The organism is Salinimonas sediminis, from assembly GCF_003429285.1.
In the GTDB taxonomy this organism is placed as follows: Bacteria; Pseudomonadota; Gammaproteobacteria; order Enterobacterales; family Alteromonadaceae; genus Alteromonas; species Alteromonas indica.
On the sequence record NZ_CP031769.1, the window covers coordinates 3,158,358 to 3,389,043 of the forward strand.

181 protein-coding genes, 1 other RNA gene, 2 pseudogenes and 1 riboswitch (2 of these 185 only partly in view) are annotated in these 230,686 nt (G+C 49.6%); of the genes and pseudogenes, 79 read left to right on the forward strand and 105 right to left on the reverse strand.

The window, feature by feature from the left end:
• On the forward strand, positions 1 to 2,811 hold the 3' portion of the coding sequence (gene glnE / locus D0Y50_RS14010; protein WP_117317475.1) for a bifunctional [glutamate--ammonia ligase]-adenylyl-L-tyrosine phosphorylase/[glutamate--ammonia-ligase] adenylyltransferase. 93 nt of this gene lie to the left of the window's left edge; only the last 2,811 of its 2,904 coding nucleotides appear in the window; its start codon lies beyond the left edge, outside the window; the stop codon is at positions 2,809 to 2,811.
• A 232-nt stretch (positions 2,812 to 3,043) separates the two neighbouring features.
• Here the strand turns inward: glnE and D0Y50_RS14015 are convergent, their stop codons facing one another.
• From D0Y50_RS14015 to D0Y50_RS14045, 7 genes are all read right to left on the reverse strand, one after another.
• Positions 3,044 to 3,649 (reverse strand): toxin co-regulated pilus biosynthesis Q family protein, encoded by a 606-nt coding sequence (locus D0Y50_RS14015; RefSeq protein ID WP_117317477.1) that lies wholly within the window; start codon positions 3,647 to 3,649, stop codon positions 3,044 to 3,046.
• A gap of 92 nt (positions 3,650 to 3,741) precedes the next feature.
• Positions 3,742 to 4,668 (reverse strand): LpxL/LpxP family Kdo(2)-lipid IV(A) lauroyl/palmitoleoyl acyltransferase, encoded by a 927-nt coding sequence (gene lpxL, locus D0Y50_RS14020; RefSeq protein ID WP_117317479.1) that lies wholly within the window; start codon positions 4,666 to 4,668, stop codon positions 3,742 to 3,744.
• 154 nt (positions 4,669 to 4,822) lie between these two features.
• On the reverse strand, positions 4,823 to 5,080 hold the full coding sequence (locus D0Y50_RS14025) for a DUF3081 family protein (protein ID WP_108565896.1): 258 nt from the start codon (positions 5,078 to 5,080) through the stop codon (positions 4,823 to 4,825).
• An 86-nt stretch (positions 5,081 to 5,166) separates the two neighbouring features.
• Positions 5,167 to 5,715 carry an outer membrane beta-barrel protein gene (locus D0Y50_RS14030; RefSeq protein WP_170145518.1) on the reverse strand — a complete coding sequence of 183 codons (549 nt, stop codon included), beginning with the start codon at positions 5,713 to 5,715 and terminating at the stop codon, positions 5,167 to 5,169.
• A gap of 39 nt (positions 5,716 to 5,754) precedes the next feature.
• On the reverse strand, positions 5,755 to 6,948 hold the full coding sequence (locus tag D0Y50_RS14035) for a hypothetical protein (RefSeq protein WP_108565894.1): 1,194 nt from the start codon (positions 6,946 to 6,948) through the stop codon (positions 5,755 to 5,757).
• 4 nt (positions 6,949 to 6,952) lie between these two features.
• On the reverse strand, positions 6,953 to 7,756 hold the full coding sequence (locus D0Y50_RS14040; RefSeq protein WP_108565893.1) for an outer membrane lipoprotein-sorting protein: 804 nt from the start codon (positions 7,754 to 7,756) through the stop codon (positions 6,953 to 6,955).
• Positions 7,740 to 10,058 carry an efflux RND transporter permease subunit gene (locus D0Y50_RS14045; protein WP_117317483.1) on the reverse strand — a complete coding sequence of 773 codons (2,319 nt, stop codon included), beginning with the start codon at positions 10,056 to 10,058 and terminating at the stop codon, positions 7,740 to 7,742. Before D0Y50_RS14045 ends, D0Y50_RS14040 begins: the two co-directional genes overlap by 17 nt.
• 261 nt (positions 10,059 to 10,319) lie before the next feature.
• Here D0Y50_RS14045 and D0Y50_RS14050 point away from each other — a divergent pair, with 261 nt between their 5' ends.
• The 6 genes from D0Y50_RS14050 (at position 10,320) to D0Y50_RS14075 (ending at position 19,067) form a co-directional block, all read left to right on the forward strand.
• Positions 10,320 to 12,590: an acyl-CoA dehydrogenase gene (locus D0Y50_RS14050; RefSeq protein WP_117317485.1), complete on the forward strand. Its 2,271-nt coding sequence runs from the start codon at positions 10,320 to 10,322 to the stop codon at positions 12,588 to 12,590.
• Between the two features lie 492 nt (positions 12,591 to 13,082).
• On the forward strand, positions 13,083 to 15,224 hold the full coding sequence (locus D0Y50_RS14055; protein ID WP_117317487.1) for a putative bifunctional diguanylate cyclase/phosphodiesterase: 2,142 nt from the start codon (positions 13,083 to 13,085) through the stop codon (positions 15,222 to 15,224).
• A gap of 5 nt (positions 15,225 to 15,229) precedes the next feature.
• A complete protein-coding gene (locus D0Y50_RS14060) occupies positions 15,230 to 15,808 on the forward strand; it encodes a thymidine kinase (RefSeq protein WP_117317489.1) in 579 nt (192 codons plus the stop codon).
• Between the two features lie 9 nt (positions 15,809 to 15,817).
• Positions 15,818 to 16,564, forward strand: a complete 747-nt coding sequence (locus D0Y50_RS14065; RefSeq protein ID WP_117317491.1) for an SDR family oxidoreductase — start codon at positions 15,818 to 15,820, stop codon at positions 16,562 to 16,564.
• Between the two features lie 43 nt (positions 16,565 to 16,607).
• Positions 16,608 to 18,260 (forward strand): serine hydrolase, encoded by a 1,653-nt coding sequence (locus D0Y50_RS14070; protein ID WP_117317493.1) that lies wholly within the window; start codon positions 16,608 to 16,610, stop codon positions 18,258 to 18,260.
• 297 nt (positions 18,261 to 18,557) lie between these two features.
• A complete protein-coding gene (locus D0Y50_RS14075) occupies positions 18,558 to 19,067 on the forward strand; it encodes a GAF domain-containing protein (RefSeq protein WP_108565886.1) in 510 nt (169 codons plus the stop codon).
• Between the two features lie 250 nt (positions 19,068 to 19,317).
• On the opposite strand, the gene D0Y50_RS14080 is transcribed toward D0Y50_RS14075, so the two are convergent.
• The 4 genes from D0Y50_RS14080 to D0Y50_RS14095 form a co-directional block, all read right to left on the reverse strand.
• Positions 19,318 to 20,343: a LacI family DNA-binding transcriptional regulator gene (locus D0Y50_RS14080; RefSeq protein WP_117317495.1), complete on the reverse strand. Its 1,026-nt coding sequence runs from the start codon at positions 20,341 to 20,343 to the stop codon at positions 19,318 to 19,320.
• Positions 20,344 to 20,631: 288 nt separating this feature from the next.
• Positions 20,632 to 21,261, reverse strand: coding sequence for a uracil phosphoribosyltransferase (gene upp, locus D0Y50_RS14085; protein ID WP_108565884.1), 630 nt, complete (start codon positions 21,259 to 21,261; stop codon positions 20,632 to 20,634).
• Positions 21,262 to 21,455: 194 nt separating this feature from the next.
• Positions 21,456 to 22,280, reverse strand: a complete 825-nt coding sequence (locus D0Y50_RS14090; RefSeq protein WP_170145519.1) for a class I SAM-dependent methyltransferase — start codon at positions 22,278 to 22,280, stop codon at positions 21,456 to 21,458.
• A 193-nt stretch (positions 22,281 to 22,473) separates the two neighbouring features.
• Positions 22,474 to 23,481 carry a zinc-dependent alcohol dehydrogenase family protein gene (locus tag D0Y50_RS14095; protein ID WP_117317499.1) on the reverse strand — a complete coding sequence of 336 codons (1,008 nt, stop codon included), beginning with the start codon at positions 23,479 to 23,481 and terminating at the stop codon, positions 22,474 to 22,476.
• A 172-nt stretch (positions 23,482 to 23,653) separates the two neighbouring features.
• Here D0Y50_RS14095 and D0Y50_RS14100 point away from each other — a divergent pair, with 172 nt between their 5' ends.
• Both D0Y50_RS14100 and D0Y50_RS14105 read left to right on the forward strand, forming a co-directional pair.
• Entirely contained in the window at positions 23,654 to 24,973 is a 1,320-nt protein-coding gene (locus D0Y50_RS14100) for a M20/M25/M40 family metallo-hydrolase (protein WP_117317501.1), read from the forward strand.
• A gap of 203 nt (positions 24,974 to 25,176) precedes the next feature.
• Positions 25,177 to 26,733: a S10 family peptidase gene (locus D0Y50_RS14105; protein ID WP_117317503.1), complete on the forward strand. Its 1,557-nt coding sequence runs from the start codon at positions 25,177 to 25,179 to the stop codon at positions 26,731 to 26,733.
• Positions 26,734 to 26,872: 139 nt separating this feature from the next.
• On the opposite strand, the gene minE is transcribed toward D0Y50_RS14105, so the two are convergent.
• From minE to D0Y50_RS14130, 5 genes are all read right to left on the reverse strand, one after another.
• Positions 26,873 to 27,124, reverse strand: a complete 252-nt coding sequence (gene minE / locus D0Y50_RS14110) for a cell division topological specificity factor MinE (RefSeq protein WP_108565879.1) — start codon at positions 27,122 to 27,124, stop codon at positions 26,873 to 26,875.
• On the reverse strand, positions 27,124 to 27,933 hold the full coding sequence (gene minD / locus D0Y50_RS14115) for a septum site-determining protein MinD (protein ID WP_108565878.1): 810 nt from the start codon (positions 27,931 to 27,933) through the stop codon (positions 27,124 to 27,126). The genes minE and minD overlap by 1 nt, the downstream gene beginning before the upstream one ends.
• 29 nt (positions 27,934 to 27,962) lie before the next feature.
• Positions 27,963 to 28,664: a septum site-determining protein MinC gene (gene minC, locus D0Y50_RS14120; protein ID WP_108565877.1), complete on the reverse strand. Its 702-nt coding sequence runs from the start codon at positions 28,662 to 28,664 to the stop codon at positions 27,963 to 27,965.
• Between the two features lie 258 nt (positions 28,665 to 28,922).
• Entirely contained in the window at positions 28,923 to 29,912 is a 990-nt protein-coding gene (locus D0Y50_RS14125) for a YihY/virulence factor BrkB family protein (protein ID WP_108565876.1), read from the reverse strand.
• 100 nt (positions 29,913 to 30,012) lie between these two features.
• Complete coding sequence (locus D0Y50_RS14130; protein ID WP_117317505.1) at positions 30,013 to 33,510, reverse strand: ATP-binding protein; 3,498 nt, start codon at positions 33,508 to 33,510, stop codon at positions 30,013 to 30,015.
• 329 nt (positions 33,511 to 33,839) lie between these two features.
• Between D0Y50_RS14130 and D0Y50_RS14135 the strand changes: the two genes are divergently transcribed.
• On the forward strand, positions 33,840 to 35,984 hold the full coding sequence (locus tag D0Y50_RS14135) for a two-component system response regulator (protein WP_232366267.1): 2,145 nt from the start codon (positions 33,840 to 33,842) through the stop codon (positions 35,982 to 35,984).
• 66 nt (positions 35,985 to 36,050) lie between these two features.
• On the opposite strand, the gene D0Y50_RS14140 is transcribed toward D0Y50_RS14135, so the two are convergent.
• On the reverse strand, positions 36,051 to 38,087 hold the full coding sequence (locus tag D0Y50_RS14140) for a hybrid sensor histidine kinase/response regulator (protein ID WP_117317510.1): 2,037 nt from the start codon (positions 38,085 to 38,087) through the stop codon (positions 36,051 to 36,053).
• A 325-nt stretch (positions 38,088 to 38,412) separates the two neighbouring features.
• Between D0Y50_RS14140 and D0Y50_RS14145 the strand changes: the two genes are divergently transcribed.
• From D0Y50_RS14145 to D0Y50_RS14160, 4 genes are all read left to right on the forward strand, one after another.
• On the forward strand, positions 38,413 to 39,027 hold the full coding sequence (locus tag D0Y50_RS14145) for a Yip1 family protein (RefSeq protein ID WP_108565872.1): 615 nt from the start codon (positions 38,413 to 38,415) through the stop codon (positions 39,025 to 39,027).
• Positions 39,028 to 39,379: 352 nt separating this feature from the next.
• Complete coding sequence (locus D0Y50_RS14150) at positions 39,380 to 39,931, forward strand: redoxin domain-containing protein (RefSeq protein WP_108565871.1); 552 nt, start codon at positions 39,380 to 39,382, stop codon at positions 39,929 to 39,931.
• Between the two features lie 319 nt (positions 39,932 to 40,250).
• Positions 40,251 to 42,227, forward strand: coding sequence for a TonB-dependent receptor domain-containing protein (locus D0Y50_RS14155; RefSeq protein ID WP_232366268.1), 1,977 nt, complete (start codon positions 40,251 to 40,253; stop codon positions 42,225 to 42,227).
• 3 nt (positions 42,228 to 42,230) lie between these two features.
• Entirely contained in the window at positions 42,231 to 43,286 is a 1,056-nt protein-coding gene (locus tag D0Y50_RS14160; protein ID WP_117317513.1) for an MBL fold metallo-hydrolase, read from the forward strand.
• A gap of 192 nt (positions 43,287 to 43,478) precedes the next feature.
• On the opposite strand, the gene D0Y50_RS14165 is transcribed toward D0Y50_RS14160, so the two are convergent.
• The 5 genes from D0Y50_RS14165 to D0Y50_RS14185 are packed head-to-tail and all read right to left on the reverse strand — an operon-like array spanning position 43,479 to position 49,544.
• Entirely contained in the window at positions 43,479 to 45,194 is a 1,716-nt protein-coding gene (locus tag D0Y50_RS14165) for a putative bifunctional diguanylate cyclase/phosphodiesterase (protein WP_170145520.1), read from the reverse strand.
• A 5-nt stretch (positions 45,195 to 45,199) separates the two neighbouring features.
• Positions 45,200 to 45,625, reverse strand: a complete 426-nt coding sequence (locus D0Y50_RS14170) for a response regulator (RefSeq protein WP_117317517.1) — start codon at positions 45,623 to 45,625, stop codon at positions 45,200 to 45,202.
• A complete protein-coding gene (locus D0Y50_RS14175) occupies positions 45,615 to 47,534 on the reverse strand; it encodes a response regulator (protein WP_117317519.1) in 1,920 nt (639 codons plus the stop codon). Before D0Y50_RS14175 ends, D0Y50_RS14170 begins: the two co-directional genes overlap by 11 nt.
• Entirely contained in the window at positions 47,521 to 48,036 is a 516-nt protein-coding gene (locus D0Y50_RS14180; protein ID WP_117317521.1) for a response regulator, read from the reverse strand. The genes D0Y50_RS14175 and D0Y50_RS14180 overlap by 14 nt, the downstream gene beginning before the upstream one ends.
• Positions 48,033 to 49,544: a PAS domain S-box protein gene (locus D0Y50_RS14185; protein ID WP_117318790.1), complete on the reverse strand. Its 1,512-nt coding sequence runs from the start codon at positions 49,542 to 49,544 to the stop codon at positions 48,033 to 48,035. Before D0Y50_RS14185 ends, D0Y50_RS14180 begins: the two co-directional genes overlap by 4 nt.
• 93 nt (positions 49,545 to 49,637) lie before the next feature.
• Here D0Y50_RS14185 and D0Y50_RS19570 point away from each other — a divergent pair, with 93 nt between their 5' ends.
• Positions 49,638 to 49,799, forward strand: a complete 162-nt coding sequence (locus D0Y50_RS19570) for a hypothetical protein (RefSeq protein ID WP_170145521.1) — start codon at positions 49,638 to 49,640, stop codon at positions 49,797 to 49,799.
• A 259-nt stretch (positions 49,800 to 50,058) separates the two neighbouring features.
• On the opposite strand, the gene D0Y50_RS14190 is transcribed toward D0Y50_RS19570, so the two are convergent.
• Positions 50,059 to 50,358 carry a PadR family transcriptional regulator gene (locus D0Y50_RS14190; protein WP_108565865.1) on the reverse strand — a complete coding sequence of 100 codons (300 nt, stop codon included), beginning with the start codon at positions 50,356 to 50,358 and terminating at the stop codon, positions 50,059 to 50,061.
• Between the two features lie 166 nt (positions 50,359 to 50,524).
• Between D0Y50_RS14190 and D0Y50_RS14195 the strand changes: the two genes are divergently transcribed.
• From D0Y50_RS14195 to D0Y50_RS19980, 3 genes and pseudogenes are all read left to right on the forward strand, one after another.
• The gene (locus tag D0Y50_RS14195) at positions 50,525 to 51,766 is read left to right on the forward strand and encodes an APC family permease (RefSeq protein ID WP_117317523.1); all 1,242 of its coding nucleotides are present in this window, start codon (positions 50,525 to 50,527) and stop codon (positions 51,764 to 51,766) included.
• Positions 51,767 to 52,019: 253 nt separating this feature from the next.
• Positions 52,020 to 52,757 (forward strand): annotated as a pseudogene (locus tag D0Y50_RS19975) (DUF1593 domain-containing protein); the annotation flags it as partial.
• Between the two features lie 303 nt (positions 52,758 to 53,060).
• On the forward strand, positions 53,061 to 53,393 hold the full coding sequence (locus D0Y50_RS19980; protein WP_332308390.1) for a hypothetical protein: 333 nt from the start codon (positions 53,061 to 53,063) through the stop codon (positions 53,391 to 53,393).
• 43 nt (positions 53,394 to 53,436) lie between these two features.
• Here D0Y50_RS19980 and D0Y50_RS14205 read toward each other — a convergent pair whose 3' ends face one another.
• On the reverse strand, positions 53,437 to 55,317 hold the full coding sequence (locus D0Y50_RS14205) for a hypothetical protein (protein WP_108565862.1): 1,881 nt from the start codon (positions 55,315 to 55,317) through the stop codon (positions 53,437 to 53,439).
• A 674-nt stretch (positions 55,318 to 55,991) separates the two neighbouring features.
• On the opposite strand from D0Y50_RS14205, the gene D0Y50_RS14210 reads away from it, so the two are divergent.
• Positions 55,992 to 56,648, forward strand: a complete 657-nt coding sequence (locus tag D0Y50_RS14210) for a nitroreductase family protein (protein ID WP_117317526.1) — start codon at positions 55,992 to 55,994, stop codon at positions 56,646 to 56,648.
• Positions 56,649 to 57,940: 1,292 nt separating this feature from the next.
• On the opposite strand, the gene D0Y50_RS14215 is transcribed toward D0Y50_RS14210, so the two are convergent.
• From D0Y50_RS14215 to D0Y50_RS14255, 9 genes are all read right to left on the reverse strand, one after another.
• The gene (locus D0Y50_RS14215; RefSeq protein ID WP_408640699.1) at positions 57,941 to 58,921 is read right to left on the reverse strand and encodes a zinc-dependent alcohol dehydrogenase family protein; all 981 of its coding nucleotides are present in this window, start codon (positions 58,919 to 58,921) and stop codon (positions 57,941 to 57,943) included.
• Between the two features lie 754 nt (positions 58,922 to 59,675).
• Positions 59,676 to 62,723 carry an AAA family ATPase gene (locus D0Y50_RS14220; protein WP_117317531.1) on the reverse strand — a complete coding sequence of 1,016 codons (3,048 nt, stop codon included), beginning with the start codon at positions 62,721 to 62,723 and terminating at the stop codon, positions 59,676 to 59,678.
• Between the two features lie 12 nt (positions 62,724 to 62,735).
• Positions 62,736 to 63,914, reverse strand: a complete 1,179-nt coding sequence (locus D0Y50_RS14225; protein WP_117317533.1) for an exonuclease SbcCD subunit D — start codon at positions 63,912 to 63,914, stop codon at positions 62,736 to 62,738.
• Between the two features lie 285 nt (positions 63,915 to 64,199).
• Positions 64,200 to 64,571, reverse strand: a complete 372-nt coding sequence (locus tag D0Y50_RS14230) for a hypothetical protein (RefSeq protein ID WP_108565857.1) — start codon at positions 64,569 to 64,571, stop codon at positions 64,200 to 64,202.
• Between the two features lie 288 nt (positions 64,572 to 64,859).
• A complete protein-coding gene (locus D0Y50_RS14235; protein WP_117317535.1) occupies positions 64,860 to 66,299 on the reverse strand; it encodes a PepSY-associated TM helix domain-containing protein in 1,440 nt (479 codons plus the stop codon).
• Positions 66,300 to 66,314: 15 nt separating this feature from the next.
• Positions 66,315 to 66,866 carry a hypothetical protein gene (locus D0Y50_RS14240; protein ID WP_117317537.1) on the reverse strand — a complete coding sequence of 184 codons (552 nt, stop codon included), beginning with the start codon at positions 66,864 to 66,866 and terminating at the stop codon, positions 66,315 to 66,317.
• 16 nt (positions 66,867 to 66,882) lie between these two features.
• Positions 66,883 to 69,048, reverse strand: a complete 2,166-nt coding sequence (locus tag D0Y50_RS14245; RefSeq protein WP_117317539.1) for a TonB-dependent receptor — start codon at positions 69,046 to 69,048, stop codon at positions 66,883 to 66,885.
• A 170-nt stretch (positions 69,049 to 69,218) separates the two neighbouring features.
• On the reverse strand, positions 69,219 to 70,148 hold the full coding sequence (locus tag D0Y50_RS14250) for a hypothetical protein (protein WP_232366269.1): 930 nt from the start codon (positions 70,146 to 70,148) through the stop codon (positions 69,219 to 69,221).
• 761 nt (positions 70,149 to 70,909) lie between these two features.
• A complete protein-coding gene (locus D0Y50_RS14255) occupies positions 70,910 to 71,467 on the reverse strand; it encodes a hypothetical protein (RefSeq protein ID WP_117317541.1) in 558 nt (185 codons plus the stop codon).
• Between the two features lie 136 nt (positions 71,468 to 71,603).
• On the opposite strand from D0Y50_RS14255, the pseudogene D0Y50_RS14260 reads away from it, so the two are divergent.
• A pseudogene (locus D0Y50_RS14260) lies at positions 71,604 to 72,742 on the forward strand (IS4 family transposase).
• Between the two features lie 74 nt (positions 72,743 to 72,816).
• Here D0Y50_RS14260 and D0Y50_RS14265 read toward each other — a convergent pair.
• On the reverse strand, positions 72,817 to 73,203 hold the full coding sequence (locus D0Y50_RS14265) for a DUF6632 domain-containing protein (RefSeq protein WP_117317543.1): 387 nt from the start codon (positions 73,201 to 73,203) through the stop codon (positions 72,817 to 72,819).
• A gap of 1,299 nt (positions 73,204 to 74,502) precedes the next feature.
• Complete coding sequence (locus D0Y50_RS14275; protein ID WP_117317545.1) at positions 74,503 to 75,372, reverse strand: hypothetical protein; 870 nt, start codon at positions 75,370 to 75,372, stop codon at positions 74,503 to 74,505.
• Positions 75,373 to 76,164: 792 nt separating this feature from the next.
• On the opposite strand from D0Y50_RS14275, the gene D0Y50_RS14280 reads away from it, so the two are divergent.
• Entirely contained in the window at positions 76,165 to 76,845 is a 681-nt protein-coding gene (locus tag D0Y50_RS14280; protein WP_108567622.1) for a spermidine synthase, read from the forward strand.
• Between the two features lie 153 nt (positions 76,846 to 76,998).
• Complete coding sequence (locus tag D0Y50_RS14285) at positions 76,999 to 78,237, forward strand: DEAD/DEAH box helicase (protein ID WP_117317547.1); 1,239 nt, start codon at positions 76,999 to 77,001, stop codon at positions 78,235 to 78,237.
• A 225-nt stretch (positions 78,238 to 78,462) separates the two neighbouring features.
• Here the strand turns inward: D0Y50_RS14285 and D0Y50_RS14290 are convergent, their stop codons facing one another.
• Entirely contained in the window at positions 78,463 to 79,137 is a 675-nt protein-coding gene (locus D0Y50_RS14290) for a DUF998 domain-containing protein (protein WP_117317549.1), read from the reverse strand.
• Positions 79,138 to 79,250: 113 nt separating this feature from the next.
• Positions 79,251 to 79,685, reverse strand: a complete 435-nt coding sequence (locus D0Y50_RS14295) for a hypothetical protein (protein ID WP_117317551.1) — start codon at positions 79,683 to 79,685, stop codon at positions 79,251 to 79,253.
• Positions 79,686 to 80,530: 845 nt separating this feature from the next.
• Here D0Y50_RS14295 and D0Y50_RS14300 point away from each other — a divergent pair.
• Complete coding sequence (locus tag D0Y50_RS14300; RefSeq protein WP_232366270.1) at positions 80,531 to 81,376, forward strand: DMT family transporter; 846 nt, start codon at positions 80,531 to 80,533, stop codon at positions 81,374 to 81,376.
• A gap of 1,025 nt (positions 81,377 to 82,401) precedes the next feature.
• Positions 82,402 to 83,358, forward strand: coding sequence for a hypothetical protein (locus D0Y50_RS14305; RefSeq protein WP_117317555.1), 957 nt, complete (start codon positions 82,402 to 82,404; stop codon positions 83,356 to 83,358).
• 118 nt (positions 83,359 to 83,476) lie between these two features.
• On the opposite strand, the gene D0Y50_RS14310 is transcribed toward D0Y50_RS14305, so the two are convergent.
• On the reverse strand, positions 83,477 to 85,969 hold the full coding sequence (locus tag D0Y50_RS14310) for an InlB B-repeat-containing protein (RefSeq protein ID WP_108567616.1): 2,493 nt from the start codon (positions 85,967 to 85,969) through the stop codon (positions 83,477 to 83,479).
• A gap of 420 nt (positions 85,970 to 86,389) precedes the next feature.
• On the opposite strand from D0Y50_RS14310, the gene D0Y50_RS14320 reads away from it, so the two are divergent.
• From D0Y50_RS14320 to D0Y50_RS14345, 6 genes are all read left to right on the forward strand, one after another.
• Entirely contained in the window at positions 86,390 to 87,697 is a 1,308-nt protein-coding gene (locus D0Y50_RS14320; RefSeq protein ID WP_117317559.1) for a short-chain fatty acid transporter, read from the forward strand.
• A 202-nt stretch (positions 87,698 to 87,899) separates the two neighbouring features.
• Entirely contained in the window at positions 87,900 to 88,292 is a 393-nt protein-coding gene (gene tatA, locus D0Y50_RS14325) for a twin-arginine translocase TatA/TatE family subunit (RefSeq protein ID WP_117317561.1), read from the forward strand.
• The gene (locus tag D0Y50_RS14330) at positions 88,285 to 88,668 is read left to right on the forward strand and encodes a Sec-independent protein translocase subunit TatA/TatB (protein WP_117317563.1); all 384 of its coding nucleotides are present in this window, start codon (positions 88,285 to 88,287) and stop codon (positions 88,666 to 88,668) included. Before tatA ends, D0Y50_RS14330 begins: the two co-directional genes overlap by 8 nt.
• The gene (gene tatC, locus D0Y50_RS14335; RefSeq protein WP_108567611.1) at positions 88,661 to 89,443 is read left to right on the forward strand and encodes a twin-arginine translocase subunit TatC; all 783 of its coding nucleotides are present in this window, start codon (positions 88,661 to 88,663) and stop codon (positions 89,441 to 89,443) included. The genes D0Y50_RS14330 and tatC overlap by 8 nt, the downstream gene beginning before the upstream one ends.
• Positions 89,444 to 89,620: 177 nt before the next feature.
• Positions 89,621 to 91,051: an alkaline phosphatase PhoX gene (locus tag D0Y50_RS14340; RefSeq protein WP_117317565.1), complete on the forward strand. Its 1,431-nt coding sequence runs from the start codon at positions 89,621 to 89,623 to the stop codon at positions 91,049 to 91,051.
• A gap of 48 nt (positions 91,052 to 91,099) precedes the next feature.
• Complete coding sequence (locus D0Y50_RS14345) at positions 91,100 to 91,648, forward strand: PEP-CTERM sorting domain-containing protein (RefSeq protein ID WP_117317567.1); 549 nt, start codon at positions 91,100 to 91,102, stop codon at positions 91,646 to 91,648.
• Between the two features lie 47 nt (positions 91,649 to 91,695).
• Here the strand turns inward: D0Y50_RS14345 and D0Y50_RS14350 are convergent, their stop codons facing one another.
• Entirely contained in the window at positions 91,696 to 92,484 is a 789-nt protein-coding gene (locus D0Y50_RS14350; RefSeq protein WP_108567608.1) for a TerC family protein, read from the reverse strand.
• Positions 92,485 to 93,128: 644 nt separating this feature from the next.
• Here D0Y50_RS14350 and D0Y50_RS14360 point away from each other — a divergent pair.
• Entirely contained in the window at positions 93,129 to 93,926 is a 798-nt protein-coding gene (locus D0Y50_RS14360; protein ID WP_108567606.1) for a bestrophin-like domain, read from the forward strand.
• 409 nt (positions 93,927 to 94,335) lie between these two features.
• Here D0Y50_RS14360 and D0Y50_RS14365 read toward each other — a convergent pair whose 3' ends face one another.
• The 4 genes from D0Y50_RS14365 to D0Y50_RS14380 all read right to left on the reverse strand — a co-directional run bounded on the left by D0Y50_RS14365 (position 94,336) and on the right by D0Y50_RS14380 (position 100,898).
• Positions 94,336 to 95,490 carry an ROK family transcriptional regulator gene (locus tag D0Y50_RS14365; protein ID WP_108567631.1) on the reverse strand — a complete coding sequence of 385 codons (1,155 nt, stop codon included), beginning with the start codon at positions 95,488 to 95,490 and terminating at the stop codon, positions 94,336 to 94,338.
• Positions 95,491 to 95,561: 71 nt separating this feature from the next.
• Entirely contained in the window at positions 95,562 to 96,791 is a 1,230-nt protein-coding gene (locus D0Y50_RS14370) for a glycerate kinase type-2 family protein (RefSeq protein ID WP_117317571.1), read from the reverse strand.
• Positions 96,792 to 96,800: 9 nt separating this feature from the next.
• Complete coding sequence (locus D0Y50_RS14375; protein WP_117317573.1) at positions 96,801 to 98,375, reverse strand: sodium:solute symporter; 1,575 nt, start codon at positions 98,373 to 98,375, stop codon at positions 96,801 to 96,803.
• Between the two features lie 75 nt (positions 98,376 to 98,450).
• Complete coding sequence (locus D0Y50_RS14380; RefSeq protein ID WP_117317575.1) at positions 98,451 to 100,898, reverse strand: TonB-dependent siderophore receptor; 2,448 nt, start codon at positions 100,896 to 100,898, stop codon at positions 98,451 to 98,453.
• A gap of 194 nt (positions 100,899 to 101,092) precedes the next feature.
• On the opposite strand from D0Y50_RS14380, the gene D0Y50_RS14385 reads away from it, so the two are divergent.
• Together D0Y50_RS14385 and D0Y50_RS14390 are read left to right on the forward strand one after the other, a co-directional pair.
• Complete coding sequence (locus D0Y50_RS14385) at positions 101,093 to 102,382, forward strand: MGH1-like glycoside hydrolase domain-containing protein (protein WP_108567602.1); 1,290 nt, start codon at positions 101,093 to 101,095, stop codon at positions 102,380 to 102,382.
• A gap of 43 nt (positions 102,383 to 102,425) precedes the next feature.
• Complete coding sequence (locus D0Y50_RS14390; protein ID WP_117317577.1) at positions 102,426 to 103,619, forward strand: AGE family epimerase/isomerase; 1,194 nt, start codon at positions 102,426 to 102,428, stop codon at positions 103,617 to 103,619.
• A 248-nt stretch (positions 103,620 to 103,867) separates the two neighbouring features.
• Here the strand turns inward: D0Y50_RS14390 and D0Y50_RS14395 are convergent, their stop codons facing one another.
• A complete protein-coding gene (locus tag D0Y50_RS14395) occupies positions 103,868 to 104,998 on the reverse strand; it encodes a YeiH family protein (RefSeq protein WP_117317579.1) in 1,131 nt (376 codons plus the stop codon).
• A 111-nt stretch (positions 104,999 to 105,109) separates the two neighbouring features.
• On the opposite strand from D0Y50_RS14395, the gene D0Y50_RS14400 reads away from it, so the two are divergent.
• Positions 105,110 to 105,982 (forward strand): LysR substrate-binding domain-containing protein, encoded by an 873-nt coding sequence (locus tag D0Y50_RS14400; protein ID WP_117317581.1) that lies wholly within the window; start codon positions 105,110 to 105,112, stop codon positions 105,980 to 105,982.
• 62 nt (positions 105,983 to 106,044) lie between these two features.
• Here D0Y50_RS14400 and D0Y50_RS14405 read toward each other — a convergent pair whose 3' ends face one another.
• Positions 106,045 to 106,962: a LysR family transcriptional regulator gene (locus D0Y50_RS14405; protein ID WP_117317582.1), complete on the reverse strand. Its 918-nt coding sequence runs from the start codon at positions 106,960 to 106,962 to the stop codon at positions 106,045 to 106,047.
• A 105-nt stretch (positions 106,963 to 107,067) separates the two neighbouring features.
• Here D0Y50_RS14405 and D0Y50_RS14410 point away from each other — a divergent pair, with 105 nt between their 5' ends.
• The 3 genes from D0Y50_RS14410 to D0Y50_RS14420 all read left to right on the forward strand — a co-directional run bounded on the left by D0Y50_RS14410 (position 107,068) and on the right by D0Y50_RS14420 (position 108,807).
• On the forward strand, positions 107,068 to 108,180 hold the full coding sequence (locus tag D0Y50_RS14410) for an MFS transporter (RefSeq protein ID WP_117317584.1): 1,113 nt from the start codon (positions 107,068 to 107,070) through the stop codon (positions 108,178 to 108,180).
• A gap of 232 nt (positions 108,181 to 108,412) precedes the next feature.
• Positions 108,413 to 108,604, forward strand: a complete 192-nt coding sequence (locus D0Y50_RS14415) for a hypothetical protein (RefSeq protein WP_108567596.1) — start codon at positions 108,413 to 108,415, stop codon at positions 108,602 to 108,604.
• An 11-nt stretch (positions 108,605 to 108,615) separates the two neighbouring features.
• A complete protein-coding gene (locus tag D0Y50_RS14420) occupies positions 108,616 to 108,807 on the forward strand; it encodes a hypothetical protein (RefSeq protein WP_117317586.1) in 192 nt (63 codons plus the stop codon).
• A 256-nt stretch (positions 108,808 to 109,063) separates the two neighbouring features.
• On the opposite strand, the gene D0Y50_RS14425 is transcribed toward D0Y50_RS14420, so the two are convergent.
• The gene (locus D0Y50_RS14425; RefSeq protein WP_117317588.1) at positions 109,064 to 109,600 is read right to left on the reverse strand and encodes a DUF2780 domain-containing protein; all 537 of its coding nucleotides are present in this window, start codon (positions 109,598 to 109,600) and stop codon (positions 109,064 to 109,066) included.
• Positions 109,601 to 109,839: 239 nt separating this feature from the next.
• Positions 109,840 to 110,379, reverse strand: a complete 540-nt coding sequence (locus tag D0Y50_RS14430; RefSeq protein WP_117317590.1) for a DsrE family protein — start codon at positions 110,377 to 110,379, stop codon at positions 109,840 to 109,842.
• A gap of 629 nt (positions 110,380 to 111,008) precedes the next feature.
• On the opposite strand from D0Y50_RS14430, the gene D0Y50_RS14435 reads away from it, so the two are divergent.
• The 3 genes from D0Y50_RS14435 (at position 111,009) to D0Y50_RS14445 (ending at position 116,004) form a co-directional block, all read left to right on the forward strand.
• A complete protein-coding gene (locus D0Y50_RS14435; RefSeq protein WP_117317592.1) occupies positions 111,009 to 112,988 on the forward strand; it encodes a BCCT family transporter in 1,980 nt (659 codons plus the stop codon).
• A 663-nt stretch (positions 112,989 to 113,651) separates the two neighbouring features.
• Positions 113,652 to 115,142, forward strand: a complete 1,491-nt coding sequence (locus D0Y50_RS14440; RefSeq protein WP_117317594.1) for a SulP family inorganic anion transporter — start codon at positions 113,652 to 113,654, stop codon at positions 115,140 to 115,142.
• Between the two features lie 10 nt (positions 115,143 to 115,152).
• A complete protein-coding gene (locus D0Y50_RS14445) occupies positions 115,153 to 116,004 on the forward strand; it encodes a universal stress protein (protein WP_108567590.1) in 852 nt (283 codons plus the stop codon).
• Between the two features lie 161 nt (positions 116,005 to 116,165).
• Here the strand turns inward: D0Y50_RS14445 and D0Y50_RS14450 are convergent, their stop codons facing one another.
• From D0Y50_RS14450 to gcvT, 5 genes are all read right to left on the reverse strand, one after another.
• A complete protein-coding gene (locus D0Y50_RS14450) occupies positions 116,166 to 117,017 on the reverse strand; it encodes an OBAP family protein (RefSeq protein WP_117317596.1) in 852 nt (283 codons plus the stop codon).
• Between the two features lie 772 nt (positions 117,018 to 117,789).
• Positions 117,790 to 118,383: an outer membrane beta-barrel protein gene (locus D0Y50_RS14460; protein ID WP_108567587.1), complete on the reverse strand. Its 594-nt coding sequence runs from the start codon at positions 118,381 to 118,383 to the stop codon at positions 117,790 to 117,792.
• A gap of 1,044 nt (positions 118,384 to 119,427) precedes the next feature.
• The gene (gcvP, locus tag D0Y50_RS14465; RefSeq protein WP_117318794.1) at positions 119,428 to 122,325 is read right to left on the reverse strand and encodes an aminomethyl-transferring glycine dehydrogenase; all 2,898 of its coding nucleotides are present in this window, start codon (positions 122,323 to 122,325) and stop codon (positions 119,428 to 119,430) included.
• Between the two features lie 100 nt (positions 122,326 to 122,425).
• Positions 122,426 to 122,815, reverse strand: a complete 390-nt coding sequence (gcvH, locus tag D0Y50_RS14470) for a glycine cleavage system protein GcvH (RefSeq protein WP_108567586.1) — start codon at positions 122,813 to 122,815, stop codon at positions 122,426 to 122,428.
• A 27-nt stretch (positions 122,816 to 122,842) separates the two neighbouring features.
• Positions 122,843 to 123,922, reverse strand: coding sequence for a glycine cleavage system aminomethyltransferase GcvT (gene gcvT / locus D0Y50_RS14475; protein ID WP_117317601.1), 1,080 nt, complete (start codon positions 123,920 to 123,922; stop codon positions 122,843 to 122,845).
• Positions 123,923 to 124,060: 138 nt separating this feature from the next.
• On the opposite strand from gcvT, the gene D0Y50_RS14480 reads away from it, so the two are divergent.
• The gene (locus D0Y50_RS14480) at positions 124,061 to 124,915 is read left to right on the forward strand and encodes a LysR family transcriptional regulator (RefSeq protein ID WP_117317603.1); all 855 of its coding nucleotides are present in this window, start codon (positions 124,061 to 124,063) and stop codon (positions 124,913 to 124,915) included.
• Positions 124,916 to 124,937: 22 nt separating this feature from the next.
• Here D0Y50_RS14480 and D0Y50_RS14485 read toward each other — a convergent pair whose 3' ends face one another.
• From D0Y50_RS14485 to D0Y50_RS14505, 5 genes are all read right to left on the reverse strand, one after another.
• Positions 124,938 to 126,230 (reverse strand): M24 family metallopeptidase, encoded by a 1,293-nt coding sequence (locus D0Y50_RS14485; RefSeq protein ID WP_408640660.1) that lies wholly within the window; start codon positions 126,228 to 126,230, stop codon positions 124,938 to 124,940.
• Between the two features lie 110 nt (positions 126,231 to 126,340).
• Positions 126,341 to 127,513, reverse strand: a complete 1,173-nt coding sequence (locus tag D0Y50_RS14490) for an FAD-dependent monooxygenase (protein ID WP_117317605.1) — start codon at positions 127,511 to 127,513, stop codon at positions 126,341 to 126,343.
• A 12-nt stretch (positions 127,514 to 127,525) separates the two neighbouring features.
• On the reverse strand, positions 127,526 to 128,725 hold the full coding sequence (gene ubiH, locus D0Y50_RS14495) for a 2-octaprenyl-6-methoxyphenyl hydroxylase (protein WP_117317607.1): 1,200 nt from the start codon (positions 128,723 to 128,725) through the stop codon (positions 127,526 to 127,528).
• A gap of 4 nt (positions 128,726 to 128,729) precedes the next feature.
• Entirely contained in the window at positions 128,730 to 130,040 is a 1,311-nt protein-coding gene (gene pepP, locus D0Y50_RS14500) for a Xaa-Pro aminopeptidase (RefSeq protein WP_117317609.1), read from the reverse strand.
• A 32-nt stretch (positions 130,041 to 130,072) separates the two neighbouring features.
• Entirely contained in the window at positions 130,073 to 130,639 is a 567-nt protein-coding gene (locus tag D0Y50_RS14505; protein ID WP_108567580.1) for a UPF0149 family protein, read from the reverse strand.
• Between the two features lie 386 nt (positions 130,640 to 131,025).
• On the opposite strand from D0Y50_RS14505, the gene ssrS reads away from it, so the two are divergent.
• The 7 genes from ssrS (at position 131,026) to serA (ending at position 137,929) form a co-directional block, all read left to right on the forward strand.
• A non-coding RNA gene (gene ssrS, locus D0Y50_RS14510) (6S RNA) lies at positions 131,026 to 131,208 on the forward strand.
• 22 nt (positions 131,209 to 131,230) lie between these two features.
• Complete coding sequence (locus tag D0Y50_RS14515) at positions 131,231 to 132,127, forward strand: ribokinase (RefSeq protein WP_108567579.1); 897 nt, start codon at positions 131,231 to 131,233, stop codon at positions 132,125 to 132,127.
• Positions 132,128 to 132,140: 13 nt separating this feature from the next.
• Entirely contained in the window at positions 132,141 to 133,082 is a 942-nt protein-coding gene (locus D0Y50_RS14520; RefSeq protein ID WP_108567628.1) for a nucleoside hydrolase, read from the forward strand.
• Positions 133,083 to 133,512: 430 nt separating this feature from the next.
• Entirely contained in the window at positions 133,513 to 135,102 is a 1,590-nt protein-coding gene (locus tag D0Y50_RS19910) for a GAF domain-containing hybrid sensor histidine kinase/response regulator (RefSeq protein ID WP_117317611.1), read from the forward strand.
• Between the two features lie 10 nt (positions 135,103 to 135,112).
• A complete protein-coding gene (locus D0Y50_RS14530; protein ID WP_117317613.1) occupies positions 135,113 to 135,754 on the forward strand; it encodes a 5-formyltetrahydrofolate cyclo-ligase in 642 nt (213 codons plus the stop codon).
• 148 nt (positions 135,755 to 135,902) lie between these two features.
• Positions 135,903 to 136,559: a ribose-5-phosphate isomerase RpiA gene (gene rpiA, locus D0Y50_RS14535; protein ID WP_108567576.1), complete on the forward strand. Its 657-nt coding sequence runs from the start codon at positions 135,903 to 135,905 to the stop codon at positions 136,557 to 136,559.
• Positions 136,560 to 136,699: 140 nt separating this feature from the next.
• The gene (serA, locus tag D0Y50_RS14540) at positions 136,700 to 137,929 is read left to right on the forward strand and encodes a phosphoglycerate dehydrogenase (RefSeq protein WP_108567575.1); all 1,230 of its coding nucleotides are present in this window, start codon (positions 136,700 to 136,702) and stop codon (positions 137,927 to 137,929) included.
• A gap of 2,589 nt (positions 137,930 to 140,518) precedes the next feature.
• On the opposite strand, the gene D0Y50_RS14545 is transcribed toward serA, so the two are convergent.
• The 7 genes from D0Y50_RS14545 to D0Y50_RS14575 form a co-directional block, all read right to left on the reverse strand.
• Positions 140,519 to 141,265: a DUF481 domain-containing protein gene (locus tag D0Y50_RS14545; protein ID WP_108567573.1), complete on the reverse strand. Its 747-nt coding sequence runs from the start codon at positions 141,263 to 141,265 to the stop codon at positions 140,519 to 140,521.
• Positions 141,266 to 141,404: 139 nt separating this feature from the next.
• Positions 141,405 to 142,202, reverse strand: a complete 798-nt coding sequence (locus tag D0Y50_RS14550) for a DUF481 domain-containing protein (RefSeq protein ID WP_232366271.1) — start codon at positions 142,200 to 142,202, stop codon at positions 141,405 to 141,407.
• A 79-nt stretch (positions 142,203 to 142,281) separates the two neighbouring features.
• Positions 142,282 to 143,103, reverse strand: a complete 822-nt coding sequence (locus D0Y50_RS14555) for an HDOD domain-containing protein (RefSeq protein ID WP_108567571.1) — start codon at positions 143,101 to 143,103, stop codon at positions 142,282 to 142,284.
• Between the two features lie 56 nt (positions 143,104 to 143,159).
• Positions 143,160 to 143,438, reverse strand: coding sequence for a DUF1289 domain-containing protein (locus D0Y50_RS14560; protein ID WP_108567627.1), 279 nt, complete (start codon positions 143,436 to 143,438; stop codon positions 143,160 to 143,162).
• A gap of 91 nt (positions 143,439 to 143,529) precedes the next feature.
• Positions 143,530 to 144,237, reverse strand: a complete 708-nt coding sequence (locus D0Y50_RS14565; RefSeq protein WP_117317615.1) for an SIMPL domain-containing protein — start codon at positions 144,235 to 144,237, stop codon at positions 143,530 to 143,532.
• Between the two features lie 184 nt (positions 144,238 to 144,421).
• The gene (locus D0Y50_RS14570) at positions 144,422 to 147,550 is read right to left on the reverse strand and encodes an efflux RND transporter permease subunit (protein WP_117317617.1); all 3,129 of its coding nucleotides are present in this window, start codon (positions 147,548 to 147,550) and stop codon (positions 144,422 to 144,424) included.
• Complete coding sequence (locus tag D0Y50_RS14575) at positions 147,551 to 148,777, reverse strand: efflux RND transporter periplasmic adaptor subunit (protein WP_108567568.1); 1,227 nt, start codon at positions 148,775 to 148,777, stop codon at positions 147,551 to 147,553. It lies immediately after the preceding gene.
• A 147-nt stretch (positions 148,778 to 148,924) separates the two neighbouring features.
• On the opposite strand from D0Y50_RS14575, the gene D0Y50_RS14580 reads away from it, so the two are divergent.
• Entirely contained in the window at positions 148,925 to 149,977 is a 1,053-nt protein-coding gene (locus D0Y50_RS14580) for a LysR family transcriptional regulator (RefSeq protein ID WP_108567567.1), read from the forward strand.
• Between the two features lie 166 nt (positions 149,978 to 150,143).
• On the opposite strand, the gene lpdA is transcribed toward D0Y50_RS14580, so the two are convergent.
• From lpdA to ampD, 6 genes are all read right to left on the reverse strand, one after another.
• Entirely contained in the window at positions 150,144 to 151,562 is a 1,419-nt protein-coding gene (gene lpdA / locus D0Y50_RS14585; RefSeq protein WP_117317620.1) for a dihydrolipoyl dehydrogenase, read from the reverse strand.
• A gap of 142 nt (positions 151,563 to 151,704) precedes the next feature.
• Entirely contained in the window at positions 151,705 to 153,747 is a 2,043-nt protein-coding gene (gene aceF / locus D0Y50_RS14590) for a dihydrolipoyllysine-residue acetyltransferase (RefSeq protein ID WP_108567565.1), read from the reverse strand.
• Positions 153,748 to 153,766: 19 nt separating this feature from the next.
• A complete protein-coding gene (gene aceE, locus D0Y50_RS14595) occupies positions 153,767 to 156,433 on the reverse strand; it encodes a pyruvate dehydrogenase (acetyl-transferring), homodimeric type (protein WP_108567564.1) in 2,667 nt (888 codons plus the stop codon).
• A 167-nt stretch (positions 156,434 to 156,600) separates the two neighbouring features.
• A complete protein-coding gene (locus tag D0Y50_RS14600) occupies positions 156,601 to 157,347 on the reverse strand; it encodes a GntR family transcriptional regulator (RefSeq protein ID WP_108567563.1) in 747 nt (248 codons plus the stop codon).
• 308 nt (positions 157,348 to 157,655) lie between these two features.
• Positions 157,656 to 158,633: a regulatory signaling modulator protein AmpE gene (ampE, locus tag D0Y50_RS14605; protein WP_108567562.1), complete on the reverse strand. Its 978-nt coding sequence runs from the start codon at positions 158,631 to 158,633 to the stop codon at positions 157,656 to 157,658.
• Positions 158,634 to 158,742: 109 nt separating this feature from the next.
• Positions 158,743 to 159,288, reverse strand: a complete 546-nt coding sequence (ampD, locus tag D0Y50_RS14610; RefSeq protein WP_108567561.1) for a 1,6-anhydro-N-acetylmuramyl-L-alanine amidase AmpD — start codon at positions 159,286 to 159,288, stop codon at positions 158,743 to 158,745.
• 201 nt (positions 159,289 to 159,489) lie between these two features.
• On the opposite strand from ampD, the gene D0Y50_RS14615 reads away from it, so the two are divergent.
• From D0Y50_RS14615 to D0Y50_RS14655, 9 genes are all read left to right on the forward strand, one after another.
• Positions 159,490 to 159,996 (forward strand): retropepsin-like aspartic protease family protein, encoded by a 507-nt coding sequence (locus tag D0Y50_RS14615; RefSeq protein ID WP_117317622.1) that lies wholly within the window; start codon positions 159,490 to 159,492, stop codon positions 159,994 to 159,996.
• Between the two features lie 30 nt (positions 159,997 to 160,026).
• On the forward strand, positions 160,027 to 160,887 hold the full coding sequence (gene nadC / locus D0Y50_RS14620) for a carboxylating nicotinate-nucleotide diphosphorylase (RefSeq protein WP_117317624.1): 861 nt from the start codon (positions 160,027 to 160,029) through the stop codon (positions 160,885 to 160,887).
• Between the two features lie 256 nt (positions 160,888 to 161,143).
• Positions 161,144 to 161,590 (forward strand): pilin, encoded by a 447-nt coding sequence (locus D0Y50_RS14625; protein WP_117317626.1) that lies wholly within the window; start codon positions 161,144 to 161,146, stop codon positions 161,588 to 161,590.
• A gap of 59 nt (positions 161,591 to 161,649) precedes the next feature.
• Complete coding sequence (locus tag D0Y50_RS14630) at positions 161,650 to 162,858, forward strand: type II secretion system F family protein (protein ID WP_117317628.1); 1,209 nt, start codon at positions 161,650 to 161,652, stop codon at positions 162,856 to 162,858.
• A gap of 401 nt (positions 162,859 to 163,259) precedes the next feature.
• Positions 163,260 to 164,225, forward strand: a complete 966-nt coding sequence (locus D0Y50_RS14635; protein WP_117317630.1) for a prepilin peptidase — start codon at positions 163,260 to 163,262, stop codon at positions 164,223 to 164,225.
• Positions 164,222 to 164,824, forward strand: coding sequence for a dephospho-CoA kinase (gene coaE / locus D0Y50_RS14640; RefSeq protein WP_117317632.1), 603 nt, complete (start codon positions 164,222 to 164,224; stop codon positions 164,822 to 164,824). Before D0Y50_RS14635 ends, coaE begins: the two co-directional genes overlap by 4 nt.
• Positions 164,825 to 164,893: 69 nt before the next feature.
• Positions 164,894 to 165,646 (forward strand): cell division protein ZapD, encoded by a 753-nt coding sequence (gene zapD, locus D0Y50_RS14645; protein ID WP_108567554.1) that lies wholly within the window; start codon positions 164,894 to 164,896, stop codon positions 165,644 to 165,646.
• A 120-nt stretch (positions 165,647 to 165,766) separates the two neighbouring features.
• Positions 165,767 to 166,000, forward strand: a complete 234-nt coding sequence (gene yacG, locus D0Y50_RS14650; protein WP_108567553.1) for a DNA gyrase inhibitor YacG — start codon at positions 165,767 to 165,769, stop codon at positions 165,998 to 166,000.
• Between the two features lie 9 nt (positions 166,001 to 166,009).
• Positions 166,010 to 166,876 (forward strand): aspartoacylase, encoded by an 867-nt coding sequence (locus D0Y50_RS14655; RefSeq protein WP_117317634.1) that lies wholly within the window; start codon positions 166,010 to 166,012, stop codon positions 166,874 to 166,876.
• A gap of 251 nt (positions 166,877 to 167,127) precedes the next feature.
• Here the strand turns inward: D0Y50_RS14655 and mutT are convergent, their stop codons facing one another.
• The 21 genes from mutT to D0Y50_RS14760 all read right to left on the reverse strand — a co-directional run bounded on the left by mutT (position 167,128) and on the right by D0Y50_RS14760 (position 192,060).
• The gene (gene mutT, locus D0Y50_RS14660; RefSeq protein WP_108567551.1) at positions 167,128 to 167,529 is read right to left on the reverse strand and encodes an 8-oxo-dGTP diphosphatase MutT; all 402 of its coding nucleotides are present in this window, start codon (positions 167,527 to 167,529) and stop codon (positions 167,128 to 167,130) included.
• Positions 167,529 to 170,237 carry a preprotein translocase subunit SecA gene (gene secA, locus D0Y50_RS14665; protein WP_117317636.1) on the reverse strand — a complete coding sequence of 903 codons (2,709 nt, stop codon included), beginning with the start codon at positions 170,235 to 170,237 and terminating at the stop codon, positions 167,529 to 167,531. The genes mutT and secA overlap by 1 nt, the downstream gene beginning before the upstream one ends.
• Positions 170,238 to 170,390: 153 nt before the next feature.
• The gene (locus D0Y50_RS14670; protein WP_108567549.1) at positions 170,391 to 171,266 is read right to left on the reverse strand and encodes a M23 family metallopeptidase; all 876 of its coding nucleotides are present in this window, start codon (positions 171,264 to 171,266) and stop codon (positions 170,391 to 170,393) included.
• 201 nt (positions 171,267 to 171,467) lie between these two features.
• Positions 171,468 to 172,379 (reverse strand): UDP-3-O-acyl-N-acetylglucosamine deacetylase, encoded by a 912-nt coding sequence (gene lpxC, locus D0Y50_RS14675; protein ID WP_108567548.1) that lies wholly within the window; start codon positions 172,377 to 172,379, stop codon positions 171,468 to 171,470.
• 149 nt (positions 172,380 to 172,528) lie between these two features.
• Positions 172,529 to 173,695 (reverse strand): cell division protein FtsZ, encoded by a 1,167-nt coding sequence (gene ftsZ / locus D0Y50_RS14680; RefSeq protein WP_108567547.1) that lies wholly within the window; start codon positions 173,693 to 173,695, stop codon positions 172,529 to 172,531.
• A gap of 110 nt (positions 173,696 to 173,805) precedes the next feature.
• Positions 173,806 to 175,035: a cell division protein FtsA gene (gene ftsA / locus D0Y50_RS14685; RefSeq protein ID WP_108567546.1), complete on the reverse strand. Its 1,230-nt coding sequence runs from the start codon at positions 175,033 to 175,035 to the stop codon at positions 173,806 to 173,808.
• A gap of 19 nt (positions 175,036 to 175,054) precedes the next feature.
• Positions 175,055 to 175,783 (reverse strand): cell division protein FtsQ/DivIB, encoded by a 729-nt coding sequence (locus D0Y50_RS14690; protein WP_108567545.1) that lies wholly within the window; start codon positions 175,781 to 175,783, stop codon positions 175,055 to 175,057.
• Positions 175,784 to 175,802: 19 nt separating this feature from the next.
• Entirely contained in the window at positions 175,803 to 176,744 is a 942-nt protein-coding gene (locus D0Y50_RS14695) for a D-alanine--D-alanine ligase (RefSeq protein WP_108567544.1), read from the reverse strand.
• Positions 176,744 to 178,189 carry a UDP-N-acetylmuramate--L-alanine ligase gene (gene murC, locus D0Y50_RS14700; RefSeq protein ID WP_108567543.1) on the reverse strand — a complete coding sequence of 482 codons (1,446 nt, stop codon included), beginning with the start codon at positions 178,187 to 178,189 and terminating at the stop codon, positions 176,744 to 176,746. The genes D0Y50_RS14695 and murC overlap by 1 nt, the downstream gene beginning before the upstream one ends.
• A complete protein-coding gene (gene murG, locus D0Y50_RS14705) occupies positions 178,189 to 179,262 on the reverse strand; it encodes an undecaprenyldiphospho-muramoylpentapeptide beta-N-acetylglucosaminyltransferase (protein WP_108567542.1) in 1,074 nt (357 codons plus the stop codon). Before murG ends, murC begins: the two co-directional genes overlap by 1 nt.
• Positions 179,255 to 180,607: a cell division protein FtsW gene (gene ftsW, locus D0Y50_RS14710; protein WP_117317638.1), complete on the reverse strand. Its 1,353-nt coding sequence runs from the start codon at positions 180,605 to 180,607 to the stop codon at positions 179,255 to 179,257. The genes murG and ftsW overlap by 8 nt, the downstream gene beginning before the upstream one ends.
• Positions 180,601 to 181,911, reverse strand: a complete 1,311-nt coding sequence (gene murD, locus D0Y50_RS14715) for a UDP-N-acetylmuramoyl-L-alanine--D-glutamate ligase (protein ID WP_108567540.1) — start codon at positions 181,909 to 181,911, stop codon at positions 180,601 to 180,603. Before murD ends, ftsW begins: the two co-directional genes overlap by 7 nt.
• An 8-nt stretch (positions 181,912 to 181,919) precedes the next feature.
• Positions 181,920 to 183,002, reverse strand: a complete 1,083-nt coding sequence (gene mraY, locus D0Y50_RS14720; RefSeq protein WP_108567539.1) for a phospho-N-acetylmuramoyl-pentapeptide-transferase — start codon at positions 183,000 to 183,002, stop codon at positions 181,920 to 181,922.
• Positions 182,996 to 184,399 (reverse strand): UDP-N-acetylmuramoyl-tripeptide--D-alanyl-D-alanine ligase, encoded by a 1,404-nt coding sequence (locus D0Y50_RS14725; RefSeq protein ID WP_108567538.1) that lies wholly within the window; start codon positions 184,397 to 184,399, stop codon positions 182,996 to 182,998. Before D0Y50_RS14725 ends, mraY begins: the two co-directional genes overlap by 7 nt.
• Entirely contained in the window at positions 184,396 to 185,925 is a 1,530-nt protein-coding gene (locus D0Y50_RS14730; protein WP_117317640.1) for a UDP-N-acetylmuramoyl-L-alanyl-D-glutamate--2,6-diaminopimelate ligase, read from the reverse strand. Before D0Y50_RS14730 ends, D0Y50_RS14725 begins: the two co-directional genes overlap by 4 nt.
• Positions 185,915 to 187,690, reverse strand: a complete 1,776-nt coding sequence (locus D0Y50_RS14735; RefSeq protein WP_108567536.1) for a penicillin-binding transpeptidase domain-containing protein — start codon at positions 187,688 to 187,690, stop codon at positions 185,915 to 185,917. The genes D0Y50_RS14730 and D0Y50_RS14735 overlap by 11 nt, the downstream gene beginning before the upstream one ends.
• The gene (ftsL, locus tag D0Y50_RS14740; RefSeq protein ID WP_108567535.1) at positions 187,687 to 188,028 is read right to left on the reverse strand and encodes a cell division protein FtsL; all 342 of its coding nucleotides are present in this window, start codon (positions 188,026 to 188,028) and stop codon (positions 187,687 to 187,689) included. The genes D0Y50_RS14735 and ftsL overlap by 4 nt, the downstream gene beginning before the upstream one ends.
• Entirely contained in the window at positions 188,025 to 188,957 is a 933-nt protein-coding gene (gene rsmH, locus D0Y50_RS14745; RefSeq protein ID WP_117317642.1) for a 16S rRNA (cytosine(1402)-N(4))-methyltransferase RsmH, read from the reverse strand. Before rsmH ends, ftsL begins: the two co-directional genes overlap by 4 nt.
• On the reverse strand, positions 188,954 to 189,412 hold the full coding sequence (mraZ, locus tag D0Y50_RS14750; protein ID WP_108567533.1) for a division/cell wall cluster transcriptional repressor MraZ: 459 nt from the start codon (positions 189,410 to 189,412) through the stop codon (positions 188,954 to 188,956). Before mraZ ends, rsmH begins: the two co-directional genes overlap by 4 nt.
• Positions 189,413 to 189,734: 322 nt before the next feature.
• Positions 189,735 to 191,201: an ATP-binding cassette domain-containing protein gene (locus tag D0Y50_RS14755; protein ID WP_117317644.1), complete on the reverse strand. Its 1,467-nt coding sequence runs from the start codon at positions 191,199 to 191,201 to the stop codon at positions 189,735 to 189,737.
• A gap of 94 nt (positions 191,202 to 191,295) precedes the next feature.
• Positions 191,296 to 192,060 (reverse strand): SapC family protein, encoded by a 765-nt coding sequence (locus D0Y50_RS14760; RefSeq protein ID WP_108567531.1) that lies wholly within the window; start codon positions 192,058 to 192,060, stop codon positions 191,296 to 191,298.
• 522 nt (positions 192,061 to 192,582) lie between these two features.
• Between D0Y50_RS14760 and D0Y50_RS14765 the strand changes: the two genes are divergently transcribed.
• The gene (locus tag D0Y50_RS14765; RefSeq protein ID WP_117317646.1) at positions 192,583 to 193,683 is read left to right on the forward strand and encodes a dipeptidase; all 1,101 of its coding nucleotides are present in this window, start codon (positions 192,583 to 192,585) and stop codon (positions 193,681 to 193,683) included.
• Positions 193,684 to 194,285: 602 nt separating this feature from the next.
• Here D0Y50_RS14765 and D0Y50_RS14770 read toward each other — a convergent pair.
• Positions 194,286 to 195,392, reverse strand: coding sequence for an alpha/beta hydrolase (locus D0Y50_RS14770; RefSeq protein WP_232366272.1), 1,107 nt, complete (start codon positions 195,390 to 195,392; stop codon positions 194,286 to 194,288).
• A 214-nt stretch (positions 195,393 to 195,606) separates the two neighbouring features.
• Positions 195,607 to 195,704: riboswitch (cyclic di-GMP riboswitch) on the forward strand.
• Positions 195,705 to 195,827: 123 nt separating this feature from the next.
• Between D0Y50_RS14770 and D0Y50_RS14775 the strand changes: the two genes are divergently transcribed.
• The 3 genes from D0Y50_RS14775 to D0Y50_RS14785 all read left to right on the forward strand — a co-directional run bounded on the left by D0Y50_RS14775 (position 195,828) and on the right by D0Y50_RS14785 (position 199,174).
• The gene (locus D0Y50_RS14775) at positions 195,828 to 196,523 is read left to right on the forward strand and encodes an AAA family ATPase (RefSeq protein ID WP_108567528.1); all 696 of its coding nucleotides are present in this window, start codon (positions 195,828 to 195,830) and stop codon (positions 196,521 to 196,523) included.
• Positions 196,483 to 196,803 (forward strand): replication protein RepA, encoded by a 321-nt coding sequence (locus tag D0Y50_RS14780; RefSeq protein WP_117317650.1) that lies wholly within the window; start codon positions 196,483 to 196,485, stop codon positions 196,801 to 196,803. The genes D0Y50_RS14775 and D0Y50_RS14780 overlap by 41 nt, the downstream gene beginning before the upstream one ends.
• A 202-nt stretch (positions 196,804 to 197,005) precedes the next feature.
• Positions 197,006 to 199,174 carry a GGDEF domain-containing protein gene (locus D0Y50_RS14785; RefSeq protein WP_117317652.1) on the forward strand — a complete coding sequence of 723 codons (2,169 nt, stop codon included), beginning with the start codon at positions 197,006 to 197,008 and terminating at the stop codon, positions 199,172 to 199,174.
• Here the strand turns inward: D0Y50_RS14785 and prsR are convergent.
• The 3 genes from prsR to D0Y50_RS14800 are packed head-to-tail and all read right to left on the reverse strand — an operon-like array spanning position 199,171 to position 203,759.
• Positions 199,171 to 200,532, reverse strand: a complete 1,362-nt coding sequence (gene prsR / locus D0Y50_RS14790; protein WP_117317654.1) for a PEP-CTERM-box response regulator transcription factor — start codon at positions 200,530 to 200,532, stop codon at positions 199,171 to 199,173. The two genes, D0Y50_RS14785 and prsR, sit on opposite strands and share 4 nt — an antisense overlap.
• A gap of 45 nt (positions 200,533 to 200,577) precedes the next feature.
• Complete coding sequence (gene prsK / locus D0Y50_RS14795; protein ID WP_117317657.1) at positions 200,578 to 202,602, reverse strand: XrtA/PEP-CTERM system histidine kinase PrsK; 2,025 nt, start codon at positions 202,600 to 202,602, stop codon at positions 200,578 to 200,580.
• 32 nt (positions 202,603 to 202,634) lie between these two features.
• Complete coding sequence (locus D0Y50_RS14800) at positions 202,635 to 203,759, reverse strand: beta-ketoacyl-ACP synthase III (RefSeq protein WP_108567523.1); 1,125 nt, start codon at positions 203,757 to 203,759, stop codon at positions 202,635 to 202,637.
• Positions 203,760 to 204,261: 502 nt separating this feature from the next.
• On the opposite strand from D0Y50_RS14800, the gene D0Y50_RS14805 reads away from it, so the two are divergent.
• Positions 204,262 to 205,062, forward strand: coding sequence for a M48 family metallopeptidase (locus D0Y50_RS14805; protein WP_108567522.1), 801 nt, complete (start codon positions 204,262 to 204,264; stop codon positions 205,060 to 205,062).
• Between the two features lie 113 nt (positions 205,063 to 205,175).
• Here D0Y50_RS14805 and D0Y50_RS14810 read toward each other — a convergent pair whose 3' ends face one another.
• A complete protein-coding gene (locus D0Y50_RS14810) occupies positions 205,176 to 206,042 on the reverse strand; it encodes a mechanosensitive ion channel family protein (RefSeq protein WP_108567521.1) in 867 nt (288 codons plus the stop codon).
• A 442-nt stretch (positions 206,043 to 206,484) separates the two neighbouring features.
• Between D0Y50_RS14810 and D0Y50_RS19575 the strand changes: the two genes are divergently transcribed.
• The 5 genes from D0Y50_RS19575 (at position 206,485) to ruvX (ending at position 209,628) form a co-directional block, all read left to right on the forward strand.
• Positions 206,485 to 206,658: a hypothetical protein gene (locus D0Y50_RS19575; RefSeq protein ID WP_170145423.1), complete on the forward strand. Its 174-nt coding sequence runs from the start codon at positions 206,485 to 206,487 to the stop codon at positions 206,656 to 206,658.
• A 117-nt stretch (positions 206,659 to 206,775) separates the two neighbouring features.
• On the forward strand, positions 206,776 to 207,504 hold the full coding sequence (locus tag D0Y50_RS14815; RefSeq protein WP_117317659.1) for a 16S rRNA (uracil(1498)-N(3))-methyltransferase: 729 nt from the start codon (positions 206,776 to 206,778) through the stop codon (positions 207,502 to 207,504).
• A 171-nt stretch (positions 207,505 to 207,675) separates the two neighbouring features.
• Positions 207,676 to 208,644 (forward strand): glutathione synthase, encoded by a 969-nt coding sequence (gene gshB, locus D0Y50_RS14820; RefSeq protein ID WP_117317661.1) that lies wholly within the window; start codon positions 207,676 to 207,678, stop codon positions 208,642 to 208,644.
• Entirely contained in the window at positions 208,641 to 209,207 is a 567-nt protein-coding gene (locus tag D0Y50_RS14825; RefSeq protein ID WP_117317663.1) for a YqgE/AlgH family protein, read from the forward strand. Before gshB ends, D0Y50_RS14825 begins: the two co-directional genes overlap by 4 nt.
• Positions 209,200 to 209,628 (forward strand): Holliday junction resolvase RuvX, encoded by a 429-nt coding sequence (gene ruvX / locus D0Y50_RS14830; protein ID WP_108567517.1) that lies wholly within the window; start codon positions 209,200 to 209,202, stop codon positions 209,626 to 209,628. Before D0Y50_RS14825 ends, ruvX begins: the two co-directional genes overlap by 8 nt.
• Positions 209,629 to 209,666: 38 nt before the next feature.
• Here the strand turns inward: ruvX and D0Y50_RS14835 are convergent, their stop codons facing one another.
• The 3 genes from D0Y50_RS14835 to D0Y50_RS14845 are packed head-to-tail and all read right to left on the reverse strand — an operon-like array spanning position 209,667 to position 212,186.
• Entirely contained in the window at positions 209,667 to 210,029 is a 363-nt protein-coding gene (locus D0Y50_RS14835; RefSeq protein WP_108567516.1) for a putative signal transducing protein, read from the reverse strand.
• A gap of 2 nt (positions 210,030 to 210,031) precedes the next feature.
• The gene (locus D0Y50_RS14840; RefSeq protein ID WP_232366273.1) at positions 210,032 to 211,138 is read right to left on the reverse strand and encodes a PilT/PilU family type 4a pilus ATPase; all 1,107 of its coding nucleotides are present in this window, start codon (positions 211,136 to 211,138) and stop codon (positions 210,032 to 210,034) included.
• Between the two features lie 10 nt (positions 211,139 to 211,148).
• The gene (locus tag D0Y50_RS14845) at positions 211,149 to 212,186 is read right to left on the reverse strand and encodes a type IV pilus twitching motility protein PilT (RefSeq protein ID WP_108567514.1); all 1,038 of its coding nucleotides are present in this window, start codon (positions 212,184 to 212,186) and stop codon (positions 211,149 to 211,151) included.
• A 29-nt stretch (positions 212,187 to 212,215) separates the two neighbouring features.
• Here D0Y50_RS14845 and D0Y50_RS14850 point away from each other — a divergent pair, with 29 nt between their 5' ends.
• From D0Y50_RS14850 to D0Y50_RS14865, 4 genes are read left to right on the forward strand one after another with little or no spacing between them, the layout of a single operon-like run.
• Positions 212,216 to 212,905 (forward strand): YggS family pyridoxal phosphate-dependent enzyme, encoded by a 690-nt coding sequence (locus tag D0Y50_RS14850; RefSeq protein ID WP_117317667.1) that lies wholly within the window; start codon positions 212,216 to 212,218, stop codon positions 212,903 to 212,905.
• Between the two features lie 42 nt (positions 212,906 to 212,947).
• Entirely contained in the window at positions 212,948 to 213,766 is an 819-nt protein-coding gene (proC, locus tag D0Y50_RS14855) for a pyrroline-5-carboxylate reductase (protein ID WP_117317669.1), read from the forward strand.
• A gap of 21 nt (positions 213,767 to 213,787) precedes the next feature.
• On the forward strand, positions 213,788 to 214,330 hold the full coding sequence (locus D0Y50_RS14860; protein ID WP_108567511.1) for a YggT family protein: 543 nt from the start codon (positions 213,788 to 213,790) through the stop codon (positions 214,328 to 214,330).
• Between the two features lie 38 nt (positions 214,331 to 214,368).
• Positions 214,369 to 214,803 (forward strand): DUF4426 domain-containing protein, encoded by a 435-nt coding sequence (locus tag D0Y50_RS14865; RefSeq protein WP_117317671.1) that lies wholly within the window; start codon positions 214,369 to 214,371, stop codon positions 214,801 to 214,803.
• Positions 214,804 to 215,191: 388 nt separating this feature from the next.
• Here D0Y50_RS14865 and D0Y50_RS14870 read toward each other — a convergent pair whose 3' ends face one another.
• Both D0Y50_RS14870 and yaaA read right to left on the reverse strand, forming a co-directional pair.
• Complete coding sequence (locus D0Y50_RS14870) at positions 215,192 to 215,827, reverse strand: glutathione S-transferase family protein (protein WP_117317673.1); 636 nt, start codon at positions 215,825 to 215,827, stop codon at positions 215,192 to 215,194.
• A 38-nt stretch (positions 215,828 to 215,865) separates the two neighbouring features.
• Positions 215,866 to 216,642 (reverse strand): peroxide stress protein YaaA, encoded by a 777-nt coding sequence (gene yaaA / locus D0Y50_RS14875; protein WP_117317675.1) that lies wholly within the window; start codon positions 216,640 to 216,642, stop codon positions 215,866 to 215,868.
• Positions 216,643 to 217,003: 361 nt separating this feature from the next.
• On the opposite strand from yaaA, the gene tal reads away from it, so the two are divergent.
• The 3 genes from tal (at position 217,004) to D0Y50_RS14890 (ending at position 220,114) form a co-directional block, all read left to right on the forward strand.
• Complete coding sequence (gene tal, locus D0Y50_RS14880; protein ID WP_108567507.1) at positions 217,004 to 217,963, forward strand: transaldolase; 960 nt, start codon at positions 217,004 to 217,006, stop codon at positions 217,961 to 217,963.
• Positions 217,964 to 218,053: 90 nt separating this feature from the next.
• On the forward strand, positions 218,054 to 219,703 hold the full coding sequence (gene pgi, locus D0Y50_RS14885) for a glucose-6-phosphate isomerase (protein WP_108567506.1): 1,650 nt from the start codon (positions 218,054 to 218,056) through the stop codon (positions 219,701 to 219,703).
• Between the two features lie 234 nt (positions 219,704 to 219,937).
• Complete coding sequence (locus D0Y50_RS14890; RefSeq protein WP_108567626.1) at positions 219,938 to 220,114, forward strand: DUF3545 family protein; 177 nt, start codon at positions 219,938 to 219,940, stop codon at positions 220,112 to 220,114.
• A gap of 1,016 nt (positions 220,115 to 221,130) precedes the next feature.
• Here D0Y50_RS14890 and ung read toward each other — a convergent pair.
• The 4 genes from ung to thrA are packed head-to-tail and all read right to left on the reverse strand — an operon-like array spanning position 221,131 to position 226,518.
• Positions 221,131 to 221,730, reverse strand: coding sequence for a uracil-DNA glycosylase (ung, locus tag D0Y50_RS14895; protein ID WP_408640700.1), 600 nt, complete (start codon positions 221,728 to 221,730; stop codon positions 221,131 to 221,133).
• Positions 221,731 to 221,783: 53 nt separating this feature from the next.
• Positions 221,784 to 223,076 carry a threonine synthase gene (thrC, locus tag D0Y50_RS14900; RefSeq protein WP_117317679.1) on the reverse strand — a complete coding sequence of 431 codons (1,293 nt, stop codon included), beginning with the start codon at positions 223,074 to 223,076 and terminating at the stop codon, positions 221,784 to 221,786.
• A 6-nt stretch (positions 223,077 to 223,082) separates the two neighbouring features.
• The gene (gene thrB, locus D0Y50_RS14905; protein WP_117317681.1) at positions 223,083 to 224,036 is read right to left on the reverse strand and encodes a homoserine kinase; all 954 of its coding nucleotides are present in this window, start codon (positions 224,034 to 224,036) and stop codon (positions 223,083 to 223,085) included.
• A gap of 16 nt (positions 224,037 to 224,052) precedes the next feature.
• Positions 224,053 to 226,518, reverse strand: a complete 2,466-nt coding sequence (thrA, locus tag D0Y50_RS14910) for a bifunctional aspartate kinase/homoserine dehydrogenase I (RefSeq protein ID WP_117317683.1) — start codon at positions 226,516 to 226,518, stop codon at positions 224,053 to 224,055.
• Between the two features lie 1,226 nt (positions 226,519 to 227,744).
• Here thrA and D0Y50_RS14915 point away from each other — a divergent pair.
• The 4 genes from D0Y50_RS14915 to D0Y50_RS14930 form a co-directional block, all read left to right on the forward strand.
• The gene (locus D0Y50_RS14915; protein WP_108567501.1) at positions 227,745 to 228,086 is read left to right on the forward strand and encodes an FKBP-type peptidyl-prolyl cis-trans isomerase; all 342 of its coding nucleotides are present in this window, start codon (positions 227,745 to 227,747) and stop codon (positions 228,084 to 228,086) included.
• 518 nt (positions 228,087 to 228,604) lie between these two features.
• Entirely contained in the window at positions 228,605 to 229,525 is a 921-nt protein-coding gene (locus tag D0Y50_RS14920) for a hypothetical protein (RefSeq protein WP_117317686.1), read from the forward strand.
• A 185-nt stretch (positions 229,526 to 229,710) separates the two neighbouring features.
• Positions 229,711 to 230,586, forward strand: a complete 876-nt coding sequence (locus D0Y50_RS14925) for an SDR family oxidoreductase (protein ID WP_108567499.1) — start codon at positions 229,711 to 229,713, stop codon at positions 230,584 to 230,586.
• Positions 230,587 to 230,615: 29 nt separating this feature from the next.
• Positions 230,616 to 230,686, forward strand: partial view of an SDR family oxidoreductase gene (locus D0Y50_RS14930; RefSeq protein ID WP_117317688.1) — the start only. The gene runs 604 nt beyond the window's last position; the window shows 71 of its 675 coding nt (coding positions 1–71); the start codon lies at positions 230,616 to 230,618; its stop codon lies beyond the right edge, outside the window.

Sequence of the window (230,686 nt, forward strand, 5' to 3'; positions counted from 1 at the left end):
AGTGCCTTTAAAGACACCGTGGTGGCCATGTTTGGGCATAGTGACTTTATTGCCGAACACTGTATCGCGCATCCTGAATGGCTGGCCAGCCTGCTTGACGATAATGCTTTACATGCCTTTACTCAACACAGTGATACCGCCACTGTGTATATTCCTCCTTACGCCAGCATGTTGAGGGAACTGCTTACCGGGATTACCAGCGAAGACGCTATGCACCGCGCGTTGCGGCTGTTTCGCAACCAACATATGTTAACCCTGGCCTGGCTCGACCTAGCTAACCAACAACCGATTGAAGTGTCGCTGGCGCGTACCTCGGCGCTGGCCGACGCACTGATTTACCAAGCCTATTTATGGGTTTACCAGCAATTGGCGCAGCGCTATGGTGAGCCTGCCGGCCCCCACGGGCCTCAGCCCATGCTGATGCTGGCAATGGGTAAACTTGGCGGTATGGAGCTGAACTTTTCCTCTGATATTGACCTGATTTTTTGCTACCCCTACAAAGGCGAAACCGCCGGTGGCAAAAAGTCTTTAGAGCATCAGCAGTTTTTTAACAAAGTGGCGCAAAAACTGATTGGCGCGCTGAACAAAGTCACGGTGGATGGCCAGGTGTTTCGGGTTGATATGCGCTTGCGCCCTTTCGGCGAAAGTGGGCCGTTGGTGACCCATTTTTCAGCGCTGGAAGACTATTACCAGGAGCAAGGCCGCAGCTGGGAGCGCTTTGCTATGATTAAAGCGCGGCCAGTGAACCCGCGGGGCGATTATAATGACGAGCTGTTGCAAATTCTTCGCCCGTTCACGTTTCGCCGCTACCTGGATTTCACCACCATCGATGCCCTGCGGCATATGAAAGGTCTGATTAACCGTGAAATTCGTCGCCGCGGGCTAAGTAATAATATTAAACTGGGGCCAGGTGGTATTCGTGAAGTAGAGTTTTTCGCCCAAAGCTTTCAGTTGATCCACGGTGGCCGGGAACCTCTGTTACGCCAGCGAGGATTAAAACTGACCCTGGCAGCGCTGGCCGAACTTGGCATTGTAGAAGCCGATGCGATAGCCACCATGTACGACAATTACCTGTTTTTGCGCAAGCTTGAACATACATTGCAGCAGCTGAACGACGAACAAACCCAAACACTGCCGGAGGATGAGTGGGCGCAAAGCGTGCTGACCTCAGTCATGGGATGTGCCAGTTACTCTGCTCTTACTACCGAATTAGATAGCCGCATGGCGGCTATTCATGCTCAGTTCAACGAACTGGTGGAAGAGCATCATGAGGCGCATGATGAAACCGATACGCTGTTTACCCAGTGTCAGGATGCCTGGCAGGTAGACTTATCCCAAGAAGAATTCAGCCGTTTGCTGACGCCGCATCTTGACCCTCGTGAAAGCGAACAGGCGTTTCGGTTACTGGCCGACTTCAGAACCAGCTTACGTCAGTTCAGGCTGGGCGAACGTGGGGTAAGTACGTTAGATGAGCTGATGCCTGAATTGCTACACACGCTCATTCAGGCTCACCCGGACAGGCTTGAGCAGGTTATGCGGCGGGTTCTTGATGTGATTAAAGCCATTACCGGCCGTACCACTTATCTGAACCTGCTACTGGAAAACCTGGATGTCCTGAAGCAACTCGTCAAACTGTGTGAACGCAGTGAATGGATTGCCACCCAGATAAAACGCTTCCCGTTATTATTAGATGAATTACTGACCCCGCTATACCTGGAACAACAAAACACCAGCCTGGAAGAAAGCCGGGCGCAGTACAGTGATGAGTTGCGCCAATTACTGCTGCGGGTGGACCCCGACGACGTTGAATTATCGATGGATACCTGTCGGCAGTTCAAATTGTGCCAGCAGCTACGTATTGCAGCTTCCGATATCAGCGGCTCGCTGCCTATTAATAAAGTCAGCGACAAACTGACTATTCTGGCTGAGGTGATCCTGGATACGGTAATTCGCCAGGCTTGGCAGCAAATGGCCAGCCGCTATGGCCAGCCGGCCCACCTACCCGCTGACCAACTGGGGTTTGCGGTAATCGGATACGGAAAATTAGGTGGCTATGAACTTGGTTATGGCTCTGATTTAGATCTGGTATTTATCCACAATGCCCCGCGAGATGTACACACCGACGGCAAGCGCAGTGTTAGCGCCCAACAGTTTTATATCAAACTGGCGCAGCGCATTATGCACTTACTGAACACTACCACCCTGTTTGGTCAGCTATATGAGACTGATCTGCGGTTACGGCCTTCCGGAGCAGCAGGCTTACTGTGTTGTCATGTTGAAGGCTTCGCCACCTATCAGCGTGAAGAAGCCTGGACCTGGGAACATCAGGCATTAGTGCGCGCCCGCGGCGTGGCAGGTGACGGTGATTTAATCAGTACTTTTGAAGAGGTGCGTAAAAACATCCTCACCTTACAGCGGCCCCTACCCTCGTTGGTCAGTGATGTGACTTCTATGCGCGAAAAAATGCGCTCGCACCTGGAGCGCACCCGTGATGAAGGGATTGATTTAAAGCAATGTGCCGGGGGGATTACCGACGTTGAATTCATTACCCAGTATTTAGTGCTAGGCTATAGCCACAAGTTCGATGATTTAGTGCGCTATACCGACAACTTGCGTATTTTGGATACCGCTTGTGAACTTGGCGTAATTGATGCCCAATCCAGCGAACACTTACAACAAGCTTACCTGCAACTGCGCGATGCCTATCATCAGCTGACCCTGGCTGACGATAAATTCGCACAAAACACGCAAACCCTGGATAGGTTACGCAACTGGGTCAGAAAAACCTGGCAGCAGGTATTATCGGTATAGAGCAGCGCCCAGCCAAGGCGCCCGCGGCCCGGTTTCAAAAAAACGCCCCCCCCCGGCCAAGAAAGCGGCCGAGGAAACAAGCGGCTGGGCAAACGAGCGGCTAAGAAACCAACCTACATCAGGCCTGTTCGTGGTACAGGCCAAAAATAGGCGGGCAAACATAAAAAACCGGGGCCGATACGGCCGCCAGGCTTCCCTTTAAGCGCTATCGGTCGGTTAGCGGCCACCGGCCTTATTCAACCGGGGCGCAGTGGGTCTTCAGGAAAGGCGTTAAGGTGGCGGTTACCACCATAGTACGCTGCTTGGCACACACATAGGTATGCACATCCCCTGCAAAGTTGCTGTTTACGGCGTTCGCGATTTGGTCCAGTGAGCCTACAATAGTATCGTCCAGCTGAAAGTGATGCTTAATAACGAAGTCCTGGTCCAAATCCCAGATCACCTGCATACCTTCTTTTTGGGCGTAAGCAGAAATCGCATCGCGCAGGGTATTGCCCGCTTTAAAACTGCGAAACTTATGTTCGCCAACCCAATCGGTTTTTGCCGGCCGTCTTTCGCTGGACATACGTTTGAGCTGATTATCCAGACCCCCGTCCACTTGCTCAACACTTACCACAAACTCGCCTGAGGTGTCGCTGTCAACATCCGCAGCCGACATTCTGAAGTTACGGTAAAAACTACTTAACCCTTTGGATACCGTCTTTGTATCTTCAGCGGGGGCATCTTCACCGAAACCGCTTTGCTGCAGGTAAATGGCGATCCCGGCGGCGATAACCAGCACCAGCGCGAAGCCGATTTGTTTGGCCCAAAAGGATTTTCCAGAATAATGCTTTGCCATACTACAATTTACACTTACCGGTTACTGGTTTTATAACGTCTGGTTCAATAATAGTACAGACAACTGCCAATAACAGGCAATTGGCAATAGGTCTAGTCATACAATGACGGATCGGTATCCCGCGGCCGGGTTTTAAAGCGCTTGTGCATCCACAAATAGCTCTCGGGTTGTTCTGCTACAATGTTACATACCTGTTCATTTAAGTAGGTCAATGCACCCCGATCATCTTGCGTGGCAAGCTCATTCATAGCCGGGTAAATTTTCACTTTGTACCCACCCGCGGTGTATTGCGAGGTGAATATCATGGGCACGCAATTGGCCCGCCGGGCAAACATTAAGGTCGCGGTAGAGGTCGCGGTCTCAGCCACGCCGCCAAATGGTACGAATATACTTTGGCTGCGTCCGTAGTCCTGATCCGGTAAGTACAGGCACAACTCCTGATTATCCAATGCGTTAATCAGCGCCCGCGCGTTACGTTTATGAATCATATATTTATTTGAGCGTGCGCGACCATGGTATTGCAGGTAATCAATTAACGGGTTGTTGTGTTTGCGATAAAAGGCTATCGAAGGATGGGTATACCCCACGCCACGGCACGCAAATTCCAGGTTCATATTATGTAAGGCCAGGCCAAATACGCCTTTGCCTTGCGCCAATGCGGCTTCAACGTGCTCGTAGCCCTCAATAGTAAAACAACGACGAATACGCCAGCCGGGCCACCACCAGCCCATGGCGGTTTCAAACAACGCCATACCGGCGCGCCGCACGTTCTCATGCGCCAGTTCGTCTACCTGAGTATTGGTAAGCGCCGGATAGGTCAGGGCAATATTGCGTTTGGCCACTTTTACCCGCTTAGGCACTATGATCCCAATCAATCGCCCTGCACCAGCTCCGATTTTTCGGATGACCGGTAACGGCAGCCAGGTAATAGCATACAGTACAACCACACCCAACCAGGTTAGCCAGTACTTAGGCCCTAAAAAACGTAGCTTGAAAGATGGTGGGGTAATAGCAGACAAAGACGACTTCCTGAATAATTTTTTACCCAGTATTGTACCGTCTGAAACAAAAGTTACCACTCACTTGGCGTTCTGCGGTTTGCGTTTACCGCAAAAGCCAGGTTCAAAGCGTAATGCGCGGATACAAAAAACCCCGCCTTGGCGGGGTTTCACTTCAGTACTCTTTATCGATTTCTTTGAGTTTTTTCTCAAACTTTTCCATATCGCTATCAGACTCGTAGTCATAGTGATACTGGTTGTGGAAGCCATATTGCAGCTTAACGTTTGGATCCTCCACGAACAGCGTATATCCGTCCATATCGGTAAATGCGGTAATACCGTTTAGAACATAACGGTCGTCTTTTTTATCACCAAACTGACGAATTTTATCGAACACCTGCAGTAAAAATTTATTGTCTAGCTCGTTTCTCATGAATATCAAACGCCTTTTGTTTGCTTTGTGTATTCATACCGTTAATACGTCAACTTGGTTTACTTCAGGCCACCGACAAGGTGTTATTAATTAAAGTTGTAGCGAAAACCCAGGTTAAACAAGTTGGCAGACAGATTGTGCTCGCCGCGCACATGCTCATATTCTATTCGAATCATGGTGTTAAGCCCCAGGTGGTAGTCATAACCCAGCCCTACCAGGCCTGCTACTACCCCTTCATCATAGTCACAAGCACCCTGGATCACCTGCCCTACTTCACAGTTGTCAGTCTCGTCCATCAGATATTGGCCACTGATATCGGCACTCATTACACCCAACTTGTAAAACAGCTCACCCTGGGGGCCGCCGGCTTTCCCTAACACAGCAAGATACAACGCATCGCCTTTGGTATTGCCGGTCTCATCGCTGTCATCAAACAGCCGTTTGTAGCCGCCTTCAATATACCATTGCGGGGCAAATTCATGGCCCAGGGCCAGATAGAAGGTCTCGCTACCAAGATCACTGCCTGCACGGCTGTTGCTAAACTCAGCATCGCTGTAGCCCGCTCCAACCACACCGTACATTTTTTCCGTAGCCTGTGCTGCGCTGCACAGACAGCCTGCTAAAAGCATGCTCATCCATCGTTGCTTCATGTATGTAAAGTCACTCTTATTATTTTAAAAGAAATATTCCAGTGTCATCTGTACCTGATCATCGCGGCGCATATACAAATAGGTGTCAACGACATCAGCTGAGAAGAAGTAAGCATCCAGCTTCCAACGCCAGTTATCCGTCATCCGGCTGGAAGCTTCAATAAACCCACTGTAGGTACCCGACTCATCCAGATCCTGAATATAGCCAGCCAATACTTCCGTGCCGTCTATATCGTTGAAGGTCCAGCGCACCCCCATCATCAGATCATTCTGACCGGTGGCGAAAAAATTATTGTCCCGTTCATCGAACTGGTATTCCATTAAGAAACCAAGGTCATGATTGGTGCCCATAACCCCCACGGTAGTGCGCTCAAAGCCCGCCACCGCGGCTGTGAAATCTTCACTTTGACCACTGCGGTAAATACCTTCAAATTTCAGTAGCCATGCACCCTGTACCTTTAACAGGTCTACCCCATATTGCTTAACCTGAGCATAGTAAGGCAGAATATAACTTTGCCCCGCTTCATCAAAGTCAGTGGTTAATTCAGGTTCGCGGGTGGTACCGTCAAAAAACGACACCCCTAGCTCCCAATCTCCCAGGCTGTTTTGATAGCGTAAGGCATAATCAAGATGCTGTTGTTGCGCACCCGACTCATATTGTGCGCGATCGCCATAAATCGGTGTGGGCGGCCGCAGCCGTCCTTCCGGGCCCGCAAACGTACGTTCGCGAAAATACGGTAAAACAAAAGCCGATACCGTTCCCCAGTCACCATAGGTGGTAAAGTTCACCATTGGTTGGCCTAGCTTTTCTTCGCCGTCGACCTGTTCCACCATGTCGGTCTGGTTGATAATATCGACCAGATGCAAAGACTCGGTTTGACCCCAGAACACTTTGCCTACACCAACCCGCGTTTCCCAGTTATCTGCTACGTGCAACCACTGAAATTCGCGTAAATCCATATGGGTACGCTCATCATCACGTTGATCGTAGCGGGCAAACGGCCTGACCAGCAAGCTGTCGTCACCATCGTTCCACTCGGTGTAAAACTCTGGCTCTATCGCTACTGAAACCTGACTACGAGGTTGCCCGGGATACAGCGCATCCTGTAAAAAATAGCGGCCTTCCGCCGAGGCACTACCCCCTATTTCAATTTCTGCGGCTGCAGAAAAAGCCGCCGTCAACATAACCGCGGCGCTTACAAGTTGTGGTTTAGTCATACACCTATCTTGCTCTGCGTAAGCTGTTTTTATCAAAGTCAGACTCGTCCAGGCCTTGCTCAAACTCCAGCGAGTTGGTTTTCAGTTCAGTTGACTTACCGGTTTGCTGGTTATACATGAAGCTGCGATAAGGCCGCCAGAATTGCTTACCGTCAATCTCATGCGACTGATAATCTTCAAATTCCAGTGTTTTTAATGCATCACCTTTGCGGTCAAAAAACTCCACTTTGCGAACCCGATAATGCGCTTGGTCTATCCACACTATTTGCTTGGAATAGCCGGAAAATTCATCCTGCGGCATTTGTTCCATTACAAAGACCTTTTCGCCTTCGTATTTATCTTCGCGTAAAAAATTATAAGTGAATTTCTCAACTTCAAATGACGTCATGTCTTCAAAGGCGAACTCACTGCTCATAAACGGCCCTGATTTATTGCGTGAAGCTATGCGTTTAACCCGTTTGACCGCAGGAAGGTAAATCCATTGTTCGTCCGCTTCCATTGCATGGGAAAAGCTTAAAAAGGCCGTACCGGCGACGTCGCGCGGCGAATCAAATACGGTCAGGGCTTTATCGCCATCTTGCTGCATTTCCAGTGAGCTTACCCGCATTTCGCGGGTGGCCTCTTGCCCCTGCGAATTACGCAAGGTCATGGTCATCGAGGCCACGCTGTTATTCCAGCCACTGTCGCGGGCCTTGCGCTCTTTGGCTATGGTTAGCCCTTGTTCCACCGCATTCTGTGCTGCCACAGGCCCGGCAATGATCATTGCGGCGCATAGCCATACTAGATTAAGTCTACTCACGAATTTCATTCTGCGTACCTCTGGACTGACTTTTGTCTTTGTCTAACCACATTAAAAAGGCGGGTAAAAAGAGTAAATCTACCACTAATGCGGCCACTATAATAATTACCGTCAGGGCGCCCATATCCGAATTTAACCGGAAACTGGACAACGTCAATATACCAAACCCCGCCGCCAGAACCAGGGTTGTGGTAACCAACGCCTGCCCGACGGTGGTAAATGTATAGATGATAGCATCTCGCACCGACTGGCCTTGATGACGGGCAAGCTGATATTTAGCGAGAAAGTGTACCGTATCGTCAACAATAATACCCATGGTCATACTTAATACCACCGATAAGGCCATGTTTATCTGTCCGGAAAACATTCCCCATACACCGAAGCCGATACCCGCCGGGATCAAATTGGTTAGCAGGCTGACCAAGCCTAACCGCCATGACCGCAAGGCAATAATAATCAGGCCTGAGATCAGCACTAATGCGAGTATAGTGCCCCACACCATACTTTGCATGTTGCGCGCGCCGATATGGGCGAACATCAGAGGCGGGCTGGCCGCTTCCATACGCAAGTCGGGTGCCACTCCGGCAAACCAGGTTCGCGCGCGGCTTTCAAACGCGGTAAATTCATTGCTGCCTAAATTATCTAGAACTGCCACAATACGTACCGCTGACTTATTGATATCTATCTGATTATTCAGATCAAGTCCATAAGGCAGCGACATTTCATAAAGCAATAAATACTGCGAGGCGATCTCTTTATTTTCCGGTATCCGGTAATAGTCAGGATCGTCATTGTTCATATTCATGTTCAGCCGCTTAATCGTGTCACTGAAGCTGGTAACATGGTGTACTTCAGGCTGCTGATTAAGCCAGTTAGTCAGTTCGTCCACCTGATGCAGTACGGTAGGATCGTTAACCCCATACTCCTGGTCGGTGTAAATTACAAAATCGATATTCGACATACCGCCCATGGTGTCTTCCTGCACATTCACTGCCTGGCGAAAGGTGCTGGACTCACCAAAGTACTTCACCGCTATATCGTTAAGTTCGTTATTGGCAGAGAACACCAGCGATACGGCTACCACCAGCAACGATACCGGCAGAATCCGACGATGTCGCTGGCACACCCACTCCCCCGCCTTATGATAGCGTGAAGCATTGTGCTTAGGCGCGCCAGGCACGCGCAACGGGGCCAGGTTCAACATCGCCGGAAGCACTGTCAGAGAAAACAGACAGGCCAGCATTACCCCTACTGCGGTCATGTTGCCCAAATCGGCCAAAATAGGTACCGCCGAAAAGTTCAGCATAAGAAAGCCAATAGCCGTGGTTACACTGGTAATGACGATAGGCTTGGTATTCACTTTAAGGCTTTCGGCAAGGGCTTCATGCTTGGCCATCCCCTGGCGGGCGAATTGCCTGAAACTCACAATAACGTGAATACAATCGGCGACGGCCAGGGTCATTACCATGGTAGGTACGTTTACAGTGGCGGTACTTAAAAACAGTCCGGCCCAACCGGCCAGGCCCATGGTCACTGCGATACACGAGGCCACAATCACCAGTGTCGCCAGGGCCGCCACAATTGAGCGGGTTAACAACGCTATCATGATGGTGATAACCACAAACATGGCAGGTATCAGGGTTTGTGCATCATCCTGGGCGGCCACGGCAAACGCATCATTCATAATAACCATGCCGGTCAGGTAAATAGCATGGTCAGGGAATTGCTGCTGGTATTTATCCTGCAATTGGCGGGCGTAGTCCGCAATCTCAATCACTTCTTTGGTCTGGTCACCATCGGGCAACTGAATAGTAGCGTTAATTACCGCCACCTCGCCATTGCGCGAGACCAGCCGTCCATCTATTTCAGGAGTACTTTGCACCACCTCGCGCACCCACTGAATATGTGGCCGGCCGTACTGCCCACTGGTTATCAGATCGGTCACGACCAGATCGTCGGCTTCGGCATAGGTATGCTGATAATTGGAAATTGATTCGACCCGCGTGGATAAGGGCAATTGCCAGGCATCTTCGGTAAGCTCGTGAATCAGCCTGAAAGTATCAGACTGATAGACCGTGGGGGCAGCAGGCACCACTAAAAAAGACACATTTTCACTTTTGTTGAAAATGTTTTGCATGTCTTCAAAGGCTTTACGCTGCGGATTATCCGGTTCGAAAAACACCTTGTAATCGCCGCGAAAATACAGCTGAGAAGCCCCAGTGGCGGTCACCGCGCACAAGGCTATAAATAGCAGAATCGCAAATTTTGGTGAATGCAGACACCACTTCATCCAACCAGGCAACTTTTGCATTGAAGACCTATACCCTTATCCGTTTTAGACGCTGCACAGTGTATCGACATTTTACGCCATAGTATAAGCCATCTATAGGTTTTTATTCTTATCCGAAGGTATTTACTGCGCTTTGACAATCGACCTAAAGCCTGCAGTAGCCGGTGCCGCAAGGTTAAAATTTATTTAGACAGTTAACAAAGTGCTAACGCCATATTTGATCTTTGCAGACTTTGATGTACTATTACCTCAGCAACTGGTCAGATGAGCGGATGAGTAATCATGAGTATTAGAAAAAGCCTGAAAAAAGTTTTACCTCCTATTTCGGTAACCGAACAGGAAGCCTTAGATGCAGGCGACATTTGGATTGAATCTTCAATTTATCAGGGAAAACCTGATATGGACGCGCTGCGCGCGGTGCCTAAAGCACAATTAAGCGCTGATGAACAAGCCTTTATGGACGGTCCGGTTCAGCAATTGCTGGAAATGATTGACGACTTTGAACTGGCCAACGGCAAACATATTCCTCAGGAAGTCCTCGACTTTTTGGGTAAAAACCGCTTTTTCTCGATGATCATTCCGAAGAAATTTGGCGGTCTGGAGTTTAGCCCGTATGCAAACTCAACTATTGTGGCCACCATTGCCGCCAAAAGTGGCGCGATTGCAGTGACCGTGATGGTACCTAACTCACTCGGCCCGGGTGAGCTACTGATGCATTATGGAACCACGCAACAGCAGGATTACTGGTTACCGCGTTTGGCGGTAGGTCAGGACATTCCCTGTTTTGCTTTAACCAGCCCGGAAGCAGGTTCAGATGCCGGTGGCATTCCCGATGCAGCTATTGTGACCAAAGGTCAGTACAACGGCGAAGAAGTCATTGGCTTATCAGTAAGTTGGGACAAGCGTTATATTACGCTGGCACCGATTGCCACCGTTTTGGGCCTGGCCTTTAAAGTGTTTGATCCAGAAGGTTTGTTGGGTGGCAAAAACGCGCTGGGTATTACCTGTGCGTTGTTACCTAAAGACCACCCTGGGGTGGAGCTGGGCAACCGCCACGACCCTATGGGCCAACGTTTTTATAACGGTACTACCCGTGGCCAGGACGTATTCATTCCGATGGACTTTATCATCGGCGGACAAAAGAATATTGGCCGTGGCTGGCAAATGCTGGTGAGCTGCTTAGGCGCTGGCCGGGGTATTTCATTGCCGGCAATGGGTGTAGCCACTGCCCAGAGTGCGCTAAAAGGCGCAGCAGAATACAGCTTTGTGCGTGAACAGTTTGGTTTGCCGATAGGCCGTTTTGAAGGTATTCAGGATAAGCTGGCGGATATCGCCGGCAAAACATTCTTGCTGGAAGCCATGCGGGTGTTAACCACAGAAGGTTTAGGCATGGGCCTTAAGCCATCGGTGGTCACTGCCATTGCAAAATACCACATGACTGAGCTGGGCCGTGATGTAATGAACTCGGCCATGGATATTCAGGCGGGTAAAGCGATTCAACGCGGCCCGCAAAATACCCTGGCCGGTGGCTACAGTGCCCTCCCCATTGCGATTACCGTAGAAGGGGCGAACATTCTGACGCGTAACCTGATGATCTTTGGTCAGGGCGCAATGCGCTGTCACCCGTATCTAAAAGAAATGGTCGACCTGATTCATAGCGACGATCACGGCGCCGATGCGGAATTCAATAAGGTACTGCGTAAAACAGTCAGCTTTAGTGTGAAAAACGCATTACGCAGTTTCTCAAAAAGCTATCTGCCGTTTTTGCGTAGCGCTGAATCAGCTCTGCCAGAGGTTCGCCCTTACGAGCAGCGTATTAATGCGCTGTCTGCCAAACTGGCGCCGTTAGCCGATTTATCCCTGGCTGTGTTAGGCGGTGACTTGAAAAAAGCTGAGTTATTGTCGGCCCGTTTAGGCGATGTAATGAGCTATCTGTATGGTGCTATGGCTGCGATTCGTTTCTACGAGCAGCGCATTGAGGACCGTCAACTCGCCAAACCATACTTTGACTATGCTATTCAATGGTCTTTGCAGCAGGCTGAAAAAGCCATTGTTGATTTCATCAACAACTTCCCTAATACCGCTACCCGCGGTCTGATGAGAATGCTGACGAATACCTACACTAATAGCGTTAGCGGGATCTCTGACAAGTTGGTAACCGAGCTGGCACAGGCGTCAATGCAGGATACCAGTGTTAAAGCGCAGCTAACTCACCTGGTGCGCCCGGTGGTAGGCGATGGTAACTACATCAATGAGCAGGCATTTAAAGCCAAGCATGCCGTGGCACACTTGTTAGGTCGGGTGCAAAAAGCCCTGCGCAAGGAACCGGTTGTACCTTATATATCGTTTGAAAATGCGCTTAATAAGCTACAGGAAAAAGGCATTATTTCGGCCGCTGAAGCAAGCTCACTGCATGATTACAACGAAAAGCGTAAGCTGGCAGTGCGGGTAGATGAGTTTACCTTTGACCTTGAGTTGTTAACCCCTGAGCAAACGGTTCCGGGTGCCCAACGACAGCGTGAAGCCCAAACCGATAACCAGGACGCTGCCTGATAGCAGCCAACCCGGTTAACCTCGGTTATTCCTTTACTCAAGCGGCTTCGGCCGCTTGTTTTGTATGTGCCCCGCTCACCGCTTTCCCCCTGGGCAACCCTGCCCCGTTAAACTTGGCCTGCTGGCTTGCATTTTGGTCGTAGCAGGCTATTACTTATATAGCTTCCTTTACAAAGTTAGCTTACCTAACTCTCTGTATAGCTTTTACATTTTATATAAGCACTCATGGCGCATGAGCGCTTAACAAGTCGTGGTGGCGGTAACAAAACGTCTCGCACTGACAGATAAATTTTAAACTATGTATAAAAGCGGTTAACGGAACTTACGGCAGCGAAGATGCATTCGCAGGCTGTTAAGGGTAACTGGCAGCAACAGGTATTCATTGGCAGCATTTTGCTGGCAAAACTCAGGCGGGCTTGCGGCATCCAATGGGTGAAGCAGGCGGTCTGATACAAGCTATCACCCTATGGCGATGAGGTCGGGTTTATTATTTTGCTGTCTAAAACACATACCCCACACCAGACATTTGTGTCGGTAAAGCTGGACGCTGTAAATATGCTGTACGGCAATGTTTACCGTGGCGCGTTAATGACCATGCTGGCATTCTCCGGTTTGGTATTTGGTTTTTCCAGTGTTGATGAGGTGCCGGGAAAACTGGTGTTGTGGACACTCATGATGGTGGTGTCGCTGGCCCGGATGGCCGATGGCTGGTGGTGGCAATACCACGCTGACCTAATGGCCAGGAAGGCTGACCCTGTGCCACCAGCTGCTGAGGGCGACGCCACACGGCCAACGCCATCGGCAGGTCTGTTAACTGCTGCCGTAAGCGGTTCGCGCGCTGGCCGCGCCTTTGTGCTACCCCACACGGCCTATGCCGGCTTTATTCGTTTTGCTATTGGCAATGGGCTTACCAGCACATTGTGGTGTGTTTACGCGGTGGTTTTTTACCATCAGATGGCGCTACTGGAATTAGCCTCAACAATGGTAATTCTATCGGCTATGGCTGGCGGGGCCGCCACCGTGCTGGCCCCCAGCCGTGCGATATCCAGCTTTTACACCACGTTATTGTTAGTGCCTATCTCTATCATGGCCCTCATCGACCCTGGGCAGGAATATCGAATTCTGGGCTTTTTAGGGGTGGGTTTCTGGCTGGCAATGTTATCTACCAGCGCTCAGTCTAATGCGTTTTTTATGCAGGTTATTGATTTAAAACAGCGTAATTCCGAGTTACTTGAAGATATGCAGCGCGAACGGGCTGAAGTAGTCAGAGTTAATCAGGCGCTGGTAGAGGCCAATAAACAACTGGATAACAATAACGCCAACCTGGAACAGCAAGTCACTAAGCGTACCGAAGAGTTGTTTGAATTGTCTAACCGTGACGCCCTGACCGGTCTGTTAAATCGTGCCGGTTTTAAATCTCAGCTTAATGAAAAATTAGCCGCTGCAAGGCAACACCATACCCGACTGGCCATTTTATTTATTGATCTGGATGGCTTTAAGCAGGTTAATGACAGCCTGGGGCATTTAATTGGTGACACTGTTCTTGAAACCGTCGCACGCCGATTGTCTGCGCACTGCACCGCCGACCAGCTTTCAAGGTGGGGCGGTGACGAATTTATCTTAACCGCCGCCAACATTAATGAATCCAACGCGGTAACGCTGGCCGAGTCGTTGCGTATTGCGGTAAGCCAGCCTATTGAGGCACAACGCAATCAAATTTCGCTGGATGCTACCATTGGGATCGCGTTTTTCCCGGAACATGGCACCCAGGCCCATACACTGATTCAAAAAGCCGACTTTACCATGTACCAGCAAAAACGAACCCAACGGGGCGCAGTGTGTTTGTACAATGAAGATATTTATCATCATGTGCGGCTGGAAGAAGCCCGGCGCGCCGGGTTGGCTGAAGCGATTCGTAACAATGAGTTGACGGTGTACTACCAGCCTATCGTGGATGCCAGCACCTACGAGGTGGTCTGCATTGAAACATTGTTACGGTGGCGTTTCAGAGGTAAGGCCATATCGCCTGCCGTATTTATCCCCCTGGCGGAAAAATCGGGGCTGATTAATAAACTCGGCACCTGGGTTTTAGAGCGTGCGTGTATTGAAACCCTGGAGCTGGATATTACCCCGCTGCCGGCGGTATCGGTCAATGTCTCTATACTGCAGTTACTTGAAGATGATTTTATTGCCCATATTGACCGCATTTTAACCGGCACCGGCTTTCCGGCGACCAAATTGCACCTGGAAATCACCGAATCGGCGTTTGCCCAGAATCGGGTAGCGATCCGCGAAAAAGTAGAAGCCCTAAAAGCCCGCCACATTCAAATATCAATTGACGACTTTGGAACCGGATTTTCTTCGTTAAGTCAGTTACAATTGCTGAGCTTTGATCGTATCAAGATAGACAAATCCTTTGTAATGGACTTAAGCTCGGGTAACGAAGCAATTATTCGGGCCACCCTAATGATCGCCCGTGAGTTTGGTTGTCAAACGGTTGCCGAAGGCGTGGAGTCGGTCAGTCAGGCTCAGCGTTTACGCAATATGGGCGTCACCCACCTGCAAGGATTTTATTTTGCCAGACCCATGCCAGCGGCGGAATTTACCCACTGGTTTCACCATAAAGATAACTAAACACTATGGCGCAGCTTTATTTTTATTATTCGGCAATGAATGCCGGCAAATCTACCTCTCTTTTACAATCTGCCTATAACTACCGGGAACGGGGTATGAACGCGATGATTTTCACCGCGGCGCTTGATGATCGTTACGGCGTAGGCAAAGTGGCTTCCCGGATTGGCCTGCAGGCTGAAGCTGAGCTGTATAAAGGCGACGATAATATTTATCAGCGAATTGCCGCCAGACACAGCGATAAAGCGGTGGACGCCGTATTCATTGACGAAGCACAATTTTTAACCAAGCCCCAGGTGCGTCAGTTAGTGGAGGTTGTAGATGAGCTGGATATTCCGGTTTTAGCGTATGGCCTGCGAACCGATTTTCTAGGGGAAACCTTTGAAGGTAGCCACTATCTGATGGCATGGGCCGATAAACTGTCTGAGCTGAAAACCGTGTGTCACTGTGGCCGCAAAGCCAGCTTTGTGGTGCGTTTGGATGACGAAGGCCAGGCCGTTACGTGCGGTGCACAGGTTCAGATAGGCGGCAATGACCGCTACGAGTCTATGTGCCGTAAACATTTTAAACAACTGGTCTGGGACTAACTTAACGCTATGCGTAAAAATATACTGATCACCGGCGCCAGCTCGGGGCTAGGCCGTGGCATGGCGCTGGAATTTGCCCGCAAAGGCCATAATCTTGCCCTGTGCGCGCGTCGTGAAGAACACCTGATTTCGCTCAAGCAGGAATGTCACGCTATTGACCGAACGTTAAAAATCAGTATTCGTACGCTGGATGTTAATAACCACGATGACGTATTCGAGACTTTCCGTGCGTTCACCAGCGATTTCACCTCACTGGACCGAATTATCGTTAACGCCGGAATGGGTAAAGGAGCCTCTATCGGTACCGGCCACTTTGCGGCCAATAAACAAACGGCGACCACTAATTTTATTGCTGCGTTGGCTCAGTGCGAAGCGGCATTGGAGATATTTCGTAAGCAAAATCATGGACATCTGGTAACAATTTCGTCCATCAGCGGACTTCGTGGCTTCCGGCGTGCGTTAACGGTTTACGCTGCCAGCAAAGCTGCGCTGTCATCGTTATCCGAGGGGATTCGGATAGATGTTATGGATACTCCGATAAAAGTAACGACTGTCCATCCTGGCTTTATTCGTTCAGCGATTAATGAAAAGGTGAAAAGCGCGCCTTTTATGGTAGATACGCAAACCGGCTGCAAAGCCCTGGTCAAAGCCATTAATAAAGAGCCCGCCAACGCTTTTGTACCAATGTGGCCATGGGCGATGGTTCGTTATGTATTACGGGTGGCGCCACTGTCGTGGCTGGCCCGAATGAGCTAACCTCTGATCTAAGTAACCGCTTATACTGGCTAAGGAACTGTTGTTGATTACCTTTTCACCTATGTTGTGGCTGACCGCATTAGCAATAGTAATGTATGGCACCATAGCCAGCGCCCAGCCCAACGTAACGCCGCTGGCACCGGTAGAAGAACAGCCCTCTTCCCTCCCCCAGCCGTTAGATAGCCAGGCGCTAGTTCAGGTAATAAACCGCAGTATGGAGGCCTTTGCTACCCCGGGTATGGCGGTTGGCGTAGTACATAACGGGACAACTGTATTCAGTGAGGGGTTTGGCCAGCGTAATATTGCCCGTAATCTTCCTGTTACCCCTGCCACCCAGTTTCGGTTGGCTTCTACCTCTAAAGCTTTTACCGCTGCGGCCTTGGCAATACTGGTTGACCAGGGCAAACTAAACTGGCACGACCCGGTTACTGACTATCTGCCCGAGTTCCAGCTGCACGATCCCTGGGTAACTCGCCACTTTACCGTTGCAGACTTACTTACCCACCAAAGCGGGCTGGCCAGCGGCGCGGGTGACAGCATGCTATGGCCCTCGCCTTCACGGTTCAGCCTGGACGAAATCATTCATAACCTGCGTTATTTATCGCCAGCCGGTGAATTTAGAAAAACATTTGCTTATAGCAATGTAATGTACATGGTCGCTGGCGAAGTCGTGGCTCGGGCGTCGGGTATGTCGCTGGCTTCGTTTATTCAGCAAGCTCTATTTGCACCGCTGAACATGACGTGTTTTGTGGAAGAGGTAAGCCCCAGCGCGTTGCAAAATGTGGCGGTAAGTTATGCACAGAACGATACCGAGGGTTTTTATCCGATAACCCGGAACCAGGTTAATACCAAGGGTGTTATTTACGCTGCGGCGGGTGGCATAACCTGTAATACCCACAGTATGCTTAACTGGCTGTCTATGTGGCTGAATAACGGCAGCTTCGGGGGCCAAAGTATTATCAGCCCCACCCAGCTTGATCAGCTCACCGCTCAACACGTGGCCCTGCCTGTGGCGGCTATTGATAAACAATGGAACCAAACCCAGTTTGGAGGTTACGCCTTAGGATGGCGCGTGAGCGATATGTATGGCTATAAAGTCGTGTCACATACCGGCACCGTGTCAGGCTATCAAGCCTATGTAGCCTTCGTACCGGCCCAAAAGCTGGGGGTGGTACTGCTCAATAACGGCTCACATTATGGTGCTCGCGGGGCGGTGATGCAGCATATATTGAATAGCTACCTGCAACCGTCCACGCCGGATAAAACATTACCCGACGATTGGATAGCAGCCTATCAGGCATTGGCTAGCAAGCAACGCAAAAGCTGGTTACAACGACATCCTAAGCCGGTTAAAAGCGGCGCCTTTGGTATCGCTAAAGCCAAGCTGGCAGGCACCTATCGCGATACCTGGTTTGGTGCCATGCACATCGCTGAACAAAATGGTAAGTGGCGCATCAGCAGCGCCAAAATGCCCACGCTTAGTGGTAGCGTGGAAGACTTCAGTGCTACCCGGCTTCAGGTGAACTGGGATAATACCAACGCGGCATCTCCCGCGCTATTGTCAGTCGATATCAATAGCACTGGGCAAATCAGGGGGTTCACATTGCAGCCTTTAAGACAATCAACCAGCCCGGCAGCGGCCACGAACCATGCTTACCGAGATATGTACTTTAGCCGAATGCCAGCGTCTGAATAAGCCCGCGAGATTCTATTTCTGTAAAAAAGCGAACGTGTAAAAGAGCAAGCCGATAACCAGCTACGCCGGCTCTGTAAGCCGCTGGTGAGGGATGCCTGGTTAACCTTGATTGCGGATTTAGTCCGCGCCTTTCCCGGTAAGTTTATCTCCTCCTCATCAATACCGCTGCGTAAAAAGTAGACTAATTATCAAGGGCTGAGCGACGTGGTTTTCTGCTACATTTAGCGGGTCTGCAGAGCAAATATTGCTTTGCCCTAATATTCGGGCTGCGGGGCAACCAACAGCAGGAACCAAATAATGATAACAATGGTAAATGGCTTAGATCCTCTTACAACGTTAACCCTGGCTTTAAGCCGAAATACGCTGTCAAACATCGAGAAACATAAGGCAATATGCTGCTGTGTGACATCGGTTATTCCGGAAGCTAGCAGGGTATCCCTGTGGAAGTTTAATGAAGACCGCAGCGCCATTCGTTGCTTAATGCTAAAGCAGGGTAGCGAGTGTGTTGTCACCGAGAATGTAATACTTAAAGAAGCTGATTTTCCAGATTATTTCAGGGCTATTTTACAGCAACAATTAGTGGTTGCCTCGAACGCGCGTACCCACGCCGATACCCGATGTTTTAACACTGATTATTTTGAGCCTAATGGCATTTACTCGTTACTGGACTACATCTTTCAGGAGAATTTTAAAGCAGTAGGCGTGATATGTTGCGAAGCTACCGGCAGCAAAGTGCAATGGCACAGCCAGGATATCGCGGTGCTCAAACGTATAGCGACCGTTACCTCTATGTTTTTTAAAGAGTAAGCCAGCTTCTTAGCGTGGGCCCACCCTCGCCCAACCATTACCAAACCATTACCATACCATCGCCAAACCAGCGCTAGCGATGTTGGCCTGCCCGCGATCTTAGCCAGCCCCGGCTACCGCGCACCATAGTGCGGGTAACACACGTTCAACGCATCACAGTGGTAAACAGCCTACCTGAGCGCCGGCTAGGCTGTTCATTAGTCCGGCCAGCTTTAATACAAGGCAATGGCCAGCGGGGCATAAGTCATTGTCACGAGGTTTCGCCTGCTACAATATCAAAAGGTAGCAGGGTAGACTCGGTGGCACCGTCTAACAGCAGTTGGGCAGCCAGCTCGCCTTTAGTCAGGCTCGACTGACATACGGTAGTCAGATAAGGGCGGGTTCTGGCCGCCTCATCAATGCCATCGAAACCGGTTATGCGCAACTGGCCAGGCACATCAATATTCTGGCTGATTGCATATTGCAGCAGTTCAAGGGCGATAATGTCGCTCATACACAAGATGGTATCGGGCCTGGGGTGGCTGTTTAATACTTCGCGGGCAGCTTGCCGGGCAAAGGAACCTTCACTTTCCGGAATATGCCAGATCCAGGCATTGTCAACGCTTACATTGCGTTCGCGCATAGCGCGAACGTAGCCATCCAAACGCCGGTGCGAAATAGAACTCTCTGCCGCCAGTAACGGCGAGTCGTAAATACGACATGTGTTAGCTGAGGCAATCAGTTTAAGGCCAAGAATGGCGACCCTATCGTTCTCGCGAATAGCGCCTTTGGCAATCTGATACGCGGCCTGCTCGTTATCAATATTAATGGCGGGACGGTGGTCGAGATTAAAGTCGACAGTTACCACTGGTTTAATAGTTGTGGTTAACTCATGGGCAAGGCGTGGATTTTCAGGGGCACCATAGCAAATAAAGCCATCCACAAAATCTACGACATCGCGAATCGAATCAACATTGCCGCTGTATAGCAACAAATGCTTCTGATTGGCATGCAGTACCTTGGATACCCCTTTGATAAAAGTACTGGCTACCGGGTCGCTAACCATGTATTCGATATTATCGGCCAATACCAGCGCCACTATGCCTGAGTGCCCTTTACGTAAAATCTGCGCCGCTTTATTCGGGCCATGATAGCCAATACGCTGGCAGGCCAGTAAAATTTCTTCCCGCTTAGCCGCCGATAACTGATCAGGTCGATTAAAGGCATTAGATATTGTCGCCGTGGACACATCCAGCATGTGCGCAACATCTTTCAAAGTAAGTTTATTTTTATTCATATTATGTAGGGTGACTGATTGAAGACATTTTAGGTGCCTGTTTAAGGTCATCAATATGACGCCCGCGGCAAACACCAAAGTGCTTCAATTTGCTCTTAATTTTTTTGTTATCCAGCACAACATTAGCAGAGATCATCTGTTTTTAACACCGAATTTACTTAATCGATTAATCCCATGACAGGTATATGGTGGGGAAAGACGGGCCGCAAAGCTACAGAATATAAGTAAACGTAATTCAGGTGCCAGTTTTAGTAAAACCGACACCTGCAGGATAAGAGGTAGGAAAGCCTATCGGGTACCGAAAATACGATCGCCGGCATCGCCCAGGCCGGGCAGGATATAACCCTGACTGTTGAGCCTGTCATCTACCGAGGCAGTGAAAATATCAATATCAGGATGGGCTGCGGTCACCGCGGCAATACCCTCGGGGGCTGCCACTAAAAATAGCCCCATAATTTTAGTGCAACCTTTTTGCTTGAGCAGGTCGATGGCGGCTATGAGGGTGCCCCCCGTAGCCAACATAGGGTCGACTATCAGCGCCGTTCGCTCATCAATGTGCTTAACCACCTTGTCAAAGTACGCCACTGGCTGAAGGGTTTCTTCATCGCGATACAAACCCACCACCGATATTTTCGCATTGGGGATCAGCTCCATTACGCCATCAAGCATGCCCAGGCCAGCCCGCAAAATAGGGACGACAGTAATCTTCTTGCCGGCAATTTGCTGCACTTCGATAGCATCGCCCGACCAGCTGGTAATGGTGGCTGGTTCAGTGGGTAAATCCCGGGTGGCTTCATAGGTCAGCAGGTTGCCCACCTCACTGGCCAGTTCGCGAAAGTCTTTACTGCTTAAACCTGCTTCACGCATGAGGCCAAGTTTATGCTGAATAAGTGGATGCCTGATTTCATGAACAGCCATGGTGCGCTCCGTGATAAATAATAATGAGGTACAAACACCAGACACGCATGCGTGCCCGGGTAACCTGACGATTATCCCTGTGTCGCAAAAAAATATCGACTGTTAACACACATTTATATGCTGATTGGCTAGCAGATAATCGTTTTGTAACGCTGACAATACCTAACATAACCTGTTCGTGACAGGCTTAATAGTTACACTGGGCGACGCGCGGGGGTGACCGTACTATTATGCCGCGTACCAGTATGCTCACTATTTGCTAAGGGCGACGCCGCGGTCGGTGCGGCCTGGCTATCAGCCGTCGGTTTTTCAATGATATAAATCAGGTCGTTATAATGCCATGCCAGGCGGCCAAACGAAAATACATTCACCAGCTGAGCAAACACCCGGATAAAACGGTCGCGGGCAGAACGCTTGCGTAAATAGTTATTTTTGCCAAAGGTGGCTTTTACGGCCAGCCCGTGTGACTGGCAGTACTGCTGTATATTGCGGCGGGCCAATGCAGGATCGTATACCGTAGGATACGGTAGATAACCGGGTTTACCCGCGTTTTTATTCCCTTTTATCAGACGATAATAATACACATGCATCCAATGGGGCGTAGAGCGGGCCATAAAGCCGTAAACAGAATCCCGGTCAGGCACTTTGATAATAATGACGCCACCGGGTTTTAGCCAGCGCGAAAAGTTTTCCAGAACCCGGGTTACATTACTGACATGCTCCAGTACGTAGGCAGTATAAATTACGTCAAATGCCGCCTCAGGTAACGCCACTTCTCGCAAATCACCGATTATCACCTCATCCAGATCATTGAATTTGGATTGGCGTAACGATACGGCGTCGGCGTCTATATCGACCCCGGATAATGTATATTCGATATCGTTGAGTTTGAGCTGCCATTTGTTTCCACAACCGGCTTCCAGAATACGTAACGCCCTACCCGGCGTAGCCTTGCTTGAGATGCAGGCTTCTAATATGGTTTTTTCTTCAGTGGTGTCAGTTACGATGTTTAAGGTCACAGCGTATTCCGTTGCAGTAAATGTAGCCAGTCCATACCCACCCCGGAGTTAACCAGTTTGGGCCGTAATATAACGTGCGTATTAGCGGGCTAGAGTAAATAGGATTGATACGCCCGCAATACTGGCCTGAGTTCAGAAAAGCCCTGACCGGCTTACAAAATGAGTAATTTGACCATCCCTGGCCTGCGCTTATTTAGTATTGCGCGACTATCTTACCAAAATGTTGGCCAGATTCCTCGTACCGAAATGCATCGGCCAACGCTTCAAGCTCAAACGACTTATCGATAACCGGCTCAAAGGCCATCGTTTCGAGGGCTTTGACAAAATTCTGCTGATCTTGTCGCGAGCCTACGATTATACCGGTCAGGCGAATTTGTTTGCGCATAAGCAGCGCAGTAGGCACTTCCCCGCCAATCCCTGTCAGTACGCCAATAAGCACAATACTACCGCCTACCCGGCAGGCTTTTATCGACTGACCAAGGGTTGCCGGGCCGCCTACCTCAACCACATGGTCCACCCCGCTACCACTCCATTTAGCAACCGTTTTGCCCCACTGCTCGTCAGTTTTGTAATTGACCGTGAAATCGGCGCCTAACGCCCGGGCTTTTTCCAGCTTGGCATCGCTGGACGAGGTAATCGCTACTTTCGCCCCCATTGCCTTGGCTATTTGCAGGGCATACACCGATACGCCTCCGGTGCCCAATAGTAAAACTGTATCTCCCGCCTTCAAATTACCTTCCACCACCAGGGCGCGCCAGGCGGTTAGTCCGGCTGTGGTAATAGTCGCCGACTGCGCATGCGACCAGCCACTGGGGGCGTGGGTAAACCAGTGTGCTGGCAGGGTGACGTATTCACGGGCATAGCCATCGATGCCATCGCCCGGCGTCCGGGAGAAATCGCCAACCTGCGGGGGCCCCGACTGCCAGTCAGGGAAAAACACCGATACTACATTATCGCCTTTGGCGAATTCGCATACCCCTTCACCCACCGCGGTAACCACGCCTGCGCCATCCGACATCACGACTCTGCCGGGGGTAGGCTTCATGGTGCCGGACGCCACGCCGTAATCATGATAGTTAAGCGAGGTGGCCTTAATATTGACCATGATTTCACCGGCGCCAGGCTCTGGCGGTGGTGCAGTTTCACTGACTTTCAGACCCTCTAAACCCTGTTCGGGTGTGGCTATTGTTACTTGTTTCATTGCTCGCTCCATTACATGAGTAATGTTGTTGGTACTACCAATACGCCTAAACTGTTTACCCGGCAAGGGTAAATTGTCGTGCCAGACCCGCTAACCGGCAACAAGGTTTTGCTATTTTACCTGCTGCATGGGTATGGTAATAGCATCATTACCATACACTTAGAGAATTCCCATGAAAAAAACTGCTCTGCTGGGTTTGCTGGCACTGGCCTGCACAAATACGTTTGCGGCAATATCGCCGGCTGAACAAGCAGCCATCGATTACCTTGATCAACATCATGATGAAGCGGTTTCCCTATTGGAAAAGTCGGTGAACATCAACAGCGGCACAATGAACCTGGCTGGAGTGAAAAAAGCGGGTGCTTTGCTGATTCCGGAATTCGAAGCGCTTGGTTTTACCGTTGACATGACCGATGGTAGCGCCTTTGAGCGGGCGGGCCATCTGGTGGCGACTAAAACAGGAACACGCGGGCCGAATATATTGCTCATTGGCCACCTGGATACCGTGTTTGAGCCTGACAGCCCGTTTCAAACTTTTTCGCTCACGAAAGCGGGCTGGGCGTCAGGGCCGGGTATTGCCGATATGAAAGGCGGCAATATTATTATATTGCAAACGCTACGAGCCCTGGCAGCCGCTGGCGAGCTGGCCGATATGAATATTCAGGTGGTTATGACCGGTGATGAAGAGTCCAGTGGCCGGCCTTTGTCGCTATCTAAAGCCGCGCTGATAGACGCGGCAAAATGGGCTGATGTTGCCCTGGGTTTTGAAAATGGGGATGGTAACCCCGCCACCGCGAACACCGCCCGGCGTGGCGCTATGGGCTGGACATTAGAGATAACCGGCACCCCGGCGCATTCTTCGCAGATTTTTCAACCCGATGTAGGAGCGGGCGCCATTTATGAAGCGGCGCGTATCCTTCAGGCATTTTATACCGGCTTACAAGACGAGAAATTGCTGACATTTAACCCGGGTAAAATTATCGGCGGCACCCAAATCAGTCATCAGCCCAGCGCAAATAAAGGTATGGCGTTTGGCAAAGATAATGTGGTGGCAGAAAAAGCCCTGGTTACCGGCGATATTCGCGCAATTTCGGCTGAACAGCTGGAGCGGGTGAAACAAAAAATGCGCAAGATTGTGGCCCAGAACCTGCCCCAGACTTCAGCTTCCATTACTTATGAAGATGGCTATCCCCCGCTTTCTCCTACGCCCGGTAACGCACGGTTACTGACGTTATACTCGGCGGTGAGCGAAGCGCTGGGCCAGGGCCAGGTGAGTGCTATTGACCCACGCAATGCCGGCGCAGCGGATGTATCGTTCACCGCTGCTCATGTAAAGATGGCGTTGGACGGCTTAGGCATGGGCGGTACCGCTGGCCACACGGTTAAAGAACAGGGCGACTTAACCACGCTACGTAGCCAGGCAAAACGTGCGGCCCTGTTGTTGTACCGGTTACAGCATGACGGTCTGCCCGCGACCGATAACCAGCAGTAATCGATAAACCAACAATAACCGACACGCCTTGATGTTAACATTAAATTAACCAACTAAGCGGTCATAGCGGCCGCTTAGCAATGCTGTTGTCATCCGCGCCCGCACCCGCGCTAATATAAGTGTAGATCCCAGCGGGTTCAGACCCAACAAATAACAACTAAAAACGATTATTGTAACGCTGTATAACTAAAATAAGAGGCTTTATGTACTGGAAAGGATATCTCATTAGCGTAGCGTTAACTGCAAGCATGTTAAGCCATGCTGCCACTGCGCCCGCTAACCCCACACATCAACGCAAAGCAGATATTGAACAAACCATAGTGACCGAGCACACCACCCAGATTCGCGGTGAACGGGTGAAGTACCAAGCCACTGCGGGTATGCAACCGGTATGGAATGACGACGGTAAGCCGATTGCAACATTGCAGTACACCTATTATGAACGCACCGATATTAAGGATAACCAAACCCGCCCTTTGCTTATCAGCTTTAACGGGGGGCCCGGGTCGGCCTCGGTATGGATGCATCTGGCGTATACCGGGCCCAAAGTGCTCAATGTGGATGACGAAGGCTATCCGGTGCAACCCTATGGCACCAAAACTAATCCTCACTCGGTATTGGATGTGGCCGACATTGTTTATGTTAACCCGGTAAATACCGGCTATAGCCGGGTCCTGGAGACCAGTGAAGGTAAGTTGCCTTCCAAAGAAGACCAGCAGAAAATGTTCTTTGGCGTAAACGCCGATATTGCCTATTTAGCGCAATGGATAAATACCTTTGTCAGCCGCCACGACCGCTGGCGGGCTCCCAAATTTTTGATTGGCGAAAGCTATGGAACCACTCGGGTCTCGGGCTTGGCATTGGCTCTGCAAAATGACCAGTGGATGTATTTAAACGGGGTTATCCTGGTTTCACCTACTGAGTTGGGTATTCCCCGCGAAGGCGTGGTAGAAGCTGCTAACCGGCTCCCCTACTTTGCCGCCACGGCGTGGTATCACAAAAAGCTGGCGCCGCAGTACCAAAATAAGCCGCTGGAAAGCCTGCTAGAAGAAGTCGAACGCTTTACCCTGGATAAGCTAATGCCTGCGCTCGCCCGTGGCGGATATATTGATGCCACCAGCAAACAGCAGCTTATTAAGCAGATGGCGGCCTATTCCGGGTTGTCGGTCAGTGACATTGAAGGCAGCAACTTGGATGTCAGCACCCGTTATTTCTGGAAGGCGTTATTACGGGATGAAGGAAAAACCCTGGGGCGTTTAGACAGCCGCTATCTGGGTATAGACAAACAAACGGTGGGTAGCAGCCCCGACTACAACGCAGAGCTTACCGCCTGGCTACATGCTTTTACACCTGCCATCAATACGTACCTACGCAATGAACTAAAGGTAAAAACGGACCTGCAATACAATATGTTTGGCCCGGTACATCCGTGGGACAGAAGCGACGATACTACCGGTGAAGATTTACGCATGGCAATGGCGGCCAATCCCTATCTAAAGGTAATGGTGCAGTCGGGCTACTTTGATGGTGCCACCAATTATTTTGATGCCAAGTATACCCTATGGCAACTTGATCCTAGCGGGGCCATGCAGTCACGGCTAAGCTTTAAGGGATACCATAGTGGCCATATGATGTACCTGCGCAAAGCGGATTTAAAAACGGCGAACCAGGATGTCCGGGAATTTATTTTAGCGGCCTTGCCGAAGCCTGGCCAACCGGCAAAATATGAGCGTACCGGAAACGCTTCACCGGCTCGGTAACCCTGGCGCTTGACAAAAATTGCTGGAAACACGCCAAAGCTACAAGGGCACCTACTTACGATAACCTTGGCTTTTACCTACAAAAAAGCTCCCTTATAAAAGGGAGCTTTTTTAGGATTAACCCTACTTAAGCCACGAACTACTCAGGTAGCGTAATGTTCAACTCCAGCACGCTGCAGTCATCACTGTCTTCCAGCTGCACAGATACCTGGTCATCGGCTATCTGTACATACTTTCTAATCACCTCGAGTATTTCCTGTTGCATCATTGGCAAATAATCAGGCTCGGTGCGTTTGCGCCGCTCGTGCGCAACAATAATTTGTAGCCGCTCTTTAGCCACGGCAGCTGAGTTGGGCTTGCCCTTTTTCAGCAGGTAGTCAAATATGCCCATTATTTCCCTCCGAGCAGTCGCTTAAAGAACCCTTTTTTCTGCGCCTCCAAAAAGCGATGTTCCACTTTTTCGCCTAACAAGCGACGCACCGCGTCGTTGTAAGCCTGACCAGCAGTTGATTCCTGATCTAAAATAACCGGCGATCCCTGGTTAGAGGCTTTCAGTACGGCTTCTGATTCAGGGATAACACCTAGCAAGGGTACTGCCAGAATTTCTTCTACATCGGCAACACTTAACATTTCAGCGGTTGCTACGCGGTGCGGGTTATAACGGGTCAGCAATAAATGTTCTTTTACATTTTTACCCTGCTCTGCGCGCATGGATTTACTTTGTAAAATCCCCAGAATGCGATCAGAGTCGCGAACCGACGACACTTCAGGGTTAGTAACGACAATTGCTTCATCGGCAAAATACAATGCCATTTGCGCACCTTGTTCAATCCCCGCCGGGGAGTCGCAAATGATGTAATCAAAATCTTTGCTCAGATCATTCAGTACCGCTTGTACACCTTCCATGGTGAGGGCGTCTTTGTCCCGGGTTTGCGATGCTGGCAAAATAAACAGGCCGGGCGTACGCTTATCTTTAATCAAAGCCTGATTCAACGACGCTTCTTTGTTGATAACATTAACAAAGTCATACACTACGCGGCGCTCGCAACCCATGATTAAATCAAGGTTACGTAAGCCTACATCAAAATCTACCACCACGGTTTTATGTCCCTGTAGCGCCAGGCCAGTTCCTATAGCTGCGCTGGATGTAGTTTTGCCTACACCCCCCTTTCCTGAGGTTACCACGATAATCTTTGCCATTTACCTTTCCTCGATGAATACGTTGCGTATTAAACCAGTGCCGATACCACTAACGCATCCTCTTCCAAATATGCTTGTGCTGATTGTTTCCAGCATTGTGTTTGTATAGTGTCCTGCATCACGAAACGTCCGGCAATAGAGAGCAACTCAGCTTCCATTTGCTGGCAAAATATTCGTGCCTGCGTATCCCCTTTTACCCCTGCAAGTGCTCTGCCACGCATGGTGCCGTAAACATGGATATTTCCATCGGCCAGAATTTCTGCGCCTTCACTTACCGGTGCAACAATGATTAAATCGCCACCTTGGGCATATACCTGTTGGCCTGAACGTACAGGACGATCAATAACCTTCGCTACACCATTATTAGCCGGTGCGGCGGCAGGCGCCGGTGCGTCATTGTCCCCGGCCGGCAGGGCTGAATCCGTTGACTTGCTTTGGCTGATATCAGACAGCCCCAGATCGTTTATTGTTGTTCTTAATTCACCTACCTGACCTTTCACCGCCATCGGCTGTAACTGATGCTTTTTGCATAACGCTACCAATAGCTCAAATTCGGTAGCCGAGATTGCAGTATTTAGCTGCAAGATTAACGAAGAACGGGTAAAAAATTGAGGTGCACTGGCGACTTTAGCCGTCAGTTGCTTATCAAATTCATCAGGTTCAAAGTTGAGTATATCCAGTACAATACTTGTCAGTGTTGTACCTTTCATCCGAAAGCATTGCTCCGCCATTCGTGTTCCCTGGACTTACGATGGGCCTGGTAGCCGATCATCAGTGATTATTTGCTATACGTAAATTCGCCACTCTATCAAATTCCAGGCCTACAGCAATAGGCAGGCGTCAATCACTGTTACATTTGTATAGTAAATAGCCAATAATGGCAATGTAATTGACGTTAGCCACCTCTCGCCATTTATTCTGGCTAAAACCAGCGCCCCAGCTCGGTGCCAACGCTGGGGCTGCAATCCTGCATCTTTGCCTTACCGCGGTTACGATGGGTTGTCTGTCACCGGCTGCTGCTGGTTTTCTTTTTTGTCGTCTTCCGGGCTATGGTCGGCTACATAAGCGCCTCGCTCACCTTTCGGTTTTTCATCTCCGACGGTGCTGTCTTTGGAGGTTTGCAGCTCTATTGCAGAGTTAGCCTCAGCGCCCAGTAAAATAATATAGGCACTGAGATACAGCCACATTAGCAAGATCACAATGCCACCCACTGAGCCATAGGTTTTGTTGTAGGTAGCGAATTCGCTTAAATACAAGGAAAAGCCATAAGAAGCGGCTATCCATAGCAATGTGGCCAACACCGAGCCCGGTGTCACCCAACGCCACTGGGCGGGTTTGCGATGCGGCCCATACCGATACAGCGCCGACAAACTGATGTTAAATAATAACAGCATAATCGGCCAGGTTATCCAGCCTGCTTCGCGGGCGGTCATCAGCCCGCTGCTGGCCCAGCTGATCCATTTTGGCACAATGGTAATAAATGCCAGCGCTACAATAACAGTAACAATAATACTTAATGTGCAGGTAATCCGTGCCAGCAAGCCTTTAAAAAAGCTACGGCCCTCTGACTCGCTGTAGGTAATATTACAGGCAGTGATCAAAGCATTAGCACCTTTGCTGCTGCTCCATAGCGACAGAAGCAGTGACAGTAAGAAGCCCCAGCTTAATGTGGAATTCGATTTTTCGGTCAGGTTGGTCAGCTGCTCTTCGATAATATAGCGGCTTTGTGAGGGCACAACATCAATCAACAGTGCCATATGCTGCTGTAGTTCATCAGGAGACACCATTAAACCGTATAACGAAATAATTGCGCCCAGTAGTGGAAAAATCGCCAGTAAAAAATAGAACGCTACCCCGGCGGCAATAAGCGGTAGGTTATGTTCATGCATTTTTGTATAAATGCGTTTTAAAATAGCCCACCAGCTACCTGGGGATAACTCCAGAATAGAATGCGCTCGAACGCCATGTTTTGAAGCCATAAATTGCCTGCGGTCAATATGTTGATGACAAAGTAATGAGTATCAGATTATTACTTGGTGCAGGCCCGCACAGATTAGAAAAAACCGCTAAAACATTAAATCAGGCATTGAGGTAGTCTTGAAGTTGGGCTAGCAGGGCGGCATACGCCTGCTCTATGATGGCCAAGTGGGCTTCAAAAGAGGCCTGATGGGCTTCTTTTGCTTCGACCTCCAGTTCGTGTAGCTTACCATGCAGGTCAATGGCACCAATGTCTCCGGCCTGGCCCTTTAAAGCATGGCTAGCCTGTCGCACATTTTCGCAGTCCTGTTGTTTTACGGCGCTGCGTAACTGGGCGAGCTTGTCACTACCGCCCGCCACAAATATGCCAATGAGTTTTTTTAGCAGGTTTTCATTGTTCATAAGCCGGGTCAGCGCGCCGGGTTTGTCAAAGCAGATGGTGGTGCCCTGCAACTTTATCGAGCCTAACGCGGGGTTTTCTGCTTCTGCCATCGCTGGCGCTATTGCGGGCACGAATGCATTGGCTTCACACCATTGCAGCAGTTTGTTGGTTAACACCGTTATGGCTAAAGGTTTGGTGACATAATCATTCATACCCGCCTGTAAGCATTTCTCGCGCTCGCCGCGCATAGCATTGGCGGTCATGGCAATAATCGGCACATCTTGCATTTGGCTGCCCGCCTGACCTGTTCTAATGGCTTTGGTCGCCTCATAACCATCCATGCCAGGCATATTGCAGTCCATCAACACTGCTGCCACTGTCTGGTGATCCTCATGCAGCCGGGCTAAGGTAGCGATAGCTTGAGTCCCGTCCCTGGCTTTGTCGACCACCATTGCAAAGGTGTCTAGCAAACTGGCAGCCACTTCCAGATTAATCTCGTTATCGTCGACGATAAGCAAACGCTGTCCGGCCAGTTGGCCTTTTGCCGCGGCCGCATTGACGGTAAACTGATCACTATCGCGCCGCTTTTCCTGGCCGCCCGGCACGGCAGAGTCGGCGGTTCGAGGTAAGCGTTCGTCGGTAATTCTGGCTAAAAACTCGGAACGTAACACCGGTCTCGACAAACTGCAGGTCTGCGCCAGCTGATGTTTCACGAGGGGCTTGTTGGGCTGTTGTAGCAAGGCGATTTTACACGTATCGGCAAGCCCGCCGGGGGCACAGTTTTGCAGGTGCATCAGCAGTTCGCGAAACTCCATGGCATGGGCATCGATAATCAGTACATCAGGTACCGCGCTTCCGGCCAATGGCAGCTCATCAATAGTTTCATACCGCACAAACTCGCCGCCGAAGCTATTCACCATAGTAGCCAGTATGGCATGCTCTTCAGCGCTGTTGGTAAAGGCCGTAAATACCTTACCCGCTAAGCGCATGGCCGATTCGGGCGGATCAGTCTGCCAGGTAGAAGAAGGAATATAAAAGTCGACAGTGGTACCCTTGCCGTACTGGGAGGACAGTGTGACCTCACCATGCATTAGCTCACATAGCTGTTTGCAAATAGCCAGGCCCAGGCCGGTACCCCCGTATTTTGCTGCAATACTTTTATCTGCCTGGCTAAAAGAGCTGAATAATTTTGACTGGTTGTCTTGCGCAATGCCCACCCCGGTGTCTTCAACGCTGATCGACAGCTTACCATCCGCCCCTGTTTTGGTGCTGCTGGCTACCCGTACAATAACGGTCCCCTGGTTGGTAAACTTAATGGCATTGCTTAGCAGGTTATTAATAATCTGGGTTAACCGGTGTGGATCGCAGGTGAAAGAAACAAAGTGCAAGGCATTGGTATCAAGCAACAATTGCAGGCCTTTTTCCTGGGCTTTTACCGACATTGATGCCACCAGGCTCTCGATAAGTTTCAATGGATTAAAGGCTTTCTCTTCAAGCTCCAGCTTACCAGCTTCAATTTTAGATAAATCCAATACATCGTTGATCAACGCATTCAGGTTTTCAGCGCTGGTCTGGGCCATGGCTAAAAAACGTAAACCTTCGTCATCTTTTACAATACGCCCCAGTAAGCTAAGTGACCCGACTACGCCATTAAGCGGCGTTCGCATTTCATGGCTAATATTTGAAATGAATTTGCTTTTAATGTCGCTGGAGCGCACCGCATCCTGATGGGCTAACTCAAGCTGGGCAGTACGCTGGGTAATTTTCTGTTCAAGCTGATTGTTAGCCGCTACTATCTGCTGGCGCCACTCGCGCTGTTGCGTAATATCGGTAAATACCAGTGCTACCGCGCTTATCTCACCGCGCACTTCAATTAAACTGGTACGGCACTGATAGGTGCGCTGTTGAACGGGATCGCGCCAGCTAATCTCAACATCTTCACTTAACTCGTTTTCTTTAAACTGCAGTAAATTCTGGGCGGTAGCCTTATCCACTTTGCTTCCCAGCACATCTGCAATATCGTGACCGACAATTTTAGCTCGCGGTAGCCGGCATTGTTCTAAAAACCGTTGGTTACAGTTGGATATTACATTGCCGTCTTTGATCATAACAATGCCGTCGTGGGCGTTATCGAACAGCACCTGAACTTCTGCCTGGGTTTGCGCAAGTGCATAGCGGCCCCGGGCGGTGCGATGCATAATAATAACCACTGCCATCAGCACCAGGTATGCTCCTGCCAGTGCACCATACAACACTATGCGTTGATAATTGAGCTGCTGATTAAGGTAGCGCTTTTCTGTTAACCACCAAATATACATCGTATATTCCGTACGTCCCATGCCGAGTTTCACCTGCCGCTGGGAGCCAGCAAATAGCGTATGGTTAAAGTTGTTTTCATACCAGGTTAATTGTGGGTTGATGATGTTATGCGGGCTAAACGCCTCAGCAAACTGGTGGTTAAAGGCCGTCGCCGAATCCATTAAAGTAGAGCCATGGGTGTTGTGTACTATTGAACGGTCCGCATTGGCGATTAATAACCGGTTATGATCGTGAACTAAGATCCCCAGGGCGTTAAATAATTCGCTCAACTCAATGGTGCTACTAAGGTAGCCTGCTAATACGCCGCTTGCGCTATATAAAGGCAGTGTTATATCGATAACCGGGCGCACTGGATGAAATACCACCTGGTTGTGCATAGCGGGGCGAACCGCAGATACCCGCATGTTTTGCTCAGATAACTCGCCTAACTGAGCGAAAAAAGGGCTGTTGGCTAGCTGACGCAAATGCCTTGGGGGAGCGCTTTTTACGCCTAGGCTGGTTCGCCGGGCGCGCGCTATTTCCTGGCCCGCGGTGTCGATTAATGTAAGCTCACGATAACTGGGCGCATGCCGTAAGAACGCTTCAAGCATAGCGCGTACCCCGGGTAATAGTGTGCTATCCGGGCGCGTTGCATAGGGGGAGCCGGTCGCGCCGATAAACTGTTGCATTTGCGGGGTCTCAGTTAAAAACTGAATATCGTTAAAATACAACTCCAGGCGCGCTTGTAGCCGGCTTTGCGCTTCGTTCAGGTTAATTGCATGATTCTCGCCAGTCAGTTGATATTGTCGGGCGCTCAACTCCGCTTCGCTGAATACCGCCACCAGCACGATAAAACAGGTTAAACCACCGATAAGCAGCAGTATACGACGTGGCAATGTGATCAATAACGCAAATTTCACTAACGAGTCCTTGGCTTAACCGGGCTGCATACCCTGTGGTGTATTCACTATTAAAGCAGCCCTGAGTATTGCTTATATGATGATAGCAAGCATCGTTGTGCGCTTGTGTAGCAGATCATGTTGCGCAGGTTATACAATACAAATTTTGCCTATAAGCGATGGTGTTAACCGCTATCAACAATAAACTTTGGTATAAGAATAGTGCTTATTGCTACAAATACAGGCGAATATGAAAAAACTAGACTAAAGTTTGAAGATAAATACCGGTAACGCTTTTTCACACCCAGGTGGTGTTTGTTTTGATAAAGGATCTCATGCGAAGTATGGATATGAGTGTAACCAGACAAACGATTTTGATTGTAGACGATCAGCCTGAAAACCTGGTGCTGTTAGAGGCTGGCCTGGAGGATATTGCGCTTATCATAACCTGCCACAATCCGGCCAGGGTCGTTAATCTGGCTCTCAGCTATGCGCCGGACATTATTTTGCTCGATATTGAAATGCCAGACATCAATGGGTTTGATTTATGCAAAATGCTTAAAGAACACCCCCGCACCAAACATTGCGCCATTATCTTTATTACCAGCCACAACGACTTTGAAAACGAAACCAAGGCATTAGCGCTGGGCGCGGTAGATTTTATCGGCCGGCCAATAAATCTGAACGTATGTCGTATTCGCATCCAAAACCATTTGCATATACGTTCGCAAGAGATTTTGTTGCAGCAAGCCTATGACCTTCTGCAAAAAGAGAAAGAGCACTTACACATTACCCTCAATTCAATAGGCGACGCCGTTATCGCCACTGACAAAAATGAAAATGTGACATTTTTGAACCCGGTGGCCCAACGGCTAACCGGCTGGAACGGGCACTCAGCTATCGGCCAGCCGGTAAGTAAAATTCTTACGTTACTTGATGCCACCACCAATGAACCTATGCTAAACCCGGTGTCTATTGCACTGCGCGATAACCGCGTGGTGGCGCTGGCGCTGAATGCTAAAATTATCAGCCGGCAGGGCCGTGAGTTTCAGGTAGAAGACAGCGCAGCCCCGATCAAAGATGCTAATGGTGTGGTTACCGGGGCAGTCGTTGTGTTCCAGGATGTCACTGAATCGATTGCCATGGCAACGCAGATGAGCCATTTAACGAATCATGACCAATTAACCGGCCTACCCAACCGTTTGTTACTTCATGATCGCCTGTTACAAGCCATTCCCCGTAACCAAAAAGCGCTTACCAAGCTGGCAGTGCTGCTTATCGATATTGATAATTTCAAATTTCTTAATGATACGCTGGGCCATCAGGCGGGGGATAAAGTTATTTTTCAGTTGTCACAGCGGCTTGAGCAACTGTGCGATGCGCATACCTCATTATCCCGCATTGGCGGCGATGAGTTTGTTTTAATGGTGTCTGATATCATTACCGCCAATCATATAGAGATAATCGCAAGCCAGGCGTCGAGCCTGGCTGGCGAGCCGGTAATGCTAAACGAGGAAGAATATAAACTCAGTGTCAGTATCGGGATTAGTGTGTTTCCCGATGATGCAAAGAATGAAAAAGAATTGGTCCGCCACGCCGACACAGCCATGTATCGGGCGAAATCACTTGGCCGGGATCGCTTCTGTTATTTTTCAGAAGAACTACAAAATGTTGTTGATAATCGTTTTGCAATAGAGCGGCAGTTAAAACGGGCGCTGGACGACCATGCCCTGGAAGTTTTCTATCAACCTAAGCATAACTTAATAACCGGTGCTTTGGCGGGCGCTGAGGGATTGGTAAGGTTACGGGCCGAAGATGGCACTATTATCCCGCCTGATAATTTTATTCCGCTGGCCGAAGAAACCGGCCTTATCCACCCTTTGGGTGAACAGGTATTGGATCAGTGTTGCGCCGCTGCCAGCCGGTGGTTGAAGCAAGGTTCGCCGGTAAAAGTAGGGGTGAATATCGCAGCGCTACAATTCAGCAATAGTGGTTTTTTCGATACGGTGACCCGCGCGTTGAAAAAGTATGATTTACCCGCTGAATTACTGGAATTGGAAGTTACTGAATCTGCTTTAATGCATGATTTTGATGAAACCCGCAACATACTGCAAAAGCTCAGCGATATTGGCGTATCTATTTCATTGGATGACTTCGGTACAGGCTATTCAAGTTTGTCTTATCTACGCTTTTTTCCACTGGGCGTGTTAAAGGTTGATCGGTCGTTTGTAAAAGATATGCTGAGCGATGGACAGGCGCGCAGTATTGTTGATGCCATTATTCACCTGGCGCGTTCCATGCACCTGGAGTTAGTGGCAGAAGGTATCGAAACAAAAGCTCAGTTAGATGCCTTACGGGATTTGGGCTGTCAGGAAGGGCAAGGTTATTACTACAGTAAACCGCTGCCGGTGGCAGAGTTTGAGTCGCGCTATGTCAATATGGCAGATGCTACCTATTGTGCACGCTTGCAACTGGTAGATTCGCACCGTACCTAAGCGGCAAATACACTATTAAAGAAACCCACAACGATAACGCTACACTACCCGGCAATGATGTGTGGGCTAAAAAGACGCCATTGCCGGAAACGCTATTTTGCCTAGCACCGTGGTAATATCTTCAAGCTTGATAGGTTTGGTTAAAAAAGTATCCATCCCCGCTTTCAGGCACGCTTTGCGGTTGGCATCAGAAGTATCAGCGGTCATCGCAACAATAAAAATTTTACCCGTATTTTTAAAGTTTTGCCGTATGGCCAGGGTCGCTTCGACGCCGCCCATTACGGGCATCTCGCAGTCCATAAATATCAAATTATAGGGCGCTGCTTTGGCCTTTTTGACCGCGTTCACTGCTTCTTCCCCATTTACGACATAATCCGCGGTTACCTGTACCTGGGATAGTAATGACTCCATTACCAGCCGATTGATTTCGTTATCGTCCACCACCAGTATTTTTATATTTTTGAAACTGACGTTTTCGGGGCCAATATAGTCAATTTCGGCGCTGGTGCGCGAATCATCCACCAGGCTTAAGGGTAGCCTTACACACACCTGGGTCCCCACGCCCTCAGCGCTTTTTACCGATACCGTGCCGCCCAACTTATCGCACAACTCTTTTACTATTGCCAGCCCCAGGCCAGAGCCACCATATTTAGCTGTAATTGCTGCACTACCTTGTTTAAACGGCACGAATAGCCGGTCAAGCACCGTGGCCGGCATCCCAATACCAGAGTCGATAATACTAACCACTAAGTCAGTTATGCCATTTTTCTGCTTTAGCTTGGCGGTTAACTTAATGCCGCCGTGTTCGGTAAACTTCAGGGCATTATTGAGCAGATTAGAAAATATCTGGGTCAGACGGCCGGGATCGCCTATACAATATTGTGTGGGGGGTAAATTGATACGAAAATCCAACTCTACCTGTTTATTCTTAACCTGTGGTGCGTATAGCGCCTGCAAGTCGTCGAAAATATGTTTAGGCGCAAAGCGAACCGTTTCTAACTCAAGTTCGCCATTTTGCACTTTGGAATAATCCAGTACATCGTTAACCAGCCTTACCAGCAAATCTGCACTGCGGAGCGCTATGGCTACCCGGCTTTCGATAATATCCTGATTCGACTCCCCCACCAGCGTTTGCAGCATGCCGGTGATGCCGTTAATGGGAGTGCGTAATTCATGACTGATTTTCCCGATCATGGTGCTACGGGCTTTAAGTAAACGCTGCGCTTCGTTCTTTTTCTCGATAAGCGCATTACGGGTATTAACCTGCGCATCAATATCTTGAAAGGCACCAAAGATACGGGTGCACTGGCCATCAATAAATTCAGCCCGGCCCTGGGTGGCGACCCATTTTATCTTACCGGTGTAAGTTTTAAGCCTGACCTCCGTACTCCAGGGTTCGCCGAAGGTTATTGCTCGCTCTACCAGCAAAGTGATGCGGTCCCGGTCTTCCCCCGCATGATAAAAATCGATAGCGCTTTGGAGCTCAGGTACATAACCTGCCGGAACATCATGAATGCGTTTGGTTTGTTCGCTCCAGTATAACCGGTTATTGACCAGGTCGACTTCCCAACAACCGATGTCCGCAAGCTGTTCCATCTGGCCTTGTAATTCCAGCCGCCGGGCCATTTCCTGGCGCTCTTGACGCCGCGAAATTTCAACCCCAATCCACTGGGCAAATAAGTGAATAAAATCTATATCATCTGCGCTAAACGGCTGTTCACGAGGGATAGCAGAGGAAAAATTCAAGGTTCCGTAAAGCGCACCATTAACCACCACTTTCATCCCGATATAACTTTCTAACTGAAATTGTAAATAACAGGGGTGGTGGGCGATATCTGACTGTGCGGTATGCGATACCGCCATTGCTTCGCCGGCTTTTAGGGTATGTAAACAGTAGGTATCACCTAATGCCAGCACCATACCTTTACGTAACTCGGCGTTGGGGGATTCAACGTGCTCTATAGTATAGGCATCGTTTTGAATATGACTGACGATAGCATGTTCAAGACCAAAGTGGGCCAGGCCTAGCCGCAATAGCGCACCGACTTTGTCTTCAAAAGCCATTGATTCATCTGAGGTGAGCGAATGCAGCTCTTTAAGCATACTAATGACCCCTGTAACAACTATAGATACATTAATTTTTATTTAATGAACTAATAGTAGTTCATGCACTTATTGCTTGCCGAAAATCAACGCAGGTAAATTGCAGTGCTATTAGGCGATAGACGCTCAATGGTTAGCTGTGCGTGTCGCAAAAGTATCACGTAATGCATAGATACAAAATTAGACAAAAGTCGATATAACCTTTAGCGCTAAAAACTTATTTTTAATCTTTATATGTTCCTACACTTTTTCGCAGGGCGGCGTATATTTTGTTAATAGCATGTAAATTTAGTAGCTCGACTTCCTTTCTAAGCAGGAGACGCCTATGAGTAACCATCTTTGGGGACTATTACATCACCCGGACCGCGAGTGGCGCAGTATTAATGACGAACACGAAACGGTTTCCCACCTTTATATGCATCATGTTCTATGGATGGCAGCTATACCGGTTGTCAGCTCGTTCATTGGTACTACCCAGTTTGGCTGGTCGTTTGGCGGAGAAAAAGATATTTTACAGGTGTCGGTTCCCACCGGCATTATGATTGGCGTAGCGTTTTACGGTATGATTTTACTGGCGGTGGCCGCAGTAGGCAGTTTCATTCACTGGATGGCGCGTAAATACCCCACCCGACCCAGTCGGCATGAGTGCATTGTGTTTGCTGGCTACATTGCCACACCGCTGTTTCTAAGCGGACTGTTTTCTATTTATCCCATTTTATGGGTGTGCGCGCTGGCCTGTATCACCGGGGTTTGCTACACCGCCTATCTGCTGTATCAAGGCACCCCCAACTTTCTTGGTATCAGCCACAAAGAAGGCTTTATTTTATCCAGTACGATGCTAGCCATTGGAGTACTGGTATTAGAGGTTTTGTTAATGGGCGTGGTGTTGCTATGGAGCATGCACACTGAACACAGTATCGTCTGGCGATTTTTCAACTAACCGGCTGTCAGTTAATTAGACTACTTTGGCGTCTGCCAGAATCGCGCTCTGTCTAGGGCGTTTATACCACACAGTTGAATAGCTTCCTGGCTATTCAACTGTGTCTATTCGATAACCGTTATCTCCCCCCTTGCAGGCGGTTACACCGTGGCAAACCTCACTTCTTGTTCACCTCACTTTTCTGCCCGTTTAACGCGCACAGTGGGCCAATTTTTGTTTGATGCGTAAATACTGATACGGTGCGTCGCGCCAGGTGGGGGCGATGGTTTAAAACCCTTCCCCCTACACCGATGCCTGCGTACCCATTAGTTATAAATTTCTTGGCCAATGTAAATCATTATCAGGAGTCACAATGACAGACAATAGTTCCTATGCGAATAAATTAGTCGCCGGCAGCAATTTTCCGGTGATGAGTGCAACCAACCTTGATGGAAATAAGGTTGAACTGGGTAAGCCCAGAGAAGGAACCGACTGGCAACTGATAATTGTGTACCGGGGCAAGCATTGCCCAATCTGTACAAAATACCTGAACAACCTTGAGAAAAAGCGCACTCAGTTACTGGATATGGGGGTGGATGTAGTTGCCGTGAGCGCAGATAGCAAAGCGCAGATGGAAGCGCATTTGGACGACCTGGATATCAACTTCACCATTACTTATGGCCTGACTACCGAGCAGATGCAACAACTAGGTGTGTATATTTCAGATCCACGTTCTCCGGAAGAAACGGATCACCCTTTTGCTGAGCCAGGGTTGTTTGTGGTCACCCAGGAAGGCAAAATACTGGCTGTAGACATTGCTAATAACCCGTTTTGCCGTCCTGATATCGAGACGCTGGTGAATGGCCTGGATTTTGTCAGAAAACCGGAAAATGATTACCCTATTCGCGGTACGCACGCAGGCTGATAAACACCCCAATTAGCTTATAAAAGTTTAGATATATTCTGGATAAAGGGCTGTTTAACGTCTATTGATCGCCTGTTTAAGGGCGGTTCAATGAGCTGTTGAACCGCCCTTTGCTGGGTAACCCGTATCAATCTCCCCAGTCGCTTCGCTCCCTGCTCTGCTCCTCCGCTTATTCACGCTGCGAACTATACTGGTTTGATACATTGAACGGTAAGCCCTGGTGAGGGCGCAAAGTATTCGGTGTCTTTCGCCATAGCGCATAACTTGCTCAAAAAAATTGCTTGTGACAACCATATAAGAAAGTACAACATGCAAATTAGTGGCAATTGATATTGATATTGATAACTATTATCATTCAGGCCATGATTTCGCTATTTCTTATATAATGCCCGTACCTATTCCGTTATTCCGTTTAACCGTATTGGGCGCTATGCCGTGTTTATTATCTTTAAATACGCTGGCCGCCGCCTCTGAGGATATAGAGCACATTAGTGTGACGGCTGCCGGTTATCAGCAGCTGGTATCTCAGGCCCCTGCGTCTATCAGTGTGATAGATCATGAGCAATTAGCGTACAGAGCGTATCGCGATGTCACAGATGTATTGCGCGATATCGCGGGTGTAACGGTATCGGGTGGGGGTAGCAGGCAGGATATCAGTATTCGCGGTATGCCCGCGCAATATACCGCTTTGCTAGTAGACGGTAAAAAGCAAAGTGGTCGGGAAAGCCAACCTAACAGCAGTGGCGGGTTCGAACAGGATTGGTTGCCGCCGGTAGATGCGATAGAACGGATTGAAGTTGTACGGGGTCCCATGTCTACACTTTACGGCTCCGATGCTATCGGGGGTGTGATTAACATTATTACCCGAAAAGACAGTCGTGAGTGGGTGGGAAATCTGCGTCTGGAAGCAGTTCTGCAGCAGAATGAAGATGCCGGAAACGAATACCGGACCCAGTTATATGCGGCGGGTCCTTTGCTAACAAACACCCTCAATGCCAGCGTCAGTATGCTATCGCAACGGCGCATTGAAGATAATATTGAGCGCGGCTATGCAGATAAAACCCTTAGTAATATCAATGCAGCGCTGCATTACACGCTGAGCCCTACCGATATTTTGTCGGCCCAGACCACCTTACAGGAGCAGCAGCGCAGTACCACCGCAGGCCGCTCTCAGCCTGCCACTGCAGGCAACTCATTTACTGATAATGATCGCAAAACCTATTCGCTTACACATGAAGGAACCTATGACACCCTGACGGGCCGTTCTTTTGTACAGGTAGAAGAGGTGAATAACCAGGGACGCCAACTACAAATCACCAATACTCTGGCCAATACTCAGTGGAATTTTATGGCGCTTGAGCACCATACTATTACCCTGGGCGCTGAGTATAGCTATGAAGATCTGTCGGAAAATATAGCAACCCAGGGGGTCAGCCTGACGAACCGGCAGGTATCGCTATACGGCTCAAACGAATGGCATACCACTGATGATATTTCGCTTACCTTTGGCTTGCGCTTAGACAACAATGAACAGTTTGATGAACACTACAGCCCCCGTGTATATGCCGTTTATACCTTAGATGATAACTGGACAATCAAAGGGGGTATCGCTACAGGCTACCGTGCGCCAGACCTACGGGATATGGCCGCAGGTTGGGTACAGGAGAGCCGCGGCGGCGATATTTATGGCAATCCCGAGCTACAACCAGAAACGACCATAAGCCAGGATATCGCGGTTTATTATGCGCCGAACAATACTTTTAACACGAGTCTATCCCTGTTTAACAATGATTTTTCTGACAAAATCAGCGTGGCTACTTGTCCGCTCCAGTATTGTGCGCAACCAGATGCCCGCTACAACATCAATATTGATGAAGCGCGTTCGCGCGGGATTGAGTTTAGTCTGAGCCAACAGATAGGCGCGGTGTATATCGATACCGCCTATACCTATACCTCGTCGCAACAAAAGACGGGCGATAACGCAGGCTTACCGCTGACTCAGTTACCCCGGCATAAACTGACCGTTAATACACGTTGGCAAGCTCACGAAGCCCTGGAGCTATGGAGTCGCACCACGTTTCGCGGTGCAGAAACTGAATTGGCGAGCGTGGGCTCTCGCAGTATACTGGCGCCTTCACGAACGTTGATTGATATTGGCATGAACTGGCGTTATAACAGCCATCTAGAGTTACTCAGCGGTATCTATAATGTATTAGACAAAACCCTACGCTATGATGATTACGGTTATGTAGAAGATGGCCGTCGCTTGTGGCTTTCAGCAAAAATGCGGTTTTAATTTATGATGCGTAGTTACTATGTGTGCTGGCTGCTCACTCTTTTGAGCTGGCCGGTGTGCGCGGCTCCCTCAACCCAGAGTTTGTTGGAAGAAGCACAGCGCTACGCCGCGGATTATCCCGGCCTGATCTCCTTGTGCGACTTAACTCAGCGCACTGGCCACCCTTCGCGCGCGCCCTCCTATAGAGCGAAGGGACCCCCGCCTGTTTCTCTTCCCAACGAGCCCGATATTGAAGCCAGCACATTAACACCCTCCCGGGTTACTGGTAAAACACTCCCCCGGCGAACCATTGCGCCAACCAAAGTATTCGACAATCTATATTATGTAGGCGCTGGCAATGTGGCTGCATGGGTAATTCAAACCAGCGAAGGGCTGATTTTAATCGATACACTCAATAATGCTGCTCAGGCGCAACAATATATTGTTAAAGGGTTACGCACCCTGGGCCTTGATCCTGCTGACATTAAGTACATTGTGATTACCCATGAGCATGGTGACCATTATGGCGGCCAGGCGTTTTTAACTGCCCAGTACCAGCCGACACTATTAATGAGTGAACGGGGCTGGCAGGCGTTGCAAAATGGTACGGTCGCGGTGCACAGCTCACGCTGGGGCCCGGCGCCCACGAAAGTAACCACCGTTGCCCACCGCAGCCGCATAACACTGGGGGAAATTACCGTGCAGTTTTTTGCCACCCCAGGCCATACGCCCGGTACGCTATCGGTAGTATTTGATGTTAAAGATAGCGAGAATACCCATACAGCGGTGTTGTGGGGCGGAACTGGCCTAAACTTTGGCCCCCAAGGCTTACAGTTACAACAATATGCACATTCTGCCCTCGCCATGCAGCAAACTGTACAGCAGCTCAACATTGAGGTGTTCCTATCCAACCACCCGGGCCGTGACGGTACTGCCCAGCGTATACAACAGTTGGCGCAGCGCTCCCCTCAGGCTCATCCGTTCGTCAGCAATGTCAGCCACGTTACCAGCGCCTTCAGGTTGCTGGAAATTTGTGCCCTGATCCAGTATCAACATATCGGCTTAGCTGAAAAACCATAGCAGTTAGCCCGGGTCGCGGGTTTCGGCCAGGCACCCTATCCTTTAAAATCGGTAGCCCGTAGCAGCACGTCCTCTGGCTACGGAAACATCTGTAAGGCGTGGTGTATCAGTAACCTCACTGTGTTTAACATTTGAAAAATAATGGCAATCTGCGCCCTGGCCCAGTATCAATATAGCGGCATAACCGGAAGGTCATAGCGGTGACTCTTCAGCACCCAGAATCTGCTTTAACGCAGCCAGCGGCATTGGGCGATGATAGAAAAACCCCTGATGCGTAAGAATACCCAACGTGTTACACAGGGCCAACTGGCTTTTACTTTCGACCCCCTCGGCCACTATGGCAATGTGCTGCCTGGCTAACATAAGCGCCAGGCCCTCAAGTACGTGCTTATGTCGTGAATCAGCATCGGTGATCCTTTGTATAATGGTTTTATCGACTTTAACGATATCCACCGGACAATGCAGCAAATAAGATAGCGACGAATACCCGGTGCCAAAATCGTCCAACGCGATGCGTACGCCCATCGCTGAAAGAGCATTAAGCTGCGTAGTGACTCTGTCATCCTGTTTTAGCAGCGCGGTTTCGGTTATCTCTATAACCACATATTCAGGCCTGACCTGATATTTTGCCAGCGTCTGTTCAACAAATTGAGCAAAACCGGCAAACGCTAACTGGCGTGGCGATACGTTCACTGTGATATAAAAGTCGGCGGGTAAATGAGGTTTAATCGCATCAAAACTGTGCAGCGCGGTTTCAAATACCCAGTGGCCAATCTGCTGTATCAACCCGGCCTCTTCTGCCACCGGGATAAATTCTTCCGGCGCGGTGGTAGTATGGCCGGTCGGCCAACGAATCAGCGTTTCCATGCCCACCATGATCCCCTGGCTTACAATAGGTTGAAACACGACGCCAAAATTCATCATCGTAGTGGCATCACGTAGTTTCTGTTCAATTTTAAATTTACGCAAAAATGCCTGTTGCATATTGTCTTCAAAGATACATATGCGCGACCCCACCTCATGTTTGGCGCGATACATAGCTATATCAGCAAATTTCATCAACTCTTTTACTGATTGGCCGTTTTGCGGGCTCAGGGCAATTCCTACACTGCCCCGGCAAAAAATTTTGTGGCCGTCTATATCAAACTCCGTGGCAAACACCGCTAGCATACGCCGCGCTACGGTGTGAACTTCCTGCAGTGAATACAAATGCCCACTGGCGAACCCAAATTCGTCGCCGCCTAGCCGCGCTAACATTTCATTTTCGCGCAATGTTCGCTTCATGCGGCCGGTCACCGCTATAAGCAGTTTGTCTCCTATGGGGTGCCCAAAGGTGTCGTTAATGTGTTTGAATTTGTCTAAATCCAGTAACATCACCGCTACCATAGCCTCAGGTGTGCGCTTGGCAGACAGTAACAGGGCATCGAGCGCTTGTTCAAAGAAATAACGGTTATGCAGCCCGGTCAGCGTGTCCTGCTCGGCCAGTACTCTGACTTTCTGGTAGCTTGCTACCAGCTTTCGCTCTAGTTCACTGCGTTTTTGGGATTGTAAAATTGAGCGCTTTAACTGCGCCGGAGTAACATCTTCTTTAAGTAAAAAGTCATGTGCACCGGCATTAATACAATTCACCACAACCTCATCAGAGGCGCGGTTACTCAGCATAATAATGGCCGCTCGGCTTAAGGTGGGGTTATCGCGCAATATGGTTATCGCTTCAACGCCGGTGGTGCCCGGTAGCTGATAGTCCATCAATATGACGTCAAAAGCGTGATGTTCGGCTTGCACGAATGCATCGTTGGCGTTAGAGACTTCAATAATCTGATGGGGGGAATGACTACAATTAAGTGCGCGCTTAATAGCGCGTCGGTCTATGTCATCATCGTCTACCAGTAATACGCGGGTGGCCATTATCATTATCCTTGTGCGGCAAAGTGAACCGTTTGCCAATACCCATTTAATACCTGGCAAATATCCAGAAAATGGCTGCCGGCCTGCTCTTTAACAAAGTACCCTGCGACGTTGTGCTGGTAACTTCTGATAATGTCACGCTCATCACTTGACGTGGTTAAAATAAACACCACGGCGTCAGCCAGGCCGGCATCGGCTCTTATTGAGCTAAGTAATTCCAGGCCGCTTAATTTTGGTCGTTTTAAGTCCAGTAATATTACAAAAGGATATGCCACGGCCTTATTTTGCAGCATGGTGAGCGCTTGCTGTCCATTCGTGGCACGTACCAATGGATTGGTAATTCGGGTTTTGGCAAAACTGCGCTTGATGGTCATAAAGTCCACATCATCGTCTTCAACCACAAAGACGGTTACCTGATCGTTAAATACCATTGCCGTTCTCCCGGGCGGCGCCCTCAGTTGTGCTATAAGGCCAGAAAATAGAAAAGTGAACACCATCGGCGCAATTGTTTAAGCAAATATGTCCCTGATAATGTTCGACGACTTTCTTGACCACGGCCAGCCCCATACCACTGCCTTCTACTTCGTCTCTGGGGCGTAGGGTCTGAAACATATTGAATACCTTGTGGTGGTACTGCGCGGCAATACCCGGGCCGTCGTCTTTGTATTCCAACTGATAACCACCAGGCGCCTGGTTCAATAACAATCGAATATGCCCTTTACCGGTATCGTGGTGCTTAATAGTGTTACTGAGCAGGTTCACCAATACAATTTGCAGTCCGATACGCGGCATCACCACTTCTACCTGCGGTACATGCACGGTGAAATTCGCATGTCCATCATTTATCTGATGCACGTCAGCTACCATATCGTGCAGCTGTATGGTTTCAGGAGCGGTAAGCCGGCTGCCAATGCGTGAGTATTCAAGTAAGTCTTCGAGTAACCTAGCCATACGCTCTGCCCGGCTATTAATCAGGCTGAAATACTCTTGAACCTCCGCCGGCAACTGCTCGCGATAATCATCGTGAATCCAACTTACCAATTTACGTATGCCATTTAAGGGCGACTTCAGATCATGAGAAGCAATATAGGCAAATTCTTCCAGGTCAGCGTTCGACTTTTGTAACTGGCTTATCAGGGCTTCACGTTCGGTGACATCGCTGGCAATACCCATTAAGAAGTGCTGGCCGTCTTCATCGGTGAAGCGTTTTTTCTGGGTAAACAGGGTGCGTTGCTCACCATTGGGAAACAGAATGGTTTCGTTGGTCTCATGCTTACCGTGTTTAAAGGCCAGGCAATCATTTTCTAAAAAAGCGCGGGCGTCTTCTTCGGTATAATCTTCTACGGTAGTATAGCCAATGATCTTGTCTTTTGATTTATCCGGGTACAGAGCGATAAACTGCGCATTTGCCCGCAGCAATTTGAAGTTTTCATCTTTCACAAAGAAATAGCCCGGCATAATATCCAGTACCATATCTAAAAAAGCGTTAGTTTTGTTTAGCTCTCGGTTTTTGGTTTCCAGTTCGTGTTCTTTGGCGGCCAAGGCGTTTTCCAGCCGCTTCAGCGAAACCGCTTCACGAATATTGCGATGCAGCAATTCGGGGCTGAATTGCGCTTTAACCATGTAATTTTCAGCGCCGCGCTTTATCGACTCTACGGCAATGGTTTCGCTGCCCTGCCCGGTCAGGATAATGACCGGCAAATGCGGCCGTAGCATAAGAATACGGTTCAGAACATCCAGCCCGTTGGCACCGGGTAAGCAATAGTCCAGTAACACACAATCGGGCGGGCGCATATCAATGACTTTGAGCGCCGCCTGGCCGCTGTTGACGTGGGAAAACCGATAGCCGGGGTCAAGTTTACTTAAGCCACGGATATAAAACTCCACATCGTCTTCGTTATCATCCACAACCAGTACATCATATTCTTCTTTGCCCGGCGCCGCGCTATTTACGTCATTATTTTTGCCGGCAATAGCGTCGCAAATCAGCTGGTGCAGTTTTTCCGAAGACATTGCCCCTTTATTAATATAGTCCTGTGCGCCCTGTTTTATCAGGCGGGCAGCGATTGCCTGGTCAACCTGGCCGGTCAATACAATAATGGGGGTGGCAGGGCAACAACTGGCTAACCGGATATACAGCTCCATGCCTGATATACCCGGAAAATTATAGTCGGTTAAAATACAATCATAACGCTTGGCGGCGGCAGCCCGAATTCCCTCTTCTGAGGTGTACGCTAAATCAATCTCATATTGCCAGCCAGATTGTTTACGCAGCGCGCGCGTCACCAGCATAATGTCGTCAGGGTTATAATCAATCAGCAACAACCTACGCGCGCGCATTATGCACCTCTGCCGTTGCGGGTAATAGCGCTACCCCAAACCAGTATGCCTTCATTGCGCGTATTGCCGTGTTGAGCGCTTCAAAGTTGACCGGCTTATGTATAAAGGTACTGGCGCCCAATGCATAGCATTCCTGCACGTCCCGGGCATCATTGGAAGTAGACAATACAATAACCGGAATACTGCGTAAGCGGTCATGTTGTTTAATCAGGCGCAATAGCGCCCGGCCATCCATGCCGGGTAAATTCAAATCAAGCAGAATTAACGTGGGTGGCGGTATCAGGCCGGTGGCAGGTTGAGGCGCCGCCGGGCTACCTCCGTCGGCTGCCGCTACTGACCTAGCGTACTTGCCCTCGCCGAGTAAATAATCTTTAGCGTCGTGACCCGACTGGCACCACTGCACTGGATTATTCAGCTGATTTTTTTGCATGCTGCGATAGGTTGCTTCGTAATCGTCGGGGTTATCATCCACCAGCAAAATAACCCCCAGCGGTTTACTCATGTCTGATGCTCCATTTTCAGGGTAAAGTAAAAACAGGTGCCTTCACCAGGCGTAGAGTTCAGCCAGATAGCACCACCGTGGCGCTCGACGATTTTTTTGACAAAGGTCAAGCCCACGCCGGTGCCCCGCATGGTGTCATCTTCTTCGTTCAAGCGTTTAAATATACGGAAAATATCTGTGTGGAATTCGGCGCTGATGCCCATACCGTTGTCTTTAACATAAAAGGTTTGCGGTTCTGCTTTACCCGTGGCCGGGCATAATGTTTCGCATACCCCGATTTCCACAGTTTTATGGGCTTTGTTGTTGTACTTCAGTGCGTTAGAGATAAGATTTCTGAATAACTCATTGGTGCGTGGTACATCACACACAATCGTAGGCATTATCTGTGGCCGCAAAAAGGTAATGGTGCCGTCTATGGCTTCGGTTTCAAACATCGCCAGAATGCTGTCTATCATAGGGTCCAGCGCGGTGGCCTCTACGGCTAGCGCCTGGCGGCCCAGGCGTGAATAATACAGCAGCGTATCTACCAGTTTTTCCATTCGCTCGCATAAAAATCGCATACGCATAATGCGCCGCGTGCCAGCTTCACCCAGCAGTTCAGCAAAGTCTTCATGTAAGAAAAGCGCATTGTTTGCTAGCCCGCGCAACGGCTCTTTTAAATCGTGGGAAGCGATATAGGCAAACTGATCTAACTCTTCGTTACTGATTTGCAGCTTTTTAACAAAACTCTGGATGGCGTCTTCGGCTTGCTTGCGCTGGGAAATATCGCGAATAGTACTGACCAGTATCCGCTCATGTTCAAATACCATGTCATTTACCCCAACCTCCATAGCAAAGATTTCCCCGTTTTTACGTTGCGCCATAATTTCGCGGCCTTTGCCTACCACTGGCTCCGCGCTTTGGTGTAGATAGTGCTGTAAGTACTCAGCACGGCGTGAGCGATAAGGTTCAGGCATCAGCGCATTGATTTTTAGCCCGATAACTTCGTGCTCGTGGTAGCCAAACATTTGCTGAGCAGCATAGTTAAAACTGCGTATCACGCCACTTTCGGTCATAGTGACCAGCCCGTCTAACACCGTATTCATCAGGGTATCGACATATTTTAAAGAGGCTTTTAACGCGGCTTCACGGGCTTTTCTTTCACTGATATCTTTGATGGTGCCTAAAAAATAGCGCTGGTCTTCAAGTACCATTTCATTAACTGACGCTTCCATCGGAAACGTATTGCCATCTTTGCGGCGGGCTTCAATTTCTCGTCCTTGGCCGATAATTTTTTTATCGCCGGTGGTCAGGTAGTTCGTAAGATATTGATGGTGGTGGGTATGGTAGGGTTCAGGCATTAGCAGGTTTATTTTTTGGCCCACGACCTCCTGTTCGCTATAGCCAAAAATACGCTCTGCAGCTGGGTTAAACGACACGATTGTGCCGTGTTGATCGATAATAATAAATCCATCGATCACTGTTGCCAGAACAGTGGAGAGTACGCCATCCGTGATTGCCCTGGCCATTTGAGATTCTACTCCAAGCTGGCGGCCCATCGGCCAGCAGTACGCTAATACAATTTATAACGTAGACGGTGTTTTTGGGTTCTGGCAACTTTTATGGCAATTTATTTACCCGTACACAAGAAAAGTGAGCTAACCAGCCGTGCCAACTATCCCACCAAAAAGGCAGAAAAAGGCGAAAAAAAAGGCCGCGATAGTATTACTGAAGGTACATTAACAGGCCATACTGAAACAGGCGGCTATTGCTACCTGCTTTAACGCTGCCATATCAGGGTACCAGCGCGGCAGGTAATATCGGCGCTATTTGTTGTGCCCGGCGTACCAGGCTTACTCTGCAGGCTTTGTGTACTTTGCGCTCACGTGTTTCCAGGCCCACTGTCCATGCTAGGCTTCTGCGGCACCCCACGCTGCGTTGCCGCACCACCCGATATTGATATACTGCGTCGATATTGTCGGCGCGCAGCTGCCGGCACCTGCAATGCGTTATACCCATATCTATGACAAATAGGCACTGCGGTCAGGCGAACAATTCACCAAACAGCTCTTTGACCTTCTCTTTCGCCTCGATGAGGGCCGTATGCCCCGCGTCGGTACAGCGATAGTATTTGCGTATTTTGCCGGCGACCTCGCGTTGCTCGCAGCACAAATAGCCCTTTTTTTGCAGCCGATGTAACAACGGGTACAAGGTACCAGGGCTTATTTTATAACCATGCCGGGCCAGCTCTTCCATCATCCCGGCGCCATAAATCGCTTCGTGTGCCGCATGATGCAAAATGTGCAGGCGAATCAGCCCCGCGTATAATTCTTTGTCTTTCATAAGTCACCTGAAGTCCCTGCGGACCTTTCGCTAAACCTTACCCACACCAGATATCGAAAACCGATATTGGGAATGGATATTGGCGCTTAATATTATATAATCTATCTATTCTACGCTAGCGTGGGGTGGCTTAGCACACGCTACATTTATAAGGTTATGCTCGTTTATGAATACCCGTTTGCTGCAAACTGTGGGCTTACCTGGCGCGCTGGTTATCGGGCTGGGCTCTATACTTGGTACCGGCGTGTACGTCAGTATCGGCCTGAGTTATCAACTGGCAGCGGGCGGCCTGCTTACCGCCATTGCCATGGCAGCTATGACAGCCCTGTTTAATGGCTTAAGTGCTGCTCAGTTAGCCGCCAGCCACCCGGTCAGCGGCGGGACCTATGAATATGGCTATCATTATTTGTCGCCGTTCGCCGGGTTTGTGGCTGGCAGCTTGTTTGTGCTGGCAAAATCAGCCTCTGCTGCTACGGCCGCCGCGGCGGTTGGCTGGGCCATAGCGAACTGGCTGGGAGCCGGACCAATAGTCGCAAAAGTAACGGGATGTTTATTGCTTATTGGCATCACCGCTATTATTTTACAGGGCGTACGGCGCTCCAATATTATCAATGCCCTGTTGGTGACTATCAGCCTCGCCGGGCTTGCAGGGTTTGTTGTGTGGGGGCTTACCACCACCGACCGTACTGCTACCCCAGTGGTACTGAACTCCTCCACGGTGATCGAAGCTGCTGCTCTCATGTTTGTCGCCTTCACCGGTTACGGCCGCATTGCCACCATGGGCGAAGAAGTTAAACAGCCCAACCGCACTATTCCACAAGCCATAGTCATTACCCTGGCGGTGACCGCACTGATTTATATGTTGGTAGGTTATGCCCTGATGCAGCTGATCCCACCCCAGCAAATAGACGCGGCCCGGTTTAATTTGGCGCAGGCGGTAAATGCCCCGGCAATCGGCACCCTGGTCGCGGTGTGCGCTGTAGCTGCCATGATCAGTGTGGTGCTGAACCTGGTATTGGGTGTGTCCCGGGTGATCCTGGCGACGGGTCGACGTGCCGATTTACCGGCCGCCACGGCCAGGCTTAACGCCAGCGCCGATAGTGCCCCCGTGGCGAGCTGGGTAGCGTGCCTGATAATGTTAGTTATTGTGTTATTGGCTGATGTTAAACAGGCCTGGACGCTAAGCGCTTTCACGGTTTTGGTTTACTACAGCATAACCAATCTGGCAGCGCTCAAAGTCCCCCTAGGGCAGCGCTTTATACCGCGTTGGGTAAGTGTGCTGGGGTTATTGAGTTGCCTGGGCTTAAGTATCTTTGTTCCCACTTTACTTTTGCTTTACGGCTTTACCGCCATTGCGGTCCTGTTTGCCGGCCACCGATATTGGCGAGCTTCGCGGTCCAGCACATAGCGTTTATTTGTAGGTTAATTTTGATTAAAGCAAAACCATAAATAGTAACGGCTGGGCGGCCACGCCTTGTGTTTACATAGCCAGTTAAGACCTGATCAAATACGTATCATTACGAGACCTGAATATGACCATAGCTGTCCTGTCCCGCTCTTTGTTATGCCCCTTATTACTCCCTTTTTACCGGCCAGTATGGCGCGCAGTAACGCTGCTGCTTAGCATGCTTTTATCAGCCTTCGTAAGTGCCCAACCTAGCATGCAGCCACCGCCAGCGGCCAGATTAATAGTATTAAGCGATATTGAAGCCGACCCTGACGATGCACAAACCCTGATTCGGTTGCTGCTATACGCCAATGAAATTGATATTGAAGGCCTGATTGCCACTACCTCGGTGCACTAGAAAGACCGCATCGCCCCTGAAACCATGCATCAGATTATTGAGGCTTACGGCGCCGTACAACCAAACCTGACAAAGCACGCCCCAGGCTACCCCGCCGCCGCCTTTTTACACGAACGGGTGGCTGCCGGTGTTGCCGCCTACGGGATGCAGGGGCTTGCCAACCAACCTTTGTCGGACGGGGCAAAGCTGATTATTGAGGCGTTGGAAAAAGACGATGAGCGACCGTTGTGGATCAGCGTGTGGGGCGGTGCCAACACCCTGGCCCAGGCTCTGCAGCATTTACAGGCAAGGGTTACCGCGAAAACCCTGGCGGCTTACATTAGTAAACTGCGGGTATACACAATTTCTGACCAGGACGACAGCGGCCATTGGCTACGCAGCGAATTTGCCAACCTGTTCTATATTGTTAGCCCGGGTGGCTACAACGCCGCCACCTGGACAGGTATTAATACCGTGGTGGAAGGTATAGATAATACTACCATCAGTAATGCCTGGCTTAGCCAACATATTCAGCAGGATCATGGCCCGATGGGAGCACTGTACCCCGATGTGGCCTATGGTATGGAAGGCGATACTCCGGCCTGGTTAAATTTAATTCCCAATGGACTGAGCTGGCCTGAACAGCCCGCCTGGGGTGGTTGGGGCGGACGCTATACACATTATCAGCCAAAACTAAGTGATATTGCCCCAGACGGCTTTACCGGCGGTGTGCCTGTGCTACCGGAGCCGCGAGCCATATGGACTAACGCTATTGATACCGTGTATCCGCTAAACGCGGCTGAGTTTGGCCGTAGTCTGGTGCCGGACACCAACGCCATTAAGGGTTTTCGTGCCACCTTGTGGCGTTGGCGCGACGCATTTCAACATGACTTCGCGGCCCGCATGGACTGGACAATAATGCCATATGCGCAAGCAAATCATCCGCCAGTACCTGGCTTAAAGCACGCGGCGCAGTTGCAGGTAAAAAGCGGGGAATATTTTGCGCTGGATGCCCGGGACAGTAGTGACCCGGATGGCGATAGTCTGCAGTATTACTGGTTTAATTACGCAGAGCCAGGCACCCTGCCCAATCACCCGGTAGATATCGGGGCGGCCAATATCAGCCGGGTGAATGTGAAAGCGCCGGCGGTAACCAGCCAGCAAACACTCCATTTTATTGTAGCGGTACGGGATCGGGGCACGCCAGCCTTAACCCGTTATGCCCGGGTTATCGTTACCGTCATGCCCTAGCCGTACCTTGCGAAGCCGCCAAAGCGTAGGGCTTACGCACGGTTTACGACGATGACGTATCCGGATTGTTACGCAGGTAACCCGCGGCTTCTTCTTGCTCTTTAAGCGTTATTTTATCCTGCGTAGCATTACTGTCATGGGCGCGGGTCTGGCTATTGACCTGATGGATAACGCCGGCACTTTGTAAATCAGCTTCATTGGTAATTGAGGCTATTGATTCGCGCGCCTTTAAGAAGTCTTTTATCTCCCCCACAATGGCTTTCAGTTCACTGTCGTTTTTGTTCATCCCCATAATAAAGCGCGGGGTTTCCAGGTTACTTACCCCACTGGTAGCAAAAATAGAGCTATGTATTTTTGAGGTAATGATCCACGGCGTAATAGAACTTCTGACCAAGACATTTTCTGACCGGGTAGAGTCGTGAATAGACATGCCGGTAGAAAAGCGCGATTCGTTAAAGGTACCTTCTGCTTTCAGGTACATTAAGAGTGACTCGAAATTTAATTCTCCCCAGAATAGGTGCGAGGCATTATTTAACATCCGGCCGGCAGCACTGAAGGTAAGCCAGGCAAACAGATAAAACAGGATATCACTAGCCTGGGCAATCAGCGTTTGGGCGCGCGTCTGGTCAATACGGCCGCTATCAAAACCGGATGTCGATTGGCTTAACATGCTGATACCTTCAGCAATAGCAATACCCAGTTGGTAAAATAGAACAAAGCCAAGCAGTACACATATCTGGGCTAACCCACTGGGCAACAGCTTCTTCGCTTTCGTCGGGGAATGGTCGTTATCAGCTAACACTGGCTGGGTTTCTATTAATAGCTCGCCGTTGAAACTACCCTTGCCATCGGCTTGTTCTTTTAATACTGGGTCCAGCTCTCGGTACAACCGGTTAGGGATCTCCTTGTAGCGACGGTTAGCCAGTACTATGTTTTCCAGGTTAATGAAAATCTCGTTTGGGTGCACCGACTCCTGTAAATTTTCACGGTATTCGCTTACCTCGGTTTGCGGGGTGATATTTTTCATACGCTGAATCAAACAGGGCATGATGCCCGCTACCACAATAATCAGGGCCAGCAGGAGTAGACCAAAATTCGCGCCTGCACTAAAAACCTGATAAGACGCCATCATTGTAGACAACTCATCCACTGAGACAGGGATGAGGCTATCAAGGACAAACCCGGCAAACACTGGCACCAGGATAGACATCACCACCACCGCGGTTACCGATATGCCCGACGCTTTATCGAGTTGGGTTTTGGTATGGGTTTGCATAGCCGCACCGGCCGCCGCCCATAACCGAATAAGGTATACCAGCAGCACTACAGACAGCAATGGTAACGCCACTAGCCGGGCTTTTTCGCCCGCCAGGCCGGTAGAAACGACAAACCAGACAATAGCGAAAGAAATTAATGCAGTGATCAGGCTGATGGCTAAGCTGCCCAGTTCCTGCGCCATATTACGCAGCGGGTAAGGCAAAAAAGTCAGGTTGGGAAATACAGAATGCAGTAGCCGGGCTACCCATCCTTTGGGTTCTTTAAAGGTGGTATTTTTGCGCCCCATTAACATGGCGTGCAGGCTATCATCAGTATACAGCAAGGCTTTTTGCTCGGCCTGGGCCGCCTCTTGCTCTGAACGAGAACGGTTATATGCCAGCGATACCGGTACCGAGCGTCCTACAAAATAGCGGAACAGCTGAAAAATACCTTTGCCCAAATGAGTGAAGCCAGCGGCAACCAGAATAAAACCTAATACAGCATAGGTATACGCCAGAACCGCATTTTGAGGCAAGGTGGCAGCCACTTTTAACAAGGGATACAAGCCACCGGCCACCAATAGCGCGCCAGTTACAGTGCGTAATTTACCTTCGGTTTTGAAGGGGTTAGAAATACCCAGGGTCTGGGAACCAAAATCATATGCCATGCAATAATGTCCTTAAAATGGCGCTAAGTGGTAACAGCGGGCTGATTTACTTTTATATTGTAATGATAAACCTGCGAACACCCACATCCATACAATGCAGTAAAACGAAGGTAAGTGTATGACTGTCAGTAGCTTAGTATCAATACCCTTGGGTGTATTAATCACAATATTTACGGTATCCCCCTTTGCCGGTAAGCGGCCCTACCCCAGGAAGTCCCTCATATTAGGTGACCAGGGCTGTGGTTTACCGTGATAAAGCACGACGCATGCTAGCCTCTCCTGTCGTTATTTCATCCTGGCCAGTGTTTGCTGAATAGCTAGTATCAGGGGCTGGCCGGCAGCCGATATACTCAGATGCGGTAACTGTTTTGCCGCCTGGCCTATTATGCGGTTTTGTTGTTATCCGGTCTGTTCCTGTCTGTGATACTACGCCAACATAACTGCTGCATACGGTAAGCGCACAGTGGCGCTGACGGTATACCAGGCTTGCAGCCAATTATAAAAATCATCCTGCCTTAACCCTTTAAAATCACCGAATTATAAATATAAAAATGATAATGATTCCTTGTTATCAGGGTTTTTCTATAGGGCATTTTAGCCTACTTTGTGCGCTGTCTATATTGTCGGTTTAACTGCCTGGCAGTTGCCCACCACCACCCCTGCGAGGACTTTTTATGCCCCATGCTATTATTAATGACCTGGCGTCACGCTACACGGCCAAACGATACGATCCAACCCGCAAGATAAGCGCTGCTGATTTAGCCGTTATTTATCAAGCGCTGCAATTGTCGCCGTCCTCTATAAACTCACAACCCTGGAAGTTTATTGTAGTATCCAGTGATGAGGCCAAGGCGCGCTTGCATGACACCTTTGCTAGCCAGTTTCAGTTCAACCAACCTCATGCTAAAGCGGCGTCACAAACCATTTTATTCGCCTATAACCCTTATTATACCCGTACGCACTACGGCGCGGTGGTTGATCAGCAAATCAGTGATGGACGGGCCAGTCCAGCAGAGCGCGACCAACAATTCGGCGCATTTGGTTTTGTTGATTTGAACACTGATGAAAACGGCTATAACGGTAACTGGACGAAAGCCCAGACTTACCTGGCGCTGGGTAACCTGATGCACGTACTGGCCCGCCTGGGGATTGACTCTACCCCGATGGAAGGGGTTGATAAAACCCGCATTGGCGAGCTCTTCGCACCAGAACTCAATGGGTACGTGTGTGAAGTAGCTCTGGCGATTGGCTATCATCATCCTGATGAAGATTACAATGCCAGCCTGCCGAAATCCCGCTTGCCGATAGAACAGGTTGTTAGCGTGATCTAAACCCTTTGCTACCCCGCCCGGCTGCGGTTCGGGCGGGCCGTGAGAATAATGCTGCATGCCGACGCCCCGGCTTAGCAACGGTTTTACCGCCCAGCGTATCGCGTCAGGGATAGTGCGCTAAGGATATAGCGTCAGGGATAGTGCGCGAACGGTAATGAGCGAAGGCGAATACGCCGGCCACATCACGCTGGCTCCGGTGGCGGTTTATCCGTACCAGCAACGCCCTGTCGCTAGCCCGGTTAAACCGCCATAGCTGGCGCAACGTTGCGCATTTTCAGCCGGGCTGAGCGTGTATCACGTTAGCTTACCGCCCCCGCACGCGCCGATTTTATCTACCCTGATTTTGCCTACCCTGATTCTCTCAGCCCTGATTCTACCCAAGCGGGTCACGCCAGCCGAATAACGCCCTTGTAAATAACGTATGCCTAGAAAATGGCGCGCAGACAGCGGTAAGTAGTTACGGACGGCTAACGCGGCTCACAGTTTTCACTGACAATAAGCCCAGCGGGTTATTGCTACGCGGCAATGAGGGCGTAACTCAAAACGCTGGCCGTTAGCACGTAGCCAATAGCCCCGCAGGCCGTGAACTAAACTCGCGTAAACACAGGCTTATTTAGCCAAGTCACACTGTAGCACGCTGATTGCCTTGGTTTGTGGCTTGAAAGTTTACGCCCCACGGGTTGCCCGTGGCTAATGCCGGAGGGTTAGCGCTCAGTGTGACGGTGAGGAGTGTTACGGTGAGGAGCCTGACGGGCTTAAGCGCCATACAACAAACAGGGGCACAAGCAATAGTGGACAGATACGGGTGGCCAGGTCATCTTCACCCAGGCTTTACGGGTGGGCCCTGGGGGCTGGCCAGGCACGAACCTTTAGTGAGGACAGACGCCTGGTAAAAGCACATAGTTGACGGCTGCCTTACCTATTAGCCTATTGCCACGCGCTGCCGGTTAGCCTACCCGCCGGTAGTTACCGTAGGCCGCCATTGTCATAGCCTGCCGAAACCAGGCTTTCGCCTGAAGTTTAGGTACAAAACCTGATTACTTCCGACGCTAATTTACCGCCATTTAGGTTGCCGTGGCGCTGGTCACCAAGGCGGTTGTTAACGATAGTCCCGTAGCACCGCGGGCTTGGGCTAAGGTTTAGTACTGCGTAAAATAGCCGTTCACCAGGTGGTGAAGGACAGCTTTTAGCTACACAATAGAACATAACCAACAACACCGCCTGATAGGCGGTGTTGTTAGGGTGGCTGGCATGTGCTTTACGCGAAACTCAAAGGCCTACCAAAAGTATTTTTAGTTGATATCAATCACTACCTTGCCCATACCTTTGCCGCTTTGTAAGCGGGCATGCGCAGCGCCTACGTCGGCCAGCGAAAATTGTTCGCTATCGAGCACGGGGGTGAGCGCACCACTGCCAATTATCTTCGCCAGTTCGCTAAGAATTTCGCCATGCTCGGCCCGGTGAAAGTCATGCAGCATAGGGATTAGCATAAACACCACATGTAGCGATAAGCCTTTAAAGTGCACTGTCGATAGGTCCATTTCCAGTAGCGATACCGTGGAAGACACCTGACCGTTTAAGCGCGCCGCTTCAAATGAGTTTTGCATATTAGCGCCGCCCACTGTATCGAACACGATATCAAAGCCTTCACCGTTGGTATGTTTTTGCACATAATCTTCAACTGATTCAGTGCGGTAGTTGATAGGGGTAGCGCCTAGTTTTTCAATCAGGGCTAATTGTTGCTCGCCGCCGCCGGTAGAATAAACAGTGGCACCATAATAGCGCGCCAGCTGCACAGCAACGTGGCCTACGCCACCTGAACCACCATGAACCAATACTTTGTCGCCCTGCTTGATACCTGCACGGTGTAATCCTTCATACGCGGTAATGGCAACCAAAGGTAAAGCGGCTGCTTCACGCATAGTCAGACCCGCAGGTTTGATCGCCACTAAACGGGCATCGGCCACTATATACTGGGCCAAGGTGCCGGGTAAATCGGCTAAACCACCCGCACAGCCGTACACTTCATCGCCCACATTGAATTGTGTGACGCCTTCACCTACCTCGGTCACCGTGCCGGCAAAGTCCATTCCAAGGGTAGCCGGTAAGGCCGGCGATAAGGGCAAATCGCTTCCCATATTACGGATCATGGTATCTACCGTATTAACGCTGGTCGCGGCAATGCTCACCAGGATATGGCCAGGTTTGACTGCCGGGGTGGGTACGTCAGTTTCAATAAATTGCGCGTTTTCGCCATACGAAGTCAGTTGCATTGTTTTCATAATAGACACCAGTGAAATGAATGAAGCGTAAGCATAGCGGTAGAACAAACCGATGATAATAGACGTTAATACGCAATCAGTTTCAATATTATAAATATAATTACATCATTTTTTGGAAGATTACATTCACAAGTGAATATAAGAAGTCGATAATTTGTGCAGTGTGATTACTTTTCCCGCACGGCGTAAGAAGCCAGTAGTCTGGTGTTGCCGGCAAGCCCTATCGGTAATCATACAAGCCGATGAAACAGGATATGGCTAATGTGCGCGACGGTATCACAGCGGTGTGATATTGGCATTATTCGTTGGTTGTTACCGGGCCACCACGTCAGCGGTAACATAGCTTATACCCGAGCGAATACCTAAGTGGATACGCCAGCTTATACATCAGCCCGGCAAGGCCCGGGTCTGATAAAAATAAATCAGGCATATTTACCGTAACGCAGCCGCACGAATTCATTCAAACACACAGGTTTACAGTAAAGTGGCACAGACGACATTACGTACAATAAATAGGGGTAGGCCGTTTATCGCCGCTTGCCGGAAAAAAGCTAAAGATAAGCCCGGCGTCGGGGCGGCCGAATAAAGTAACCGATGCCACGCCGGCTTACTGTAGTGGGCCCCCCGCTTACGCCGCCCGGGCCTGAGGACGCAGGCTCTTTCTGCGCTTCCCGGGACTGAGGGCTCGACCACGATCTGGTGCAGTCTAGCGCCCAGATTCACCCGTCTGCGGCACCGCAGCCGGTTAGCTCATGGTGCCGATAACCGATACCGTTGACCCATGCCGTGAAGGCTGTACATCGATGCGCTGTGCCATCTGCTCTTTTAGCTCCGATACATGGGAAATAACGCCAATCATGCGCCCATGTTGTTGCAGGTCAACCAATGTCTGTACGGCTAAATCCAGCGATTCAGGGTCCAGGCTGCCAAAACCTTCGTCAATAAATAACGTATCCAACCGGATCCCGCCGCTGTACGACTGCACCACATCCGACAAGCCCAATGCCAGCGCCAACGCAGCCATAAATGACTCGCCGCCGGATAACGTCGCCACATCCCGGGTGCCGCTGGTATAGCTGTCTTCTACCGACAAGTCTAATCCCCGCCCCGCCGCGCCTTTAAACCCTGCGGTTTTACGTACCAGCCGGTAGCGGCCTTTGCTCATCAGGCTCAATCGTCCGGAGGCCTGAATAAGTACATCATCCAGCAATACCCCTAACACAAACCGGTGCAAACTTATCCGGCTGCCGGTTTTTCCGCTCGTGACATCATACAGCGTGCCATAAATCCGGTAGGCCTGTTCCAGCTCGCGGTTTTTAGTATGTAAGGCGCTAATATCGGTTGCCGCTTTGTGCAAACGTTGATACAGGGCATGGGTATTATCTAACGTATCACGTAGCTGGGCATGCTGTTGCTCTGTGGTTGCAAGCTGCGCCGAGATAGCGCTAATGTCTGGCGGGCTTTGCTGCTGTAGCGCCGCTTCAAGGTCCTGCACGGTTTGCGCTAATTTAAGCCGGGTTTGCTGATAGTCGGCAATGTGCTGTTGCCATTGGTCAATGTGCGGCTCGTGGGCCAGCGCCTCGGTAAATGCTTGCTGGGTAGCAAACCGGCTGGCATCGAGTGTTTGCTGCCAGGTTTCTTCAGCCTGCTTAGCCTGAGCGGTGGCCTGAGTCAGATACTGTTGGCTACTTGCCAATTCTCCCTGGTATTGCGATAGAGCCCGGACAGCCTGTTGCTCGTTATCCATTGCGTGTTGGACAGCTTGGTTCATCTCGCTTATCTGGGCTTTGACCTGTGCTATTTGCGCATCGACGGCGGCATCATCCTGGTATTCACTGGCGATTTTTTTACTTAATGCATGGTATTGCTGCTGATACTGGACCAGTTCTGTATTGTTAGTCACCTGGGTATCACGCAGTTCACTGATAGTGGCGTCACCGTTTTTGCAACGCTGTTTTAGCGCAGTAAGACTGTCCTCCAGCGTAGTTAAGTCTATTGCTTTTATACTGGCTAGCCGTGCTTGCAAGTCAGTCAGCTGTTGCTGTAAATCGGCTAATGAGCAGGTGCCCTGTTCGCCTATTTCATCGGCCAGTTCGGTGTACTGCTGCTTGAGCTGCGCTAATTCGTGCCGATGTTGCGCTAACGTACTATGCGCGGCACTGGCTTTGTCGGCTAACTGCTGAGCCTGCTGTCTGGCTTTTTGCACCTGCACGCGACTCACCGGATCACCGGTAAAACTGGCCGGTGCCGGGTGTTCCTGGCTACCACATACCGGGCATGGTTGTGCCGATTCCAGTTTTGCCGCCAATGCCGCCGCCTGGCTACTGTGCCAGTGCAGCTCCAGCTGGTCCGCCTGCCGGCCCGCACTCTGGCTTTGCGCCGCGCTATCCTCTGTCTGTTGCTGGCTGGCCATGGTCTGTTTAGTACACTGGGCTATCCGCGTATCCAGCTCAGTTAAGCGGCGTGCGTCTTTAATCAGTCGTTCGCTTTGGTGAATTTGGCCGTTTACTTCCCCCAGCCGGGCGGTCTCCTGGCGGGCCTGTTCCAGGGCCTGGGTTGCCTGGGTGGTTTTGTCTTCCAGGGCCTGTCTGACGTGTTGGTATTTATCCAGGTTTTGCTGATGGGTAAGTTGGGCCGCTTCACAGCGCTTAATATGTTGCGCGGTGGCCTGGCGTTCCTGCAATTGCTGCTTAACTTGCTCTAACTGATATTGTTGCGCGGTTAAGCTGTCAATTTGTTCCGCGCGCTGGCGAGCCTGCCCTAAGGCTTCTTCAGCAGTATGGTGCTGCGTTTTAGCCGCGTCGAGCTGTTGTTGCAGCTGGCTGACTTTATCCGTTAGCGCGTGTTGTTGTTGCGCACTTTGCTGCCATTGATCATAGTGGTTGCGAATACGCCGGGCATCAAGCGCACTTTCCAGTAAGGTAGCCTGCTGGTTGATGCTGTCTTCACTTTGTAAATGGGCGTGAAGCGAGGCCTGGGCTTGCGCTTTGCGACTAAACTGCGCATTAAGGGTTTGCGCTTGCTGTAAACGGGCGCGTAACTGCTGTACGGTGCTGGCGGCCTGCTGCTCTGCCACCCGGGCCTGTTCCAGGGCCACAGCTTGCTGATTCACCGCGGCTTGCAGGGCTTTTTCATCTGTTTCGCCAGCCACTTGTAAAGCGCCGCGAATTTGGTTATCAAACTCGTTCTTGGATTTGCTTATCTGGGCGGCTTGTTCTTTTAACGCATATTCAATTTGTTTATATATATCGGTTTGAAATAGCTGTCCAAAAATATCTTCACGTTCTTTTGAACTGGCCAGTAACAGCTCGCGAAACTTGCCCTGGGGCAATACCATCACCTGCCGAAACTGGGTTTCGCTTAAACCAATAAGAGTAGTGATCTGAGCTTTTACCTCACTGGTTTTGCTGGTCAGCAAGGTGTCTGCTTCGGTGATTCGATATAAACTGGCTTTGTGTTTGCTTAGCGTAAACCCTTCGCCCCGCGCTTTGGGCACTTGTTGCTCGGGTGAACGGGCCACCCGGTAACGTTGTTGATGCAGCGAAAACTCCAGCACAACTTCGGTCGCCAGCTCTGCAGCAGCCAGCTCGCACCGCATCTGCGCACCGTCACGTTCATTGCCGGTGGTTTCACCATAAAGGGCATAACATAAAGCATCTAAAATAGAGGTTTTACCCGACCCCGTCGGCCCATTAATTAGAAACAGCGGGTTACTACCTAATTGGGTAAAATCGATGGTCTGGCTGCCAGCAAACGGCCCGAACGCCTGCATCTTCAGGTTAAGCGGTTTCATGCATTGCTCCTGCTAGTCAGCGTTATCGGCCGGATGGCCGGTTAACTGGCCAATAATACGTTGCATCGCCTGATGCTGGTCCTGGGTTAGCTCACTACCCTGCGCTTCTTTAAAAAAATCACTAAACATTTCGGCTTCGCCCCGGGCCAGCCTGGCCCGGGCCATATCCTGCTCAATCCCAATCAGCATGCCAGGCTTTTCCAGATGCAATACGTTCGGATAAACCTCACGTAATTTTTCCATCGGGTTTAAGATAGCGTGCTGGTCGTGCAAGCGTACCAGCAGATAATCGTCTGGGCAGGGGTCGGTGCGCCCAGCTTCGATAATAGCCTCCAACTCCCCTTCAATAATGCGCATTTGGTGCGGCGCGCTAAAGCCAATGTGTGTGGCGCTGGCGAAACCCTGTTCATCCAGGGTGACCAGCGTCACACCTTTTTGTTGGTGCTGTTCACCAAAGCTGTATTTCATCAGCGAACCACTGTAGCGAATATACGTCTCCCCTTTTTGCTGAGGTTGATGCAAATGGCCCAAGGCAACATAGTCAAAACCGGTAAAGTGTTGGTGACTGACCCGGTCCGAGCCGCCTATCGATAGCGGGCGCTCCGAGTCTGACTCGATGGCCCCGTCCACAAAGCAATGACTGATTAATACGGTTTTAGGAATGGGCTGGTCAGCCCGCTGGGAATAGGCGGCGTGGTGATGGGTTAAAATGGTGTCAGCCAGTAGTTGATGCGCCTCGTCATGGCTGGCGACCGGCTTATTAAAAGCATGGCGCACCTGTTCAGGATCATTGTAAGGCATACCATAAAAGGCCACCTCGCCGGCTTGCTTGGTGGTGATCACTACCGGCGTTAGCATATCGTCAAAATTACTAATAATGTGTAACCCGGCATTTTTCATCTGGTTGGCACCAAAGCCCAGGCGCTGGGCGCCGTCATGATTGCCCGAGATAAATATCATCGGGGTCGCTAAGGTTTCACATATCTGGGTAATAACCCAGTTCAACAGTTCAATAGCCGCAGTGGGCGGTACCGAACGGTCATAAATATCGCCCGCCACAATAACTGCATCGACCGGGTTATTGCGGATATATTCAATTAGCTGCTCAAGTACGGCTTGCTGGTCGTTAAGTAACGACACATTGTGAAACTGGCGTCCAAGGTGCCAGTCAGAGGTATGAATAAACTTCATTGGTATCGGTATCGGTTGCTAGGTGTTCAGGCCAGAACACGGAATAACGCAACCATACCTATGCCGGGCTGGGGGTTCAATTGGTTGTTACAAAGAATTCATTGTGAGGGCCCATCGGGCGAATGGGTAAAGATGTGAGGAACGGCCGTACGCTACTGCTGGCCATGCTAATAATCTAGCAAAACGGAAAAGCACGGGGCGCTGTGTTTGCACTTAATCACAGCGCCCCCGCATCAAAAAGGCAGGTTCGGCGCAATAGCATAGCTAACCTTACCCATTACACCACTAACTGGTTCGCCGGGCACCTTGTTGGGCCAGCTGCAAATCAATTTCAGCGGTAATGCGTTTCATCTCGATTGACATGGTTTCGCTGATATAACCCACTTTTTCCGGTCGTCGGAAATGTTCTTGCTGCTTTTGTGCGGTTTGGCAACGATGCGCAATGGTTAAGTATTGCTCAAGCTTTTCAGGTTTGGTGCTATCCCGCTGCAAAGCCTTTTTAAGACGCTCCTGAAAGCGACGTACGCCTTCTTCATCGTCCATTGCGTACAGTTCGTTATACAGTACGCGGGCCAGTTTGTTCTGCGACCACCCGACAGAAGCACTAATATCTTTAAGCTGCCGCTGTAGTTCCCGGGTTTCCAATTTTGTCCCCATTTTGTTTTTCCCTATCCCTATTACCTGCTTAGTATCCTGGTAAAGGATATAAAAGATAAAAATTATGGCTGTTTCAGTGAAACCAGGAAAAACACAACTGTTTACCTGACGTTGTTGAAACAGATTGAGGGAGCTGCCAATAGTGCATTGATGGCGAATACGCGGAACACTCCCAACCTCAGGTTAAGAGTATCTGCTATTTATGCGGTTAATTCGGTTTGTTTTCAGATACCCGCGTATTTACACAAAGTGCCGGTGGACAAAAACATTCAGGGCCAGCCTGGCGCTTTACCCACGATTTGCTACAGGCACGGCAGCCAGGCTTCGCCAATAGCCGCCCAGCAGTAGCGCTATAACCACCCACCCCACGTTGATAAACCCGGCCATAGGGTCGGTATACGCCAGGTCAAAACGCAGCCAATGAACCGCCGCCATAAGCAGTATAGTCAGCGCGCTGGCGGCTACCAGCTGGCGGCGCACTTGGGCCGGGTTGCGCTTTATTGCGCTATACACCGCCAGCAGCGCGAGCATTGCCCAGAAGGCCCCAGTCACCGCCACAAACCCGGTCCAATGCAACAAGGCCGCACAGGCAAAGGCAACCGGGGTGCCCCATACTACCGCCACCCAATAGTCGTTCACTACATCTGTTTGGTGGCGTTTGCGCAGCCATAAATTAATGCCGCTGATGGTAATTACCGTTAACGCAAACCCCAGCCCAATATAAACCAGTAACACCAAGGGCCCGCCAAAATGGCCAAAGTGCAGCCGGTAGACCGAAAAAATGGCTTCCTGCCCTGGCTCGCCCCCAGCGAACCCCACTTTGTCGAGGTAATTTCCCATTGCATCAAAACGATACTGCTCAGAGTAAATAAACTTGTCGTGATGGCGGGCTCCCATGAGTAAATACTGATCGTCCTGCCCGGCTTTTTCAAAGGTGATAAACAGGGGCTGGGCAGACGGTGCCTGTTGATGTAACTGGCGGAAGGCTTCGGGTAAATCGAGTTTACCGTTATACGCAGGGGCAGCCGGAACGCCGCCGTAGACATCGGCAAATAATGCCATTTGATCGCCTTCGTATAACACCTCGGCGTAATATTTATTCAGCGGCCCGGCTAAGCCAAAATAGGCGCCGGTCAGGGCAATCATCAAATAAAACGGCAACCCCCATACGCTCAGCCGATTATGTAAGTCAGCATCACTTTGTACCGGGTTGCCCTGGCGACGCAACCGAAAGGCATCTTTTAAGATTCGGCGATGCGCGACGATCCCGGATATAATAAGCCCGGTAAGCATGACACCTAATACGCTAACCACTAACTCCCCAATACTGTGCGGTAAGTGTAACTCTGCGTGTAGCTCAGCAATAAAGTCGGTTACCGGATGGCTTTTGGGAGTACCCAGCGTCCCTTGTTCCGTAATGAACCAGGCTTGGCCGTTAGCACTAAGGTAGGCCTTTGGGACGTCCGGGGTGGGTAAGCGCATAGTCACCAGGCCGGTGAACGAATCGTGTTCACTGAGTAGCTGTTCATAGGCCTTTTGTAGCATTGCCGGGTCATAGCTAACCCCAGGGGCTATCTGTGGTTGCTCCCAGCGGGTAAGGTCGGGCGCTAATACCGCAAGCGTGCCCGATAAACACACCCAGTACATGAATACGGCTACCAGTAGCCCCAGCCAACTATGGCTGCCCATGGCCTGCTTACTGGCAGCCTTTGAAACAGAAAATGTCATGAATAAGCCAATTAGTTATAAATACAGGAGGGAGTAACAAACGGCGCCGAGCATAGCAAGGCAGGCTGGCGGCCGCCAGCGTTTGGTATCGGCCATAGCCCAATAGGCCAGCGCGCCCCACCATAACGGCATAAGATAAACGCCCAGCGCAATAATATTGACTGAGGCCCAGGGCAAATGGCGGGTAACCGCCACGGTACTAAGCATACTCACCATGCCCGCCAGTGGTAATACAACAATAGCACTGAGCAGGTGTTTTCCTGTTGCGCGCACTATAGGTGCAGCAGGCACGGCCACGCGCGGCCTGGGTTTAAGGTTGATTGCGGGCCGTATGTCACGCTGTAAATAGGTCATTAGCAGCGCGCAGCAAATAACGGTTAAAACCCAATAGGCCAGCGCAAAACGCCAGCCATACGCGGTATGCCATAGCCAGGGGCTAAGTGCTATACATGCCCAACCAACAGGTTTGTACCATTGTTGCACCCGGCGTAACCGGCCCCGCCAGCCCGCCAACAATATGCCCAGCCCAACGCTGGTTAACAGCAGCGCCGCCAATATCCCTACCATGTCATCCTCGTGTTAGTTAAAAACGCACTGAAGCAGAGACTTTCACCGTGCGGGGATCACTTAATACCAGATAGTTAGACCCAGGGAAACCACCAACCGAAGCCCAGTAATGGTTATCGAAGACATTTTCGATACGAGCGCGCACATCAATTTCGGTATCGTCGATGGCGAAGGTATACCGGGCGCCCAAATCCAGACGGTGCGAAGAGGCCACCTCATACAGGTTTGCCGCATCAGCATACTGCGCCGCCGTATAAATACCCCGGGCATCCAGGGTAAGGCCGGGTAACGCGGTCACATCCCACTCGGCATTAATATTAAGCTGTAGATCAGGAACGCCTACTACATCCAGGCCATCATAGGTGCCATCCTGCGTGCGGCTTTGTTCGGCATCCACATAAGTCAGCCCGCCCAACAAGCGCAGATCCTCTGTAACCATTCCAAAAACCGATAATTCAATACCGCGATTTTGCTGTTCACCATCACTGGTAAAACGTTCGTCAATGACTAGCGAGGTTGGCTTACTGGTGGCGTACATGCTTAACGAGCCGCCAAGTTTACCCGCATCATACTTGACCCCCGCTTCAATCTGTTTACTATGGTACGGTTCAAATACTTCGCCGGCATTTTCCAAGGCGACCCCCCCAGATTGGGCTGGCGCCACGTCTCCGGCTATCAGGCCTTCAATATAGTTTGCATACAGCGACCAGTTTTGCTGCGGCTTAACTACCAGCCCCACGGCAGGCGTAATCCGTGATTCGTCATAACCGGAAAGCTGCGCCTGGCTGTTATAATCAAAACTACTGGTTTCAATGGTTTGAAAGCGAGCACCGACGGTCAGTAAGACTCGCTCGTCAAACATTGCCATGCTATCGGCAAGCGCCACGCTTTGGTTATCATTCGTTAGCGTAACAGTCGGATTGGCCAGCTCCCCGCCCACAAAAAAGTCAGCTGCGGGTTGTTCGGCCGTGACCGGCTGGTACAGGTTACCGGCAAATCCGGCGAAGGAAGAAAAGGCATATGCATTTTTTGAATCAGCTGAAAATATTGAAGCTGACAGAACCAGGTTATGCTGTACCGACCCGGCGACGACCTTGCTGCTGATGCCCGCTTCATACGAGCGTACATTGTCTTGGCGTGTATTATCAAAACGATAAGCAGAAAATTCACCGCTCTGGCTGGCGCTGGGGTTAGCCAGGACATTGTCTTCCTCACCGCTACGAAAACCGGAAGCAAGCCAGACCGTAGTGGTTTGGTTGATATCATATTCACCGCGTAAGGCACCGAACAACTGTTGCTCATCAGTATACGTCCAGCTTTGGGCAAAATTGGTATCCGCCTCGGGGGCCGCAGGTATAGCTGAAAGCGGTGTTACACTAGGGCGCGGAGCGTCAATATGATGATCCTGATAGCCCAGGTCGGCAGAAAGCCGTAATGTTTCACTTTGATAATCCAGACCAATGGACATAACCGAAACGCTGCGATCCTGGTCATTGACCGCTGTTTCGCCATCACGCTCCACCAGGTTAACCCGCACCCCGGTGCTCTCGCTTTCATCGCCAAACCGGCGCGCAACATCCGCCGCCACATAGCCGTGGCCCTGGCCTTCGAAGCCGACACTAAGGCGGTTCAATGGCGCTGTGTCGGCGCGTTTGGGTACCACGTTAATTAAGCCACCCAGACCACTGCCGCCAGGTGCTGCGCCATTCAAAAACGTATTCGCACCACGAAATACTTCAACCCGCTCCAGTAGCTCGGCCGCCACATATTGGCGAGGCAAAATACCATACAAGCCGTTGTAGGTCATATCGTCCGAATACACCGGAAAACCGCGCAACACATAGACTTCTTGGAAATTACCAAAGCCCCGGGCCACCCTGACTACCGGATCGTTTTGCAGTACGTCCCCCACACTTTTTGATTGCTGTTGACGCACCAGTTCTTCGGTAAAGTTGGTCGCCGTAAAGGGTGAGTCCATGAAGTCCAGGTTACCTAAAATTCCGGCGCGGCCGCCTCGGGCTACCTGCCCTCCAGCAAATTCATCATTTAATGTTACCTGCGAGCCCGTTACCTCTACCCGCTCAATCTGGTCACTGTCAGTCGCTTCCTGCTGAGCGGCTGCAAAGGTGGTTAATAATGCGCTGGCAATAGCCGCGGCTGAGGCGCGTAAGCGGTACGTCATAAAAGCTCCGAACGGTAACATGATTGTTATTATTTAAGCGCGCATGATAATCATTCTTATTTGTAAAAACAAGATAAACTTCCTCTTATACATAGGGTGGCAATTGCAGAAAAGCAGCCTGCAATACCGGCTACAGCCCGCTTTACGCTACCAAAACCCACTTAAAAAAACTATAAGGGGGCTTTCACTTCAGCAGGTAGCGCCAGGTTAATGCCCGCGCTAAGGTAGATCTCGTCATAGCGCACTCCTCCGTTACCGTAAGGGGCTTCAGCAGGGCCTGTATTGGCAATTGTAATAAAATAACCCAGCGGTTGGGCGCGCTGCATTCTAAACAGCCCACCAGAGTACACTTTTTGTTGATGGCTGAATTCGCCACCGCGCATATATACATCGAAGGTTTGGCCGCCCGCCTGCGCCGGTCTGTTGTTAATGACCACCCAAATAGCGTACCAGGTACCGGGTACTAACGGGTCAGCTTGCCCGTTTTCAGCTCCACCAATGCGCGCATAGTTTTTGTGCCCGGTAGACACCATTAGCGTACCGTTATTAATACTACCGTCGGATTCAGGTTTGTCGGTTATCCTTAACATCGGCTCGAAAGCATCATAGTTTGCAGTATCAATTTGCACAGGGTGGAGGTTGCTTAGCCCAAATGAATGGTTATTTGGGAACGCCTCTACATTGATACGTAAAAATAATGTACTTACCTGCCCCACCTTTACCGCTGTAGGTAGCGCGCGATAACTTAGGGCCTTGCGGTTGCCCGTAACCCCATCCTGCGCCGCTTTTTTCAGATAATGACGACAACAACCCGCTTCGCTCACAATAGTGGCAACCTGGGGCTGGGCAATATAAGGGCTGGTTTGGTTATCGACATCACGAATGTACCATTGCGCCAAAGCGTCGGGCTGCTCAAAGTTATCTACTACCCGCCATGAATTTGCGTTCTGGTGCGGCTGTTTTTCCCCAGGTACGTCGACGGAATTAACGCCACAGCCTGCCAGGGCCGCCATAGCCAATATTATGCCGGCGACCAGGTACATTGCGCGCAGCCGTATATGCTGTGCTAAACCATTACTCTGTGGGATCTTATCTTTCATAAATGCTTTCCTTTGCCAAACATGAAGTGGGTGAAATAGCCATGCGCTACACGCCTATCATTATACTGCCACGCTATAAACGCTAGCGAATTTACCGCACGATTTTGTTACTTAGCGGGGCTTAATACACTGTTAACAACCGTGACGCTTATTGTTGCAGTGCACTTACACAAGTCGGGCTTTGACAGCCCTACCCCGCCAGCACGATAGGTGCCCTGGCAGCAAGTAAGGTATTGAGCCAGACAGAACCACCGACATAACAGTATGGTAATTGAAATACCCGGGGCGCAATGGTTAAAAAGCGGGGCTTAGCGCGGGCTAAAATATTGTTCTAAAAAGCTTGTGGGCGACTATTTTTACCATAACAAGGTTAACCCGTTCTTGCTCTATCTGGCGAGACACCTTCATCTAACAACAGAAACTTTGCCAACCACTTATTTCCACGCTGACCACGTTGGGGGGTACGCGCATAAGTAGAATGGGGAGCCGTTTAGAGCGAATTGCAGATGTTCTGTGGAGTGTTTAGTGACAGACAGCTTCACTATGCCACTACAAGACAAGCAGCGGGCCCTCCTGATTAGAGACTTTGGGCTTCTGTATGTGCCATTTGCCGGACCGTCATGAATTTATAGTTGAATGATCACTATGGTGGTGTAGCAGTCTGTGAATAACGCATTGCTAAGGGGGCCGGAGCTGAGTTGATTATTTCGTGCTATTAAAACACGAAACGAGCTGTGCAGCAGAGGTCAAAGCTGCGTCATCTACTGAGCTTTGAGCGGCTTGTTATAAGCGTCTTGCCCAAAATCGACCTCGGTGTCTTCGATAAGTGTAAAATAGCCGTCTTTTTCTTCGAGTTGAAGCGCAATTGAAATATATACAGTTTGACCTTTTTGAGGCACCTCGTTGAAGCCTGCGCCAATAGAGAAAGACGCTTTTCCTTGTACTTCTTGTGATAGTAAACTTTGCGTTTCCCTGAAATTGTTAACTGCACGTTCTGAAAGCTTAAATGTGTATTCAGTTTTTGCCGGTTCGGATGAAAAGAAGCCTTCTTGCGCCGCTATCCTATCTCGTTTTTCGAGAACGAGTGGAAACGTAAAATTCCTGACCCCTTTTTCATTTTCCAAGCTAAGACTCAGGTTAATTTGCTCCATCTTTAGCGTGAAAGGTTCTGATAATCTTATTTTTGAACGTATTTGAAGAGGGTCTAAAGTAAGAAATCTTTGTTCATCAAAGTTACGATATTTAAGCATGGTCGAGATAGGAATGCTCGAACAGCCAAATAAAAAAAGAACTATAAAAACAAGAAAAATTTTTCTCATTATCTTTCCATGATAGACGGCTAACGCCTCGTTCTAGCGAATCCCCTCATAAATTAAAGCAGATTCAATAATATAGACACGCATGGCGCTATTTGATCTAATTCATTTCGCCAAAAACACACCAGAACAACACACCATGCGTGATATCTCTATCTTACATGATTTACTTAAAAATCAATGCCCTAATTTACATCAAAAACGTCTATCTTCTTTAATGGTTGCTGTGCAATCGTTGCTTGACGGACAGCAACTTTCTCTTACCGAGTTGGGCCGGAATATTACCGGGCCCGTCGCAGCTAAGCACAACATTAAACGTATCGATCGACTACTTGGTAATCGCGCTTTACACAACGAGAGATTCGATATTTATCGGTGGCATGCACGACTTCTTTGCGGAGCGAATCCAATGCCGATAATCCTAATAGATTGGTCTGATGTGCGAGAACAAATGCGCCATCAAACCCTGCGAGCCTCAGTGAGTTTTGAAGGACGTTCTGTCATCCTTTATGAGCGGGTATTTCCATTTTCTCAATATAACTCACCGGTCAGTCACAATCCCTTTCTACGAGAATTGGCAGCCATACTGCCTGAGCGCTGTTGCCCGCTTATCGTCACAGATGCGGGCTATCGCAACACCTGGTTCCGGGAAGTTGAAAAGCTTGATTGGTTCTGGCTTGGACGTGTCCGTGGTGAATTAGGTCGAAAAAGCTCCATTAATGCCTGTTTGCATCTGTTTAAAGCTAAATCCAAAGGACGTAAAGACCAGCGCTCTTCCAAAGCCGGGCGTCATCACAATGCACAGCAAAATTATCGTGATAGCAGTAAAGAGCCCTGGCTACTGGCAACGAATATCCCCGCGGAATCACTGTCCTCAAAGAAACTCGTCAACCTCTATGCCAAACGAATGCAAATAGAAGAAAGTTTCCGCGATATTAAAAGCCCTCAATACGGGCTGGGACTGCGTCAAAGCAGAACACGTCGCCCTAAACGATTCGATATGCTGTTGCTCATTGCAATGCTTGCCGAATGGCTACTAAGGCTGATTGGAATGATAGCGCACAAGCATAATTGGCAGTATGCCTTCCAGGCTAATACTGTCCGAAACCGTCCGGTCCTATCACTAATAAGACTGGGGCGGGAGTTCGGAAACGGCGACGGGATTACCCCGTTTCAATCACTGAAATTCGATGGGCTATAACGCAATACATCCGGCGGGTCCACGTTACCGGAGTGCCTGAATTGAGGTATTTTTTGTGTAGTGTAGTTTTAGGGTAGAGTGGCGCAGCCGCCCCAAAACCAAGAGAAGTAAAAAACGTCCTTATGACACACTTGTTAGCAGGGAGATTCGATTAGTGCGCGCCGTCGTTTTTAGGCATTAAATACCAAAGGACAAAAGCGACCAAAAATAACGCTGGAATATCGCCCAACATATTTGCATGTTCGGTTTCATCGACAATGGCTTGAGCAAGCATGATTCCTGCGTGAACAATACTAGACCAAACCGTAAACCAGATGAGGCTCGCGTGCGCCATTGGGTTTTTAGCAGCGCGGATCAAAAACACTCCCAATGTTATATAGATTCCCATAATCATTTGTTCATATTCTGGTTGTGACGGAGACCAACTCCATCCAGAAGGCCAAATTACCATCATCATTGCTGGGACGCCTACAATAAAAATGACACCAAACACATAGAGCGCTACTCTCAGAGATTTCAGCTTTTTTTCATCCTGCATGGTCGTTCTCCAATAGTTATTGTCTTACTGCTAACGCCTCGTTAAGCGGCGAAAAATAGTTGGCTAAAATCTGTGAGGCACGAACAAGAGCCAACTGTTTTTTGTCCGTTTAAACGACTTGTTAGCTTTGTGGGGACTAATACGAAGAAGTTAATGGACTTAGGTAGAAGCCCAAAGAGCGTAAGTCCTCTGAACTCAACCCTGCCGTCAACCCAGTTGCTACAACACTTGAACAAACCGCACTCGCCCCATTTACTACTGAAGCTGTGATACTTTTTACGTTTTGTTTTAATCTTTCCATAAAACCTCCTCTTTTAATTGTTGTAGGTGAAACCAACGAATTGCTTATGTAATTTAAAGTTATAACTACAAATGCGAGTACAGTTATTATGTCCAGAGTGCCGAGCTGGAGAATCGAACTCCAAACTTCTGCCTAAATCCACTAACCACTTGATTCTATCCGAAAAGTGATAACAGTCAATAATGCCAAATAAAGCCAACAATTTAATAAGGCGTAATTTGCGCGTTTTCTACCGAACTACTGCTCGTTTTTATCCATACTGCCATGGTGATCAAGTGTGACAAAGCCCGCGCAGTCAAAGGCTGCAAGAAAATAAAGCTATTCAATTTCAGGACACAAGCGCGCGATGAGGTCGTCTGCTTGAATATAGTCGTTTGCTTGAATATAGGGGAAAGGCTGCTTTAACTGTATATTTACCCACATAAATCGAAAGTCATGAAAAAAGTCTTCTCTGGTAAATTACATCACTGAGTACATGTTGCTAAGATAGTATTCTGCGCTGACTGCCTCTACTTATTTGAAGTGGATTTAAGCATATATTCACTTTCACGGGAAACATCACCCTACATCTATGGGTTATGATGAAGTTGAACCATACCTTGAACATTTGGTGTTGAATGCCACTACGCATTCAAGCCACCGCATTAAATGCGATATCGTTTCTTTATAAGTACATTATCAAGAATGAACTGTCGCTTAATTTGAATGATGTAAAAACAACACAAATAGATACTTATGTTCTTCAGCAAAGCGCAAATGGCATAGTAAGTCCTTGGTGACGTTTATCCTGATGGTGCAATAACACTATTGGCCTCTTTGGCACCCAAAGCGCCTTCTCAATTTATAGCGTACCTACTTCCGTTTTACGCTCAATGAGGTAATTAAAAACACAATGAGCCCACGACTTTTTTACGTTGCGAGCGCAATAGATGGATACAATATAAATTAAGCGACCAGATGCTACACAAGACAATACTGCGAGATGGCAAGGGAGCGTTTTATCGCTTTTTCACTTTAATTAGCGTGAAGTCGCCATGAGTTAATAGTCTTTCAGGGGCGCGAGTAGTGTGTAACATATAGCTGCCACTGATACCGAGCAACGTTGGTCTCATAGTTAACTCATTAGCAAACGGCGAGCCTTGCAGCTTGGTGCTAAGCTCCCCCTTACTTTGTGTAATATCGAGGGGATCGAAAGTCATTTCAGCTTTGCCTTCGAGTCCCGGCGTATAAACGGTAAAAACAGCTTGTTCATCGGGCAAGAATTTCAAAGATGCTATTTTTAAATTTTGCTCCCCTGATGTGTCCAACACTCCCATCCAGAAACCATACCATGGTCTGTTATATTCAACATTATTCAAACGAGGTTCTGCTGAGGCATGTTGATGGAATTGCTCTGGAATAGTTAGCTTGGCATTTTTCTTTAAAAGGTAAGACGAACTGTAAATTTCATTAGTTCGTAGTTTGATAGCATCTACTACTTTAAAACCCAACCCAATATGGGGTGTAAGGGTGAGTTGGTGTGGCGCGCCTCTTTTAGTGGTTGTCAAAATATGACAATCAAATTTTCCGCAGGTGATATCGTCGTCATCGAACCGTATTTGTGAAATTAGTTCAAAACCAAAGGCAATTTTGTAGGTCGATAGCGTATGGCTACGGTTATTGGTTAAATTCAAGACTTTTAATTCAGCCGTTGTGCGCTCTATGCCCTCCCAGGTGCCAACCGGAAAACCCTTTTTGCTAAACTTTTGCGTGTTACCAGGTAAACCTTCCTGGTGCCACTGTGCAACATTGGCCGCTATATCGTTGCCAGCATTGGTTGCCGCACACCCCGTTAAAATTAGCGAAAATAAAATAATTAAAATCTTCATTTTTTCCAAACATCCTTTTAGGAACAATAACGAGAAACGCTAAATAAGGTTACAAAAGCGTTTCCAGCTTCAATTAACAAGTCCACCGCTCATGGTTAAACAACAGAAGCGAGCAACTGCCGATTAGCGGTATTCGTCTAACATTCATACGCAACAACTACCATAAGATATACGCTGTGGCTCTGCGCATTACGCTATCATAGTTAAGTCTGTTTACGCGATCCTCGGCTATCGACAGACAATGAACCGGCTGAAGGTTAAGGTTGCCCCAGCGCAGCATTTGTCACGCGTCCGGGAGCTGCACCATAGGTAATCCTCCCAACCTAGCCATGGCGATTTACCTAAACACAGCACACGGAAAAACCACCTACCTGAAGACAGTTATACAACGAGCTCTGACGAGCTAAATATGGCGAGGCAGCGTTCGCTATCATGTTCGTCGTGCTTTGATTGAACCACATATGGCATGGTGAAAGGTTGCAGTTGTCGTTAATGTGGTTCGTGGTTCGTGGTTCCATCCTGCCCACCATCAGCGTATTAATATCGGGTTCGGGATTCTCTTTCGTTTAGGGCACAAAACGCACTGGCAGGTTTAATAAACCGCTCCCCTCGCGTTTGCAATAATAAATGTATAGGCTTTGCACCCTGGCATAGGACAACAGGCCCAGGGTACTTGCAAGTTTATTAACGCTGGTCTCATTAATGCCTGGCAAATATGCTACGCTGCGCGCCAATATTCAGTTTAAGCAAAAATAACTGTTCAACAGTGTACAACATAGGGTAAGCCTGCAGATGGTTCCATGGGTTAAATTGGGCGTAGCTCAAATTCCAAATAACGGTGGCGAATTAACGCTTTCTCAGCGGGACGAAGAGTTTAGTATTCGGCTTTCCGGTATTCGCGGCGAGTTGATGAATAGCCGTGTGTACAACTCTGAAAAGGAACTTTCTCAAATGGGCTGCGCTCACCTTAAGTCGACGCCTAACGCACACGTGCTAGTGGGCGGCTTAGGAATGGGCTACACACTGGCAGCGGCGCTAAACGAGGTCACGCCCAGCTCACAGGTTACGGTGGCAGAGTTAATCCCCGAGGTAGTGGAATGGAACCAGGGCCCATTGGGTAAATGTGCCAAAAATCCACTTCAAGACCCCAGAACCACGGTTAAAACAGGTGATGTTAAGTACCTTTTAAATACCCGAAAACCCACATACGATGCCATTTTACTAGATGTCGATAATGGGCCCGAAGGTTTAACCCATTCTGATAATAACTGGATTTATTCGTTCGAGGGTTTACAAGACATCTACCAGGTTCTTAAACCCAAAGGTATGCTCGCCATCTGGTCAGCCGGGCCTGATTATCTGTTTTCGGTGCGTCTTAAAAAAGCTGGCTATAAGGTAGATACCCGCATTGCCAGAGCCCGCAAAGGCAAAGGAAGTAAGCACACCATCTTCCTGGCAAAAAAACCGGCCTAAATGCATGCTTGTAAAGCCAGGAGGGGTGTTGCTCCTGGCAGTGATGCCCACCTCTACCTGCGTTATTTGCAAAACGCCAATAATTAGTGACACATAAATCATCTGTAACCCGTATTATATGGCCAATTTTAATAAGCTGTGGACTCCCCACGTATGTCATTTAGCGCTTTAGGCCTATGCACAGAACTTCTCAACACCGTTGCTGAAAAGGGCTATACCCAGCCATCGCCCATTCAAAACGAGGCCATTCCAGCGATATTGCAACGCCGTGATATTATCGCGATAGCGCAAACAGGTACCGGCAAAACAGCCAGCTTTTCATTACCGATTTTGCACCTGTTGGCAGCCACGCCGCGCCCTCAGACCCATGGTGTGAGAGCCCTAATCATAGCCCCCACCCGAGAGCTTGCTGCCCAGGTTGCCGCCAACGTGGATAACTACAGCCAGCATATGAATATGCGCACAACCGCCGTATTTGGCGGGGTGCGGATTGAGCCGCAACTATATGCGTTAGAGCAAGGTGTGGATATCCTCATCGCCACTCCCGGGCGCCTGGTAGATTTATACAAGCAAGGGGCAATCAACTTTGAGCATCTCGAAATACTGGTGCTGGATGAAGCTGATCGCATGCTGGACTTAGGTTTTATCGAGTCTATTCATTTCATTCAAAGCTTACTCCCTGAGAAACGCCAAACCCTGTTGTTTTCAGCCACGTTTACCAAAGACATCAAAACGCTGGCAACGGCAATGCTTAATAACCCGATAACAATTGAGTTAGCCACTGCGCATGATCATATCGACAGCATTACCCAGCTATTACACCCGGTAGACAAAGCGCGCAAGAACGCGCTTCTCCTTCACCTTATTAACCAAAATGACTGGGCTCAAATATTGGTATTTACGCGCACCAAACGAGGCGCGGATAGCCTAAGAAACGAACTGGAACAGGCCGGTATTGCGGCTGAATCTATTCATGCTAATAGAACTCAGCAAGCCCGTACATTAGCGTTAGATGGCTTTAAAAGTGGCCGCTTGAAGGTGCTGATAGGAACAGACCTTGCCGCAAGAGGCATTGATATTGAGCAGTTACCCTGCGTTATTAATGTTGATTTGCCCTACGTGCCTGAAGACTATATTCACCGAATTGGCCGTACCGGCAGAGCGTCAGCCAAAGGCTTAGCGATATCGCTATTTAGCGATGACGAATCGAAGCAATTGAAATCAATCGAGCGTCTTCTTGGCCGGCAGTTTAAAAAAACAATCGTGGCTGGGTTTGCCCCCACACCGAAGCCACCAGTGATTAAAGCAGAAGAAAACCTATACGGTAATTTTGAAGCTGACGACAATTCGAAGCGCAAAGGCAGATCGAAAGGCCGTAAAAAGCGCCGCTAGCATTGCGCTTTGTCAATGCCTCGGGCCCTCAAGTAATATGCAAATAACGACGGGGTAATGCAAATTGCAGGCGTAAAGGATATTTAATGTTGTTTGAGAACGGCCATTAACGCCCAGTTTAACGGCCCGAATACATAGGCTAAAATAAATAAATAACTAACGAAGCGCAGTATTTTATGCACTGGTATCCGTATCCGCGCGAGTGCAAACCGTTGTTTGTGGTTTTTATGCAACCACATAGAGTGAATAAATGAACAACCACAATATTTGAAAGCCGTAACTTAACCTTTGATGCAGGCCGGGCACAGTGTTGCGCTTAAGCGCTTTTGCGAGTTTATAGGAAAAATAAAAACAGCCAAAAATACACAAACCAGACATAAATCTAAGTGGCGCAGGATAAAAGTTAGAACAAACAACTATCAACGGTGCAATGATGAACGAAACGAGCATTATTAACCCAGACCACATGTGGATTTTACAGCTGGGGGAAGGCGATTTTGTATAGACGTCAGCATCCATCGGGAAAAAGCCGCAAATCCAAGTACCTATACCGTGAATAATAACCAGCGCACCTATTGCCACGGTGGGTAAATGGAACTGATACGAAACAATTAAGTCATATCCAAAAAGAACGAATAAAGCCCCTAACGGGTAGTTATTTATGGCCGGAGACAGTTTTTGAGTCGGGCTACCAAAAGCACCTAGTTCACTACAAAATTGCTTTGTATGGCTGTAATTTGGATAAAACCGCGAAGCAATATAAATACCTAAAACAATCCATACACAAGCGATGATACCGGTAAAGGATAAAAAAACGTCCAAGTTTGCTTGCTCCTTGTAAAACCAACGCCTCGAAAACGCACCGAGTGAAGACGGCGCCTCTTTAGAAAAAGTGACCATTTTCGTTAACGCACGTGCTTTAACGGGTTATACGTTTTCACCCAATAACTCTTCAACAAGCACAAATACCTGGCCCATCTCCAGCGAATGCAGTGAGCGGGTTTAGCGCCTGGCTAGGCCCTCTGGTCCGCCTTGTCTCGTTTTGCCAGAAAGAGCGCGCAGATAACAACAGGTAACACTTTTGCCAGCCAAGTTGCCAGAAAAAATAATAGCTCGTCAGTGCTGAGCAGTACCTGTGTTAGTGAAAACAGCATAAACAAAATAAAGGGGCTAGCCATTAGCGTATACATAACCTTTATTTGTAGCCGTGTTATCGCCCAGCCAAAAAACGTAAATATAATTGCCGCTGGTATGCCAAGAGTGACTAAATCTACAAGTGAAAATGCAAAAGAGGGCGAGAGCGACGTAAGGGGATCAAGAATGCTTTTCGGAATTACAAGCGCTGCGCCGTAGCCGAATACAGTTATTGCCACAAAGACAAAAAAGATACCAGCGAAAAGGCTAGCAGCATAATTGATGTATCTTGGGTACGCTTTAATGACTTCCATTCCTTTAAATCCTTTTTAGTGCAGAACGTCTACAATAACGGGCCGTAGTGTTGGCGCTGCGTATGAGCACCACATGTCGAAGGCTAGCTTCGAGGCAGCTTGGCTGGCAGACTTTAATTGGTTTGTCAGGTGTATTATACATCGTAAAATACATTTGTAGCTAAACCACAGACCTCTGCATATTGCCGCAGGCGTGATATAAATTCTATAAAAGAGTCCGCCACCACAAAACTATTGCCGATATCACTTTCAGCAACCACTGACTTTAGACGCTATCGCCGCAATAAGCGAACGTAAGCGCAGAAAGACCCGCAGGGTAAAGGCAGGGAGAAATTAGTCAGCCTTTTTAAAGCGAACCCCGGCAGGACAATATTTGCTCTGCTTAATTGCGTCCGTGGGTTAGTGCTTGCGAAGGGGGCGTACGCGTTGTATTTTTGGCTGTAACTGTATGCGCCTACCCTGTATCCCTCGTCCTACCTTTCGTGGGCATCGCATTCGTCGCAAAATTATCTGGCTTTACCGCCTTTACTAGCTGGCAGCTTGCCTTGGGGCTCTGACACCGTAAAGTGAGGCCTTTCTTGCCCTGCCGCTTCAACGTTACCCGCGCGATTGTACTTTGTGGTGTCGGTCAGGCGATCCTCTTTGCCCTAACAGGTTATAAGAATATACAGCGGATAGCCTCTCGGTATGGGTAGTGTACCTTTTACTTGGTTCACCTTTACGATAGCGGGGGGCGACTTCCCCTGTTTCTATTTTTTACCGCGCATTTTATTTTATAGACGCCTTTTCTCAGGAGAATTTTCATTAAACGCCATCCGGAACTTTTACTACTTTTCACCTCTGCTGTGGCCGCTGCGGGGTGGATATTTTCCAAAGAAACCGTCCAGGGTATGCCGCCGTTTGGTTTTATTGGCCTGCGTTTTATTCTGGCTGCAGTGTTATTGTTTTTGTTTTGCTATCGTGGGGTATTAGCAGCAAGCCGCCCAGATTTACTACGGGCAGCGGGCACCGGGTTGGTGTTGGGGCTTAGCCTGACCTGCTGGATTCATGCAATTGCGATCAGTGGCACCCTGGGTGAAGGGGCCTTTATCATGAGCTTGTCGATGCTGGTAGTGCCGCTGCTGGCTTGGCCCTTATTTAAAGAAAAACCGGCCGGGATTTTTTGGCTCTCTTTACCGATTGCTCTGGTGGGGCTGTTCTTTCTGTCCTCAACAGAGGGCAAACAATGGGGGTTGGCACTCAATCAGCTGTGGTTTTTAGCGGCGGCGATTTTGCTTGCTCTGCATTTTAATTTAAACAGTCAGTGTTCACGTCGGTTGCCCGCACTGGTATTAACCAGTGTACAGTTACTGGTTACCGGCTTTTTAGGCATAGCCGCATCATTGTTGTTTGAAACCTGGCCCAACACGATAGATAACGCAATATGGGGCTGGTTTTTATTAAGCACAGTGCTCGCCACCAGTTTGCGTTACCTGATGCAAACTGCCGGGCAGCAAAATAGCTCCTCATCTAATGCCGCGCTCATTATGTTGCTGGAGCCGGTATGGACGGTGGTACTGAGCGTGGCGATATACCGCGAGCAATTGTCTACGAACAAAGTCATTGGTAGCACGCTGATATTGCTTGCTTTAGTGGCTTATCGTTCAACCGCTTTGTGGCGCAAGTATTCAGCGCCGCAATCGGCCGGATAAGTGAAGGCCAAAGCCGGCCAACGTGTTCCATAGCGGTTCACCCCTCGGGGTAACCGCTATGTACCGGCCTATGCTTGCTCTACCACACCGCCATTGCCTTTCTCTATCAATTATCCCTCTCTATCAATCACCCTTCTCTATCAATTACCCCTCTATCAATTACCCCTCTATCAATTACAGACCCTGATAGGTGAGTTGCGCCCCGGCTAGCCCGAACACCATTCGGTTTGCAGTCACGCCGTTCCTTCGCGGCAGACCCGTTGTCCTGGCCGGGCAGCCTTATCCCTAACAATGCATAGCCCATCCTGGCACAGCAGCGCGCAGCTTAAAACAACCAACCTGACAGCAAAGTAAAAAGTCTAAAAAAACTGCTTATACAATCAACATAAGCCGCCCCCTACCCCGCTTTAAGTGTGCGCTAATAAGGCAGTATAAATAGCTGCTTTTTTATTAGGGGAAGCGGTATCTAGCCGAATTTACCCCATTAAATTGCCCGGCCAGGATAGTTGAATTTCAACCTTCACTTTGCCTTCTCGGTCACCACCTTTCACCGTTATTCGGTACTCACTATACTCGATAGTAGCAACCCAAAACATTCTGCCAATATCTATCAAAGCATTGATTTTTATTACATTATTTTAAAATAACAGTAGCGGGGACTTGCGATTCAGGTACGTTGTATATGAAGAAATGTCGGCTTTATTTACAATAAATTCACATTAACGAGTGCTTGGTTGCGTGTTTTTTGGGTTTTGTTGGTAGAGCCACCGCCGCCTTGGCGCCTGGTTAAAAGCCAGTGGGAATACGGTGCTGATAACGAAGTGAGCTTGCCCACACCAGACCAACGTATAGCCCAAAAATAGGGGTTTACCCTGATGTCGATATAATTAACACAATATTTTCATGAACTTATACAAATAAAATAAATTTTATAAAAATCTACAAGTTACTACTTTGGTATGAATTAATCTCATTCAATAGCACTTTAGGACCACCCTAAAGGCGACACAAATGAGGAACGTATAATGAAAACGATAATTTGTGAAAATAAAGCCAGAACCCGTTTGCTTTCGTTCACCGCACTGGCGCTGGTAGCTGCCTCGGGGAGTAGCACCGCACGGGCTTCCGTTATAAGCGCCAACAGCGATGCTTACGCACTGGGCCTTTCTGCTGAGGTTGCCAATACTCTGTTAAACGTCAATGTCACTGCTCCGGCAGGAGTTATTGGTGCTGCACCATCGCCATATAATATCAATCAAAGTATTGGCCAAGCCGATATCGATTTAGCGGCCAATAGTGTCAGCTTCGGATTATTGGATGTGCAACTTGCCGCCCTGGCCGATAGCAGTATTTTTTCAGCCTCGGCCCAGTCTGATGTTGATGGAAGCGCTGGCAATAAAAGTGTCTCAGCCGACGCAACTATTAACAATCTAGGTTTAGATCTGTTTAATACATCATTGTTTTCAGGCCCTACTGAAGCCGCGCTGGGTTTGTCAGCATCCACCATTTATTCGCAAGCCGGGGTGAGCGGCGATCACGGCACAATGGCCGCCGATGCAATAAGCTATATTGAGAACTTTTCGTTGAATTTGTTTGGCCTGGGCGAAATTGATCTTGTCTCTTTAGGCCTGGTGGCCGATGCCAATGGCTTCATTTATGCTGACCCAAACTTCACCGTGCTTGATGTTAACGGTATAACCGGTCTGGACTTAGTGCTCAATGAACAAATCAGTACTTGTTCTGCGTCTCAATGCAACAGCGAGGTCAACGCACTAAAGCTTAGGTTTGATGGGGTAAATATTGGCGGCCTGGGGCTGGATTTAGGTAACTTTCTGGACGGCACATTAGATGGTGAAATTATTTTAGGCCACGCCTACGCCAATCTGAATGCGCAGGTCAATGCGGTACCCGCACCGGCTTCGGTTGGCTTATTTGGAGCTGTGCTGCTATTGCTGGGATGTTTGCGCAGACCAGGTCGCTAAGCTTGTTCCCTGAGGCTGGCTAACATAAAAAGGGCGGCGTAACTTATTACGCTGCCCTTCGCTTATCTACCTTGGTTAACCCCGCTGTGCGGGGCTAACATTTTTACCACCACGCCGCTTATAAAGTTCTGACACACGCCGCGTGACGTATAGCGCTACGTTGTGTAGAGCGGGCTATACTGTAACTTTGCGGCGCAACCTGTAATACCTGGCTTTGGCCGTCTCCTGCTACCGATGCTGACCAGAAGAAACGCGTCACATTCGCCACTGTAAGGTTTAATGCCGGGCTATCTGTATTCACAAATGCTGCACTAAATTCCTGCTGCGTGGGTAAGCGCCAATTGGTCGCCCCGTTGTCCTGTTTTGCTTCACAATAAGCTACCGCTTCAAACACATTCATGCGCGCATAGTCGGGTTCACTCAGCCATTCCAACTGGGCAGTTTCATCATAATCCGTGTTAATCGCCACCGCTTCAATCTCAACCTGCTGCCTGGCATTCTGATCGGAGGTAACCGTCACTGCGGCAAAGGCGGAGGACGATGCATTGCGTTGTACCTGTACATCACAGCTCTCACCAGGTTGTAACGCCGCACCCTCACAGGTTGAAGCAAGAATGCCAAAGTGACTTGCATTAAATCCGGTCAGGCCAGTTGTTAAACCGGTTTGCGCTGAATCAGTATTGTTACTAAAGCTCACCGTAATGGTTTCGTTTACCGCGGCTCCAGGTAGCACTGCCAGATTAACTGACGGCATCAGCCGGGGGGGCGTTACCTGCAAGGTAGCATTTAATGTTTCACCTTCACCCTGTACGCTAACCAGCTCAATTGTAATGTCGCGATACGGGTCGGTAAAACTTTGCGTTATGCCCACATCCGATGTGTCGGTCTGCGTTAAGTACACTACATCGCGTAATGTATCAGACACATTGTTAGTGCGGGTATGAGGTACGGAAACCAATAATTGATAGGCCGATTCAATAGCGCGCCCTTCGAACAATGACGCATCCAGGCCAACTGGCGCCTTTAATTCCGCATTAATATATAACGGATTGCCAGACTTATCGGGCGCATACGCTACCCGAACCAGTTGCACCCCCTCTGCGGGTAAAGACGACTGATTCAATGTAATGGTAGCCGGGTTATCCACTACCACCGTTTGTTCGTCGCTCAGCCAACCGGCCTGCTTTCGCACCACGGCGCTGAACATCGCACTGGACTGCCCAATAGCGCCCATTGGCATAACACTGTTGCCCGCCACCCCAGTCGGGCAGTCGCTAATACTCCGATAGCTTAAGGTTTGGGTGGGAAGCGTCGAACATGCAATACTATCGGTATGGCGCATCCCAAAGGTATGGCCCAGCTCGTGAAGTAAGGTAGCCTTACTGACGCATTCACTGGCATTGTGGGTAACATAATGCTGCCAGCCATCCTGCGTAGTGGTATCCAGCGCGGCATAGCAAACGTAAGGATTGTTCGGATTATCGTTGATAACGGTAATTAGCCGGTCGTAACTGGTATAGTTTTCCACCGTGCTGGCAATGTGCTGGTAAATTTGCTCGCGATGGTCTGCGCCCAATTGCACCGTGGCATCTAACAAGCCACTGTCGGAGGTAGGTGCCCCGCTGGTGTCGGTACCCGTAAACTCAAGCGCGCTAGCAATGGCTGGCTCTAGCCAGGTCTGGCCGGCGGAACCATCAACAACATAGCGGTTAATAGCATCTGGTTGGGTGATAAACATGTCAATCAGCTGGTCATCAGAGGCGCCCTCAAGAGGCCCCCGGCCAACAAAGCTAACAGGTACAATTAAGGTTTTCTGGCCACCCAAATTTGCGCGTGTCAGGGTGTCAGGCTGCGGTTCAAAGGTACCGGTAATCTGGCAACTTTGTGCAGCAGTAAACTGATAAATATTTCCTTTAAGCGTGCCATTACACCCGCTGATATCGCTAAGCATGGTGGTGGCGTCAGGCACCATCGTCACAAATACGCTGGCACCCGGCGCTACCGTTTGCTGCGCCGGATAAACTGTACCGCCGCCGGTAACAGCACTGGAAATCACGACCGACTCGGCAAAACTGACATTCACCGTACAACTTTGTTGCAGCGCAGCGGTGGTGAAGATATTGCCTTCCAGAGTGCCCTCGCACCCCGCAGCCTGTTCAATATAAAAACCGTCATCCGGGGTAAGGGTGAAAGTTGCCGAAGCGCCGGGCTCTACGGTTTGTGCGGCCGGGCTAATCTGGCCTCCTGCGTTGCCTTGCGCACTTGCAATTACCTCAGCAGCCTGCTCAGTAAAGCGAACCTCGACCGTACAGTTTTGGCTAATCGCCCCGGTGGTATAGCGCAGGTCGGTTAAGCTACCCTCACAGCCCTCTACTGAAGTCAGGCTATAGCCACTTTCCGCAGATAGCGTAATTTCTAACGAAGCGCCGCTCTCTACTTGCTCGCGGGTAACCGAAGCGGTGCCCCCGTCATTAGTGTTAACTTGCACGGTATAGGTTGGTACCGGCGCAGGCGTTGAATCTGGCGGGGCGCTATCGCCTTCGTCTGATCCACCGCCGCCACATGCCCCCAACACCAAACTTAGGGCCATTACTATGGCTGATTTTTTCATGTGTATTCCTCAATTCTTTTTATTAGCGTTATCACAACATTATTGTTAGCCAACAGCAGGGGAACCCTGGCATTTGCCTGACGCGCGGCGGCCAGCATTTATTGTCAGGCATACCGAAATCTTTCAAGCCCATTAAGGCGAACTGATAATAAACAGTTTGCGGGCAGATAAAGATCACACCAAAGATGAATATATTTTTTGCTGCAACCATTTTACTAACCCGCCAGGGTAAATTATGCCGAACACACGCCTGGTTACTGCCTATCTATACAGCGGCGACCTTAGCCACAACCCAATTAGTAACAGCTTGGCAACGCTTTCACACAACCGGTTTAAATTTGACTTGTACAGGGTCACCCCGGTTCGCTATGGTGTAACAATATTGTAAATTTTTAGCCCTTTACGGATGCATAGGTACTTATGCTACATGCCGCAGCGAAACCTTTTGTTAAACTGGTCGACCGTTATTTGCCCGACCCCTATATCTTTGTTTTACTGTTAACAGTGGTAGTGTTCGCCGCGGCAGTATTGGTTGAACAACAACCAGTGATGACAGTACTGATGCAGTGGGGCGATGGCTTTTGGGGCTTACTTAGTTTTTCCATGCAAATGCTGTTGGTGCTGGTCACCGGCTTCATGTTGGCTAGCACACCCGTAGTCAAACGTTTGCTCGACCGACTGGCCCGGCTTGCCACCAGCCCCGGCAAGGCCATTGTATTGGTAACCCTGGTATCGCTTAGCGCCAGCTGGCTAAACTGGGGGTTCGGCCTGGTAGTGGGTGCCTTATTTGCCAAAGCGCTGGCGCGTACCGTCAAGGTTGACTATCGCTTGCTGGTAGCCAGTGCCTATTCAGGTTTTGTGGTATGGCATGGGGGACTGGCCGGATCGATCCCCTTAACTATCGCCACCAGCGGCCATTTTACCGCCCAGCAAATCGGGGTTATTCCTACCAGCGAGACAATTTTTGCCGGTTTTAACCTATTGTTACTGGGCATCCTGTTCATCGTTATGCCAATCGTTAACCGCCTGATGCTTCCTACTGAAAAAGACAGTGTGCTGATAAGCGCCGCGCACCTTAACGATTCAGCCCAACCCACCACGGCTGACCCGCGCCCTGCCGCCAAACTGGAAAACAGCCCGGTGCTAGCTATGCTGGTAGGTTTTGCAGGGTTGGCTTACCTGATACTGTATTTTATCGAGCAAGGGGGGTTAAACCTGAATGTGGTTAATTTTCTTTTTTTGTTCTTAGCTATCGTGCTGCATGGCACACCCAGGCGGTTACTGCACTGCTTACAGCAGGCAATGCAAGGCGGCGCAGGTATTGTTATACAGTTTCCGTTTTACGCGGGCATTATGGCGATAATGGTCGGATCGGGCTTAGCGCAAAGCCTGTCGCAATGGTTAATCAGCTTTGCTAGCGCTGAAACCCTCGCCCTGTATAGCTTTCTTAGTGCGGGCATAGTAAACATTTTTGTGCCTTCCGGGGGCGGCCAGTGGGCTGTGCAGGCGCCAGTTATTTTGCCAGCAGCATTAACACTGGGGGCAGATATTAACAAAGTTGCTATGGCTGTAGCCTGGGGTGATGCCTGGACGAATTTAATTCAGCCTTTCTGGGCGTTACCGGTACTGGCGATTGCCGGGCTTAAGGCCAAAGATATAATGGGTTTTTGTCTGGTTCAGTTAATTGTTACGGGCCTGATAATCAGTGCAGTACTATTGCTGACCTAAGCCAATAGCGAACAGTTCGCGTATGCGGTTAGGCCACTTATTTACGCCTTGCACTATGCCTGCATGAGTTGTCGTATCAGGCTGAGTTACGCCATAACCCAGCCCAGGATAACCGGCATAATTTGTTCATAAATTCTTCACCAACCGGTCACATCTTTCTTTCAGCATATTGCCAAGACTATCTGAAAAAAGGAATGAGATTATGGGTTTGAATATTTGGCAGGTTGCCTTGGTAGTAGGTATTATTGCGTTGCTGTTTGGCCGGGGCCGCATTCCCGGCTTAATGGCCGATATGGCCGCGGGTATTAAAAGTTTTAAACAGGGTATGCGGGAGGACGACACCAGCACCGTCAGTAATGACGCCCCGCCCGCCCCGGATACACCAACCAACAGTACCGCTTTATGCGCATCATCCAAACAAAACGCTCCGCACTTTGCCAGCTCTCCATTAGCTGTACCCGCCGCACCCTCATCGCCTTGTGTACCCGCCGCACCGGGCGGCTCACTCGATAGTCAAACTGCTGCTGCGCCTGCTGCTGTGACACCGGCTATGGTCGATTCCAGTTCTCTTTTGGCAGGTAAATCAGATGCTTGATTTCAGCTGGCCTGAGTTGTTTTTTGTCGCCATGTTAGCGCTGGTTATTATTGGGCCGAAAGATCTGCCTGAACTGTTCCATATCTTTGGCAAGCTGTTAAAAAAACTGCGTCGCATGTACGCCGACATTCAGGGCAGCATGTCACAGTTGCAAAAAGAGGTGAACATTGTGTCAGGTAAAGCTCAACCAGGGGACGAAAGCTGGCGTGAGTTACTGCCACCGGAACTTCGCTCACTGCCCGAAGATTTTACGCCAGGTTCGATGAGCGCCGAGGCCCACCAACAACGTCGCGAACAAATAAACCTGGCCCGCCAGCAAGCCGCAGAATCGCAGCCCCCGACCGAAGATCTTAACCCAGGGAAGAATAATGAGTAACGCGCATATTGAAGCCTCTAAAGCGCCCCTGTTAGCGCACCTGACTGAATTACGTACCCGGCTCATGTACTGTCTGGCGTTTTTTCTGGGAGTATTCGGGCTGGCCTATTATTTTTCTACCGATATTTATCACTTTTTACAGCAGCCATTGTTAGCCCAGTTTGGCGAACAAAGCGGCCGCCGAATGATCTATACCGGTTTGCAGGAAGCATTTTTCACCTATCTTAAACTGGCTTTTTTCACCGCCTTATTTTTTTCGCTTCCCCTTATTCTAATTCAGATATGGCGCTTTTTAACGCCGGGAATGTATGCGCATGAACGCCAGGGGCTATTGCCTTTACTGGTAATGACCCCGGTCCTGTTTGTGGCAGGCGCAGCACTGGCTTTTTACGTGGTCATGCCCATGGCTTGGCAGTTTTTTATGAGTTTTGAGTCAGTCGGCAGTACCGGGGCCATCACGGTTGAGCTGGAAGCAAAAATCAGTGAATACCTGACCCTGGTGATCAAACTTATCTTAGCCTTCGGGGTTAGCTTCGAGTTGCCGGTGTTTTTACTGATTCTGGCCAAAACCGGGATAGTGACAGCCGCCACACTGCGGCATTACCGGCGTCACGCGGTGGTAATTATTTTTCTGGTGGCCGCGTTTATTACGCCCCCCGATTTAATTTCACAAATAGCGCTGGGCACGCCCATTATCCTGCTTTATGAACTATCGATAATACTGGTGGCAATGAGTGAAAAGCGCCATGCTCCGCGTACAGCGCCGCAACTTTAGCTCCCGGCATGCGGGTGTCACTAAGCTGTATTAAATTCGTCAAAAAATGTTTGTAACACTGTCATTTTTACGCGCTACGTTGGTCAACGGTAAAACCAAAAGGAAGTTGTACCTCGCTGTTTGAAGGGTTCCCTTGTACTTATCAGTTAGTTAATCCACTCGTACAGGTGAAAAAAAATGACACAAGCAACAACAACAAAAACGCTGACACCACATCAGCCAGAGGTAAATCGCAGGGACTTTATTAAAGGCGGATCGGTTGTCGCTGCCAGTACTGCATTTCTATCATTATCATCTAAAGCCGCTACCCTGCCCTATGCTGCAGACTACGGCCCGCTAAGTATGAAAACGTGTAAAGCTACCGGACTAGAGCTGTTAGCGCTGCCCGATGGGTTTGAATACACCTCGTTTGGCTGGACGGGTCAAATTCAGTCAGACCAGACCCCCACCCCAACCGATCATGATGGTATGGCGGTGGTGGCAGCTAAACAGAATATTGTTTGTCTGGTGCGTAATCACGAACTAAGCGAAGGCGAAGGGGCAAAGTGCGATCCCGTGAGTGGCCGGGGTATTTATAACCCAGCACAATACGGTGGTACCACCAACCTGTTATTTGATGTAGTTAATGGGCGTTTCCTGTCTTCTTACAACAGTTTAGGCGGCACTATTCGCAATTGTGCTGGCGGGACTACGCCGTGGGGCACTTGGTTATCGTGTGAAGAAACCTACCAGCAAGCGCAGGGTTATTATCATGGTTATGTGTTTGAAGTACCCGGGTTCGGGATATCTGATGGCGAGCCTATCCGAGATATGGGGCGGTTTTCTCACGAGGCTGTGGCCGTAGATCCTTCCACCGGTTTTGTGTATGAAACAGAAGACGCCGGGCAATCGTGCTTTTACAAATACGAACCGCATGGTGCCTGGGGCGATGTAAAATCCGGTGGCCGACTGTATGCCATGGTGCTGAATAACACCCCGCGGCTTGATCTGCGTGGTGGATTGGTTGAAGGCACTACCTGGGATGTGACCTGGCAGGAAATTAATGAACCCGATGCGATGGTGGATACCTGTTTTAACCAGGCCACTGAGGCGGCCATCATAGAGCGGGGCGAAGGCTGCTGGTATGACGATGGCAAAATTTACTTTGTGTCGACCTCAGGGGGCGCCGCGAATCTTGGCCAGATTTTCTGTTTTGACCCGCGCAAACAACAACTGTCGCTGGTTTTTGAGTCTACCAGTGAGTCGCAGGTCGACGGCCCGGATAACATCGTTATCAGCCCACGCGGTAGCATATTGATGTGTGAAGATGGCGGTTCTAATCCCAAGCGTTTGGTCGGCCTGACCCAAGCGGGTGAAACCTTCACTTTTTGTGAAAACCACATTGCCCTGGATAACGGTGATCTGCAGGTAATCGACAGTATTTATCCGGGGGTACAGGAGAATTTTTACGATACGGTGGGCGACAGTACCGATGGCTCTGCCCGACGTAGCTTTTCGTCAAGCGAATGGTGCGGCGCGTGCTTTCATGACCGCTGGCTGTTTGTCAATGTACAGTCGCCAGGTGTGACCTTTGCGATTACCGGACCATGGCAAAACGGCGCCCTGTAGAACCACTCGGGCGCCGCTGTGTGCCCTTTAGAATAAAAGGACATCCTAATGAAAGTATTGTTATTTATTGCCTCATTGCTGGTAACTCAGTGGGCGCATGCAGGAATTTTATCGCTTGATATGTCGGCCGGCCAGGCTGGCAGTCTGGCCAGTGACAATGGCTGGCTGGACGACGATACCCAAGCTATCGATTTTTACACATTTGAACTGACCACAGATACCCTGCTTGATTTTAGTGTATCGGCGCCGGGCTCTGTCGGCCTTAGCTTGTATGCATCGCAGTTGCTCTTTGACCCGGGTTTTCTGTTCAGTAATAGCAGCGACTTTATCGACTTTACCGGCAATACCTATCACTACCTCGCGGGGACAAATGCCTTTTTCCCCGGTGCGGGGGATAACACCCTGGCTGCTGGTTGGTTGGCCGCAGGCTGGTACACTCTTGCAGTAGGCGGCAATGAAGGGTTTGATATGGGCGGATTTAATTATACGCTGATGACAACCGCAGGAGCTATGGAAGTTCCTGAGCCGGCCAGCATAGCGCTATTTTTAACGTTATTTACCGGCCTGATCATGTGGCGTAATACGGTAAAACGCTAGGCGTATATCGGCAGGTGTCGACCTGCCGATATTTCTTTGTGCCGGGGTTAGCTGCGATCTGACTGCGGCTTTGGCGTGGCATCGTCAGCGCTCATTTGCTTGGAAAGATGAATGGTTTGCTTGTTTTGCGCTCTTTTACCGCGCATATTGATATTTAAAATTTCCACCGCAAACGAAAATGCCATGGCGAAGTAAATATAACCTTTGGGTATATGCACCCCAAAACCTTCTGCAATAAGCGTAAACCCAACCAAAATTAAAAACGATAAGGCCAGCATTTTGATGGTGGGGTTATCATCAACAAAATCCCCAATGGTTTTAGCGGCCAGCATCATAACGCCGACCGACACGACAATGGCGATAACCATGATACTTAAGTGCTCTACCAAGCCGACAGCGGTGATCACCGAGTCCAGCGAAAAAATGACATCTAACAAAGCAATCTGCACCAGAATAGAGGCAAACCCGGATGCCGCCACACTCGCGGTAGAGCTATCATCCACTTCAAAACTGCCGTGTATTTCATGGGTTGACTTAGCCAGCAGGAACAGCCCGCCAAGCACTAAAATAATATCCCGTCCGGAGATTTCCTTCCCTAGTATACTAAATAGCGGATCCACCAACCCCATGACCCAGGCCAGACTAAACAGAAGTAGCAACCGCGATATCATCGCCAGTGCTAAACCAATCTGCCGGGCTTTATTGCGTTGGCGTTCGGGTAAGCGGCTCACCAGTATCGAGATAAATATAATGTTATCAATACCTAAAACAATTTCCAGGGCCATCAGCGTAGCTAGTGCTACCCAGGCTTCGGGACTAGCTAACCATTCGAACATACCTTTATTACTCCGTATTTTTTGCTTTTGTCAGGTTATGTCACACGCTCCCAACGGAGCCGCGGCCATAAGGCTTAAATAATATCTTTGTTACCGGCACTCCGGACTATTCTACGTACCGCACCTATGCTGTGTTTGTTTTGCTTACGTTTTGCTCATCAATATGCAGATAGGCACCTGTTCGCCATATGCCTCACAGCGATTTATAGCGATAATAAGCGTATATGGTTTACCAGTCCGCCTTTATTGCGCGCCGTTAAACCTAGCTAATGTGGCGGCGACAACACAAAACATCAATGAAGAAGACCAGGCGGGCGACCATAATACCGCCAAATGTAATGCCACTGGATTATTGAGGGGGGCCAAGTGTACGCACTTTCCGAAGCAGGTATATCTGTTTTTTGTGCGTTTGGTGAAACCCATAGCAGGACAACGGTTTGTATAACGGCTCAGCTGAGGCTTTGGTTGCCCTGCACATTGTCTAAAGTCCAGCTTTCAACAACGTCCGGGCCAGCCAGCTTTGTATTAAGCAGTTGCGGTTATCAGTAAAACATTATACTAAGTGGGGTATATTCGCTTTACTGGCCGGTAGGGGCAGATGGATGTCTTAACCTGCCGCCGGTGAGCAGCACCCCAATGAAGTAATGGAACACACCACTATGCTGTATGACTTCAGTAGTATCGCTATTGTCACTGTGCTTTTTATATTGATAATTATTGCCAATGAATCGGGCTTTCGAATTGGGCGGTTTGTGCAAAACCGGACCGATGAAGAAATTAAAACCCTGACTGGCGCGATACAGGCCAGTACGCTAGGTCTGCTTGCTCTATTACTGGGCTTTACGTTTAGTATGTCTATGCAGCGTTATGATAACCGCACCGAAGCCTTGATCATGGAAGCAAATGCCATTGGTACAGCGCAGCTACGGGTGCAATTATTACCGCCAGCCTATCACACACCGGTGCTGGCCCTGCTCAATGATTACATTGAACTACGCACAGCCGTAGGCACTATTGATCTTACCCAGCAGGCCCAACGCGCAGCGGTAAATGCCCAAGCTACGGCACTACAAAATGCGCTATGGGGCTTCGCTGTGCAAGCCGCTAAGGAAGATCCAAATCCGGTCACTACCGGGCTGTTTATAGCGTCGTTAAACGAGCTTATCGACAGCCAGGGAAAGCGTAATGCGCTCTTACAAATGCATGTGCCCGAAACAGTGATCTTACTGCTGTTTTTAGTGTTTGTATCATCCGGCGCGATTATGGGGTATTCCAGTGGCCTTAGTGCTAAACGGGTCATGGCACCTACCTTGATGGTGTCATTTCTGATTGTGTTAATTGTACTGATTATTCTTGATCTTGACCGCCCTAAACGGGGCTTTATAAAAGTCGATCAGCGCCCGATAAGTATGCTTAACGCGACACTTAAGCGCGAGCTCTAGGCCCCAGACAACATTGCCAGGCTAAGCGGCCCTGTTGGGATACCCGACTTTAATTGCTACACCGATTGAGCCTGGTGGGCGCTGCTTTGCTTCCTGGCGAAATAAATGCAGCCGCGCTATCGCCGACGAACTATCTATTACCCACGCTTTATCCACACTTAGTAAGTACCCACCTACCGGCCGGTAAAATGAGAGAGCAGATGCAAGGAAAGTACAAGGCATTTCCAGAAAACGCATAAGAACGGGATGAGGAACGTAACGGTCTTTAACCCAACGGTTAAATACTAAACGCCAGTCAATGAGGCAGCGTTAACCGGGCGTTTAGCGCCCCACAGGCAAGTCTTTGCAGCATGTCCGCAATAGCCCACTGCTCTATAGGCGGATATGCGCAGCTAAGCAGGTTCGGCTATTACAAGAACCATTCACGCAATGGCAAGGTAGCAGCCCCAACGGCTACCGGGCTGTCGGTAACCTGGGCGCTGACAATCTCCGGTAGCGGGCGTTTGGCCCCACGCCTGAACTGGGCGTACACGTCAATCCGTGGAATCACCATTTCTGCCAGCTTAGTGGGAATATGTCCGCCGATGATAATGGCCTGGCTATCAAGCAGTGCTGAGCTACAGGTTACTACTAAATCAAACGAGTCCTGTACTTTGTATATCCACTCATCTACCCCAGGCCAGTTCGGGTCGAACACCTCGTTAAGCTGGTAAATAGAGGGTATTTCAATACCATGTTTCAGTAAGATGCGCTCCAGCAGCTGTAAGTTAGGATGGCTGTACAGTTTAGCAGGTAGCATATCGCCCAACTCTCCGGCGTTACCGTTGGTGCCCCGAATCATTTCACCGTTATTGATAAGCCCGCCGCCAAACGCACTGGACACAAATAAATAAACAAAGTTTTTATAGCGACGGCCCGCCCCGGCGATACCTTCGCCAGCGGCTGCGCCCGTCCCATCATTAACCACCCAGGTTGGCAGATTAAACGCCTCGGCAATGGTTTCGGCAATATTGATGGTGGCCCATTCCTCGATGGCGTGGTGAATATTCATTTTGCCATCGGTTGAACTGAAGAAACCAGAAATGCCTACGCCCATCCCAATCGCCCGGGCCGGGTCCAGTTCATATTGCTGACTCATGGCAGCTACTACGGTCTGCGCTTTGCCAATAACCGACGCAATACTCATGTCGTCCAGGCGAACCAGCTGGGTAGCAATCACTTCGCCTTTGAAATTCATGACCGCCACTGAAATAGCATCAAGCAATACCGACAACCCAAAGCAGTAACCGTAACCAGCATTGGGCACTAACCCAAACGACACCTTACCGCGAGAGCAATGTGTATCTTCACTGCTTTGCAAAATGCCTTGCTCAAGCAGCCCGTTTACCAGTCGCGATACCGTTTGCTGCGGTATTTTAGTCGCTTCAGATATCGCGCGTTGGGTAATATTGTGGTGCCAGAATACCTGGCGCACAATATCCCGCGGATTATCTTGTAACAGCTTTTCCCCTTTGCCCAGCGTGAAGGCACTGCGCAGCCGTTGTTTATTATTGTTAGATGCCAGCATAGCTATTCTGTTTTCAATGCGCCTGATAATGTTGCGTCATTATACGTGGCGACTTATTGATATACAGGTCATTTTACCCAAATCACCCGAAAGTCATTCACATTGGTACGGGTAGGCCCGACATTAATATGGTCATCCAGTGCGGCAAAAAATGGAAAACTGTTATGTTGGGCTAATAATTCCCCTACATTTAAGCCATGCTCCTTTGCGCGTGCCAGAGAGGTGCCGTCAATGTATCCTCCCGCCACGTCTTTGCTGCCATCTACGCCATCGGTGTCGGCTGCCAGAGCACATATAGTGGGTTCGCCCCGTAAGGCCTCGCACAGGGCGATGAGGTACTCCTGGTTAGGCCCGCCCTCGCCCTGGCTATCGCCTAAGGTAACGGTAAGTTCGCCGCCGGAAAATAGCATTATTGGTTCGCCGCGCTGTTTATATTCCAGTGCCAGTTTTGCGTGGCGGCGGGCAACTTCTTGGGCTTCGCCAGTTTCTTCCAGACTTATTGTATGGGTTTCCCAACCATCATCTTTAGCTATCTCAATCGCCGCTTCAACTGACAACTGGGCATTAGCAACAATTTCATAAAAGCCACCGACCTGCGGCAATGGCAGCGCTGTCTCAAGGTGACGGGCAATAGTGTCGTTCATATCCCAGCCGTAGCGCTGCAAAATAGCCACCGCATCAGCGGCGGTGGATGTATCCTGTACGGTGGGGCCAGACGCTATCATGGCCGGGCTATCTCCCACTACATCAGAGATGGCCAGCGTGGTGAGCTCGCCCTTGCAGGCCGCCGCTAACCGGCCTCCTTTTATCGCTGAAACATGCTTTCGCACGGTATTCATCTCATCGATAGATGCGCCACTGCGCAGCAAAAACCGGTGCAATGCCAGTTTTTCGGGCAGCGTAATATCACCACCTGGTAAGCATGCCAGTGCCGAGCCACCCCCCGAAATCAGAAAGATAACCGGTTCGCCCGCTGGCACGGTAGCCGCTATGTCGAGCAGTTTGCGGGCAGCATATTCACTGTGCTCATCGGGTACAGGATGGGCCGCTAACATAACCTCAATATTGCCGGTACTCTGGCGGGTTTCATAGCCATAGCGGGTTACTACTGCGCCATAGGCATTGTCGCCAAAATACTGATAAGCCTGGGCTGCCATATCGGCGGCTGCTTTACCTGCCCCTAAAATACAGACGCGTTGGTCGGGAGCAAACCGGGTAAGCGCAGCAGGCAGACAATATTGTGGGCGGCTGGCGTCGACCGCGACCTGATACAATGAACTCAGATATTCTTTAGACACAACAACTCCTTATTTAAAAAATGAAGGCAACGCCACACAAAAAGCTATCATGGCGGCAAAGAAACCTAATAAGGTGCAAATATCTTTCCAGGTCAAAATGGAATGAAAGGACAGTGGTTTTGCCGGCATATCCGTAGCTTTGTTGGCGCGCAAGATAAACAGGGCTAACCAGGCGCAAAGGCAGGTCATAGCAAAGCCAATAACATTCCACCAAAACCAGAAAATGTTTGGCACAAACAGCCAGAGTAAAATATTGGTACCCACGCCGGCAATCAAGCCAATATTTACATGTCTACCCTGTAAGGCTTTACTGCCCACCGCTAGCATAAACAACGCAAGAATAGGCCCATAAAACAGCGAGCCAACTTTATTGATAGCCTCGATAATAGTGGGGGCAATGTTGCCGGCAAACAGCGATAGCACTAAGGTAATTATACCCCATACCAAGCCGGTAATTTTTGCCAGCCGCAAATAGCTTGTATGCTCCAGGGTTTTATTGGTTACCCGGCAGTAATCTTCTACGGTAACGGCTGACAGAGAGTTTATGGCCGAGCTTAAGGAAGACATTGCAGCAGATAATATTGCCACAATTAATAAACCTATCAGCCCATGGGGTAAATAATTCAAAATAAAGGTGGGCATTAACCAGTCTGGGTTATCCGCCGGAATACTGGCGAAAAAATCGCGATTGGTCAGGGCCAGTGTGCCTACTACTAAGCCTGAGAAGCAATACAGTAGAGTAATCGGGAAACGAATAATGCCATTAGCAACAATCATTTTTCGCAGGTCGTTTTCATTGCGGGCAGAAAGTGCCCGCTGTGCCTGGGTTTGATCGCAGCCATAATATGAGGCATACAGAACAATACCGCCAAATAACATGGGCCAGAATCCAAACCCGTCACCATTCACCCCAAATGATGTAAAATCGATTGCCTTCATTCGCTCCTGCGGCGCTTCAGCTATCAGAACATCCAGGCCCCCTAACGCTTGTAAACCAATCACAATACACGCGATGGTGCCCAGTACAATAATTACCATCTGGATAGCGTCTGCATAGACCACTGCTTTCATTCCGCCCTGTAATGAATACAGCACGGTAATAATGCCGGTAAGTACCACTGCCTGCCAAGCTTCAATGCCCATAGTACCTTGCAAAATGATAGAGACCGCATAAATCATAATACCGGTGGCAAAGGCGCGGCTAAACTGAAAAACCGCGCTGATTAAAATACGGGTACCCCGGCCGAAGCGCTGTTCCAGATAATCGTAAATACTGACCACCCCGGACTTGTATAAGCTGGGCAAAATAGTTCCCAACAGTAAAATCATGGCGATGGGGATGCCTAACTCGTAAGACAGCCAAATCATGCCGCCCCCTTCGCGTAACCCTACAAAAGCGGGCGCCGAGATAAAACTAATAGCAGAAAGCTGGGTAGCCATGACTGACAGGGCTAAAGGCTTCCAACCCAAGGACCTGCCACCCAAAAAATAATCGCCGGCATTTTGCTGGTCGCGCAGGGTAAAGCCCATGTATAGCAAACCAGCCAGGTAGCCAATAACCACAATATAATCAAGTAAGTTCATAAGATACTTCTATTCACATGGCGGGAAAAAAGCTGACATACCCCATTCAGATATGCCAGCAAACGGGGAAAGAGATTAAAAGTCGTACCGCAACCGCAGTGCTACGCGACGCGGTAAAATGGGCCGACCGACAAAGTAGGCTTCACCATCGGTTTGGTTGTTGCCCAGTCTGGGCGATCCTTCGGTGACCCCTTCTGAATCAAACAGGTTCCACACTGCTATACTGGCGCGCAGCTGTTCGTTACTGCCCAATTGCCAGGTATAACCGGTGTCCAGCCGGAACACGTGGAAGTCATCCAATTCAACCGTATTGGCGTCGTTGGTATAGTTCTTACCGTGATAATTGTGATAGAACGACAGATCCCAGTCGTCCAGCGTGTAACGCAGCGAGGCGTTAAACATTACTTTAGGCTTTCTGCGCAGTTCGTTCCCGATGACCGCAGGATCCGAGTCATATTCAGTGAATTCATGGTCTGTGTAGGTAAAGTTAGCATCAAAAATTAAGTCATCGGTAATGTTGTAACTCCCGACAAGCTCCACCCCATAGGCTTCGGTAGACTGAAACACAGGTACTTCTACGGCGTTGCCGTTTTCATCATTGATAAAGTCTACCGAGCGGCGATCTTCAAGGTCTGTTTTAAACAGCGCAACGGTGCCGACAAAGTCCTCAAAGAAGAATTTCGCCCCTACCTCTGCTTGTTCTACTATCTCGCTTTCATACGTTCCAGGCTGCCCGCTTTCGTTAAAGGCTACACCTCGTAGTTCAGGAAAAAAGAAACCTCTTGAGTAGTTCGCGTAAACATTAAAATTATCTGCCAGTTTGTATAATACGGCGGCAGAATACGCCACCTCGGAGGTCGACACATCACCGTGCGTGATCTGCCCATTGCCCCCCACACTGCTTTGTAAATCACTGATTAAGCTAGCATCGGTGCTTATTTGTTGCAGTTCGCTGCCCTCCCGGCGGATAGTGCCGTCCAGGGTCTCCCAACGCAGGCCAATATCAATAATCCAATCATCACTTTGCATCTGGTCTGCCAGATATATTGCATTGCGTTGCGCCGAGATGGTGGTATTGGTATAGCCGATGCCCGGGCCCGTTACCCCATTCTGACTAACAGTTACCGCATTATTTTGGGCATCAGTGATGACCAAATCGACCAGTCGGGCCTGATTATTAAACTCCCCAAGATAGCGAGTGGTAACATTGTTATCCTCAGCTTCGGAATTTGAAAAGAACGTACCCAGCGTGACACTGTGGGAAAAATTGCCGATATCAAAATATTTCACAATATTAAGCTCTGAGGAAAAGTCAGTTACCGGCCGATCGCGGTCTAATATCCGGTTGGCGAACAAAAGATCATCTTCGGGTAGCACAGTATTGGTACCGGCATAAGTGAATTGCGCTTGTTGGGCGTCTATGCCGCGGTTGGCAAGATATTCGCTTTGAGTTTCCGGTACATTAACAATGCCGTCACCATCCAGGAACAAGTTAAATTGATGGTCATAGTCGGCATACTTGGCGCGCGCCAGTACACTGAAATCATTGCCTAATTCTTTGCTGAATTCCATTGATACTGAACCGCCACTAGTCGCCACACCTTCATCGATAGGGGTAATATAACGCCCGTCTGGTGTGGCATAAGACATACCCGTGGCATTGACGGTTTGGGTTGATTCTACGGCCGCGCCATCGTTTCCGGCTACACGTTCGCGGCTATCAGCGTCTAAAGGAATAGGTAAAAAGAACTGTACCTGATCGTTTATCGCCTGCCCATAAAGCGTGAAATAACCGCTGCCATCGCTAAAGTCTTTGTGGATATTACCGCGCAATTGATAGCCTTCGGTGGGTATGCCAGTATCTATCGGGCCCTCGTCATAGCGATAAAAGCCTGACATGGCATAGTACAGTCCCTGGTCTGTCAGCGGGCCACTGGTGGCAAAATCAAGACGCTTGCGGTTGTGGTCAGATAACTCCAGTTGAACCGACGATTCTGCAGTATCAGTGCCTTTTTTAGATAAGTAGTTGATTACCCCGGCCACCGAACCCTGCCCGAACAGGTTAGACACCCCACCGCGAACAAATTCTACGCGTTCAATGCCCAGGTCGTTACGGTAATACACATCATAGGCCGACGAGTTTAAGCCGAACGCGCTTAACGTTGGCGAGCCATCGTACAACAGCGGGGTAAACTGGAACTGCCCCGAAGAGGGCAACCCGCGCACCTGTAGGTTGGTAGCCACTTCACCACCGCCCCCTTCTACTTTAATCCCCGGTACATAGCGAAGTACATCTGCCTGGCTGCTCATCGACAATTTAGCCACCTCAGCTTCATTAATCTGAGTAGTAGACTGGGGCGTTTCGGCAATAAGACGTTCACGGCTGGTACCGGTTACCACAATTTGCTCAAACTCCTGAGGTTTGGTTGTGGAGGTATCTTTAGCTGGTTCAGTGCTGCTTTGGGCCATGGCGTGTCCTGCCAGTAGCGATGAAATAGTTGTTGCTAGAAGTAACTTGTTCACAGTGTCTCTCCGACCTGATGGTTCACGTTATAAGTGTGTGCTTAACGGCTCCCACCACGCCGCGCACAGCCTTTTTATTTAACTTCATATTTACAATAAAACACAAATTTAATACTTACAACCCAAAATGGGTTTATTTATTCAATTATTGTGTAATAATCTGTCTAACTTAAACTCATAATGGGTATATTGATATGACATCAGGTGCGGATACAACCACACAATCAATGATAGAACAGGCTCAGAAAACGTTACGGGATAACGATTTGGGCGGGTACACCGTGCCCACCCACGGCCTTTATCCGTTTCAGTGGAACTGGGATTCTGCCATCGTCGCACTGGGCTGGCTGCCGTTTGATGAGACTCGCGCCTGGGAAGAAGTAACCTCGTTATTGAGCGCCCAGTGGAAATCCGGCATGGTGCCGCATGTCGTATTTCATCGACCATCGGATACTTATTTTCCTGGCCCGGACATTTGGGGGGTACAAAACACTCCCGACAGCACTTCTATTACGCAACCGCCGGTGCTGGCAAGTGTAGTTAAACTGCTGCACCAGCACGGCCGCGAACAGGCGCTAAGCGGCGAGGCGCTGCATACCGTAGTACAACAACTTATTCGTTCCCATTTATGGTGGTACAACAGTCGCGATCCGGAAAATACCGGTTTGGTGGTAAGTTATCACCCCTGGGAGTCGGGTATGGACAATAGCCCTGCCTGGGATGAACCGCTGCGCGCGGTACCCAAAGTGCAGTGGAGTTATACCCGCCGCGACACCAGCCATATCGATGCATCGGAAAGGCCACATAAAGAAGAGTATGATCGATTTTTATATCTTGTGGATTTTTTCCGCAAAATGAATTTTGATGACACACTGATTTACCAGGACTGCCCCTATCGGGTGAATGATGTCAGTATGATCTCTATTTTACACCGCGGCACCCGGGATTTGCTGGCCCTGTGTCATGATCTGGGCATTGAAAATGCGCAAACTCAGTATTTGGCCCACCGCATGACATTGACCGAAGAGGCAATTGGCGAGCTGTGGCATGCCGATACGCGGATGTTTCACAGTAAAGATACGCGCTCTGGAAAATTATGCATGGCCCGCACCTCGGCAGGCATGTTGCCATTGTTTGCCGGGCTGGTTAGCCATACACAACTCCCCTTGCTCATTAATGAGTTAGACCATTGGCTTAAGAATCGGCCGTTTGCGTTGTCATCTACCCACCCAGAAGATCCCAACTATGAACCTCAGCGTTACTGGCGCGGTCCAATCTGGTTGCATATCAACTGGATGATAGCTGAAGGCTTGCTGGACTATGGCTGCACCAGTCAGGCTGAACGCATTAAAGAAGCCAGCCGCGATCTATTGTACGTTAGCGGATACAACGAGTCGTTTCATGCACAAACCGGAGCCCGTAGCGGCGGCGCCGATTTTTCATGGACGGCAGCCATGGCTCTGTACTGGTTGTTACCGGCTTAACCTGCATCGCTTACAATACCTGCGCGCAGGTAAAGGAGAAACCATGAACCCTGACTTTACGCAACCGGCTTTTTTAGTTCAACATATTGAACAGACCCTGGCGTTTTATGAACCTAATGTCGATGCTCCGGAAGGCGGCTTCTATCAAAACTTTATGGACGATGGCCGGGTTTACGATAAGCAAACCCGCCACTTAGTAAGCTCTACACGCTTTGTGTTTAACTACGCCCGGGCTTATCTGCGCTTTAATAAACCGGAGTACCTGACGCGAGTGGAGTCCGGTATAGCCTTTATCCGTAACTTCCATTTACAAACGACCTCCGGCGGGTACGCCTGGACCCTGGCGGTGCAACCAAACCATGTTAAGGTAACAGATGCCACCAACCACTGTTATGGTCTGGCTTTTGTCATACTGGCGTATAGCTGGGCGTACCGGGCGGGCCTGGCCTCAGCTAAAACCTATCTGGATGAAGCATGGCAATTGCTTAACCGCCATTTTTGGGATGCCGAAAATGGCTTGTATAAAGATGAGTGCAATGCCGACTTTACGCAATGTAGCGAGTATCGCGGGCAAAATGCGAATATGCATACCTGTGAAGCGCTAATTGCCGCGTACGAGGCAACAAAACGGCCTGAGTATCTGGAGCGCGCCCTGTTACTTGCTGACCATATTACTAATCGGCAGGCCGCCAAAGCGGATGGCCGCATCTGGGAGCATTACACCAAAGCCTGGGAAATTGACTGGCACTATAATAAGCAAGACCCGAAAAACCTGTTTCGTCCTTGGGGGTTTCAGCCGGGGCATCATACCGAATGGGCTAAATTATTATTGCAACTTGGCCAGCATAGCAGCGCAGCCTGGTTAACCGAACGGGCGGTAGCCCTGTTTAACAGCGTAATACCGCTAAGCTGGGATAGCCAGTATGGTGGCCTGTATTATGGTTTTGCCCCCGATGAAACCATTTGCGACGATGATAAATATTTTTGGGTACAGGCTGAAACCCTGGCATGTGCTGCCCGTCTGGCCACTGTCACCGGCGATACGTATTACTGGCAGTGGTACGATAAAATATGGGCATACAGTTGGCAGCATATGGTAGACCATGAACATGGTGCATGGTTTAGAATTTTAGGTAACGATAACCGTAAGCTGGAATCCACTAAAAGCCCGGTGGGTAAGACCGATTACCACACGATGGGGGCCTGTTACGATATTTTGGATACCCTGGGCGCATAACCCGCTAAGCACCAAGGCCCGTCGGTAGCGCTATGTTATTAGCCAACACAATATACCGGCGCCCCGCTATCCGGGCGCGCCGGCTATTTTATCTGCCTGTTATGCAGTCATGCGAGGCCAATTATCTCCAGTAAAACGGCGCCAGGTTTAAACAATGTGGACCTGTAAAGTTTCGGCCAACACGGTGTAGAGAACAATAAGCGATAGTAGGCTGGCGTCCAGGCGGCGTGTTTGTTGCTGGCCGGCCGCTACACAACAGTATATTCCACCAGCCCATACCCTCCTATTGTCAGTATAGCCAATAGCAGTGCCCCCAAGGCCATAGGTTTATAGCCTGCCTGGCGTAATACTGCAGCCTGCGTACTTAGCCCCAAAGCCACCATCGCCATAGTAAGCATGGTAGCGTCTATCAGCTGTAATGCATGATAATAACGTTCGGGTAACCGCCAAACAGAATTCGCCCCTATGATCAGGATAAACGCAATGGCAAACCAGGGAATTTGAATTCTGCGTTTGGCAAAGGAATTCGCGGCGTAGCTGGCACCTTCGCGGGCTTTTATTGGTGGGGATTGATCTCTATTGGCTTGCCTGCTACGGCCCGCAGAAAAGTAGGATAACAGCAGTAAAAATGGGGCCAGCAGCATTACCCTGAGCATTTTTTCCATTATCGCGATATCGGCGGCCTGGGGGCTTATCGCACTTGCTGCTGCAATGACCTGCGCCACCTCATGAACGGTCGCCCCAACGTATAAGCCATAACGGTGTTGGCTCATATCCAAACTATGATACAGCACCGGATACAAAAACATACTTACCGTACCAAAGATCACCACGGTAGCTATGGCCACCACTATCTGGTGCATACGCGCCTGGATAACCGGCGCGGTGGCTAAAATGGCTGCGGCCCCGCAAATAGAGGACCCCGCTCCAATCAATATCACAGTGTTAATTTCAAGGCCGAATACGTATCGTCCGACCACCAGAGCCGTACTGAATACCGTCATCATCACCGCCACATCAATAATAAGGCCTTGCAGGCCGATGTGGGCAAGCTGGTCATAGGTAAACCTGAAACCGTACAGTATAACGCCAACTTTTAGGACGTGGGATTTGGCTAGCGCAATGCCCGGCTGCAGGTCGATAATAGGCCCGTGCAAGGTGCGTTTTACCATTCGCCCAACCGGTAGATTCGCCAATAGCAACCCCGCCACTATCCCCAGGGTTAACGCGCTTACCCCCATAGCTTGCAGGTAGCGTGTGCTGGCCAGAGCGGCGGCCCCTACCGCCAGTATGAAAACCAACGTCAGGCCCGGCAGCCAGCGCTTTGCTGTGCGCTGCAAAAGCCGGCCTGAAGCGACGTAAGAGAATGATAAAGACATAACAATCCAACCTGTTAATCCGTATGTAAAACAGGTTGTCACAGCGTAAGGTTATCGATAGCATCACTCAAATACATCATTTTCCGTTTATTATAACCAGAGGTAATAGAATTGAATTTGCATGGCTTACGGGTGTTTTACCACGTATGTAACCACAACAGTTTTTCGCGGGCGGCGCAGGCGATGTTTATCAGCCAGCCTGCGGTATCTAAAGCGGTTAAAGAACTGGAACACGTTACCGGTCTACCGCTGATATACCGCGCGGCTCGGGGGAAAGGTATTCAGCTTACCGAAGCGGGGCAGGCATTATATGAACACGCCAGAGGGATCTTTTCGCTGGAACAGGCAGCCCGCGAAGATCTCAAGGCCCGCGCCGGGCTGCAACGCGGAACATTAGTCGTGGGCGCCAGTACCACCGTAGCCAGCTACTGGTTAGCGTCGGTTATAGCTCGCTTCCGCCAAGCGCACCCGGCTATTGAGATTAGACTAAGCGTAGCCAATTCAGCCCACATCGAACAGGCGTTACTGGCATGTGAGGTGGATCTGGCTTTTGTCGAGGGTAAGATTGATCATCCTGCGATTACCTGCAACTTCTGGCAGCACGATCCCTTATGTATTGTGGCACCAGCCAACGCCCCGACCACCTTCACTAAGGCTTGCCTGGCCGAACAAACCTGGTTATTACGCGAAGCCGGTTCAGGCACCCTTAGCGTGATGACGAATTATTTGCGCGAGCAAAATATTGCTACCCCCCATACGATCGAGCTGGGCAGTAACGAGGCCATTATCCAGGCGGTAGCCTGCGGTTTAGGATTATCGATTGTGCCCCGGGTAGTGGCTGCAGAGCGGCTGGCGCTTAACAAAATTCAATATATTACTATTCCCGGTGGCGAGTTGCCCGGACCGCGCCCTTTGTATTACCTGCGTTTTCACAACCGTCCACTCACCCCTGCTGCACAACAATTTTTAACCCTGGCCCACTAATTCAATCAGTACTGGTGGTAGATGCAGTATCGGCAAAGATACTGCACATCCGGCTTTGTCACTTAGTTCAAGGTGGGCATACTTGCCGCAATAGATGCTGGGCTGGCGTTAGCCTCAAACCAGCTTAACCAGCGCTTCGTGACGGCATTAGGATGCTGTTGCCAGTGCATTTCAAGCGATACCGTTAAAGGTGTCGACAACGGTACAAAGTGGCATAAATCGGTTTGTAAACGGCTAACACAACCAGGCACCAGCCCAATATCACGACTACAGGATAGCTGGGTCAGCAGCGCCTGCATCGTCACCGGTTCGCTGGTCACCGATGGTTGCAATTGTTGCGCGTGAAACGCACTGATGATGGTATCAAACAGCGTGGGCGCTTGTTGGCGGGCAAACAAGGTTAGTTTATGTTCGTTAAGCTGGGTAAGGCTCAGCTGCGGCGCCCCGGCCAGAGGGTGATTATCGGCCATTACCGCCACAATAGGATCGTTGAGCAAGTGGCGGCTGTGAATAGTAGTCGCCGGATGCTGATGCACCGGGCGCGAAAAGCCCACATCGATATTGCCATGGTGCAGCGCTGCGAACTGTTGTGCTGCAGTCATCTCTACTATTTCGATTCTGACCTGAGCCGCGTGGGCGGCAAAATCGCGTAACAATAAAGGTAAAAAGGCCGCGCACGCTGAGCTCAAATAGCCTATTCGAAGGGTGCCTTGCGCCCCGCTTTGGACCCGCTGCGCGTCTACGCGGGCTTGCTCGGTTTGGCGCAACAAGCCTTCAGCATGTTGTAAAAACGCGGCGCCTGCCGCGGTAAGCTCTACCTGCCTTGTGGTCCGCGAAAACAAGGTTACCTCAAGCTCTTGCTCCAACGCATTGATATGGCGGCTTACCGCTGACTGTACAGTATGTAACTGCTGAGCAGCCAGGGAAAAACTGCCACTGTGAGCCAGTTTTACAAACGTCTTAAGGTGTTTAAAGTTCATACCCTACCTATGCCATAAACAGATAAATAAGTCACTATAATATCATTTAACGTATTAATTAATTGTTTGTAAAGTGTCGGCCTCAACAGATTAACTGGAAGCACGATGAATTTATCCCGAACCGGCGAAGCAACCCTGCTACTAGTTGCTACCCTGACTATTATGGTGGGCGCTACAGTGGCGCCTGGCTTACAGTCAATAGCCCCCGCCCTGGGCGTAGCAGCATACGCGCCCTTATTAATTACCCTGCCCGCCCTTGGTGCGATAATTTTTGCCCCCCTTGCAGGAAGGCTCATTGACAATATAGGGGCCCGCCCTACGCTGATCCTCTGTTTGGCCGGCTATTTTTTAGCCGGCACCGGCGCGATATTTTTACACGGCCCCTGGCCGGTAGCTGCAGACCGGATTATTTTGGGGGGCTTTGCGGCTGGGTCGATGGCTGCGGGGACCGCATTAATTTCGCAGTGGTACGTTGGTAACGCCCGGCTCAAAATGATTGCTAAACAGGGCATGGCGATAGAACTGGGTGGCGTGTTTGTCTTATTTTTAGGAGGGATACTTGCAGAGTTCAACTGGCGGGGCCCTTTTGCGCTTTACGCAGTCGCGTTGCTCAGCCTGTTATTGCTACTGTGCTTTGTACCCGCTACTGCCCCAGCCCCTCAGCATAGCGACGAAAGTGCCCCGACGGCGACCCCGTCAATGCGCCCGGTAGTGATATTTGCCACGCCTTCCATGGCCCTATTTTTTAGCATGTTCATTTTGCTACCCGGGGTTATGGCGCAAGTTGGCTATAGCGAATCGCAGACCGGCTATTTATTATCGTTTATTTCGCTGGTGGCCGTCTTTGCGGCTATGGTAATGCCAAAGGTAGTGGCAACCAGTAATGCAAATAGCACCTTAATGTTGGCTTTTGCCAGTTATGCTGTGGCATTAATCGGGTTTGGCCTGACCGCCACCCCCCTGGGCCTGGCAATAGCCGCTATATTTGCCGGCGTTGGCTTCGGCTTTTCCATTCCGCTGTTAAACCATGCTGCGGTAGAGCGCAGTACTGATCATACCCGCGGGCGCAACCTGGCATGGTTCGCAATGGCCGTATTTTTAGGCCAGTTTGCCACCTCGGCATTAGAGTTTGTTCCCTTAAGCCCCCAATTAACCTTGATGTGTTGCGCCGCCATGGCGGCAATATGCGCATTATGGGTAAGACGTGTAACACTTTAACAGCGCTACGACGAGGGAGCGCCACGCCCGGTTAGCGCTGAATTGGTTAATGGGTCGGGGCGTGCTGACTGCGAGTAACCATACAACGCCTGACTCGGGGGTAATTCCCGCACTTGGATCAGTAGGATATCAATAATGCGCTGCTAAGCTTATTAAGACAGCAAGGGTATTCAGGTTCCTTGCTGCAACATCCCAAAATGAAATTATTGAACAAACTCACAAGGAAAGTTTTATGCAGGAATTAACCATTACAGAGTTAGACCACATCAGCGGCGCCGCACTGAGTCGGGAAGCAAGCTGGACGGCCAGCATTGGCGTGTCTGCGGCGCTGATAGGCGTAGCTGTGGTGGCTACCGGGCCGCTGGCTATTGCCGCTATAGCTGGCTCTTACGCTGCTTCATATGTAAGTACTTTATATGTATAGGGCTGTGCGCTATGAACCCACACACCACGCGGTTACGTAAAGGGCTAGGTGCCAGCTTTGTTATTGTTGGTGTACTGTTTATTTTAGCCAGTAATTTTAACGTTAGCAGGCTGACCCACTCGTATGTAGGTATTGCTTGCTTTGTTTTGCTGTTGGCTGGCTTTGTGTATTGTGCACTAAAGCAGACCGGGCCCAGACAGTAACCACCCGGCCAAAATGACACCTGGCACGGGCCGGCGGCTAGCCAGATCCGACCGGCCCAGCCTGGGGATAGGCATCAAGCCAGATACCTTCCCAAAACCATGTGCCGGCGTGATGAGCAAACCCATGGGCTGGTGTGATGAGTAAACTCACGGGCTGGCCACGGCCAGCTCAGCCGCACCGGCTTATTGGGGGCGTCGAAACGCCCCGTGCACTGGCTTTACCAAGATGAAAAGTGGGCGATATCGGGTTGGGCGTTTAGCCGCCCAGTTTGCCTAAACCTTGCACCAGCATTTGTTTTATCTGCTGGCCCTGATCGGTATCTAAATACGCTTTGGCGCTTTCAATAACTTGCATTATCTGGTTTGGCTCTAAACCTAACGAGGCAAACTGGTTTTGTAACTGGCTACCAGCGGCCATTTCTTTACTATAACTTGCCGCTTTATTCATCAGGCTACCCATTTTGCTACCTGATTCGGCTGTATCTTCGGCCTGAGGCACGGCATTAAGCAGGCTGTCTAAGCCCGGCAACTTGGCGCTAAGGGCACTAAATTGTTCGCTACTGATATTATTTTTGGCGTAATTAAATATAGATGCCAGGCTACCTGTGGCCTGTTCTTGTGAAATGCCTACCGATTCACTAACTGCGCTAACCATGCCAGATACCGTGGGGGTGCCTTTTACTTGTTCAGCTTTGTTCATTAAATCCTGGGTCGTATCTGCCCATCCGGCCGCATAGGTTTGCGGTGCCAAAGCTAAAGCCGATACGGCCAAAAGTGAATAAAATGCTTTCATAATAAAACCTGCGCTGTGGTAAAGAGTCCCTCGATGATAAACGTTAATACCCTTATGCGCGACGACATTTACAGTTATACCTTAGTCTAGCGGAACGGTCGGTCCGCCAGGGCGCCGCAAGAAAAAGCTATTTATTGACCGGTATCTTTCGCGCCTGCCCATGTTTCTTAGGCAGCGCGATTGCTCCCCTACAACGGCAGGTTTTTTACATGCTGGTGGGCGGGTGCTGAATTTTCTGTTTAAAACGGGTTCACTGAAAAGCCTTGTTCACTTAGCCTGGCATGAGCCGTCATGGCTGACAGATCCATTTCTACCCCTTCAATCAGCATTGCCGGAGTTACATTGTTAGCGGCAGAAGACTGGCCACACACCACCACTTTGACATTGTGCTTGAGGAGCGCGCTAACCAGCGCCTGGCTGGGGTTTTCGCTACCCTTTTTCTGTTTATAGGCCGAATGCTTAATGACATCCAGTGTGGCCGTGCCGTGGACCACCAGCGCCAGCTGAATATTGTCTAATTTAGACCCATTGGCTACATGCATATTAATAAACCGGGCCAGTGAATCGAAACCCTCGTTCGCCTGGCCCGGCTTGGCACTGGTGGCTACGTCAAAGGCCACCTTAAACATATGAGTTGGCGCTATGCTCACTTCAGGCACCGGGGCATGGGCGCCAAATTCGCTAAACACCGGCCCGGTGGAAAAATTGCTGCTATTGCCAAATGCCGCTGCCGTTGTCAGCAGACTAATTAAAAGTGTAATACCGGATAGACGTTTCATGAGCGCTCCTGTTATTGAAAGGAAATATGGGCGTAAGATAGAACCTGGCGTGGTTAGCGCGCCCCCTGGTATGTCGAAAACTCAGCTTAACCGGTTTTTCTGTGGGTGAACACCGCCCGGTCGGCTAACTTACCTAATATTGGGCCGTAGAAAGGCAGTACTGGCGCTTAGGAATTGTCAGACAAATATATATTACAGACCTTCTGAGCGGTCTATTTACTGCCCTTTATGGCAATACTGCTTTCAACTTTTATCCCACACCAGGCCCGCCTGCCACATTTTCTTACTTATAAGCTAAACCAGATGTATGTTAGCTACGTAATTTACCGCTATCTCGAAAAGTGTCTAACGCGCTGCCCCTGCATGAGCGAAGGCGGGTGCAGGTGGGCGGTTTTTAGCAAGGCATAAGCTCTGATAGATCCACAGGGCATCATTGCCTGAAAGATTAAGCCTTGAGTGCATCAGGCAGCGTTTGTTAGGATCGCCTGCTTTTTTTTCACTCTTCATTTGTTGCTCTGTGCCAGAGCGATAAGAACATTGGCCGTAGCAACACAAACATTATGTGTTCCGGGCCATCGTAACTGTGGGTTTGTCGCCCTGGCTACGCCCTTAAATATTCTTCTTTAACTATGAAAACTTCTACTTCTGTAAATCGTCCTGTTTTCTACTCCTCTGTGCTGGTGGCTATCGTTATCAGCGTGATTGCGGGTATTGCACCTAAAACGATTAGCGCCCAACTTAATGCCACCCAGACCTGGCTGGTTGGCCATTTCAGCTGGTTGTATATATTGGCAGTAGCGGTATTTGTGCTGTTTTGCCTGTTTGTAATGGTAAGCCGTTTAGGCGATATCAAGCTGGGGCCTGATCATGCCGAGCCCGAATACACTTATGGGTCGTGGCTGGCTATGCTGTTTTCAGCCGGCATGGGGATTGGCCTGATGTTTTGGGGCGTATCGGAACCGGTAATGCATTATTTATCGCCGCCCACTGGCGAAGCCGGTACGGTGAGCGCGGCGCAGCAAGCGGTTCGCATTACGTTATTCCATTGGGGCCTGCATGCCTGGGCTATTTATGCCGTGCTGGCACTCGCCTTGGCGTACTTTTCGTTCCGTCACAAATTACCCTTGTTACCACGTAGTGTGTTGTATCCGCTTATCGGCGATCGCATTTATGGCCCGTTAGGCCACCTAACCGATACTTTTGCTGCCGTCGGTACCCTGTTTGGGGTGGCTACCGGGTTAGGATTTGGTGTAGAGCAAATCAGCGCAGGACTGTCTTACGTACTGGACTCTCCAGGCACGCGCGACCAGCAGTTACTGTTAATTGCTGTGGTGGTGGGCTGCGCTATGGTGTCCGTAGGGCTGGGGCTGGACGCCGGCATTAAACGCTTATCGAACGTTAACATGGTATTGTCGTTAATTTTAATGATTGCCGTCCTGCTACTTGGGCCCACCGCTTTTTTACTTAAAACCTTTGTGCAAAATACGGGGAATTACGTAAGTGAGCTGCTGTATAGCACATTCAATCTGTATGCTTATGATAAAAAAGAAGCCTGGTTAGGCGGCTGGACTGTATTTTACTGGGGCTTCTGGATTGCCTGGTCACCCTTTGTAGGCACTTTCATTGCGCGTATTTCCCGGGGCCGCACTATCCGCGAATTTACTGTAGGTGTTTTGTTCGTACCCACAGTTATCAATATTTTATGGATAACCCTGTTTGGTAATAGCGCATTGCAGATTATCGGACTGGAGCTGGACCATCCGCTGGCCGAAGCCATTAATAGTGATATCGCTATTTCATTGTACGCGCTGTTTGACTACCTGCCGATGACCGGTATTTTATCGGTAATTGCCATTGTGCTGGGGTGTACGTTTTTCGTAACCTCCGCCGACTCTGGCGCCTTGGTGGTAGATACCCTGACCTCCGGCGGCCAGGTAAATACTCCACTGGCCCAGCGGTTGTTTTGGACCGGGCTGATTGGGGTTATTGCTGCTAGTCAGCTTTACGCCGGCGGACTTTCTGCGTTACAAACACTGGTAATTGTGTCGGCATTTCCCCTGATATTTATCCTACTGCTGGCCTGCTATACGCTGTTCAAAGCATTACGAAATGACTCTTTACTACAACATAATGTGCAGCAACACACTGGTGCACTGCAGTTTTCAGAGTCAAACCTAGACTGGACCAGCCGCTTAGATACGCTACTGGATCATCCTCTACACAGCCGCGCGCAGAAGTTTATTACCCAAGTGGCGCAGCCTGGTTTGCGGGCGTTATGTGAGCAGCTGGAACAACGTGGCTTAAACGCAGAATTACAGGTTGAACCCGAGCGTGTACGCATGGTGATTTATAAAGAAGGGGCAGAGAATTTTGCGTACGGCATTCGTTTACGCGAATATGCCGTTCCGCATTTTTCATCGCAATATGCCTCTGGTAAATACTTCCGGGCGGAGGTCTTTTTGCATCAGGGCGGACAGCAATACGATGTATTTGGCTTTACCCAAAAGCAAATAATTGCCGATGCCATCAGCCAATATGAACGGCACCTGCACTTTCTGCACTTATCTAAGGGTGAGAACGTGAACACCGGGGCCGTAGAGGAAAGCTAATTTTGTTAACACCCTATCCGCCTCCCCCGCAAGCGTAACCAGGTCGTTGCCCTCGCGCGGTTATATGGTAAAGAATCGCGGCCGGGCTATTGTCATATTGTCGTGGCCCTTTACTTAATGCCTTACCTGGCAGTTTACGCCTGCCAGGTACCTTTAGTGACTTCACCCGGATTGCTCCATCCTATGGCACACGATATCCAATAATAGCCTACCAGGGGGATCGTCGGTAAATGCCACCACCGCACGCGAAGCGAAGCATAAGCAGCGGCTGCGCTTCGTCTTTTTTGCTGGCAACGGCTATTCCGTTGTAGTTATTTCGTTATAGCTATCCCATTTAAGCTATCCTGCTATACAGATAGTGTAGCGGCCATGCCATGACGACAAACAGGGTGACCACCATAGTGGCCGTCACTGAATGCAGGTCTTAAGCTAGCGAATGGTTATAGCGGTTAGCATAAATATTTTAACAACAACGCCAAGTACGGTATGCTCTGTTCACGATTATTCACACGGAGCCAACTTTGACCCTTACGCCGCCCTAGGCCTCCCCTTCGTTTTACCCCGCTCACTGATTGAGCAACCTTATCGCGTTCCTCGCGAGACCACTTTGTATGCGTTTTTCTATTCCTCTTAAAGAGGAACTACACTTTAGGTAACTTTTGCATGTTCGAACACGTAAAGAGAGACTGGCTCTCTAATATCCGTGGTGATGTGCTTGCGGGTATTGTAGTGGCATTAGCCCTCGTGCCTGAAGCGATTGCTTTTTCAATTATTGCTGGCGTTGATCCCAAGGTCGGCTTGTATGCTTCTTTTTGTATTGCCGTGGTCATCGCCTTTGTAGGCGGTCGTCCGGGTATGATATCTGCTGCTACCGGTGCTATGGCGCTGCTTATGGTGACATTGGTAAAAGAGCATGGCCTTGAGTATTTGCTGGCTGCCACCTTACTTACTGGCGTGTTGCAAATAGCGGCAGGCTTTTTACGGCTAGGCGAGCTGATGCGTTTTGTGTCACGCTCAGTGGTAACCGGCTTTGTTAATGCATTGGCTATTCTTATATTTATGGCGCAACTGCCCGAATTGACCAATGTAACTTACCCTGTCTATGTAATGACTGCCGCTGGGCTGGGAATCATTTATTTGTTCCCCTATATACCGGTAATTGGTAAAGCTATCCCCTCTCCGCTGGTGTGTATTGTGTCTTTAACGATAGTCGCAATGGTCATCGGCCTGGACATTCGAACGGTGGGCGACATGGGCGAACTGCCTGATACTTTGCCTATCTTTTTATGGCCGGACGTACCGTTAACGCTGGAGACCTTGGCGATTATCTTTCCATACTCAGCCGGTCTGGCAGTAGTTGGCTTATTAGAGTCAATGATGACCGCCACCATCGTGGACGACCTGACCGACACCAACAGCGACAGAAACCAGGAATGTAAAGGCCAGGGTATTGCCAATATTGGCGCGGGCCTGTTTGGTGGTATGGCTGGCTGTGCCATGATTGGTCAGTCGATTATCAACGTTAAGTCAGGGGGCCGGGGACGGTTATCCACTTTCATCGCCGGCGCATTTTTACTGGTCATGGTAGTGTTTCTGGATGAATGGTTACGTCAGATCCCCATGGCAGCCTTGGTTGCGGTAATGATTATGGTGTCTATCGGAACCTTTTCATGGTCATCCATCCGCGACCTGCACAAGCACCCATTGTCGTCTAATATTGTGATGATAACTACCGTGGCGGTGGTGGTGGCCACTCATAACCTGGCGATTGGGGTATTAATTGGGGTATTACTGGCTACCTTGTTCTTTGCCAACAAAATTGGCCGCTTTATGGCGGTTAAATCACATTATTGTGCATCCGAAAAAGTGCGTACCTATGAAGTTATAGGCCAGGTTTTCTTTGCCTCTGCAGAACAGTTTATTGCCGCATTTGACCTGAAAGAAGCCGCCAATACAGTGGTGATAGACCTTACGCATGCTCACTTTTGGGACATTACTGCCGTTTCTTCGTTGGATAAGGTGGTGCTTAAGTTTCGGCGCGAAGGAGCAACGGTGAAAGTAGTGGGAATGAATGAGGCGACTGAAACCGTGGTAGATAAATTTGGCGTTCACAACGACCCGGCAGAAGTTGATAAATTGCTAGGTGGACACTAGGAGTCAGACAATGAATAAAATAATAACATGTATTGACGGGTCGGCCATCACCTCAGCGGTTACAGATGCTGGCGTATGGGCGGCACGCAAACTAAACAAACCATTATGCTTGCTGCATACCATTGAAAAGTCGCAGCAACATGGCGCCGATGATTATACCGGCGCTATTGGCTTAGGCGCACGTTCATCACTGTTAGAGGAGATATCCCGGCTTGATGAACAAAAAAGCAAGCTTGCGCTGGAACTGGGCAATGCGCTGCTCGACTCGGTGGCCGAACAAGCACGCGCGAACGGGCTTGAGTCAGTAGAAACCCTGCAGCGCCACGGCGATGTGGTTGACGCGTTGATGGCGCTACAGGAACAAACCCGGTTAATTGTTATTGGCCGTAAAGGAGAAGGCCACGATAATGAGTTTACGGCGCTGGGCTCCCACATCGAAACACTGTTGCGCAAAGCTACCGAGCCGGTTTTGATAGTCCCTGAAATGTTTGGTGCACCAACTTCCTTTATGATTGCCTATGATGGTAGAGAGGCCGCTGAGCGCGCCTTGCAAAAGGTGTTGGATGGCGGCCTACTACACGGGATAGATTGCCATTTGGTCGCCGTGAAAAATAACGAAGCAGAGTTAAAACACAAATTTGAGATTGCCGCCAACCAACTTGCCGACCGCGGGCTGAACGTGACCACTGCATATCTTGAGGGCAATATTAACGAGCAACTTCTGGGTTATCAGCTTGAGCACGATATTGACTTAGTGGTAATGGGCGCATTTGGGCATTCTCGCTTACGTCAATTTTTTGTAGGCAGTAATACCATGAAAATGCTTGAAAAGACGACGGTCCCCTTGATTATATTGCGTTAGCACGGTTTGTGGGTTAGGACGGGCCGAGCACACGGCCCATGCTATTTGAAGCATCACCGGTAACGTACTTAGATTGCTGTTACCGGTGTCAAAAGGTGCTTTCTGACTTATAGAAAATTTGTGGCTTAACGTAACGATGGGCCGTTAAGCCGTATTGCGGGCTATTTTTTGGTGGCTTGTTGGTCGACCACCCCGGGAATCTCCTGAGTGGGACGTCCAAACTGGCCTTTTAGCGTATCCACACCGCGTTGTGGTTCAGCCAATGGCGTCAGGCTTGAACGCGCTTTACGCCGTGCTTCAGTATCAATGTTCATGCGCTTATCGCGGGCCTCAACCAGACCAGGTTCATCTTCGCCTAAACGGTTAAACGACCAGGCTAATTTCGGGTCGCCCATAGGGATCATCTGGGCGCCTTCCTGCTGGTCGGTAGACCAGGTATGCCAGGTTTTCCCATAGCTGTTCATTTTACTTTTCATCACTTCGTAATCCGCTTTTTCCGGCAGTCCGGGCGCCACGAGTTGCCCTGACAAAATCTCTGCATTGTGCGGATGCCAGTAGGTTTTTTCCTGCTCAGGCAACTGCTCAAAAAGCCGCTTCGAAATAATATATTCCACCCCGGTTAAATTTGCGCTTTGCGTATTGCCATCAAATAGCGCGCACTGCGCAAACTCTTCATTCACCTGATTACAATAATGATGTGCTTCCATTTGGTGGGAAGGGTCGTCTTTCATAGGATGAAACCCCACCAGATACACATTCATTGGATCCAATGGCGCATTGTTTTGCAAGGTTGCTGCACCGGCTTCCAACACCTCAGTTTTCAATGTTTCCTCGTGCCCCTGGGCAGCGCTAGAAGATGTTGTCCCTGTGCCGGTACAAGCGCAAAGTGATAAAGCCACTATTGCACTTAGCCACCCTGCTTTCGAACGAGAGGTGAAAAATGATCGGTTCAAGCTGACACTATTATAGTGTGCCGATTGGTGTTGCGCCACAGTGGTTAGCAATGAAGGCATAATTAGCTCCTTGTCTTGTTGCGATTACACTAAATGGACGGCCGCTACGATGTACTGCTATTGCCTGTAGTCTTCGCGCTCGCGTGGTGGCGTTTAGCCCCTACCCCCGTAGCGATGACTAACGTGGCGGTTCACCCCAAAATGATGGGCATAAATACCCGGCTGACTAACTTGTTACCCATCACGGGCAGGGAAAGATTTTCATTTGATGGCAAAAAGCATTAAAAAATTGCTAAACCCTGAACGCTGCCGGCAGCAGCCTATATCAGCATCCTTTTACGGTGCAGCGGTTAGGTTAGGTTAGCCTCGCTTATCAGACGGCGGGCCGCCGAATCAAACTACGCAGACAACCTTCTCTCAGGCCCTGTAACCTTTATGGGCAGCATGGAGGTTTACAACAGCCTATTACCAGGCCGCGCCACCATACCCAGAGGTTTGAAGAATTACCGTCGTTACTGAGCAGGCAGTTAGGTTAGGCTGGCCTCGCTTATCAGACGGCGGGCCGCCGAAGCAAAGTACACAGATAATCCTCAGCCGCAAACAGTAAACTTTATGGGCAACATGGAGGTTTATGACAGCCCATTACCAGGCAGCATCAGCATACCCAGATGTTTGGGAACTACCCTGGTCACTGAGCAGGTAGTCAGGCAGTTTAGCTTAAGGAATGGGCGAAAGGCTATGATGAGAAAGGTAGTTAAGGGTGTAACAGCACAGACAATAAAACGTATACAAGCGGACTTGCGCCCGCTGTATACAAAACACTATCGCTATATTAGAAGCTGTAACGAATATCAGCACCTAAGAAATCAATGTCATCACGCATCTCATATGATGCGCCTACTGCAATAGCAGGTGTAATATAAAAGTTCGCGCCTGCAACGAAACCGGTATCGCCTTCGTCCATTTCAATATGTTTTACCGCTGCTGATAATTCCAGCTGGTCAATAATCATCGAGCGTATGCCCGCCTCGATACCAAATCCGTCATCATCGGCTTCTACGGATTCACCAAAGGCCGACGCTTCAATTTCAATACGTTCAAAGCTTACTACGCCGTAAACATCTGTGGTTTTGGTCGCACTATAGCGATAACCTACACCGGCAGAGAATTGACTAAGATCTGTGTCCAGACCGGATTCTTCTTCACTCAAGTCGCTGTAGTTCGCTTTTAAAAAGAAGTTTTCGCCAATAGCTTTAGACGCAGCAAGGGCATAACCTTTAGGCTCAAAGTCACCCGCGTCATCAATTTCAGCTTGTTGATAACCGGCTTCTACGTAATCCCATGAAGGACCGGCCGAAAACATGTCTGCTGCGAAGGCGTTGAATGAAAAAGTCGCAAATGCGGCTGAGATAAGAATGTGTTTCATTATGTTATTCCTTTAAAAAGTGTCTTTATCGCCAAACCAGGCGCAGGCACCATACAGCATGACGCCCCACAATAAAACAATTTTAGCCAATACACCCAAAAATACATGAGATAACTTTTTATGTATAAATATATATACCAATATATTATGGCTACCGTTTGATTCACAAAAAGGGGAAAGCGCGCTAATTCGCTATCGTTATTAAGTCTCACTCAGCCTAAAACCCTTTGTGAAAAATCGAAATGGAGCAGAAAACGCCGTGATAAACCTCTATACACTCATAACAAAATATATAACTATATTTCAATAGGTTAAATTCATTACTTCCTGCCTCAATCCTCTCTTTAAATAAATTCACCACGGTGTGGCGGCCTTACTGTGCAAGCATTATCCCCAGGGTAAAATAATAACCTGCTTTACCCGCCGCGCCTTTTGCTTTACGCAAAATAAGGGGGGGTTTACGTCTACAAACTCGGATAGCGCTCACTCTACATTTCATATTAAAATAAAATAAAAATATATTATTAGTCTTAATAATCATATAGTTAAAACTATAAGTTGGAATATATCGGTTATTTTCACTATATCTAACTTTATGTATATATGTATATTTTAATCCGTGTATGGACTCTTAGTTAGAAATGCACCCATGCAAAGGCCCTTCCCTTGGGCTAAGCAGCGCTAATAATTCGATAGCTTTTATCGGTCATGTACAGGAGATAATAAACAAAGACTCCATTGCGATTACCGCCCCTTATCTCTGCGCGCCAAAGCTTAATAATGTTGAGTGTTCACCCAGGCGCCTGTGGCAACCTACATAAATGTATACTCGCTACTGGCTAGTCTTAGTCATATTAAGTAGGCCCATAAACGCTTTGCTATAGTTTGCCGCGCTACAGATGCACTGCGGTCAACCGGATCGAGTTCTGGCCCACCAGGGAATATTATCCAATAAAAAAGGCGAACCAATTGGTTCGCCTTTATTCTGCCTAAGTCACCAGTTTCAATTGTAATTTCCAACTACAATTGATGCGGTCAATTCACTTATTCTTCCCGATAAGCCTCTATCGGGGCGCATGAGCACATCAGATTACGATCGCCATACACATCATCAATACGATTCACGCTGGGCCAGAACTTGTTACGGGCTACCGCAGCAACCGGATAGGCTGCCAAATTACGATCATAGCTGCGATCCCAGTTACTATCGCAAATATCGGCCAGAGTGTGGGGGGCGAAATGCAGTGGATTGTTATCCGCAGCCCACTCGCCACTTTCCACTTTGGCAATTTCTTTGCGAATGCTGATCATCGCTTCAATAAACCGATCCAGTTCGTATTTTGCTTCCGATTCGGTAGGCTCTATCATTAACGTACCCGCTACCGGGAAGCTCATGGTGGGGGCATGAAAACCGTAATCGTTCAGTCGTTTGGCAATATCGATTTCACTTACGCCACTGACTTCTTTTAATGGCCGCAAATCAATAATACATTCATGCGCCACCCGGCCGTTACGGCCTTTATAAAGAACGTCAAAGTGCCCTTCCAACTGCTTAGCAACGTAGTTGGCGTTAAGGATGGCTACCTGTGTGGCTTTGCGCAGGCCTTCGGCACCCATCATTTTGATATACATATAGCTAATAGGCAAAATAGAGGCACTGCCCCATGGGGCTGCCGATACTGCGCCGCAATCTTTACCGGCACCGTCAATATCGACTACGCTGTGGTTAGGTAAAAATGGCGCAAGGTGCGACTTAACCCCGATGGGACCCATGCCCGGACCGCCGCCACCATGCGGTATGCAAAATGTTTTATGTAGGTTCAAATGCGATACATCCGAGCCGATAAAGCCTGGCGCGGTAATGCCAACCTGCGCATTCATGTTGGCCCCATCCATGTAAACCTGGCCGCCATACTGGTGCACAATTTCGCACATTTCACGTACCGTTTCTTCGTATACCCCGTGGGTAGAGGGGTACGTAATCATCGCGCAAGACAGATTGTCGCCAACCTCCTCGGCTTTGGCGCGCAAATCCTTCAGGTCAACGTTACCGTTTTTATCACAATTTACCACTACCACCTTCAGGCTAACCATTTGCGCAGACGCAGGATTGGTACCATGGGCAGAGCTGGGAATAAGACATACGTTACGGTGCCCTTCACCACGGCTTTCATGATAACGCTGAATAGCCAGCAGCCCGGCATACTCGCCCTGCGCACCAGAGTTTGGTTGCATCGACATGGCATCGTAACCGGTAATGCTGATAAGCCATTGCGCCAACTCACTGATCATTTCGTGATAACCGGCCGCCTGATCCAACGGGGCAAAGGGATGCAGTTGGCCAAACTCCGGCCAGGTGACCGGAATCATCTCTGCCGTGGCGTTAAGTTTCATGGTGCATGAACCCAACGAAATCATTGAATGGTTCAGGGCCAGATCTTTGTTTTCCAGCGACTTAATATAACGCAGCATTTCAGTTTCTGAATGATACTGATTGAATACCTCGTGTTGTAGAATATCGCTGGTACGGCGTAGTGAAGCCGGAATTGACTGGCTACCTTGTGTAGTCACATCGTCATCCAGATTAGCCACTTGCAAATTATGGCCTTCTCCCAGTAGCACATCAAAAAGCGCCTGAACATCATTACGGGTGCTGGTTTCATCCAGTGCAATACCTACCGCGCCGTCGATATCTGCCCGCAAATTGATGCCTTTGGCATAAGCACGTTGCAACACATCAGCTTTGTTGTCGGTTAATACGGTGAGGGTATCAAACCAGGTAGCATGTTTTAGGCCCAGTCCCTTTTGTTTCAGGCCACTGGCCAGAATGTCCGCTAACCGGTGAATGCGCGAAGCAATCGTCTTCAGGCCCTCAGGACCATGGTAAACGGCGTAAAATGAGGCCATATTGGCTAATAAAACCTGCGCCGTACAAATGTTGGAGTTCGCTTTTTCCCGGCGTATATGCTGCTCGCGGGTTTGTAGCGCCATCCGCAGTGCCGGGCGGCCCCGGGTATCTTTACTTATGCCAATAATACGCCCGGGTAATGAACGTTTGTAGCTATCGCGGGTAGCAAAAAAGGCCGCATGTGGCCCGCCATAGCCCATCGGTACGCCAAAGCGCTGCGCACTTCCCAAGGCCACATCGGCGCCTAATTCACCTGGCGATTTCAACATTACCAAGCTCATCAGGTCAGCCGCTACAGCCACTATTCCTTTATTCGCCTGCACCGCGGCAATAGTATCGCTAATGTCCTTTACTTCACCGGTGGTAGACGGATATTGCAACAACGCGCCAAACACATCGTGGTCGCTAGCCTGTTCAGTCGGGCCACTGACAATACCAAAGCCAAACATTTCGGCGCGGGTTTCCACCACATCGCGGGTTTGCGGGTGCACATCATCGGCAATAAAGAACAGATTCGCTTTTTTGTTTTTGGACACGCGCTTGGCCAGGGCCATTGCCTCTGCAGCGGCAGTACCTTCATCCAGCAGCGAGGCAGAAGCCAGCTCCAGCCCGGTTAAATCAATAGTGACTTGCTGGAAATTTAGAATAGCTTCCAGGCGGCCTTGCGCAATTTCTGGCTGGTAAGGCGTATAGGCGGTATACCAACCTGGGTTTTCCAGCACATTCCGCAAAATAACATTCGGTACATGGGTATCGTAATACCCCATACCAATAAACGAGCGGTTGATTTTGTTCTTAGCCGCTACCGCTTTCAGTGCGCTTAAGGCGTCGACTTCGCTTGCGCCTTCACCGGTCTCTATCGGTTTGTCGAGTAATATTCCGGCAGGAACTGTTTGCTGGGTTAAATCATCCAACGACTCGGCGTTAATGGTTTGCAGCATACTGCTGATTTCCGTTTCGCCCGGGCCGATATGACGGCGAACAAAGGCATTGTTTTGCTCTAGCTGAGCCAGCGTTTTAGAGGTATCTGTCATAATGGTATTTAAGCGCGTGCCATGGTTGGTAAAAGACAAAAGGGGCGATAATCCGGCCCCTTTTCTTTAGTGGTACTGACGAGATGACAAGTCTTGTGGCTTATTCTTCGTCTATTGAGGCCTGATAACCTTCTGCATTTAACAGACCTTCCACTTCTTCTGGATCGTCGGCTTTGATTTTAAATAACCAGCCGTCGCCATAGGGGTCAGAGTTGACCAGTTCAGGGGAGTCTTCCAAATCTTCATTGATGGCAATCACTTCGCCGGTTAGCGGTGCATACACATCAGAAGCGGCTTTCACCGACTCCGCCACCGCGACATCGTCGCCAGTGCTCACTTTGTCACCTGCATCAGGCAGGTCGACAAACACCATGTCACCCAATAAATCCTGGGCGTGTTCAGAAATGCCTACAGTGAAAACACCGTCGCCTTCAGGGCGAACCCACTCATGGGTAGCGGCGTAGCGTAAATCAGAGGGGATATTGCTCATAGTATTTCCTGACGTTGAAGTTAATCGTTATAAAGCGCTTTTACCATTGCGTACAAAGCAGGGCTTAACCACATCTACTGTAACCCACTTTTTGCGCATTTCCACCTCTACCGTTGCCGGGGTGCCGGCAGGAATTCGTGCCATTGCGATAGCGTGGCCTAAGGTAGGTGAAAATGTACCGGAGGTGATGACACCTTCGCCGTTATCTGTTTTAATTTTCTGGCCAGCGCGCAATACGCCTTTTTCTTTCATAACCAGCCCCACCAGCTTATCGGTTCCTTGGGCTTTAAGTGTTTCCAGGGCCTGACGGCCAACAAAGTTACGCTCGGCCGGTTCCCAGGTAATGGTCCAGCCCATATTGGCGGCCAGGGGTGATATGGTTTCATCCATGTCCTGACCGTACAAGTTCATACCGGCTTCCAGGCGCAACGTATCACGCGCGCCCAACCCACACGGTTTCACCCCTGCGTTAAGTAATTCTTGCCAAAACTGAGCCGCACGAGCCACCGGCACCATAATTTCATAGCCGGCTTCACCGGTATAGCCGGTGGTGGCGATAAACAAATCTTCAGCCTGCACACCGTAGAAGGGTTTCATTCCCGCCACTGCTTCTTTTTGCGCTTCGCTGAACAGGTTAGCGGCTTTGTCTTTTGCGCCCGGCCCCTGCACCGCCAGCATTGCAAAATCTGGCTTTTCAGTGATTGTGACGGCAAAGCCTTCGGCTTTTGACAACAGCCAGTTCATGTCTTTTTCGCGGGTAGCCGAATTCACTACCAAGCGATAATTAGTGGCATCAAAATGATATACAATCAGGTCATCTACTACGCCGCCAGCCTCATTCAGCATTCCACTGTAAAGCGCTTTGCCCTTGTCCTGTAGCTTAGCGACATCGTTGGCCAGCAAGTAACGCAGATAAGGTCGGGCCTGTTCGCCCGTCACATCTACTATCGTCATATGTGACACATCAAACATGCCAGCATCTTGGCGCACGGCGTGATGCTCTTCAATTTGCGAACCATAGCTGATGGGCATTTCCCAACCGAAAAAATCCACCATTTTCGCACCGGCTTCCAGATGCTTGGCGTGAAGCGCAGTTTTGCTGCTCATACAACGCAACCTTATGTGAGTGTATAAATGAGAAGTTCAGTATAGGGGGGCAATATAAGCGGAACAAATTGGAATTTTTTATCATTACATTTAAGATTGTAATGTATCTGTCGTTGCACATCAGAATTTTAAATCAATATGAAACAGCTTTCCTTAGATAATTTACGCACCTTTGTCAGTGTCATCGAACAGGGCGGGTATGCCAAAGCTGGCGAGCTGCTGGGCCGCTCCCAACCCGCTATTAGCCTGCAAATAAAAAAACTTGAAGCCCAGCTGGGGCGCAAGCTGTTTACTAAAGTAGGTCAGCGGCACACCCCTAGCGCAGATGGCAATTGGTTGTACTCGCGGGCCAAAGAACTATTAGAGTTAAACGATGCGGTGTTCCGGGCTTTAACCCCTGCGCCGCTAAGCGGCCGTTTACGCCTGGGGATCCCTAACGAGTTTGCTTCTACCCTGCTGCCCGGCCTGATTGGTGAGTTTTCCAAACGCTACCCTGATGTGTCGTTGGAGGTAACCTCAGCGCTGAGTCGCGATCTACTACATCAAAGCCGGCGCGATAGTTTCGATTTGATTTTGGCTTTGGCTAATCCGCATGAACAAACCGAAGGTGAAGTCGTGCTGCAAGATGACATGGTGTGGGTAGGCGATGCCACCCGGCCCTTTGCGGCTGAAAATATTTCGCTGGTGTTGGCCCCGGATGGATGTGTTTATCGTAGCCGGGTAATCGAGTTGCTGAAACAACAAACGAAGGCCTGGAAAATAACCTATACCAACGCAGATTTATCCGGTTTGGTTGCGGCTATCGGGCAGGGATTGGGTATTACTGCCCTGGCTCGGTCAAGTATGCCCGACAACCTGGCAATACTTACCCACCCCAACCTGCCAAGGCTGGGGAAGGTCAATATTTGCCTGTATAATCAGGACACCCAGCATCCGGTAGTCAGCAAAACCCTGGCCGAATTTTTCAAGTCACGCCTGACCGGTGGGCATTAAAGGCGTAACCCCGGGTGCAACGTTAGCCGCCCAGTTGCAGGGGGGCCAGCTTACCGAGCGGTTCGCTCAGGCTTTGCGGCGGCTCGGTAAACCATTGAGGGCCTTCTTTAGTCAGATAAATACAGTCTTCCAAACGTACCCCAAATTCGCCGGGCAAATAAATACCTGGTTCATTAGAAAAACACATTCCGGCTGCCAGCCGGGTAGTTTCGCCATGGACAAAGTTCACCCGTTCATGGCCCTGCATGCCAATGCCGTGGCCGGTACGGTGAGATAATCCGGGTAACTGATAGCCGGGCCCATAGCCGTGTTTTTTATAGAGTGCACGCACAGCGTCATCTACGCTACCCGCCGTATTTCCCAATTGCGCTTGTTTGAATGCAACCTGCTGGCCGTCGCGTACGCTTTGCCAGACTTTTTGTTGCTTTGAGGTGGGTTCGCCAAAGACAAACGTGCGGCTGATATCGGACTGATAGCCCTGCACTGCACAGCCACAATCCATTAATACAACCGAGCCCGGTTTTAGGGTTTGTTCCTGGCGGGTGCCATGGGGATAAGCGCTGGCTTCGTTGAACAGCGCCATAGTCCATATATCGCTGCCCCCCAGCGTTTGCTGAGCACTGTGCATTAAGCGCTTTACATCAGCCTGGCTCATGCCTTCTTCGAGCCGCTCATACACATGGGTATAGGCTTTTAGCGTCACTTCATTTGCTTTATGCATGAGCGTAAGTTCATGATCGCTTTTGAACATCCGACAACCCAGGGTAACCGGATCAGCTGAAACGTTTTGCATATCCGGCAGCGCAGCCATCAACCCATCTAACACAAAGTAGCGCACTGTAGACTCAAACCCCAGTTGCCCTTTATCCAGTTTGCGAGCTTTAAGCCACTGACTGATTTGCTTAAACGGACTTTCGTGCTCTTGCCATACCTGAACATCGTTTCCCACCTGCAGGGATTCTTTCACACTGGGAGCTTCAAAAAACGGCGTGATAACGCTGATGTCGCCTTCACGGGGGATCACCACGGCAGTAAGGCGTTCGCTACGCCACCAGTTAATGCCAGTAAAATAATCCATCGCCGCGCCCGGCTCCAACACCATAGCGGCCATATTATGGCTAGCCATTAACTGTTGGGCTTGGCGGATACGTGCCTTGCGTTCAGTGGCGGTAATCGGTTTAACCGAAGCCGTGATGTCGGCCAGTTTGGTGTCAGTGTAAAAAGGTTTTTTGGCTGATTGTTGCTGGGCATAAGACAACATCGGCATAGTTGCCAGCCCGGCCCCGGTAAACTTTAAAAAAGCGCGCTTATCCACACCGTTCGCTCCATGATACTTAAGTAGATCTCTACTATGCGGCGGCGCGTGGCGTATTGCAAACCCTTAACGGATGAAGGGCCAAAAGCGCCCTTCTCTTACCACAGATATCACCATCCCATGGCCTGCTCAATCAGTTTGCGCTTAACCGCTGGCAGCTGATTAGTGAAAGCCAGACCAGAACTGCGCACTAATTTTTTGAGCGGGTTATTGCCTTCAAATAAATGTTTAAACCCATCCATGGCGGCAACCATTTTCATCGCTTCCGTTTTGCGGGCGCGTTCAAACGCACGTAAATACCTATGCCGACTAATATTTTTACCCTGCTGCTGCAGGTTTTGCAGATGTACAGCCAGGGCTAACGCATCCTGCATACCTAAATTGGCGCCCTGCCCCGCTAAGGGATGAATGGTATGCGCAGCATCACCAACAATAACGACCCCATTATCCGCCCATTGGCGGGCATAGCGCATAGTAAGCGTGAACATATGCCGCTCACTGGCAAGAGTAACCGGGCCCAGCGCACTGTTTATAGTAGCGGTTAACGTTTGGGCAAAGGCCTGCTCCTCCTGTTGCATTAACGCCTCGGCGCGCGCCGTTTGCTGTGACCACACGATGGAACACAGGTGCGGGTCTGCCAACGGTAACAGTGCCAACGGCCCCTGCGGGGTAAATACCTGGCGTGCCGTCGCCCCGTGAGGCTGAGCCGTTTTGACCGTGGCCACTATCGCATTATGGGCGTAATCCCGAAATGTAATCGGAAAACCTGCGTGGCGGCGCACCATCGAATTGGCCCCGTCAGCCCCAACCAGCAGTTGGCAGGCAATGACATCATCGTTATCCAGCATCAGCATGGTTTCTTGTTCGCCGGTTAATATTTTATCCACCCCGGCTTGTATGCTTACCACATTAGCAAGGCTGTCTACCTGCTCGGCCAAAGCATTGGTAAGCACCTGATTCTCAATAATATAACCCAAATTATCGGTGCTTAAGTCACTGGCATGAAAATGAATATGTCCAAAGCTGTCTTTGTCCCATACATGCATATGCCGGTAACCCGCCACCCGTTTATCGGGCAGGCGCTGCCACACGCCAAGCTCAGCCAAAGCCTGTTGATTAACCTGATTAATAGCACTGACCCGCAACAAAGGTTGGTCAGGTATGGGCGCGGCGAGAGGTGCCTGGCTAATGACCGCCACCCGTAAAGCAGAGTTTGCCAACGCAGCGGCCAGCGTCAGCCCCACCATGCCCGCGCCAACTATTGCAATATCTACTTTCTGCATTGCTTAATTCCTTTACATTTCCGGCCCGAAGCCGGTAGTTCGTTGTACAAACGCCTGTTGCATCATCCGGCTATTATCCAGGGCAATAAGCCCGGCATTACGGGCTATTTTAAGCGGCCCATGCCGGTTTGAGAACCCACGCACCAAGGCGTCGGTCAACCATATCGTGTCCTTTCGGTCATGCTCGCGCGCTCGGCTATATGCCCGCAAGGTAGTAAAGGCGCCCGGGTCGGCTGCCTCCGCCAGTGCGTTCACCAGCCCCAGGGTATCCCGTAAGCCAAGATTAAACCCTTGCCCGGCAATGGGGTGTAGCGTTTGTGCAGCATTGCCTGCCAGGGCCACCCGGTGGCTGGTAATACTGCCGGCGGTTTCCAGCGCCAGTGGATAGCTTGCCCTTTTGCCAATTCGCCGAATACTGCCATGGCGAAAACCAAAAGCCCGCTGTAACGCGCGGGTAAAGCCGGTTTTATCCAGGCTCTGCAAATAATCGGCTTTGTCGGCTGCCACTGTCCACACCACCGAAAAGCCACATCCTGTGTCATTTTCACCGCTATTAAACGGTAAAAAAGCCAATGGGCCATCGGGAGTAAAGCGTTCATAAGCACAGTAATTATGGGGTTTGCTCATTATTACGTTACATACCAGCGCCACTTGTTCATAAGGCTGCTGTTGACGTTCGATATTAAGCTGGCCAGCCAGCGTAGAGCGACCGCCATCGGCCAGCACCAGCAGTTTTGGCGTAAGGGTCTGGCCATTCGTTAAGGTCAGTGAGACATGCTGTTGGTGCTGCTGGGCCTGCACTACCGTTTGGCAGCTTAAGTAATGTAGGCCGGCCTGTTGATTATGCTCGCTTAACAGACGGCCTAACCGGCTCAGCGCGGTGACCTCGCCAAATGAAGCAAGCCGAAACTGCGCCGCGCTCAGGTGACACAGCCCGGTGGCCCCGTGTTCTGATACCTGAATCGTTTTAATTGGCTCGCTGCGGGCCTCACGGGTATCAATACCCATGGTATTTAACGCCGCTACCGTGCGCCGCGCCAGAGCGATAACGCGGGCGTCAAAACCCGGGTGCCGCTGATTGTCGGCATGCTTAGCTGGCGCCGGGTTGGCATCTATCACAGTGACCGAGAAGCGGGTATGGTGCAATAAACCAGCGGCCAATACATGGCCTACTATGCCGCCACCTACAATTACAATATCTGTCTGATTCAAGGCGTTATCTCTTTAGCAGGGCCTCTATGTCGGCTACCGTTTTAGGCACATCCGCGGTAAGAATTTCAATACCGGTAGCAGTAATGGCCACATTGTCTTCTATACGTACGCCAATACCCCGGTATTGTTCATCTACCGGTGCATCGCTGGGAATATACAGACCGGGTTCAATCGTAAGCACCATGCCGGGCTTTAGTGGCCGGTCTTCACCATTAACCCGATAATCACCGACATCGTGTACATCGAGGCCTAAAAAATGCCCCAGGCCGTGCATAAAATACGCCCGCCACGTTTGTTCAGCCAGGTTATCTGCCACACTGCCCTGCAACAGGCCAAGCGCAATCAAGCCTTCCGTCAGCACTTCAATAACACGTTCGGTGGCGGCTTTGAGGGTGACCCCGGGGCCAATAAAATCAAGCGCGTTTTGCTGGGCCTTAAGCACCAACTCGTAAATGGCTTTTTGCGGGGCACTAAAGGTACCAGAAACTGGAAAGGTGCGGGTGATGTCTGCCGCGTAGCCCATGAACTCGGCGCCGGCATCAATCAACACCAGTTCGCCGTCGGCCAACGCTTTACTGTTCTCGGTATAGTGCAGCACACACGCGTTAGCGCCGCTGCCCACAATAGTGGCGTAGGCTGGCGCGCGTGCGCCCGCCATCGCAAACTCATGGTGAAGCTCGGCTTCCAACTGGTATTCGTAGACGCCGGGGGCGGCAAACTGCATCGCGCGGCAGTGCGCCTGAGCACTGATTTGACAAGCAGCTTTCATTACTGCAATTTCACAGGCCGACTTATGCAAGCGCATTTCATGTAACAATGGTCTGACATCAACCACCGCAGCAGGGGCAAGGTTTTCTTTAGGCGATTCGCGCAGCGCCCGCAACGCAGAGCTTACCATCTCATCAATAGCCGGCTGGCCGCCTTGGGCAAAATACAGATTGTCGTGGCCCATTAACCAGTGCAGCAACACCTCCGGCAGTTCATCCAGCTCGTATACTTCATCCAGGTCAAAGCGGGCCAACGCCATATCCGCGCCCAATCGCCGGCCTTGCCAGATTTCCGCATCAGGATCTTTAGCCTGGCATACCATCGCCCGACAACGTTGCCCATGACGTTCATGATTAGATAGCAGCAACCAGGTATCCGGCTCGTTAAAGCCGGTTAAATACCAAAAATCACTGTCCTGGCGAAAAGGATATTCAGTGTCGCGACTACGGGTAATCATAGTCGCGGCAGGTATAACACACACACTGGAGGGCTTACATTGCGCCAATAAACGCTGCTGACGGGCTATAAATTCCTGCTGGCTGATCATAACGGATTACTCATATCGGGCTTGTCCGGAGGTTAATGAACTGAGGGTTTGTCTTGCTGGTCATCCAACAAAGAGCGGCCTAGCTCGCTATAGCATAAAAGCGCCGATACTTTTACATACTCAATGACCTCGCTAAGCGCACGTTCAGACGCTTCATCTTCATCCATTGGCTCTTCCATGCGCGAGATATCTGAAAAATCTTGCAGCGCTTCTTTAACATCAGCTGAGCATTGACCAAGCTCCTGCTGGTGTAGTCCAAACCCCAGCATAAAGCCTTGCACCCAGTTAATCAGTGCCAGCCCACGGTCATTGATAGGGGCCTGGTCATCAGGCAGCATCATTTGCAGGCTAAACTCACCTTCCAGCAATTGTTCTACCGTTTGGGTGAACAGTTGCTCCAGTTTAAAGCTTAGCGCTGAAGAAAATGGCTCGGCCTCGTTGGTAGTATCGGCCAGCACTGCCTGCCACTTCTGGTCTGTTAGTGACATGCCCCCACATAACATTCCGCACAATATGCCGTGAACTTCGGCGGCATCGGCGTTTACTGAATCCTGAAACAGCGCATTTGTTACACTGTCATAATCTATCTGTTTGTCCACGCGCACTACCCTTAGCGTAAAGCATTAAATTTTCTTCTTCATGCTAGCAAAAAGCGGCTATAAAACCCAGCACTGGCCACTTGCTTAGCAAATGTCCAACCAGTATTAAATAATCCAATCTACCCTTTCGTTACCGGCCTCAATGCATTAAGATCTTATGGCAAGCTGTTTCTTTGACCATTTGGTTAAGTTTTGGTTGATATTTTTCATTCCGATAACATAATCAGGTCATCGCTTCTGGCTGGCGTAGTCACATGTTGTTAAGGTGTGAGTTAGCCGGTCAGTGTCTTAAGACGAAGGCGACAGAGAAATTTCCCGTACAAAATAATGATCTCTTCACGAGACAGTACGTTTGATATACCCTGTTGCGCTTGTTATTTAATCAATGTCTCCTGGGATGTTTGCCAGCTCATTCATGTCCCTGGCCGATGCTTTTTTAAAAGGAAGTTGAACTCGTAACTACTGTGCAAGCTCGGCTCGTATCGAGAAGCCTACGGTTATGATGATTCTTCCGCCGTGAACCTTTCGGCTCACGGGCGAACGATGGGCAGCGGCATTCTGGGAGACGCCCTCTTTCGACGAGAAGAAGAAATGGCTGTAATTAATTTTGGGTCTATCAATATTGACCACGTGTATTCGGTGGATCATTTTGTACGCCCTGGTGAGACTATTGCCTCATCAAACTACCAGCAACTATTGGGTGGCAAAGGTGCCAACCAATCCATCGCGCTCGCTCAGGCAGGTGCTGATGTAAAACACGTCGGTAGCATTCACGAATCGGATGCAGGCTTTAAACAAACTCTGATAAAAAACGGTGTAGATTGCCGCTATGTCAGATGCCACGACGTACCCTCAGGTCATGCTATTATTCAGGTAACCCCCGGTGGCGAAAATGCCATCGTGTTATTTGGTGGCGCAAACCAAACCATTACCCCTGATATTGTTCAAAAAGCCCTGCTTGATACCCGCGATATGGACTGGGTGTTAACCCAGAACGAAACCAGTTGTATTGACGAAGTGCTTAAGCAAGCCAAAGCCAAAGGCCTGCGGGTTGCATTTAACCCGGCGCCGATGAGTGAGTCGGTCAAGTCGTTGCCGTTGGATTGTGTGGATTTGCTGATTGTTAATGAAACAGAAGCTGCGGCCGTCACGGGTAAAGAAACCCTGGATGACATTATTGAGGTGTTCAAAGCTCAATGGCAACATGCTGAGGTGCTTATTACACTGGGCAAAGAAGGCGTACTAATGATCACCAAAGACGGCATGGAACGGGTACCCGCTTTTGTGGTAGATGCAGTGGACACCACCGCCGCTGGCGACACCTTTATTGGTTACTTTTTATCCGCTTACAGTAGTCATTCAGGCGCAAAGCAGGCCTTACGCCGCGGCTGTGCAGCGTCTGCAATAACCGTTACCCGCAAAGGGGCTGCACAATCTATCCCTTCGCAAAAAGAAGTCGATCGCTTTTTAGCAAAGCATGGTCAGTGATACAGAGAATTTTATGACACACAAAATAATATTAGATACCGACCCGGGTATTGATGATGCAATGGCTATCTTTTTTGCCTTCCAGGCACCTGAAATTGAGGTACTGGGCCTGACCACCGTTTTTGGTAACGTACCGGTCGACATGTCAGCTAAAAATGCTATTACCCTGTGCAAACTGGCAGAACAGGACATTCCTGTGACTAAAGGGGTTGGTATGCCCTGGGTAGGGCCGGAATCATCGTATGCCCATTTTGTACATGGTGACGATGGCTTCGGTAATATTGATTTCCCGGCTATTGAAGGCCAGTTAGATCCGCGCAGCTCTGCTCAGTTTATAGTGGATATGGCGCGACAGTACCCAGGGGAAATAACCCTGGTGGCCATTGGCCCGCTAGGTAATCTAGCGTTGGCCCTGCGTTTGGAGCCTGAGCTTCCGAAGCTGGTTAAAGGCGTTAGTATCATGGGCGGTGCAGCGTTTGTACCGGGCAATGTGACCCCGGTGGCCGAAGCGAATATCTGGAACGATGCCCACGCGGCTGAGATTGTATTTGCCGCCGACTGGGAAGTTACCATGTTTGGGCTGGATGTGACTAACGCCGTACGGTTCAAAGCACAGTTTGTTGAAACCCTCGCCGAGAAAAATAAAAAATTAGGCGGCTTTGTACGTGATGCAGCACAGTTTTATATCGACTTTTACACCAAAGAAGGTGATGAACGGGTATGCTGTTTTCATGATGCCTTCCCGCTGGCGCATTTAATTAAGCCAGAATTGTTTGAGCTCACCACCGGCCATGCGCGAGTAGCGACGGATGAATTAAACCGCGGGGCAACCATTGTGGCCCCGCCGGGCACCACCGCCAGCCCGCTATGGACCGGCGCACGTAAGGTGCATGTGGCTACGCAGGTAGACCGCGACGGATTGGAACAGTTGTTTATCGATACCTACGCAAAGTAGGGCCGAAGCCGCAATACCATGCCGGTAAGTTAAATACTGCATTTGCGTATTTAACTTACCGGCTTTTTATTGGAAAATTTAAATAGCCTCAGTATCTTCGGGCACTACCGGCGGGCAATAACGCCAGCCAGTATTGACGTACTCCGGTTACGTTTATTTGTTACCAGATATGTCCCCAGCGCCGTTCCATAGTCCCTGGCTCATCCCCGCTTGCCTATGTATAACGGGCAGCTACGCCTATTCTTTGCTTAAAAGCCAACCCCGCAGACGTAGCTTGTTTCATTCAGATGCAACTAAAGTTCACTCGTAAACAATGGAAGAATTATTTATAACCTCCTATATTTTGACAAAGACACGCTTGCTGCTTTAGCGCCTGGCAACCACGTGGTGTTTTTTTGTTAGCCCTGATGTCATAAAGAGACCTTAATCTGTGGAAACTCCACCCGCGCCATTTAACGAAGATCAGCGACTTGCAGAGTTACTGAGTTACGAGATAATGGATACGTCCAGCGAAGATGTGTTTGACCAGCTAACCGCCCTGGCATCACAAATTTGTGGTACACCCATTGCGCTGATAAGCCTGGTTGACCAGGACCGCCAATGGTTTAAATCCAAAATTGGTTTAGATGCTCAACAAACCCATCGTAACGTAGCATTTTGTGCTCACGCCATATTGCAGGACCAAATGCTGGAAGTGACTGATGCTCAGCAGGATCCGCGTTTTTCGGATAATCCGCTGGTCACCGGTTATCCGAATATCCGTTTTTATGCGGGCACCCCGTTAGTGTCGCCCCGGGGTTTTGCGTTAGGCACCCTGTGTACCCTGGATAATAAGCCGCGTAAACTGGATGCCAATCAACGCAAAGCGTTATCTACGCTCGGCGCAGCGGTCATCGCACAAATGGAACTACGCCGGAACAGCCGGGAATTACAGCGCTCCATTGAATACAAAGACAACTTTCTGTCTTATTTAAGCCACGAGATACGGACCCCCCTGAACGCCATTGCTATGTTTAGCCGCCAATTGGGCCAGCAGGTGAACCAGCTTAATTTACCGCTTTCGGTGGGCGACGCCGTGCACCATATACAAACTGGTGGTGACCGCTTACTGGATATCGTTGATTCAGTATTAAACGTAAAACAGATGAAGTCAGGGCGGCTGCTGTCTATCCCCCGCACTGTGGTGAGCAAAGATTATCTGGCCAATTTATTCAACCTGCTGCAGTCGCTCAATACACATACCAAGCTAGGCTGGGTGCTGGATAGTAGCTGCCCGCGCAATATGATTGTGGATGACACTAAACTGAGTCAGATAATCAGCATCTTAGTAAATCACTGTAGTAAACGGCTGCCTGCTGATGAGCAATTGTTATGTGAGGTAACCTTTTCGCCAGCTCAGATTCACTGGGTGTGCCGCGCCCTAAGTCCGTTGTTTAGTGAACAGGATTGTCAGTTTTTAAACGCACAGCATCATCGTTTTGATGAACAATTTCATATCAGCGAAAAGTTTCTGGATTTAAGTATTTGTAAGAATTTAATTGCCTTATTGGATGGCCAGCTAACCCTCATTACCGAAAATGAACTGTCGTTGGCAATACCCTTGGGGATCTGTGCTGCCCCCGTGGCGACAGCAAACGATGCGCCCACCTTACACATCAAGCCTGAGCAGCATTTGCTGATTGTTGAAGATAACGAAATTAACCAAATTGTAATTAGCTCACTGATGGATGAACTGGGTATTTCCCATGCGCTGGTATCTAACGGTGAAGATGCTATATGTGCAGTAAGCCAGGGGCGGTTTGATTTAATTATTATGGACATTGGACTGCCGGGTATCAGTGGACTGGAAGCGACCGAAACTATCCGCGCCAGCCACCCTGAATTACCTATTGTGGCGCTTACCGCTGATGCGGTAACCGACCGTGACTATATGCTTTCAAGCGGGCTAAATGCTATTTTGACAAAACCCATTGCAATGAACGAACTCATCCGTATGCTAAACCATTATTTAGCCGCCTGATGAGCCCTTTATGCCGGATAGCTTTGAGACCGAACCGGCACGTAGCCCATTACGTGCCGAGTTACGTCAACAACTACGTCAAGCGCGTCGCGCATTAACGCCCCACCAGCAACAGCAGGCGGCCATTGGTATCTGCCAGCAACTTTTAGCAGTGGAGCCATTTCAGCAGGCTGCGTGTATTGCTACGTATTTAGCGAACGATGGCGAGCCAGATCTTGCCCCAGTGTTGGAATTTTGCTGGCAACAACAAATAACCACTACCGTGCCGGTATTACATCCTTTCACCCGTAAACACCTGTTGTTTTTGCGTTATAACCCTACCACGCCCATGCGGGTTAACCGGTTCAACATTGCTGAACCGGTACTGGATTGCCAGCAAATACAGCCGTTATCCCGGCACCATGTCATACTGATGCCTTTAGTAGGGTTTGATAAGTTGGGGAACCGGCTTGGTATGGGGGGCGGTTTTTATGACCGAACTTTAGCGGTAACGTCCATGCAGCCAGACGCTCGACCGTTATTCATCGGGGTGGCCCATGATTGTCAGCAGGTCGCGTTATTACCCATGGCAAACTGGGATATTCCGTGCGACCTAATAGTTACCCCTACCCGGCTAATCAAGCCGGCCCCACCGGCAAGCCGCGCAGGCTGATCTGGGCCCTGCCCTGCACGTACAGCCCTGAACCGGGCTTTACTTTACCCAGAATGTTATGAGCATGAATCAGCACTAACAAAGGGGCGCCGTTAGCGGTAAACTTTGCCCACTAATTTGCCACAGAACACCGGTTGGGGAGACCACAATGGATCAGAACGCAAAAAAACAGGCGGTAGCCAAAGCTGCACTTACCTATATCAAAGCGGATAGTGTGGTTGGCGTAGGTACTGGCTCCACGGTTAACTATTTTATTGATGAGTTAGCCAGCATGAAAGATCGTATAGCGGGTGCGGTATCCAGTTCGCAAGCCTCTACCGAACGGCTCAAGGCGGTGGGTATCGAGGTGTTTGAACTAAACGATGTAGACAACCTGGGCGTGTATGTCGATGGCGCGGATGAAGTCACCGAACATAAGCATATGATTAAAGGCGGCGGCGCAGCTCTGACCCGGGAAAAAATTGTTGCCGCGGTGGCTGACACTTTTATTTGTATTGTTGATAACACCAAGCAGGTGCCGCTACTGGGGGCCTTTCCGTTACCCGTTGAAGTGATTCCTATGGCGCGTTCTTATGTGGCCCGGGAACTGGTTAAGCTGGGCGGCGATCCAGTCTATCGCCAGGGTGTTACTACAGATAACGGCAATGTGATTATCGATGTGCACAACCTGACTATTTTAAACCCGCGTGAGCTGGAAACCAGCATTAACAACATTGCGGGTGTGGTAACCAACGGTATTTTTGCACTGCGCGGAGCTGATGTGGTGTTGTGTGCTACTGAAGAAGGTGTAAAGACCTTCGATTAGGGCTTAGCCTGGGGGGTTAGCCCCGGTAAATAACAACAACCGCAGATAGCGCTTTGCAGCGTTTCCAACATCTGTTATTTTAACCATTTAGACGTCCAGATGTCTTTTTCACAATTCACTTAAGGTTGAGATTCAAAGCAATGAGTAAAGTTTCGTTACCGAAAGATAAAATACGCATACTGTTGTTGGAAGGCGTGCACCAAAGCGCTGTAGATACCCTGCAAGGTAATGGTTATACCAACATTGAGTATCTTAAAACCTCGTTGCCTGAAGAAGAATTGATTGAAAAAGTGCGTGATGTGCATTTTATCGGTCTGCGGTCGCGTACGCAGTTAACCGAAAATGTTATTGATGCCGCCCAAAAATTGGTGGCGGTGGGCTGTTTTTGTATCGGGACTAATCAGGTTGACTTGGTAGCCACCCAAAAACGCGGCATCCCGGTGTTTAACGCCCCCTTTTCCAATACCCGCTCGGTTGCCGAGTTAGTGCTGGGCCAGATTATCCTGTTGCTACGCGGCATTCCTGAGAAAAATGCAAAAGCACACCGCGGCGAGTGGGACAAAAGCGCCGCTGGGTCGCTTGAAGCGCGGGGCAAAACACTCGGTATTATCGGCTATGGGCATATTGGTACCCAGTTAAGTATTCTGGCCGAACACTTGGGTATGCGGGTACAGTTTTTTGATATCGAAGACAAACTGGTACTAGGAAATGCCACCCAGGTTAAAAGCCTGGAAACCTTGCTTAGTACCTCTGATGTGGTGTCGCTGCATGTACCTGAAACTGCCACCACGCACAACCTGATAGACGAAAACGCATTAGCACAGATGAAGCCCGATGCCATATTGATTAATGCTTCTCGGGGCACAGTGGTAGATATTGATGCTTTAGTGGCAGCTCTTACAGACAAGCGCTTAAGCGGCGCGGCTATCGATGTATTCCCGGTAGAACCCAAATCAAATGGTGAAGAGTTTGTATCGCCCTTACGCGAGTTCGATAATGTTATTTTAACCCCCCATGTGGGCGGCAGCACACTTGAGGCCCAAGAGAACATAGGCGTTGAAGTGGCGGGGAAACTGGCTAAGTATAGCGATAACGGTTCCACCCTGTCGGCGGTTAATTTCCCAGAGGTTTCATTGCCAGACCACCCGGGCCGCTCCCGTTTACTGCATATACACGAAAACCGTCCTGGTGTGATTATGCAAATTAACGGCACCTTTGCAGAGCGCGGCATCAACATTGAAGCCCAATACCTGCAAACAACGCCTGATATTGGCTATGTAGTAATTGATGTCGAGGCAGATAAAGCCTACGACGGTTTAGCCCAGTTGCTTCAAATAGATGGCACCATTAAAGCGCGTTTGTTGCATTAATAGTCGGAATAAGAAAAAGGGGCCTTCGGGCCCCTTTTTTATGTTTTGTCTTCTTTTATTGGTTTTATCCCTGCGGGCCGCAAGGTTTATTTGGCTGTTGCCGGGTTGCTGCCACAAGTGGGCATAGCTTATTTGAATTACTTTTTGGTTTTACATCCGGCTTCTTTGGGCAGTTTTTGCTTTAGCGGCTTTTGTTGGTGTTATCCCTGCGGGCCGCAAGGTTTATTTGGCATTTGCCGCGTTGGCGGCGGCAACCAAGGGGAAAACGTCGTTCCCCTTGGGAATCCCCGGACGCCCCTGCCGTGTGACAACATTCCCCTATCCGCTCAGATGCCGGTCACCGACCACGACGGGGCTTCCCTGCCCCGGCCTGGTCTGACTCGGGCTCCTTCCCTCGTCTGTCCGGCATTTTTCCTGACCGGATTGGGGAATCCCACGACAAGGGGGCATGAGTGGATGGACTTACGTTTTAGCTTTACATCCGGCTTCTTTCGTTAGTTTTTTGCTTTGGCGGCTTTTGTTGGTTTTATCCCTGCGGGCCGCAAGGTTTATCTAGCTTTTGCCGCGTTGGCGGCAGCAACCCAAGGGGAACACGTCGTTCCCCTTGGGAATCCCCGGACGCCCCTGCCGTGGGTAAGCATTCCCCTACCCGCTCAGATGCCGGTCAACGACCACGACGGGGCTTCCCTGCCCCGGCCTGGTCTGACTCGGGTTCCTTCCCTCGTCTGCCCGGCATTTTTCCTGACCGGATTGGGGAACCCCACGACAAGGGGGCATAGGTTATCTGAATTACCTTCTGATTTTACATCCAGCTTCTTTGGGCAGTTTTTGCTTTAGCGGCTTTTGTTGGCTTTATCCCTGCGGGCCGCAAGGTTTATCTAGCATTTGCCGCGTTGGCGGCAGCAACCCAAGGGGAACACGTCGTTCCCCTTGGGAATCCCCGGACGCCCCTGCCGTGTGACAGCATTCCCCTACCCGCTCAGATGCCGGTCACCGACCACGACGGGGCTTCCCTGCCCCGGCCTGGTCTGACTCGGGTTCCTTCCCTCGTCTGCCCGGCATTTTTCCTGACCGGATTGGGGAATCCCACGACAAGGGGGAAACAGCAAGAGCTACAGAGATCTCTGCTTTGCCTGCCCATCAAACGTATTGGGCTCCCCGGCAGATAAGCAAACCGAAGCCTAGACAGGGATGTCGCAGGCAAGGCTCGCCGAAACAGGATGTTGCGTCGAGCCTGGTTCGGATTGCCTGACGGGGTGAACAATGGCTTACGTTTGTCAGGGCCTACATGGGGAGTCCAGAGGGGCCGTGGCGGCCCCCTCTGGTTGCCGCCGCCAACGCGGCTAATGCTTACTACAAACACCGCAGCCCGCAGGGATAAGTCTAAAATAATCAGCAGGCCTACAGGGTTACCAGGGAAACGCAGGATGTTGTGCCGAGCCTGGTTCGGATTGCCTGACGGGGTGAACAATGGCTTACGTTTGCCAGGGCATACAGGGGGAGTCCAGAGGGGCCGTGGCGGCCCCTCTGGTTGCCGCCGCCAACGCGGCTAATGCTTACTACAAACACCGTAGCCCGCAGGGATAAATCCACAATGAAAAACTGGCCTAAAGGGGAGCGTTCAGGAGCCTGACAGATAAGCTAGCCGAAACCTGGTCAGGGATGTCGCAGGCGGAATGTTATAGATGAGTCTCGCCGAAACAGGATGTTGCGTCGAGCCTGGTTCGGCTTGCCTGACGGGGTGAACAATGGCTTACGTTTGTCAGGGCATACATGGGGAGTCCAGAGGGGCCGTGGCGGCCCCTCTGGTTGCCGCCGCCAACGCGGCTAATGCTTACTACAAACACCGCAGCCCGCAGGGATAAGCCTAAAATAATCAGCAGGCCTACAGGGTTACCAGGGAAACGCAGGATGTTGCGTCGAGCCTGGTTCGGATTGCCTGACGGGGCGAACAATGGCTTACGTTTGCCAGGGCATACAGGGGGAGTCCAGAGGGGCCGTGGCGGCCCCTCTGGTTGCCGCCGCCAACGCGGCTAATGCTTACTACAAACACCGTAGCCCGCAGGGATAAATCCACAATGAAAAACTGGCCTAAAGGGGAGCGTTCAGGAGCCTGACAGATAAGCTAGCCGAAACCTGGTCAGGGATGTCGCAGGCGGAATGTTATAGATGAGTCTCGCCGAAACAGAATGTTGCGTCGAGCCTGGTTCGGATTGCCTGACGGGCTGAACAATGGCTTACGTTTGCCAGGGCATACAGGGGAGTCCAGAGGGGGCGTGGCGGCCCCTCTGGTTGCCGCCGCCAACGCGGCAAATGCCAAATAAACCTTGCTGCCCGCAGGGATAAACCTAAACCAACCAACAGGCCTACAGGGCAGCTCGGAGGAACCCGGCAGCCCCTCTGGTTGCCGCCGCCAACGCGGCTAATGCTGATTAATACCACCGCTGGCCGCAGGGATAAACCTAAATCAACCTCTAGGGATAGACTCAAATTCACCAGCAAATTTACTGAGTCAACATCCAACTCCACATGGCTCGCATAAAAAAGCCCCCGTTAACGGAGGCTTGAAGATAAATAATAAAAATTAACTTACAGGAAGTTATACACCAACGTCACAGCTGATTCAGTGTCCAGTTTTTCCTTATCAGAATCCACATCAGTGTTGTGGGCAAACGACACGGATACTTTTAATGACAGATTACCACTGATAGAGGCAGTCAGCGCAGATTCAGCAGCAGATTTGGTGTTTTCTTCACCCACTTCAGTACTGATTGTCTGAGTAAACTTGGCGGTATCTGAAATTAACCACTGAAATGCACTGGAGGCACGAACGATGAAACTGTTTTGCGATTCGCCATCGTCTGTTTCGTTGAATGCGTAACCCGGACCAATTGAGTATTCCAGTGACGTATTGTCATTCTGCCATAGTTTTTGGTTCCAACCCGCAGCAAGCGTAGACTGGTAATTGTACGAACTAAAACGGTCATCTTCATACGATGCGAAACCAAACAAACGATAATCCGGGTTAGCCAGCTTGTAGTTTGCCTGGGCCTGGCCGCCAAATTTTTGCGCCGAGGTGCGGTCTTCATCTTCACCTAAATCGTTTTCTACCGATTCCTGCTTATACAGGCCGCTGATGCTGTAGTCATTGCTCCAGCGTTCCAGTTCCTGATGCGATTCCAACGATGCATTCACAGACGTCGTATCTGTGTTACCTGTGGTAAAGATAAAACCAAGTCCACCTTCCAAAGTAAAAGGCTTTTGCTTGGTTTGCGCCATTGCTGTACCAGAAAAAAGCGCTCCGATCACCGTTGCAGCTAATACTGTTTTGTTCATGTGTTTCCTCATGTAAGTGCTTTAAATCAAAATTGAATGTGAAAATGCGTAATGACGTACAGGCCGTTACGGGTAATTTTTTATTATGCCTGTCAACCAGGCGTGCAGTACGCTTACTGCGCTGGGCGTTGCCCTATTATTAGAAGAAGCGATATACCACTGTCAGCGATGTTTCTGTATTTAAATTAGGCACACCCTGAAGCGGCTGCGTTTCAAACGCCGCCACAAATGAAAGCTTCATTGCCAGAGAATCAAATAAATTAGCTGAAAGCGCTGTCTCAGAGCGGGTTTTTATATTATCGGCGCCCACTTCAGCGCTTAAAAATTGCCGAAATCTGGAACCAGTATACCATTGATACTGATATTCGCTTGAGGCTCGCAGAATAAAACCGTTATTTACATTGGTCTGCGTGCCATCTTCGGCCGAAACAAAACCGTAACCCGGCCCGACGCTGTACCTAAACATGCTTTCATCGGTATTCCAAACCCGTTGCGACCAACCGCTCGCCAGGGTAGCCCGATAATCATAGCCATTAAACTGGTCGTTTTCATAGTCACCATACATGAAAAACCGGCGCCCGGGGGTTTGTAATTTGTAATCAAACTGAGCTGCGCCGTAGAAACGCTGGGCACTCACTTGATCTTCGGTCACGCCGTCGTTCTCTACCTCGATTTGTTTGTACAGTAATACTGCCGAGTAATTGTTGTTCCAATGGCTGGTTTCCTGCTCAGAAGTAATCGCCGCCTTCAATGAAAATGCATCGGTATTACCGGTCGCATTAAGCACACCTAACTCGCCATCCAGCGAAAACAGGTCTTCCTGTTCATTCTGGTTGTAGGTAAAGTCAGTATGATAGAGGGTTTGAATCAAATTTTTGTCGGCGGCATAGGACGGTACACTGCCACACGCAATGACAGCCAGGACCCATAAACGCATTCTGGATTGGTTTTGCATACAAGATGATTCAGTTGTTGTTATTTAGCGCTGATTATTATTCCATCCGTGGTCTTGTTTATTAGTAGATAAGAGATGACACCTTGTCTGTCTCCTTGTTGGCATACGTTACCACATTTGCAATGATCTCGGCCTCTACTGACAGACTATTGGCTATGGCCGGCGTGAAAAGTTCAATATTACTGAATTCAGCAGGCTTTAGCTCGCGAATTGTAACCCTTCTGGCACAGGCTAACAAAGCGATATCCTGCTCAGTTCGTTGTTTTTGCTCGTTATGTAGATACTGCACCGGATAATATAATGGCATGGGTAACTGCCACTGCTCCATAATGGTGCCGCTTAAGGCCGCAAAATTAAACCCGAACAGTGCTTGCTGCCGCTCCCAGGGTAAGCCTTTCTTTTGCTGCACATACTGCTGATACAACGCAGGTTCTGCCTTAGCCATAACCAGTTCGCTAAGATTAAGCAAAATACCGGTGACAAAAAAGCGGTCACTGCCCCGAATACCTACCGTTTTGGCCAGATACTTGGCTGCCATACCGGTATAAACTGACGATTGCCAGTGATCATCCAACCGAACCATCGGCGTGTCGAAAGCTTTAAACGCGGTATTGGCCGTTTCAGCTACCACCAGATTGTATAAGGCTTCCCCGCCGATAACACTGACCGCTTTGCTGATAGAGTCCACTTGCGCCGGGAAACGAAATAGCGCGCTGTTCGCCAGCTTAAGGATTTTTGCGGTAAGTGAAGGGTCGACGGAAATTAGACGGGCAATATCGTCGCTATCGGAATGGCTGTCGTCTAAAACATCACGAATGCGCAGGCAAATATCCGGCAACGTAAACGACTGAGTGGCAAAGTTGGCGTATTTATCTAAAGACATTATTATTCCATTATCCGCTTGGCTGCACATAGGTAAGCACGCGTGCCTCAAAGGCTTTAGCGGTCATCAAACAAATCAAACTGCGTGGGTGCGTCGGCCGGCGGGGTTCCCGTCTTACGAGCCCGGCGCACAGCGGCCTGTTTACGTTTAACGCACGCCGCCACAATAGTTCGACGGGTAGCGGCATCCACCTGTAACCAGTACAGGCGTTCTTCACGGCTTCGAAAACACCCCTTACAATACCCGCGTGGCCCGGATTGACAAACTCCGATACACGGGCTGGGTACTTCAAAAAACTCAAGTTGTGACGACATGGAAGACGTAGGGTCTGCCATCAGGTTATCCCTGTTTTGCCCATTAATCTTGTTGTAAAACAGTATAGCAGCATTCACACCACATTGAATATGAGCGCCTGATACACAGGTATTAATCCACCAAAGTATACTGAATAGTCGACACCACCCTAACCTTTTTTAGGTGCGGATGCTGCTGGTCGCGCGGTGTAATTGAAAACTGCCCCTGATTTGCCTGTTTAATTTTACCCAATTGGCTGGCTGAATCGTGGGCAAACTTTTGCGCCACTTGCCTGGCGTTCAAGGTAGCTTGTTCCACCATGGCAGGCTTGAGCGCATTTAACCCGGTAAATTCATACTCAGCCTGTCCGTTATACCCGCCAGCCAGCACGATCCCCTGGTTAATCAGCTGTCCCGCTGAACCCATAATTGCGCGCACCTGCTCCACTTTACCGGTGTACACGGTTACCGTGGCCGTGCCTGTGTAGCGAAATTGCACGCCCTGACCGGCGCCGTATTGACTGGCCAGTTTGTCGATAATCCCCGGCTGTCCGGTAGTTATCTCGGTGGGCGAAATGCCCGCCTCGGTTAAAAAATCCACGATGGTTTTTGTTTGGTGCTCAAGAGTGGCATAAAGCGCGGGTATATCGTTATCTGCTACATTAAAGGTAAGTGGCCAGATAACCGTGTCGGCGGTCACTTCCTGTTCGGCCAGGCCCTTGACGGTTACCACCCGGTCCCACGCTTTAAGCTCAATTACGGTGCGCCCGGCCAGCAGGCCCAGGGTAATCATGCCAGCAGTAAATCCGCCGGCTAAAATAGCTGCGCTGGTTTTATGCATTCTGTGGTGTCCTTACATTTATCGAAACACATCCAGTGTAACGGCTAATCAGGCAGCGAGCGGGATGAATTATGGCAATTTCCGGGCGGGCTGAAATATACCCATAAAAAAGCCGCCCGAGAACGGGCGGCGAAAGCGCCCCATTTAAGGAGAGGGGCAACACTTGGGTGAGGTTTAGTACCAGTTAACCAGACTTGCGTCGCTGTAACAGGTAATAAAATACCGGGGTAAGAATCAAACCAAAGAAGGTCACGCCAATCATTCCCGAGAACACGGCTACCCCCATTGCCTGACGCATTTCGGCTCCGGCGCCGGTGGATAACACCATTGGCAGAACGCCCATGATAAAGGCAATTGAAGTCATCAGAATGGGGCGTAAGCGCAACCGACAGGCCTCTTTGATTGCACTGAGCGTATCATGGCCGTGCTCTTGTAATTCTTTGGCAAACTCGACAATAAGGATGGCGTTTTTGGTTGCCAGCCCAACCAACACAATCAAGCCAATTTGCGTAAAGATATTGTTATCGCCGCCAAACACGCCCACCCCAATTAATGCACTAAGCAAGGTCATCGGCACAATCAGAATGATAGCCAAAGGCAAACGCAGGCTCTCGTACTGGGCCGCCAGCACCAGGAAGACCAATAACACTACCAACGGGAACACGTACATGGCGGTATCACCTGCCAGAATCTGCTGGTAGGTTAATTCAGTCCATTCGTACGTCATGCCTAGAGGCAAGGTATCGTCGAGAATTTTTTCAATCGCTGCTTTTGCCTGGTCGGAGCTATATCCCGCGGCCGGGGCGCCATTTATTTCAGCAGTAACATAGCCGTTATAGTGCATAACCCGATCCGGTCCTGCGCTGTAATCAATATTCAGCATGGACGCCAGGGGGATCATTTCACCAGCATTGTTGCGCACCTTCATTTGCTGAATTTGTTCAACATCCTGTCTGAAGGGCGCATCGGCCTGCACGTTTACCTGGTAGGTACGCCCGAACAGGTTGAAATCATTCACGTAAATAGCCCCTAAATAGCCTTGCATGGTGCTAAATAACGTACCGATATCTACCCCTTGGCTCATGGCTTTTTCCCGATCCACATCAACATCAAGCTGCGGTACATTCACGGTAAAGCTGGTAAACGCATCGGTTAATGCCGGGTCTGCCCAGGCTTTTTGGATGACCTCGTTGGTCACTTGCTCTAAATTCGCAAAACCCAGCGAGTCGCGATCTTGTAACTGCAACCTGAACCCACCGATGGTGCCCAGGCCCTGGACCGGCGGCGGTGGGAATATCGCCACATACGCCCCTTTGATGGAACCAAATGCCTTATTCAAATCAGCGGCAATAGCGCCGGCCGATAAACCTGCGGTTTGGCGTTGCTCAAACGGTTTTAGCGGAGTAAACAAAATGCCTGAGCTGGGGCTATTGGTAAAGCCATTGATGTTCAGGCCCGGAAAAGCCACTGCATCAGAAACCCCAGGGTGTTCCATCGCTATTTTGGACATTTCACGAATAACCGCTTCAGTGCGATCTAACGAAGATGCGTTGGGCAACTGGGCAAAAGCCACCAGATACATTTTATCCTGGGGCGGCACGTACCCTGTGGGCGTACTATCAAATTGCTGCCAAGTCAGGCCTAACAGGCCGACGTAAAGAACCATAATTATGCCGCCCTTACGGACCAGCGATCCCACGCCGTTGGTGTATTTTGTTGAGGCTTTGTCAAACATCCGGTTAAACGGATTGAACAACCAGCTGCCTAAGATTTTGTCCATACCACGGGTAAGCCAGTCTTTTTTCGCGCCGTGGGGTTTTAACAACAAAGCAGACAACGCCGGGCTCAGGGTTAACGAGTTAATTGCTGAAATAAATGTTGAGATAGTAATAGTAAGCGCAAACTGCTTATAAAACTGTCCGGTCAGGCCACTCATAAAGGCTGTAGGTATGAATACCGCCGCCAACACTAACGTGGTTGCAATAATTGGCCCGGTAACTTCTTTCATGGCCTGCGCGGTAGCATCTATCGGACTTCGTCCTTCGGCGATATTACGCTCGACGTTTTCCACCACCACAATGGCATCGTCGACCACAATCCCGATGGCCAGCACTAAACCAAACAGTGATAACGCATTTAGTGAAAAGCCCAGTAAATGCATGAAAGCAAAGGTTCCTACCAACGAGATAGGTACGGCCACCAGCGGAATAATGGAGGCGCGCCAGGTTTGCAGGAACAGCACCACTACTAATACCACCAGCAGGACCGCTTCAAACAGGGTATTGACTACCGCTTCAATTGAACCGCGTACAAACACCGTTGGGTCGTAAACAATTTCATATTCAAGCCCCTGCGGGAAGGCTTTTTCCAGCTCAGCCATGCGGGCGCGCACATCGTCAGATATCTGAATGGCGTTTGAGCCGGGCGCCTGGAATACAGGAATCGCTGCTGCCGGACGATTATTAAGTAACGAACGCAGCGCGTAATTATCCGCGCCCAGTTCGGTTCGGGCCACATCTTTTAACCGGGTAATTTCGCCATTTTCACCGGTTTTTACAATAATATCGTTAAATTCGTCTTGCTCAATCAGGCGGCCCCGTACATTAATAAGCCACTGAAAATCACTGCTGCCCGTGGGCTGCGCCCCCAGGCTACCAGCCGCCGCTTGTTGGTTCTGCGAACGGATTGCGCTGACCACATCCGCCGGGTTCATATTCAGTGCGGCCAGTTTATTAGGGTTCAGCCACACCCGCATACTGTATTCACCGGCGCCAAATAAGCGGACTTGTCCAACCCCATCAATACGGTTCAGCTCATCTTTAACATACTGGTCGGCATAGTTAGACAAATACAGCATGTCATAGCGGTTATCCGGCGAGGTTAAATGCACCACCATAGTAAGGTTGGGTGAGGACTTTTCGGTAACTACGCCCAGGCGCTGTACTTCCTCTGGTAACCGCGGCAAAGCGCGGTTAACCCGATTCTGGACCAGCGTGGTGGCTTCATCGGGATTGGTTCCGATAGCGAAGGTGACAGTGAGCGTCATGGTGCCGTCAGACGTGGCCTGAGAGGACATGTACAGCATATTCTGTACCCCATTAATTTCCTGCTCAATAGGCGTGGCCACGGTTTCACCGATAACCTTCGGGTTAGCGCCAGGATAGCTGGCAGTCACCACCACCGTCGGTGGCACAACATCGGGATATTCGGTAATGGGAAGCTTCCATACCGCGATAGCTCCGCCGATAAAAATCAGCAGCGATAGAACGGCCGCAAAAATAGGCCGATGGATAAAGAACTGGGAAAATTTCATTTACTGCATACCCGCCGGTGCTGCTGGTGCAGAGCGTTTAGCCAGTTCATTGTTGCTGTCTATACGTTGTTGCCATACCTGAAGTTCCTCCAGGGTGTCCTTGTTGGCCATCGTGATGCTGTTGGGGGCTATCAATGCACCCGGGCGGACACGCTGTAAACCATTAACTACAATCGTATCATCAGCGCTCAAGCCACTATGAACAATGCGCAGGCCACCCACTTTATCGCCCATTTTTATGGCGCGGTACTCCACCTTGTTTTCATCATTCACCACCAATACGTATTTATTGTTTAAATCAGTACCAATGGCTTTTTCGGCGATTAAAATACCATCGTGGGCTTTACCACCTGCTAATTTCAAGTGAGCAAATAATCCCGGCATCAGGCCGCCGTCATCGTTATCAAATACCGCCCGAACCCGCAGCGTGCCGGTGTTGGCATTAATCTGGTTATCCACAAAGTTTATTTTACCCCAGTGACGGTAATCGTTTTCGTTGGCTAGACGCATAGCCACCGGCTGGGCAGCGACTGCATCATTGCGCTGCTGAGCCTGTTGGTAGTTAAGCCAGGTGGTTTCGTCAATATCAAAGTAGGCGTACAGTTTTTCAGTCGACACAATAGAGGTCAGTACTGTCTGACCGGCACTTACATAGTTGCCTTCGGTGATATTTGCCCGCGACACGCGGCCCGCAATGGGCGCTTCGACCCGGGCAAAGCCGCGGTTAAGGCGTGCCAGTTCAAGCGCGGCCTGAGTTTGCGCCACGTTGGCTTTGGCTTGTTCCACCCCACTGGTTCGCGTATCTAACACTTCTTGAGATACCGACTGGCTTTGGCGTAACCCTTGTGCCCGTTCATGGTCCTGACGGGCCAGATGCGAACGGCTACGGGCTTCTTGCAGCTGCGCTTCAAGCCGGTCAACTTCTGCTTTAAACTGTCGGTTATCGATTAAAAACAGCGTATCGCCCTGCTCTACATATTCGCCTTCTTGAAATGCCACAAAGTCAATATAGCCAGAAACGCGGGGGCGCAGCGAGACACTTTTCGGCGCTTCAAGGCGGCCGGTAAAGCTGTCCCATTCGGTTATACGCTGGGCAATCACCGGTGCTACATCTACCGGCACGCCGCTAGGTGCAGAGGCCTGTTTTTCTACCGCATTTTCAGCGGTGCAGGCGGCCATCAACAAAATGGCAAAAAAGACTATACTTAGTCGGTTAATTGGCTTCATGGGGGGCATCCCTTTAAGTAGGTACTCGTAACAGGGTGCTATTATGCAGAGATACTAAAATAAAAATAATTATCTTTTTGTATGCAATACATCATTTGAGGTAATATATATTACATTAACAATATACCTACAAAAAGGAGCGTCCGCGTGCGACCACAAGAGCTGAATCTATTGATGATTTTTGACGCTATCATGACAGAAGGCGCAATAACCCGTGCTGCAGATCGGTTAGCCATGACCCAGCCAGCCGTCTCTAATGCGTTATCGCGTATGCGGGCAGCCTGGGGCGATGAGCTTTTTGTTAAAGATGGCCGGGGCATCCAGCCCACCGCATTTGCCAAAAATATGTGGAGCCAGATTCAAACGCCACTCAGTGCGCTGGAAGATGCGGTTAACCCCCATCAGTTTGATCCCGCAACCGCTAGCCGCACCTTTCGTATTGCCGCTACCGATACCTTTGTGAATATCATTTGGGGGCCATTGCGTCAGGTTATCGAACGCGAAGCGCCGGGTATCAATGTGTATGCCGTTCCCAATCCCACTATTGAGTCGGCTGATATACTTAAAGCGGCAGAAGCTGAACTAGCGGTGTCTAAGTATACCCAAGCTGACAGTGTGATCAGGTCCGAGCATTTACTCGATCCCCGCTATGTAGTGGTTATGCGCCCTGACCACCCGTTGGCAAAAGAACAAATTACGTTGGACCAGTTTGTTGAAGCAGACCATTTGCTGGTCTCGCTGACGGGCGATGTAACCGGTCCTTCTGATATTGCTTTACAAAGCCTGGGCAAAAAACGGCGCGTGGCGATGTCGGTGAATAATTTTTTCAACGTGCCCAGCTTGCTTAAGCAAACCAATTTAATATGTGTGGCCCCCTCCATGGTGCTGGAGCGAGAAATTTTTTCTAAGCAACTTGCGGTGTTTGAAAGCCCGGTGGAAATTCCGCCAACCCCAGTATCATTGTTGTGGCATAAGCGCCAGGACCACGATCCTGGCTTACAATGGCTGCGCCAGCACGTGGTCAGAATTATTCACGAACGCGTGGCTCAGCATGAGACGTTATTAAGCGAATGTTGCCGAAAAGGCTACTGTGAAGATGCGTTACGCCAGGCGCGGGCACAACATCATCACGAGTGTATTACCCAGGCCAGTGAGCGTCTGGCCATCGAGCCGAAGGCTATCATGTCGTCGCACTTATAGGGCAAATGGCGTCTGGCAGGCTGTCTAGGTAAACCGTCTGCGTGCCGGGCTATATTTGCTGCTAAGGTCACTAATGCCACTAACTAAAAACCCCCGCTACTGGTAAACAGCCGCGGGGGTTTTTTATATCATGTCGAGGCCCGAAAAATAGGCCAAAGCCGACAGATTATTTTTTCTTCGCTTTAGGGTTAGGCATATCGGTAATGCTACCTTCGAAGATTTCGGCTGACAAACCGATGGATTCGTTCAACGTGGGGTGTGCGTGAATGGTTAATGCAACGTCTTCCGCATCCGCGCCCATTTCAATGGCCAAACCAATTTCACCCAACATTTCACCAGCATTGGTACCCACCATTGCTCCACCAATTACCCGGCCAGATTCTTTATCGAAAATCATCTTAGTCAAACCATTGGTTGCATCAGAAGCAATCGCACGGCCAGAAGCTGACCACGGGAATGAAGCAACTTCATAGCTCACGCCTTGTTCTTTGGCCTCTTTTTCGGTCAGACCAACCCAGGCAACTTCTGGCTCAGTATAGGCAACTGAAGGAATGCAGCGTGGGTCAAAGTAATGGTTCTTGCCTGCAATAACTTCTGCTGCCACATGGCCTTCGTGTACTGCTTTGTGCGCCAGCATAGGTTGACCAACCAAATCGCCGATAGCAAAAATATGCTCAACATTGGTTTTCATTTGCTTGTTCACATTGATAAAGCCGCGGTCATCTACTTTCACGCCGGCTTTATCTGCGCCCACTTTTGCACCATTTGGCTTGCGGCCTACAGCAACCAGTACTTTGTCATAACGAACTGGCTCTGCGGGGGCATTTTTGCCTTCAAAAGTAACATACAAGCCATCATCTTTCGCTTCTACATCAGTTACCTTGGTTTCCAGCATAACATTGAACTTGTCTTTATATTCTTTCATAAAGACTTTCATGATGTCTTTGTCTGCTGCCGGAATCAACTGGTCAAGAAACTCAACCACGTCAATGTTAGAATCCAGTGCATGATACACAGTACCCATTTCCAAACCAATGATACCACCGCCTAGCACCAGCATTTTCTCTGGAATATCTTTCATTTCCAATGCGCCGGTAGAATCAATCACGCGATCATCTTCAGGGATGAAAGGCAAAGATACGGGCTCGGAACCAGCAGCAATAATAGCGTTTTCAAACTGAATAGTGGTTTTGCCGTCTTCGCCTTCAACTTCCAGCGTATTGGCACCGGTAAACTGACCATGACCACGTACGTGCTTAACTTTACGCATTTTGGTCATGCCGGCCAGACCTTTAGTCAACTGGCCCACTACCGAGTCTTTGTAATCGCGAAGTTTGTCTAAATCAACTTCAGGCTCGCCAAAGCTAACGCCGTGCGCCGACAGTGCTTTTGCTTCTTTCATGACTTTGGCCACGTGAAGCAAGGCTTTTGAAGGAATACAACCTACATTCAGGCATACCCCACCCAGTGTTTCTCTGGCATCAACAATAACGGTTTCTACGCCCATATCGGCAGCGCGAAAAGCAGCAGAATAACCGCCTGGTCCTGCGCCCAATACAACTAGCTGAGTTTTAATTTCGCTCATCGTGACCTCAAATTTGTCAAATATCTGAAAATAATGCGTTAAGAAGTTTAACTAGGGCTGGTTAGCCCTGTAAAGCCGTGCTTGCTATTTGCCTGCAAAAACATAAAGGGGAGACGATTTACGCTCCCCTTTTTGCGTGTTTCTACAACAGCATTTCGCGCAGGTCTTCGAGCACTGTTTTAAGGTGCACCGCAAACCGGGCTGCTACGGCACCGTCAATAACCCGGTGATCGTAAGACAGCGACAACGGCAGCATCAGGCGTGGCTCAAAGTCTTTGCCATTCCACTTCGGCTTCATTTCGCTCTTAGAGACACCCAGAATAGCCACATCCGGCGCGTTTACAATTGGCGTAAACGCTGTTCCACCAATGCCACCTAAGCTGGAAATTGTAAAACAACTACCCTGCATATCTGCAGACTTCAGCTTGCCGTCACGGGCTTTAAGGCTAATTTCCATCAGCTCTTTAGACAATTCGTGAATGCCTTTTTGGTCAACATCACGAACCACTGGCACAACCAGGCCATTTGGTGTGTCTACTGCTATACCTATATGGTAATACTTTTTCTGAATTAAAGACTCGCCCGATTCAGAAAGTGAAGTATTAAACAGCGGGTAAGCTTTAAGTGCATCTGCCACTGCCTTCATCATGAACACCAGCGGCGTGATTTTAAAGCCCAGCTTACGCTTTTCAGCTATCTGGTTTTGCTGCTTACGGAACGCTTCAACCTCAGTAATATCGGCTTCTTCAAACTGAGTAACGTGGGGTATGGTTACCCAGTTACGGTGAAGATTAGGGCCCGACAATTTCTGAATACGGCTAAGCGGTACTTCTTCCACTTCACCAAATTTCGAGAAATCAACTTTAGGTTGTGGAATCACTTGTAAACCACCCCCTTCGCCTTTTCCTACTGATCCGGCGGTCGCTTTAGGCCGCGATAGTTCGTATTTCACATAAGACTGCACATCTTCTTTCAAGATACGATTTTTCGGACCACTACCCGATACTTCAGTCAAGTCTACACCAAACTCACGGGCCAAACGGCGCACCGACGGTGAAGCATGCACTTTGGCTGATTTCTGCTTTTCACCGGCAGACGGATGATGCGGCACCGGCGGCGGCTTAGGCCGACCAGAGTCCTGTGCGGCTTGTGCTTTGGGTGCTTCTTGCTTGGCTGCAGGCTTATCGTCCTGTTTGGCGGCAGGCTTACTGGCCCCCTGGACTTTAAGCATTAGCACTTTCGAGCCTTTAGATACCTTGTCACCTTGTTTAATCAGCAACTTAGTAACTGTACCGCCTTTAGGCGCCGGTACATCCATGGTGGCTTTGTCGGTTTCAAGGGTAATCAGGCCATCTTCTGCTTCAATGGTGTCACCTTCTGCCACCAAGACATCAATGATTTCAACATCTTCAGCATCACCAATATCCGGCACAGTGACTTCGATTTCCTGCTCTTCACCTGCGTCTGCATCGTCGTCAGCTGCTGCCTGGGCATCGTTATCACTGCTGCTGTCAGTGGTAGTGGTGTCGGCTGGCGCCGCGGCGCTATCGTCGGCCGATGCTTCACCCGCCACTTCCAAGGTCAGTACCAGCGAACCTTCGCTGACCTTATCGCCTTCTTTTACCTTCAGGCTAACCACTTTACCGGCCTGCGGTGAAGGGACATCCATGGTAGCTTTATCGGTTTCCAGCGTAATCAGTCCGTCTTCAGCTTCTACGCTATCACCTTCGCTGACCAATACTTCGATAACATCCACTTCGGCGGCATCACCAATGTCCGGCACGGTAACTTCAATAGTGGAGCTACCGCCACCAGATTGGCTATTGCCCGACGCCGGCTGGTCGTCCTGCTCAGGTGCCTCGGCCTTGTCTTGCGCCGCTTCTTCCGGCTTTGGCTGTGGTGCAGCGGCAGCATCGCTGTCGCTGTCGCTGTCTTCATCACTGCTACCAGCCGCTTCCAGTTGCGCTAACAAATCGCCCTGGGAAATTTTATCGCCAACTTTCACTTTCAGCGCTTTCACCTTGCCGGCAAACGGCGCTGGTACATCCATGCTGGCTTTATCGCTTTCTACCGTAACCAGAGAGTCTTCAGCGTCAACCTCATCACCCTCTGCCACGCACAGTTCTATGACTTCTACTTCGTCTTCACCTAAATCCGGTACGAGTACGTCTTTAATATCTGCCATGTTGCGGTCTCTCCTGTGCTTACGCGTACAGTGGGTTAACTTTTTCTGGGTCGATGTTCAGGTCTTGCATGGCCTGAGACAGCGTTTTCGCATCCAGATCGCCGGCTTTATAAAGTTCATACAATGCAGCGTAAGTAACATACGCAGCATCAACTTCAAAGTGGCGACGCAGATTAGCGCGGCTATCAGAACGCCCGAAACCGTCAGTACCCAGTACGCGATAGCTACCTGGTACAAAACTGCGTACCTGGTCAGCATAGTTTTTAATGTAATCTGTGGCGGCAATCGTAGGACCATTATTACCGTTGTTAAGAACATCGGTAATGTACGGTGTGCGAGCCTGCCCATCAGGGTGAAGCATGTTGTAGCGATCCACATCCAGACCATCACGGGTTAGCTCGTTAAACGAGGTAACACTATACACTTCAGCTTCAATGCCATAGTCTTCGGCCAGTTTGGTAGCGGCTTCACGCACTTGCTCCAAAATCGTACCCGAGCCTAACAGCTTCACTTTCTTATCACTTTCACCCACGGTATCAAGCAGGTATATGCCTTTTACAATGCCTTCTTCCACGCCTTTAGGCATTTCTGGCTGTTTGTAATTTTCGTTCATCACGGTCAGGTAGTAGAACACGTCTTCCTGTTCTTCAAACATCCGACGTAGACCGTCTTGCATGATAACCGCAATTTCAAAACCATACGTTGGGTCGTAAGATATACAGTTAGGAATCAATGCTGCCTGCGTATGGCTGTGACCATCCTGATGCTGCAGACCTTCCCCATTCAGGGTTGTTCTACCGGCTGTACCGCCAACCAGGAAGCCGCGCGCCTGAGAGTCGCCAGCCGCCCATGCCAGGTCACCAACACGTTGGAAGCCAAACATTGAGTAGTAAATGTATACCGGAATCATCGGCAAGTCGTTAGTGCTGTACGAGGTACCCGCAGCCAGCCAGGACGCCATGGCGCCAAGCTCGTTAATACCTTCCTGCAGAACCTGCCCTTTGGTATCTTCGCGATAATACGCTACCTGGTCAGAATCCTGTGGCTCGTATTTCTGGCCTTGTGAGGAATAAATCCCCACTTGACGGAATAGACCTTCCATGCCAAAAGTACGCGCTTCATCCGGAATAATCGGTACCACACGCTTACCAATTTTCTTATCTTTGAGCATGGCAGTCAGTACACGGACAAAGGCCATGGTCGTCGAGATTTCACGATCGCCAGAGCCTTTGGTAACGGCCTCAAATGCTTTAAGATCAGGCGCTGGTAAGTCTTCTGTACTTTTCGCCAGACGCCGTGGCATAAAGCCATGCAATGCTTCGCGACGCGCTTTGAGATATTTCATCTCTTCGCTGTCTTCATCAAACTTGTAGTACGGCAAGTCAGACAAGCTTTCATCTGATACCGGAATATTGAACCGATCACGGTAAGCTTTAACCGCTTCGGTATCCATTTTCTTCACCTGGTGGGCAATGTTCTTACCTTCACCAGCGGCACCCATGCCATAGCCTTTAACCGTTTTAGCTAAGATAACCTGAGGGCGACCTTCGGTTTTTGTAGCGCGATCGTAAGCCGCATAGACTTTAACCGGATCATGACCACCGCGGTTCAAACGCCAGATATCTTCATCTGACATATTGGAGACCATTTCTTTAAGTTCAGGGTATTTACCAAAGAATTTCTCACGCGTGTACGCGCCGCCTTTGGCTTTAAAGTTCTGATACTCGCCGTCGACCGTCTCATTCATCAGGTCAAGCAGTTTGCCGGAATTATCACGGGCCAGTAGCGGATCCCAGTAACGTCCCCAGATAACTTTAATGACTTCCCAGCCAGCGCCGCGGAAGGTGCCTTCCAGCTCCTGAATAATTTTGCCGTTGCCGCGTACCGGGCCATCCAAACGTTGCAGGTTACAGTTCACTACAAATGTCAGGTTGTCCAGGCCTTCGCGTGAGGCAAGACCGATGGCACCCAAGCTTTCCGGCTCATCAATTTCACCATCGCCCAGGAAACACCATACGCGCTGTTCGGAACAATCTTTCAGGCCGCGGTTGGTCAAATATTTCAGATAACGGGCAAGATAAATCGCCTGCATGGGGCCCAGGCCCATTGATACCGTCGGGAACTGCCAGAAATCAGGCATTAACTTTGGATGCGGATAAGAAGACAAACCTTCGCCATCGACTTCCTGACGGAACATGTCTAACTGGTCTTCTGATAACCGCCCTTCAAGATAAGCGCGCGAATAAATACCCGGAGATACATGGCCCTGAATAAACAGGAAGTCACCACCGTCTTTATCATTTGGTGCGCGGAAGAAGTGGTTAAAACCAACATCATACAGCATTGCTGAAGAGGCAAAACTTGAAATATGGCCGCCTAGCTCGAGGTCTTTTTTAGACGCTCGCAATACCATCATCAGCGCGTTCCAGCGAAGGGCGTTACGTATTTTACCCTCAATGGTCTGATCGCCCGGCATCGTAGGTTCTTGCCCTGGCGGGATAGTATTTAAATACGCGGTAGTTGCATCATAGGGTAAGTGGGCACCATTTCTGCGTGCTTTCTCAATTAATGATTCTAATAAGAAGTGAGCCCTTTCAATACCTTCTTCTTCTAAAACTGACTCTAACGACTCCAGCCATTCTTGTGTTTCTTGCGGATCCACATCTTGGTGCATCATTTCAGTCATGGTGCCATCCTATTTTTGCTTAATATAGAAATCCATCCACAGCACCGCAAACCGGTGGAGGACGGTATAGCTAAATTATGTTGTACTTTCAGCAAGCCGTAATGGCTTACCTCTTATTTACGCGCCTAACGACTTCAGGCGTGCGTGTGTTTTATTGGCTTTCGCCGCTAAATTTCCAGGCGTCTTAACGCACGCTGTACTCTGCTGTCGCGCTGGTTAATAGCCAGTAAGGTTTTTTCTATAAATGCCAGATGCGCGTTACATGCCTGTCGCGCGCTTTCTGGGTCTCTGTCGGCAATGGCGGCGACAATTTCTGCGCGTTGACGGGATAAATCCGCGGCAACGTCAGTATGTTGAGCCAGCATTTCCAAATTTCGTTCAATATTTTCTACCAACATGGCCTGCATGGTGCTCATTACGTGTAACAGCACCATATTGTGCGAAGCGCGGGCCATAATGATATAAAACTTACCCAAAGCAGCGGCCAGACCATGCTGACTATCTTGCTTTGCTGGCACGGGCAACTCGTCCAACGCCTGCTGCAACGCCTGGTAATCTTCTGGTTGGCCACGCAGCGCTGCATAATAGGCTGCCATACCTTCCAGTGCATGTCGAAACTCTAACAGGTCAAACTGCGTTTCCGGGCGACGACTGATAAGCGCCATCAGGGGATCAAGCAATGCAGCATTTAAACTTTTACTTACAAACGTGCCGCCACCCTGTTTACGCTCGACCAATCCCCGCGCCTGTAAGTTACCGATAGCTTCACGCAAAGATGGCCGCGAAACATCAAACCGGGTCGCCAGCTCACGCTCTGGTGGCAGTTTTTGTCCAGCCAGCAACGACCCATCCAGAATCATTGATTCCAGTTGTTCGGTGATGACATCAGACAACTTTTTGCGCCCCTGCTGCATGCGTATCCTTTAACAGTTCAGACAAACCCTGCGGGTTATTTTGTAAACACCTTGATGTTTACCCCGCCTATTGGTCATACCATTTTACCTATACAGTGTAAGGCAGTTTAAAACGCAGGTAAATACCCTGCTAAATGGGTGACCAAAAAGGTTTCATGTTTGTTAAGCATAAACATTGATTTTGTTGATATATTTCACATATTAAAACTGGTCTGACGAGGTATTAACATGAGTGATACAGCGCCACTATTAAACCGAATGACCAATACCCACCATAGCGCTGGCCCGCAAAAACCTAAATAAGCCTGTTAAATCAATACGCCAGTAAGGGTGAGCACAGCACTGGCAACGACTAACAACCCCATATTCCGCTTGGCCAATTGTACGGCGCCATCGGTGCACAACGTATTCTTATGCTGCTCAAGTTCTTCGGCCCGCTGTCCTACGGCAATAAGATAAGCTTGGGCACTAAGGGAGATTTGACCGACACCTTTTAGCCAGGCCCCCGCGGCGCGGGAAAAATGACCTACCAGCAAAAAGCCCAACGTGGTAATCCGAACCGGAATAAAATCTACTATATGTAAACAGCGGGAAGCTAATGAAACCGGCTGCTGGTGGCAATCATCCCCTGCCAGCATCCGCGCAGTGCAATATATCAATACACCGGGCACGCCTAATGCGGCGAAGATAATAATAATGGTGGCATAATAGCGATAACTTAGCCATAGGACTGCTTTGGCCATACAGGTATCCGGGCTTTCCCCGGCGGGCTGGCGCTGGGTCAGCATGCTCACGTACAAATAAGCAGCCTGGGTATCGCCCCGCTTACAAGCATCTTTAAAACAGCGAAAGGTATGCCTGAAGCCCGCCATCCCCAGCGCTAAAGTAAGTACCAGGGTTTGTACTACAAAGGTGAACAACACGGTATCAGCTATCAGCAGTGTACCCCCTATCAATAGAGCGGGGGCTAACAGCACGATAAGCTGAGACCGATAGCCAGCCTGGCTATGTTGATGCGGCTGTGTATGCACCTTAGCGGATGGCCCGTTCGCAGGTTGCGTTGCTTCAGTCATAACTTGTGGCGTGGTAGCAGGGTTGACCGCATCTGGCGCAGCCAGGGAGTCGCCGTCTGCGGGCTTACAATGTCCCTGCTGTTTACCTTGAACAAGCTGTTTACCTATTAGATAGCGATTAAACGCCCCCAGGTAATAGTCTAAATACCCTTTTTTACCACGTCGGTAGTAGCGGTCGATACACAGCGCAATGAGTAAGCTGATAAGCATCATAGTGAATCATATCCTATGGCTGGTTTAGCGCTCCATTGAGGCGTTTGTGCAATGCACTGGCGCCTGGTTTGGTTGGCAAAATAGAGCGCTTTTAGAGGTGATTTAGTTTTCAGGCAAATAGCGCCTGGCGGTAGCGCGCCCAGTCAAAAGCCGGGCCCGGATCAGTTTTGCGCCCTGGCGCAATATCGGTATGGCCCACCACCCGCCCGCAGGTGATAGCCGGAAAGGCGGCGATAATGGCCTGGCTTAGCTGAAGCAGGCTGCCATACTGGGCCTCGGTATAGGGCATGTCATCAGTACCTTCCATCTCTATGCCGATGGCAAAGTCATTACATCGTGCCCGCCCCTGAAACTGCGATGCTCCGGCATGCCAGGCGCGCTGGGTAAAAGGCACATATTGCTCTATCCGACCATCGCGGTACACCACACAATGCGCAGACACTTCAAGCCCGGCAATGTGCTGATAAAAAGGATGCTCAGCGGGGTTAAGCTTTCCGGTAAAAAGCTGCTCAATGCCCTTTGTGTTAAACTCACCCGGCGGTAAAGAAATATTGTGGATCACCAATAACGATATGGCAGTCTCGGCCGGGCGTTCATCGTAAAACGGTGAGGCTTTACGGATAGCGTGGGGGAAATACTCCACAATAAGCACCATAATGTGAACAAAGGGTTGTTATGCTAAATTCTGACACTACCCTACCCCAGGTACAAGTATTGCCGCGGTATGTGGCAGTAAAGGTACGATAGCCTTAGACAGCCAGGGGGCCAGATATGTCCCGCGGCGTTTTTATAATCCATACCCGCGAGAAGACCAGCGCTGGTATCAATGTAGCATTAGCGAGAGTTTCAGGTAGTCATGAGCAGTGAAAAGTCGATGGGTAAGTGGATGTTTATTCTGGCCTGGATTTGCGGGCTTGGGTTACTTACCCTGTTGTTTACCGATGTATTGGACAAACAGCAAAATCCTAATCGTGAACCGCAGTCAATGCGGATCGATGGCCAGACTGAGGTGCGGTTGAAACAAAATCGTCAGGGCCATTATGTAACCAGCGGTACCATTAATGGTACGCCAGTGGTTTTTTTGGTGGATACCGGCGCTACCGATGTCGCCATACCCGCCAGCATGCAAAGCGAACTGGGCCTGACGGCCGGCAGAACCGCGATGGCGCAAACGGCCAATGGTGTAGTGCGGGTAGCACAAACCCGTATCGACACCCTCACTATCGGCGATATTACCCTGCATAACATTAACGCTAACCTGAACTCGGGGCTGGGCGAAGGGCAAATTTTGCTGGGAATGAGTGTTTTACGCCAGTTAGAGTTTACTCAGCGTGAAGATTGGTTAATATTGCGCACCCTTTGATAACTACCTTACAGCGAGCAACAACGCCTTATGTCTATGTTACCAACCCAGGATATTATGGAGCAGGTTCGCACCGCCTTAATGGAAGACTTAGGCGGTACCCTGGCACCCGATAACGATATTACCGCCAATTTAATTGCCGCGAATAAACTCGCCCGCGCTACCATTATTACCCGTGAAGCTGCCACTATCTGTGGTGTGCAGTGGGTTACCCAGGCATTTGCGCTGATTGATGCAAATGTTGAGCTTACCTGGCATGTGGCCGATGGCGATGTCGTTACTGCAAACACCACGCTGGTAAGCCTGCAAGGTAATGCCCGCAGTATTTTAACTGCCGAACGTACCGCCCTGAATTTTTTGCAGACGCTATCTGGCACGGCAACGGTTACCGCTTATTATGCAAGTTTGTTGGCAGGCTCGCCGACGCGCATTTTAGATACCCGAAAAACCCTGCCTGGGCTGCGTTTAGCACAAAAATATGCGGTCAGTTGTGGTGGTGGCACCAACCATCGGATTGGGTTGTTTGACGCATACCTAATTAAAGAGAACCATATTTTTGCTTGTGGCTCGATTGCGCAAGCGGTGGCTAAAGCAAAAGCCACCCACGCCGATAAACCGGTTGAAGTGGAAGTTGAAAACCTCGAAGAATTACAGCAAGCCCTTACAGCTGGCGCAGATATTGTAATGCTTGATAACTTTTCTAACGAACAGATCGAAAGCGCAGTAGCCTTAAATAAAGGGCAAAGTAAACTGGAAGTGTCTGGCAATGTTACGGATGAAAGGTTGCAATCGCTGGCGAAAATAGGGGTTGATTTTATATCTTCCGGTGCCCTGACCAAACATGTCCAGGCGATAGATTTGTCTTTACGTGTAACGTTAGAAAACGGCTAACAGGATGATTTAAATACCTTTTTGGCACTGTTTAAAGGTTAATGTAAACGTGCCACCCCACCTTTCTTACTCCGGCAGAACCTACACATAAGTATACTTTCAAATACTTGTCAATGACACTTTCTTTCCTATACTTGGCTTCAAGTACCGGGGGAGTGACAAGGACGAACCAGGTATAAAACGTAACTTTGATTAGTAATCTAACCTAAATAGCAACTTTTTAAATTAGCGTCCTATACGCACCCGGAGAACAACGATGAAACAATTTAGCCCTGCAAAAAAACAAGACGGTTTTACTCTGATCGAACTGATGATCGTAGTTGCGATTATCGGCATTCTGGCGGCCGTGGCCTTGCCTGCGTATCAGAACTATACGAAGAAAGCACGTTTCTCTGAAGTAATTATGGCTACTCAGGCCCATAAAACAGCAATTGAAGTTTGTGCACAGACTGAAAATACACTTGCGGCGGACTCATGCGGTGCGGGTAAAGGTGGTGTTCCTGCAGATGTAGAGGACCCTTCAGCCTTGGTTAAATCTGTTAAATGGGCTTCTGCGTCAGCAACTGAAGGTACGATTTCAGTTGTTCCTAAGGGTACTCTCGATGCAGCGTATACCTACGATCTTAAAGGTACATTAGCAAATGGCGTAATTACTTGGGCCGAGACCTGTGGCGCACCAAGTGGTGAAGCAGCTCTTTGTTAAGACATTGACTATAAAAACCCAGCAATAGCTGGGTTTTTTCGTTCTTCAGAGTATAGATTATGTCAAAAACTGCAGCTGTATTTGATTGGCAAGGAAAAGACCGTCATGGTAGTAGCCGTAAAGGAGAAATTTCTGCCTTAAGCCTGGCAGAAGCCAAAAATCTGCTGCGTCGCCAGGGCATTTCTGCCAATAAAGTTAAAAAACAGCAAAAATCCTTATTCGGCGGCGGTAAAAAAATCAACGCGGCCGATATTTCAGTGCTGACCCGCCAGATTGCTACGATGCTGGGCGCCGGCGTGACCATATTACAGTCGCTGCAAATGATAGCCCAGGGCCATGGCAAGCCGGCAATGCGTAAATTACTGAACAGCATTGCTGATGATGTCAGCGCGGGTACCCCGTTATCTAACTCCTTACGTAAACACCCCCTGTACTTTGATGATTTGTATTGCGACCTGGTGCATACCGGGGAGCAGTCGGGTTCGCTGGAAACCATTTTTGACCGGCTGGCAACCTACAAAGAAAAAGCCGAAGCCCTTAAAAGTAAAATCAAAAAAGCCATGTTCTACCCTATTGCGGTAGTCGTAGTGGCATTTATTGTTACTACAATATTGCTAATATTTGTGGTGCCCCAGTTTGAAGAAATCTTTTCAAGTTTTGGCGCCGAATTACCCGCGTTTACCCAGTTTGTACTGGCCATATCCCGGGGTATGCAGGATTACGGCATATTTGTGGCAATAGGTATTGCTGCGTTTATCTTTTTGTTTGTTCGGGCTCATCGCAAATCAAAAAAATTACGTGACAATGTAGACAAGCTGACCTTAAAACTGCCGGTAATTGGCGAAATACTGAAAAAAGCCGCTATTGCCCGGTTTACCCGTACCCTGTCTACCACCTTTTCGGCCGGGGTACCGCTGATTGGCGCGCTGGACTCTGCTGCCGGGGCTTCCGGTAATGCGGTGTATCGCGATGCCATCTTATTTATTAAAAAAGAAGTAGCGGGCGGTATGCAAATGAACACCGCCATGCGCGCCACCAATGTATTTCCGGATATGGTGAACCAAATGGTGGCAATCGGCGAAGAGTCAGGTGCGGTTGATGAAATGCTAAGCAAGGTCGCCACCATTTATGAAGCAGAAGTAGATGATATGGTAGACGGCCTCACCAGCCTGCTCGAGCCAATGATTATGTCTGTGCTGGGCGTGGTAATAGGCGGCTTAATTGTGGCCATGTATTTGCCTATATTCCAAATGGGTAATGTGGTTTAGCCAAACCGTACGCGGCTGTATAACTTGCTATCTCTGTGCTCTATAAGTGCTCTATAAGTGCTATGTAACTGCTATATATCCTTCGGGCAAAGACGCCAGAAACCCGATATGCGCAAAGTGCGCTAACAGTGTGGCTGGCTTCATACGCTGCTTGCTTCATACGCCGATGACCCACACAGTGTTAACGTTGGCTTTATTTAATCTGGCTTTATTTGCGAGCGCGATGTTTGCGGGAGCGAGGGTTGTAAAAGCTATGGTTGCGAGAGCGCTGGTGGAAGTGAATTGGCTTAAAAACAGCGCACGCGACAACGCCCCTTTAACATAGCCTTGATTGTGCTGGTGCAGTGGCGCTGGCACACTTACTATTTGTAAAACGACAATAATAATGCTGCTATAAAATCATGAATGCCTTAATTGAATTGTGCTACGCCAGCCCCGTGTTTTATTTAGGCCTGGTATTTGTTGTTAGCCTGCTGGTCGGCAGCTTTTTAAATGTGGTGGTATACCGCCTGCCCATTATAATGGAGCGGGAATTTAAAGCTGACTTCGAAGCTTATTTTGCAGCCCAACCTGTTAACACGTCTGCGTCCTCTTCTGCGGTAACGCCGGGCTCAGCCGCAAGTACAACGGCTTCTGACGAAATACCCACGCCTGCTATGGCCGCATCAAATAATAGCGAACCGTTCAATTTAATTAAGCCTGATAGTACCTGCCCGGGTTGCGGACACCGCATTCGCGCCTGGGAAAATATACCGGTTATTAGCTATCTTATGCTTAAGGGCCGCTGCGCCGGCTGTAAAACCGCTATTTCCCTACGCTACCCATTAGTAGAGCTAGCCACTGCCTTACTTTGTACCTGGGTGGCCTGGCATTTTGGGGTAAGCGTCCAGGCCATGGTAGCTATAGTGATATGTTGGTTTATTATTCCGCTGCTGCTTATTGACCTGGATAAAATGCTCTTACCCGACCAGCTTACCCTGCCCCTGCTGTGGTTAGGTTTACTGGTCAGTACCCAACAGGTATTTGTTGATTCCACCACCGCCATTATTGGGGCCACAGCAGGCTATTTGAGTTTATGGTCGGTGTACTGGCTGTTCAAACTGGCTACCGGTAAAGAAGGCATGGGCTATGGCGATTTTAAACTGCTGGCGGCATTAGGCGCTTTTGTTGGCTGGCAAGGGCTACCAGTAATTATTATCTTATCCTCTTTGGTGGGCGCCATTGTCGGTATAGCCCTCATGCTTATCCAGCGTAAAGACACCAACCTGGCGATTCCGTTTGGCCCTTACCTGGCCGTTGCAGGTTTACTTACCCTACTGTATAAACAGCCTATTATAGATGCCTATCTGAACTGGGTTTTATTATGAGTATGGTGGTGGGGCTAACCGGGGGTATTGGCAGTGGTAAAACGGCGGTAAGCGACGCTTTTGCCGCGCTCGGTGTACCGGTTATCGACGCTGATATTGTAGCGCGTGAAGTCGTCGCGGCAGGCTCCCCCGCGCTGGCAAACATAGTCAGCCACTTCGGCGAGCACATATTAACCCCGTCCGGCGAGCTAGACCGGGCCGCCCTGCGCGCTCGGGTATTTAATAACGAAACCGAAAAAGCCTGGCTAAATAACCTCACCCACCCCGCTATCCGCGAGCAAATGCTTAGCCAGATAGCCGCAGCCGATTATCCCTACTGTATTTTAGCAGTGCCGTTACTTATTGAGAATAAACTCACGGCAATGTGCCAACGCGTACTGGTGGTGGATTGCCCTGAAGCATTACAATTGAAACGCGCCATGCGGCGCGATGGCAGCGACGAAGAGTTAATTAAAAATATTATGCGCGCCCAGGCATCACGTACGCAGAGAAAACAATGCGCTGACGATATCATTGATAACAGTGGTGAATTGTCGGCTATTGCTAACCAGGTCGCCCTGTTACATAAACAGTATCTGGCCTTGAGCAAGGCACCATAAAGCCGTTTTACTTGAAATTTTTGTGTTTTTACGTTTTAGTGCTTAAAAGTAGCTATAACGAGGAAATACATGTCTGACACCGTTTACGAATTTCCACTCAAAGAAAAAGTGCGAAATTACCTGCGCATTGAACAGTTAATCGCGCAATTAAAAAGCGGCGCTTCAGCTCCTTCTGCTCAACTGCAAATGTATTTTTTCGACCAGTTGTTTACCTTGCTGGATTTGTTCGAACGCATTGATATTCGCACTGACATTGTGAAGGATCTGGATGCCCATGAAAAAAATCTGGTGTATTGGTCTCAGCACCCCAATATAGATAGCAGCGCGCTGGAAAACACCTTGCGTTCAATCGTCAATTTGCGTGACAAACTCAAAAGCTGCAAAAAATTTGGTACCGAGCTTAAAGAGGACAAATTTTTAAGTGCTATCCGCCAACGATTTGCGATCCCCGGGGGCGCATGCAGTTTTGATTTACCAAACCTGCATTACTGGCTGGGTCAGCCAGGCGAAAGCCGTCAGGACACGATGAAAAGCTGGATGCTCACCTTGGTGAATGTCGAAGAAGCCATTGCGATTTGTTTGTCGTTTTTGCGCGAACGCGGTCAGTTTCGCGCCCTCAATGCCACCAATGGCTTTTATCAGGGCGTAGCCGAAGATAAAAACGAACTTATCCGGGTTCGCTGCACTGTTGATGAAGGCTATTATCCAAACTTAAGCGGCAACAAATACCGTTATGCTCTGCGCTTTATGTGGTTCACCCCTGAACCAGGAAAGAGTAGCTCAGTGGATGACGATATTAGTTTTTCGTTGGCGGCTTGCTGATAAGCAGCCCTTAGCCCGGCTGTATTAAGGGTTACTACGCCAAATTACGTTTCGTGTAACCCATACCGGCCGCCCAAAATAACGACTCCCGTCTTATATTCTTGTTACAGGACGACCAACATGATTGTGAAATGCCCCATTTGCGCTAAGTCAGTAGAGTGGTCTGCTGAACTTAGCCCATATCGCCCATTTTGTTCCAAAAAATGTCAGTTAACTGACCTTGGTGAGTGGGCCAGTGAGGAACGTACTATACCGGCGGCTAAACAGTCACCGGACGCCAGCCCTGATGCTGTGGATATTGAAGAAATTGAAGCCATGCTCAGCCAGCAACCTGACGATTTCTTTAAACATTAAGGAATAACTATGATTCAGTCTGTAGCCATTGTGGGTGGCACCCATGGCAATGAAACCAGTGGCATTCAATTATTACGCAACTGGCAAAAGTGGGGTATCCCAGCACAATACGGCGAATTATCGGTTGCGTGTATGCTGGCTAATGATGCCGCAATACAAGCCAATGTGCGCTTTATGGATGAAGATCTTAACCGGCAGTTCACCCCGGCGCGGTTGTCGAATGAGTCGGCAGCAAAAGAAGCCGTACTGGCCCGCCAACTTAACCAGCAGTTAGGCCCTAAAGGGCAGTCAAAAACTGACTTGGTTATTGATATTCACAATACGACCAGTGCTATGGGTGCCACGCTTATTATCCTCAGCGCAGATGAATTTCATGTGCAGATGGCACGCTATGTCAAACAGCATATGCCCGAAGCTAATATTTTGCTGGAAGACGAAAAGCCGGTCAGCGAGCATGGCTATTTATGTACTACCGGTAAACGTGGCGTGATGATTGAGGTAGGCGGCCAACCCCAAGGCGTGCTTAAAGAAGAGGTATACCAACTTACTGAGGCGCTCGCTCATGTCCTGTTAGGCTTTTGTCTGGCCTATAACAAAGGTAAAACCGCGACATTGCCGGAGTGTGAGGTATACCGGTTGGGCCATGAAGTGTCATTTCCATTGGAAGACAATGGCCAGCGTAGTGCGATGATTCACCATAAGCTACAAGATGCTGACTTTGCGCCGCTGCTGGCCGGTCAACCTGTTTTTAAGTGCTTTGATGGCAGTGAGATAGTATGGGAAGGCGAGTCGCCTACCTATCCGCACTTTATTAATGAAGCAGCATATGCCAGATTACATGTGGCCTTTGCTACCGCCAGCCTGGTAACCCTATAAGCACTGTAGCCCTGTTTTGATAGTTTATTTACCTTTATAACCCCCTTAACCTGCAAGGGCTTAAGGTAACAAAACGCAGCGCTAGCTAAGCTACCGGATGGTTCGCCTACCCACCATTTGCTAATAAAAAAGACCAGCCGCTTGGCTGGTCTTTTTTAGGTAATTAGCGCCTGCGCGCTTACTACCAGACATATTTAAAATGTGTTTATCGCAACGTACATGCTAATACCCCGCACCGGCTGTGTACTGCGTTATACCGCCAACCAATCTGATTGCTGCAGCTTTTCCACAATAAGGGCATTCGCCGCGGGAAACTGTGAGCTTTGCAATGCGTCAATGGCTACCCACCGTCCTTGTTGCTGCTCGCGACCATACGGTTCATTGCTAAAGTCATCAATAATATGGATATCCAGGGTCACCTGTTTATCTCCATAGTCATGCTCAATCCGCATAAACGCCGTAGAGTGCTTTACTTCAATGCCTATTTCTTCATCAAGTTCACGCTTGAGCGCAGCGAAGGTGGTTTCACCGGCTTCCACCTTTCCGCCCGGAAATTCCCATTTGCCGCCCTGATGCTTATCATCAGGGCGTAGGGTAATAAAAGTTTGGCCCTGGCGAAGCACAATGCCCACGGCTACCAGCACATGTTGCATTAGCTCAACTTACCGTGGCACTGCTTGTACTTTTTACCCGAGCCACAAGGGCATGGGTCATTGCGGCCTACTTTGGGGCCATCACGTAAAGCGGTTTGTACCCGACCCTCGCGAGGTTCTGGTTCGGGTGTGGTTTCTTCGTGCTCAAAATTCTTTGGCACATCATCCGCCTGACGGCGCTGTTCTTCCACTTTTTCCACATCAGATTCTTCTTTCACCTGAACGCGACTCAGTACGGTAATCACTTCCAGTTTCAATGCTTCCAGCATTTGGGAAAACAGCTCAAAAGACTCGCGTTTGTATTCTTGCTTAGGGTTCTTCTGCGCATAACCGCGCAAATGGATCCCCTGACGCAAATGGTCCATCGCCGCCAAATGCTCTTTCCAGTGACTGTCCAGATTTTGTAGCATCACGGCCTTTTCAAACTGCCGTAATACTTGTTCACCCACCGCTTCTTCTTTCGCTTTATAGGCGCTTTCCACTTCTTCTAAAATACGCTCTCGCAGCTTTTCTTCATACAGCTTGTCGTCATTATCAAGCCATTCCTGCAAGGGTAAATCTACAGCAAAGTCAGCTTTCAGACGTTCCTGTAAGCCGTTGACATCCCACATTTCTTCCAGCGACTGAGGGGCGATGTATTCATCTACTACACCGGTAACCACATCCTGGCGAATAACCTGAATAGTCTCGCTGATATCCCCTTCGTCCAGCAGTTCGTTACGCTGCTCGTAAATCACTTTACGCTGGTCGTTAGCCACATCATCGTATTCCAGTAACTGTTTACGAATGTCAAAGTTACGTCCCTCAACCTTACGCTGTGCATTTTCGATGGCGCGGGAGACCCATGGGTGTTCAATTGCTTCACCGCGTTCCATACCAAGACGCTTCATCATGCCGGCCATTTTTTCGGAGGCGAAAATACGCATCAACGCATCGTCCAGCGATAAATAGAAACGGCTTGAACCGGCATCACCCTGACGGCCTGAGCGGCCCCGTAACTGGTTATCTATACGACGTGACTCATGACGCTCAGTACCTATGATATGCAAGCCACCGGCTTCCAGGACCGCATCGTGACGCTGTTTCCATTCTGTTTTGATTTTCTCTATTTGCGCCTCGGTAGGCGACTCAAGTTTCTCTACTTCCGCCTGCCAGCTGCCACCCAACACAATATCGGTACCCCGACCGGCCATGTTGGTCGCAATGGTTACTGCGCCCGGACGCCCCGCATCAGAGATAATGTCTGCTTCCTGAGCGTGGAATTTGGCGTTTAACACCTTATGCTTGATATTTTCCTTTTTCAGGATTCGCGACAATAGTTCAGAGTTTTCAATCGACACCGTTCCTACTAAGGTAGGCTGACCACGTTTAACGCATTCTTTGATATCTGCCACAATCGCTTCGTACTTTTCCTCTACGGTCATGTATATCAGGTCAGCCATATCCTTACGCACCATAGGCTTGTTAGTGGGAATAACCACTGTTTCCAGGCCATAGATATGATTGAACTCGAAGGCTTCGGTGTCGGCCGTGCCCGTCATCCCTGACAGCTTGTTAAACAAACGGAAGTAATTCTGGAAAGTAATGGAGGCCAGGGTCTGGTTTTCATTCTGAATTTTCACCCCTTCTTTGGCCTCGACAGCCTGGTGTAACCCTTCTGACCAGCGACGACCGTCCATGGTACGGCCGGTGTGTTCGTCAACGATAACGATTTGGTCATCTTTGATGATGTAATCGACATCTTTCTGGAAAAGTTTATGGGCTCGCAGGGCGGCATTAATATGATGCAGTAACGAGATATTGCCAGCATCAAACAGCGACTCACCTTCTGGCAAAATACCCTGGCGATGCAATATTTCCTCAACATGCAACTGACCATGTTCAGTCAGATGAATTTGTTTGCCTTTTTCATCAACGGTATAGTCGCCATCGCCGTGGGCGCCTTCTTCATCTTCTTTTTCCTGCTGTACCAACTCAGGAATAACCGTATTTATACTGCGATACAGCTCAGAACTGTCTTCTGCTGCGCCCGATATAATCAGCGGGGTCCGGGCTTCGTCAATTAAGATGGAGTCAACTTCATCCACCACAGCGAAGTTAAGTTCACGTTGCACACGGTCTTGCGGGCTGAAGGCCATGTTATCGCGTAGGTAATCAAAACCAAATTCATTGTTCGTGCCGTAGGTAATGTCAGCCTGATATGCTTCACGCTTCATTTGTGGCGGGATACCCGGCACGTTACAGCCTACTGTCATGCCTAAATAAGCAAACAGCTGACGCGCCCAGTCAGCGTCCCGTCGCGCCAGATAATCGTTCACTGTCACCACGTGTACGCCTTTACCAGAAAGCGCGTTTAAGTAGGTGGGTAACGTCGCGGTTAAGGTTTTACCTTCACCGGTACGCATTTCAGCAATGTGGCCCTGGTGCAATACCTGCCCACCCAGCATTTGCACGTCAAAGTGACGCATGCCGTATACCCGTTTACTGGCTTCACGGACGGTAGCAAAAGCTTCTATGAGTAAATCGTCAAGCTTAGCGCCATCAGCTATGCGTTTTCTGAATTCTTCCGTTTTGGCTTTCAGCTGTTCATCAGAAAGCGCCTCAAATTCCTTTTCCAGACCGTTAATGGCATCGACAGATTTTTTTAATTTTTTTATTAGTCGGTCATTTCGGCTACCGAACACTTTTCTCAGGACGCTTGAAAACATTACGTTGCTATTTCCACTACTGATAAGGCAGCCAAACGAGGGCCTGCACCTTTGGTTTAGAAAAATGACACCCCAGTGATAATCACTGTACTGGTCACCCTAACATCTTATTCCGTACTGACTGTTATTGTTAACAGACGCCGGGGTTTCTTATCAATTGCGGGTAAAGGGGAGAGGATCTACCGGTTGGCCGTTTCTTATTACTTCATAGTGCACATGTGCGCCTGTAGACCTGCCAGTATTTCCCATCAGGGCAATAGCCTGGCCTTTAGTGACTACATCGCCTATTGCAACCTCGATGGACTGATTATGCCCATAACGGGTGATATACCCGTCTTTGTGCTCAATCTCAACCAGGTTGCCATAGCCATGGCGATCGCCTGCCCAGGTAACAATACCTGCGGCGGTGGCAACCACCTCGTCCCCAGCCGAACCAGCAAAATCCAGTCCTTTGTGCATCGCGGGGGTTCCGGTAAATGGATCTGCGCGCATACCGTAATAAGAAGACAACCATCCAGACTCTATCGGCCTTCCCGACAATTGGCTTTGTTGATGGATATGGTGCCCGGATACCAGACTTTCAAGCATAGCGATTTGGCGGGCTTTATCGTCCAACGATACCTGCACTGCCTGCATCTGTTCCAGTAAGGGTTCATTATCCATCGGTTGCGAATCGGTATCTGAAATAAAGACGTCTAAATCTTGCGCCTTCATCCCTAATTGTTCTGCAATTTGTTTTCCCCGGCTGTCTAGCCCGGACAGCTGTGCATTCAGCTGAGCAAGTTGTGTAATAAGCACCTGTAACTGAGCCTGGGTACCCGCTTTTAGCTCAGCCAGTTCTGCGTTATCAGCCTCATTAGCCTGCTGTGCCAGCGCAATGCGGGCGAGGTCTTCATTGACCGAATCAGTAGAACGGCTGGATACCAGCATAAATAAAGACGACAGCACCGTTAAGCTGACCAGTGTGCGCACACTAAAGGTGCGTCGGTAGCGTAACGTTTTGCCGGTGATATTTATGGTTAGTCTCATTTCACAACTCTTGGAAAAATCGAGCATTAGTGTACCGCCGTTCCGGGCAATGGACAAATAGGATTGGTATTTTGATCTATACCGGTTTGTTACGTACACCCTGCAATGGTTATTTAGGCACCACTATGGCAGTAGATTGTATACTATCAGACACAAAAAAGCCGCCAGATAGGATGGCGGCTTTTAGTCTAATTTATGGGTTTACGCCAGCACAGGCTCTGCATAACGAATAGGAACTTCTTCCTGATTGTCATAGGTAACAAATTCCCATGCATCGGCCGTGGCTAATACCTGGTTCAATAGTTTGTTATTCAAACCATGACCCGTTTTATAAGCGCGCAACTCACCGACAATACTGTGGCCACCCAAATACAAATCGCCAACAGCATCCAGAATTTTATGCTTCAGGAATTCGTCATCATAACGCAAACCTTCAGGGTTCAAGATTCTAAACTCATCCAGCGCTACTGCATTTTCCATGCTTGCACCTAAGGCCAGGTTATTCGCGTTCATGTATTCCACATCACGCATAAAACCAAAGGTACGGGCACGGCTGACTTCGTTTACATACGAGCAGCTGTCAAAGTCCATCACCATCTTCTGACGCGTCTGGCTGATCACCGGGTGATCAAAATCAATCTCAAAATCAACCCGGAAACCATCATGAGGTAGTAATTCGGCCCATTTATCGCCGTCTTCTACGCGAACCGGTTTTTTAATTCGGATAAAGCGTTTAGGCGCATTTAGCTCGTCAATACCGGCGGATTGTAACAGGAAAATAAACGGGCTTGCGCTACCATCCATGATAGGCAGCTCATTGCTGTCTACTTCAACAATAATATTGTCGATACCCAGCCCTGCCAGTGCCGAAGCCAAATGCTCAACGGTATGAATGCTCACCCCGTCTTCGTTGTTAACACACGTACACAACACGGTGTTACCCACGGCATTTGCACGCGCAGGAATATCCACAAATGGGTCCAGGTCAATACGCCGAAACACAATTCCTGTGTTCGCAGGCGCAGGCCGGAGAGTCATTGTGACCTTTTCCCCTTTGTGCAAACCGATACCAGTTTCCTGAACCGGACGTTTGATTGTACGTTGCTTAATCATCTTATGCTTTTACCTATTCAAAAAGCGGTCGCATATTATACAGGCATACCTTACCTGTGTCAAAAACTTACATTTTCGACAGAACAGCGCTGATGCCATAGGGTTATGACATCAGCAATGCGCCACAATTCCCTAAACCCGTTGAACTATCAGTCCGCCTGCTTGCGCAGGAAAGCTGGTATGTCCAGATATTCCAGGTCATTGTTAGGCTGTACATCATCATCAGCTTTAAGCGCCTGGTTGCCATCTGTGCCGCCTACACTTGAGCGGCTCTCACTTGAGTGATTACCACCAAACTCGCGGGCAGAGGCTGACAAGCGTGAACCTTCTGAGCTAACCAAAGAAATGTCTGGCTTCTTCTCAGCGCCAATACCTGTTGCGACCACAGTTACACGCAATTCGTCGGTCATGTCCATATCGATAACGGTACCCACTACAACAGTGGCGTTTTCGCTGGCAAATGCTTTAACAGCATTACCGACAGTCTCAAACTCATCTATTGCAAAATCAGGGCCAGCTGTAATATTCACCAGAATACCACGGGCACCCGACAGGTCGATATCTTCCAGGAGCGGGCTGGCAATCGCCGACTCTGCCGCTTCTTCAGCACGGTCCGGACCACTGGCGGCACCGGAACCCATCATGGCTTTACCCATTTCAGACATCACGGTACGTACGTCAGCAAAGTCAACGTTGATAAGGCCTGGACGGGTAATTAGCTCAGCAATACCCTGTACTGCGCCACGCAGCACATCGTTAGCTGCACTGAAGGCTTGTAGTAATGGGGTACCTGGACCCATAACTTTAAGCAGTTTTTCATTCGGGATGGTGATTAACGAGTCCACGTTATTCGCCAGCTCAATGATCCCCTGCTCAGCAAATGTTGTGCGTTTTTTACCTTCGAATGGGAAAGGTTTAGTCACTACCGCGACGGTCAGTATACCCATCTCACGCGCAATTTTAGCAACCTCAGGTGCAGCGCCGGTACCCGTACCACCACCCATACCAGCGGTAATAAATACCATATCCGCGCCATCTAGCGACTGGCGGATGGTTTCGCGGTCTTCCTGCGCAGCGTCACGCCCCACGTTTGGATCGGCACCTGCTCCCAGGCCTTTGGTTACACTGGAACCAATTTGCAAGGTGACATCAGCGCTGGAACTACGCAGTACCTGTGCATCAGTGTTGATAGCGATAAATTCGACACCTTCAATGCTATGAGACACCATGTGCTCAACTGCATTACCACCGCCGCCGCCAACGCCGATGACTTTAATTACGGCTTCTTCGCCGTGACTATCCATTAATTCAAACATACTTACTCTCCGGTTGTACGTCTTCAACACTAAGCCAGGACATTTTCAGCAGGTTACATGCTTCCCTGATAACCCCTATGTTCCAGCCTTAGCGCCCCCAAAATAAAAAATTAAAATTCACCTTTGAACCAGCTTTGCACCCGATTGATAAAGCTTTCAACCGGTTTATGCTTACTGATTTTTTTATTCTCTGACTGCATCTTGCCGTATTGCAGAAGACCTACAACAGTGGCAAATCCTGCATCATCAGTATATTCAGATAAGCCTTTAATATTGATTGGCTTACCTACGCGCACTGGCATCTGGAACAACTCTTCGGCAAACTCGACCGCCCCTTCCATCTTGGCTGTACCACCGGTCAGGACAAGCCCCGCCGCAATTTGCTCTTCCAGGCCACTGGCACGAATTTCATCGTGAACCAGCTCAAACAGTTCCTGATAACGAGGTTCAATGACCTCTGCCAACGTATGCCGGGACATCGCCCGTGCTGGCCGGCCACCCACACTGGGCACCTCAATGTTATCTTCCATGCTCACCATGTCTTTCAGTGCGCATGCATAATTCACTTTTATCTCTTCAGCATTGCTGATGGGCGTGCGAAATATTTTCGCTATATCACTGGTAATCTGATTACCTGCTACCGGGATCACCGCGGTATGCCGGATCGCCCCATCTGTATAAATGACGATATCCATGGTGCCGCCACCGATGTCGACTACACAGACGCCGAGTTCTTTTTCATCGTCGGTCAGAACCGCGTAGCTCGATGCCAGGGCTGAGAAAATCAGTTGATCGGCACTGAGCTCACAACGTTCGATACATTTGGTCAGGTTTTTCGCCATATCGTCAGCACAAGTGATGATGTGCGCATCGGCTTCCATTCTTACCCCTGACATGCCAATTGGGTTCTTTATCCCTTCCTGCACATCAATGGTGTACTCCTGCGGCAGCACATGCAGCAGCCGACGTTCAGCCGCAATGGGTACTGACCGGGCGGCGTGAATAACATTATCCACATCTTCCTGCGTAACTTCCTGGTTGTTGATGGGCACCATGCCATTTTCATTTTGACATTTAACATGGCGCCCGGAGATTGACATAAACACCGAAGACACTCGGCAGTCGGCCATTAGCTCCATTTCATTCACGGCATTTTGCACCGACTTGACTACCAGGTTCAGGTCGTTAACCCCGCCTTTGTCCATGCCTTTAGCCACGTGTGTACCTACACCAACAATGCTGATCGAGCTATCATTGAGCACTTCGCCTACCACGGCTTTCACCTGACTGGTACCGATATCAAGGCCGACGATCAAATTGCGTTCAGCGGGTTTCGACATAGTAATTTAAACTCTCTCACTAACTCTGTTTGTTATCGTCGTCTTGCCAGCCTACGGCAAACCCAGTGTCATAACGAAGGTCGACGTACCTGACTGGCTTTTCTTCTTTGGTCAGCAGCGGGAATACATCGATAAACCGCTGCAACCTGTCAATAAATTCCTGACGACCCAAATTCAATTCAATGCCGTTAGTCAACTGCATCTGCCACGCAAAGCGTTCGCTCAGCGACAACTCGGCAATCGCCATAGAGGATGTCGCTAACAACGATTTCATGGCGTTGTAACCTTCCAGAGCGGTTTTTTCACTGCCGCCCGGACCGAACAATTTCGGTAACGCCAGCTCATCTGCGCTGGCTTCGAAGGTATCGCCATACGGGTTTAGCAGCATGTCATCATTCCACTGCGCTACCGGTTGTTGCTCTACCAGATAAATTTTCAGCTTATTCGGCCACTGTTTACGCACCGAGGCCCGGTACACCCAAGGCTGGGCTTCTACCAGCACAAAAACTTCATTTACATCCAGCTCAAAAAAACTGCCTGGCTGGCTTTGTCGAATTAATCGTTCCAGGCGGGCGACATTCACATGGGCAAAGTCGCCCGAAAAGTCTACTACCTGAACCGGCATACGCTGTTCATCTTTGAGCCAGTCGCGCACCACCAGCGCCCCATACACCAGACTGCCAATAACACTGAGCAAAAACACCAGTCCGGCGGCCAAACGGGCCTGTTCGCGTGTGAGTACCTGCATTGGCTCGTTATATTCCTCGTTACGCGGTCATACTGGTTGCCAGTATCGACAACGTCAGGGCATCAAAATCTATCCCGGCAACCTTCGCGGCCTTGGGTACCAGGCTTTTCTCTGTCATGCCCGGCACAGTGTTTGACTCCAGCAGGAAAAACCGGCCAGCGTCGTCGCGCATTACGTCAATACGCCCCCAGCCACTGCCGGATAACGCATGAAATGCCTGACTAGCCAAAGCGGCCAGTTCAGCTTCATCTTGTTCAGCTAAGCCACTGGGGCAAAAATATTCGGTCGTATCGTCCTGGTATTTTGCTGCATAATCGTAAAATGTATGAGGGGTAGACATGCGAATTGACGGTAAGGCTTTACCCTGCAGCAACGCTACCGTAAATTCCGGGCCATCAATGAACTGCTCTAACAGGACCTGATTATCGTAATTAAACGCGTCCAGAATGGCAGTTTCGAGTTGTTCAGCGCTTGTCACTTTTGCCATACCAATACTTGACCCTTCCCGGGCCGGTTTGACCATGACTTTATTCCCCAATTTTTCCATTATAGCGCTGCATGATCCAGCTTCAAAGCCTGATTTATCAGCTATTTGGTATTTCGCCGTGGGTAGCCCTACACTTTCCCAAATTTGCTTACTGTGAATCTTGTCCATGGCCAGTGCAGAACCCAAAACGCCACTGCCGGTATAGGGTATTTTTAGCTGCTGTAAGGCACCCTGCATAGAGCCATCTTCGCCGCCTCGGCCATGCAGCATTATTAACACTCTATCAATATTTTCTTTTATTAAATCAGTTAGTTGCCGCTTCGCGGGATCAAAGGCGATAGCGTCTATACCCTGGCGTTGCAGGCTGGTAAGTACCGCTGTACCGGAACGTAAAGACACTTCTCGTTCGGCTGATTCGCCACCAAGCAGGACGGCGACCCGACCGAAATCACTTGCCTGATATTGTTTATTCATTATTTATTCTCATCCAAAATATTTTTTGGTTCCAACCGTATCGCTGCCAGTTCTTTTGCAATTTGCCCAATATTTCCGGCCCCTTGAGTCATTATGACATCCTGATCCTGCATCAGGTTCGCCAGAATTCCCTGCAAATTTTCCTTATCACCTACATATACCGGTTCACGTTGGCCGCGGACCCGCATCGAACGACACAACGATTTGCTGTCAGCCCCTTCAATCGGTTGTTCACTGGCCGCATACACATCCAGCATCAGCAATACATCAACCTGCGACAATACCTCGACAAAATCTTCATACAAATCACGCGTACGGCTAAAGCGATGCGGCTGATAAATCATCACCAACCGGCGATCAGGCCAGTTTGCTCTGGCAGCGGCAATTGTAGCGGCAACTTCGGTAGGATGATGACCGTAGTCGTCTACCAGGGTCAGCTCCCCTACCGAGGTAGTGAAGTCGCCCAACACTTCAAACCGGCGTCCGATACCGCCAAATTCGGCCAGTGCTTTTACGATAGCCCCGTCCTCTACCCCTTCATCGGTGGCGACCGCGATAGCAGCCAGCGCATTTAACACATTATGGCGGCCGGTTAGATTCAGCGTAACCTGAAGGGCCGGTTGCTGGGGGCGGGATACCGTAAAGCGGGCCTGGCCAAACCCTAATTCCACATCGGTTGCCCGAAAATCGTTATGCTCGGCGAATCCGTAAGTTAAAATACTGCGGCCGATACGCGGCCGGATAGCCTGTATATTCGCGTCGTCGCCACATAATATTGCCTGACCATAAAATGGCAGATTATGCAGAAAGTCGACGTAGGTATCTTTCATCCGGTTGAAGTCACCGTCGTAAGTATCCATGTGATCGGCTTCGATATTGGTGACCACGGAGACCATCGGTTGCAAATGCAAAAATGAAGCATCGCTTTCATCGGCCTCAGCAATGAGGTAACGGCTTTTCCCTAGACGGGCATTGGTGCCTGCGCTGTTTAGTAAGCCACCAATAATAAAGGTAGGATCGTGCTCGCCTTCAGCAAAGATGGTTGCAATTAAACTGGTCGTAGTGGTTTTACCATGGGTTCCGGCAATGGCTATTCCATGCCGAAAACGCATCAGCTCAGATAGCATTTCTGCCCGGCGAATAATGGGTACCCGATTTTCCCGGGCATACATGACTTCCGGGTTAGCCTCGTTAATAGCGCTGGATACCACCACCACATCGGCGCCTTTGACATTGTCGGCCGCATGGCCAATAAATACATTCGCGCCCAGCTCGCTTAACCGGTCGGTCATTGGCCCTGGCTGTTGGTCTGAACCGGCAATTAAATAGCCTTCATTAAGCAGCACTTCAGCAATGCCGCCCATTCCGGCGCCGCCAATACCAATAAAAAAGATTGTCCGTACTTTCCGCATTTGCGGGCTTTGGAACGGCGTTTCAAACACCATTATGCCGTCTCTCCCAGCAGCGCTTCACACTGCTTTACTACATTGTTGGTTGCCTCAGGTACCGCATGTTTACGGGCCCGCTGGCCCATTTCTAAACAGCGCTGAGGGTTATCTATCCAGGTTTGCACCACACCGGGTAAGGCTTGGGCAAGCTGATTTTGCGCAATCAGCACCGCAGCATCTGCCTGAACTAACGCCTGGGCATTTTTGGTTTGATGATCATCTACCGCATGAGGCAAAGGCACAAATACCGCGGTTAAACCCGCCGCCGCCACTTCGCACACCGTTAGCGCTCCGGCACGGCAGATAATGACATCTGCCCAGGCGTAGGCTGCGGCCATATCATCAATAAATTCGGTGACCTGCCACTGACACCGTGCTGGTTCATAAGCATCGGTTAATGCTACCTGATGCCCTTTACCACTTTGGTGCCAAACCGATAACTGCGGGTGCGTTTTCAATACTTCGGGCACCGCCTTGTTAAGCGGCACTGAACCTAGACTGCCACCTACCACCAAAACATTTAGCGGTAAGTGAATACTCGCTTTTTGCGGCAATTGGGCAATCTCGTGACGAATGGGATTACCGACCGTAACACACCGGGCGGCAGCCTGGCCAAATTGCGTTTGCGCCTCGCTAAAGCCAAGCAAAATCTTACGTGCTATCCGGCCCAATAGTTTGTTAGTCATGCCTATTGCAGCATTTTGTTCATGGATTATCAGGGGTATCCGTAAGCTATATGCTGCCGCTCCGCCCGGCCCACTTGCATAACCGCCAAAGCCCAGCACCATATCGGGCTGTAATGTCTTAAGCAGTGAACGGGCGTGCCATAAACTGCTGGCTAAAGCAGTAAGGCCCTGCAAACGGGCTTTCATACCTTTACCCCGTAAGCCTTTAACGGGTAAAAAATGGATAGGGAAACCATGTGCAGGCACCACCTGAGCCTCCATACGTTCAGCGGTACCTAACCATTGCACGTCCCAGCCCAGCTCACGCAGCGCCTGGGCTACCGCTAATGCTGGAAACACATGTCCGCCAGTACCACCGGCCATTATCAAACAGCGCTTAGTCATGGCGGGCCTCCTGCTCGACATTCTCAAGCACTTCTCGAAGCTGTTGTTTGTCTGCAGCTGGCTGGCCGGCGGCCGTGGAGGTGGCTTTGGACGTTGATGTCGGGCGCGTATCAGCGGGGCCTTTTGCCGGGCCTTTAAGTCGGCGTGGTTTGTCACCCCGATCCAGGGCCTGTACGCCATCTACCCGCAATTCAAAATCAATGCGTAACAATAACGCAATGGTGATCATGGTCACTATTAAGCTGGTGCCGCCATAACTGATAAGCGGTAATGTCAGCCCTTTGGTGGGCAGTATGCCCACGCTGGCACCAATATTCACCGCGGTCTGGAAGCTTAGCCAAATCCCGATAGCGTACGCCAGATAACCCTCAAACGGCCGGTGCCGGGCAATAGCCTGGTTGCCTATTTTAAGGGCGCGAATAACCAGGAAAAAAATTAGTCCCAGGACCGCCAGTACGCCAGCAAACCCCAGCTCTTCAGCCAGAATAGCCATGATAAAATCTGAATGGGCCTGGGTAAGAAACTCCAGCTTTTGATAGCTGTTACCCAGCCCCTGACCAAACCAGCTGCCCCGCCCATACGCCATTAAAGATTGGGTTAACTGATAACCGCTACCGAAAGGATCGGCCCATGGGTCCAAAAATGAAGTGACCCGGCGCATTCTGTACTCTTCGAACACAATCAGTGAAACCACCGCCGCCAAGCCGACAAATACCACGCCAAAAAATTGCCATAGCGGCGCACCCGCTAAAAACAACAGCCCCATGGTAGTGGTCAGCATAACCACCACGGTGCCAAAGTCGGGTTGTAACAACAACATGGTTGCCAGTACAAACAGCACCACCAGAGGTTTCACAAAGCCTTTCAGATTTTCCGTTACCTCTTCATAGCGGCGCACCAGGTACCCGGCCAGGTAGGTAAAAAAGAACAACTTGGCAGGCTCGGCGGGCTGTAACGTCATCGGCCCGATAACAATCCACCGGGTGCTACCATTGATGCTGCGCCCCACTACCAATACAGCAAGTAGTAATGCGATAGCCAGTAGCAGCAGATAGGGGTTAGTGACCCGCCAAAAATGCATAGGCACCTGCATTACCCCGGCCGCCACCGTCAGCGCTATTAACAGATAGGCGCCATGGCGAATCGAAAAATAAAACGGGCTGGCATATTCGCGTTCCGCCACTGGCATAGATGCCGAAGTAACCACAATAAGACCAATTGACATCAAGGCCAGGGCCACCAGCACCAACGACAGATCGTAGGCGCGCTGACTGGTAGGTGCGCTACTGCCATCATGGCGAGCGCTGAAAATATCGCTTAATTTTGCACTGGCACCGGCTAGCATGAGACCGCTCCGGTAATCGCCTGCGCGAATGCCTGCGCACGATGCTCGTAATTTTTAAACATATCCAGGCTGGCACAAGCTGGCGACAATAATACGGTATCACCCGGCGCCGCCAAACGGCGCGCCGCTGCTACCGCCTGAGACATTGAACTGGTTTGTTCAGCGCCCGCTTTTAGCGCGGCTATCGCAGGCCCGTCACGGCCTAAAGTAATCAGAGCATCAACATAGTCGGACAAATAAGGCTGTAACGCCGTTACATCTGCGCCTTTAGCATCGCCACCGGCAATAAGTATCAACTTACCCGTTCGCTGGCGTCCTAACCCTTCAATAGCGGCAATCGTTGCACCAACATTGGTGGCTTTAGAGTCGTCTATCCAGGTAATACCCCCGGCCTGGCTAACCGGTACACAACGGTGGGCCACCGAAGCAAAACTGTATACCGCCTGGGCAGCTACTGCAGGGGTAACGCCGGCAATAATTGCCAGCCCCAGGGCCGCCTGAATATTGAGGATATTATGCGCCCCCATAAGTTGAACTTTGGTTGTATCCACCAGCGGTTCGCCTTGCCAGGTAATCCAGTTGTCAGTGAGCCCAAAGTCAGTAGCAGAATGTTGCAGCCCAAATTCGCTGATACTTACCGCTAACGGCAACGGATAGGTTAATTGCTGATCCCGCCAGGCCAGCGCATGGTCAGCGTGGTTATATATCCGCTGTTTTGCTTCAGCATACGCCGCCAGCGTTTTATGCCGGTCCAGGTGGTCATCGCTGACATTTAAAATGGTTGCGCCAGCCAGCGCTAAGTGACTAGTGGTTTCAAGCTGAAAACTGGATAACTCCAGCACAATAATATCAAGCGGCTGGTTTAGGGTATCTACTGCCGGGGTGCCAACATTACCCGCAGCTGCGCTGCGTAAACCGGCCTCAGACAGAATGTGGTGAGTTAACAGAGTTACCGTAGTTTTACCGTTGGATCCAGTCACACCCAGCACCGGCACTTGGTTGAAGCGGGCGAATAATTCTATTTCACCCAGGATTTCTATATCTCGTTCCCGGACCGGCGCCAGCAGCGGATTATCCAATGCAATGCCCGGGCTTAACACCAGCATATCCACCGTATCCCAAAAACCGGCGGGCGGCTGGCCTAATGTCACTGGCACGCCTATTTCAGAATCCAGCGTTAACTGTTCACGGGTATCCCACGCACTGACCTGCGCACGCTGACTGGCTAAAAAACGCAAACAGGCGCGGCCACTGATCCCAAGACCAGCAACAACAATGCGTTTAGTTGATAAATCCGTCAACATTACCTGGGTTACCTCAGCTTCAGGGTGGCTAAACCGACCAGCACTAAAATAAGTGAGATGATCCAGAAACGAACAATTACCCGCGGTTCCGGCCAGCCTTTTAATTCATAGTGATGGTGTATAGGCGCCATACGAAAAATCCGTTGGCCGCGAAGCTTGTACGAGCCTACTTGCAAGATGACCGACAGCGTTTCGATAACAAATACGCCGCCCATAATAATCAGCACAATTTCTTGTCTGACTAAAACGGCCAGTACCCCCAGGGTCCCCCCCAGCGCCAAGGAGCCTACATCACCCATGAAAACCTGTGCCGGATAGGTGTTAAACCACAAAAAGCCTAAGCCCGCGCCAACAATGGCTGTACACACTATGACTAACTCACCGGTCAGAGGGATATAAGGAATATTCAGATACTCGGCGAAGTTGGTATTGCCGGTGACATAAGCAAAAATCGCCAGCGCCCCGGCCACTAGAATCGTTGGTACAATAGCCAGCCCGTCCAGCCCGTCGGTCAGGTTGACAGCGTTACTGGTTCCCACCAGGGCGAAATACACAATCATCATGTAGGCCAGCCCCAGTTGGGGAAAGACCTCTTTGAAAAAAGGTACCAGCAAGGCAGTTTCAGCCGGGGTGGTAGCGGTGCCGTATAAATAGGCTGCCACACCTATCGCGATGGCAGATTGCCAAAAATATTTCCAGCGCGCGATCAAGCCCTTAGCATCTTTGCGGATAACCTTTCGATAGTCATCTACAAAGCCGATAATGCCATAGCCGATAACCACCAGCAGAGTGACCAATACATAGCGGTTAGTTAAATCTGCCCACAACACAACGCTGGTAACAATAGCAGCCAGGATAAGTAGCCCGCCCATAGTGGGGGTGCCCGCTTTGGACAAGTGACTTTGCGGACCATCGTCGCGCACCGTCTGGCCTATTTGCATGCGCTGTAACGCACGAATCATTTTAGGCCCGATTAAAATTGCAATCAGTAACGCCGTCAGGGTGCTCAGAATCGCTCGCATTGTGAGATACGAGAATACATTAAATCCTGTTTCGAACTGGGTTAACCACTCAGCCAGCCAAATTAACATGCAATACGCTCCCGACGGCGATCACGCTTTCCCAAAGGGGATGCCTCAATCGCTTCTACTACTCTTTCCATCTTTGAACTACGTGAGCCTTTGACTAATACCGAGATATCTCGCTGCTCAGCAGATAATCTTGCCAACACATCAGCTACGAGGCTTTCTACATCGCTAAAATGTTCGCCAGCATCGCCATATACTTCACTGGCGCTTTGGCTCAACACCCCGAGCGTTAAGAGATAATCGATGCCTTTTTGCTGAGCGTATTCGCCGACCTGGGCATGATAATAACGGGCTTTTTCGCCCAGTTCCGCCATATCACCTAATACCAGAACCCGCACCCCGCTAAAAGTCGCCAGCGTATCAATAGCGGCGTTAACCGATGCTACATTTGCATTGTAGGTGTCATCCAGCAGGCGTACCTGACCGCTGAGTGTTTTCACATTTAAGCGCCCTTTTACCTGCTCCATCTGACGTAACCCTTCGCTGACATCTTCGAGAGTGGCGCCAACCTGAATCGCTAAAGCTGCCGCCAGCAGCGCATTGCCAACGTTATGTAAGCCGGGCACCGCCAGTTGTATAGCGATGGTGCCGCCGGGGGTTATCATCTGAAATTCAGCACAACCATCCAACCCGAGGCTAATATCTTCGGCGCTATAATCAGCCTGATGCTGCTGGTCTGGTGAAAATGTCAGGGTACGCTGGTGTTTCAGCTTGCCCTGCCAGAATGGCGCAAATTGGCTATCGATGTTGATGATTGCGACCCCTTCTGGGCCCAACCCTTTGAATATTTCGCTTTTAGCCCGAGCGACACCAAACAGGCTGCCAAAACCTTCCAGGTGTGACGCTGCCGCATTCACAATGGTGGCCACATCTGGTTTGACCAAATCAGTGGTATAGGCTATTTCCCCAAGATGGTTAGCGCCCAGCTCCAACACCGCAAAGTCGTGTTCTTCCGTTAGCCGTAACAGCGACAACGGCACCCCAATTTCGTTATTGAAATTCCCTTGCGTAGCCAGCACGCTGCCGCGCCGCGATAAAATTGACGCAGTCATTTCTTTTACCGTGGTTTTTCCGCTGCTACCGGTAATCGCCACTGTTTTAGGGCTCACCTGCGCTTTGACCGCAGCGCCCAGCATACCCAGTGCCTGACGTGTATCAGCTACGGTTATCACAGGTAATGTAGTGCTCACCGGCTCACTGGCGATAATGGCGCTGGCGCCACATGCTTCAGCCTGGGCAATAAATTCATGGCCATTAAAATTAGGCCCGGTCAGCGCTATAAATACATCCTGCGGTTTCAGCGAGCGCGTATCCGTGCCCACTCCCGCCACCGTGATATCGCTACCACTTAGCTGGCCGTCAATATTTTGCGCAATCCAGGACAGCGTGGTTGTTATCATTTGCTGTACTCCTTTTGCAGCCGTGCAATAACGGCGCGCTCGTCATAAGTTGTTTTCGTCTTACCAATAATCTGGTATTGCTCGTGCCCTTTACCGGCCACGACAATTAAATCTTGCGGGGCAGCCTGCATCAGGCAATGTCTGATAGCGGTTTCCCGGTCATCGATATAAGCCACCTTTTGCGGGTCGCTGAATCCTGCCTGGATATCGTTCGCTATTGCCTCGGGGGCTTCAGAGCGGCTATTGTCGTTGGTTAATACTACAGAGTCTGCGCCTCGCTCGGCGACGGCGGCCATCAATGGCCTTTTGCCTTTATCCCGATCGCCTCCACAGCCAAACACGCACCATACCGCACCGTCAGTATGTGCCCGGGCACTTTGCAGTACTTTGTCCAACGCATCGGGGGTGTGCGCATAGTCCACTACCACGTTGGCATGCTGCGCAAATGCAAACACTTCCATCCGGCCTGCCACTGGAACCAGCATAGGCAAAATGCGGGTAATATCGTCGAACCGTTCCCCTTGCACCAAGGCAACCGCCACAGCACTAAGCACATTACGCACATTAAACTGGCCCAGCAGCGGCACATTAACCACATTAGTGCCCCAGCTGGTTTGTAGCCTGAACTGCACCCCAGCCTGATGGTATTGCACATTTGTGGCCAAACAATGGCGATAGTCGGGCAATGCATGGGGTTTAGGGTCCATACTGGTTACCACCACCTCGACGGTGTCTGGAGCATGTTCTATCCATTGTTGCGATTCGCTATCGTCAGCATTGAGCACCAGCGTGCGTAAGCCGGGCTGAGCTAACAAGCCTCGTTTTGCTGCCGCATAATTTTCCATACTGTGATGGTAATCAAGATGGTCGCGAGACAAGTTGGTAAATACCGCAATATCGGCTTTAACCTGCCGCAAGCGGCCCTGCACTATCGCATGAGAGGATGCTTCAAACGCCACTTGACGCACTTCGTGAAGCACGAAGTCTGCCAATAAGGCTTGCATAGTAATAGCATCGGGGGTGGTATTGTCACCGGGCGAAGGCACCCATTGGGTTGAATCACCTTCATAAACGCCACTTCCTAACGTACCAATGGCCGCACAACGCATGCCTAAAAGCGACTTAATCTGGCTAACGAGTTGTACTACCGAGGTTTTTCCGTTTGTTCCGGTGACTGCGACAGAGTGCAGCTTAGTGGCTGGATAATCGTAAAAAGCAGCAGCCAGGGAAGATAACATGGCAGGTAAATCAAACAGATGCACTATCACGCTGCCGGCGCGCATTTCCATTGCGCCATGGGCTTCACTGTCGTCAGTTTGCGTCAGTATGACTTTCGCCCCCAGGCTGATAGCCTGCGGGATAAATTCGCGTCCATCCAGCGCATGCCCCTGCAGAGCAACAAAGGCCTGGCGCGGCGTGACCTGCCGGCTATCCAGCACAAGCCCGTCAATCCGGATATCCGGTGCTTCAATACCAAATTTGGCTAATAAAGGACGAATACTCTGGGTAAAGGCATTAACTACCATGCTGTCCTCCATTTAGCCATTGGGTGGATGTGACCTGCTTATCATCCGGTGGAATATTTAACAGCTGTAAGGCGCCGCCCATAATGGCGGAAAAAGTAGGCGCGGCGGTATCACCGGCATGGTACAGATCACCGCCAGGTTCGTTAATCAATACCACGGTCACCAGTTGGGGGTTCGTTAACGGCGCGATACCGGCGAAAATGTTTACGTACTCTTCGCCGTAACCACCCGCGACCGCTTTACGACTGGTACCCGTTTTGCCCCCTACCCGATAACCAGGTACTGCTGCCTTGGTTGCCGTGCCGCCGCGCTGCACTACCGACTCCAGCATATTCATCACCGCCTGGGCGTTTTTTTCACTAAGCACACGCTCAGCTTCGGGCTTCCAGCCTTTTGATTTAGGGCTTTTCACAATGGATAGCGGATGTTTTATCCCGCCATTAGCAATGGTGGTGTACATGCGCGCAATTTGCGCAGTGGTAACAGAAATACCGTAACCGAAGGATAAGGTCGCCAGTTCAAACTGTGACCAGCGGTTACGTTCATGGAATATACCGCTGCTTTCACCCGGCATATTGGTACCGGTATCGGTCATTAGCCCCATGTTGTAATACGTATCCAGCAAAAACTGCTTAGGTACCCCCAGGGCCAGTCTTGAGGTTCCCATATTGCTAGAATGTTGAATAATTTCTTCCAGACTCAACTTGCCGTAATTGCGATGGTCTTTAACCAGGCTTCCGCCCAGTCGCATCCAGCCCGGCCCAGTATCGACCATGTCGTCAATTTTCACATTGCCGAATTCCAGCGCAGACAACACAGCCAGCGGTTTCATCGCTGAACCGGGCTCAAATGCGTCGGTGATCACCCGATTACGCATACGGCGGGGCGAAACGTCGTTGCGATCATTTGGGTTGAATGATGGTGCATTCACCATGGCAAGTATCTCGCCATTATGAATATCAATCACAATGGCCGACGCAGAGGTCGCCTGGTAATACAGCATGGCTTCCTTTATTTCGCGATACGCCAATGCCTGAATACGTTGATCGATAGTCAACGATAAGTTACCCGCCGCTTCACCGTCTTTGCTTTCCAGAATCTCTACCTGGCGGCCTTTGGCATCACGGCGGATAATTTTCGAGCCAGCCGTACCGGTAAGCCAGTCATCATATAAACGTTCAAGGCCTTCTATGCCCGCATCATCCACATTTGTGATACCAATAAGCTGGGCGGTGACCTCACCGTTTGGATAATAGCGGCGGCTTTCTCGGCGCAAATAAATGCCGGGAATATCCAGTTGGCTGACATAATCGGCCATGGCAGGTGAAACCTGGCGTTGCAAATACACAAAGCGACGTTTGGGGTCGCTAACTTTTTCAGTGAGCTCTTTCACATCCCGCCCCAACACATCGGCCAACGCCTCCCACCGGCGGCTTTTTGCCAAACCGTTTTTCTCGTGCACAATTTTGGGGTCGGCATAAATTGCCCGAACCGGCACACTTACGGCCAGCTCCACCCCGTTACGGTCCGAGATTAACCCTCGGTAGGTGGGCATATCACGCGTGCGCAGGGTACGGCTATCGCCTTGCTGAATCAGGTTGTCAGGGGCAATAACCTGGATATAAGCGGCCCGCACCGCAATGGCGGCAAATACCAGCGCGACAGCAACCAACACCACGACAAACCGCCACTGCACCAGGCTGGGTTTAACGTTTTGACGCGCGCCCCGGTTTTGTTTCTTGCCTTTTAGCAGTGCTATGGTCATTTGATTTTTACTACCACTTCCTGGTCCGCGCTGGGACGATGCATATCGAGCTGTTTTTCTACCATCGCTTCAATGCGATTGTGTTCAGTCAGGGCGCGTTGCTCTAACACCAGGTTACGCCACTGCACATCCAGCTCATCACGTTGCTGCATCAGGCTTTCCAGCCGAATATTTTGTTGCCGGTTGTAGTGGCTGGCTAAAATAACGCTAAAGCCAGCAACGATTACCGTTAAATACAACAAAACCCGCAACTTGTTGCGGGTTAAATCGTGAGCCAGAATACCGAGTAAATTAAAGTTCGTGGCCGACTGATTATTGCTGCTGGCCCTGGCGGTCATAGCTTTTCTGCCACCCTGAGCACGGAACTGCGCGAACGCACATTCACTTTTATTTCTTCATCGGTAGGCTTGATAGCTTTACCTATCGGTTTAAGCACTTTATCGGCATCGATTTCGGCCTGGGTCACCGGCAAATTATGCGGTACGACCTTGCCTTTGCTTTGATCTTTAATAAATCGTTTTACCAAACGGTCTTCCAGCGAATGGAATGAGATAACGGCGAGCCGGCCGCCTGGCTTCAGAACGTCTACCGCAGCTTTTAGCCCTACACGCAACTGGTCAAGCTCGGCATTGATATAAATACGAATGCCCTGAAATGCGCGTGTGGCCGGATGCTTATATTTATCTTTCACCGGCACCGCTGCATCAATCAGTTCAGCAAGTTCTAAAGTTCGGCTTAAGGGCTGTTCTTTACGTCGTTGAGCAATCGCATAGGCAATGCGTTTACCAAATTTTTCTTCGCCGAATTCTTTGATAACCTGGGTAATATCCTGCTCTTCTGCCTTGTTAAGCCAGTCGGCAGCACTTATCCCACGGCTGGTATCCATGCGCATATCCAATGGCCCGTCGCGTAAAAAGCTAAAGCCACGGCTGGCGTCATCAAGTTGGGGAGAGGACACGCCCAAATCCATCAGTACGCCGTTTATTTTGCCGGCCAGGCCGCGTTGGGAAAGTTGCTGGGCCATATCACCAAACGGTTCATGAATAATAGAAAACCGAGGATCATCGGCCAATGCATTGGCAGCAGCAATAGCCTGGGGATCGCGATCAAATGCGATTAACCGCCCGTTGGCAGACAACTGCTCAAGAATTTTGCGTGAATGACCCCCGCGGCCGAACGTGGCGTCGACATAAATGCCGTCGGGATCAATGTCCAACCCTGTTATACACTCATTGAGTAAAACAGAGATGTGGGCAAAGTCGGTCATAAAGAAAAGTCCTGTAAGCGCTCGGTGAGTTCGAAGTTTCCTTCACGTTCAGTTTCCATGTCCGCCTCAATCTGACGGGCCCATATGTCGGCATCCCAAACTTCCAGTTTGTTAAGCTGACCAACTAACATGACTTCTTTATTCAGTTTTGCGTGTTGTCGTAGTGGAGAAGACAGAAGAAAACGCCCGCTTTTGTCCATTTCGCCTTCTGTGGCATAACCTAACAAAAGACGCTGCATCCGACGTTCAGCGGGGATAGTACTAGAAAACTTACTGAGTTTTAGTTCAATTTCTTCCCATTCGGGAAGTGGGTAAAGCAGCAAACAACTTTGTTGTGTATCGACCGTGCAGACCAGCTGTCCGTTACAATCATCCAACAGCGGCTGGCGGTATTTTGTTGGTATAGCCAGCCTACCTTTTACGTCAAGATTGATTGCATTAGCGCCGCGGAACATTCCCCTAGCCTTTTTTATGTTTTGCTTATTTTTCTTGTTTTATAAATGCTGGTCTGCAAAACGGTACTTAACGATCCACAATTCACCACATTTACCCACTGATTGACAGTTTAGGTAGGTTCCTCTCCCACTGTCAAGGAAAAAACTGGCCTGAAGGCCGCGTGGTTAGTGGGCTTTAACTGTATCTATATACAGCCTTTGGGTGAAGTCGCTGATTACAGGGCGGAAAAAACCCACTATTAGTGCGGATTAAATTTTACTGCGGTGAAAATGTAATGAAGGCTGAAAAAAGCCGGTAAATATTGTGATAGCTAATCACGCCTCATGGCGCCGGCCGGTAATCACTCATATCAAGTTGTTGGCTAATGCCGTCAAGAACATCTTCGCGCTGATGATTGACATATAAAACTGTGCTGTTACTGCGCTGCATAAGTTGTTGTACCACAGCTAATACTTTGCGCCGGTTGAGGGTATCAAGGTTGTTGCAAGGCTCATCAAGAATCAACAGCGCCGGCTGCTTTACCATGGCCCGGGCAATCAATGTCAAACGCTTGTCGCCTTCGGCAAGGGACTGAAATGACACCGCGCCCAGATGCGTCAGGCCGAGCACCGCTAACCACTGTCTGGCAATACGTAATTGGCTATCGGTGGGTTGCTGATACAAGCCGATACTATCGAAAAATCCGGATAGTACAGTATCAAGCACACTGACACTCACCCGGTATTGTAAAAACAGCTGGTTAGACACCACCCCGATATGCTTTTTGATATCCCAAATACTCTCACCACTGCCCCGCCGGTAGCCAAAAACAGTGAGCTGATTGGTATAACAATGGCTATCATCGCCGGTAATCATGGCTAACAGTACACTTTTCCCCGCTCCATTCGGCCCGATGATTTGCCAGTGGTGCTGACGCTTCACACTCCAGTTAAGGTGCTCAAAAATAACCCGGCCGTTATAACTCGCCTGTCCATCCGTAAGGCTGACCAACGGATCAGGAAGTGTAGTGCCAGCATTATCTGCGTCGGGTAACGCTACTGTAGCTTCACTGAGGGTTTCATATTGGTTAAGTGCTGCGCGCATAGTGTCAGTATCACTAAATGACGCCTGCCAGCTGATAGTTAGCTGTTCCAGGTAAACGCAATACCAGGATTGTTCAGGTAACGCGCCGACGGCGTTGGTTGCAATTACCACCGTGGTAGGAGCCGCGATATCACTTAGCAGTTGAGTCAATACTCTGACAGATTGTGCATCTAAGCCGTCAAATGGCGCATCCAGTAATAACCATTTGGGCTGATAGGCAATAGCTCTGGCCAGCAGCAACTTTTTGGTTTCGCCGGTGGAAAGCCCCGTAAACGGAGCCTCCATAAGCGCTCCCAGGCCTAACCGGCTGGCCAGTTCGCACGCATAGTCAGGCTCACGTAGTCCTTCGCAAAGTACCGCTTTAGCGCAGGTGGGCGTAGCCACGATATCCAGAATATCGGCGCAGGCCTTTTTACGCTCGGCGTCCAGTATTGCTTGCTGGGTGGCTGTACTCACCAGTATCCGATCCCCTTGCAATACGGGGATGCTGCCAGCAGAGCGCCCTTGGGCCGTCGCTGTGGTTGTGGGGTATAGCGGGTGAACATTGGCCGATGGTTGGCCGGTCATTAATGCCAATAAGAGGGATTTACCCGCGCCATTGGGCCCGGCTACCAGAACCGGCTGGAAGGCTTTCAAAGATAAGTTATCAAGCTGAAAACGCTGGGTTTTATTTATTGGGATATCAATATTGCAAAGTGTCAGCATAGCAGAATGAGATATGACTTAAGGATGAACAAAACGGATGGGCGGGGGTAACGGTCCAAGGCCAACCGCTACGGTTGGCCTTGGACACCACACATTACTGCGCGGTGGCGGGGGCTTTTTCTTCTGCTTTAACGCTGCTTAGCTGCATCGTTTGGATGGCGTTATCGGTATCTTTAGACAGTTCGACCAAACGGTTCAACTGGCCTAATGACATCATAATGGCATACATGGCGCCCAGGAATCCTGACTTGTGTAGCTCAAGTACCTTGGCTTCAGGCAGTTCCAGCAGCTTCTTCTCGTTTATGCTCATCATGCCGGTCACATTACGCTGCTGACCACTTTGGTATTGCAGACGAATCTGAATTTCTTCCAGTAGTTCCAGCTCAAGTACCTGCTTGATAAAGCGTTGTGTCATCATTTCGCTGTTCGCCAGATCGCCTAGGAATTGCTGACGATTTTGCAGGTATTCTGATGGTTCACCGCTTTCAGTGAATAAAGGCTGACCTTCTTCACCCAGCAGCTCGCTGTTTTCATCAATATAAACGCCCAACTTCTCGCCGTCAGGACGCACGTCAAACGGGTAACGTAAAACGTTCATAGGTACATGCGGGCCTTTCCAGCGATCTGTTGCTAAAAACAGGTTCTGGTTTTGTTCCATGCCCAGCATTGCCACCACGTGGTGACGATCGGCTTGCGGATCTTTAATAAAAACGATTGGCATAGAAGACGCCAGCTGCGCAAACTCTTTAATAGATGCTGCGGCCAGGTGTGTATTCTTTGCAAATGCAAACGTATTGTTCACCGCTACTTTTGTATCTTTGTGTTTTTCTTTATCTAGCGGGATATAGTTAATTGCCATAATCTAATTCTCGTAACAGTTAGGGGTGGTAATGAATACATGAACCTGAAGACAACGCCATTGGCGGGCTGTTTCACGCGCTCCCTGCTTTAAACCGGCCGTAATTGCCTGGTTCTCATGCGGGTGAACAGTATTACCACGAAATTTACTTCAACAAAACGCCCTGCCCTGTTGCACGTTCTTGCGCGTGCTCCTAAACAGCAGGGAGAGGGGCAGTATCCCGTATTTACGGGCGTAAGTCACGCGCAAGCACCATAGCAAGTTTTAAGATTTTATGACAACCGATTAACAGTTTTTTTTGTTAATCACGACCGCTGGTATCTCGGGTAACACCATGGCACACTGCTTATGCGTTAATCAGCGTCATAAATAATAAAAGTAACGTATTGAATTCATTTAAAAAAGGAAAGCACACATTGATGCGACTCAGCCTACTGTTCATTTCTGGCCTGTTAACCCTGGCCGCCCCCGGTTATGCCTTAGCCTCTTCCCCCCCAGCAGCCTTCCGAGGAGGCCACCAAGTTGGCTCAGCAGGCTATCATTATTGATGGTCATATTGATGTGCCATACCGGCTGCACGATAGCTGGGTGGATGTCAGTAGCGCCACTGCCGGGGGCGATTTTGATTATCCGCGGGCAAAAGCGGGCGGTCTGAATGCGCCGTTTATGTCAATCTACGTGCCCGCATCGCTGGATAATTCTGCCCAATCTACACAACTGGCGCATACATTGATTGATTCAGTTGAAGCCATTGTGTACCGAGCGCCGGAGAAATTCGCTATCGCCACCAGCGCAGCCCAGGTTAAACGTCAATTCGAGCAAGGCCTGATATCCTTGCCGATGGGCATGGAAAACGGCTCGCCTATCCAGGGCGATATGCAGAACCTGCAGGTATTTTATGACCGCGGTATTCGTTACATTACGCTGGCGCATTCCCAGGCAAACCATATCAGTGATTCTTCCTATGACTTACGGCGAAAATGGAAAGGCCTGAGCCCATTCGGCCAAAAGCTAATAACCGAAATGAACAATATCGGTATGTTAATTGACATCAGCCATGTATCAGATGACGCCTTCTACCAAGTGATCGAGCTAACGAACACGCCGGTCATCGCCTCGCACTCATCACTGCGGCACTTTACGCCTGGGTTTGAGCGAAATATGAGCGATGAAATGCTGACCAAACTGGGTAATAACGGGGGCATTGTAATGATTAACTTTGGCTCAGGATTTGTTACCAAAGAAGCACGCCAATGGCGCGATGGTTTAAGTAAGTTTACTCAGCGTATTATAACGGAAAAAGGTAAAGACAGCGACGCCGCGGCAACTGCTGAACAAACGTACCGCGCCGAGCACCCTTATCCCTATTCTAGTCTGGCTGAGGTATTAGACCATATCGACTATGTGGTAAAACTGATTGGCGTGGAGCATGTGGGCATAGGGTCCGATTTTGACGGGGTCGGTGACACGTTGCCCACTGGCTTAAAAGATGTATCAGCCTATCCTAACCTGGTACAGGGACTGCTTGACCGGGATTACAGCCAGCAGGATATTGAACTGATTTTAGGGAAAAACTTTTTGCGGGTATGGCAGCAGGTAGAAGATTACGCAGCTGAACACTAAGCGCCAGGCCATTTGACGTTCGGATATGGTCAGGTAGCCCCACCCGCGTTGCTGTGATCACGGCGGGCGGGGCTGAACAGGGGCAGGTTAGCGGTTGTCCCAAGCCGCTACAATGTTCTTCGCAACCGGGCTTAGCTATAAGGCAAGGCATGCCGCTATGCGCGATATGCAATATTTTATCTTCACCCGTACCCCCGGCCATGGCTAGAATCAATCGGTATACGAGGCACTGGCGGCACGGGAAAACGGCCGGGCGCGGGAAAGCTGCCATGTGTAGTGAGACTGCCTAGAGCCATAAAATGACCCGGAGCTAATGAACTGCCCGGAGCCACAAACTGTCTAGCACTAGGATAATTCGCCAAAGCGTGACCTACCGCGCGCGCTTTTCACTGCGTTCTCGTTTTAACGATTCTTTGATTCCTTAACCGCTCTTTTTGAAAGATACCTTATACCGCCTCTTTTACATCGCCTGTCATGCGCTAAAAATGGACCACGGCAAAGTTACCGGTGTCCGTCTTAAAGCGGCCTGATTAACCGTTGAATTATGGCGCTATATGATTTGCCAGCAGAGGCTGGCAAATAGATACCCGCACACCCGTCATTTATTTAGCTGCGTCGTTAAAATCGTCGTAGCTGATATAAGGGCGCGGGCGGTTATTATCTAAAGTTGTGGCACCATTTTGCGTATTTGCATTAATAAAGGCTTGCAACATGAACACCATCTGGCGGTATAACGGGTTTGCTTTAGGCACAGCGCAGCGCTCCTGCGCATTGACCTCGCTGGTATTAAAATGCATATCAGCAACGAGTTTACGATTAAGTGGCAAGTCGGCATGGCACAGGTCGTACTCTTCATCAATTTCGAAAAACGTATTAGTAGCATCAGCATGGGTAAGCAGCGATTTTACTCCGCGAATGGGCGTAGTATGGTCTGCTTGGGAATGGGCAACGAACATGGGTACCTGAATTCTGGCCCCGTCGTCTAGCCGCGTGCGAATAGCATCAATAATATCCATCAGTTCCAATCCGGCAAACCCTGCCACGGCAGGATACTTGTAGGGATTAGGGCCGTGCGTCTGATAGTCCCCGTCAATCCATTTAGCCAGGGTTTTAATTCCCCATATTTTCCACATTGTTTCTGCGTTTTCAGACAATGCCAGCGCGCCAGAGAACAGCAATAGCCCATCAATACCCTCAGGTGTATCTAAATACTGGTCTACCGCTAAGGCGCCGCCGGTAGAAAACCCGCCAATAAAGTGCTTTTTACCTAATGGTTTTGCCAGCTCAAGCACTTTATCCACGTGTTGTTGCCAGCGCTGCGCCAATTGACTGTCTTGCATATCAGCATCTGCCTGACGTAATCCATGGCCAGGTAACAAAGGCACCACTACCGTAAAACCATTGTCATATAAGACCGCCGCAATCGCCTGCAAAAAATAGGGCGAGTCACTTAAGCCGTGAAACAATATCGCGACATTGTCGGTGGGTTTGCCATGATGCAAAATAAACGGCGCGTTCCCCTCGTTACGCAGACTGGCAGAGCAGACGGTAAAACGTTCTGCTGAACGTGTAGAACAAGGCGTGACAGAGCCTAGCTCCTGCTCATACAGCTTTTTAAATGCCGAGAAGGTAGCCTCGGGCTGGCTGGCCCAGGCAGATAAAGCAAGCATTGGCAATAGGCCAAACAACAACACAGTCCACTTCAACAAAAATCTCCCCAATAACATCAGCCTTAATGCTGAAGCATCATAATAACACGAGTTTCTTTACGATGAAGGCCGGATAGCATACGCCCCAACCGTTCAAAAAATGTCCACATGCGTATTTTCTTTTATATCTGTACCTATAGCGCCATGCCTGCCTGCCATAGCAGATACGCTATGCTCAATAAACAGCCAGGTTACAATGCACCTGGCCAAGCAGTATAGAAAAAGGCAAAGCGGTACGAAAGTCCGTGACGCAAAGCTTCCGGTCTTCCCCTTTTACGTATAACTATAAGGGATGATAGCGGGGCTGCCGGCCAATCTGCGAGTTTGATTCACGGGGCGGTACGCTTTTTCAGTCAGTAACGTAATAGCAGGGCATACACGGCGCCTAAGGCGAATGATGGTGCGCACGATAACGTACAAAACAGGACTGTACCCATGATTATTTTAGTAGGTGGTGAGAAAGGCGGCAGCGGTAAAAGCTGCTTGGCGCAAAATATTGCAGTGTATTTACGCAATGAAAAACAAGCCAGCGTGCTAATGGTTGACTGCGATCCACAGCGTACGACCTCTGACTGGATTCAGGAACGTAATGCTAATGAAGCCTTGCTCGCCATTAACTGTGTCCAGTTGTATGGCAAAATTCGTAATGACCTGCTTAGCTTACGTCAGCATTACGACTTTGTAGTGATTGATTGTGGCGGGCAGGATAACTTAGCGTTGCGCTCTTCAATGGCGGTGGCCGACCACATTCTGATCCCTTTGCGTCCCAAGCGTCGAGACTTAAAAACTGTGCCGCATATGGAAGACATTTTATCTACCTGCAAAATGGTCAACCCGGCGATGAATCCGGCATTTGTTATCACCCAGTGCCCTTCGTTACCCTCGCTGGCCAGCCGCATTCTGGAAGCCAAAGAAGTCTGCCGCTCATTTGAGGTGCCGGTGCTTAATTCGGTTACGTTCAGCCGCAACATGTACGACGATTCAGAAGAATCGGGGATGTCAGTAATGGAAAGTGAGCCCGCCGGCAAGGCAGCAAAAGAAATACGCAATATCATAGAAGAGCTTTTAGCGCGGCAACAGGGAGTAAGCGATGAGTCTTTCCAACCTCAAAAAATCCACGCCGTCAGCTAAACCTCGTGCCATAAGCGTGGAGGACTTTATCGACCAAGCCTTGCACTACGCAAACGGTGAGCCGCCGGTGGCACATGTTACTACCGTGCCGGAAAAGGCCTGTGCGGAACCGATGCGCAGGGCAACCTTTACTTTAAGCGAGGTCAATCGCCAAAAGCTTACTCTGCTTAGCCATAGCCGCGGCATAAGTCGTTCCGGACTCATCAGAAGCTGGATAGATCAGGCCTATGATGACTTCCCAGCCCCGGGCGGGCGAAGTAATAAAAAAAGTCGCCAGTAAGGCATATCTTCAATAACGCAAAGATACCGTGGGGAAAGCCTTCACGGAAGCAGGTAACCGCCGGTAAGCCTATCTGCGGGTGGTGGCTACGCTAAACCGGTTACACGCTGAAATGTATACCTTGTTCAGCTGTTTGATTAGATTTTTCGCAACTAATGCGTTACAAGGGTAAATAACACATACAGTGGATACAAAAAGGAAGATGGGATTGCTTCGTTCGTTGGTCATAGGGTTATTTTGTTGTGTCTGGACACAAGCCAAAAGTGCACCTGCCAGCTCGTTTCTGGATTGCTCGCCCACTGTATGTCAACAACTACAGCAACTGCTAAGCGACTTTAACCGCGGCCATCCCCTGCAAGCCAGTGCGCAGCTTAATGCTCTCATTAGCCAACTGGCCGATGCCGGCGAAACAGACGATCTCGCCTCCGCCCACTATTACCAGGGAAACTTCGCCAGGCTGCAAAGCGCTTATCAGGACGCATTAACCGCCTATGATGCCGTATTAAAACTCTACCCTGCATCAGGGTATGGTATACAAAAAGCGTTTATTTTAGGCGAAATCGCGCGGGTCTTCCGGCTTCAGGGGAAGTTTTCGGCGGCATTAGACAATGCTTACCAAGCGCTGCAAATATATCAAAAACATCAGCACCTTACCGGTATTGCCTGGCAACAGATTACCATCGGCAGTATTTTACTTGACCGGGGCCAATACGAACCCGCTTTAGCCGTGCTACAGCAAGTTACTAAAAGCGATACGATTAACCACGAGCCGGTCCTGCCGGGCCGGGCCCTGTATTTTACCGGACTTACCTATTTACGCCTGCAACATTACGCGCTAGCGGAACAATACCTGAATGATGCCAGACAAATTTTTGCCCATGCGACTAACCCCTTTGATTTAGCCTTAAGTTTTGCAGCGTTGGGCGAATTATGTCTGGCCCGTGATGACCTAGCCGGGGCCCAGGAACTATTTTCCAATGCTATTACGCTGTTTGGCAAAATGAACGCCCCGGTAGAGCTACATAAAACCCAAAGCATACTGGGGTTAACCTATATAGCGGCGGGCCGGCATGATACCGGCCTGGGTTTACTTAATGGTGCCATGCAATTTGCCCAACAACGCGGGGCCGACGAACTGGAAGCCTATTTACATATGAATCTGGCCCGCGGTTTATTAACTACCGGGGCCGTCGAGCGGGGGTTGGGGCATGTGGAAGCCGGAGTAAAAATGGCGCTGGCCCAGGACCGCGCAGGGTTACATACCGATTTATTAAGCCTCAAAGCCCGTTTGCTGTATGCCCGGCAGGATTATCAGCAAGCTTATGAGGTACAGCAAAAAAGTTATACACTGGCTGCTAACCTGGCAAATCAGGCCAGGCTGTTACCCATTATCCAGCAAAGTACTTTATTGCAGGTGCACCGGCAGGCCGAGTCTATCGAGTCACTTAAACAAACCAAAGCCGTTGCGCTGGCCCAGGCTGAACAGCGCAATTTGCGCAATACGTTAATTTTAGGCTCGGTAATTACTTTGTTGCTGTTTCTGTTCCTCTTGTTTAGCCGCTACACCCATCATCGTCAGAATATGCTGCTGCGGCAGCAGGTGAAAGCCCGCACAATTGAGCTGGAAAGCAAAAATGAGCAGTTGCAGGAAGCCTTTCGCTCGCTGGAACAAGCCAGCCTGCGCGATCCACTAACCGGCCTGTATAATCGTTACTATCTGGATAACCGTCTCCCCGGCGAATTACGGCGAGCCCAACATGCCAGTGCAGAATTACCTCACGGCGAACTGCCTACCGATACTGATTTACTGTGTTTTTTAATCGACATTGACAACTTTAAACAGATTAACGATGAATACGGTCATCTTGCTGGCGACAAGGTTCTGGTGCAGTTCTCCCGGCTCATTAAAGAGGTATTTCGCGACACTGACTTACAAATACGTTGGGGCGGCGAAGAATTTTTAGTAATTTGCCGCCAGGCGAATCGCGAGAATATAAAAACCCTGGCCGAACGTTTTCGCCAGCAGGTTAAACAAACCCGCTTTGTCATCGAGAAACAACGAGAAATCAAAGTAACCTGTTGCATCGGCTTTAGTGTGATGCCGCTGGACCCTGCCGGGCCATTTACCACTACCTGGCCCACTACCTTTGCACTGATTGATTATTGTTTGTATGCAGCTAAGTTGTCTGGCAAAGATTGCTGGGTGGGGGTGTGTGAAGCCAGGGAAAGCGCCCTTAGCGCGTCATCCCATAGCGATGACAGGCAATACGATACCAGCGTTATAGGCCGGAAATTCGGCCTATACGGATTGTCCCTGGCCACGTCGCTGAACAACCTGGCAAATATTGAATGGCCAAAGGACGAGAATTAAACGCCGGTTTTGATATCTTCCAGGTGGTACTTATCAATTAGCGAATACAGAGTAGGTCGGGTAACGCCCAATAGCTCAGCGGTTTTCGACATATTCTTATCGGCACTCAAGTAGGCTTTACGTATAGCTTTGCTTTCTGCCAGCTCTCTGACTTCACGTAGATTAAGGGTTTCGGTTTCAGCCGACTCGCCCGGGGCCAATAAGCCCAGGTCTTCAGCCTGCACGACCGTTCCTTCTGCCATAATGACGGCCGATTTCAGCTTATTCTGCAGCTCGCGGATATTCCCAGGCCAGCGGTGGGCTAACATCGCTTTAATAGCCCCCTCGGAAAAACTTTTCGCTTTGGTGTTGAATTCTTCCCGGTACAAATTCAAAAATGTCCGCGCTAATAAAATGATATCCTGGTCACGCTCACGCAAGGGTGGAATCATGATGGGAATTTCGCCAATCCGGTAGTACAAGTCCTCCCGGAAAGTTTCCGCGGCAACCATGTTTTGGATGTCGCGGTGGGTAGCGCAAATAACCCGGATATCCACCGAGATTTCCGCTCGCCCGCCTACCCGCTCAATAACCCGTTCTTGTAAAAAACGTAGCATCTTGGCTTGCAAGCCTAAGGGCATGTCGCCAATTTCATCTAAAAACAGCGTGCCGCCCTGGGCGGTCTCTATTTTACCCATGGTGGTTTTATTTGCGCCGGTAAACGCGCCTTTTTCATAACCAAACAACTCACTTTCCAGTAGATTCTCTGGTATCGATGCGCAGTTGATAGCCACAAATGGCTTGTCTTTACGTGGGCTGTGTTCATGAATACTGCGGGCGAACACCTCCTTCCCCGTACCGCTTTCCCCTAATAACAGCGTACTGATATCCGTTCCGGCAATTTTTTCCGCGCGGCGCACCACGGTTTGAATAGCGTCACTGTTGCCAATGATACGGCCCATACCAGGGCGGCTTTTTGCCAGTATACGGTTTTCGTCTTCCAGCTTAGATAAATTAAGTGCGCGGTTTACCAGAAGCTTAATGGTATCTGAATCAATTGGCTTCTGGTAAAAATCGTAGGCCCCTAATTCAATAGCTTTAAGCGCATTTTCTTTATCATTATTGCCGGTAACAACTATTACCTTGGTACGTGGCGCCAGGGCAATAATTTCTTCAAGGGTTTTTAAGCCTTCCGAAGCATTGGCCGGGTCCGGTGGTAAACCGAGATCCAGCGTTACCACTTTAGGTTCATGCCGTCTAAGCTGCGCAATTGCAGAGGTACGATCATCGGCGAACACTACCGTATAATCCGTAAAACTCCATTTTAACTGTTTCTGGATGCCCAAATCGTCATCGACAACTAGAATGGTATCCGTCATTGGCCTGTTATCCTGTTCAATAGTTATTTCGCGAGTGTGAGTACGTTAATCCAGGGGAAAGGCCAGCGTAAAGCAGCTACCCCGGTCAACTTCACTGTTCACTGTCAGGCTTCCGCCGACAGATTCCATATAGTGTTTTGCATCATAGGCACCTATGCCCATGCCGGCATTGCCCTTGGTGGTGTCAAAAGGCTTAAACAACCGCTGTTCGATAAACGTTCTGTCCATACCGCAGCCGTTGTCTTCCACCAACACCAGCTGTTTGTTTTCAGCCGCATCTACCTGCAAACGAATAACCACAGTGCCGTTATCCGGCGTAGCTTGCTGGGCATTACTGATAAGGTGATAGATAACATTAGAAAACTTTTCGGCATCAACCACCACGCTATGTTCTTCTTCACACAATAATTGTGGAACAGGCAGTAAGCTGTGACAGCGATTATCGATAACCTGGGTGACGATAGGTGACAGTAACTGGGCTGCATCCATCCCTTTGTCTTCTACTGTTTTTTCCGTCAGCTGGCGAAGCATTTTATCCATCCGCGCTTTGGTATAATGCAGCGTTTCAAAGGTATCATCAATGAACTCAGGGTTACTCTTATGCTGTTCAGCATTACATAGAATTAAGTCCACCTGCGCCAGGACATTTTTTAAATCATGTAGGACAAAAGCGGACATTCGGCTAAACGCCGCAAATTGCGCGTTCTCTGCCACGGCATTAGCCGCTTCGCTGTGCAGAATATAGGTAGCCACCTGCTCGCTGACTGCGTGCAGATAATCACGCACCTCCCAATTCAGGGTGACCTTCTCACCGGAGTTACACAATAGCGCAAAGCCCCATACCGCCTCTTGGTTAAACAACGGCACCACAAGCTGGAATTTACTGGCTTTAACCATGTCCCGGTCTAGCTGCAACCCTTCATATTTGAAAGGGTTAACCTGGTATTCCTGCAAGTCAATCAACCAGTTGGTACTGGCACAAAACGGAATTAATTGACGCAAAATAACCCGCTCTGCTTCGGTAAATTCGGCATAACCGCAGCCGCTCACCCACTCCACATTATTGCCAACCACTTTAGCCAGTACGCCGCAGTCATAATTTATAGCTTCGCAACTGCCTTTGAGCGCGTTAGCGTAAACATCGTGAATCCCGCTGGTCTGCGAAGTCAACGCCTTGGTCAGTTTGACCCATTCCACCCGGTAATCAAACTGGTTAGCGAAAAAGTGTTTGGTAATGAATACCTTCACCCGGTTACGTAAACTGTTAGAGGTGACTACGGCGGCCAGTAACGTAAGGGATAGTCCCAGCGTAATAATCTGAAAAGTTGCGCCCCAGCTGCCACCAAAATAATTAACCGCATACCCGGCCATCGCCACCACAAACAGGAAGGCGCCTGCCACCAGCATGATGGAGCTATGCAGCACCACCTGCCGTGAAATGAAAATATCGACGCCCCAGTGCCGGATTCGGCGAATCGCAATGACTAGCAGCGGCAACAAACACAGATAAAAATAGCCACGCGCAGCAATAAAACCCAGTTCTACCTGGTTCACCATAGTGGCATTAACATAGGTAACAAATTCAAACAGATGAATTGCCCCCAGGTAAATAACCAGGGGCTTGTAAGCCCAGCGATCCTGGTTTGCCTGGCGGTATAACACTTCCAGTAATAACAGCACCTCAAGCGATAAAATAGTCATCAGCAGAAAGTGTGTGGAGGGCTTAAAAGGCAATATTAAGGGGGCAATCAGGGTAAACAATGCCGGCGCCAGGATTACCGTGGTGGCCGGTCGGCGCAGCACATCCCAGATGGTGGTAAAGTCGTTACGCAGGCAACTGGCCAGAAACAGCAGCCAAACAAGCAGCTTAAGGGCATCTGCAGTTAGCAGATACTGCATGCTGATGGGCCCGAATACTGCAGTGACGTAGCCCACAGACCAGCCAAACGTTACCAGCGCAGCCAGTACCAGCAGATATTTCGCCAGCCCGGCTTTGCGCACTGTAAATAGTAATAGCAGCAGCACCAGGTAACCCAGTGCATTCATACCATATCCAATATCCGCTATCATCAACCGTCCCTATTTTACTGCCTTAAAGCGCATCAGCGTTTTTGTAATACCAGGCTGCCAATTGAATAACCAGCGCCAAACGAGCACAGTACGCCATAATCTTTGCTAGCTAAATCTTTATGGTTAAGGCCAAAGGCGATAACCGAACCGGCCGAGGCGGTATTGGCATACTCGTCTAGTACAATCGGCGCTTCTTCGCGGCTGGCTTCACGGCCAAGCAGACGCTTACAAATTAGCGTGTTCATATTAATGTTAGCCTGATGCAACCACCAGCGCTTAACCTGCTCGGGCGATAACGAATGGCGGCTAAGGTGTTGTTCGATATGCTCGGCTGCTAATGGGCACACCTCTTTGAAGACTTTACGCCCGGCCTGATGAAATAACTTGTCCGGCCCGTAGGGGTCCACGTCGTTCGCCCGCGATACATAGCCAAAATTAGAGCGGATATTGTTAGAATACTGCGTTAATGCTTGGGTGCTAAGAATATCGTAGACATGTTCTGCGGTGGCAGTTTCGGCTTTCTCGAGTACCGTCGCGGTCGCCACGTCACCAAAAATAAAGTGGCTGTCGCGGTCGGTGTAGTTAACCTGGGGCGAAACCAGCTCCGGATTGATCACCAGGACACAGCCAGCAGTGCCGGCGGCAATCATTTCATAAGCGCGGTGCATACCAAAAGTGGCTGCCGAACACGCTACCAGCATATCGAAACCAAAGCCTTTAATACCCAGTTCCTGCTGAACTTCGATAGCAATAGCCGGATAGGCACGTTGAGTATAGGCGCAGGAGACAATCACAGCATCCACTTCACTGGCAGATTTGTTCGCCTCTTTAAGCGCCAAGCGTGCAGCTTCTAAAGCTATCTGGGCCTGGTCTGACAATTCATCTTCGGCGCGTTCAGGAATAACCGGGCGCATCCGTTCAATATCCAACGCCCCTTCTTTGCGGTAGATATAACGTTGCTTGATCCCAGAAGCTTTTTCAATGAATTCGGCGCTGGAATGGGGCTTAGGTAGGAGGTTACCGGCTTCTATATCGTCCTGATGCTGCTGATTATACGCATCGCAATAAGCATTATAACTGGCGACCAGTTCTTCATTCGTTATTGTATGTTCCGGGTTCCAGACACCCACACCACTTACTACAATCTGTTGTGCCATCATGATCTCTTTGTTGTTTGGGTTGGAGTATGCCGTGTCGGCCCGTAAGACGCTCAGGCAAAGCTGCGGACTGGGCATACTAACCCTAATTATTTACCGGCCTAGCTTATCGCGTTGTGACAAAAATGTCATGAAACAATAGCGTGCCCCCGCGGGCTGGGCTGACTTCCGGTGAGCCCACCCAAAACAGGGCCTGCAAGGCGGATTGCCTGGAATTGGTTAGGCACTTTTAATAACTAACCTGCCACACTGATACCGAACCGCTTGGCGTTCCCGCCCGCGCACAATCGCTATTGCCCGGGCTGGATGAAGCCTATGGCTATCTGGTGGCGGCTAAACGAATAACTGGTTTGCCAGATCATCCCTTGTCAGTGCGGTTAGCGGTGGTGCGCGCAGGACCCTAACTAGCGCAAAGCACTGGCACGAAAGGCAGCAAGCCAGTACACTCACTAACCGGTTTATCTGTGAAAACCCACTTACTACAAAAAATAAGGAACCGTATATGTCTGTATGGAGAAAAACACTGCTGGCGTTAGGCGTATCTGCAATAGTCAGTGGCTGTGCCACCTCCCCTACCGGCCGTAATCAGGTCTTGCTGTATTCTTCAGATCAGCTGGCTGAAATGGGCGATCAGGCTTTCTCCAGTATGAAGGAGGAATTAACCATCTCAAATAAGCGCGTGCAGAATGACTATGTTGAGTGCGTGGCGAACTCTATAACCCCCTACGTTCCCAAAGAGGTGTACAGCGGCCAGTGGGAAGTAGTGGTATTTGATGATGAGCAGGTCAATGCGTTTGCTTTGCCTGGTGGAAAAATTGGCGTATATACCGGGCTGTTGGGCGTAGCCAAGAACCAAAACCAATTGGCCGCAGTGATTGGTCATGAAATTGGTCATGTTATTGCCGAACATGGTAACGAACGGATGTCTCAGGGCACCCTTATCAACATGGGGTCGCAGGCGGTAGGTCAGGTGTTGGCGGCCAATGAAGTCGGCCAGACCGGGCCAATTATGGCCGCTATTGGTCTGGGCGTGCAGGTAGGCGTCCAATTGCCATTTAGCCGCACCCATGAATCTGAAGCAGATGTTATCGGCTTACAGCTAATGGCACAGTCCGGTTTTGATCCTCGTCAATCGGTAGAATTGTGGAAAAATATGGATGCCGCCAGCACTGGCGAAAGACCAATGGAAATCATGTCTACCCACCCGGCGCCGCAAACCCGAATAGATAATTTACAGGCCAATATGTCGGCGGCAATGACTGACTATCAGCAAGCTGCCAGCCGGCCTGACTGCAAACAGTAAGTATACTTGTTGTGCCAGGCCCCCCACGTGGTTAGGTATATGCGATAGGCTTACCGGCATAAAAAAAGCGCCACTATGGCGCTTTTTTTGTCAGTTTGGTCAGTGATACAGGCTTAGGCCTGTTGTTCAGACTTTGCCGTATTATCGGCTTCTTTGTAAAAGTGCACATCCATTTGCGGATAAGGAATAGAGATTCCTTCCTGATCAAAGCGCAGTTTTACTTTTTCCGTGAAGTCTAATTTCACAGTCAGAAAATCAGAAGCTTTCACCCACGGCCGGACCGTAAAGTTGACGCTGTTATCGCCAAGCTCCGATACACCTACCAGGGGCGCCGGCTCCGTCAGAATGCGGTCATCAGCGGCAATCATATCTTGTAGAATCTGTTTGGCTTTAAGCAAGTCATCGTCATAACCAATGCCAAATGTCATATCTGCGCGGCGGGTCTCTTTAGCAGAATAGTTGGTGATATTGCCGTTATAGATATTGCCATTGGGAATAGTAATTTCTTTGTTATCGACTGAGGTCATCGTGGTATGGAAAATACCAATTTTCTGCACGGTGCCCATCGTACCCGCGGCTTCGATAAAGTTACCCGCAGTAAAAGGTTTGAACACCAGCAGCATCACGCCGGCGGCGAAATTTTTCAAGGAGTCCTGCAATGACAAGCCAATCGCCAAACCTGCCGCACCAACAATAGCTACCAGCGAGGTGGTATCAACCCCCAACTCGTTGAGCGAGGCGACGATTACGAACAACATTAAAATGGCACTGATGATTGACTCTAAAAAGTTAATCAGCATCTCGTCATATTTTGATTTTGCCATCAGGCGACGGAACATCGACATCACCAGGCTCACAACAATTCGACCAATAACGAATATAATGATTGCCATCGCAATATTGATACCCCAGGGTATCGCATATTCGTTAATGTACATCTCAATATTATCAGCTGATAACAACTCTACGTTTTCTTCCATTTTTTCAGTCCCATGTGGTGGTTATTTTAGATTATATTGTGCTTAAGCTAGCAGTCCCAACCTTTGTAGTGCAACGACTTTATGGTCATTCTGGCGTAAAATTATACAGAAGTATGAATTAATAACAGGTTTGAACTAAATCGATTCAGTCCTTTGTGTGACCGCCGTCCCTATTGCTGAATTTTTGAGCTGACCAATTGGTTATATTGCAAGCTACTGTTTTTGCGAATGTTCGCAAAAAAACATTGCTCAGGCCGCCATATTCGCTGGTATGTAGCCGATAAAGTCACTATCATATTGCCTCTTTCGCTTTGATGCCGATGGAGTGTGCAGTCCCACAACGCGAAAGAGATTCGTTTATTTCGCATTTTGCAATGATGCTATAACGAATAAGCGGCTCGTAACGACCTTCGTTAAACTAACGAAAAGAAAGGATTACACAATGTTATTTCTTACAGTGCTGTTTGCCATTGTAGTTGTGTTGTTTGCCTACGCGTTATCCTCTGACCGGGGCAAAAATACCATGTACGCGCGGCGTAACGCATCTTTCACCACTTCCCAGTCTATGCATGACATACCGAAGAAGTCTTCAACCAAAGTGGTTTCGGTTAACTAACCCCTGCGGCTTAGCCAGTTTTATTGGGAATAAATGACTATGCGGGGCCTGACAGGCATTGCGTCTGTCAGGCCATCATCGGTATCATTAACCTTATTCCCGACAAAGTAGTGTTGTATGCGAATTCCACGCTTTTATCATCCCGGTCCAGTGGTTATGGACGCAGAATTTCCGTTGGCTACTGACGCCGCACATCATGCCAGTACCGTGTTACGCCTTAAAGCGAACCAGCCTATCGTATTGTTTAATGGCGATGGCAACGAATATAGCGGTCAGGTGATCAGTGTATCGCGCCGTGAAGTCATGGTGGAGATGGACGCTTGCTTAACGCTTTCGGTTGAGTCCACTTTACCCCTGCATCTTGGCCAGGGCGTATCAAAAGGCGACCGAATGGATACGGTATTGCAAAAATGCGTAGAACTTGGCGTCACCGATATCACCCCGGTTATAACCGAACGGTGCACCGTGAAGCTGGACGAAAAGCGCTGGGAAAAGAAATTCAGCCAATGGCAGAAAATTATTATCGGTGCCTGTGAACAAAGCGGCCGCAACGTATTGCCGGTGTTGCATCCCGTTCAAACCTTCAGCCAGTTTATGGCTAACTCGACTACCCAGTATCGTTTAGTATTAGTGCCAGGCGCTACCCATAGTCTGAGTAAAACACCCTACGCCACCCCTGGCTATCGGCTATTGATAGGGCCGGAAGGCGGGTTATCAGAAGCCGAAACACATCAGGCCCAGGAGTGTGGTTTTGACGCCGTCAGTATGGGGCCAAGAATTTTACGCACGGAAACCGCTGCGTTAGCGAGTATCAGTTTACTCCAAGGATTGCACGGCGACTTATAGCTGCCGCAGTAGGTAAGCGTTGGCTGTAGCAATAGTGACAGCCGCCTGGCTTATAAATAAGCCAAGCCCGATATTTTTACCTGGCGGCCCTACAAATAATGGGCGATGGCTTGAAAAAACCCAGGCCAGCGCCATATTCTTGTCAAACAGTGACCATTTAAGCGAATAGCCATGACCTATACAGTGGGTGTGGTGATGGATCCCATCGCCAATATCAAACCTTACAAAGACACCAGTTTTGCGATGATGTTGGAAGCCCAGCGCCGGGGCACCCGGGTGTTATATTTTGAACCCGGCGATTTGTACCTCGACAATGGTAAGCCAATGGGCTTGGCCAGACCGGTAACGGTGCGCGATCAAAACGAAGATTTTTATACGTTAGGTGATACACAAATTATCCCGCTGGGTGATATCGATGTGATATTAATGCGTAAGGATCCGCCGTTTGACAGCGAATTTCTGTATGCCACACAAATACTGACATTGGCTGAGCGTGACGGTGCGTTAGTTGTAAATAACCCCCAGGGGCTGCGAGACTATAACGAAAAGTTGTTTACGGCCTGGTTCAGCGAGCTTATTCCCGACACCATGGTCACCAGTAATGCTGATCGTGTAAGGGCGTTTCATGCCCGTCATCAGGACATTATATGTAAACCTCTGGATGGAATGGGTGGCGCGTCCATTTTCAGAATCAAAGAAGATGGTAATAACCTGGGCGTCGTTATTGAAACGTTAACCGCGCATGGTAAACGTCATATGATGGTCCAAAAGTATTTGCCCGAAATTGTCGATGGCGATAAGCGTATTCTGATTATCGATGGCGAGGTGGTGCCCTATGCCTTAGCCCGCCTACCCGGCAAGGGCGAAACCCGGGGCAATCTGGCCGCCGGTGGCACGGGTCGACCACAGCCTTTAAGTGAGTCAGATCTGGCATTAGCGCAGCATATTGCACCCACGCTAAAGGCCCATGGCTTATTGTTTGTAGGGCTGGATGTTATTGGCAATAAAATTACGGAAATAAACGTAACCAGCCCCACCTGCGTAAGAGAAATAGAAGCCAGTTTTGATATTAACATTACAGGTATGTTATTTGATGCCATTGAACGGCGCCTGCAGGCAACCGACAGAGTGAGTGTATGACTGAGGTAAAGAGCTTACAGAACCATTTATTAATTGCCATGCCATCGCTGGATGATCCGTATTTTGAGCGTTCGCTGACCTATATTTGTGAGCACAATGAAGAAGGCGCTATGGGTATTGTCATCAACCAGCCTTCGTCGATGAACCTTAAAGAACTCTTAGAGCAAACTGACAAAGCGTTAGAAGTGGTGGCCCATAAACAAGATGATATTATTTTGGCTGGCGGACCGGTAAATCAGGAGCGCGGCTTCGTGCTGCACTCTGACCAGGGTCAGTGGGCATCCAGTTTAACGCTAGCCGACAATATTGTTATTACCACCTCCAAAGATATTCTTACTGCCATCGGCAGTAACAGTGGCCCGGAGAAGTCGGTTATTGCCTTAGGCTATGCAGGCTGGACCGCCGGCCAGTTAGAGCAGGAACTTCAAGACAACGCCTGGCTGACCATCGAAGCTGACCCGGAAATTCTGTTTAATACGCCAATCCACAAGAAATGGCAGGCGGCCGTAAATAAGTTGGGAATAGATGTGTGGCAGTTAACCCCGGACGTCGGGCATGCGTGAAGCCGGCCAGCGTACCGTATTGGCATTTGATTTCGGCACGAAAAGTATTGGAGTGGCCGTGGGCCAGGAAATTACCGGCACCGCCTCTCCTTTGTCAGCCCTGAAGGCCCAGGATGGTATTCCCGACTGGCAGAAGGTGGGGCAATTATTTGAAGACTGGGCTCCAGATCTGGCGGTAGTTGGCCTGCCGCTTAATATGGATGGCACCGAACAGGAAGTCACCTTACGCGCGAAAAAATTCGCTAACCGTTTGAATGGCCGATTTAAGGTAAAAGTAGACACGTGGGATGAGCGTTTATCCACGGCAGATGCGAAATCAATGCTTTTTGAGCTAGGCGGTTACAAAAAACTGACCAAAGAAAAAATCGATAGCGTATCCGCCTGCGTGATATTTACCAGTTGGGCTGAAAACCAGTATTAATGCCAGGGGTTGACCGGGCTTAATTTGAACAGGGTGAATTAACTTTCTTCAGTACAGCCATGGGCAGTACGATGACAACAGGGCTCTTCTTTTGTAGCTTGGCACTGCCAGCAAATAGCGAAGGCCCCTTCATTAAGTTCGTTACATTGGCTGCATTGCCAGTCGGAATTTTCGCAAAAGCAGCGGCCATCTCCGCTTAAACTTTCTACCACTTTGCCTGCCTGGTGTGCCCAGCTTTCATCAATTAGCCATACTTCCTGCTGAATATCGTGCCAGGGTAGCTCGCCAACGGCCCCCGCCACGTATTCGTTTTTCATCAGGTAGGGGATGCCTGCTGCCTCAAGTTCACTGCGCAGACGCTGAATTAAAAAGCGATCATCACTACCAAACAGCTTTTGCATGTTTAATCCATATCTATTGACACATTACTTAGCGAGCCTAAATCAGAACCCTCATTGGTGTCCAGTTTCACCATCAACCGTAAATCGTTGGGCGAATCAGCATGATGCAGTGCTTGCTCAAGCTCAATATCGCCTTGCTGATATAGCGTATAGAGCGCCATATCAAAAGTTTGCATTCCTGATTCCCGGCTTTTCTTCATGGCGTTTTTTAATTCGCCAATACGGTTGTTTTGAATGAGTTCGCTGACAAACGGCGAATTCAGTAAAACCTCAATAGCCGCCTTACGGCCCCCTTGCTTGGTAGGCACCAATTGCTGTGCCACAATTGCCCGCAAGTTCAGGCTGAGGTCAAACAAAAGCTTATTGTGCAGCTCTTTAGGCGCCAGATGCATTATCCGTTCAATTGCCTGGTTGGCGTTATTGGCATGTAATGTGGCCACACACAAGTGCCCCGTATCGGCAAATGACATAGCATACTCCATGGTTTCCATGGAACGAATCTCGCCTAGCAAAATCACATCAGGCGCCTGACGCAAGGAGCTTTTCAACGCCTCGTCAAAAGAATGGGTATCAATCCCGACTTCACGCTGGGTAACCACACACTGGCCGTGGCGGTGAATAAATTCTATAGGATCTTCAATGGTCAGGATATGACCTTTAGAATTATGATTCCGATGATCAATAAGCGCTGCCAGCGAGGTTGACTTACCCGTGCCAGTGGCACCTACCATCAGAATAAGCCCGCGTTTCGCCATAATGACATCTTTTAAAATGGCGGGTAATCCTAAATCATCTACCTTTGGAATTTCCGTTACAATTCGCCGAATAACCATGCCCACTGAGTCCCGCTGCCAAAAGGCACTACACCGAAACCGCCCCAATCCGGAAATACCTACAGCAAAGTTAGCTTCTTTTTGGGTAGTAAGCTCCTCGATATAGCGAGCCTCCATCACACTGTGCACCAGTTCTTTAGCCTGAAAGGCTGAGAGTTTGTCTTCGCTAAGACTGGTTAATTCGCCATTTATCTTGGCGCTAACCGGAAAGCCGGCAGTTATAAATATATCTGACGCGCCCAAGTCGGTGGCCTGGCGCAAAAAATCAATCAACACGGTGTATTCCTTAGAAACTGTTTTGTTTATCGACGGACTTAGCTGCGGCATCCTGTTGGCTAACCACACCTTTAGCCACCAGGCGCTGTAAGCACTGATCCATTGTTTGCATGCCCAATGATTGACCGGTTTGAATAACCGAATACATTTGCGGAACTTTATCTTCTCGAATCAGGTTACGAATAGCCGGTACGCCCAGCATTATCTCGTGCGCGGCAACCCTGCCCCCACCAATTTTTTTCAGCAGTGACTGTGAGATGACCGCCCGTAATGACTCAGACAACATTGAGCGAATCATTGATTTTTCTGCGGCCGGGAATACATCGACAATACGGTCAATCGTTTTCGGCGCGGAGTTTGTATGCAGGGTACCAAACACTAAATGGCCGGTTTCTGCGGCTGACATGGCTAACCGAATGGTTTCAAGGTCACGTAGCTCACCCACCAGAATGACATCCGGATCTTCACGTAATGCGGAACGAAGCGCATTGTTAAAACTGTGAGTATCACGGTGCACTTCCCGCTGATTGATGACACTAAGCTTGTTGTCGTGGACAAATTCGATAGGATCTTCAATGGTCAGGATATGATCGCGTTTATGGGCATTAATATGGTCAACCATTGCGGCCAGCGTGGTACTTTTCCCCGAACCGGTAGCGCCGGTAACTAACACCAGGCCGGTAGGCTGGTCGATAATATCTTTAAATATTTCCGGTGCTCCCAGTTCATCCAAGGTCAATACCCGCGACGGTATGGTTCTCAGAACTGCCGCGGCGCCGCGGTTTTGCACAAAGGCATTGACCCGGAAACGGGATAAGTCTTTCACTTCGAATGAAAAATCGATTTCCAGGTTTTCTTCGTATTCTTTACGCTGATTATCATTCATGATTTCGTAAATCAGCGCATGCACCTGCTTATGATCCAGCTCAGGGATATTCAGTCTGCGCATTTGTCCGTCAACCCGGATAATCGGCGGCAGGCCAGCTGACAGGTGCAAATCTGACGCGTTATTCTTTACACTGAAAGCTAAAAGTTCGGTAATATCCACGATTACATCTCCATATCGATAGGTGCACTATGCAAACAATAGCAGAACGACTGAAAATCACCTATGAACGCATAGATCAGGCGACTGCGCAGGCTAATCGTCCTTCAAATTCGGTCCAATTACTAGCCGTGTCAAAGACAAAACCGGTATCTGATATCAGGCTAGCGTATGAAGCAGGACAACGTTTGTTTGGCGAAAACTATATTCAGGAAGGCGTTGAAAAAGTCCAGGCTTTAGCCGATTTGCATGATATACAGTGGCATATGGTTGGCCCGGTACAGTCAAATAAAACCAAACTGGTGGCCGAACATTTTGACTGGGTACAGTCAGTAGATCGCGCCAAAATTGCGCGTCGTCTGAACGACCAGCGCCCCGCCGCTTTACCGCCCCTCAATATTTGTATTCAACTAAATATCGATAATGAAGACACCAAGGCCGGTGTTACGCCTGCGCAATTGCCGGCATTAATTGAAGAAATTGGCCAGTACCCGCAGCTAAAGTTGCGTGGCTTGATGGCTATCCCACGGGCCCAGGTTGGTGTCGATGAACAACAACGTAGCCTGACCAGGCTGGCAGATTTATTTGCCCAATACCATACAAAGCTGAGCGATTTTGATACCCTGTCCGTAGGTATGAGTGACGATTTAGAAGCGGCCATCGGTCACGGTTCCACTATGGTACGTATTGGTACGGCCATTTTTGGTGAGCGTAACCAGTAGCTTTTTGCGTTACATTTTTTTTGTCAGACCAAAAGGACAGACATGCAACAGAAAAAACTCGCGTTTATTGGCGCCGGCAATATGAGCCGGAGCATCATTAGTGGGCTTATCCAATCAGGCTATAACAAAGACCTGATCATGGCCAGCAACCCTTCTACGCCCAAACTGGACGCATTAAAAGAAGAGTTCGGTATTCAAACTACCCAGTCAAATGATGAAGCGTGTACTTTTGCCGATGCTATTGTTTTGTCGGTTAAGCCGCAGATGATGGGACAGATGTGTGAAGCGTTGCAAAGCAACGATCTTAGCGACAAACTGTTTATCTCTATCGCGGCCGGCCTGCCGGTGAGCCGCCTTAAAGAAATGCTCGGCGGTGACTATCCGGTTGCCAGAGTAATGCCTAATACCCCCAGCTTATTGGGTAAAGGAATGTCAGGGCTTTATGCCGACCCCACGATTACCGAGACCAATCGACAATATGTTGAAGATATGATGAACGGCGTGGGCGACACTGTATGGGTTGATCAGGAAGATGATATCAATGGGGTTATTGCAGCGGCCGGCAGCAGCCCAGCCTACTTCTTCTTATTTTTACAAGCTATGCAGGAAGAAGCCATTAACATGGGTTTTGATCAGGCGGCATCACGGAAAATGGTGCAGCAGGCAATGCTGGGCGCGGCCGAAATGGTATGCCAAAACCCTGATCTGGAACTGAGTGAACTGCGGGCTCAGGTCACCTCAAAAGGTGGCACCACCGCAGCAGCTGTTAATACGTTAATTGATGAGGGTTTACAAGAAACCGTCTCTAAAGCAATGCGCGCGGCAGTAGCCCGGGCAGAAGAAATGGCTAAACAACTTTAAATTTTTGTAGGAAGTTAATCGATGAGCGCAACGGTATTTCTTGTCTCTACCCTGTTCAATTTGTATTTGATGGTAGTGATTTTACGCTTGTGGCTACAGTTGGTTCGAGCCGATTTTTATAATCCGCTAAGCCAATTTGTAGTAAAAGCCACCCACCCAATTGTGGGGCCGTTGCGACGCGTTATCCCCTCGCTGGGCCGGTTCGACACCGCCACCTTTGTTTTGGCCGTTATTGTTGCGTTAGCTAAAATTGCGACCTTATACTTGTTGGTCGGCGCCAGCTTTGCCAATCCATTACACTTATTCTTACTCGCTGTGGTCGATGTAGTGAAAGAAGCGTTCTCGTTAGTATTTTGGGTACTGATTCTGCGCGCTATATTAAGCTGGATTTCGCAGGGCCAAAACCCGGTAGAACATGTGCTGTATCAGCTTACCGAACCATTTTTAGCTCCTATCCGAAAGATTATCCCCCCTATTGGCGGGCTAGACCTATCGGTATTAGTGGCCATTGTGGCACTGCAATTTATTCAAATACTACTGCAAGACACCTTTGGCCTTTATTAAGCCGGGGTGTAGCGGGGTTACTAGGGCGATGGATTAATATGCCTATACGCATGCCAAATTGGCTATTGATAGTAGTGGCCTGTCTGCTGTTTAGTGCACCTGGTGCAGCTGAGCAGAAAAAGACCCTAGGCCAATGGGACGTGCATTATATTGTGGTGAATACGGCATTTTTAACCCCGCAAGTCGCTCAGGCCTACGGTATTGTGCGCAGCAAATACAGTGCGCTGGTAAACATATCGGTACTTGATAAGCAAAATCAGCAAGCCCAGAATGTGGATATTACTGGCACTGCCACCAACCTTCTGGGCAAACAACATGCGTTGGCTTTTCGAAAAGTTGAAGAAGGTGAGGCTATTTATTATCTGGCGAATATTGCCTTTGATGATATGGAAACGTTTCGGTTTGTTATTGATATTAAACGCGGAAGCGCCAGCCATACATTGAAATTTCAGCAAAAACTGTACGCTGAATAGCGCCCCTGCTTACGCTCGCTCTTAAGGCGAAGACGATGCTTTAGCTAGCCGTTATTTGTTAGCACCGGGTAGCCAGCAGGCTCATTTTGTAAAACCTGAACCTTTCACTTTCTAACCTCCACGGCGCCCACTACCGCTAACGGTAACGGTAAAGCCCGTTCCGTACAACTTCCATCCAAAGCTATTCAGCCGCCGTAAAACTATTTTTGCTAGCCAGGCCCTGGCTAGCTCCGCGTTTGTATTCTTCCATGCTATGCACGTCAATATCCTACGCCCGTCACTATGCTACGCCCGTCACTATCCTACGCCCAGCACTATGCTATGCGCATCGTTCAGCGCCGCCATTAAGCGGGTTGCTGGCTAGCCAGCCAGGCCTTACGGGAGGGACTCAGGCTACTGCTGCTTTGGCCGACTGCTCGCGTTCTGTAGCCTTGATAAAAGCCTGGCGCGAAAGTACGCGTTCTTTGTAGGCCTGAACATTGTCATGCGGCAATGCCAGCTTAGATTCATCGGCCCAGGCCAGTAACTGCCCGGCGACAATATCAGCCATACTGAACATCGGCCCGCTAACGTAATCTTTAGTGCCTAATAACGTAGAAAATTCGCTGATTGCCCGTTCAAACTCAAAAGTCGCCACCTGCTGCATTTGGGCCAGCCGATGATGTTCAGGTAAAATGAAGTCGTGTTTCACAATGTTCCATAGCGGTTGTTCAAGCTCGGTTATCATAAAACACATCATTTGCTGGTATAACGCGCGTTCGCTACTGCCGATGGGGGCGATAAGCTCGTGGTAGGCGTGATTTTCCCCTAAATAGGTGACAATCGCCGCCGACTCACTCAGATGCCCCTGAGGGGTACTTAGCAAAGGAATTTTTCCGGTAGGCGTGAGCGCCAGGTAATCAGGATGCCGATGCGCCCCACTGAATAAATCGACAAGTTTATAGTGGTATTCCAGGCCTATTTCTTCCAATGCCCAGGCCACCCGCAACGAGCGGGTTCCCGGATAACCATATAAGGTATACATAGTCTGCTTCCTGTTCGCTAAGACGAGGGCGCGGCAGTTTAGTTCTGAGCGTCTCTGAGAAACACCAGATCATTACCGCTGCTTTGTTCTTCACTGAAATAATAGCCTTGTTCGGTGAAGTTGTGCAGGTCGGCGACTTCCTCAACCTGATTCTCAAGTATATACCTTGCCATTAAACCGCGGGCTTTTTTTGCATAAAAACTGATTACTTTATACTGCCCATTTTTGTAGTCTTTAAATTGCGGGGTAATAATGGCACCCGCCAGCTTGGCTTTTTTTACCGCGCGAAAATATTCGTTGGATGCCAGGTTAACTAATACGTTGTCGCCTTGTGCCTGCATAGCTTCATTAAGTTTCTGGGTAATAGTGTCGCCCCAAAAACTGTACAAGTCTTTGCCCTGCGCATTGTCAAGCTTGGTGCCCATTTCCAGTCTGTAGGCCTGCATTAAATCCAGGGGCCGTAGTACCCCGTAAAGACCCGATAAAATGCGTAAATGACGCTGGGCATAGGTTACTGCGTTGTCGCTTAGGCTTGGCGCATCCAGGCCGGTGTAGACATCACCATTAAACGCGTATAACGCCTGACGGGCATTAGTTTTAGTAAAAGGAGTAGTAAATTCTGCAAACCGCTCGGCATTGAGTGTGGCTAATTTATCGCTGATACTCATCAACGAGCCCAACTGAGCTGGGGTAAGTTCGCGGCACCGTTCAACCAGTTGACTGGCTTGTTCAAGCAGTTCAGGCGAGGTTGCCTGATCGGTCGGAACGGGACTGGTAAAATCCAGGTTTTTAGCAGGGGATACAACAACAAGCATGGGCGCTCCTACAGCAATCATTTTAGTGACGCAAAGTGTAGCCTGATAGCCGCCGGGCTTAAAGTCGAATAACTATATCACTGTAATCAGTAAATTGATTACACCGGTGGTTTTGCAGCAGGGTGTTGAATACAGGCGAATTACCCCAATCATATAAACTATCAACGGGTTTGTGTTTTAAATCATGCTTCGGTTTGCTATAACCAAAGCAAAATTGCGATCTGGTTTCATATTTCAGACATAGTAACCCTACACAGTAAACGCATCCCCTGATGCAACTTTAGTTTTTTCTGACAGGTCATAGTGATGTATGAAACGGCCCGTCAGTATATTTTTTTAACTCCCACATTCAGAGAGAACTATGAGCAATCAGTTAGAAGCGCTACGCGAGATGACGACAGTTGTTGCTGACACCGGCGATATTGAAGCCATTAAGAAGTATCAGCCTGTCGATGCCACTACCAACCCTTCTCTTCTATTAAAAGCAGCCAGCCTGCCACACTACAAGCAAATTATTGATGATGCGGTAGCATGGGCTAAATTACAGTCTAAAGATGCCGACCAGCAACTTGTAGATGCCTCAGATAAACTGTCAGTGCTTATCGGCAAAGAAATTTCAGGCTCTGTGCCAGGACGTATTTCTACCGAAGTAGATGCCCGTTTATCATTTGATACCGAAGCCACCATTGCTAAAGCCGAGCGTTTTATTGAATTGTATGCTGATGAAGGCATCGATAAATCGCGCATTCTGATAAAAATTGCTTCTACCTGGGAAGGCATTCGTGCTGCTGAGGTACTTGAGCAAAAAGGCATTAACTGCAACCTTACGCTGTTGTTCAGTTTTGCTCAGGCCCGTGCCTGTGCTGAAGCCGGCGCATTTTTGATTTCACCCTTCGTAGGCCGTATTTTAGATTGGTATAAAGAGAATACCGACAAAAAAGAATACGCTTCACACGAAGATCCAGGCGTGCAGTCGGTCACTGAAATCTACGATTATTATAAGCGTCATGGTTATGACACGATTGTAATGGGCGCAAGTTTCCGTAATATTGGTGAAATTCAGGCGCTGGCTGGCTGTGACCGCTTGACCATCAGCCCTGCCCTGTTGGAAGAACTGGCCAACGAAACTGCTGAACTAAAAGCCGTATTGAAAGATGAAGGGGCCAGCGAAACACCCGGGGCTAAAATAAGCGAAAGTCAGTTCCGCTGGGAAATGAATGAAGATCCTATGGCAACTGAAAAGCTGGCCGAAGGTATCCGTAACTTTGCTGCTGACCAGGTCAAACTGGAAACCACGCTAAAAGAAAAACTGGATATCTAGTTTACTGATACGACCACTTTATGCCCCCCTCAAAGGTTATGCTTTTTAGCATAACCTTTTGCTTTATTGACTAAACTATAGGAAATCATCATGAGCACACTGACCAGCCAGCCACAATGGCACCGGCTTTCTGAGTTAGCCGCATCGGTTAAAGACGCGCATATGCGGGATTGGTTCAGCCAGGACCCTTCGCGCGCCGACACAATGCAGGCCGAAGCGTGCGGCATTTTTTTGGATTATTCTAAAAACCGTGTAACTGATGAAGTGATGACGTCGCTGTTTGAATTAGCGGAAGCTCAAGGGCTGTCGGCACAGCGCGATGCTATGTTTGGTGGCCAGCATATCAACAGCACCGAAAACCGTGCTGTATTGCATACCGCGCTCCGAAACTTCTCCGGTGAACCCGTGATGGTAGACGGCAAAGATGTAATGCCCGAGGTGCAGGCAACGCTGGATAAGATTCAGAAATTTACCGAAACAGTCCATTCTGGGTCTCATTTGGGTTATACCGGTAAACCGGTAAAACAGGTTGTAGCGATTGGTATTGGCGGCTCGTTCCTGGGGCCAAAGATCATGACCGAGGCACTCAAGCCTTACCGTAGTGATGCGGTAAAAGTGCACTTTGTTGCCAATGTCGATGGTTGTCATATACATGATGTTTTAAGCAGCCTGGATCACGAAGAAACCTTGGTGGTCATGTCTTCCAAGTCGTTTTCGACGCAGGAAACGCTGCAGAATACCCAAACGGCTAAACAATGGTTCTTATCTGCTGGTGGCACCCAAGAAGACATTGCCAAACATTTTGTTGCCGTATCTTCAAATGTAAAAGCTGCCACCGACTTCGGCATAGCCGAAGAAAATATCTTTCCCATGTGGGACTGGGTAGGCGGTCGTTATTCTTTATGGTCAGCTATTGGTTTGCCGATTTCCCTGAGCCTGGGTTTTGATAATTTTAAGGGCTTACTGGAAGGTGCGCATGAAATGGATAAGCATTTTAAGAATGCACCATTAGAGAGCAACCTGCCCGTTATTATGGCGATGCTGGGTGTTTGGTACCGCAATTTCTTTGATGCGCAGTCAACAGTGATGTTGCCTTACTATCATTACCTGCGCGGATTACCTGCCTATGTGCAACAGCTTGATATGGAAAGTAATGGTAAGCAAGTTACCAAACAGGGTGACGTGGTGGATTACGCCACCGGCCCAATTATTTGGGGTAGTGAAGGGACCAACGGCCAGCATAGCTTTCACCAGCTTATTCATCAGGGGACGTCGCTGATTCCTGCCGACTTCATGTTACCGCTGCACGTACCTAACCAGAACGATACGCATCATGCCATGCTGGCTTCTAACTGCTTTGGCCAGGCCCAGGCGCTTATGCAGGGTAAAACCTTTGATGAGTGCTATACAGACCTGGCTGATGAAGGCTTGGATGAGGATACCCGTAAGCATATTGCACAACATAAAACGATGCCAGGCAACAAGCCCAGCAACACATTATTGTTCGAAAAACTGGATCCGGTAACACTTGGCGCGCTGGTTGCTTTGTATGAACATAAAGTGTTCGTTCAGGGCGTAATCTGGCAGGTGAACTCCTTTGACCAGTGGGGTGTGGAATTAGGAAAAGAGCTTGGTAATCAAGTGCTTGATGGGATTCAAGGGAACGCACAAGAAAGTCAGTTTGATGTGTCTACCCAACAACTCATCGCTAAATTCCGCTCTGCCAATGCACCAAAATAGGCTGTTGCCATAGGTGCATCTCTGATACTTCGATAATCTATATCGCGGCTGGGCCTTCCAGCCGCACTTATCTACCCTGAATGAACACCACTATTGTCATTGAACCGTCACAATTTGTTAATAAAAAGTAAACTTTCTTATTTTATTTTCGTTGTGGCTATGATACAAAAATGGACAGAGGGATTTACGTTTCACTCTGTCACTGTTGTAAGTGGTACCATTAAGGAGATCCTCGTGGATAAGTCAGATCTATTTACTATGTTAGATATCGAAGCAACTCCAGCGAAAACAAAAAGTAAAAAGCGGAAGTGGAGAGAAATAGAAGCGCTGCAAGATAGATTCAGACTGGAAAAAGAGCTCGCCGAGATTGACTATAGTTTCGAGTACGAACTGGAAACAATGGAACGATAAACACAAAAAACGGCCATCTGCATAAGATGGCCGTTTTTCGTTTCGGTCATAGTTGCGTTACCTGGAGATACTGGGGCTGGCTTTTATTGGGTAAAGACAGACGCTTACGCCCCTATATCCTGTCGCAGTGCTGATTTATGCTACTTCAGGTGGTTAGCGACTCGGTCTCGGTTCACACTCGGCTCACTCTCGACTCACCCTCGATAATAGAGCGCCCCGCGTCCGAAAGCACACCGAACTCGGCTCAGGCTGCGTAGGCAATGCTGTTTTATGCTACTTCAGGTAGTTAGCGACTCGGTCTCGGTTCACACTCGGCTCACTCTCGGTGCACTCTTGATAATAGAGCCCCCGCGTGACCGAAAGCACACCGAACTCGGCTCAGGCTGCGTAGGCAATGCTGATTTATGCTACTTCAGGTGGTTAGCGACTCACTCTCGGTTCACTCTCGACTCTCTCTCGGTTCACTCTTGATAATAGAGAGCCCCGCGTGTCCGAAAGCACACCACGATTGGATCAGGCTGCGTAGGCAATGCTGCATCGTATATAATACGTATGCCCCTGCAAAGATGCACAGATCACCGCTAAAGATAACGCTGGAGATAAGGGGTAGAACGTCACTGTAGGGTAAACTCAGGGTACTTATACTTACTCACAGCTACTTGCTAACACTACGCACGGCGGTTAACCGCATGCAACAGGCGTGGCCGTAAATAGGGCTAGGATATCCGGCTATTCACACTGTAGATGGACCGTATCGCTTACAGCATCATATTATCTTTTACCGCAATACTGTATCTGTAGTTTTGAAACCATTGCGTTTACCCTTTGCATTAATGCGCTAGCGGTGTTCGCCCCCGGTCAAATAACGCTCGGTTAAGCCTGGATAGTATTACCGGCAAAGTTGCGACCCATTGCCCGAGCAAAAACCTGCCGTGTAGGCCTGGGCTTGAATAAAAAACTGCGCAGGCTTAGTAGCCGGCGCAGGACTGAAAGGGAAGTCAGATAGTGAGGGAGTACTATACCTGCCAGGTAATAGGGGTTTTACCTTGCGCCTCTAACAGGCGATTGGTCTGGCTAAAGTGCTGGCACCCCAAAAAGCCGCGATGGGCCGACAAGGGTGAGGGATGTGGTGCGGTAAGTACATGGTGACGGGCGGTATCAATACCTGCACCTTTTTTTTGCGCATGACTGCCCCATAACAAGAACACGACACCTTCAAGATGCTGATTGACCGCGTCTATCACCGCGTCAGTAAAGGTTTCCCAGCCAAATTTTGCATGGCTATGGGCCTTACCCTGTTCTACTGTTAATACGGTATTTAGCATCAATACCCCCTGCTCGGCCCAACTGGATAACGTTCCGTGAGCCGGCACGGCAAAATCGGCAATATCGGCGGCTAATTCTTTATATATATTGTTCAGTGAAGGCGGCGGTTTAATACCGGGCAATACTGAAAAGCATAGTCCGTGAGCCTGGTTAGGGCCGTGATAGGGATCCTGGCCCAACATTACGACTTTTACATCGCTAAGCTCAGTGAATTTAAGGGCATTAAATACCTGTTCACGGGGTGGGTATACCACTTTCCCCGCCGCCCTTTCTTCCTCTACACGCTCCATCAGGGCCTGGAAATAAGGTTTTTCCTTCTCCGGGCCCAATACGTCATGCCACTTCACGATTGGGTTTGCAACAGAGCAAGCATGTGGGCTTTTAATGCCTCGTAACTTGGCTCTAAATCCACCGCCAGGCTATCTTCGGTGGCCACCGCAGCAAGCTCTCGTGGCAAGCTGATAGGCTGGCCTAATACATTTTCGACCGTTTCGCGAAATTTGGCCGGATGCGCGGTGCCTAAAAACAGTCCTTTTTCACCTTCTTCCAGCCCGTGGCTTAGCGAACGAAAGGCGATAGCCGCATGGGGCTCACTGGTATAGCCTGCCTGCGCTAACTGACGCATGGCAATCTGGGTGTATTGTTCGTCTACGGATTCGCCACGCAAACAGGCTTTGTCTATATAGCCCTGTTCAATTAATGCCTCGATACGCGGCCAGTTGTTAGGCTGACTGACGTCCATGGCGTTAGAGATGGTCGCAACTGTTGCTTTTGGATCCCATTCACCGGTTTTCAGATAACGCGGCACGGTGTCGTTAAGGTTAGTCGCCGCAATAAACCGTTTTATAGGTAACCCCATTGCTTTAGCAATCATACCAGCCGTCAGGTTGCCAAAATTACCGCTGGGTACCGAGACCACCAGCTGCTCGCGTTCGGCTACCGGAATTTGGCTAAGAGCTTCAAAATAATAACATACCTGTGCCAGTAAACGGCTGATATTTATTGAGTTGGCAGAATTGAGATGCAACCCGTCGCGAACATCAGGATCGTCAAAAGCCTGTTTAACCAGCGACTGGCAGGCATCAAAATCGGCTTCAATGGCTACCGTATGGATATTGCCACCTAAGGTTGAAAACAGCTTTTCCTGCAACGGGCTGATTTTTCCTTTAGGGAACAATATAACCACGTTAATGTTACTGATACCATGGAATGCCTGGGCGACGGCAGCGCCTGTATCACCTGAGGTTGCGGTGAGAATGGTTATCGGTTGCCCAGCCGAAATACGCGCCAGCACCTGCGCCATAAAGCGGCCGCCAAAATCTTTAAAGGCCAGCGTGGGGCCATGAAAGAGTTCCAGCGTATATATATCGTCGGTGACTTTCTCTACCGGAGCGGCGAAGTTAAATGCTTGCTCTACAATTTCATCTAACACACCGGCACCCAGCTCATCGCCTATAAGCGTATGCAGAATCTCTATGCTGCGTTCTACAAATGGCTTAGCCAGAAGTGATTCTACATCAGTTAGCTTAGGAATAGCGGTCGGAAAATACAGCCCCTGATGTTTGCCCAGGCCTTTCTTTACGGCTTGTGCAAATGACACTGTATCGGTTGCGTCCTTTAAATTTACTAGTTCCACAATATTTTACCCTTGCTGTTGTTGTACACCCGCCTGCGGGATACGACAAACATGGCTGAAGCCATCTTCGTTTTGCTTATAATTGTTGTCTAACCAGGCAGCAATATGCTGAGCCTGTGCTTGGTCGCGGCATACCGCAAACACCGTTGGGCCAGAGCCCGATATGCCAAATGCCAGCGCGCCATGCTCCATGCTATAGGCACGTGCCTCATCAAATCCTGGCAATAGTGATTTGCGATACGGCTCAGCAATCACATCTTGCATCACACTGGCAGCCAGTTGCTCATTATTGGCATAGAGCGCATGAACAAACACCCCAAGCTGGCGCCCAAATGTCAACGCGTCAGGTAAGTCCACCGTCTTGGGTAAAATATCCCGCGCCGCTGAGGTGGATACGCTAATGCCTGAGTAACAAATAGCCCAGTACCAGTTTTCCATTAAAGGTAAGGCAACGGTGACGGGCGATGACTGGCCGGTCATCAATGTCATCCCGCCAAGATAGCACGGGGCAACATTGTCGTAGTGAATACTGCCACTGATTTGCCCTTCTAGCTCGCCCATCATATGCAATAATTCATCTTGCTTAAATGGCGAATCGAAATGTGCATTGAGTGCATGAAAAGCCGCTACGATAGAGCTTGCACTGGAACCTAGCCCGCTTCCGATAGGCAAGTTTTTATGCAGTGTCATTGCCAGTGGATGGGTAGCATGGCCGTATTTTACGCACGCTTCGATAAAGTGTTCGTAACAGTGGGTGACAATATTGGTGTTCTCATCCGCGGGCAGTTTGTGCGCAAAGGGGCCGGCCACATGAAGCGCAAAAGCGTCAGCTTGCTGCACTTCCACCACATCACCCAGCGCGGTTCCATCAACTGGCTCCAGCGCCGCCCCCAGCACGTCAAATCCCAGGCTGACATTACCGATTGAAGCTGGGGCGTACGCTATTGTTTTATTTTTCATTATTGAGTCCTACCGGCTAGCCGGCCATTTGTTTCCAGGGCATGGTCCGAAGGATATCAGCAAACACTCCCGCCGCGGTGACCGTTCCACCTGCCCCGTAACCACGAATGACATAGGGAATAGGCTGGTAATAGTCACTGCTGATAGCCAGTGCATTTTCGCCGTCTTTTACGGCGGCCAGTGGATGGCTGGCTGGCACCGCCTGAATGGTAACCCGGCATTGATTATCTTCAATACTGCCGATATAGCGCAGCACTTTGCCATCGTTTTGCGCCTGCCTGACTTTTTCTCCAAAACTATCATCTAGCTCGGGCAACCGTTGCATGAACTCATCGACTGAGCATTCCTCAGCAAAGCCTGCTGGCAGCACTGATTCAATGGTTATATCACTTAGCTCCAACTCAAGGTCAGCTTCACGTGCCATAATTAATAGCTTTCGCGCTACGTCCATGCCACTAAGATCATCCCGCGGATCAGGTTCAGTATAGCCGTTTTTGCGGGCAGTTTCGGTTGCTTCAGACAAACTCATGCCTTCTTCAAGCTTACCAAACACATACGACAGGCTACCGGATAAGATACCCTCAAACCGATGCAATACATCGCCTGCACTAAACAGTTTCTGTAGGTTATCAATAACCGGTAAGCCTGCACCTACCGTGGTTTCGTACAGATACTGGCGGTTGGTTTGTAGCGCAGTTTTGCGTAGTTTCCGGTAATAGGTAAGCGTATCGGTGTTGGCTTTTTTGTTCGGCGTCACCACATGAAAACCTTGTTCCAGCATCTCTACATACTGCGCAGCGATACCTGCACTGCTGGTACAGTCCACAATCACCGGATTAACCAGGCTGTTGTGATTAACAAAGTCATGCAGCTGCTCAACCGAAAATGATTGGTCGCTGGCGGCTAACTCTTCGGCCCAGCTGTTACCCACGTCAATACCATTCGGATTGAGCAGTAATTTGCGGCTATTGGCAATCCCGTACACCCGTAACTGGATATTTCGCTTTAACAATGCCGGTTGCTGGCGAGAAATTTGGCCAAGTAATTCCTGGCCTACATTGCCACAACCAATCAAAAACACATCAATAGTATGACGGTTTGAGAAGAAGTTCTGGTGAATCACCCGAACTGCTTTTTTAGCGCGTTTTGCTTCGATAACCGTGGATATTGAACGCTCTGATGAGCCCTGGGCTATTGCCACATTATTGACCCTGGCTTGCGCCAGAGAATTGAAAAACCGTGCTGCCAGGCCTTTCGTATGGCGCATACCATCGCCCACCAAAGTGACAATTGCCAAGTCGCGGCGCACTTCTATCGGGTCAAGAAGCTGGTTTTGCAGCTCTAACGTAAAGGCATCTTCTAACAACGCCAGTGCTTTGTCGGCATCTTTGTTTTGAATACAAAAGCTTATGCTGTACTCAGAACTGGATTGGGTAATCAATGAAATAGAAATATTGGCGTTCGACATGACCTCAAACACCCGGCTTGCCATACCCACCATTCCTTTTAGGCCGGGACCGGCGACATTGAACATAGTAATGTCATCTAGTTGGGAAATACCTTTTACCGAGGTCCAGGTTTCGCTGGCTTCATTAGATATTAAGGTACCCGGTGCGGCTGGGTTTAGCGTATTACGGATAAGGCAGGGAATATGGTGCTGAGCAATAGGTCCGATGGTTTTAGGATGCAATACCTTGGCGCCAAAGTACGATAATTCCATGGCCTCCTGATAGGTTAGCTTATCCAGTAAAACGGCCCCTTCAACCTGATTCGGATCCGCGTTGTACACGCCATCTACATCCGTCCAGATTTCGCAGGCTTTAGCCCCGATACAGGCAGCAAGAATAGCGGCTGAATAATCTGAACCATTGCGCCCGAGGGTAACTTTCTCGCCTACTTCGTTAGCGGCTACGAAACCAGGCATGACCAAAAAGACACTACCATCGGCAACAATATCGCTGAAGTTCGCTTTGCTTAATGCCACATCGGCAATACTATCAAGATAATCTCCCTGAGCCCGCACGTATTCCACCGGATCGATTATCTGGTTGGTAATACCTTTGGCACTTAAGATACCGCTAAACAAAGTGACACTAATGTATTCGCCAATACTGAGTAAGCCAGCTGTTACTGAGTCGGGAGCACAACCCAGTAGACGAATGCCATCAAGCTGCTTTTTAAGGCTGGCCAGCTGGTTATCAATAAATGCTACCACCGCGTCGTAGTCGAAGCCCGATAATATATCGTTAAGCTGGGCAGCAATGCCGGTGACCAGCGTTTCGAGTTTTTCAAATAGTGGTAGAAAATCCTGATCTGCTGCGGCCTGTTCACATAACAGGGAGAGTGCGTTAGTCACTCCTTTGGGGGCAGAGAGCACCACGGCAGCGCCGTCGGTTTGGTGGGTGGAAATGCTAATCTCGGTCACACGCAGGTATCGCTGTGCATCGGCCAGAGAAGATCCACCAAACTTTAACACTTTCATTTGTTGCTCCTTATTGATTGGGTTAACTACATCAATTTTTGCAGCTTTAAGTTAAAAAAAAACCCGCTCTCGGTGAGGGCGGGTTTTTTGGTATTTGCGTCTAACATGCACTAACCAGCAACCGCCCTCAAAGAGGTGGTAATCATAATCATGCCGGTGGTGCTTGTTATTGTTTTCATGGGTTCAATTTGCCGTATAGACGTCTATATGTCAACCGCCTTTGTGTAAATTTTAGCAAACAGTGTGATCATGTCCATTCTGGATGGGCATTTTACCGTTTGCGGGAAATCCTTTAGATTCATGGAATTAGTAGGTGTACGCGATCTCGGCAGGCTTTTATTTTCACGGTTTCGCTGAATTCAGAGGTAAAAATACGCTAAAAATATTCCCGCTGAAGTAGCTTAACGTTTTGAAAGTTAATATGTTTATTCGAAAGGGCAGCAACCTCAAATTGTGCGCCCAAACGGGCTTACGATGCCCCACAACATTCGGTCACACAAGGCGTCAAACTTAAGTAGCCAGGTACTGCTGCCTGGTTTTTACTAAGGTATGGTGGGGCAACTATTCTAAAGCTGCTGCAGTTTTTTCTGAATCGGTATACTCGGGGAATGTTTAGCTCGCAACCGCAACATTAATATAAAGAGTATTGTTTAATAGATGCCATGTTGTAGCGAAGTCAGCTGGCATAAACCAGATTGCGAGCGACCCTGGCCTTGCCATTACACACCGTACTTTTATGTGGGTTAAGCATCCTGTGAGCTGGCTTTTTTGCGCTGAAGCGTTGCTGGCCCAGATAGCCCGATAAAGAACCCGCAACCGAAACCTAAGCACAGGTGCAAAACCACTACGGTTTGCTTACACGTAAACTGTAGGAGGGGGAAATAACTCTAACATATTTAGCCAGTCCAACCAGATCATGGCTTTAGCCAAATAGGATCTTTAGCCAAATGAGGCTAGCACCTTGGTTATTGCTTTGCTCCTTCCGTCAATGAACCATGAAGGCTGGCCTTTTTGCCCCATCAGCTATCGCTGTCGTAGTGCCAGAAAGCCCCCACTACCTAAGCCTGTCTGTGAGCCGTTGGTAAACGCCCGTACCGGCACCGAGTCCTGGCTGGCTAGCGGTAATTCGGGTTACACTTAATCTTTTTCACTTTTGGCTTCCATGCTCTGTGTTATTCAACACAACATGGGGTGCTGCCGATAAGCTTTTTCACAGGATAAGCCCTATGAGTACAACAGTAAAAATTGAAGATATAACCATTGGTACCGGTAAAGCTGCCGAAAAAAGTGCGTTAATTACCGCGCACTATCGCGGCTTTTTAGAAGATGGTAGTGAGTTTGATTCATCGTATGCTAAAGGCCAGCCATTTCAAACGGTGCTATCAAAGAATAAAGTGATACAAGGCTGGTTTATTGGCCTGCAGGGAATGAAAACCGGGGGGAAACGAAAACTATGGGTGCCCGCTGAACTGGCTTATGGCGACCGGCAGATTGGCGAGATGATCCCAGCGAACAGTAACCTGCTATTTGAAATAGAGCTACTTGAAGTTCTCACTCGCGACGACTAAACCTACGCCACCCAGCTAACGATATGCTCGACGCGTTATGATATACCCTATGGGCGGCACTGGGCGCCGACTACTGGGCTGATTGAAAACCTATTACCATATAGCCGCTAAATTAGTTTCGGTGTTTTCGCGCGTCGCCAACCAAGCCTTTCTTTCTTCCGCCCGAAATGCCTTAACATATAGGCTGCCTATGCTTACACACCCGTTGAGCTTTGTTTCGGCCAGTCATCGGGATGAATTTATTTTGTATTGCCGCCAGTGCTGTCATCTTACACATTTGGTATAAGCCAGGCTAAGTAGCAGACCGTTACATTGTACTTTTTTAACGACTATTCCAAAGTGAGCTCTACGCTATTTTACCGGCGCCACCAAAACCTATGTTGGTCATAATCTAACGTACACGTGCGGTGCGTTCACGCCGATCAGCGTCGCGGCCATGAGCAAAGCATAAGTTGTCTCCAGGATAGGCCCGTTATGGTTTATACTGCTGTTTTGCGATAAACAATCCAGGGTGTCTTATGTGCGGTTTGTGTATTGAGCCGGTCAGCTTCAAGGCATGGCAGCAAGGGCAATTCGACATTACACGGCTTGAAAATGAGCCAATGTTTGACACATTGCTTCATGCTCATGCCATGACCGAATTAACCACAACTGCCGATGGCGGGCTGGCCTATGTAGCACGTCATGCCCCCGATGCAGCTTTAGCCCCCTGGCTGCTGTTGCAAGCACAGCAACATTTCCCGCTTAGCGCATTCCAGCACCAATGGTTGAACAAGTCATTCCCGCGCCAACTCGCAGAAGAACAGGCGAGCGCCTTGTATCAAGCCCTATCGGCAGACTTTCCCCTTGTTCACGCCTGGCTAACCCATCATCCGGCCACTATACTCTGTGATCATTCTACGCCCAGCAACGCATTGCTGGATGAATGTGAGGCATTTATCTCTACCCTATGTGGTGGGTTTTGGTATGAGTACAGCCCTCCCCACCCCGATAATTATTTTCCGGCCATGCAACTTACCAACGCTCACCAATATTCGGCGGGCGAGGCCTTTGAGCAGCTACCATTATCTCTGTTTGTGGTCACCGACTTGCTGCTAACGCACCGCCCTACCTGCGCTGTGTTTCAATTTGTGGCGACCATGGAATTTGCAGCCAGTTTCGAGTCGTATGTGTTAGCCTGGCGGCGTCGAGTGGCTTATCATTTGCTATGTTCCCTGGACATAACCCACTCTTCTACCTTGCTTAGTGCTATGGACATGTCTGTGCTTTACTATTTAGCATTGCGGTTTTCCTCCACTGAGGCCAATCAGTATGAACGCCAGGCAACCCTTTATACTGCTATAGTCAATGCAATAAAACACGCTGGTGAAAATGATAGCCTGGATAAAAACGCCGTCCTTGCCAGCCTAAGCTTACCTCCCGTGCAGGACAAGCGCTGACTGCCTGATTAAGCCCGTTACATCCCTCTGTTTGCGGTGAGTGCTTTTCACCTCCCGGCTTCCCCCTGTCCTAACCGGCCAAACGTTCTTATCAGCAATTTTTTGTCCTCTCTCTGCCATCTCTGGCAAAGCTGGAATAGCCCATGCATTTTGCTAAGCACATGGTAACTAAGAGGACTCATCACATGGCTGATAATAACTACCCAACCCCGCCGTTTTCACCCCAACAAACCGGTGAGCTACCAGGACAGGAACACAGCATGGACCCGCGCCCGGTCTTTGCTGGTGAGCATTACAAAGCGGCCGGTAAACTTGAAAATAAAGTTGCGCTGATAACCGGTGGCGATTCCGGAATAGGCCGCTCGGTGGCTGTACTCTTTGCTCGCGAAGGCGCAAAAATTACAATTACCTACTTACCCGAAGAAGAGCAGGATGCCCGCGAGACGGTTGAATATATCGAACAATTAGGCGGCCAGGCACAAATGCTATCGTGCGATGTAACCCGCGCGGAAAGTTGTGAAAATGTTGTGCAGGAAACCCTTAATAAGTTTGGTCAACTGGATATTCTGGTTAACAACGCTGCCTTTCAGAACCACGTCAGCGACATTGAGTCACTAACCTTTGAGCAGTGGGATAAAACGTTTCAAACCAACATTTATGGTTATTTCAGAATGGTTAAAGCCAGCCTGAGCCATTTAAAAGAGGGGGCGACAATAATTAATACCGGTTCGATTACCGGCCTTGAAGGCTCATCAGGTTTATTGGATTACTCGTCAACAAAAGGCGCGATTCATGCGTTTACCAAAACGCTCGCCCAAGACATGGTAGAGCGTGGCATTCGGGTTAATTGCGTAGCCCCAGGGCCGGTGTGGACGCCTTTAAATCCGGCAGAACGCAGCCGCGAAAGTACCAAACAGTTCGGTAGTAAAACGCCTTATGGCCGCCCTGCCCAGCCAGAGGAAATCGCCCCAACGTATGTTTATCTGGCCTCAAATGCGGATTCTGGCTATCTCACCGGCCAGGTGATCACTCTATTAGGCGGTGACACCCGCGCAGGCTAATTTTTAACATAATTATAAGGTAACCTATAATGAGCAAAACTGTACTGATCACCGGTGCCTCCAGCGGCATCGGCAAAGCCACCGCTCAAGCGCTGGTAAA

Coding starts and splice junctions, on each gene's coding strand:
- D0Y50_RS14015 (WP_117317477.1), bottom strand. CDS start 3,649: ATGGCAAAGCATTATTCTGGAAAATCCTTTTGGGCCAAACAAATCGGC.
- D0Y50_RS14025 (WP_108565896.1), bottom strand. CDS start 5,080: ATGAGAAACGAGCTAGACAATAAATTTTTACTGCAGGTGTTCGATAAA.
- D0Y50_RS14030 (WP_170145518.1), bottom strand. CDS start 5,715: ATGAGCATGCTTTTAGCAGGCTGTCTGTGCAGCGCAGCACAGGCTACG.
- D0Y50_RS14035 (WP_108565894.1), bottom strand. CDS start 6,948: ATGACTAAACCACAACTTGTAAGCGCCGCGGTTATGTTGACGGCGGCT.
- D0Y50_RS14040 (WP_108565893.1), bottom strand. CDS start 7,756: ATGAAATTCGTGAGTAGACTTAATCTAGTATGGCTATGCGCCGCAATG.
- D0Y50_RS14045 (WP_117317483.1), bottom strand. CDS start 10,058: ATGCAAAAGTTGCCTGGTTGGATGAAGTGGTGTCTGCATTCACCAAAA.
- D0Y50_RS14050 (WP_117317485.1), top strand. CDS start 10,320: ATGAGTATTAGAAAAAGCCTGAAAAAAGTTTTACCTCCTATTTCGGTA.
- D0Y50_RS14060 (WP_117317489.1), top strand. CDS start 15,230: ATGGCGCAGCTTTATTTTTATTATTCGGCAATGAATGCCGGCAAATCT.
- D0Y50_RS14065 (WP_117317491.1), top strand. CDS start 15,818: ATGCGTAAAAATATACTGATCACCGGCGCCAGCTCGGGGCTAGGCCGT.
- D0Y50_RS14075 (WP_108565886.1), top strand. CDS start 18,558: ATGATAACAATGGTAAATGGCTTAGATCCTCTTACAACGTTAACCCTG.
- D0Y50_RS14080 (WP_117317495.1), bottom strand. CDS start 20,343: ATGAATAAAAATAAACTTACTTTGAAAGATGTTGCGCACATGCTGGAT.
- upp (WP_108565884.1), bottom strand. CDS start 21,261: ATGGCTGTTCATGAAATCAGGCATCCACTTATTCAGCATAAACTTGGC.
- D0Y50_RS14095 (WP_117317499.1), bottom strand. CDS start 23,481: ATGAAACAAGTAACAATAGCCACACCCGAACAGGGTTTAGAGGGTCTG.
- D0Y50_RS14100 (WP_117317501.1), top strand. CDS start 23,654: ATGAAAAAAACTGCTCTGCTGGGTTTGCTGGCACTGGCCTGCACAAAT.
- D0Y50_RS14105 (WP_117317503.1), top strand. CDS start 25,177: ATGTACTGGAAAGGATATCTCATTAGCGTAGCGTTAACTGCAAGCATG.
- minE (WP_108565879.1), bottom strand. CDS start 27,124: ATGGGCATATTTGACTACCTGCTGAAAAAGGGCAAGCCCAACTCAGCT.
- minD (WP_108565878.1), bottom strand. CDS start 27,933: ATGGCAAAGATTATCGTGGTAACCTCAGGAAAGGGGGGTGTAGGCAAA.
- minC (WP_108565877.1), bottom strand. CDS start 28,664: ATGGCGGAGCAATGCTTTCGGATGAAAGGTACAACACTGACAAGTATT.
- D0Y50_RS14125 (WP_108565876.1), bottom strand. CDS start 29,912: ATGGCTTCAAAACATGGCGTTCGAGCGCATTCTATTCTGGAGTTATCC.
- D0Y50_RS14135 (WP_232366267.1), top strand. CDS start 33,840: ATGAGTGTAACCAGACAAACGATTTTGATTGTAGACGATCAGCCTGAA.
- D0Y50_RS14140 (WP_117317510.1), bottom strand. CDS start 38,087: ATGCTTAAAGAGCTGCATTCGCTCACCTCAGATGAATCAATGGCTTTT.
- D0Y50_RS14145 (WP_108565872.1), top strand. CDS start 38,413: ATGAGTAACCATCTTTGGGGACTATTACATCACCCGGACCGCGAGTGG.
- D0Y50_RS14150 (WP_108565871.1), top strand. CDS start 39,380: ATGACAGACAATAGTTCCTATGCGAATAAATTAGTCGCCGGCAGCAAT.
- D0Y50_RS14160 (WP_117317513.1), top strand. CDS start 42,231: ATGATGCGTAGTTACTATGTGTGCTGGCTGCTCACTCTTTTGAGCTGG.
- D0Y50_RS14165 (WP_170145520.1), bottom strand. CDS start 45,194: ATGGCCACCCGCGTATTACTGGTAGACGATGATGACATAGACCGACGC.
- D0Y50_RS14170 (WP_117317517.1), bottom strand. CDS start 45,625: ATGGTATTTAACGATCAGGTAACCGTCTTTGTGGTTGAAGACGATGAT.
- D0Y50_RS14175 (WP_117317519.1), bottom strand. CDS start 47,534: ATGCGCGCGCGTAGGTTGTTGCTGATTGATTATAACCCTGACGACATT.
- D0Y50_RS14180 (WP_117317521.1), bottom strand. CDS start 48,036: ATGAGTAAACCGCTGGGGGTTATTTTGCTGGTGGATGATAACCCCGAC.
- D0Y50_RS14185 (WP_117318790.1), bottom strand. CDS start 49,544: ATGGCCAGGGCAATCACGGATGGCGTACTCTCCACTGTTCTGGCAACA.
- D0Y50_RS19570 (WP_170145521.1), top strand. CDS start 49,638: ATGGCAATTTATTTACCCGTACACAAGAAAAGTGAGCTAACCAGCCGT.
- D0Y50_RS14190 (WP_108565865.1), bottom strand. CDS start 50,358: ATGAAAGACAAAGAATTATACGCGGGGCTGATTCGCCTGCACATTTTG.
- D0Y50_RS14195 (WP_117317523.1), top strand. CDS start 50,525: ATGAATACCCGTTTGCTGCAAACTGTGGGCTTACCTGGCGCGCTGGTT.
- D0Y50_RS19980 (WP_332308390.1), top strand. CDS start 53,061: ATGCCATATGCGCAAGCAAATCATCCGCCAGTACCTGGCTTAAAGCAC.
- D0Y50_RS14205 (WP_108565862.1), bottom strand. CDS start 55,317: ATGGCATATGATTTTGGTTCCCAGACCCTGGGTATTTCTAACCCCTTC.
- D0Y50_RS14210 (WP_117317526.1), top strand. CDS start 55,992: ATGCCCCATGCTATTATTAATGACCTGGCGTCACGCTACACGGCCAAA.
- D0Y50_RS14215 (WP_408640699.1), bottom strand. CDS start 58,921: ATGCAACTGACTTCGTATGGCGAAAACGCGCAATTTATTGAAACTGAC.
- D0Y50_RS14220 (WP_117317531.1), bottom strand. CDS start 62,723: ATGAAACCGCTTAACCTGAAGATGCAGGCGTTCGGGCCGTTTGCTGGC.
- D0Y50_RS14225 (WP_117317533.1), bottom strand. CDS start 63,914: ATGAAGTTTATTCATACCTCTGACTGGCACCTTGGACGCCAGTTTCAC.
- D0Y50_RS14230 (WP_108565857.1), bottom strand. CDS start 64,571: ATGGGGACAAAATTGGAAACCCGGGAACTACAGCGGCAGCTTAAAGAT.
- D0Y50_RS14235 (WP_117317535.1), bottom strand. CDS start 66,299: ATGACATTTTCTGTTTCAAAGGCTGCCAGTAAGCAGGCCATGGGCAGC.
- D0Y50_RS14240 (WP_117317537.1), bottom strand. CDS start 66,866: ATGGTAGGGATATTGGCGGCGCTGCTGTTAACCAGCGTTGGGCTGGGC.
- D0Y50_RS14245 (WP_117317539.1), bottom strand. CDS start 69,048: ATGACGTACCGCTTACGCGCCTCAGCCGCGGCTATTGCCAGCGCATTA.
- D0Y50_RS14250 (WP_232366269.1), bottom strand. CDS start 70,148: ATGAAAGATAAGATCCCACAGAGTAATGGTTTAGCACAGCATATACGG.
- D0Y50_RS14255 (WP_117317541.1), bottom strand. CDS start 71,467: ATGAGAAAAATTTTTCTTGTTTTTATAGTTCTTTTTTTATTTGGCTGT.
- D0Y50_RS14265 (WP_117317543.1), bottom strand. CDS start 73,203: ATGCAGGATGAAAAAAAGCTGAAATCTCTGAGAGTAGCGCTCTATGTG.
- D0Y50_RS14275 (WP_117317545.1), bottom strand. CDS start 75,372: ATGAAGATTTTAATTATTTTATTTTCGCTAATTTTAACGGGGTGTGCG.
- D0Y50_RS14280 (WP_108567622.1), top strand. CDS start 76,165: ATGGTTCCATGGGTTAAATTGGGCGTAGCTCAAATTCCAAATAACGGT.
- D0Y50_RS14285 (WP_117317547.1), top strand. CDS start 76,999: ATGTCATTTAGCGCTTTAGGCCTATGCACAGAACTTCTCAACACCGTT.
- D0Y50_RS14290 (WP_117317549.1), bottom strand. CDS start 79,137: ATGGTCACTTTTTCTAAAGAGGCGCCGTCTTCACTCGGTGCGTTTTCG.
- D0Y50_RS14295 (WP_117317551.1), bottom strand. CDS start 79,685: ATGGAAGTCATTAAAGCGTACCCAAGATACATCAATTATGCTGCTAGC.
- D0Y50_RS14305 (WP_117317555.1), top strand. CDS start 82,402: ATGAAAACGATAATTTGTGAAAATAAAGCCAGAACCCGTTTGCTTTCG.
- D0Y50_RS14310 (WP_108567616.1), bottom strand. CDS start 85,969: ATGAAAAAATCAGCCATAGTAATGGCCCTAAGTTTGGTGTTGGGGGCA.
- D0Y50_RS14320 (WP_117317559.1), top strand. CDS start 86,390: ATGCTACATGCCGCAGCGAAACCTTTTGTTAAACTGGTCGACCGTTAT.
- tatA (WP_117317561.1), top strand. CDS start 87,900: ATGGGTTTGAATATTTGGCAGGTTGCCTTGGTAGTAGGTATTATTGCG.
- D0Y50_RS14330 (WP_117317563.1), top strand. CDS start 88,285: ATGCTTGATTTCAGCTGGCCTGAGTTGTTTTTTGTCGCCATGTTAGCG.
- tatC (WP_108567611.1), top strand. CDS start 88,661: ATGAGTAACGCGCATATTGAAGCCTCTAAAGCGCCCCTGTTAGCGCAC.
- D0Y50_RS14340 (WP_117317565.1), top strand. CDS start 89,621: ATGACACAAGCAACAACAACAAAAACGCTGACACCACATCAGCCAGAG.
- D0Y50_RS14345 (WP_117317567.1), top strand. CDS start 91,100: ATGAAAGTATTGTTATTTATTGCCTCATTGCTGGTAACTCAGTGGGCG.
- D0Y50_RS14350 (WP_108567608.1), bottom strand. CDS start 92,484: ATGTTCGAATGGTTAGCTAGTCCCGAAGCCTGGGTAGCACTAGCTACG.
- D0Y50_RS14360 (WP_108567606.1), top strand. CDS start 93,129: ATGGAACACACCACTATGCTGTATGACTTCAGTAGTATCGCTATTGTC.
- D0Y50_RS14375 (WP_117317573.1), bottom strand. CDS start 98,375: ATGAACTTACTTGATTATATTGTGGTTATTGGCTACCTGGCTGGTTTG.
- D0Y50_RS14385 (WP_108567602.1), top strand. CDS start 101,093: ATGACATCAGGTGCGGATACAACCACACAATCAATGATAGAACAGGCT.
- D0Y50_RS14390 (WP_117317577.1), top strand. CDS start 102,426: ATGAACCCTGACTTTACGCAACCGGCTTTTTTAGTTCAACATATTGAA.
- D0Y50_RS14395 (WP_117317579.1), bottom strand. CDS start 104,998: ATGTCTTTATCATTCTCTTACGTCGCTTCAGGCCGGCTTTTGCAGCGC.
- D0Y50_RS14405 (WP_117317582.1), bottom strand. CDS start 106,962: ATGAACTTTAAACACCTTAAGACGTTTGTAAAACTGGCTCACAGTGGC.
- D0Y50_RS14410 (WP_117317584.1), top strand. CDS start 107,068: ATGAATTTATCCCGAACCGGCGAAGCAACCCTGCTACTAGTTGCTACC.
- D0Y50_RS14415 (WP_108567596.1), top strand. CDS start 108,413: ATGCAGGAATTAACCATTACAGAGTTAGACCACATCAGCGGCGCCGCA.
- D0Y50_RS14420 (WP_117317586.1), top strand. CDS start 108,616: ATGAACCCACACACCACGCGGTTACGTAAAGGGCTAGGTGCCAGCTTT.
- D0Y50_RS14425 (WP_117317588.1), bottom strand. CDS start 109,600: ATGAAAGCATTTTATTCACTTTTGGCCGTATCGGCTTTAGCTTTGGCA.
- D0Y50_RS14430 (WP_117317590.1), bottom strand. CDS start 110,379: ATGAAACGTCTATCCGGTATTACACTTTTAATTAGTCTGCTGACAACG.
- D0Y50_RS14435 (WP_117317592.1), top strand. CDS start 111,009: ATGAAAACTTCTACTTCTGTAAATCGTCCTGTTTTCTACTCCTCTGTG.
- D0Y50_RS14440 (WP_117317594.1), top strand. CDS start 113,652: ATGTTCGAACACGTAAAGAGAGACTGGCTCTCTAATATCCGTGGTGAT.
- D0Y50_RS14445 (WP_108567590.1), top strand. CDS start 115,153: ATGAATAAAATAATAACATGTATTGACGGGTCGGCCATCACCTCAGCG.
- D0Y50_RS14450 (WP_117317596.1), bottom strand. CDS start 117,017: ATGCCTTCATTGCTAACCACTGTGGCGCAACACCAATCGGCACACTAT.
- D0Y50_RS14460 (WP_108567587.1), bottom strand. CDS start 118,383: ATGAAACACATTCTTATCTCAGCCGCATTTGCGACTTTTTCATTCAAC.
- gcvP (WP_117318794.1), bottom strand. CDS start 122,325: ATGACAGATACCTCTAAAACGCTGGCTCAGCTAGAGCAAAACAATGCC.
- gcvH (WP_108567586.1), bottom strand. CDS start 122,815: ATGAGCAATATCCCCTCTGATTTACGCTACGCCGCTACCCATGAGTGG.
- gcvT (WP_117317601.1), bottom strand. CDS start 123,922: ATGAGCAGCAAAACTGCGCTTCACGCCAAGCATCTGGAAGCCGGTGCG.
- D0Y50_RS14480 (WP_117317603.1), top strand. CDS start 124,061: ATGAAACAGCTTTCCTTAGATAATTTACGCACCTTTGTCAGTGTCATC.
- D0Y50_RS14490 (WP_117317605.1), bottom strand. CDS start 127,513: ATGCAGAAAGTAGATATTGCAATAGTTGGCGCGGGCATGGTGGGGCTG.
- pepP (WP_117317609.1), bottom strand. CDS start 130,040: ATGATCAGCCAGCAGGAATTTATAGCCCGTCAGCAGCGTTTATTGGCG.
- D0Y50_RS14515 (WP_108567579.1), top strand. CDS start 131,231: ATGGCTGTAATTAATTTTGGGTCTATCAATATTGACCACGTGTATTCG.
- D0Y50_RS14520 (WP_108567628.1), top strand. CDS start 132,141: ATGACACACAAAATAATATTAGATACCGACCCGGGTATTGATGATGCA.
- D0Y50_RS14530 (WP_117317613.1), top strand. CDS start 135,113: ATGCCGGATAGCTTTGAGACCGAACCGGCACGTAGCCCATTACGTGCC.
- rpiA (WP_108567576.1), top strand. CDS start 135,903: ATGGATCAGAACGCAAAAAAACAGGCGGTAGCCAAAGCTGCACTTACC.
- serA (WP_108567575.1), top strand. CDS start 136,700: ATGAGTAAAGTTTCGTTACCGAAAGATAAAATACGCATACTGTTGTTG.
- D0Y50_RS14545 (WP_108567573.1), bottom strand. CDS start 141,265: ATGAACAAAACAGTATTAGCTGCAACGGTGATCGGAGCGCTTTTTTCT.
- D0Y50_RS14550 (WP_232366271.1), bottom strand. CDS start 142,202: ATGCGTTTATGGGTCCTGGCTGTCATTGCGTGTGGCAGTGTACCGTCC.
- D0Y50_RS14555 (WP_108567571.1), bottom strand. CDS start 143,103: ATGTCTTTAGATAAATACGCCAACTTTGCCACTCAGTCGTTTACGTTG.
- D0Y50_RS14560 (WP_108567627.1), bottom strand. CDS start 143,438: ATGGCAGACCCTACGTCTTCCATGTCGTCACAACTTGAGTTTTTTGAA.
- D0Y50_RS14565 (WP_117317615.1), bottom strand. CDS start 144,237: ATGCATAAAACCAGCGCAGCTATTTTAGCCGGCGGATTTACTGCTGGC.
- D0Y50_RS14570 (WP_117317617.1), bottom strand. CDS start 147,550: ATGAAATTTTCCCAGTTCTTTATCCATCGGCCTATTTTTGCGGCCGTT.
- D0Y50_RS14575 (WP_108567568.1), bottom strand. CDS start 148,777: ATGAAGCCAATTAACCGACTAAGTATAGTCTTTTTTGCCATTTTGTTG.
- lpdA (WP_117317620.1), bottom strand. CDS start 151,562: ATGAGCGAAATTAAAACTCAGCTAGTTGTATTGGGCGCAGGACCAGGC.
- aceF (WP_108567565.1), bottom strand. CDS start 153,747: ATGGCAGATATTAAAGACGTACTCGTACCGGATTTAGGTGAAGACGAA.
- aceE (WP_108567564.1), bottom strand. CDS start 156,433: ATGACTGAAATGATGCACCAAGATGTGGATCCGCAAGAAACACAAGAA.
- D0Y50_RS14600 (WP_108567563.1), bottom strand. CDS start 157,347: ATGCAGCAGGGGCGCAAAAAGTTGTCTGATGTCATCACCGAACAACTG.
- ampE (WP_108567562.1), bottom strand. CDS start 158,633: ATGATGCTTATCAGCTTACTCATTGCGCTGTGTATCGACCGCTACTAC.
- ampD (WP_108567561.1), bottom strand. CDS start 159,288: ATGGTGCTTATTGTGGAGTATTTCCCCCACGCTATCCGTAAAGCCTCA.
- D0Y50_RS14615 (WP_117317622.1), top strand. CDS start 159,490: ATGAGCAGTGAAAAGTCGATGGGTAAGTGGATGTTTATTCTGGCCTGG.
- nadC (WP_117317624.1), top strand. CDS start 160,027: ATGTCTATGTTACCAACCCAGGATATTATGGAGCAGGTTCGCACCGCC.
- D0Y50_RS14625 (WP_117317626.1), top strand. CDS start 161,144: ATGAAACAATTTAGCCCTGCAAAAAAACAAGACGGTTTTACTCTGATC.
- D0Y50_RS14630 (WP_117317628.1), top strand. CDS start 161,650: ATGTCAAAAACTGCAGCTGTATTTGATTGGCAAGGAAAAGACCGTCAT.
- D0Y50_RS14635 (WP_117317630.1), top strand. CDS start 163,260: ATGAATGCCTTAATTGAATTGTGCTACGCCAGCCCCGTGTTTTATTTA.
- coaE (WP_117317632.1), top strand. CDS start 164,222: ATGAGTATGGTGGTGGGGCTAACCGGGGGTATTGGCAGTGGTAAAACG.
- zapD (WP_108567554.1), top strand. CDS start 164,894: ATGTCTGACACCGTTTACGAATTTCCACTCAAAGAAAAAGTGCGAAAT.
- yacG (WP_108567553.1), top strand. CDS start 165,767: ATGATTGTGAAATGCCCCATTTGCGCTAAGTCAGTAGAGTGGTCTGCT.
- D0Y50_RS14655 (WP_117317634.1), top strand. CDS start 166,010: ATGATTCAGTCTGTAGCCATTGTGGGTGGCACCCATGGCAATGAAACC.
- mutT (WP_108567551.1), bottom strand. CDS start 167,529: ATGCAACATGTGCTGGTAGCCGTGGGCATTGTGCTTCGCCAGGGCCAA.
- secA (WP_117317636.1), bottom strand. CDS start 170,237: ATGTTTTCAAGCGTCCTGAGAAAAGTGTTCGGTAGCCGAAATGACCGA.
- D0Y50_RS14670 (WP_108567549.1), bottom strand. CDS start 171,266: ATGAGACTAACCATAAATATCACCGGCAAAACGTTACGCTACCGACGC.
- lpxC (WP_108567548.1), bottom strand. CDS start 172,379: ATGATTAAGCAACGTACAATCAAACGTCCGGTTCAGGAAACTGGTATC.
- ftsZ (WP_108567547.1), bottom strand. CDS start 173,695: ATGTTTGAATTAATGGATAGTCACGGCGAAGAAGCCGTAATTAAAGTC.
- ftsA (WP_108567546.1), bottom strand. CDS start 175,035: ATGTCGAAACCCGCTGAACGCAATTTGATCGTCGGCCTTGATATCGGT.
- D0Y50_RS14690 (WP_108567545.1), bottom strand. CDS start 175,783: ATGCAGGTACTCACACGCGAACAGGCCCGTTTGGCCGCCGGACTGGTG.
- D0Y50_RS14695 (WP_108567544.1), bottom strand. CDS start 176,744: ATGAATAAACAATATCAGGCAAGTGATTTCGGTCGGGTCGCCGTCCTG.
- murC (WP_108567543.1), bottom strand. CDS start 178,189: ATGGTGTTTGAAACGCCGTTCCAAAGCCCGCAAATGCGGAAAGTACGG.
- murG (WP_108567542.1), bottom strand. CDS start 179,262: ATGACTAAGCGCTGTTTGATAATGGCCGGTGGTACTGGCGGACATGTG.
- ftsW (WP_117317638.1), bottom strand. CDS start 180,607: ATGCTAGCCGGTGCCAGTGCAAAATTAAGCGATATTTTCAGCGCTCGC.
- murD (WP_108567540.1), bottom strand. CDS start 181,911: ATGTTGACGGATTTATCAACTAAACGCATTGTTGTTGCTGGTCTTGGG.
- mraY (WP_108567539.1), bottom strand. CDS start 183,002: ATGTTAATTTGGCTGGCTGAGTGGTTAACCCAGTTCGAAACAGGATTT.
- D0Y50_RS14725 (WP_108567538.1), bottom strand. CDS start 184,399: ATGATAACAACCACGCTGTCCTGGATTGCGCAAAATATTGACGGCCAG.
- D0Y50_RS14730 (WP_117317640.1), bottom strand. CDS start 185,925: ATGGTAGTTAATGCCTTTACCCAGAGTATTCGTCCTTTATTAGCCAAA.
- D0Y50_RS14735 (WP_108567536.1), bottom strand. CDS start 187,690: ATGACCATAGCACTGCTAAAAGGCAAGAAACAAAACCGGGGCGCGCGT.
- ftsL (WP_108567535.1), bottom strand. CDS start 188,028: ATGACCGCCAGGGCCAGCAGCAATAATCAGTCGGCCACGAACTTTAAT.
- rsmH (WP_117317642.1), bottom strand. CDS start 188,957: ATGACCGACTTTGCCCACATCTCTGTTTTACTCAATGAGTGTATAACA.
- mraZ (WP_108567533.1), bottom strand. CDS start 189,412: ATGTTCCGCGGCGCTAATGCAATCAATCTTGACGTAAAAGGTAGGCTG.
- D0Y50_RS14755 (WP_117317644.1), bottom strand. CDS start 191,201: ATGCTGACACTTTGCAATATTGATATCCCAATAAATAAAACCCAGCGT.
- D0Y50_RS14760 (WP_108567531.1), bottom strand. CDS start 192,060: ATGGCAATTAACTATATCCCGCTAGATAAAGAAAAACACAAAGATACA.
- D0Y50_RS14775 (WP_108567528.1), top strand. CDS start 195,828: ATGATTATTTTAGTAGGTGGTGAGAAAGGCGGCAGCGGTAAAAGCTGC.
- D0Y50_RS14780 (WP_117317650.1), top strand. CDS start 196,483: ATGAGTCTTTCCAACCTCAAAAAATCCACGCCGTCAGCTAAACCTCGT.
- D0Y50_RS14785 (WP_117317652.1), top strand. CDS start 197,006: ATGGGATTGCTTCGTTCGTTGGTCATAGGGTTATTTTGTTGTGTCTGG.
- prsR (WP_117317654.1), bottom strand. CDS start 200,532: ATGACGGATACCATTCTAGTTGTCGATGACGATTTGGGCATCCAGAAA.
- prsK (WP_117317657.1), bottom strand. CDS start 202,602: ATGATAGCGGATATTGGATATGGTATGAATGCACTGGGTTACCTGGTG.
- D0Y50_RS14800 (WP_108567523.1), bottom strand. CDS start 203,759: ATGGCACAACAGATTGTAGTAAGTGGTGTGGGTGTCTGGAACCCGGAA.
- D0Y50_RS14805 (WP_108567522.1), top strand. CDS start 204,262: ATGTCTGTATGGAGAAAAACACTGCTGGCGTTAGGCGTATCTGCAATA.
- D0Y50_RS14810 (WP_108567521.1), bottom strand. CDS start 206,042: ATGGAAGAAAACGTAGAGTTGTTATCAGCTGATAATATTGAGATGTAC.
- D0Y50_RS19575 (WP_170145423.1), top strand. CDS start 206,485: ATGTTATTTCTTACAGTGCTGTTTGCCATTGTAGTTGTGTTGTTTGCC.
- D0Y50_RS14815 (WP_117317659.1), top strand. CDS start 206,776: ATGCGAATTCCACGCTTTTATCATCCCGGTCCAGTGGTTATGGACGCA.
- gshB (WP_117317661.1), top strand. CDS start 207,676: ATGACCTATACAGTGGGTGTGGTGATGGATCCCATCGCCAATATCAAA.
- D0Y50_RS14825 (WP_117317663.1), top strand. CDS start 208,641: ATGACTGAGGTAAAGAGCTTACAGAACCATTTATTAATTGCCATGCCA.
- ruvX (WP_108567517.1), top strand. CDS start 209,200: ATGCGTGAAGCCGGCCAGCGTACCGTATTGGCATTTGATTTCGGCACG.
- D0Y50_RS14835 (WP_108567516.1), bottom strand. CDS start 210,029: ATGCAAAAGCTGTTTGGTAGTGATGATCGCTTTTTAATTCAGCGTCTG.
- D0Y50_RS14850 (WP_117317667.1), top strand. CDS start 212,216: ATGCAAACAATAGCAGAACGACTGAAAATCACCTATGAACGCATAGAT.
- proC (WP_117317669.1), top strand. CDS start 212,948: ATGCAACAGAAAAAACTCGCGTTTATTGGCGCCGGCAATATGAGCCGG.
- D0Y50_RS14860 (WP_108567511.1), top strand. CDS start 213,788: ATGAGCGCAACGGTATTTCTTGTCTCTACCCTGTTCAATTTGTATTTG.
- D0Y50_RS14865 (WP_117317671.1), top strand. CDS start 214,369: ATGCCTATACGCATGCCAAATTGGCTATTGATAGTAGTGGCCTGTCTG.
- D0Y50_RS14870 (WP_117317673.1), bottom strand. CDS start 215,827: ATGTATACCTTATATGGTTATCCGGGAACCCGCTCGTTGCGGGTGGCC.
- yaaA (WP_117317675.1), bottom strand. CDS start 216,642: ATGCTTGTTGTTGTATCCCCTGCTAAAAACCTGGATTTTACCAGTCCC.
- tal (WP_108567507.1), top strand. CDS start 217,004: ATGAGCAATCAGTTAGAAGCGCTACGCGAGATGACGACAGTTGTTGCT.
- pgi (WP_108567506.1), top strand. CDS start 218,054: ATGAGCACACTGACCAGCCAGCCACAATGGCACCGGCTTTCTGAGTTA.
- ung (WP_408640700.1), bottom strand. CDS start 221,730: ATGGAGCGTGTAGAGGAAGAAAGGGCGGCGGGGAAAGTGGTATACCCA.
- thrB (WP_117317681.1), bottom strand. CDS start 224,036: ATGAAAAATAAAACAATAGCGTACGCCCCAGCTTCAATCGGTAATGTC.
- thrA (WP_117317683.1), bottom strand. CDS start 226,518: ATGAAAGTGTTAAAGTTTGGTGGATCTTCTCTGGCCGATGCACAGCGA.
- D0Y50_RS14915 (WP_108567501.1), top strand. CDS start 227,745: ATGAGTACAACAGTAAAAATTGAAGATATAACCATTGGTACCGGTAAA.
- D0Y50_RS14920 (WP_117317686.1), top strand. CDS start 228,605: ATGTGCGGTTTGTGTATTGAGCCGGTCAGCTTCAAGGCATGGCAGCAA.
- D0Y50_RS14925 (WP_108567499.1), top strand. CDS start 229,711: ATGGCTGATAATAACTACCCAACCCCGCCGTTTTCACCCCAACAAACC.